This is a genomic window from Leptospira interrogans, assembly GCF_900156205.1.
Taxonomy (GTDB): Bacteria; Spirochaetota; Leptospiria; order Leptospirales; family Leptospiraceae; genus Leptospira; species Leptospira interrogans.
In genome coordinates this window covers 1-225689 of sequence record NZ_FTNA01000004.1, presented here as the reverse complement: position 1 = coordinate 225689, position 225689 = coordinate 1, and the positions used below count along the sequence as shown (strand labels likewise).

The window sequence follows — 225689 nt, the reverse complement described above, 5'->3', positions numbered from 1 at the left end:
AGTAGATTCAGATTTTGTAATAGTTCCCACAATTTCTAAATCAAAGAAGAACTTTTTCGTTTCTGATTTCCGTATCTATTCTAGAAGGATTTCTATTTTCAGGATAATCTGTGGAAAAATGAAGACCTCTACTTTCTTTTCTGGCAAGTGCAGAACGAATGATCAGTTCTCCTACAATTACCAAGTTACGCAATTCGATGAGTGGATTTGTGATCACGGTTCGATTGTAGTAGTCCTTTACTTCGTCGTAGATCAGATCCATTCTACGTTTTGCCCTTTCTAATCTGAGATTAGAGCGGACGATTCCAACGTAATTGCTCATCGTATTTTTAATTTCGTTTAGATCGTGAGAAATCAAAACCCACTCTTCTGTGTTGACCATACCCTCTTTGTTCCAAGAAGGAATTTCATCGTGTGCTTTGGTAAATTTCGGACTTTCTTTTGAAATTCTTCCAGCGATCCGATTAGAGAATACGAGACATTCTAAAAGACTGTTAGAAGCAAGACGGTTGCCACCGTGAACACCAGTACAAGCGGTTTCTCCAGCTGCTGAAAGATTAGAAATCGTAGTTCTACCTTCTAAATCCGAAGCTACACCTCCACATAAAAAATGTGCAACCGGAACGACCGGAATCCGATCCGTGGTGATATCAATACCCAGTTCCTTACATTTTTCATAAATGGAAGGAAAGGATTCTCTAATTTGAGAAGAAGGAAGGTGTGTAACGTCCAACCAAACATGAGCTTCTCCTCTTTTTTTCATCTCTGAATCTATGGCTCTTGCTACCACGTCCCTAGGAGCCAGATCGCCCATAGGATGATAACGTTTCATAAACGTTTCGCCGTCTCGATTGAGTAAAATTGCTCCTTTACCACGTACCGCTTCTGAGATCAAAAAAGAATTTCCGTCTTTGTGATAAAGTGCAGTAGGATGAAATTGATAGAATTCCATGTTTTTAATCAGGGCACCCGCTCTGTATGCAGAAGCTACACCGTCTCCGGTAGCGATTTTAGGATTAGTGGTATGAGAATAAACCTGGCCTGCTCCGCCGGTGGCAAGAATTGTTTCTCTTGCTAAAATAGGAAATACTTCTCCCGTATGGTTGGAAAGGACGTAGGCCCCGTAACAGATTAAACCTTTTTGTTTTAAATGATGTGGAGTAATTAAATCTACTAAAGTATGATATTCTAATATCTGAATGTTTATATTTTGTTTTACTACATTTAAAAGAGTTTTTTCGATTTCTCTTCCGGTTCTGTCGTGTGCGTGTACAATTCGGTTTTTACCGTGCCCCCCTTCTCTGGAAAGATCAAATTTACCGGAAGGTTCTAAATTGAACGGAACTCCATAATTTAAAAGTTCTTTTACTAGAGGAGGCCCTTCTTCTACTAAAACTTGAACCGCCGCAGGATCACAAAGCCAGGCTCCTGCTTCTAGAGTATCTCTTACGTGATCTTCTAGCTTATCTCCTTCTGCAAATACGGAAGCGATCCCACCTTGTGCATAGTTTGTGTTGGATTCATAGTCCGATTTTTTTGTGATTATGATTACGGAGCCGTAGGGAGCGAGTTTTAAGGCCGCAAAAAGACCTGTAATTCCGCTCCCTAGGACTAAAAAGTCCGTTTTGATACGGGGCATTTTATTTCTTTTTTTGTGTAGAGAGTAAGGCTTCTATATAATCCAAGGAACGGATCAATTGGTAGTCCGGCTTGATAGGATCGTTTTTATGAGACGCAATGAAATCGGACGCCTTACCGTTCTTTTGAACCCAGGCTTCTAATTTCTTCACGTCGAAAGAACTTTTTTCTTCAGCCTCTGGAGGAAGTTCGGAAAGATGATTCCACATGTTTTCTTCTCTAAATCGAAATGGAAACGAACCGTCTTCTTCGGAAGAAATGTCAATGTCTGGTTTTACTCCCACAACTTGAATCGTGTTTCCAGAAGGAGAATAGTAACGAGCTTGTGTAAGTTTGATCAAATAGTCATTTCCTAAAGGCATTAACTTTTGCACAGTAGCCTTTCCGAAAGTTCTTTCTCCTAATAAAATTCCTCTTCCATGGTGTTTGATCGCGCTGGCTACGATTTCAGAAGCGGAAGCGGATTTAGCGTTGATCAGAACGGCTAACGGTAAATTGGTGATGTCCTTGTTTTTTGCGTAAGCGTCTTCGGGGCTACGATTCGGACTTTTGGTGGAAACGATCAGACCCTTTTCGATAAACATATCTGCAATGTCGATTGCAAGGTCTAAGTAACCACCAGCGTTATTTCTTAGATCTAAGATCAACGCTTTGAGTCTGGTGCCTTTCGCTTGGGCTTCTTTATCTAGTTCTTTGTATTTTTCTATGATTTCTCTGTCTACGGAAGGGCCTTCTTTCGACTTCACAAAACCGGTGAGTTTGATATAACCAATATGTTCATGACCCTCGATGAGTTTACTACTTAGGTTTTTGATTTCAATTGTATCTCTAACTACTTCAATGTGTAAGGTTCCTGGAACTCCTTTTCTCTGGATGGTAAGTGCTACTTTAGAACCTTTTTTACCTTTGATCTTTTCTACTACCTTGTCTAAAAGAATTCCTTTGATTGATTTTCCATCAACTGCAAGGATCACGTCTCCGGAACGGATTCCGGCGTTGACCGCAGGTCTTCCTTCCAATGGGTTTTCCACTACAACTTCTTTGTTACCTCCACCGGAAAGAATGGCACCGATTCCTTCAAAACTTCCGTCTTGAATTTTGGCCATAGATTCTTCCCAAGCGGATCTTAAGAAAACGTTACTATGTGGATCTAAAGAAGATAAATAACCGTTCGCTGCTGCAAGGATCACGTCGTTCATTGTAAATGGTTCTTTGGATTTTTCTTCAGATTCTCCAAAAGGATCTTTTAAAGGAGAGTCCTTATACTTATCTAAATTGGTTTCTATAAATGCGAGTACTCTATCAAAATCTTTTTTATTAAAACCGGTTCGTTCCCATTTAGAAGCGAGGACGTTCTTACGGATCTTTTCTCTTTCTACGATCTTTTTAACTTCTTCGTCGCTTACCTTGGATTTATTTGCGTCTTCTTTGAGTTTACGATCTCGTATCTTTTCTACTTCCGCATAATCCGGATCAAAAAGGATAAAGGAATCGTCTGTGGAAATTTTGAATGTTTTACCTGGAAAAATTTCGTCTTTTTCTTCATATTTATCTCTTTCCTTGAAATAACTTTCCGGATAGAGATAAATAGAATGAGGAAGGGATAAAAGAGCATAGATTGCCGCTTCTCGGTAAGCTCGGTTTTTATCGATATTTTTGTCGATATAGTAACGAGAAACATGACTTACGACGTTATCAAAATCTTTGAGCGTAAAGTCTGCCTTGACCGGAGACTTACCAGATGTAGGCTCGCAGAATAGGATAAAAATGGCCAAAAGAGTGGAAAGTAACAACGAAAATGCGGTAGATCCTTTTTTCAAACTCATGTCCTTTCAGAAAATTTTCAGTTCATTCTCTATTGAAATCTCAAAGTGTCAATCTCTTTGGAATGTAAGTTTTGTCTTATTGATTTTTGGATTTTACTGTTCTACTATTTCCATGCCCGGTTCAGGAAGGTTTGCCTTAGAGATGGTCCAAGAACAGGCGATTCTGGAATTTTACGGAACCCCGGAAGAAAGGGAATCTTCCGTTAAGCTACTTAAGTCCAGTTGTAGATCCTTACATCCGGATCGAGCTTTGTCTTGCTATAATCTTTCTATACTTTTAGCCTCTTCAAAAAATTATTCCGAAGCATTGGAATATGCGCTTCGAGCCAGAAAGGCAGATCCGTCTGATAGTCTTTACAGAGATCAGGTATTTCAGATCGCGTATCATTTGGAGTTAGAGCAGGGAGAAGCGCTTTCCGTAGACGAAGTAGAGAAGAGATATTTCAGAGCGATTAAAAACTGTAAAGAAGGAAAAAAGAACGAAACGCTTTCGGATTTGATTGTACTGGCCGCTTTGAAAGAAATCGGAAAGGAATCCTTACAAAAAGGAATTTTTGCGGAATGTGTGGGAGAATCGGAATCTCTGGTTCACTTAAAGCCGAATGAAGTAAATTATATAAAAGAATATTATAAATTTCTAGAAAATTCACATCCGTATAAAGAGGTTTGGGATGTAAGTGGTACTGTACGTAGACAAACCTTAGAAAAGATGCAGATTCCAAATCAGGAAGTCACAAAAACTTGGAAGGAATTTAGGCAATCCGTACGATCCAAAAATAAAATACAAGCCGTAGAACACTTGAAAAAGTTCAAAGAAAGTCTAGAAAAGGTTTCTCAAAAGAGTCAACAATCTAAAAATTTGGCTCTAAATCTCAAAAAAGCAGCCTTTTATTTGATTCAAGGAGATCCTAGTTTTGAAGGATTTAGACATCTTACGAAAGAGCTTGAAGATAATCCTTAACACTTTGATCGATTCCGGTTTCCAAGGCTCTAGAAATCAATCTATGTCCGATGGACACTTCTTGGAGACCTGGAAGTTGGGAAAAAATTTTCAGATTATTATGATCCAGATCGTGACCGGCGTTGATTCCCATTTTTTGATTTAGAATTTCAGTAGCGGCCGGAACATACTCGGTTTCAAAACGTTTTTTTCCAATTTGAGGAGAATGATCGAATGCTTCTGCAAAAGGACCCGTATAAAATTCTACTCGATCCGCGCCGGACAAAGAGGCGAGTTTTAGGTTTTTCAGACCGGTTTCTACAAAAAGGGAAACTCGTATCTTATCTTTCTTTAGAATTTTAGAATATTCGGAAAGGATTTCCATGTCTTTTTCAAAATCGAATCCGTGATCCGAAGTAATTTCTCCTGGGGTTACTGGAACGAGAGTCGCCTGGTCTGGTTTTGTTTTTAGAACCAAATCTAAAAAGCGGGGAGAGGGTTCTCCTTCTAAATTATATTCGATATTTGTATTATTCTTTCGATTGTAAGAATCAATAAATTCCTTTAAAATAAAAACGTCTTCTTTTCGAATATGTCTTTCGTCTTCTCTGGGATGAACCGTAATCCCGTGCGCCCCGGCTTTCAAAACCAAATTTGCAAAATATAAAAGATCTGGAATATTTCCCCCTCTTGAATTACGTAGAGTTGCGATTTTATTGATATTTACGCTGAGTTTGACTTTCAAAATTGGATTCTCCTTTTAATACAATTTAGAAATGGAAATTCGTTTTTACAGAATAGAGTAACATAAATTTTGAGACGAATACTAAAAACTCGATTTTATAGTTCTCGAGTAGAGTTAACTGTATTTTTAGATCGTATTTTAAAACCTCAAAAAAAGAAACGAGTATAAATACGTCAGTTTAGCTTTAAAAGCTATCTCTTAAGAAAAGTTCTATTTTTAAAAATCAAAAAAAGGAAAATCAACGGATTCTTTTCCTTGCGTTTTTTTCAAAAATCGGTTAAGGTTTTTGCCCGTCCTTCAAGTAAGAGGCTATAATTGATTTCTGCTTGAATGTCGCTACCTCTCACATAACATGGTCAATTCCGATGGCAAATAACAAAAAGACTAAGCCCAAAAAAACTGCCACGGCCGCGGCTAAAAAAAAGGCAACGGCAAAAAAAGTTGCGCCCAAAAAAGGGAACGCATTGGCAAAAAAGAAAGTTGAGATCATCAAAAAGGCTCTATCGAGTCCTTCTACAAAATCTAAACCTGCAAGTACGAAAAAAGTCTCCGGATCTAAGGTTGCTACTTCCCTCAATCCTCTCGGAAAAAAATGGACCTGTCATACTTGTTCTACCAAATTTTACGATCTCAACAAAGAAGAAAAGATCTGTCCTAAATGTGGAGCGGATCAAAATAAACGTCCAGTTGCACGTACTCGTACTGTTCGTCCTAAAGTTGTCGAAGAAGAAGTCATAGAAGATGATGTTTTAATTGAAGACGATGAAATGGAGTTCACCGAAGAACCACTGGAAGAAGCCTTGGAGGAAGAAGATGACGATGCGGAAGAACAGGAAGAGTAATCTTCTTCTTTGACTTTTCCGATTTTGATCCTTGCCGCTCCGACCGGAGCGGGTAAAACTTCTCTCATTACCGAACTGGATCCTACACGGTTCGAAATTCTTTCTTTTGATTCCAGACAAATTTATAGGGAAATGCCGATTGGAACCGCTGCCCCCACAAAAGAGCAGCAGTCAAAAATTCGTCATCACCTCGTAGAAGTTTTATCTCCTAAGGAAAGTATAGACGCCGGGCTTTACAATCGAATGGCGGAAGAAGCTTTGCAAAAAGTATTAAATACCGATAAAATTCCAGTTTTTACTGCGGGCACTGGTTTTTATCTAAAGGCGTTTTTGTTTGGAATGTTTCCAGTGCCGGAGATCAGTGTTTCCGTTCGAGAACGGGTTCTTTCTATGAGTATAGAAGAAAAAAAGGTTCTTTTGAATGACTTAGATCCGGAGGCTTTGGATAAAATATTTTCAGGAGACGATTATAGATTGGGTAGGGCTTTAGAAGTCAATTTGATGGGAGAGAAATGGTCCCGTTTGAAAATTGATCCAAATACTTCTGCGATTTATAAATACAATTTGGAAATTCGTCTGGGCATTTTTTTGGATCTAGATCGGAAAGAACTTTATGAAAGAATTAACCTAAGAGCTAAACGGATGATCGATTTGGGAATGGCAGATGAGGCTTGGGAGATTAGAGAAAGATACGGAGAATCTTGTCCTGGCCTCAAATCTTTAGGCTATAATTTTGCACTTGAAAATAAAAAAGGAAACTCCAATGTAGAGACATTCCTTGTGGATTTAAGTCAATCTCACAGGAATTATGCCAAAAGACAGATCACTTGGTTTCGAAAAGAAAACTACATCCAAGCTATGGATCGGTCCGAGGCGCTGGAACGGATCAAACATATAAAATAAACGGAAATAAAAAAAGATGTCTGCTAAAAACAATATACAGGACCAACTCTTAAACACTGCCCGGAAGGATAAATTGGATCTTACGATTTATCTACTGAACGGGGTTCCCTTGAAAGGCAAAGTGGTGAGCTTCGATAATTTTACGATTGTGCTCGAACAAGAAAATAAACAGAGCCTCGTTTATAAACACGCTATTTCTACGATCATTCCCGCCAAGATTATCAAGCTATATACCGAGGAAGCAAAAGACAATAAAGACGCAGCTCAAGGATAATGCGATTTTGGATTAAGTTATTTTGGGTTCTCGTTTTTGGGACCCTCGCGGCTTTTTTTTATTTTTGTATTCATACTCTCAAAGAAAGAGAGTCGCTTCTTGTACTGGATGGTTCCGAAGAATTATTAGATTATACTTCTGGACCTGGTTACGTGTTCGAATGGAAAACGATTTTTCCCTGGAAATACACAGTGGTTCGTTTTCCCATCTTTTCTAAAATTTCCAATGTAGTTTTAAACATAGATCTTTCTTCTGGAATGTTTCCCGAAAATTCCCCAGAAGGAAAAATCAAAATTTCCCTAGAAGTTAGATATTCTTTATATCCAAACAAGGCTTTTGAGTTTTTGGAAGCTGCTGGAATTGGACAAGAAAAGATAGATGCATATATTAGAAAAGTAGTATATTCTGTAATTCGCAAAAAAGTAGAAGAGTTTTTGGCTAATCCAAATGCTCTTAAAACCAATTTAGATAATTATCTGAGGACAAGTTTTTCTTCGGAACTACTTTCTGAGGAAAAAACATTTCAAAATTTGAATCTAAGAATTTTAGATTTACAGGTTCCGGAACCCGCTCTGATTACTGGTGTTTATAGAAATCAAAATCTGATTCTTCAAAAAAAATTAGATCTTGCGACCGCCCTAGGAAAAGCGGAAGCTCATAAGATTGAGGAAGACGCAAAAATTTCTTCGCTTCTTAGACGTTTGGAAAAGACTAAAGATTTTATAACTAAAAATCCGGATATGAAAGAGTTTCTTCTTTATGAAAGTTTATCCGACAACGTAGAAGTGATTTTACTTCCTTCGGAGATGATCTTAGGAGAAGTTCCGTCCTCTAAAAAGAAAAAGAATTCTAAAAGACCCAAAGAGGTAGAATGAACCAAGACAAACCGGTAGTTTTGATTATGGCGGGTGGAAAGGGAGAGCGTTTTTGGCCTCGTTCTAGAATTTCCACACCGAAACAACTTCAGAAAGTATATTCTAATAAAACACTTTTACGAGAAACTTTAGAACGAGCTCTTACAATTACTACGATAGATCGTATTTATATCGGAACTAACGCGAGCCTGAAAAAATCAATTTTAATTCAGGAAAAAAATTTCCCCGAAAAAAATTTTATCATAGAGCCCGAAGGAAAAAATACGGCTCCTATCATCGCACTTGCTTCTTTATATTTTCAGGAAAGATATGGCGACCCACTACAGGTAGTGTTGTCTGCGGACGCTTGGATTCATCCAGTAAAAGAATTTACAAAGACGATTTCTAAGGCTTTAGAATATACAAAGGAGCATCTGGTTTTACTAGGAATCAAACCCAATCGTCCTGAAATAGGATATGGTTATATAGAAGCAGGAAAATCAACTGACGCCTGTTTTGCGGTAAAATCTTTTTATGAAAAACCAGATGTAAAAACTGCACTCAAATATATTAAAAAGAAAAACTTCTATTGGAATCCGGGGATTTTTTTATGGAGAACTTCTATAATATTAGAGGAATTTAAAACATATTCTCCTAAAATTTTAGATCCTCTTAAAGAGCGATTTCCTTTTAAAAAAGCGGGAGAACTTGCTGCGGCTTTTAAAATAATCCCTTCTGAACCTGTGGACATAACGATTATGGAAAAAAGTTCTCGTATCAAAATGGTTGAGGCTAGTTTTGGCTGGGATGACGTAGGATCTTGGACTTCATTAGAAAGGGTGATGCCCGGAGACGAGTTGGGAAACAGACATATGGGAAAAACGATTTTGTTCCACAAGTCTTCCGGAAATATCACTCAGACTCGTAAAGAGTTCACAGCCGTTTTAGGTGTAAACGATTTGATTGTTGTAGAAGAGGAAGACGTTTTATTTATCAGTACAAAATCAGGAATAGGTGATATTAAAAACCTAGTCTCAGAACTTCGTAAAAATAAAACTTTACAAAAGTACACGGAATAGTTTTTTGACAGGAAGGAAAATCTAAGGAGTTCTTTAATGCCTTCAGGTAAAAAAAGAAAGCGCAGAAAGATCGCTACTCATAAAAGAAAGAAAAAGAGAAGAGCGAACAGACATAAAAAGAAAAAGTAATCCGTAGATTTTTCTCCGGGACCAAAATCCCGGAATCAAGCTAGAGAATATTTTAAGATAGTTAAGCCCATTTTTATTTCTACCGATAAATTGGTATGGGCTCATTTCAGGATTATTCAATTTTTCGCAAATGGTGGAAAAAAGAAACTCCACCTGCGAAAGGTTATACGAAATCGTATTCTGCCACAACTTCATCCGGAGATATACTCCAAGCAGACCTCAACTTTCACGATAAAAAAGTCCGTTTAACTCTCGAAATTGCAAGTGAAAACGGAAAGATCTATATTGCTACCATTAAAGACGGAGAGATAATTCAGGAAAAAGATCTTTCCAGCGGAAGAATGGTTCCTATCTATTCTAAACTCGCGCCGTTTCAAGAAGTGTTTTCTTGCTTACCGGATCCGGATCTCCTAAACACCCTAGGTGGTTTATATGGAATCTCTAAACAACCTTTAGGTCATGTAGAAGAACAAACTCACAGACCTTGGGAAACCTCAACTCGATACGATCATATTTTTGGAATCAATCGGGAAAAAACTTTATGGCAGAGAATTTTTTCTAGAAACCGAAAATACAAAGAACCTTGGATCGTTCGTGTTAAGAAAAGATTTTGGAGCGAACTTCAAGATTTAATTCTGGGTGCTTGTTCTGCGCTCGGAATTTATTACGCATATACAGATTTCTATATGCTTGGATTTTCTCTTGCCGTTTTCGGTTTGCTTTTTGGCGGTTTAGACTGGATACTGAGAAAAAGAAATCCGCTCTTTGTAAAAGTAATTCTATTTATGAGTCTTGGATCTTACTTTTACTACGTCGGATATACCCGGTATTGAGGTAAATCATGTCATCCGAAATAGACCACCAATACATTTTGTTCAGCTTGGGAGATGAAGAATATGCGATTCCTATTTCCTTAGTAGACGAGATCATTAAGATTCACAATTTAATTAGAATTCCAAAAGCAAAAACTTATTTTGCAGGGATTATGGATATACGTGGTAAAGTGGTCAAAATGGTAGATCTGGCGATTAAACTTACTGTTCCTAGAGAAGGAGAAATGGCTTATGATAGAGCGATCGTGGTCAAAGTAAGTGGCCAATCTGTTGGAATTATTGTGGATAAGGTGGCTAACGTGGTTTTATTTCCACCAGAGTCCATCAATCCTCCTCCACCTTCTGTAAAAGGGATTTCCGGAAGATATATTACAGGTATCGGAAAGAAAGACGATCGATTTATCATTATCATAGACGTGGAAAAGATTTTGGGAACGGAAGAATTAACCGAATTGGGAAACAATGTCGGATGAAAAAAACAATTTCCAAAATCGGAGTTGGTCCGATAGAGACGGTTTTGGTCAAAGTCGTTTTAGCTTTTTAAATTTTACTCAATCAATAATTTTTATTTTATTGTGCCTCGGAACGTTTTCTATTTTTGCGGACGAACAAGATAGAAGATACGATTCCAAAAATTTATATGACCCCCCTTCGGTAAAGATCACCGAACAAGACTTAAATGGTCTGCGTCAATCACTTCAAGATCCTTCTAAAGATTCGATTTCTGAAATTCAAAAGGTTTTGGGCCAATATTATTCCCAGTTTATAGATTCGAGAAGAATTGAAGAAGAAAAAAGACTCGGAAAAATTTTCGATGAGAATACTAACCGGAATACGATCCGACTTTTGATTCTGAACATGTTTTCTAAACTCACTCCTTCGGGAATGATGAGAGATTCTCCGATTTTATTTGAATTACACATGCTTCTTTCTAAAGAATACGACAAAAAAAAACAAAATGCAAAAGCGATCGAATCTGCTCTTGCTGCGATTCGTTACAGGGATTTTAGCCATACTGAAGAAGAGTATTTAGATGAAAGAAGGTTGGCTGAAATTTTCGATCCTACTGAAAAACAAGGTGCACTTTCTCATAAACAATCCATTGAAAATTTGGAAAAATCGAAAAAAGATCTCAAAAATTCCAAAGACTTTTATCATCTGTTTGAGGCTAATCTTGCACGTGGAAAAGAAACTAAAATCACAGAACGAAGACAAAATGGAGAAAGTTACGAAAAAACGTTAACCGAAATAGATCTTGTTAGTTATCGGGAAAAAATTAAACAATCCGAAATGGATCTTAAAATTAAACAAAAAGAATATAATGATTCTAAGTTGAATTCCTACGAAGTTTTTAGAAGTAAAAAATCCAAAGAGGATGCGGAAGTAATTTATTATTTGGCCGGACTTGTAAAACAATCAGAAAACGAAAATAAAGAAAGACTGAAAGTTGTGAATCGTTTAGGTATTGCTGGAAGTGGGATTTTTGTTTTATTTGATTATAAACGTAACACTGATTTTTATGCGACAGCGGCGCTTTGGGAACTCGCTACTAAGCTGGATCCTATGATGAAGGAACCAGTTTTGGATCTTGCAAAGGAACTTAAATCTTCTGGTAAAAAAGCAAAGGCGATCGACTTTTATAAAAAGTATTTAGAACTTGCTCGTGGCGAAAAGATAGAAGAATCCAAACTTGCGGAAATCTATTTTTCAATCGCTTCCCTTTATACGGAACTGAAACAAAATGTTTTAGCTTCTTCCTTTTATGAACTTTATTATAAAGCCGAAACGGATTTTAAAAAGAGAATTCAATTTTCATACGAACTTGGTTCTTTTTTTGAAAATAGAACCGGGGATTTAGAACGTGCTGCTTTTTATTATGGAATCTGGTTAAAGGAACGTACAAATCCGGAAACTTCCGGTCTTACGTTTTTGGAGATGTGTGAACTTTATCGCCAAGAATTTCTTGCAGAATTAGGTATTTCTAAACTATATTCGTATCGTAAAAAGCCAAAGGAAGAAAAACTTTCTTTGAATTCAGCCATTCGTTCTTACGAACGTTTAAAAGATATTTATAAAGTAGAAGAGAATAAAAATTCGGATCTTAAAAAAGAAATTCTTTTTATCAAGAGAAATCTTTTGGAGAAAACGGATGATTCTACTATGGCGCAGTATCGTTTGAAGGACTTAGATTTTCAGGAATCTACAAGTCGTCTTGGAATGATTCGAACTAAATTGAATTCCACTCCGGTTACTTTGGCAATGAAAAGATTATCGGTTCTTTTAGAGGAAGAAAAAGATTTTCTGGCTGCAAGAAAGATTTACGAAAGTATCGTGAAAATAGGCAATCCAATCGAAATCAATCTTTCCTTAAAGAATATAGATAGGATCAATAAAATTTTAGAAGACGGTATCAAAAGAGAACCCCTTTAAAACTAGTAGTTTCTACTACTTCATCGCTTTTTCTATATCATCGGCTGATGAGGATGTGTCTTCAATATAAGGAGTTCGTGTAGATCGAACTAAAAATTCTACTTCATCGATCACATCCCCTTCATAAGCAACTTTGAGAAGGTATTTTCCGGGACTTAACCCTTGAAAAGAGCCTTCAATCGTTTGAGAAACTGGATTTGGTCTTTTCCGTAGAACATCCATTTCGTTATATCCAAGTTGAAATTTACTTAAACTTACGTAGGTTTCCGCAGACTCGGAGACGGATCTAGAAAATCGATAAATATAACAGATCGTTTTGTCGTCCGGAAAAATCAGATTTTTTCTTGTGATCGTATATTCCCCGACGGTCATAATTTTTTTTTCGATAATATTGAATTTTTCCTCATCGAGTAAAACCCAACCAAATTCTCCGGTAGGTTTAAAACAAGCCGAGGTAGTACTAAAAATTAAAGAGAAAAAAAAGATCTTAAAAAGAACGGTTAACTTTTGAAAAACGAGAACCGTTTTTATTTTTCTTTTAGAGAAGTGGAATCGATTACACGAGCTTGGTTGGAAATGTCTTTTTCTTTTGGAGCTTGTTGATACATATTTGTGTAAAACGTTTTCCAATGAGAATTGGTTTGTTGTGTAGGAGATATAAAAAAACGGGAAAGAAAACGATACACCAGATAGGTCATCAATAGAAAAAGAATGAGTTTCATAACGTTATAATTTTTACAGATCGAATTTTCTTTTTACAAAATAAAAAATTCAAGATTTTTTAATCTATTTCTAGTTTGACTCGGGTCTTGTTTATTGCAATCGGAAAAAAAGTAAAAATTTACAAGAGTTTTTGTATTTTCGAAAGATCCTAATTCTATAATCTTTTTGCACAAGTAGTTTTAGATAAATCCGTTTTCACTGTACATATATTGTTTGAGATTTTTATTTTCTTCTTCTGTTTTTTCGATCTTTGCTTTGACCGCATCTCCGATAGAGATGATTCCTATTAAAGTGTCGTTTTCTAAGATGGGCATGTGACGAATCCTTTTTTTGAGCATAATGGAAAGAAGTTCATCTACATCGTCTTCCGGAGTCATCGTGGTAATGGAAGTTGTCATTACTTCTGAAACCGATTTTTTAAAAAGATCAAGACCCAATTCTGCCGAAAGATGAAGTACATCTCTTTCTGTAAAAATTCCTTTGAGTTTTCCTTCTCCTAAAATTATAACTGATCCAATGTCATATTTGGTCATAAATTTGACCACATCCATTACCAAGGTTTCTGGTTCTACCGATAATACCCTTCTATCTTTTTTTGCTAGGATTTGTTTTATATACATACCTTCTCCCTTTTGGTTATTATCATTTTATTTAGATTATTTCTCAAGGAATGAAAACGAAATGCCTTGTAAAAAATTCATGTTCCTATTTTCTCATTTTATAAATTAAATTTATAAAATGTCTATAAACTACCCATTTACTTGCTTTGTCCAAAACTAAAATTCGATTGGATTGTATTATTTCTTTGTTTTACAAAGAACTTTTGATCGAAACTTTTAGATCGCTAAATATATCCTAATGGCTTTAGGAATAGGGTTCAAGAATTTTTCTAAATAAGAACTTAATATCTTTTGAATTCAAGGCCCGTTCGAGTAGAATTCTATAATCTAGATGAAAAAAGGTTTTCAATTCAAATAGAATCTAATCTTTCTTGCCACTAAGAATGAATTTTACCAATCCCTCTATCCTAATTGTAGACGACGAATGGCTGATTGCTTTTAACCTTCAACTTTCTCTTCAAAAGTTAGGATATAAAATAGCCGGGACGGCAAGAACCGCGGACGAAGCTTTAGAAATGGCCGAACGAACAAATCCGGATTTGATTCTAATGGATATTCGTATTGAAGGTGAATTAGATGGAATTCAGGCCGCAGAAAAAATCCAAAAAAAAATGGATATTCCAGTTATATTTATGACTGCGTTTGCAGACGAAGAAACCTTTAATCGAGCTGTAGACAAGGCTTCCTTATTTGGATACATTTCAAAACCTTTTCAGCCTACATCTCTTAAGAATTCTATTGAGATTGCACTCAAACAACAAAAGAGGTTTGGAAGGGTTAAAGAAGAAGGAAAGGAATTCAAGGATGTAATTCAAAACATTGGTGAGGGTGCGATTTCTCTGGACCGAGAAGGAAAAATTTTATTTATGAATCGAACTGCGGAGTATCTTACCGGTTGGTCTCTTTCTGAAGTTCAGGGAGAATATGGAGAAAAGGTTTTAAGATTTTCCACAAACAAAGGAGAAAATATTCGTGCGATGGAGTCCGATCGGTTGAGATACATTCCGTCTTTATTGACTCGCAATGATGGAAGTAAGATTCAGGTGGCCTTTCGTGTTTCTGCAGTTAGAGACGAGAAAGGATTTATTGTAGGTTCTATCATTATGCTTTCTGAAATTACGGCTCTTTCTATTTCCGAAAAAGAAAAATCCGAAATGGAAAAAGTCATTCAATCCGAAAGAAGATTAGAATCCATTCAGAAACTTGCGGCAGGTCTAGCTCATGAAATCAATAATCCTTTGATGGGAATTATCAATTACGGACATGTCATTCAAAATCATAAAGGTGGAGATGCTGAGACTAAAAATTATGCCCGGCTTATCATTGAACAAGGCGAAAGAATTGCTGCGATCATTCGCAATTTGGTTTTATTTTCCAAAAAAGATCCGGAACAACCTGTAAGGTGTAATGTAAAACAACTCGTCAATTCTGTGGAAGACATGATTGCTGAAATGTTAAAATTACAAGAAATTCAATTGGAAAAACAAATTCCGGAAGATTTGGAAATTTCAATTCGTCCGAATCAAATTCGTGAAGTTCTTTATAATATTCTGTATTACTATTCTGAAAATCAAAAAAAGGCTTTGATTCATTTGAAAGCCGCTTTGGATTCTGCGGATCCTTCTTATCTTAAAATTTTAATTTCTGGAAAGCTAAATCTAGATTTGAATCTGAGTGAAGAAAGTAGATTTGAACCATTTGAAAATTTTCGTTCGAATGATTCTCGAATTGGCATGGGACTTTCGGTTTGTTATGGAATTCTTCAAGCAAACCGAGGACAGCTGCTTCTTAAAAAATCGGAATCTGGTTGGGATTTTATCGTTCAACTTCCAGTTTAAATTTAGACAAAATGGCGCCCTTCTAGGTCTTGAAAAAGATGGGTTAGATATCAAACATTTACCACAAAAGTTGTTTTTACTTAGTGAAGTAAATGATTTCAAACGATTCAATGCAGCCGGTGTTTTCATGAGTTTTCTTGGACTTGTTCCGAGAAAATTTCCAAAAGAAAACAAACTAGTATTACAAAAACGAGAAGCCAGAGGTTTCGGAGAACTTTGACAAATTGGGATATAAAACGCAAAAGAGCATTTAAAAGTAGATTATGAAATTTATCCAATGGATTTTTCGGAGACTATAAGACTCAAATCCAACTTTTTCTTTCCGTTAGAGACTATAGGTAATTCCTATCAGTATTTTATTAATTTATAAAATACTTAACTATAAAATTTTAGATAAATTGAATTTTTGTTCCTGCAAATCTTGTCGAACAACCTGATGCTGAGACAAGGATAGGTTTGTAATTCAAAATACTAAGTTTTAATGGCAGGAAAGAAATGTTTGAAGCAGATTTTGATATTTATATAAATCAAGTATTTGGATATTTAAATGATCCGATTTATTTTTTAAGGGGAAATTTCGATCGTTATTTCTTGATTACGAAATAATTTTCGGATATTTCTCTCGGGGGTCGTTAAAGTCGGATTGTCCCATAAGTTTAATATTCTAAGCTTTTTTAACTGTCCTAATTCATCGGGAATAGATGTTAGTTTGTTGCTGGACAAACTTAAGCTTACTAAATTTTCTAATTGTCCTATTTCTTTAGGTAAGGTTGTAAGTTGATTATTATTTAAGTATAATATACCTAATTTTTCTAATTCCCCGATTTCTTCGGGTAAGTTTGACAGACTATTTCCATTTAAAAACAATACTTCTAAATTTTTTAACTTCTGAATTTCTTTTGGAAAATTTGAGATTTGATTTCTGGAAATGTCCAAATACTTTAGATTTTTTAATATACCAATTTCTTCAGGTAAGGTGGTGAGTTCGTTATCTCGTAAATGCAAACTTTCTAAATTTACCAGCTGTTCAATTTCTTTCGGGAGTATAGTTAATTGATTTCTGCTCAAATCAAGAATCTGTACTTCGTTAGGTGTTTTTAATGCATCGGATAGATTTTTATGAATTATTACTTCTTTGGGTTGGGATTGTAGTTCTAAAAGAAAACAAAAAAGATTAAGATTAATTTTTTTAAAGAATGATGAGTTAAGATTTTATATTGATTTTTGAAACAAAGTCTTTTAATACGACTTTGTCAATTTAAAATATAAAAATTACTACTTCTAGACCGATTAAAACAAAAGAACAAATTTTAAAACGAAATTGATTCCGTTTTTCGATTTTAAAAGAAAAAATAGGAAAACCGATCAAACCTAAAGAAAAGTAGTTTTTAAAAATTAAACTGAACTTCTTTTTTTAATAAAAAAGGGCGGAGGAACTCTTGAGGAAAAATAAATTTAAAAAACTCGTATAGAATCATTTGAGGTTTAAAAACTCTTCTGAAAATTTTTTAGACACATTTATCTGTTTCTGTTATATAAATGGTCGATTAAAGTAATTTTTCTAATCTCCACTTTCAACAATTCTGTTATTAAAATATAAATGATTCGGTTGGATATTTTATTTTATAGTTATGAATAGATACAAACGTATAGCTGAGATAGACGTTCAATTGAAAAATTAGAACTACTGATAACTAGATAATAAAGTGTCTGAAATTCTGTTTCTGGAATAAAGGTACTTTTCGAAAGTTATCGTACTCTAATATATTAGAATTGTTGAAAAATTAATTCTCTATGGGTTTTCGTTGTATGGAAACGGTCGATTGAAGCGTTTTGTTAATTGTTGCTATGGAATTTTTCAACAACTCTATTAAGATGAGTAATACAATTTGGAGTGATTCAGCTTTTCAAGACTTGATTTCGTTTTTTACTGTTATTGATTTTCATAGGAAGAAAAAGTCAAAGTATTTCAAATAGATACAAGTCGAAGATTCTGAAAACTGGATTGAATTACATAAATCTACAACCCCAAAAATGATGGAAAAACCAGGTGGAGTAAAAAAACCTGTATCCAACATTCAAATCGAGCAAAGGAACTAGGAATGATTGATAAAATCAAAACCGCTCTGGGTGCAGAAGTGGATTCTCTTTTAAACCATACTTGTAAAACGATTCCAAAGGAATCTTTAAGTCTTCCCGGAGCCAATTATGTAGACGAGGTTCTTTCTAAAAGTGATCGAAACAATAACGTTCTTAGAAATTACCAAGCGATTCTTAATACCGGAAGACTTGCCGGAACTGGTTATACTTCTATTCTACCCGTAGATCAGGGAATTGAACACAGTGCCGGAGCTTCTTTTGCAAAAAATCCGGCTTATTTCGATCCGGAAAATATTGTAAAACTTGCAATCGAAGGCGGTTGCAACGCGGTAGCTTCTACGCTTGGTGTTTTAGGTCTCGTTTCTAGAAAATACGCTCATAAGATTCCTTTTATTGTAAAGATCAATCACAACGAACTTCTTTCTTACCCAAATAAGTTTGATCAAATTTTGTTCGCCAATGTAGAACAGGCATTCGATATGGGTGCGGTTGCGGTCGGAGCTACGATTTATTTTGGTTCCGAAGAATCTTCTCGCCAAATTCAAGAAATTTCAGATGCATTTCACAGAGCGCACGAGCTGGGACTTGTTACGATTCTTTGGGCTTACTTGAGAAATGATTCTTTTAAGCCGGATAAGATTGATTATCATTTGGCTACAGATCTTACAGGGCAGGCGAATCATTTAGGTGCAACGATTCAAGCGGATATTGTAAAACAAAAACTCCCTGAAGTTTTTGCGGGCGGTTTTAAAGATTTAAAATTCGGTAAAAAAGACGATAGAATGTACACCCAATTAACAGCAGACAACCCGATTGATATGGCAAGGTATCAAGTGGCAAACTGTTATATGGGAAAAATTGGTTTGATCAATTCCGGAGGAGCATCCGGAGAAAATGATCTTTCCGATGCGGTAAAAGCGGCGGTTGTCAATAAAAGAGCCGGTGGAATGGGTCTTATTTCTGGAAGAAAGGCGTTTCAGAAATCGATGAAAGATGGAGTGGCTCTTTTGAACGCGATTCAAGACGTTTATCTTTCCAAGGACGTAACGGTCGCTTAAAAATCGAAATTAAAATAAAGGCCCTTTGTAGAAAGAGGCCTTTATTTTGTTTAAGTTTTCTTTTTTATCATTCTTTCCTATAAAAGTAGACATTTAAATGTCTACTTGTCTTTAGAACTTGTCTCAGAACCGTCCAATGTAGGAGCTACTACGAAAATTTAACGACATTAGAACTACTCACAAATTGTCAAATGCAACCTTACTGCATTTTATTAAAGAATTATCGTGTAAAATTTTTTGAGGTTTTGAGACAAACTTTTAGTAACTTTCAGTTATTCGTATTTGGTTTTCATTTTAGGTATCATAAAGGTGCATGAAAATAATACCAAAATGAACAATGAATTTTTATAAAAATACAGTTGTTCCCACATCTTATTTTTACAGAAAAATCAGGTTTTATAAAGTGAATCTCTTACGATGAACTTACTTTAATTTACACGTCAATAATGTGGAACTCTATATAAAGAAAAACAGGCGAATTTGGTCTGAATGCTTTAAACCCTAGGGAACTGCGTTTTTAAGTGCCGGACCGCGTTTTCAGTTCCAAGCAATAAATTGAATAAAATAAACATTATATTAAAGTTGTTGAAAAATTTCATAGCAGCGATTAGTAGAATTACTTCAATCGACTATTTCATAAAACAGAAACAAGATGGAAAATTCATTTTTCAACAATTCTATTGTATATCGTCTTTAATTTCAATCGATTATAGAAGCGAGACGGCTTTCGTTTGAAAGAGCGTTCTGCGCTTTCGCCAAACTCGTGTTAACCGACGTTTTGTCACAACATACAGGTATCAATAGGATGATTCTCTTTAAATTTGAACAAAAAATCAAACGCGAAAACTTTTAGAAAATAGAAACGAAAATTTAAAATCGGAACGTTGGATTATTAATTCTAAATCACTCTGGAATATTCGGACAACTCTCTTTTCCAAACCTGAGTTCCACAGTAGTGATCTCCTTCTGGACAATAAGGTTTGACTTCTCCTTGTAAACGTATCCAACAAGGTGCTTTGATCCATTTTGCTATCTGAGGGTGGACTTTCATTACGTCCGTCAATTCATCTACTGAGGCTTGAAAAATTTCTTCCTGAGCGTTATAACAAGTTCTAGATCTCCATTTATGATGAAGGTTGAGTAGGTCTCCACTTTCGTAAAAACGAATTGGAAAACTATTCGGCAAAAGATACGTTCCGTGTTCGGGGGAACCTCCCGCTTCTAAAAAACGATTTAGTTTTTCAAAAATTTCTCTATGAACTACGTCGTATTTTTCTTTGAGTTCAGGATATTTTTGAACTACAAAAGGGGTTATATAATCAGGAATACCTGCATATTGAGACATTAAAACAGGTCTTCCTCCAGGAACCATTCTATGTCTTTGATCTTGACTGTCTGCAGTATGGGAGATTCTTTTTTGAAAAGAATACTGAACGTTAAAAAGCGCCCTTGTAATCGGACTCATGGAACTTTCATTCAAAGTAGAAGTAAGATGTCTGTTCTTTGCGGGATTTAAAACCAAATCAATTGCGTCTTGGTCGTTAAGAATTGATTTAGGAATTCCTAATATAGAGCGAACCGATTGAGCTAAAATTTCAGGGCCGTTGGAAGAATGAGAGACTAGTTTAGAATATCTTTCTCCTAACTCCAAATCAAATTCTTTTACAAAAGTAGAAGCGGTTTCCGGATGAAATTCTCTCTTACCATTTCCAAACATGGAGTCGAAATAACGATATTCTGTGGTTTCTTCGAGAGGAACCGGATCGTCCATTTCGTCGGCGTATAAAGGATCGATTGCTCGAACTTGATTGATCATTTCCGTAATAACGGCTCTTTGTTCGTTTGGAACGTCGTAGGAATTCATCAATCTATAGTAACGATGTAGAGTAAGTCCGTTAACGGAGTGATATAGATATGTAAATGTTCCTAGAGGTAGCAGATAACGTGCTACTTCCAAACATTTCTTTTTGATTGGAGTTTGCCACTTGTCTGGATAGTTGGCACGGGCCTTATAAATCTGAAAGTATTCTTCTTGGATAAAAGGATGTAACGCTTCCGTGTAAGAAAAGTAAGACTGACTTGCAAAGTCTACGGCATCTAAATAAAGTTCTAAAAGTTTTCCGTCGAGTTCGGGTGGGATGTAGTAATTCTCTTTTTTTACTTCCACGTATCTTTGAGAAACTTGTTCGGAATTATAAAATGGATGTGAATGTAGAAAAGACCAAACGAATTGTCTGGATACTTTGTCCAACGTAAATATAAACTGTGGATGTTGACGAGTGGTAAGATGTCCCGCTTTTTTAGTGGATTTGGCGACTTTATCTCGGATCTCTATCGACTTTTCCGAAGTGATCATATCGGAAGGAAGAAGGATACCTTTAGAAGAATAACAGGTTCTTGCAGTGGCTATAGATAGATTGAATGGATCTTTACTATGATCTAGAAGTGAAACGATTGGTTTTTGGGCTGGCATGGAAATTTCCGGCTGGGACGATTATGTCCTCTTTCGTCTATCTTGTGGGTGGAAAGTTCGTCGAAAACTCTTTTTTATATGAAGTAGGATTTCAAAAAATACATATCTCGTAAAAACTCAAATTGAGTTTGGAAAATTTACACTAAAACGTTACTAATTACCGGTGTTATTTTTTTGTAAGTGTGAATAGCTGTTATTACCTGAACGTATGAAAATAATTACCAAGTTATTAACGACCGAATTTGCGAAAAAAATAGTGGTATTTAAAAAATACCGCAAATTCGGGATTTACGACATTTTAGAGTAGAACAAAACATTCAAATTTTTGAAACAATCTAACCCAAGCATTCTATTTATGTGTCTGAGTAGTAAAAGAAAATTCTTTGGTTTTTAAATTGGAGTCAGTTTCGATTGTTAAGTTTGTTTTCATTTGAGATTCTAAAATAAATATGTGATCGATTTCAAAAGTTCTTTAGAAAAAGCTTTGATAAGAGATTATACAAATACTTGTTGACGAGTCGACGATTCTTAAAAAAATTTTAGCATGAAATTTAGATTGATTGCAGTAATTTTGTTTTTTGCTTTTTTACAATGTGTGACCTATCGAGATTTTCCGAAGGATTATATCGGCAAAGCACCTCAGTCAAAATCCTCCAATAAGATATTGTATTATAAAATTTATAACGGAACCATAGCTGGGGGATCCAATCGTCTGAACGATGTGATACAATTCGATTCCCCCTTTTCTCAAACTGTCAAATCCGATACTTTACCTGAAAAAGGATTATATCTAAAGATCACAATCGAACAAAGGTTACCAAATATTGCTTCATTTATATTTGGATATATATCATTTGTAACTCTTACGATTTTTCCATTTTGGAGTAATGAAGACGGCTCGAATGTTTTATTCCAAATTTATCAAGACGGACAATTTTTAAAATCATACGAATATAGAGTAAGAAGGTCTGGGTTTGTTTGGATTCTTATGGCGCCGTTTGCGTGGGTAAACGCATTTACTTACAGTGAATCAGAAGCTTTTGAAGCAATCGCATTTAAATTTTTTGAGGATTCTGCCCCTGATTTGTTGAATAAGAAGTAAAATACTATATTCAAATACATTTTTAAAATACCTAACAACAAACCAATTCTCTGAATAATCGGGGAATAGATTTGACGTTTGCTAAATATTATATTGGGTTGATTTGAGGTCTGATGAAAATTGCGATTTTTTCTATCCTTTTTTTACTTTTTTATAATATTCTTTTTTCTAATTCTATATTGAATAAAATATTTCCCGTAGCTTTAAACTCTCAGGAGCGAGTACAAATAAACGAACTTTTTGAATCTATTTCTAAATTAAAACCATTGAAGGTGACAATCGATCCTAAATTTTATGAGGAAAAGTCACAATTTAGCCAATTTTTCGGATTTCCATTTTCAGGAATCTCTCTTGAGATTTGGTTGAAACGTCGAGTCACTAATTTTAAAATTGGGGCGTCTTCTGAGGATTATATAGCTAATTATAGAAATGGCATCATTTATTTGAATCGAAGATTCTTTCAACTTTCTAAATTAGAGCAAATGGTAATTTTAATTCACGAAGCACGGCATGCTGATGGCGCTGAATTTCAGCATATTCGATGTCCATTCGATTTTCCGTATTTAAGTATTCGTGCTCCGGAAACGAGATTAGAAGGAATGCCTGCCTGTGATGATCGTAAAGACGGTGCGTATGGTTTTGGGGCGGCTTTTCTTTTTGAAATTTATTCTTTTGGATTATTTGATGAAAACAAATTGGAAGAAGTATTAGGGATGTATAATTCGGAAGTTGCTAGAATTATTTTAGAACGAAAATATTGAATGTTGAACTTTAGGAAAATAGCATATTGGGTTTTATTTATTTTATCTTTATTTCTTTTCTGTATAGAAAAGAAATCTTTTCGTAGATTAGAAAAACCCGGAAAGGATAAGGGAATTGTTTACGTTATACGCCAGATTCAGCCTACATTAGCGGTTTGGTCTTATGATTTCCGTTTGGAAAAATATAAAAGTCATTTTAAAAAGAAGGGTGAAACTCAGTTAATATCCAGATTTGATCTTTCCAATGGGGAATATTTTACCGAAGAGTTGGAGGAGGGGTTTTATTTATTGAGTATTCCTTCGAAAATAGGGGTAGAAAAAATTTTTAGAATCGAAAAAGGAAAAAGAATCTTTTTTAGGTTTGTCATTTTTAATGAAAAAGAAATATCAATTCCTGATTTTTTTATTAAAGAAATTACAGAGGTAGAAGCGTTAGAAGATTTACTTGAAAATGAACATTTAAATGAATCTTTTAGAAAATAAAATTTTTGATTCAAAATCATGAAAAAAGAAAAATAGAATTTGTTGATTTTTTTGGAACGAAAAATTCAAAAAACTTGAGGGAAGATTCCCTCAAGTTTTAAAAATCTTTTTAGAAAATAATAAAATAGATTTTTTTAATTAGATTTTACAGCTGTTCTTTAATTCTGTATCTTTTCCAACTTCCAATTCTAAATTAGAAAGCATTACAGTCGGATTTTTAATTGCTGCCGTCGTGAAAATTTTAGAGAAATTTTCTTTAGCAACTTCTTTAAATCTTTTAGAATCGTTAGAACATCCAAAAAGTGCAGCTAAACTGGAAAGTTTCTCTCCTTTTCCCATTGCAATTTCTTGTTCAAGACTTTCGTAGTTCATATGAACAAAAATTTCCTTTGCTTTGTCATTGTTCACGATTCCATCTGAACTGCAATTGGAAGTGCCAGAAGTAATTCCAAAAGTTTGATTGTAAGAAGTTAGATTTGAGGTAGTTGCAAAAATTTGCACAAAACCATTATCTTTAATGATTATAGATCCTAAACCGCATCCCGCCATTCCATATCCAGGTTTTGCAGAAAGGTTAGAAACCATAAAGAGAGCCAGAGCAATAACGAATAATTTCTTCATATTTTTTAGTTCTCCCGATTTTATAAAGTACAGTTTTTTGAAAGAGATGTATCGCCTTTCACTTCGGATTTAACCGCAGAAAGTAAAAGTGATGGAGTCGTTTCTTGTTTGATTAAAGAAGAATATTTTTCTTTTGTCAGTTTACCAAAACGAGAAACGGAACCAGCATCACATCCAAGTAATTTTGCAAAAGATTCAAGTTTTTCACCTTTTCCTATTGCCATTTCTTGTTCTAAACTTTCATAGTTTACGGTTACGAACATTTCTTGCGCTTTTTCTAATTTTACGATACCATCGGCGGTACAATTTGAAGTACCGGAAGTAATTCCAAAAGTTTGATTACCAGAAGTTCCGTTGGAAGTAGCTGCGAAAATTTGTACGAAACCTTTGCTGCTAATTAAAATGGAGCCTAAGCCACAACCTGCTTCACCATAACCTTTCGCTTCGGCGCGGTTAGATATCAGACTGGTTCCGGCAAAAATTGCAAGGCCCAAAACAGTCGAAACTATTCTTTTCTTCATAATTTATCCCCCTATGGAAAAATTAGAGTAGAGTTCATTTAAAAAAATACTTTGAGTCAATACATTTTTATTAGAATTATTTATTTTTCCTATTTTCAGTAGGTTATTTTTTGAATTCATTTTTCATATTCTATTTCTGAAAACCCTTCGCTTAATAAATAATTTGGTTGTAAAAATAGAATGTGGTCTTGATGGATTTTTTAAGATGGATTAGATTACTGGCTCTACACAATAAAATACTATGAATTTTGAGACAAATATATATGTTTTAGGAGTAAAATTCTGAACACTTTATTCTATGATTATTTTGAGTAGATTTCATTTTGATTTTAGAATATTAATATTTTTTAAAATTTCTAAATTAGAAAGAATGCGTAAAAAGAAGTTTAATTTTTAATAGAGAAAAATTTGTTCGTGTTCAAATATATTTCAATGTAAAAAGAGTGGTTGTCAAATCAAATTTTTACGTAAAATCGGTGTTCTATGAACAGCATGACTTTGAAATTTATCTTATAGAGGTTTCTTATATTTAAAAACAAAATAAAAGATTTTTGAGTTACTGATTTCTTCATAATAGTATACCATGAATTTTATGGCCAATCCACGTCTTAGGGTGGAGCTCTGAACATTCTGTTTTATAGTTCTTAAGTAGAATGAATTTATTATAATATTTTGAATTACTGGTTAAAGAATTTGAAAATTTGTATAGAGTTTTTCATAGGAACTTTCTTTACTCTTTTATATAAAATGTTTTTGAAGTTCATTTTAAAAAATTTGCCGAAAAAAATCAGGATTGAGTTTTGATTTTTCAATAAGATTGTCTAAAAAAGAAAGAAAGTTTTTAGAGTCTTTGGAGGCACCTAGATTCATCCAATTTACGTGACCTCCTCCTCTCACTTCCCAGAACCATTTTGGTTCTCCGGCTAATCCGAAAAGTTCGATTCCGTTCTGATAGGGTACAATTTCGTCTTCGGTTCCGTGGATCACAAGAAGTGGAATTGCAGAAAGAGCAGAAATTGTTTCATGTGGACTAAGAGAATCGCTCATAAAAATTCCGGCAATCCAATCGATCGGAAAAAATAAAATTTTTCGTACAATTTGTCTAAAAACTTTTCTATAACTGGCAAATGTTCCGTCTGCAACTACGAGTAAAATTCCAGATTTATTTTTTAATTCGGAGGTTGCTCTTAATGCGATCGCTCCTCCTAGGCTTTGACCGTATATAATCATAGGTATATTTCGCTTATTAGAATATTCTAATTCTCTTGAGATGAAATCTACAGAATCTTTATGAATAGTTTCCCTTTCTGGCACTCCGGTTGAATCTAAATAACCTCTGTAATCTAACGTTACCAATTCGTATCCATAATTTACCATCCAAACAAGACTCATAAAATGGCTGGTTCTGTTTTCTCCATTCCCGTGGAATTGAAGGACTACACCTTTAGGTTTTGAATCTTTTGGAAAAATCCTCCAATATCGAATCGATTCTCCGTCAAATGTTTTGAATATCTCTTCTTTATATTGAAAGCCGAATGTATCCGGTTTCCAGTATTTTTGGTTAGTAGGTTGATAAAATAAAGAGGCACAAGATTCTAAATGAATCAATAGAAAGAAAAATAAGATCGTTTTAGAAAAATAATGAAATGGAAAGTTGAGCTTCTTCATAATACTTTTGTAATTTTCCTTCTAGTCTTATTTCTGAATTTTGAGACGGGCTAAAACGAATCCCTGGACTCACCTTATAATCGTCTTTGTAGTAACCATAAATCGAGAATACAAAATATTGTGCTGAGATTCCGAATTTCCAGTTTCCATACGAACATCCAGTGAAAATTGCAGCTTGAGGAGCAACGAGCATTCCTTCTTGATAGTAACCGTTTCCTCTGGCTTTTCCACCCAATTGAAAAGACAAGGTCCATAAGAGTGAGTTTCCGGAGTTTACGTTTGAAAAGGTGAATCCTCCCGTTGCATCGGAGTTGAAATTAGTAATTCGATATGTTTTTTCGTAATCATTTTTCGCTTTTTGATATGCAGGTTGTATTAACCAGGGCTGTATTTCCGATTCGAAAGCTAATAGATACGGTAAGGTTTTTTGGAAGGAGAAGTCCCGTTTGATAGCTGAAGAATCCGCTCCGAGATCCACAAAAAATGAAATTGGAGTTGAAATTGAAGTAACTGGCGAAAGTGATAGAATTTTAAAGAAACTGAATTCTTCTACCATAGGATTATTTTGAAAATCGTATTTTCGGATTACGATTGGAAAGTATTCGATTGCGGAGAAAGGCACGTATCCTTTATCGTTATTTAGAAAATCATGATATGCGGCTCGAATTGCAAATTCCGAATAGCCTCCTAACGTGGATTCTCCGCGACTGATTTTTACCCTTCCGCTTCCGTGTCCATTCTCAGGAGGGGATACCATTGGTTTTTGTTCTACTAACGGAGGGAAATCGATTTTACTACGTTCTACTAAAACGTTTCTATATTTTTGTTCCTCTTGGGGAGTATAATTTTTGAGAGACTTTTGGTAACGATTTGCGTCTAAAATCGCATCTAACATATAAGCTTGTCTCTGAGGATCCTGAAATTCAAGTAGGTCTTTGAGTTCCAACTTTCCTTTCAAATATTGCGATACCCTATGTCTTTCTTCTTTTTCTAGATAAAATAATTTTTGATTCATCTTAGAACTAAGAGATGGGCGATAGGATTTTTTACGAACTAGACCTTCTTGTTCTAATATTAATTTAACTGTATCGGATGGAATCGTATATAAATTAAATCGATCTCTTAATTTTAATTCAGGGTTGCCTATTTCTAATAAAGACAAAAGTTGATACGAGCAGTTTTCGTCGAAGAAAAAATAATCGAAATGAGTAGATCCTAATTCCCAAATATGCGCTGTAATACGTTTTGATTGTTCCTCGTCAAAGTTGAGTTCGTATTCCCAGAGGTCCCTGCTTTCCATGTCATTGTATTCATTAATTTTATAATAATATGGAAATATACTAAATACGCCCGGATATCCTCCCATCACACCTTTGATCGTATATACGAGAGCGGAATCATCCGGTGAATTATTGGCGGCGAAATTTACAGCATAATCAAGTATTTCGGATTTAGAAGATTCTCCTGATCCGATTTTCAATAGATTATGACCAAATAAGGACGCCGGATTATTTAGATAAAAAGACGCGAAAATAAGTTTGATTGAAGTTGGATTGAGCGCTTCGATCCAATTTTTATATCTCTCACAATTTAATTTCGGCAAAAGACCCCGATCGAAATTTAACTGAGAATCCAGCCATCGAAAACGTTCCGGGTATTTACAAAATGGATGTAGTTTTGTTTCTTCTATTTCTTCTGGAAGAGGCTCTCTGAAAAAAGATGAAATGGTTTCGAGTAGTTCTGCTTTTGGATCGGTTTTACCATTTGGCGAAAGAAAAAATTCGTTTCCATCAGCTTCACTTTTTGATTTTCCAAAGAAAATCGGATCTCTATAGTGAAGAAGTAGTCTCCAATAACGATTTAAATCTAATTTTTTGCTCAATGCAATTTCTTGATACAATTGAATCGGATTTTTCTCTTCGGAGAAAACGAAACTCGAACTCAAAATAAAAACGATTATAAATAATGAAATTGGCTTCAAAAGTGAACTTAAAATATTCTATAGTTTTTATTTTTCAGTATCCAGACTTAATTTTTAAATCGAAACAATTTCTATGTTGAATCTTATCTAAAAAATCGTATCTAGGTTTATCTTTCCGTGATAGAAATCTTTGTTTGGATTTTAAAAATTTTCTTATTATCAATGAAATTATAATAAACGACGAACATGTTGTTTTATTTTCCGGTTAGTTTAGAAATGAAAGACTCTATGTCAATTTTTTTTCAATAGAAGTAGATTCTGCTCTTAAAATGGAAAGTTGCATAATTCATAGTAGAATATGCTTCTTAAGCTTATTGTTTTTTTGTTGAGCCATAAATGATTTAGCAGAATTATTAGCGTTTATGATTGCTCTTGAAAATTTTAGAGGGTAGAAATCTTACCCATGTAAAATAAAAGTATTGGTCTTGGGCATATAAATAATGATATTCTTATTCGGCTTTGGATAACTTTTTATTTTTTTGTTCTTTTACTAGACTTTTTAGGTTGGGATCTTTTTTTAACATCTACTTCCGATGTGTCTTCTTCCGTAACAATTTCTTGAGTTTCAGAATGAGTTTGTAACCATTCGCTGTTATCATGAACAAATTGATGATGTCCAAAGGCACGTTTTTCTAAAAGTCTACGTTTAGCGGACTTTCTTCTTTCTTGGTGTTCGTAAATGTTTAAAAGATATTCCATCACAATCGGAAGAAGTACCCTAGAAAAAACGGTCGCTACAATTACCCCAAAAATCACTACGGTTGCAAGAGGTCTTTGTACTTCTGCTCCAGCCATTGTGGAAATAGCCATCGGAATAAAACCGACTGCGGCTATCACTTCTGTAGTCATTACTGGGCGAAGGGAATGAACCCCCGCAAGATAAACAGCGTCTGAAATCGAAGCGCCTTTTTCTAATTCTTCTCGAAGAGTAGAGGCGTAAACGACTCCATTTAAAACCGCAATTCCACTTACTGCGATAAAACCAACTCCTGCGGGAATACTAAACGGAAGACCTCGGATTACAAGGCCGATGATACCACCTGAAACGGCGAGAGGAACCACGATAAAAACACCTAACGCGTAATAGATGCTTCCGAACGCCGCCATAAGCATAAAGAAAATGATTGCGAGTGCGATCGGAACTACTAAGGCCAGTCTTTCTTTGGCTCGAGTGAAATTTTCGAACTGACCACCCCAATCGGTTCTATAACCGGCAGGAAGATTTTTTTCAATTTCTTCTGTGACCTTCTGAGCTTCGTTTACAAAACCAACTAGGTCTCTACCTCGTATATTGGTCTCCACCATAATTCTTCTTTTGAGAGATTCTCTATAAATGGCTGCCGGACCTTCCACAAGTTTAATCTCTGCGATCTGACCTAGAGGAACGGTGGAACCAGAAGAAGTAAAAACCGGAATATTTTCCACTTGTTCCAGATCGGTAGCGTCTATTTTTAAACGGACTACAAGATCGAATCTTTTAAAACCTTCGAAAACTTTTCCAGTTTGTCTACCGAGTCTGAGGGCCTCTACGGTCGCTAGAATTTCTTCTGCTTGTACTCCGTAACGTGCCATGTTTTCCCGATCTACTTTGATTTCTACAAGGGGAAGACCTAAAACCCTTTGAACTCTTAAGTCGGCTACTCCTGGAACCGTTTTGAGTTTATTTGCAAATTCTGCGGCGATGTCTTTGAGTTTGACCAGATCGTCTCCGTAGATTTTAATAACCACGTCTGCTTTGGATCCAGAAAGAAGAGAGTTGACTCTGTTTTCGATTGGTTGAGATAAACTGATTGTACTTGAAGGAATGAACTTAAGAATTTCATCTTTCATTTTAGTCATCAGTTCTTCTCTATCTTTCGCGCTCGTCCATTCTTTACGAGGTTTCAATTTAACCATGGCTTCTCCTTCGTCGGTACCAACCGGTTCCGCCGCGGATTCTCCCCGGCCCATTCTAGAAACAACTCCGACTACCTCCGGGAATTTTTTTAATACTGCCTCCATATCCGAGTTTGTGTCTCTGGAATAATTGATGGATGTAGAAGGAAGTCGTTTTATGTCGATTGCGATTTCACCTTCATCAATTCTAGGTAAAAATTCAGAACCCAAAGCGGAGCCGAGTAACATTGCTAAGACGACCACTCCGATTCCTGCGTAACAAAATTCTTTTTTACGGGACATTCCAAAATCCAGTAGAAGTTTGTATTTTTCCGTAATTATATCCCAATACTTACTATGATGAAATACAGGATTTTTAAAAAGGATACTTGCTGCGGCCGGGAATGTAATTAGAGAAAATAAAAGAGAGGCGCCTAACGCGAGCGCTACGGTGATCGCCATTGGTTTAAACATTCTTCCTTCTACACCTTCTAAACTCATCAGAGGTAGGTATACGAGTAGAATGATCGCAACCGAAAACGCCGCTGCACGCCCAACTCGTACACAGGCGTCTGTGATAATTTCTTCTGCGGCTAGTTCTCTGTCTTCTAATTTGGTCTGCATTTCGTAGAAAGAACGTTTTAAAATAAATCCGTGTAAAATTGATTCCAACATTACGATTGTTCCATCGACTAACAAACCGAAGTCGAGTGCTCCTAGTGACATCAGATTTCCAACGATTCCAAACGCGTTCATAAAGATCGTGGCCGTGAGCATAGGAATCGGAATCGCCAACGCGACTAGTAACGCTCCTTTGACGGTTCCCAAAGCGATTATAAGTACGATTACCACTAAAATTGCCGCTTCTGCTAAATTGGTGAAGATTGTACTTAATGTTCTTCCGATAAATTCGGAACGATCATAAAAGGTTTCGATTCTCATTCCGGGAGGGAGTTTTGTTTTGATTTCTTCGATTCTTATTTTAACCCTTTTCACTACTTCAAGAGAGTTTTGACCCATCAACATCATGGCGGTGGCTCCAACAACTTCTCCTTGAGAGTCTTTGGTGACTAGACCAAAACGAAGAGCCGGACCAATCTCTACTTCTGCGATTTGCCCAAGTAAAAGAGGAATTCCGTCTCCTGCGGTAGTGACCGCCGTGTTTTTTAAGTCTTCGATAGATTTGTACTGACTTTCTCCTCGAATTACGATTTGTTCTGAGTTTTTAGAAATATAACCTCCCCCCGTATTTTGATTCGCGGATTCTAACTTATCATAAATTTGAGAAAGAGTGAGATTGTGGACCGCGAGTCTTCTAGGATCGATCTTAACTTGATACTGACGGACTTGACCACCGATGATGTTTACGTCTATGATTCCTTCTACGGACTTGACTTCACGAGACAATTCCCAATCCATATAAGTTCTCAATTCTTCGGGAGAATGTCTATCCGAGGTAAGCACAAATTCATAAATATCTCCTAAGCCGGTTGCAATAGGAGAAAGTTCTGGTCTTCCGTAATCGGGGGGAATGATTGCTTCTGCTTGTTTGATTCTTTCGTTTACGAGTTGTCTTGCAAAGTAGATGTCCGTCCCGTCTTTGAAAACTACCGTGACCGAACTGACTCCGGCTCTGGAGATAGAACGAATTTCGGTGACATTAGGAAGGCCTGTAAATTCCATCTCAATTGGATATGTAATGAATTGTTCTACTTCAAGAGGGGAGAGACCAGGAGAAGAGGTGACCGCTGAAACTTGAACGTTGGTCACGTCAGGAATCGCATCAATGGAAAGATAGAATGCGTTATAGATTCCTACGAGGGTTACCATAAAGGTCAGAACCAAAACCAAGGCTCTATTTTTAATCGAAGCACGGATCAGTTTATCAATCATAACTTTGGCTTATCTCTAAAAAGACGATATGGACCAGGAAAGCCTTGGAAGCTTAGAGTTGAAAGATTTTTTTATTGAGTATTACTTGTATAGTTTCTGTCTTGATCGGATTGATTGTTACATTGTAAAATATGAAATGACCGTTTTTTTGGAGTTAAATTTTCACAGAAGTGTATAGATAGTATTTTTTGAAACCGTATAACACAATTATAGGTCGTAAATTTTTATTGAATATAAAAATAATTGAATATACTTGCAGAAAATTTAAGTAATTACTAAAATTGAAACTATAATCATCTGGTCTAAATATTGGGTTATATTTGTCTAATAGGAAAGAGGGAACTTTTATGATTCAAATTGGGAATTTTCCGGATACGGTCAACGAATACGCCGCCAGATCAGTGGCTGGGCTTGTAGTGATTCTATCAGTTATAACCCTTTTTACACAATCAATTTGGTTGAATCTTGTTTTGTTGTATGGATTTACGGCGCGTGTTTTATACGGACCTAGATTTTCTATTTTTGCAAAACTTGCAATCCATTGGATCGTTCCCAGGTTTCAATTGGGAAACAAAATTGTAGCAGGGCCTCCGAAACGATTTGCCCAGGGAATTGGTTTTTTATTTAGTCTTACTTCTTTGATATTTCTTACCCAAGGACAGATTTTTGCGTTTCAGATTGTACTTGGAATTTTAGTTTTTTTTGCGGTTTTGGAATCTTGTATAGGTTTTTGTGCGGGTTGTTTTGTGTTTAGTTATTTGATGAAATGGGGAATTGTCCCTGAAGAAGTCTGCGAAAAATGTAATCGGTTAACGTTTATTTCCAAAGAAACTGATACTCGTTAAATACATGTTAGGTGTCAGTAAAATAGAGACATTTGAATGACGGTGTGAAATTATAAAAATTTTCTAATTTTCGATTAATGATTTTGAATTCAATTTTTACGCTACAGTTTATATGTGGCATAAAAGTTTTAGTGGGTTTTATGAAAATTTGTTAATTTTTAAAGATCCAATATTATTGGATAATTCTATTGATCAGCTAAATAATTTTTGTAAGAAAAAATAGATGTGGGAACTCTCACAAATCGTGAATTTACAGTTAAACCTTGTGGGAACTACTATAAAATACAAAAGAATCATCGTCCAATCCGGTTTTTGCACAAAATTGTTGTTTTACGCTTATCATCAAAATTTAAATCCCATTTTAACTTGAATTCGGCTGAGTAAAAGTTTCCTAAAAGTAGTAGTTCCTACAACTTTAGAAGTTGTTCGCAAAATCGTGATTTGTAGTAGTTACTACATCATTTTACAGACAAACCTAAATTTTGTGGTAGTTCCCACACTTGAATACAGTAAATTCAATTGTTATAAACTTCTATTTTATAAATAGTGGTAGTTCCCACATTTAAAGAATCGATCTGTAAAGTTCAGATTTCAACTTTTTTCAGAATTATAGGTTCTTACGCCTAACTCACGTTAGTTATGGATGAACCGTGGGAATCGATTCAAATTGTGGAAGTAGTTCTGTTTGGAGTAAGGGAAAATATTCCGCTTCAATTTCATTTCCTGAATTACGAAAAAGTTTGGTGATTCTTTCTAAATTTAAAAATTTTTCTTGTTTGGTCACTACGGGCGTTTGAAGATTTTGATTAAAATGAAGAAACGATTTCCCTTCATTTTGTCTATTCTGTACAAAAACGTCGTGATCGTTTTTTCTTTTTTCTATAATTCGATTTAATTTATCTTTAATAGAGTGTAGGTTTTCAAGCTGAACCTTTAATAAACCTGGTTCTAAATCGAACCCGATCGAATTTCTACAGTTGCCAATTGCAGCCAGAGTGGTGGTCCCTGTTCCTAAAAAAGGATCTAAAACGATGTCTCCTTTGAGAGAATACATGAGTATGATTCTATTTGCAAGTTCTAAAGGATATGCAGCACTTCTTTCTCTACCAGCCAGAAGAGAACTTAAACCTTGTTTTTTTCCCTTAAAATCCCATACGTCCGTAAACCAAAAGTTACGTTCTTCCCAGAAAAAAGCACTTTCCATACGGGATAGTCGTTCCGATTTTGTGGAAAATTTTCGTCTATTATTTTTTCTGAATATTAAAATATGCTCGTGTTCTAAGGTTACATACGCACCTGCCGGAAGTGTGCCTGAACCCATAAATTTAGTAGGAGAGTTGGTTTGTTTTTTCCAAAGAATACCGGGAAGACTTTGAAATCCGATTGAATTGCAACCTTGTAAAATCCTTGCATGATTCATATAAATTCGAAAACCGAAAGCGGTGTTTCGTGTGGCGTCTCCTATATTGATTACAAGAAAACCACCGTTTTTTAAAACGCGAAACGATTCCCTCCATACCTTATCCAGTTCGAAATGCATTTGTTCGTAGGAAAGATTGGGATCGATAAGAAAATTTTTTTGAATTTCTCTGGAAAAACCGAAAAAAAGTTCATCCCACATTTCTATCATAGGATAAGGAGGAGAAGTTAGGACCAAATCCACTGATTCCGAATCGAGAGGAAACGTTTCTCTAGAATCTCGAAAATGAATCCTATGAATCGTTCGTTTCATACCTATAAAAAATTAGAATTTAATCTTTATTTTTTATGTCTACTCAAAACGTTTTTAAGAGTTCGACTCAGATTAAAAAACTAAATCTTAGGCAAATTATAAATTTGTAATAAATACCCCGATAAAATTAAAATCAAGCTTCGATTATAAAACCGTCTGTAGAACGGATTAAAAGAAGTCCTCCACCTTGAGGAAGTTCGTCTACTCTGAATTCGGAATGATTCTCCCATATATCCAAATCACAGAGAATCAAATCGAATTGTTTCCAATCTACTGGAGTTAGGATTTTTACTTTTTCTTTTTTGAGACTTTGCTTAATTTGAGGTTGGTTTGTAGATCCGTTCAAATCTACGATCGACAATCTAGAATTGTAGTTTGCCGCCAGTCTTTTTGCGATTTGAAGAAGTTCCAAATCTTTTTCTCTACCAAATAAGATATGTATATTTTTGATGTCTTGCAATTGGGATGAGAATAAAATTCCAGTATTACAATTTGTTTCATTTAGTATAGTTCTAATTTTTCCGCCTAAAATATCATCCGAAAAAAAAGAACGCGCTGCACCAATCAAAAGTAATTTATAATTTCCTTCGTTTACGATTCGAACAATGTCCTTAGTAATATTCGTAGAAGTTTTATAAATTGTACTCAGATTTACATTTAAATCTTTTGAAAGTTCTTTCAGAGGAGTAAAACTCAAGGATTCGTATTTTTCCGCGTGAGATTCAGAAATATTAGAATCAGGAGATAAATGAACTGCTGTAACGTTTCTTTCTTTCTTTTTTTCTGGAAAAAGTCCATAAGCAATCTTTAATAGTTCTAAACCTCTCGTATGTTGGGCAAAGGAGATTAGAATTCCTGAATTCAAAGTTGGTTTTACAATAGTATCTCGTTTTGTAAAAAAAAGCTCTATCAGTTTAAGTCCGGGACCAGTCATAACCGTTGTAGTAAGGGCCATAAGTACCATCATCGAAAAAATTTCTTCCGATAGTACTCCTAAATCGTAACCTATATTGAGTACAATCAACTCCATAAGGCCTCTGGTATTCATAAGGATTCCAATCGAAAAAGAATCCATCCAACTTTTACCGGATAAACGAGAAGCGATGGCGCTTCCACCTAACTTTCCTAAGACGGCTACGAAAAGAATTAGGAAAAAAACGGGCCATAATCCAGAACTTGACAAAAGGCCGAATTTAGTTCTCAGTCCGGTAAATGCGAAAAAAAGAGGAAGTAAAACGGTAAGGCTAAAGTCTTCAATTTTTTCCACCAGATTGTTTCTGAGTTCCTTTTTATCCGGCATTACGACTCCGGCTAAAAATGCACCAAAAAGAGCGTGGATTCCAATCGCTTCCGTAATCCAAGCAGAAATAAAAATGAATAAAAAGAAAAACGCAGTGATCGATTTTGTCATGGATTCTTTGGTGGTGTATAAGTTTCCGGCTCTTTTCATCAAAGGAAGAATTCCTTTCCACATAACGAACATATAAGTCAGAGACATTACGATCATCAAAATCCCGGAGGAAAAAGAACCTGCGTTGACGATCGTAACTACAATTGCTAATACACACCAAGCAGTCACGTCGTCTGCAGCAGCAGTGAGGGCAAGGCTGCCTAACGTGGTTTTAGTTAAACCTTTTTCTAAAATGATTCTGGCGAGAACTGGAAAGGCAGTGATACTCATACCGATTCCCATAAAAAGACAAAATGCAATAAAATCCACACCTTCGGGAGCTAATGGTACATAGATCAAATAAGCGAGTCCCGCGCCCAAAAGAAACGGAAACATAATGCTTGAGTGAGAAATTACAATTGCAGACTCTGCTTGGTTTCGTAGAATTTTTAGATCTAACTCCATTCCTACTACGAACATAAAAAGTAAAAGACCAAGCTGGCTTAGGATTTGAAGAGTGGAAAGAGATTCTTTAGGAAATAAAAGTTGAAACCCCTCCGGAAAAATCAAACCAAGTAGAGACGGTCCAAGAAGGATTCCAGCGAGTATTTCTCCGATTACAGAAGGTTGTCCTAAAATAGTAGCGAGTTTACCGCAAAATCTGGCGGCAAGTATGATCACTATCAACTGAAGTAGAAGTCTAGAAATTGGTTGTTTTAAATGTCCGGAAAAAATTTTTACTATTGCCTCTAAATCTAAAAAACCTGGTCTGGGAAAGTTTATCTTTGAAGATTCATTGGGTGTGTTATCTAGATACTTCTTGGATAATAAAACCTGGGAAGAATGAAAATTTTCTTTTTCCAGTTCCAGATTTTTTCCTGACTGTAGGATAAAACCTAGGGACAGAATGAATAAGAAAATTAGAAAAATATAAAATAGCGATATTTTTTTCATGTTCGGAGGCATTGTAGGAACGAATTCCTGTTTCGTCATTCAGATTTTTTAGGATCGTTTAAGGAATGATGGATTCGTCTTTGAGAATTTTAGAAGTGAGTTCCGCCGCTTTCAAAGGATTTGTAACTTCTCCCGAAATTCGGACACGAGTAAGTAAGAGCCATCGAACATTAGACTTTTGAAAAGAAACCCAGAACCAGGAACTAGTTTCTTCTTGTGTATAATAAAATGCGGAATCGGATCTATAGTCTTCCACTCCGTTCCAGTCTCCCGAAAGATCGTGAATTCCGGTTGCATTGGAGTATGAGCCAGGAGTTCTTTTTAACAAATCCCAAACGGTTTGAATCGTCTTTTTACGAATAGGTGGAGAAATTTCTTGAAGTCGCATTAAAAAATCTGCAAACTCGGAAGGTGAAATTGTATAAGAGCCGTCCGACCAAAAAGAATTTCTTGTATTCGGGATCTGAAAGATTCCTATTTTTTCTAAAAGTGATTTTCCTTTTTCCGGTCCTATATCATTCCATAAATTTGTAAAATACCAGTGTACAGAATATTCCAAAGCAGATTTTAGATTTTGATCTTTTTGCCAACGAATATAAGGGTATCTAGTTTTATCCCAGAAAAAAAGGGTTTGATTTTCTTTAAGATAACCTCCTTCTACAGAAATGAAAGCTAAAACAGGATGAAACAAAGAAGAAGGGGGAGTTTTATAAAAACATTCATCTTTTTGAAAGTAAATTTTATTGTTTGTGGTTTGATTGATTAAAATCGCACAGAGGTTTCCGTTGAGATTTTTTTCGGAAAAAGATTTTGTACTTAGGATATAATTAGAAGAATTAATTTTACAAGAAAGAAACGAAAGAATAACTAAAAAGATTAAGAATCCGTTTTTCACTAAATCTAAAACCAATCACATTAAAATAGAAATACAAATTAGAACAAACGCGATTGGAATATAAATAAAGAAAAAATAGATTTTTCCCGCTTTCTTCCAAGGTTTTTGCATTTTAGGACGTAGCATTTCTAAAAGTTCTTCTTCGTTGGCTTTGTAGAGTGTAGAAGAATCGTTCATTCCAAATAGGTTGGCCGCAAGACGTCTAAAAGTTTTTTCTCTGTAAATTCGTATATAATCTATACTTAGAGCGACTAACGTTTTGTTTTCTGAGAATAGGTTACGAAATACTATAGGGATTTCGTAAAACTTTCCGATCAATAGACTGGAAACTCTGGTAAAAAGTCCAAGATAAAATAGGGAAGCATATTTTACAGATTCTAATTTTAAGCCAAATACGATTACAAAACAAACCAGATAAGCGCCATATCCTACGATCAAACCAGCCCTTTCTAAAAATCGGTTCCAATAGACTTCTCTTTCAAATTCAATATCTAGGATTTCTAAGGATGATCGTGTCGTGTTCTTGATTAGGGGCATTGATAAATTCAAAAAAAAGAATGTTTATCCATACAAAAATTCCCCAAAGAAATGACAAACTAAATCGTGTATGAATTCTTTTTAGAAAACGACTTTAAAACCAATCGTTCCTGCATTTTTTTGCTTTCGTAGATGATATAAAGTCTGTGTTTTTTATATAGAAATAGGTTATACGTTTAAGGGAAAAAACGAACTCGAACTAAAAATCCATTTTCCTTTTCTATCTCTATTTCTCCTCTTAATTGAAGGCAAAATGCTTGGATTAGACTCATCCCTGCCATAGATTTACTTTTTTCGGATTTTTGTCCAATGCCATTATCCGCGATTTCTAAAATGAAATATCCTGAGTCCGATTTTTGAAACGATACCGTAATTTTACCTTTACGATTTTCTGGAAAAGCGTGTTTAAAAGAATTGATCATGAGTTCGTTTAAAATCAATCCGCAAGGAATTGCCTTGTCGACCGAAAGTAAGGCTTCCGTTATATTATAATTTACTTGAATACTTCCGTCCTGTCTACCGTAAGAAAGAAAAATATGATTTACTAATGTATCTAGATATTCTTTGGTTTGAATTACTTTGTATGAATCGTTTAAAAATAAATATTCTTGAACGATTCCCATCGATTGAATCCGATCAATCGCGGATTCGATCGTTTTTTTAGCGAGTTCTGATTCTGCTTTTTCTCTATCTAAATTCAACATTCCTAAAATTAAATGAATATTATTTTTTACTCTGTGTTGGATTTCTTTAAATAAAGTTTCTTTATAATTTAAAGATTCTATTAGTTTTGATTCTTTTTCTGTGTAAGCGAAAATTTTATTTTGAAGTTTTTTATTTGTATTTTTGTGAGTTAACAATAGGTGTCTTTGTTTTCGAGCTTCATTTAAAATTTCTAAGATTAAAAATGTAAGAATCCCGCATAAAAAAGTAAAGTTAGCTCCTACTACAAAAACTTGAAAGGAAGTAATCGATCCGGTCCAGATTTTATAATGAATAAAAAAAATTCCTGAAAAAACGAAAAGAGATGTAATTACATAACTCCAAAACGTAATAATGCGGCCTAAAAAAATTCCACAAAAAACGGGAACCAAAAATAACCAAAGAATTCCTGCTCCGCCTAAACCAATTTTAGTATAAAGTAAACAACCTAAGATAAAAATTAAGGATACTAAAAAGTAAGATTTAGGTTTGTAGAATCGATTTGGAAGTAGTAATAGAAACCATACTAAAAGAAGTGCAAGAGTGTCTAAGATGACTACTTCTCCTAGTCCTTGTTGCCAAGCTAAATATACACTCGGGATATAAATTAAAAAACCAAAACAAGAAACTAAAATCAAAATGATTTGTATGACGTTTTTTTTCCAAACGCTCAAGTATATAGAACGATGAGAGTGTAGTTTAAATAATTTTTCGAAATGAGAAAGATGGTTCATGTCGATTCAAACATTTACAACTTTCCGATTGCGAAATAACAAACGTTCTAATTCGGTTCCGGAAAAATCTTTCTCATCTTATTTTTGTCTTGAGTTTTTTGAAATATGTGAGCTTGTGCTCATTATTCTGAAAACAATAGATTTTGAAGCCGTTGATAGTTTGAGAAGGTTTATTTTTACCGTATAACTTATAACTTCTTTGGATCGAATGTAAATGTGCAGTCCTATTCAGAACAATCCTCAGATTCAGTATACAATAAAATTCCTTAAAGCCCAGGGGGGTTCATGAAAATACTAAATTTTGAAATTACAAAAGTTGTTTATTGGTTCGTTCTACTCTGGATTGGAATTTCTTTCGGGATTTTCATTTCGGCTTGTTCCGGAGAAAATAAAAATGAGATCAGTGGTTTTGCACACGTATTAATGATTGATAATTCTTTTTCTCCTCCGATGCAGAAAATTCCAGTCGGTGGAATTGTAGAATTTATCAATTCAGGAAATAACCCACATAACGCGATTGCAGTGGATAAAAATTGGTCTACAGAAAAGTCTTTTGGAAATATTGTCATGTCTCGAGGAACTAAAACAAAAGTTTCTTTTCCAAAAGAAGGTGTTTTTCCTTACTTCTGTTCCTTTCATGCAACTCCAGATGGTAAAAATGGAATGGTGGGAGATATTGTAGTAGGAAATGTTCCTTATAACCCTGCCGCAAAATCAGGTAAATCTTGGAAAAACGTTTCTCAATTTTCGGGAACAACTCGCAAGGTTCCTTCTCAGTATCCTACGATTCAAAATGCGGTGGATGCCTCAAATCCCGGTGATCTCGTTTTGATCAGCGAAGGTATTTATTTGGAAGAAGTGACTGTGACAACTCCTTCGATTACAATTCGAGGAGTGGACCGTAATAAAGTAATCATAGACGGTCAGTTTCAAAGAGGAAACGGGATCATGGTAGTCGCAGCCGATGGAGTTGTAATTGAAAATCTAACCGCTAGAAACGCTACGTTAAACGGCTTTTATTGGACGGGTGTAAAAGGATATAGAGGTTCTTATCTCACCGCACATAATAACGGTGACTACGGAATTTATGCGTTCGATTCTATAAACGGAGTGATTGAACATTCTTACGCTTCCGGTTCTCCCGATTCCGGAATTTATATAGGACAATGTTATCCCTGTAAGGCGATTATCTATGACGTTGTTTCTGAACACAACGCTTTGGGTTATTCCGGTACCAATGCGGGAGGAGAACTTTATCTGATCGGTTCCGTTTGGAAAAATAATATCGTAGGTCTTGCGCCGAATACCTTGGATAGAGAATTACTTCCTCCCGAAAGAGAAACTACGATCTTAGGAAACTTAGTCTATAATAACAATAATCCTAAGGCTCCGATCGCGGCTTTAGAATATCCATCTTTCGGAAACGGGATTTTGATCGCGGGTGGTCTTTCCAATGTGATCCGAAAGAACGTAGTCATAGAACATCAAAACAATGGAATTGTAATTCTTCCTAACTTAGATGAAAATTTTTGGCTTTCTCATAACAATATAGTTCAAGACAATATAGTCTATAACTCAGGAAGAGCGGATATTACTTTGGTTGGTCCTATGAGTACTGGAAATTGTTTTTCCGGCAACGAATATAGAACCGAACTTCCTGCTTTTTTAGAAAAATGGAATGGTTGTGGTTCTTGGATTCGACTTCCTGTGGGAGGGGATCTTTCCATGATGTTAGGTGCTCTTGGTCTGATGGTTCAGGCTTCTGGCGGAAGATTTCCTTCTGGGAATTACAAAGAACAGCCAATTCCAGGTCCTCAATTGAATATGCCTTTAGGAAATGCGGCTCCCGTAAAACCTGCGTTAACCGCCTTTGAAGATTTTAATCTGAATTTGAATCAAGTGAAACTTCCCAAAGAAGCGGAAGAGATTTTAAAAACGGTTCCTAGAAAACCTGCGTCTACTACGGGCGCGATCACGCTTGTAAAACCGATCGGTCTTTTTCCATTTTTTTATCATTGGTTGGGATTTTTACTTCCGTTTGCAATTTATATCTGCTGGACTTCTATGTCCTTGTTGGATCTAAAAGATAGAACGGATTTGGAATGGATCCGAAAGATTTACTGGATCGTAACGATCATTTTAGTGCCAATTTTAAGTCCTGCGATTTATCTTATCATAGGCGGAAGTAAATATCCCAACTGGTTTAGAAGAACCTTGGTTTGGGGCGGACTGATTGCATTCTTTTTACTTTTGGCTTATACCGGAATTTCTTTGATGAACGGTGTTGGAACCAAAACGATCAGTTAAGTATTTTAAAATATTCAGAAATTATTATAGGAGAAAAATTATGGAACAAACTGTTGTAGGCGGCCCCGGATTCTTCGCTTTATTATTCAATTTTTACGGATATTACTTTCCGTTTATACTCTATACACTTCTTGCACCTTTGGCTCTTTCGGATCTGGTAAAAAGAGAAGACGTAGATTCTAAAATCGGTTCTATCTGGACGGGTGCGATCCTTTTAATTCCCATTTTGGGAGCGGGCGCCTATCTGGTTGCGGGTGGATCTAAGATCCCTTCCTGGTTAAAAAACATACTCGTTTATGGAGGAGTCGGGATTTTAGCGTTGATCATTTTAGTCACTTCGGTTGCTAAATTTTAAAAAGAAGTTGAATCGTAAACAGTTTCTCAAGTGGATCGGAATCGGAAGCGCCGGTTTAGCCACCGGGGCAGGGATTAGTTCGATCGGAGACGAAAAGAGTGGTCTGCTTTGTAAGATACGACCTGGGATCGTAGGAGTTAACAAAGAAACTTCCATTCCTGGAAATCCGGGGAATAATTCTTACGGGAGTATGGTTCATCCTCCCTTTCATATAGATCCCACTTTTTTAAATCGGATGGAATTGAAGAATCTAGAAATTTCTTCGGGGCCGATCTTAAAACAACATATTAGCATTGTAGAAATGCCTTTGACGGTTGCGCACAATACAGTAGTCAAGGCTTGGACTTTTAACGGTTTAGTTCCTGGTCCTGTGGTTCGAGCCAAACTGGGACAAAGGATGGAAATCACTCTTAGAAACGATTCTGAACATCCACATTCGATTCACTTTCACGGAAGTCATGATCCGAACGAAGACGGTTGGGAGCCGATAGTGGTTGGTAGCGAAAAAACGTATCAACTGACTGCGGGTCCGATTGGATTTCATCCGTATCATTGTCACGTTCCTCCATTGGCTAGTCATATGGCAAAAGGTCTTTACGGAGGTCTGATCGTGGATCCACCTGGAGGTCGTCCGCCTGCACATGAATTTATGCTGATTCTTTCTGGATGGGATCTAGAAGACAAAGGAAAGAATGATCTTTTTTGTTGGAACGGAATGGCTGGTTTTTACGATCGTTATCCGATTAAAGTTCCAGTAGGTCAAAAGGTACGTCTTTATATCGCAAACATGTGTGAATATGAACCGGTTGCTTCCTTTCATCTACACGCTCAGACATTCGACGTGTTTAGAACTGGGACTAAATTGATTCCCGACGATCATACGGACGTAGTTACTCTGGGGCAAACAGAAAGGGTGATTTTAGAATTCACTCTTCCAAAAAGAGGAAGGTATATGTTTCATCCTCACCAAACAAAAATGGCGGAGAAGGGGGCTATGGGTTGGATCGTTGCGGTGTAGATTAACGTGAGTGATTAATATAAAATGAATTGTAGATGAGAACTCAACAAAAAGTTTTTTGAATAGAGCTATTGAAAAAATCCATATCTACAAAAAATTTCTTCATTCGTTTTAATAAAAAAACGGAAGAAAATTAATTTTTCAGTAATTTTAACTTGGATCTATATAGATTGTATTGATGTATAAAGTTTTAGATCGAAAGTGGTCGATGCTTATTTTTTACACGGACTCAGCTGAATGAAATCACGTATCGATGTGAAAGTGTTGAAGGAAGTAAATTCTGGATCTAAAAGTTGGATTTGCCTCTAAGTTTAAAATGTTCTAATACACATTCAGGAAAATATTTTGAAAGAAAGAATTTTATTGATCTCCATTTTAATTTTAGGGATTATACTTGGGTTTTTTGGTTGGAAAGCGTGGAAAGGAAGATCTTCGATTCAAGAACCTGTTTTTGTAGAAGAATGGTCTCAGATTACTTTGAAAAACACTCAAAATCTTGGAATTCCTTTAAACAAAATTCCAGGTAAATTGAAACTAGTCTATTTCGGATTTTCGCATTGTCCGGATATGTGCCCAAGAGCATTGATAGATATGTCTTTGGCTGTTAAGGAACTAGGAGACCAAGGAAAAAATCTAACTCCAGTATTTATTAGTGTAGATCCGAAAAGAGATACACCGTCATTACTTGCAAAATATGTAAGACAGTTTCCTGAAGAAAGGCTTGTCGCTTTAACGGGCGAAAAATCTAAACTAGATTCTTTGCAAAATGCGTTTGGGGCCGTGTCTAAAAAGGTCGACGCGCCTCAGCTGGAAGGAGGATATACGGTGGATCATACTGTTTTTATTTATGTTTTAGATGATAAAAGTAGGATTTTAATGACTTTTCCGGGAGGGATGGACGGAAAGACTCTCGCTAAAGAAATTAGACGTTTTCTTTAAGATTCAATTTAATTTTACTATTGTAAGGTTTTACTTGTGACTGCTTCTTACTTAAGACAATCGAGAAGTATTTTATCAGTTTGAGAAAATACTTGAACGCTTTTCTATATAGGTACATTCTCGATTTTTCCATTACTCTTGATTAAGTTTAAAGAATGATTTTACCGGAGATTAAAAAGAAAATTCAAGATAGACTTGTCGAGATTGAGTCTGAGTTCAACGTCGAAATTCTTTTGGCCATTGAATCAGGTTCAAGAGCTTGGGGGTTTGAGTCGATTGATAGCGATTACGACATTCGTTTTATTTATAAACATAAAACCGAATGGTATCTAAGTGTACTTCCGGGAAGGGAAGTGATCGAAATTCCTATTGTCGATTTGATGGACTGTAGCGGATGGGATTTGCGAAAATCTTTTTTTCTAATGAATAAGTCCAACCCGGTTTTATTCGAATGGCTCCGATCTCCGATCGTTTACAAAAAGAACGACACTTTTTACGAAATCTTTTTCGATATTTCAAAGGAATATTTTTCTCCGATTGGAACTGTTTATCATTATTTACATATGGCTACTGGGAATTTTAAAGAGTATCTGAAACAGGAACATGTGCGTGTAAAAAAATATTTTTACGTGCTCAGACCTTTGTTAGCCTGTGCGTGGGTGGAACAAAAGAAAAGTTCTCCACCGATGGAGTTTCAAGTGCTTTTAGATTCGGTTCTAAGTGATTCTATCGTTCGCAGGGAAATCGATTTACTTTTGAGTAAAAAAAGAAGTGGAACCGAATTGGGTGAAGGAAATCGAATAGACATCTTAAACGAATTTATTGAAACTCAGATTCGACATTTTGAAATGGTTGTTTCCGGTTTTGATCCCGCTCATAAACCCGATCCCAAAAAAATGGATTTAGGATTTCAGAAAATTCTAAACTTATAATCGTAATAACCATTTTGGTTTGGCTAACAAGTAACTAGGAATGTGTTTTATCATAAAAAGCAAATCCTACCGCGGCCAGGATTAAAAGAAAACTTACCGCGTGGTTCCATTTGATTTTTTCTTTTAAAACCAAGGAAGCGAATAGTATAAATACACTAATCGTGATGATCTCTTGTAGAATCTTGAGTTGGAATGTGCTGTAGCCTTCTTCGTTGTATCCGATTCTATTTGCGGGAACCATCAGTATATATTCGAAAAGTGCAATTCCCCAACTTAGAAAAATTGTAAGAGGTAAACTCCAACCGTGAAAAAATTTTAAATGACCGTACCAAGCAAAAGTCATAAAAAGATTGGAACATATAAGTAGAAAGAATGTTTTCATAAAAGAATATGAATTTGTGGTTTCTCACAAAGGCAATTCCGATTTAATTTTTATCGTAGTAAATTTGTTTACTTGTCTGTAGTTCGTTTTTGTGGAAGTATTAAGATATAAGATTTTATGTTCTGTCGTTTTTTTAATTTGAATTTGTATGTTATCTGTTTTTCGGACAAAGATGTTATTGGTTTCTATAAAATTTGAATACTGTGAATTTTTATAATAACGTGAGCTCGATGTAAGGAATCCATGGTCCCTTTTTCTAAAAAAGTTGTGATCGTAATTCCTAATATGCTACAATGTGGGAACTCATACAGAAATTGAATAGAAAGAATCTTTTCAAAATATTGCTAAATTAACGTGAGTTCGACATAAGAAAATTTGGGCGAATCCGGCTTGCCTACGGCAAGGCGGACCGGGCTTTCAGCTCTGGTCAATAAATTGTATATAAGAAACATTATATAACAATTGTCTTTAGTTTCAATTTATTGACCTCGCATCAATCCCTTTCGCGTTATACCGAATTTACGTTAAATTATTGAAATGAGACAAAATTTGCGGGAACTCACACTTTTTATTAAGATTTTTCGGTTAGATTTAGATTCGTTAATACCAAAAGGTTTTTCCTTTTTCAAAAAAGGAACTTAGGCATGAGAGTTTACATTTTATTTTTTAGGGAGGAATGAACTTAGAAGAGCAAACTAAAATTTACATTAAAAAGTATCAGAGTTTATCCTAAAACTTCAAAAAATTTTTACACGATAATTCTTTAGAAATTTTTAATAAAATGCGGTAGTTCCTACAAATTACTACTCGGACGCATGAATAGAATACTTGTGTTAGATTGTTTCAAAAATTTGAATATTTTGGTCTTGCTTTAAAATGCCGTAAATTCCAAATTTGCGGTATTTTTTAAGTGCCACTATTTTTTCGTAAATTAGGCCGTTAATAACTTGGTACTATTTTCATGCGTCCGAGTAGTAAGTCGCATTTGGTAATTTGTGAACTTTTGAGTAGTTCTATTCATAACTATATAATAAAGTATTTAATATTTTGCATGGAACCAGCGTTTTGTGATAAAATTAACGGTACTCAATTTTATAGAGATCAGTAATATCGTTAAATCTTAGTAGTAGTTCCCACATTGGATGGTTTTGAGACAAGCTATAAATAAAAAAAGAACCCCAAAACGATTTGGGGTTTAAATGTTGGGTTTTAGACTTCAGGTAGTATAACGCGTATTTGTTAAACGTGTTCAAGAAATTGATTTTAATCTCTTGAACAAATTTAAAAAGTAAGTTCCGTCGGCGGAATTTGTAAAAATGAACTCGCCGACGGATAAAGTTTATTCGGAACGAACCTCTATTTTTTTAGTGAGAGGTTTTCTCTTTGGAAGAGTCAAATTTAAAACTCCATTTTTATAAACCGCAGAGATACGATCCTCTTCTACAGATTCTGTGAGAGTGAATGTTCTTTTATATTCTCCTGTACGAAATTCAGAATATCTAAGTTCTCCCTGAATATCTTTATTTGAAGTTTTTCCAGAGATGATTAGTTGGTCTTTTTCCAATTGAACTTGAACGTCTTTTTCTTCTACACCTGGAAGGTCGGCCAGTAGATAGATATTTTCCTCGTCGGAATAGATGTCTACTCTGGGAGCGAGAATTCTCACTCTTTCTTTTTTGGTTTCTTCAGAAGTGACGGAATGATTTTTTTCATTCAAAACTGCATTGGTCATTTTATTTCTCCTAATCGTTGTTAGTTGGTTTGAATTTGGATCTTACGTGGTTTTACACTTTCCCGAATCGGTAGAGTGAGGGTCAAAACTCCATTTCTAAATTCTGCATTGGCTTTTTCGGAATCTACTTCTGTTGGAAGTTCCAAAATCCTTCTAAATTTTCCATGGAATCTTTCTACTCGATTGTTGCCTTGAGTCGTTTTTGGTTCGTTTGTAACAGCTTCTCCGCTCAGATGAAGTTGATTTCCGCTTACAGTGATTTCCAGTTTTTCTGGATCGATTCCAGGAATCAGGGCCGTAATTGTCACTGAGTCGTTTCCTTTGTATATATTCAAGGCTGGATAAGCGCTTCCACCATTGAGTAAAAACGGGTCCCAAAGACTGGAAAACTGGTTTTGTAACTTATGAAGGTCTTCAAAAATTCTAAATTCATTCATGATTGTTTATTCCTATTTTGGCAATCTAAAGCTTAGAGTGCTAAAATGTAAAAAAAGTTCCAGCATTTTTTTAAAAAATTAGCAATCTTTTTTGTTAAGTGCTAATTTTTTAAAAAAAGAAAAAATGGGATTTGGAACCTTAACAAACGTGAGTTTGGTCATGATTTGTTTTTCTGAAAAAAGCCGGGGTTGGAACTTTAGGGATCGATTCCTAAAATGTGGGAGCTACCACATTTTACAATAACCAACCCCACAAGTTGAAGAAGATTTTAGAATCAGAAGGATAAAAAATGCACATTATTCAAGTGTTCCGACAAGAATGAGTCTTTTTACTTGCAAAAAGTATGTTTTTCTGATAGATAAAAATTTTCCAAAGCCTTTCCACCTCGCCACCCAAAATCTAGGGAAAACTCAACACAACACTCTCTATGAATCGCGTTGTGGGATGTAAGTTTTACAGAGGATTTGTCGTAATTTCGGCAGATCTATATTGAGATCAAATACTTGTGGGGTTGGTTATGCATTTCACGACTTTACGGATAAATTTTAAGATTGTGGGAACTCATACTTTTAGAAAATTTTTCTCACGTTAATAATATGAATTTGGTGTAATGAACCGTTTTTTATAATCTGTGCGAGTTCCTAAAGATTATGCCGCATTTATGATAATTTTACTCTAAGCATACATTTACTAGTTCTATCTAAAACAATTTTTGTTATAGGATTGCTTATGGTTTCTAAAGTAGTAGTTCCTACATTTACAAAAAGATTTTTATTTCTAGATACAACATTAGAAGAGTTTAATACAACAAGGTTCGTTACTTTTTAAAGCAATATGAGTTTGACGTAAGAAAATCAGGCGAATTCCGGCTGCTAGGCAAGTTGGACCGGGACTCTCAGCTCTGATCAATAAATTGCATACAGGAAACATTATACAATAATCGTCTTTAGTTTCAATTTATTATAGAACACGATCCATAGAAATCATTCGCTTACTTTCTATCATCGTTCTTATAGGCCCGCGTTGGACTTAGCAAAACGCTTCCTGAATGTCGATCCTTAGAGAAGCTTCGCTGAGTTTTCCGGGTCCTCTGAATACAATATAATAATCGCTTTCGTATTGTTATATCTAACTCACCTTATGATAATATTGAAGATGTTTTAAACAAGTCTACTTTAGATCGAAAAACTGAATTTGAAAGAAACTCCTAAAAAATGGTTATCTATATTTTACAAGGAACATATCATTTGTTCCATTGATTGGAGTTCCGTTGATTCCACTGTTTGTATCTCCGATAACGTAGAGATTTCCTTCTCGATCTTTTGCAATTTCATTTCCAAATATTTTTGCTCCTGGATTACCAATCTGCTTTATCCATTTGTTTTGTCCGGATGAATTGTGCTTTGTAAGAAAGGCGTCGTAATCTCCTAACGAGTTACTTTTTCTGTTCAAGATATTTCCATTGGTAAAACCAGTTGTAAAAATGTTTCCGTTTTTGTCGGTAATAATCGAATTGACATTGGTTTCTTTCAAAAGGTTGTTGATAGGGCCGAATTGATGGACCCATTGTAACGTGCCACGTGAATCGTATTTGACAATGGTTCCAAGTATATTTACTCCTCCTAACGTTGTCTCGAACCGGCCATCGCTGGATCCGCCTATCAATATGTTTCCAAATGGATCTACGGTTATACAAGCATCGTAAAATGATGTATTAGCAGAACCGAGTTGAGCGAAAAATCGGCCGTTTCCATTGCTGTCGTATTTAAAAATAAAAATATCCCGTGTTCCGATACTAGAGGGCTTATTTGTCTCATAGTTTATATTTCCGGTACCGATTATAAAAATATTACCTGTAATTTTATCGAAAGTGATTCCTTTAGGAGAACTTAGCGCTTTTTCGACTCCGATTTGACGGACCCAATCCTCGTCTCCGTCACTTTTGAACTTAATGATAAACCCGTTCAATCCGGTTAGAGGACCTCCAAAGGGTCCGTCAGAATCTCCGACTATATAAACATTTCCAAGCGCGTCTAACGTCATTTTTTGAGGTGTAAGTTTATGGTTTGCAATACCTTTTTGTTTAGACCAAATTTGGTTTCCGTTGGAATCGAATTTGATTAGAAACAGATCCCGCTCGCCCGTGAGTGCTCTCGGATAATTCCTGTTCGTATTGCCGGTTACATACACGTTATCGTTTGTGTCGACTGCAATATCGGTTACAGACAAAGTTGTGCCTACATTCCCAATTTGTTTCGTCCAAATCGGATTCATTTGAGAATCATACTTTCCAAGAATGAGATCCCGATTTCCAGAGGCCGCCGCCGCATTATTGTAAATACCTCTGTCCGTATCTCCCGTGATATAGATAAAATCTTTTTCGTCCACAGTTAGGCTTTTACCGTAAGTCTTTGCGTTAGGAGCCCCAATAGACAGCGTCCGTTCTAATTCGAATTTTTTTGAATCTGAATCGATTGTTAGATCGAATAGATCGTCATTGTTCATGATTTCTTCGATTTTATCACGAATGAATAATTGAATCCAAAGATCGTTTGGTCCAGGATCTGATATGCCTATTGCCTTAGCGGTGCACATTTGAAAAAATGTAAACAAAAGAATGTAAAATTTTCTCATAGTCTTCTTTCAACACTAGTGTTACAGCTTAAATTATTTATTATTTTTAGGAAAGAAATTTAATTCAAAGTAGGGTAATTTGTCCTATTTTTATAGTAAAAGAATGTTTCAATATTTATTAGTTAATTTAAATATTCAAAAAAAATAATTTATATATAGAAATGAACTTAAGTCAAATATTTCTAAATTAGTGAAAAAAATAGAATTTGCTGCTGTACTTTGTTAAAAATGAACAAAATAATTTTACTCAGAATTGTAAAATAGGTATTCAAAAATCTACTTCTTAACTGGGGATTTATCTCAAAATCTGCGATGTTCTACTATATAACCCAAGAGTAATTTATGTTATGTAATATTGAAAATGTTTCAAAACAAATCTACTTTAGATCGAAAAGCTGGATTTAAAAGTAACTCCTTGTGAGAAACTTCTAAAAATAGTTATCTATATTTTAAAAGGAACATATCGTTCGTTCCACTGATTGGAGCTTCGTTGATTCCACTGTTTGTATTTCCGATAACGTAGAGATTTCCCTGTGGATCAAGTCCGAGTCCATTTCCCGAAATGGTTGCACCAGGGGTACCAACTTGTTGTATCCGTTGAATTTGCCCAGATGAATTGTGTTTTGTAATAAATGCGTCTTGAACTCCTAAAGAATCATCTCCTCCATCTAATATATTTCCATTTGTATGGCCTGTAGTAAAAACATTTCCATGCATATCGGTTATGATAGAACGGATCACTGCTTGTTTTGGAGGAGCGCTATCGGGACCGAATTGTCGAACCCATTGTAAGACGCCGGATGAATCATATTTTGCTATGGTTCCAAGCCAGCTCGTTCCGGTTAATTTATCTTCAAAACGACCGTTACTCGTTCCACCTACAAAAACATTTCCGGATAAATCTACAGTTATGGATGCGCTATCTAAGGATTTAGAGATAGCACCGAGTTGCGCAAAAAATTGACGATTCCCTTGAGAATCATATTTGAAAATAAAAATGTCTTGGTTTCCGATTGCTGGTCTTTTGTTATTTTTATAGTCCGCATTAGTGACTCCGGCTACATAAATTGTATTTGTCGTTTTGTCGAAAGTGAGTCCAGTTGGAAAACTTTGTGCTTGTGGAAATGCGATTTGTTGGACCCATTCTTCATTTCCGTTAATACTATTAAATTTGGCGATAAATCCGTTGGCCCCATTTAGAAAACCTCCGAAAGGTCCGGTTGATCTTCCAGTTATGTAAACGTTTTCAAGCGAGTCTAACGTGATCTTTGCAGGAGAAATTGAAGTATTGGCAATCCCTATTTGTATCCCCCAAAGTTCATTTCCATTCGGATCTAATTTAATTAGAAACATATCAGTCGTTCCAAAAAGTTGAGCGCCTCTGAAGTGATGGTTCGTATTGCCGGTGATATACGTGTTTCCGTTCGAGTCGACTGCAATGTCTTGTACGTTTAAGCTTATTCCTGCACCTCCAATTTGGCGAGTACCATTTACAATTGGGTTCATTTGAGAATCATATCTTCCGAAAATTAAATCTCGAGTTCCAACGGATGTAGCATTGTAAATCCCACCGGTTGTTTCTCCTGCAATATATATGAAACTTTTTTCGTCTATAGTTAAATTTTTACCAATAGTTTCTGCGTTAGGCGTTCCAAGTAGTAAAGTTTTTTTTAATATTAAATTATTAGAATCTTCATAGGTTATTGTATCGAATAAGTTTTCGTTATTCATGATTTCTTTGATTTTCTCTCGGATGAGTAGTTGTATCCAAAGATCGTTTGGTCCGGGGGCGGACACGTTGAGTATTTTAGCAGGTACACACGCCTGAATGAATATAAACAAAAGGATGTAAAGGTATTTCATAGTATTTTTTCGAATTTATATGCGACATAAACTATATAGCTATTTTTAGAATAGAAATTTAAATCAAAGTAGGATGGTTTACCCTACTTCTATAAAAAAGGAATGTCTCAATATTCATTAAGGGATGGGAATATGTAAAAAAGAATTTAACTATAGAGATGACTTCGAGTCAAATATTTCTAAATTACTAAAAAAACAGGATTTGCGGTTATATTTGCCAAAAATGGGTCCAATAATTTTACTCAGAAGTATAAAGTAGATTAGGATTGTTGAAAAATTTCATATGGAGATTAACAAAATTTCTTTAATTGCTCATTTCAATACACTAGAAAATAGATGAGAATTCATTTTTCAACAACTCTAATGCTTATAAAGTTGAATACCGTAAATGTCTATTGTAAAGCACTGTTGCAGAATAGAATAATATTGAATTCTATTATATAATTATAAGCAAAAAAAATAAACGGATCTATAAAGAAAAAAGAATATTCTAAAAGTATTTAATTTCTAGGACTCTATTTTTTGTTAAGAATTTATAGAGGGTATGGTATGCCGTAGATCCTACTGTTAGTTTTAAAATAAATTAACAGCACGTCCCAAAATCTAATTCACTTTATCAGAAAGATCAAGTTGTAAGGTTCTATTCCAATTTTGGGACAGGTTCTAAATATAAATTTTGATATTCAAAAAAAACTACGGTTTATACAAAATGTGGACGTAATGGATTTTTTTCGGTTTTAATAGATAAAACAAAGAAACTTAAGAAAAAGCAGGTTACTTTTAAAATCGAATTTTTGTATTTTTAACTCTAAGATAAAAAGAATCCTATTTTCTTGGAGCACTCAGCTCCAAGATTTTTAAAATAAGAAAATTAAATTTCGGTGAAAGGTTTATTTTCTTTTCGTTTTTTTCTTCAGAATCTTTTTCTTAACCGTTTTTTTCTTTTGTATTTTTTTCGAAGCTTTTTTCTTAGAAATCTTTTTCTTTATTAGTTTTTTCTTTTTAATAGCTTTCTTTTTAGGAATAGTTTTTTTCCCAGCAGCTTTTTGGGTGGGAATTGATTTTGGAGCAGCCATTTTTTCTTTGTCGTTTGAACGAAAGAAAGATTTTTCAAAATTGCGATTCTTAAAGAAAACAATTGTAGATTCTATCTTATCGTCGATTTCTATTTCTTGGTCATTCGATTTGATATATTCATAAGAAAGATGAGCAAGACCACAACGTAGATAATTGGTTAGTTTATCTTGAGAGATCCCTTGATGAGAGAGTCCAGTCAACCAGTTCTTGAGAAATTTTTCTCCCAATTCGAAATTGATTTCCGGTAGAGAGGGATTTTCGATTTTAAAAATCTCTTCATTGAGTTTTTGGTAAACAATTGAATAATTTTCTTCGAAAGTTCTATCGAGAATACCTTCATCGATAAGTCTTGCGTTCAATTTTTGGATAAGAACAGAGTCTGTCATATTGTTAGAATCTCCTGAAATTATAAAATAGAAATGGATATAGTTTGTTGGGAGAATTCTTTCTGCAAGAAAAAACTAAAAAATAGAAAGGGTTTAGAGGTAATCTTGTCTTTATGATGAATTTAGAAAGGTTCGATTTTTTATTAGAAACTTTTATAAAAAAGGAAGGTGAAGCAAAACTTCGTAAAACACGAATTTGGTGTTAAATTGGTCTATAAAAAGATGAGAATTATCAGAATGTTTCATTCTAAATTTCTAAAAGAATCGAGTTGAATTGTGAGAATTTTTACTAGGGTCATCTATAAAATATTTTACCATTGTTTGAAATGCAGATTTCAATTGTTCTAAGATATTTTTGAGATAACTTCTAATTTCTAGACGATAGAATAAAATCCCCATCCGTTTTTAGATCGATTCTCCGTTTAGAGACAGGTTTCTATTCTATAATTCTGGTTGTTATGATAACTTCACATAATGATTCTACTGAAAATTGTATAGTAGGTTGTCTGGATTTTGTTTTTATGTGCAAGTTATTAGACGGATCACAATCGTATCTATAAAGTTGAGTGTCTTGAGTTTTGTCGCAAAATTTTATTTTAGAACAATATATTAGTAATTTATTATATAGTTCTGAATAAGGTTTAAACATCAAGCCGAAATATGATTTATAAACAAGTATTGAATTTAAAATAGACCTTTCCTGAGTTTTTGCAGTTTTATATAAGATTTTTGCTAAAATCCTAATTAGAAAGTATTTTGTGATGTTTTTTATTAATAGACATTTACTAAGTTATTTGGATTGTATTGTGAGATTTTAGTTCTATCAACTATAAATATTTTAGTAAAAAATAAATTTAGTAAATTATAATATTTTTAATATACAGTTTTGTTTATATTGAAATAGTGTTGTTTAAAAATTAATTCTTCATCTGTTTCCGTAGTCCTAAAATGGACAATTGAAACAATTTTGCTTATTTGCGATATGTAATCTTTAAACAATTCTAATGATATTTTTTTAAATACGTTCTACATTTTGACTTTTGAATGGATTCATAGTGCTATCATCATATGATTTCGTATGAAAAGGATTCTTCTTTGAAAAGTAGTTAACCGCATACTTATAAAATTGAATACTTAAAGTTTATCACAAAGTGCCGTTTAACGTAAGTTAAGTATGGTCCAATGAGAAAGTAATGATTATGTTATGCTCCATTGGACGATTCCTATAAGAGCGGGACGCTTTAATTTCATAAAAATGAGGAACTATCACGTTTTGTTGAGGATTCAAAAATGGTTGATTCTTAGGTTTTAGAATGAGCTCTTAGTTTAATGTAACTTCAATATAACGCAAAAAGGATCTATGAACTCAGCAGAATGCTCTTTCAAACTCAGCGTCTCATTCCCTGAATGCTGCCCCTTCGAGAAACATTTGAGGGTCTTGACGGATCATTTTCTATAATGAATTGAAACTAAAGGCGATATATTGTATAACGTTTCCTGCATACAATGATTGGCCGGAGCTGAGAGCCCATCGGCTGTCTATGGTGGATTTTCCTGCGCTGAATGTACATCATTGAATTGGGTGTTGTATTTGACGTGAGTTCGGTGTGAGAAAAAATTTCTAAAAGTAGTAGTTCCTACAATTTTAGAATTTGTTCGTAAAATTGTAATTTGTAGTAGTTCCCACATCATTTTACAGACAAATCTAAGTTTGTAAGAGTTCCCACACTTGGATACGACAGATTGATTCAATCGTTATAAACTTCTATTTTATAAATTGTGGTAGTTCTTACATTTCAAAGTTTTACAGTAAAATATAGTTTTGTGAGAGTTCCCACAGATTAAGTCATATAATAAATTTCTAAACATTCATTTTTATGGAAAAATCAGGTTTTTATAAAACATCCTTACGCCGAACTCACGTTATTTATAGTTCTTACTAAGAGTTTGTCCCAAAACCTCAAAAAATTTTACACGATAATTCTTTAAAATTTTTAATAAAATGCAGTAGTTTCTACAAATTCATCACCAACCCCACCAAGTATTTGATCTCAATATAAATCTGTCGGAATTACGACAAAATCTTCTGTAAAACTTAGTTCCCACTCCACAACACGATTCATAAAGAGCGTTGTGCTGAGTTTTCCAACGCGATTCATAAAGAGCGTTGTGCTGAGTTTTCCAACGCGATTCATAAAGAGCGTTGTGTTGAGTTTTCCAACGCGATTCATAGAGATCATTGTGTTGAGTTTTCTCTATTTTTGGGAGGCGGTAAGGTTCGGAAAATTTTTCTCTATCAGAAAAACATACTTTTTGCAAGTAAAAAGACTCATTTATCAGAACACTTGAAAAATGTGCCTTTTTGAGCCCAGAACGGCGATCCATAGAAAGCCCGTTCTGTTGAGTTCATTTTGATTCTAAAATCCTATTCAACTTGTGGGTTGGTTATCCTACAAATTAGGTTGCATTTGGCAATTTATGAATTTTCGAGCAGTTCTAATCTTGTTAAATTTTCGTAAATAGTTCCCACATTGTGAGGCTTTGGGACAAGTCCTAAAGGAAAATTTGAGGCTACTTTAACTTAGAAGGTGTTAAAATGATCTGTTCAATTGTTGAACGAATTTTCTTGACAGAATGTCCCATAAGTTTTTTGATGAACCCAGATTTCCCGATGGCTGGGACTGACCCGGCGAAGCTATACTAAGAGCCTTTCTTTTAGCTTTTTTCAAATTCAATTCATTCTTTTTGATGGTTCTATGGACGATGCACTGAGGCATAAACTTTTGAGAATTCTGGAAGAAAATCCGGAAGTGAATCAAAGAGAAATTTCCGAAATTTTAGGAATTAGTTTAGGAAAGGTAAACTATTGTCTAAAAGCATTGATGGACAAGGGATGGATCAAGGCTAGAAATTTCAAAAATAGTAAACATAAACTTGCGTACGCGTATTTTTTAACTCCGAGCGGAATTGAAGAAAAGGCTCGTATTACCGTACGTTATCTAAAATTGAAGATGCAAGAATATGAAGAGATTCAAAAAGAAATCGAGGAGTTGAAAAAGGAAATCGGAGAACAATAAGGCGATGGAAAAGGAATCAAAGATTTATATCGCCGGTCATAAAGGACTTGTAGGTTCTGCGATTGAACGCGTTTTAAAAAAAGAAGGTTACGAAAACATTTTAGGTAAGACTCATGCTGAATTGGATCTTACGGAACAATCTAAAGTGAATGAGTTCTTTGAGGTGAATCGTCCCGAATATGTTTTTTTGGCTGCTGCAAAGGTGGGCGGAATTCACGCTAATAATACTTACCCAGCCGAATTCATTTTTTCTAATATTCAGATTCAAAATAATGTTATAGACGCGTGTTATCGATTTAAAACAAAAAAACTTCTTTTTCTAGGTTCTTCCTGTATTTATCCTAAGTTTGCTAAACAACCAATGGATGAAAGTCAATTGTTGGACGGTAAATTGGAACCGACTAACGAACCTTATGCGGTCGCTAAAATTGCGGGGATCGTAATGTGCCAAAGTTATAATCGTCAATACGGCACAAATTTTATTTCCGTCATGCCAACTAATCTCTACGGTCCTGGGGATAATTATCATCCTGAAAATTCTCATGTTCTTCCCGCCTTGATCCGTCGTTTTTATGAAGCTAAAATAAAAAACCTTCCAGAAGTTGTAGTATGGGGGACTGGAAAACCGTTGAGAGAATTTTTATATTCCGATGACATGGGACACGCCTGCGTTTTTTTAATGAAAAATTACGATGTGACCGGAGATCCGAAAGGGGGAGAGCACGTCAATGTTGGAAGTGGCATTGAAGTAAGTATTCGTGAACTTGCCGAAACCATTAAGGAAGTAGTAGGGTATCAAGGACTTTTGACTTTCGACCTTACTAAACCGGACGGAACTCCTCGCAAACTTTTGGACGTTTCTAAGCTTCATAAAATGGGGTGGAAACATCAGGTGGAATTGAAAGAAGGGATTCGGTTGGCGTTTGAGGATTATAAAACGGTAATATGAAGGACGTATTAACCATTTGATTTTAGTAATAGGTTCCGGCATAGTTGGAAGTTGGATCGCTTATCAAATTTCTAAGAATACCCAAGCAGATGTTTATTTATGTGATTCATCAGAAAATAGGGGCGATGGTATCAGCGGAAGGAATTCAGGTGTTTTACATTCTGGGATTTACTATGCAGAAAATTCTCAAAAATTAAAACACTGTCTAAGAGGTTATGAGTTATCATTAGAGTTTTTTAATCGATTTAACGTCCCTTATAGTATTTGTGGTAAGATAATCACAACCGGAGTTAAAGAAGATTCTTCTATTGAGTTGCAAAAAAAAGAAAAGTTAGATGAACTTTATTATAAATCTGTAAAATACGATATTCGAAATACATTTTATATAAAAAATCTTACTTCTGAATATCCTTTTCTTTTGGGAGAAAATGCAATTTACCTTTCGAAAACCGGAGTAGTAGACGTTTCTCTTTATTTGAAAGCTTTGTGGAGAGAGTGTGAAAATGCTGGAGTCACTTTCATTAAAGGTAAACGTTTTCTTTTTCGTGAAGAAACTCCCTTTTTTTATGATACGCAGTCAGGGCAAATGGAAGAAATTGAGGCCGATTGTATTGTGAATGCTGGGGGGCTTCATTCAGATGAGCTTATAAGGCAGTTGAAAGAATTAAAATATGAAATTCGTCCGAATAAAGGTGAGTATTACCGTTTAAGAAGAGAACTTCCATTTAAAAAATTGGTTTATCCTCTTCCATCTTATTCAAGCACTGCATTAGGTGTTCATTATACGTTTCATCTCAATGGTGAGTCTTATGCAGGTCCAAATTCTAATTGGGCTGAATCTAAAACGGATTATAAATTTCAAACGTCTAGAAATGTTTTCTTTAATTCTTTAAAAAATATTACCAATTATTACACTGAGGAAGATTTAACTCAAGGTTACGTAGGATTAAGACCTAGATTATTTTTTGATAATAAACCAATTACTGATTTTGTAATCAAAAAATATCCAGAAAATCGTCCCTGGATTCATCTACTGGGGATTGAAAGTCCCGGACTTACTTCTTCTCCTTCGATTGGCGAAGAAGTGTTTCTATTAGTCAAATCGCTGATTTAGTAATTTTTTCTTTATGTAAGAGGAAAAGCAGATGTTAGATCATTACAATGCCTATATAGGCCGTCTTCAATCCGTTCTTGTTCCCGAAAGAGCATCAGAAATAGAACGCCTTGCACTTTCATTGAAAGATGCTTGGGAGACTAAAAAACAAGTTTTCCTTTGTGGAAACGGTGGAAGTGCCGGAAATGCAATTCATCTCGCAAATGATTTTAATTACGGTATCGATAAAAAAAATGGAATGGGACTTCGTGTGGAAGCTTTACCTGCGAACGCTGCCGTCATTACTTGCCTTGCCAATGACGAAGGATACGATACAATTTTTTCTCAACAATTAGAGGTAAAGGCGAATAAAGGTGATGTTCTAATCGTCCTTTCTGGAAGTGGTAATTCACCTAACGTAGTAAAGGCGCTCGAAGTAGGAAATAAGTTAGAAATGATTACATATGCGATTTTGGGATTTTCGGGAGGTAAATGTAAGGAATTGGCGAAATATCCAATTCACTTTCCGATCAATGATATGCAAATCTCTGAAGATTTACAAGTAATTGTAGGCCATATGTGTATGCAATGGTTGTGTGGAGCAAAGTAAAATAAAATGAAAGCGTTAGTTACAGGCGGAGCAGGGTTTATTGGAAGTCATCTTGTAGATCTTCTATTGGAAAATCAATTTGAGGTTACCGTTCTGGATAATTTCAGTACGGGAAGGGCGTTTAATTTAAATCACGTAAAAGAGAAAATTGATTTAGTTGAATGTGATCTATCGATTCAAGAAGATTGGATCAAAAAGTTTCAATCAGTTGATTATGTATTTCATCTTGCGGCGCTCGCGGACATTGTTCCTAGTATTCAAAACCCTGAAGGTTATTTTCAATCAAATGTAACTGGTACTCTGAATGTTCTTCAAGCTAGTAGACATTACGGAGTGAAGCGGTTTGTTTATGCTGCTTCTTCTTCTTGTTATGGAATTCCGGAGCTTTATCCAACTCCTGAGACTTCGCCAATTCTACCTCAATACCCATATGCACTTACAAAAAGAATGGGGGAAGAGTTAGTCATGCACTGGGCACAAGTTTATAAATTTCCCGCTCTATCATTAAGGTTTTTTAATGTTTACGGACCTAGATCTAGAACTTCTGGAACTTATGGTGCCGTATTTGGAGTTTTTTTAGCTCAAAAGTTGGCAGGGAAACCTTTCACTGTAGTTGGGGATGGAAAACAAACTAGAGATTTTACTTATGTGCAAGACGTTGCGGAAGCGGTTTTTGCTGCTGCCCAAAGTGATAAAGTAGGTGAAATTTATAATGTTGGAAGTGGTGCAACGATTTCAGTCAATCGAATTGTAGAACTTTTGAAAGGAGAAGTTACTTATATTCCAAAACGACCGGGTGAACCAGATAGCACTTTTGCCGATATTGCAAAAATTAAAAAAGATTTAAAATGGTCCCCTAAGATTTCTATAGAAACAGGGATTGGCGAATTATTAAAAAATATAGATTATTGGAGAGAAGCTCCAGTATGGACGCCTGATAAGATAGAAAAAGCGACATCCGATTGGTTTAAGTATCTTGGCGGATCTAATTCATAAAAACGAAATTAACGTTTTAATTCTGGCGGCTGGGCTTGGAACTAGGCTAAAACCTCTTACGGATTTTTGGCCGAAATGTTTGATGCCGATTTCCGGGAAACCTTTGCTTGAAATTTGGTTGGATCAAATTTCTCAATTAAAAGTTTCTAAAGTATTAGTAAACCTTCATTATTTGAATGAGATCGTATCTTCTTTTTTAAAAAGACCTAGATATAAAGATTGGGTCAAATCCGTCTATGAACCAGAGTTATTAGGTACGGCAGGGACTCTTCAGAAGAACTATGATTTCTTTAAAGGGAAAACAATTCTTTTAGTTCATGGCGATAATCTTTGTTTATGCGATTTTAATTCTTTTGTTGAATTTCATTTTTTAAAAAGACCTAAAGGTTCTCTTATAACGATGATGACGTTTCGAACTGATTCTCCCAAAAGTTGTGGGATTGTGGAGCTGGATGAAGACGGAGTCGTTCAAAGGTTCTACGAAAAAGTGGAAAACCCTCCAGGAAATCTGGCAAATGCAGCCATCTACTTGATTGAACCAGAAGTTTTAGATTGGATTCAAGAAAGAGAATACGTAAACGATTTTAGTAATCAAGTGTTGCCAGAGTTTTTGGGAAAAATCGCCACTTGGGAAAACAAAGATATAATGCGTGATATTGGAAATTCAGAGGCTTTGGCGAAGGCTCAAAAGGAAGTTACTTTCCCAGAAAACAATAATTTAGATGAATGGGAAACAGAATTTTTGTCGAACTCGATTCATCAGTCAATTCAGTCAATATTATGATTCCCAATTCTCATAAGATCATATCTGTCGGGGATGTTTCACAACTTAGTGAAAGTCCATTAGAAGAATCTTTAGTTCTTTGTTATGGACATTTTAACGTTATACATCCAGGACATATTCGATTTTTACAATATGCTAAAAGTCTTGGAAAAAAACTAAAAGTAGCGGTTCTAGGAGATCAAAGTATTGCGGAATCCCAAAGAAGTAAGTACTTTCATCAAATGGAAAGAGCGGAAGGCGTAGCCTCTTTACATTTTGTAGATTTAGTTTATGTTTTGGATAAAATTTCCCTTGAGGACTTATCGGTCCATATCAAACCTTCTGTTTTAGTTTTAGGAAAAGAGTTAGAAAATACACATCGTGAAGACATTAAGGCTGCGGTTTATAGTATTGAGAAACAAAACGGGAAAGTGATTTTTCATGCAGGTGAAGTTCATTATGCAAGCGCTGATTTACTTCATGGTAGCCAACAAGATCTTGAATCGGAAAGAAAACATTTATTTCTTCAGGCAAACAAACGACAAGGGATCGATCTTGCAAAGCTTGTAGCTTACATTGGAAAGTTTACCAATTCTAAGATCCTTGTTATAGGAGATACCATCGTAGATCAATATGTAGCTTGCGATGCTATTGGAATTAGTGCTGAAGCTCCGGTTCTTGTAGTTAAGGAATTAGAAACTAGAGAATTTGTGGGCGGGGCAGGTGTAGTTGCCGCACACGTAAAAGCTTTAGGTGCAGATTGTACTTTTTTATCCGTTGTAGGCGAAGATGAAAACGCAAATTTAGTAGGTAAGAACTTACAAGAACAAGGTATCGACGTACAATTGGTTGGTGATAGCAGTCGTCCTACTACATTCAAAATTCGTTATATGGTTGAAAATCAAAAACTATTTCGGGTCAGTCGTCTTAAGGAACACTCTCTCTCAAAAAAAATTGAAGATCAACTCATTGAAAAATTAAGAAAAATTGCGAAAAATTACGACGGAATTCTCGTTTGTGATTTTGTATATGGAGTAATAACGAACAGAGTTCTTGCTGAAATTAGATCGATAGCAAAGGAAAACAACATTTTACTCTTTGGAGATTTACAGTGTAGTAGCCAAGTTGGCAATGTTGCTAAATTTGAGGACTTTGATTTGTTATGTCCGACAGAAAGGGAGGCAAGAATTGCTCTCAGCAATCATGAAGACGGAGTAGAATGGATTGCAAATACTCTTTTGGAAAAAACACGTTCCAAAAATTTATTAGTTAAATTAGGCGCCGAAGGATTTATCGCGTATTCGAACGATATTCCCGGTAATTTTAAGAAAAGAGAACATTTTCCTGCTTTGGTTTCCAACCCAGTAGACGTAGCCGGAGCAGGTGATTCCTTATTGGCAGCTATTTCTGTTAGTATGTGTTCCGGTGCAAATTTAATGGAAGCCTCTGCGATTGGTGCTTGTATGGCGGCGCTTGCCGTTCAAACAATTGGAAATATACCCGTTTCTCATCAGAAACTTGAAAGCTATATTAAGAATTTGAGGTAAATATGAATCCAGATATTAAAAGTATCTATATAACAGGCGGGGCCGGTTACGTTGGGGCCATGCTTGTGCCCCGCCTTCTTTCGGAGGGTTATAAAGTAACGGTGCTTGATCTTATGATCTATGGAGAAGATGTACTGAAAGAACATCCTAACCTAACGAAGATTCAAGGAGATATTCGAGATCAAAATGTCTTGAATCAAACAATTCCAGGCCATGATTCGGTGATTCATCTTGCATGTATTTCCAACGATCCTAGCTTTGAATTGAATCCGAATTTAGGAAAATCAATCAATTTAGACGCATTCCGACCTCTTGTTGAAATTAGCAAAAAACACTCTGTCAAAAGATTTATTTATGCTTCTTCTTCTTCCGTTTATGGAATTAAAGATGAACCGAATGTTACGGAAGATTTTTCTTTAGAGCCGCTCACGGATTATTCCAAATTTAAAGCAGATTGCGAAAAAATATTAAACGAATATCAAACCGATGATTTTACGACGATTACAATAAGACCCGCGACAGTTTGCGGTTATTCGCCTAGACAAAGGTTGGATGTTGTAGTAAATATCTTGACTAATCTAGCATATCACAAACGTGAAATCTCCGTATTTGGAGGAGCACAACTTCGTCCGAACATTCATATCGACGATATGGTGGATGCGTATTTGGTTTTATTACGCGCTCCAAAAGAAAAGGTAGCTGGAGAAATATTTAACGCAGGTTACTTGAACTTTACAGTTTCTGAAATTGCTAATATGGTGAAAGAAGTTGTCGGAGAAGATGTAAAGTTAGTTACAACGCCTACAAACGATAATCGATCCTACCATATTTCTTCTGATAAAATATTCAATAAGTTAGGGTTTCGTGCAAATCGTTCTATTAAGTTGGCGGCAGAAGATTTAAAGAAAGCTTTTGATTCTGGTCTTCTTCCAAATTCTCTGACCGATGAAAAATATTTTAATATAAAACGTATGCAATCTATAAGTTTAAGGTAAGTAAAATGCAAGTAAGATATTCATATTTAAAACAACAATTTGAAAATTGCGATGATCTTTGGGATGAATTAAAAAGGTTTGTTCCGACAGGAGATTTTACTTTAGGGAAACCTTTAATTGAATTTGAAAATCAATTCTCTAAGTTAATCGGTGCAAAGTATGCGATAGGGGTGAATTCGGGTACGGATGCTATTAAACTTTCCTTAAAAGCTCTTGGCGTAGGATTTGGTGACGAAGTAATTACGACGGCAAATACATTTGTAGCAACAGTGGGGGCGATTGCTGAACTCGGAGCCATTCCGGTGTTCGTAGATTGCGATGATACTTTTTGTATGAATGTAGATTTATTGGAAAAAGTCATTAGTAAAAAAACTAAAGCTATAGTTCCTGTTCATTTCACAGGTTATATGACTGATATGAGAAAATTGATGCCCATAGCAAAAAAGTATAACCTGCCTGTAGTAGAAGATGCTTGTCAGTCTATCCTAGGGGCAATCGAGAACAAAAAAGCTGGGACTTGGGGAAATACGGGAGCCTTCTCTCTTCATCCTTTAAAAAATTTGAATGTTTGGTCGGATGGAGGTGTTATTGTTACGGATGACGAGGAACTTGCAAAAAATCTACGATTACTTAGAAATCACGGTTTGATCGATCGTGATAACGTTGAAATTTTAGGATGTAATTCTAGGTTAGATACCATACAAGCTGTCGTTGGCAATTGGCTTATTCCTAATGCAGTAGCTATTTCAAATAAACGTATTGAAAATGCGAATTATTATGATCAACATTTAAGGAGTATTTCTCAAATTACTCTTCCCCCAAGACCCAAAGATTTTAGGATCGTTTATCATTTATATATCGTTTTTGCAGAGAATCGGGATCATCTCTTAGATTATTGTATAAAAAAAGGAATAGAGGCTAAGGTACATTATCCGATTCCAATTTATAGACAAAAGGCACTAACAGCCTATGGATATAAAGAAGGTGATTTTCCTGTAACGGACGCACATACAAAAAAGATTATTACATTCCCTTGTGATCAACATCTTTCAAAGGAAGAAATGGATTATGTTGTTTCTATTATAAAAGAATTCTATTCTAAGTAAATGATCCGATGATAAATATTCCTTATATAAATTTAGTTGAGCAGTGGAAAAACGAACGGGAAGAATTACTTCCGGTTCTTGATTCCGTTTTAGGTTCCGGTCAGTACATTGGTGGACAAGAAGTCGCAAAGTTTGAAGAGGATGTCGCAAAGTTCTGCGGAGTGAAATACGCGGTTGCTTTAAATAGTGGAACCGATGCGCTCGTATGTGGACTTTTAGAACTTGGTATTCAACCGGGCGATGAAGTGATTACTCCTCCAAACTCTTTTATTGCTTCTACGGCTTCGATTGTTCATATAAAAGCGAAACCAGTATTTGTCGATGTAGGAGAGGACCAGAATCTAGATCCGGAAAAATTGGAAAAGGCTATCACGTCTAAAACAAAAGCGATTATGCCTGTTCATCTAACTGGCCGGGTTGCCGCGATGAATGAAATTATGAGGATTGCAGACAAATATTCTATACCCGTAATTGAAGATGCAGCACAATCTATTGGTTCTAAATATGATGGTAAGTTTAGTGGTTCTATTGGTAAAATTGGATGTTTCTCTACCCATCCATTAAAGAATTTAAATGCTTGCGGTGATGGTGGATTTTTGACAACAAATGATGAGAAGATTTATAACTCTGTAAGTAGGGTTAGAAATCATGGTCTAATTGATAGGAATACTGTCGGTGAATTTGGTTTTGTAACGAGAATGGATGCAATTCAGGCGGCGATTTTAAATTTCCGTTTAACGCGTTTGCCGCAAGTTATTGAAAAAAGACGTCAGAATGCACAACTTTATAAAACCTTATTAGATAAAAGGAATGTTTTTATCCCGGAAGATAAACCTTTAGAATTTAATACTTATCATACTTTCGTAATACAAGTCGAAAGAAGAGATGAATTAAAAGATTATTTATTTTCACAGGGGATTGAGACATCCATTCATTATCCGATTCCCATCCATCTTCAACCCGCTAGTAGGAATCTTGGATATAAACAGGGAGACTTCCCTATTACGGAAAAACAAGCGGGCCGAATTTTAACTTTGCCCATTCATCAATATTTGAAAGATGTTGACTTACATAAAATTGCCCAAGCGGTTAATCGTTTCTACGAATCGTAAATGAAGATAGGAATTGATTTAGATAACACGATTATATCATACGATAAATCATTTGCTTTTGTGGGTAAAAAGATAGGTTTAATTCCGGAAAATTGGTTTGGAACTAAACTAGAAGTTCGAGAGTTTTTACGAGAATCCAAGGATGGAGAAAATAAATGGCAACGATTACAAGGGAAAGTCTACGGACGTTATATTCGTTGTGCTGAGCTCTATCCTGGTGTTTATAGATTCTTATGGAGATGCAAAAGGAAGGGCATTCCTGTAGATGTAGTAAGTCATAAAACAGAGTATGGGCATTATGACGAAGAGAACATATCTTTAAGAGAAGCAGCTTTAAAATTCCTTATTGAAAATGGACTCTATCAAACTGATAAAACCGGTTTTATACAAAATGTTTATTTTCATGATACAAAAGAAGAGAAAGTAAAAAGAATAGAAAGAGAAAGTTATTCTTACTTTATCGATGATTTAAAGGAAATATTAATTCATCCTTTATTGGCAAAAATTCAAAAGAAGTTTTTTTTTGATCCTCATCAAGCTTTTTATGATTTTGAAGAAAATAATGTTAATCAAGTAAATTATTGGAATGAAATAGAACATTCTATCCTGGGGAAATACAATCAGGAAGATTTGGTTTATTTTCAAAGTGAATTTAGCTTACCTGAATTAAAAAACGCATATTGGTGCGAAGGACAGGGTAATTCTAGGATAGCATATTTAGAAACATTAGACTCAGACAAATTTGCTCTAAAACTTTATCCGTCTGATTCTGATCATAATAGACTGAATTCAGAATTTTTTGGGTTTAGACTTTTACATAAAAATTTGATTAAGAATGTTCCTGAGCCAATTGATTATAATGAAAAACTCAATTGTGGTATATATAGTTGGGTTGAAGGCGAGAAAATTATATCTTCATCTAAAATAGGATTGGACGCAATGCTGGATATGATGAGGAATTTAAGTAAGATTGCGAAATCTGAATTGCCTAATGAAATAAGTAGGGCTTCTGCTTCTTGTTTTTCAGGTATAGACATAGAGAATCAGATTCAACGTAGATTGAAATTGCTCTACCCTGCAAGTGAAGTCCATGCAGATTTGAAATCTTTTTTAGAAATGGACTTAATACCCTTTAAAGATTTTTTAATTAAATGGGTAAAAAAGAAATGGGGTGGGGAAGAAAATTATAGTTCACCGATACCTAAAGAGTTTTTAATTTTAAGTCCTTCCGATTTTGGGTTTCATAATATGCTAAAAAATAAAAATGGAGAATTTATTTTTTTAGATTTCGAATACTTCGGTTGGGATGATCCTGTTAAATTGATAGTAGATGTCTCTTTTCATCCTGCTATGAATTTACAAGAGGATGAAAGAAGCTATTGGAAAAAAGGTATGTTTGCTATTTTCGGAGATTTTCTAGAGAAAAAATATGAAATTACCTGGGCTATGTATTCATTGTGTTGGTGTTTAATTTTATTAAATGAATTTAGAAAAGATATATGGATAAGAAGAATTTTGGCAAATAGTAATAAACAAAATCATAAAGCCGAAATTTTAGAAAAACAATTAAACAAATCAATTCATTTATTCAGATATATTCAGAAAAAATTTTATACGCAGATTGAAAAAGGTTAAAAACACATGGATGATCGTTCCAAACAATTAAGAAAACTTATAGTTGAAATGATGGAATCGGAAAAAAGAGGACATATTGGTCCAGCTTTATCATTAATTGAAATATTACGAGTTCTTTATGATGATATATTAAAATATGATTCTAAAAAACTGAATTGGGAAAATCGAGATCGATTAATTCTTAGTAAGGGTCATGGCTGTTTAGCTTTATATTCTATTCTTGCGGATAAGGGATTTTTTCCACTCGATGTTTTGAAAACATTTGGCAAACCCGATTCTATACTTGGAGGACACCCCGAAAGAGGGAAAATTCCAGGGGTAGAGGCCTCGACAGGAGCTTTAGGACATGGATTGTCGATTGGAGTTGGAATAGCGATTGCGGCAAAAATTAAAAAGAAAGATCATAGAGTTTTTGTAATTACAGGGGATGGAGAGATCAATGAAGGTTCTGTATGGGAAGCTGCTTTATGTGCTTCTAAACATTCCTTATCAAATTTAGCCGTAATTATTGATTACAATAAATTACAATCTTATGGGCTAACCAAAGACGTTTTGGATCTTGAACCTTTAACGGATAAATGGAAAAGTTTTGGTTTCGCTATTGAAGAAGTAGATGGTCACAATATTAAAGAATTGAAAAGTTTATTTAGTAAATTGCCATTAAATAAAACAAAGCCGACTGCTATTATAGCACATACTATAAAAGGAAAGGGATTTGCTATGGCTGAAGGAAATCCACAGTGGCATCATAAAAATAAAATAACTCCAGAAGAATTCTCTGTAATGTATCAAAGTTTAAACTAAAAGGTTATATATATTATTATGCGTAATACTAGCTTAAAAAGTGTTTATCAATTAGCATTACAAGATCCAAGAGTTGTATATATAGGCTCTGATTTGGGTGCAGGTGTATTAGATGAAATGAAACAAAATATTCCTGACCGTTTTTATATGGAAGGGGTGAGCGAGCAGCATATCATTGGTATGTCTGCGGGAATGGCAATGGAAGGTTATATTCCTTATGTGAATACTATTGCTACTTTTCTTACTAGAAGATGTTTCGAGCAAGTCGCGATTGATTTATGTTTACATGATTTACCCGTTCGTTTAATTGCAAATGGAGGGGGAATTGTTTACGCTCCTCTTGGGCCTACACATCTTGCTGTTGAGGATATCGCAATTCTGCGTGCTTTACCAAATATGACGATCATCGCTCCTTGCGATGCTGAAGAAATGAAAAGGTTAATGCCTTTAACGTTAGATTGGCCTCACCCGATTTATATACGATTGGCAAAAGGTGGAGATAAGGTAATTAGCAAACCGGAATTCGGATTTGAAATCGGAAAAGCGATTGTAATGCAAGAAGGTAAGGATGGTTTATTCGTAACCACTGGAGTTATGACTCAACTTGCTTTAGAAGCCATTCAGCAATTGGAATCGGAAGGTGTAAGCTGTGGAGTAATCCATATGCATACGATAAAACCTTTAGATGGAGAAATCCTTAAAAAATGGATTCCGAAAGTTTCCGCAATAGTTACCGTAGAAGAACATACTCGAATTGGTGGATTAGGAAGTGCGATATTAGAATATTGTAATGATTTAATGCCAAGTGAATCCGGAAAAATCAGGAGAATTGGTCTGCCGGATCGATTTTCAGAAAAGTATGGGAGCCAGGAATCTTTACTAAATTATTTTGGAATCAACAAGGATAGTTTAGTTCAAACGATGAGAGATGCGATAAGTATTAAGAAGTGATAATGTTCATTTTTGATTTCGAATTTATATTTTTCTAAATTTAAAGTAAGCTTTTGTGTTTAAAATTGTATAAAAGCGTTTCGTTTATATTTTCGTTTAGAAATATTTAAAACTATTTCGAAATGATTTCGGTTTAATCTAAAAAGCTTAAATTCGGTATATTAAAATTTTACTGTCAAAAAATGTTAAGTTGCTACTTTTATTGAGGCAAATTCAAGTTTACATTCAATTCTTCTTTAGTAGATTAAGTTATAAGATTATAATTTATTTAGAATTTTGATCATAATCGTTTTTGCATTTATTAAGTCGTTTTAGAATAGATAGGAATTATTTAGAAAATTTTAAATATAGCGGTAAGATGAATTAAAAAATATGTTTTTGTCTGAGTCTGAACAACAAATAACAGATGAATATATTCGGAATGGTTATACCATTCAAAAAGCAGCTGATATCAATTCGTTGGATTGGATCAGAGAAAATATTGCGAATATAGTTAGAGATATTTTAGGTTTATCTAAGGAAGAAACATCAGATATTCTTCTAAATCAAATTCATAAAAAAGTTTCCGTGAGTGATTTGAATTCTTTTCGTTTAAAAGTAATTCAATCTATGAATTCCTTAGCAGATTTTCGTTATCATTACTATAGGGTTGCTAAACCATATTTAGAAACCTTAGTCGGTAATGAATTGTCTATGCAGTTAAGAGTAAACTTAAGTATTCAATTTCCAAATGACGATAGTTCTCTTCTACCAGTTCATTCGGATACATGGTCCGGAGATTCTCCTTATGAGATTGTAGTCTGGTTGCCGATTGTGGATTGTTATAAAACGAAATCCATGTATTTGCTTCCACCCGATCCTTCTAAAAAGTTAATTTCTGATTTTAAAAATCAGTCAGGAGTAAGTAGCGAAGATCTGTTTCAATCAATCTCGAAAGACGTTCAATGGTTGGAAGTTAAGTATGGAGAAGTGCTTTTATTTGATCAAGGTTATCCTCATGGAAATAGAGTAAATGAAGAGTTGGATACAAGATGGTCTATGAATTGTAGGTTTAAATCAGTCTTCACTCCTTACGGTGATAAAAAACTGGGAGAGTTTTTTGAGCCGATTACATTACGTGCTGCTTCTAAAATTGGAATGGAATATCGATTTCCAAAAGTGAAATGAAAAAAGGGGTAAGAGGTTATATATTTAGTCGGCCTTTTTTAGGAGAAAGAGTTCCACAGCATGTACAGAATATTGTTATCAGAGATTACTGCCAGAGAAACGGCTTACACTATTTACTGAGTGCGACCGAATATGCGATGGAAAACTGTCATTTAATTTTGGAACAAGTTTTAGACGAATTAGTAAACTTAGAAGGAATTATTTTATATAGTCTATTTCAACTTCCTATCGACTTGGAAAATAGAAAACGTTTTTACGATCGCCTTCTTTCATCTAGTAAAATTTGCTATTTTGCAGTAGAAGGTTTAAAACTAAGTAATCAAGAAGAAATGGAGCGTATTGAAAATCTTTGGAAAATTAAACTTATATTACCTGATTGTTTGAATTATTGATTTATGAACTCTTCAATTGGTCATGCAGTAAAAGCTTTAATTTACAGAAATGATCAACGTATTTTATTACAGCAACGTGATTATACTCCAGGAATCATATTTCAGGGTTATTGGACTTTTTTTGGTGGGCAAGTGGAGTCCGGTGAAAATCTTAAAGATGCATTGTGTCGTGAGTTGAAAGAAGAACTTGGATGTCTTCCTGGAAGTATTGGGGAAGAATTATTTTATTGGGAATGGAGAGGTGAACAAATTACATGTAATCACTGTTTGCCGGTTTATTTTGAAGTAAAAGAAGACGTTCTTACTTTAAATGAAGGTCTCGCCATGAAATGGTTCTTATGGGAAGAATTGGACGAGAGACTTCCGTTAGTTCCGGGTGTTAGTGAAAATCTTTATAAAATTAAAAGTTTCTTAGATAAAATTTTTCTCAATAGATGATTAAGAATGGGAAAGCTTAAAAATATAGTTACACCGCTTCACAAGGCGACTCAGAGAGATTATCTGGCTCGTATGCAGGATCATAAAATAGAATGTATGATCAAGGCTAAAGAATATGGCTTTGATTATTGGGATGGAGATCGTCGTTTTGGCTACGGAGGATACAAATATATTCCGGGTAGATGGAAACCAGTTGCGAAAACTTTAATTGAAGATTACAACCTTCGACCTGGATCCAAGGTGTTAGATGTGGGATGTGGAAAAGGTTTTTTACTTTATGAAATGCTATTAATTGAACCTAAACTTGAGGTGGTAGGTTTTGATTCTTCAGTTTATGGTCTTGAAAATGCAAAAGAAGAAGTAAAACCCCATTTATTTCAATATAAAGCACAAGATCCTTATCCATTTGGAAATAATGAATTTGATTTAGTCATTTCACTGGGCACTTTCCATAACTTGAAATTATTTGAACTTAAATCCGCATTGAACGAAATGGAAAGAGTTGGAAAAAACGGTTATTTGATGTTAGAAAGTTATAGAAATGAAAAAGAACTGTTTAATTTAGAATGCTGGGCTTTAACTGCGGAATCTTTATTAGAAGTTTCCGAATGGATCTGGTTGTATCATGAATTTGGTTATACTGGAGACTACGAGTTTATATTTTTTGAATAGTCGAAATTTTTTATGAACCTGTTTTTTCAAAATCTTTTTAGAATCTCAACTCACAAAGGCTATAGATCAGATATCAATAGATTAAGAGTAATGCCATTTAAAATTTCGAGTTGACTAGGTTGTTCTTTTTACAAGTTAATAAATCGATTTATAGGTAAAAATTTAATTTCAAAATTAAAGCCTTCCGTAATCACTTTTTCGCAGGAAACTAATTTTGAAAAAGATATGATTGAATTTATAAAGGAAAACGGGATTTCAATATGTTTTCTGCCCGTTTCCTGAATGGGGAAACGATAGATTTGTGTTTGATTTCTTAATAGAAGGGATCGTCTTCAAAAGAGAAAATGGATATTCCTTTGAGGATGATTAATAATCTAAATTTTATCTACGAAAGTATTAAGGTAATCCTTATCAAGACATAGCAGTTTTATATATAAGGCTGAATCTTGTAAATTTTCTTAGAATCAAGAATTATATTAAATTCTTTATGAATGACCAAAACGAAAAACAGAAATATTTTATTTTGAAAGCAAATTATTTATGATTAATTACAATCTGCAAACTAAAGTTTCCGAGGAAGTATATCATTCTACCCAAAATTTTTTGGGCATTCAAAAAGGAGACATTCAAGAATTAATAGAAATCGCAAAAGGAACAAAGCGTCAAAGAGCGAGAATTTGTTCACATTTAAATGGCAACGAGCTCCTACAGGAAATGTTTATCGTTCATCCCAAGGGAGTGTATGTTCGGCCTCATAAACATATAGAAAAACCAGAATCCATGATGATTTTAGAAGGCGAAGTGGATTTTGTAACGTTTAATGACAACGGTGAAATAGAAAATACAATGAGCATGGGCGCTTATCATACTGGCAAAATTTTTTATGATAGTATGCGTTCCTCAACATACCATACTTTGATGATTCGATCCGAATGGCTGGTTTTTTTAGAAATTACTAAAGGGCCTTTTCGAAAAGAAGATACGATCTTCGCGCCTTGGAGCCCGGAAGAGAATGATGCGGAAAAAGTTCGTGAATTTATGAATAAGATAGAGCAGAGATTAAAATGAATCATTTTTATTTGAGAAAAGATTGTAGGCTTTGTAAATCTAAGGATTTGATCAAAGTATTACCGCTTACCCCGACTGCGTTATGCGACGCATATGTAAAAGAAAGAAAAGAACAAGATGTCTATCCTTTGGATCTTTTTCAATGTAAGAATTGTGGATTTGTGCAGATAGAATGCGTGGTTGACCCGGAAATTATATACAGAGATTATATTTATGTAACTACGAGTTCTTCCGGATTGAGCAATCATTTTGAGAATTACGCGAAAGACGTTTTAGAAAAGCTGAATTTAGGTGCGAGCAGTTTTGTTGTGGATATTGGAAGTAATGATGGTACCTTACTTAGCTATTTTAAGGCAAGAAATGCAAAAGTGCTCGGAGTAGAGCCTTCTACAAAAACCGCGGAAGACGCGACAAATCGCGGAATCGAGACCTTACCCGAATTTTTCGATCCAAATCTTGCTAGAAAAATAAAAGAAAAAGTGGGACAGGCTGATTTAATCACAGTCAATAACTTATATGCTAATATTGATGATTTACATTCATTCACCGAAGGTTTGGAATATCTTTTATCACCGAACGGAGTAGTCGCAATTGAATCTTCCTATCTGGGTGATATGGTGGACAATATGGTGTTTGATTTTATCTATCATGAACATTTGTCTTATTTTTCAATATTACCTCTAATAAAATTTTTTGATTCCTTTGGTCTTAGGCTGATTCATTTGCAACATGTCGGGACCAAGGGTGGATCATTTCGATATTATTGGGCGCGCAAAAATTCGATTCATTCTGTTTCCGAGGAAGTTTCTAAATTTATAGAGATTGAAAAAGAAAAGAATATGAACGAATCGTATTTTAAAAAATATGCAGATCGGATCAATAAGGTTAAAGCTGAATTGATACAAGAACTCGAAAAATCTAAAGGAAAAAATAAGATCATCGGATACGGTGCATCAGCAACTTCCACTACACTGATTTATCATTTTGGATTGGAAAAATATATAGATTATCTCGTCGATGATAATCCGGGAAAAATCGATACTTACAGCCCAGGCTTGCATATTCCTGTAAAACATCCGGATGTTCTCAATTCCGAAGGAGATGCGGTTTTAATTGTCTTGGCTTGGCGGTACTTTGATTTGATTCGATCTAAATTAAAAAATCAGAAACTCACTTTGATATGCCCGCTTCCTTACATACAGGTTATAAAATAAGATGATCCATTGGTGGCAAACTACTTTTGGAGAAGAAGAAATCAATCGAGTTGTTGAATCTTTCAGAAATCAAAATATCAGTCAAGGTAAGGTTACGTCTGAGTTTGAAGATAATATTGCTCAATATTTAGGAGTTAAATATGTAGTGGCAACTTCTAGTGGGAGCACCGCTTTACTTCTTTCGTTAATGGCAATTGGTGTTAAACCAGGTGATGAAGTAATTATACCGAATCGCACTTGGATAGCAACGGCTCATGCGGCTTATTTATTAGGCGCAAAGATTGTCCTTGTAGATGTTGAATTAAATAGGCCTATATTAGATGTATCTAAAGTAGAGGAGCAAATAAATTCTAAGACTAAAGCGATTATTCCAGTCCATATGAACGGTCGATCTGTTCATATGGAACAGCTGAATAAAATTGCTAAGAAAAATAACTTATTTGTTATAGAAGACGCGGCGCAAGCAATAGGCTCTAAGAATTCTTTAGGCTATCTCGGAACTCAATCAGATGTAGGATGTTTTTCTCTTTCTGTAGCAAAAACAATTGCAACAGGACAAGGTGGTTTTGCAGTTACAAATAATTCAGATCTTGCTTTTAAACTTCGGGCTATTAGAACGCATGGAGTGGAAAATGTTAAGGATCCCAAAACATGGGCTATGCCAGGGTTTAATTTTAGATTTACTGATATACTTGCTTCTATAGGTATTGAGCAGCTTAAAAAATTACCAGAACGTCTTGAATATCTTAAGGAAATATATCGAACTTATTTAGAAGGCTTAAAAGATCTTCCAATTAATTGTATACCTGTCAATATTGAAGCTGGAGAAGTTCCAGTATATACCGAGTATCTAGTAAATAGTAGGGAAGATTTTATCGACTGTCTTGCTAAAGCTGAAATAGATTCGAGACCATTCTATCCTGATTTGGATAAAGCGTCTTATTTTCCACAAGGAAATAGAGATTTTCCAAATTCTAGAAAATACGGTCTTAAGGGAATTTACTTACCTAGTGGCCCATCCCAAAAAATTGATAGTATAAAATTTGTTATTGAACAAATTAAAAATATTTATGGATGAAAGATATATTGTTATCGGAACTTCACAAGCTACTCTTGAATGTATCAAGGCGCTTTTGGATTCTAAAAAAAGTATAGTAGGAGTATTTTCACTTCCTAAGGGAAAATTACCTGACAACTCTATAGGCTTAAGCTATTGTCAAAAAGAATATGGTATTCCCTATTTTGAAGTTGAAGACTTAAACTCTGCCTCATCGGAAGAAACTATTGCTAAATTAAATCCAGATTATATAATTTCTACCTGGCCGAAAATTATTTCTAAAAAAATTATTTCAATTCCAAAAAAATTGATTGGGACACATCCTACTCCTTTACCTTTCAATAAAGGACGTCATCCTTTGCACTGGATGATTGTTTTAGGTATTCCTAATTCGGTTGTTACTTTTTTTGAAATGGATGAAGGGGTTGATTCTGGAAAAGTTTTACTGCAGATTCCATTTCAAATTGGATTAAAGCAGATTCATGATCTTGTAATTAGAATGAATAAAGCTATTTATGATGGTGTAGTAAAATTAGTCAGAATATTAGAAACAAATCCTGACTTTCCTGGCTCTTTACAAAATCATAATGAAGGGAATTACTGGAGGACAAGGACGGAAGACGATGTTACCTTAGATCCAAGAATGACTGCTTCTATGATAAAAAGAATTGTTCGTTCATTTTCTTCGCCATACCCTAATGCAAATTTATACTATAAACAAAATCTATATATAAAAATTGAACACGCAGAAGAGATCGATGAGACCGAACTTCCTCCAAATTGGCAAAGTTTAGAACATGGGCAAGTTCTTTGTGTAACCAATACTTTTTTAGATTTAAAAGTAGATGGTTCTGTAGTTCGATTATTTTATATAAATCAAATTGAAGAAATATTAAAAGATGTTAAAAGAATACATCCTCCGACTTATTATTTACGTTAAATGCTTCTATGTTTTAGTATAATTATTCACCAAAGGTGATATATTTGCTTGTTGGACTTCCTATGGAATAGGAGTTAGCAATGGAATAGATGTTGTTCATTTAACTTTTCGTGGCCTTGAAATTGGGCCATAACCGGCCTAATCAATCTTACAATTGCCTACACATAAGAATTTCTTCTACCGATAAAAGATTGAATTGAAATGTCCTTCGATCAAACGAAGAAGTTTAGGATGAAAAAGAAAGAAAAAGCGTCTTGAATAGAAGAAGAATTGTCAAGTTGTGAATTTGGAGATGTCTGGCTTCATAAAATATTTTATAAATTTCTTGAAAACTCGGTTGAAAATATCGGCGGCGGTATCTCGTTTACAAGTCAAGATTGGTCGAGCACCAAGGCGAGGGAACACGTCAAAATAGGAAGCAGAATCGAAACGGGCATCTGTGAACTCGCCGAAACCGTTAAGGAAGTAGAGGGTTTTAGGTATTTTGACTTTCGATCTGACGAAATTCCTTGTAAACTTTTGGACGTTTCTAAACTTCATAGGATGAGCTGGAAGTACCAAGTGAAGTGAAATGAAGGGTCTGCTGGGCAAATTCATTCTTGGTTTGAAGAGGCTGGTTTAGGTAAAGTTGTTTATTTTATTCATCCGGGAGAGACTCTTCCTGAAATTAAAAAAGGATATAGGCATGTTTCACAATTCGCTTATCCAGAAAATGGTATGTTCAAGAACGTTTCACTGGTTTGTAAAACTGATTGGCCAGAATTTCTGATTCAAAATGGAATTAAAAAAATACTCGTTACGATTTCGGATCCTCATAGTAGGTGGGTCGAAATTGAAAAGGCAAATGCGTTTGGTCTTGAACTAGTAAACGCAATTTACCCAACATCATTACTCCTCAGCGATTCTATCATTGGCAAGAACGTGATTATTCATCCGAAGTCAATTATCGGCTATAGAGCTGAATTAGAAGACGGAGTAATTGTAAATATTGGAACTCAAATAGATCATCATTGCAAAATTGAAAAGGCGGTGACAATAGATCCTGGAGTCGTTCTTGCGGGGAATGTTCTAATAGAAAACTTCTGTGTGCTTCATACTGGATCTATTATTAATAGAATTAAGGTTGGATTCAATTCTATTATAGGGGCGGGTGCCGTTGTAATACGGGATGTCGAACCGAATTCAAAGATAGTGGGCGTTCCTGGAAAGGAAATTAATAAGCGAAGGCCGTGAATTACATTTTATCTCAATTTAAGGAAATTCGTAGGAATGGTTGGAGGGCCCTTTTAAGAAAAATCGGTAGAGCGATAGATTATCTACTCACTTTCTTATTTTTTCCTTTAATACTTCTGCTTCTATTCTTTATACGCGGTATTAGAAAGTGGAAGCATATTCGATTTGGATATTTTGTATCTTCCCGAATTGGACATTTTGTTGCGGATGTTGGTATTTCATTTGCGGAAGCTAAAAAAAGTAGGGAGTATTTGGATTTCTATTTTATACCAAAACCTATATCCAATATGCAATGGTATAAAATGACATGCAGAAATTTTAATGTAACTAAAATCGCGGAAGCATTTTATAGAATTGATAAAATAATCTTTAAGAATTCGTTGCATAGAATTATTCCTCCTGCGGAAAGATTGAATTCGAGAGACAAAAACGGAGTTTTAAGTTCTAATACTGATTTGATACCTTTTACAAAGGATGAAAATATTTTTTGTAAAAATTGGCTTAAAAAAAAGGGATGGAAAGAAGATGAAGCGTTTATTTGTCTAATAGTACGAGATTCAGCTTATCTTCAAAAATATATGAGTGGTAGGAATTTTTCTTATCATAATTTTAGAGATACACAAATAAATACTTACCTTAATTCAGTAAAGCTCTTGGTTGAGATGGGATATTGGGTCTTTCGAATGGGTAAGGTAGCAAATGAAAGATTAGATTATAATCATGAAAGATTTATAGATTACCCATTTTCAATGGACCAAAATGATTTACTTGATATTTGGTTAATGGCTCATTCTTATTTTACTATTTCTACCGGAACTGGTTTGGATTCAGTTGCAGATATATATCGAAGACCAGCGCTTTATTTAAATTTAATACCTTTAAGCAATATAAATTCTTGGGCATATTCAATTACGGTGCCAAAATATCTGAAATGGAAAAAAACAGGCGAATATTTAACTTTTAAAGAATATCTGAACAATAACTATCAACACTCTGAAAAATATCAAGAAGTAGGGATCATGATAGAGGATCTTTCCTCTGAGGATATTTCCAAAGCAGTCCTTGAATTGGAATCTCGTTTGCGCGGAGAATGGAATGAAACTCATAGGCAAAAAGAATTGCAGGAGCAATTTTGGAAAGAACTCAAGAAGTGGAAGAATTTTTCCAAATATCATGGCTGGCTTCATCCTGAAGTTCGAGTTGGATCTCATTTTTTAATGAAGATGGGAAAAGATTTTTTTAAAGTTTAGGATCCCGTCCCAAAATCTTGATAGAACTTACGATAAGTTAGAATTTGAAGCAATCAATCTATTAGTTTTAGAACAAACTCTAAAATACGATAGTTTAGATAGATAGACCGCTCTGATAGTAGGAATTATGAAATCTTTCAACAACTCTAATAAACAAATAAAAACGAAAACAAGCATAGGCTCCATTTTTTTAGAATTTTTAAATCAATATCCCAAACAATTCGGTTTTTTATTTTTCCTATTAATACTAGAAGGTCTTATCGCCGCAATTTCCGTATTTTCGATCGTGCCCTTGGCGGATTTTCTTTTAGATGCAACCTTAACGAAGCCAAGTCAAATTACAAAAATTGTTTTGAAAGCCTTTGAACTCTTTTCAGTTTTACCTAATTTTTGGCATTTCGGATTTTTATTTTTTATTATGAATTTATGGAAAGGATTTTTAGATGTTACGATTCGTTTTGCTATTCTAAAAATCAAATATGCGGTTGTTCGAGGTTTACTGGGTGAAACCCTTCGTTCTTTTTTTAGCGCTCGATGGGAATTTTTTAGCAGCGCTGAAAATGGGAGATTATTGAACACTTTTAATAAGGAGTTGAATACGATCGGGGATACTTTGGGCGGTCTTGCTACGTTGCTCGCACAGACGATTCAACTGTTAATTTACTTAACTGTGCCATTATGGCTAAATACTACGATGACGATTACCGCACTCGGATTGTCTTTGGTTTTCGGCTTACCATTTTTGCTTTTGCATAAACTAAGCTATCGTTTAGGAAAACAAAATACGGAAACCGGAAATATTGCGATGGGTGTGTTAAGCGAAATTGTCAGTTCTGCAAGAATCATTTTAGGTTTTGGAAGACAAAAGGAAGCCCGCGATCGTTATTTGAAAGCACTGGATCAACACGTTAATGTTACCCTAAAATCGCAAACTTTATCAACGGCAATTCCTAAGTTTTTTCAGCCTCTAGCAATGTTGGCTGCCGTCATTGCTATGGGATTGGCGATTTCCGAATTGATTTTAATATCTGAATTGGCTGCCGTTATGTGGAGTCTATTGGCTTGTCTACCGCTTATCGCTTCTTTGATTCAAAGTAACGTAAGTATCAGTAATTTTTTGCCAAGTTACGAGCAACTTTTATCCTTACGAGAAAAGGCTGTTCGGTTTCAAGAGATAGAAGGGACTCGCATTTTTTCTAAATTAGAAAATTCAATTCAACTAAAAGACTTAAGTTTTACCTATCCTGGTAGGTCAAAAACTTTGGACTGCATTAATCTTAATATATTGAAAGGAAAAATGACAGCCTTTGCGGGAGAGTCTGGCGCGGGTAAATCGACGATTACTGATTTGATTCTTGGTTTGCAAATTCCGGATGAAGGTTATGTTTTGATCGATGGCATTTCTTTGAAAGAATGGAAGCAAAATTCTTTCAGAGAAAGAATCGGGTATGTTCCACAGGATCCGGTTTTATTTCATAGTTCAATTCGAGAAAATTTACTTTGGTCCATGAACTCTGTCGCTGAAAAGGAACTTTGGGAAGCATTATCACTGGCGAATGCGGAAAATTTTGTTAGAGAATTACCAAACGGTATTGATACGGTGGTTGGAGATAAAGGAACTCGACTTTCCGGTGGACAACGACAACGAATTGCCTTGGCAAGAGCTATCTTGAGAAAACCGGAATTGCTGATCCTGGACGAAGCTACAAGTTCATTGGACTCGGAATCCGAAACATTAATCCAGCGATCTATTGAACAAGTTGCGAAAGGAACTACTGTAATCGTCGTCGCACATCGTTTATCTACGATTGCTAAGGCGGATATGGTATATGTTTTGAGTCAGGGAAAGATCCTTGAACAAGGATCTTTTGCCCAATTAAGTGTTAAGCCGGAAGGTATTTTGGAAAAGATGATTAAAACACAGCTATCGTTGAAGAATTTGTGAGTATAAAAAATTTAGTTCATCTTCTTTTTACAGCAGATCTTATATAGACTATTAATGAGAAGCTGATCAATCTAATCTGTTTTAGAACAAGAACGAGTTATAATGGTAATTGAGGTATGTTTTAAAAAGTAAATATGAAAAATACTACAGTAAGCGATTTACGTAAAATAAAGTTCTGGCAACATTCAAAAAATGGAGTATTAAGTGTATTTGAAGGCTCTAATGAAAATAGTGTTCCCTTTTCAATTGCTAGGGTATTTACAATTTCTGGAGTTTTGATCGGTGGTGTGAGGGGGAATCACGCTCATCGCAAATGCATTCAACTAGTTGTTTGTTTGATAGGAAGTGTGACTATAGAAATTACTGACGGTAGAAATAAAAAAGAAATCGTTCTTAACAATTCTAGTATAGGACTCTTAATTCCGGCAGGTTTATGGAACACCATTATTTTTAATCAACTAGAATCAGTAATTGCGGTATTCTGCGACCGAATTTATGAGGAAGATGATTATCTACGTGATCCGGCGGAATTTCTAATTTATAAAGGTATTTTACATGCGTGAGGAAGAATATATTCTCATGGATCAGCTTGAAGAGCGAATGTGGTGGTTTCAGGCATTGAGGAGAATTGTAAGAATTGTTTTAACTCCATACTTGGCTGACTCTGACAAAATATTCGATGCTGGATGTGGGACTGGTGGCATGCTACAAGTTTTGGAAAAATATTTTCCCCGAATTCAACTTTATGGACTCGATTATTCCTTTGAAGCTTGTAAGCTAAGTAGACGGAAAACGAATGCTACTATCGACCAAGGTTCGATTATGTCGATCCCATTCAAAAATGAATTTTTTGATGTGCTACTTAGTTTAGATGTTTTGGAACACAAATCCGTGGATCCTTCGATCGCTTTAAATGAGTTTAATCGGTGTCTTAAGAAAGGAGGATATCTACTATTAAATTTACCTGCTTATGATTGGATGTTGTCATATCATGACGAAGCTGTAGAGCAAATAAGGCGATTCTCAGTTAATCAAATTAGAAAAGAATTAAATAGCAAAGGCTTTCAAATAATTTATATAACTTATTGGAATAGCTTTCTTTTCCCGCTTATGGTACTGCGTAGAAAAATTTTTACCCGAAAAGATCGAGAAAGTGATGTGAAGTCATTCCATCCTTTGATTGAATTTATTTTTAAAAGTTTTATAAAATTAGAAGAATGTATGATATCCTGGCGTATTTTTTTACCATTCGGCGGATCAGTCTTAGTTCTAGCTAAAAAGGAAAGTTAATATGATTGGATTATCTACAGTAATTCCCGTATACAAAGGAGCTAATTCAATTGGTCCGCTCGTAAAAGAATTGTCTAAATTAGAAATTGAGAACGGATTTGAAATCATTTTAGTAAATGATGGCAGCCCAGATAATAGCTATCAAATAATAAAAAGTCTTGTAGAGGAAACTACTTTGCCGATTATTTCTATTGATCTAGCTCGGAATTTTGGAGAGCATAACGCTGTTATGGCTGGGTTATCTGTTGCTGATGGTGATTATATTATTAATATAGATGATGATTTTCAAAATCCTCCGTCTGAAGTTAAGAAATTATATGACTATGCAAGAGTAAATTCAGACTTAGATGTTATTTATACTTTTTATGCGAAGAAGAAACATTCGTTCTTTAGAAATCTTGGAAGTAAATTTACAAATTGGGCGGCTAATTTTTTATTAGATAAACCTAAAAATCTTTATCTCTCTAGTTTTCGTTGTATAAATCGTTTTACAAAAGATAATATTGTTTCATATGTCGGTCCTTATCCATATATGGATGGATTGATTTTGCAAACTACACAAAAAATCGGTAGCTTGCTTGTCGAACACAAATCCCGGTTAGGCGGAGAGAGTAATTATACTTTTCGTCGCCTTATTCGTCTCTGGACTGCAATGTTTGTAAATTTTTCCGTGATGCCTCTTCGAATTAGTAGTTTGTTTGGAATCACGACTTGTTTTCTTGGATTCATTATGGCACTTGTAACTGTCATTGAAAGATTTACTGGCGATACACCCGTTGGTTGGACGTCTCTAATGGCTGGGCTACTTATATTTTCTGGTGTTCAACTTTTAATTTTGGGAATGATTGGAGAATATTTAGGTCGTCTTTTTTTAACAGTAAATGGGCGTCCTCAGTTTGTAATCCGCGAGATAAAACAAAGTAAAAAGAAAACTAAATATAAGAAATGATTTTAGGGAACCTTTAAAAAAAACCATATTTTTTAAAAATCTATATTATAGAATTCTTTAGAAGAGTGTTTTGCTTTTATCCAAATATTAAAACGGAAGTTTTTAGGGTTCCCTTTACAAAATGTTTTCAAAATTTTATTTCAAGAGACCGTAACTATGAATCTTAACGAAAAAAAAATGAAATTAATTTCATGGGTTGTTCTTTCTTCGGCTCTTTTTTTAAGTTTCTTTTTTCCATGGGAAATGGGAGGCGAATCATGGGGATATTGGAGTTTTACTAAAATTCTAAACGAAACAGGTCATTTTGTAAACTTAGACCGTTCGCCTCTTTATACGCTGTATCTATTACCTTTTAGCTTAATTCCATATCCATATTCTACTTATTTGGAATATTTGCTTTCGATGCTAATAGTTCTGTTAGCCATGAACATTTTTTTAGTTACGGAAATTAAAAATGTGTTTGCGGCTTTGGTTGGGACAATTATTTGGATTCCAATTTTTCAAAGTTTTGAACCGCCAGTTCAGAAGTTAGGACTTGCTTCTGTTTTATTCGCTTTTACTTTAAGGAATAGTAATGTTTTTTTTAAAAAATACTGTATTGCATACAGTTTATTAATCTTAGCGTATTTATTGAGGCCCGTTTATTTATTTCCTCTTGTGTTTTTAATCCTCTATGATTTTGTAATTCAGATTCAGGCAATCTATCGCAAGGAGTTTGTTTTTAACTTAAAGAAAACATTCTCTATGTTATTCGTTTTCTCCTTGTTATTTTTAATCCAACTCACTTTCTCTTTAAATCAAATAAAAGATCCTTGGAATAATGCTATGTTTGGAACATCTCAATGGTTTCCAGGGGGGGATGATCTTTTTTCTATTGGTCTAATTCAGGCTATCAGTTGGCATTATATTCCGATCAAATATGGAACCTTTGATAATTACGACTTTTGGCAAACTCAAAAGGAATTGTTTGGAAACGCTGTAACTTTTACCGGAATGATTCAAGCCAATCCTTCCTTTCTTGTTGAGTTTTTTGTTTGGAATACTATACGTTTAATAAGAGCGGTTACCTGGAATTTTCCTAATATGGGTTTAGTTGGATATAAAGATCTTTTTTTGAGAATGGTATTGATTGGATTAACTGTTTGGGGAATATTCAGATTTTCTAAAAAACGACTTTTTTTTCAAGTAAAAATGTTGAGTTTGTGTGTCTCTGCCTTCATTTGTATTATCAATTGGCCGGCTACGCGATATATGATGCCGCTAACTCCGTTAATTTCTCTTTCGGCATATTACTATTTTACTTCAGTTAAGATAAATCGTATAGCTATAAAGCTAATTGCAGGTTGTTTCATTTTAGTATTTTTTTTCTTTCAACCACTTTTCGAATGGGGTAGAAAGCTTCGACAAGTAGGGATTGATTACTTTGTAGATGGACAACCTAAAATTCTTACCTCTAGAGTAAGATCGATGAGTTCGGTTCATAATGAATTGGATAAGTATGTTCATGGTTGTTCAGGAATCATGTCCTTAGAATATTCATATCTTTTTGCTTTCTTTTCAATACCAAGGGAAATAATATTTGATTTATGGGAAATACCTCCATTTGGTTCTTTAGGTAAATCTGAATATAAAGGTCTGAGAAGGGATAGGGTAGATTGTTTGTTCATTTCAAACGGGTTGGAAACTGGAATTGGGATGGGGACAAATCAAAAACTGAGATATTTAAATTATATTAAACCATATGCAGATTATTTATTAAGTCAAGGAGCAATGGTTTCTAATATAAATGGTTACGGAAAAGTTATATTTTTTGAACAAGAAAATAGATAGAATTAACTTATAGTTAGTTTAAGAACTTGATAAGTTATATAAAAGAAAGTTTCTTTTATGTTAGGTGAAAGAGATATGCAAGAAGAGGTCTAAAATTTTTCCGAACTCATACAAAAGCCGAACGGTTATTTCGCATCTATGTTTGAAATGCAGACAGGAACCAGCGTTAGAAAGTGACTGATCAAAAAATACTCGGTTTGATTCCAGCACGGGGGGGATCCAAAGGAATTCCGAGAAAAAATATAAAACTCATCGCGGGGAAACCTTTGATTGTTTGGACGATCGAAGCCGCCTTGAAGTCGAAGCATTTGACTTCAATTGTCGTTTCCACAGACGATCCTGAAATTGCAGAAATAGCAGAGCAATCGGGTGCATCTGTTCCGTTTCTCAGGCCTGCTGAATTGGCGACTGATTATTCTTCCGGAATTGATCCCGTTTTACACGCGCTTGACAATTTACCGGGATTCGATTATGTGATGCTCTTACAACCTACCTCCCCGCTTCGAACAAGTGCTGATATAGACGATTGTATCGAATTTACTATGCGTAAAAAGACGAATAGCGTTGTTTCGGTTTGCGAAGCGCAGGAAAATCCGTTTTGGATGTTTCGTTTGGACGACGACTCATTCAAGATGACTAAATTGTTGAATGGGGAAGATGTGGCGCGTAGACAAGATAGTCCTAAAGTATTTACACTGAACGGATCAATTTATTTATCAGAAGTAAATTATTTTCGTGAAAAGAAAAAATTCATCACCGATGATACTCTCGCTTATTTGATGAGCAAGGAGAATTCAATCGATATTGACGATATGATAGATTGGAAATTGGCAGAGATTTTACTTTTGGATAAAGTATAAATATGATTCTAATTACCGGTGCAGACGGGTTTATAGGTTCTCATTTGACGGAAACTCTTGTTCGGCAAGGTCACGAAGTAAGAGCATTCGTACTTTATAATTCTTTTAATTCTTGGGGATGGTTGGATCAGTGTCCGGACGATATCAAGGGTAAATTTGAAGTTTTTTCAGGGGATATTCGTGATCCGAACGGGGTGCGGGCGGCAATGAAAGGTTGCGATGCGGTTCTGCATTTAGCTGCTTTGATCGCGATACCTTACTCTTACCACTCACCGGATACATATATCGATACGAATGTTAAAGGGACTTTAAACGTAGTTCAAGCGGCTCGAGATCTGAATGTATCCAAAGTGATTCATACATCCACGAGTGAGGTCTATGGAACTGCTAGATTTGTTCCGATTACGGAAGAACATCCTTTACAAGGCCAATCCCCTTATTCCGCCAGTAAGATTGGTGCAGATCAGATCGCTATGTCCTTTTATAATTCCTTTGGGACGCCGGTTAGTATCATTCGTCCTTTCAATACGTATGGTCCGAGGCAATCCGCTAGGGCGGTGATTCCTACTATTATTACACAAATTGCTAAAGGGAATAGGAAGATAAAGTTAGGCGCCGTTCATCCTACTAGAGACTTTAATTTTGTAAAAGACACAGTTGCGGGTTTTATTGCGGCTTTGAATTCGGATGTTTGTGTGGGAGAAGTGATTAATCTTGGAAGTAACTATGAAATTTCCGTGGGAGATACGGTTCGATTGATCGCCGAAGTTATGAAAGTGAACGTTGAAATTGAATCCGATGATCAAAGACTTAGACCGGAAAAAAGCGAAGTCGAAAGGTTATGGGCTTCCAATCAAAAAGCAAAAGATTTAATCAATTGGTCTCCTGAATACGGAGGGAGAGATGGTTTTAAAAGAGGCCTCTCTGAAACGATTGATTGGTTTTCTGATATAGATAATCTTTCCTTTTATAAAACAGATATTTATAATATATAATGTTAAGTGAACAAATTGTATCCGTTTTAAGATCGGTGATCACTGATAAAAATGATGTCGTTCCATTGCATGAGCCGATTTTCCAAGGGAACGAGTGGGCCTATGTAAAAGAGTGTTTGGATACAACTTTTGTATCTTCGGTAGGTAAGTTCGTAGATCGATTTGAGAAAGATCTGGTGGAGTTTACGGGAGCCGGATATGCAGTTGCGGTTACAAATGGAACCGCCGCATTACAGATCGCTCTTAAACTTGCAGGAGTTCAAGCCCAAGACGAAGTATTAGTTCCTTCCCTAACTTTTATTGCAACCGCAAATGCGGTTAGTTATTTAGGAGCATTTCCCCACCTTATTGACAGTGAGGAAAATACTTTGGGGGTATCAGCGACTTCTCTCAAGGAGCATTTGAATTTTATTGGAGAAATTCGATCAGGGCAGTGTTTTAATAAAAAAACGGGTAATCGAATTAGTGCAATCGTTCCTATGCATACCTTTGGCCATCCCGTCGATATCGACGGATTGTTCGCAGTGGCTAAAGATTACCATCTTGTAGTTGTTGAGGACGCTGCAGAATCTCTTGGAAGTTATTACCATGGAAAACATACCGGAACGTTCGGCTTATTAGGAACTCTGAGTTTTAATGGTAATAAAACGATTACTACGGGAGGCGGAGGGGCTATTCTTACAAATGATAGAAATTTAGCTACTCTGGCTAAACATATTACGACCACTGCCAAACTTCCTCATGCTTGGGAATACACTCATGATATGATCGGTTATAATTTCAGATTACCGAATATCAATGCGGCTCTTGGTTGTGCTCAATTAGAAATGCTACCTCAGTTTTTAACCGCTAAAAGAGCACTTTATGAAAGTTATAAGAATGCTTTTTCAGTTGTGAAAAATGCGAAACTACAATCGGAACCGAAAGGCTGCAAGAGTAATTATTGGCTTCAAACTCTAATACTAGACTCTTCTGTAATGAACGAAAGAGATTCGATTCTTAAGACAACCAATGATTGCGGTCTTATGACAAGACCAGCTTGGACTTTACTTCACAAACTGAAGCCATACCAAAGTTGCTTTCGAGCGGAACTTCCCGTAGCTGAATCGTTGGAAAAAAGGCTTATTAATATTCCAAGTAGTGCGAATATTATTGATGGGTAAGAAAGATATTGTTTTAATTGGGGCTGGAGGCCACTCTAAGGCATGCATTGATACGATTGAATACGAAAATAAGTTTCGTATTATAGGTTTAATTGGAGTAAGGGAAGACATAGGGAAAAGTTTACTAGGATATGAAATTATTGGAGAAGATTCTGACTTAGTTAAAATTCGGAGGCACGTAGAGAACGCATTTATCGTAATAGGACAAATTAAAAATTCTGAGATTCGTAAAGAAATTTATAATAAACTCAAGTCTCTCGGATTTAATCTTCCTACCATTTTATCGCCTTTAGCCTATTTATCGAAATACGCAAAAGTTGGGGAAGGTACCATTTTAATGCATTATTCGATTGTTAATTCAGGTGCAAGTATAGGTGTTAATTCTATTATTAACACTAAAGTGCTTATCGAACATGATTGTTCGATAGGAAATCATTGTCATGTCGCCACTGCCTCAATTCTAAATGGAGGCGTTCGATTAGGAGACGAATCTTTCATAGGGAGTGGGACTATTATTCGTGAGGGAGTTCATATCGGAAAAAAATGTCTCGTTGGTATGGGCTCCAAAATATTGAAGAACATTTCTGATCATGAGAAAATTATATCAAAATGAAAATTACAATATGAATACTTTAATTATTGCCGAAGCAGGGGTAAATCATAATGGAGATATGAATATCGCAGAGAAATTGATTAACGTTGCGTTTGATGCAGGCGTGGATATAGTAAAATTTCAGACGTTTCATGCAACCGAACTAGCCTCGAATTTTGCGAAAAAAGCTGATTATCAAATATCTAATATGCAAGAAGGTGGAACACAGGTTTCAATGTTGAAAAAATTGGAACTTTCGGTTCAAGACCATTTTCGATTGATTGAAATTTGTAAAAAAAAGAATATTCAGTTTCTTTCAACTGCTTTTGATTTAAAAAGTATCGACCTTTTAATCGAACTTGGTTTATCGTTATGGAAAATTCCAAGCGGTGAAATAACAAATTATCCTTATCTGAAAAAGATCGGTGAATTGAATCAGAAAATTATTCTTTCCACGGGAATGGCAAATTTAGGTGAGATTGAATCAGCATTGAATGTATTAATTAATTCCGGCTCATCCCTCGAAAATATTACGATTTTACATTGTACAACCGAGTATCCGGCTCCATTTCATGAAGTTAATCTTTATGCAATGGAAACTTTAAAATCTGCGTTCCGGGCAAAAGTAGGTTATTCTGATCACACTGTAGGAATCGAAGTTGCGATTGCAGCGGTTGCTCTTGGTGCTACAGTGATTGAAAAGCATTTTACACTAGATAAAAATTTACCAGGTCCCGATCATAAGGCTTCTCTTGAACCGAACGAGCTTAAAACGATGGTCTCCTCAATTCGTAATATAGAGAAATCTATGGGAGACGGAATTAAAAAACCAAGTAGCAGTGAAAGAAAGAACATCCCCATAGCAAGGAAATCAATTGTAGCTACTCGTAATATTTCAAAAGGAGAAATTTTTTCCGAATCGAATATTACAACAAAAAGACCAGGAGATGGACTGTCTCCTATGAATTGGGATATGGTAATCGGAAAGCAAGCTAGAAGAGATTTCCAGATCGATGAATTGATCGAGTTATGAAAAGGAAAATTTGTGTTATTACTGGCACTCGTGCTGACTACGGTCTGCTTCGTTGGTTGATTTTGGAAATTTCAAAATCTTCTAAACTTGACTTACAAATCATCGCTACGGGAATGCATCTGTCTCCTGAATTTGGTTTAACTTATAAGGAGATAGAAAATGATGGTTTTCTCATTCATAAAAAGATAGAAATTCTTTTGAGTTCGGACAGTACAGTCGGGGTTTCTAAATCGATTGGGTTAGGTTTAATTGGTTTTTCAGAGGCTTTTGCAGATTTAAATCCCGATATTATATTAGTCCTGGGGGATCGTTTCGAAATTCTTGCAGCGACCGTGGCGGCTTTGATTTCGAGAATTCCAGTTGCGCATTTGCATGGAGGTGAAACTACCGAGGGGGCTTTTGATGAAGGGATCAGACATTCCATTACAAAGATGTCGCACTTACATTTTGTGGCAGCTAATGAGTATCGTAATAGAATAATTCAGTTAGGCGAGGATCCTTCTAATGTTTTTTTGGTTGGGGGAATGGGGATAGACGGGATTAAAAAGTCGAATCTTTTAAAAAAGGAAGAATTAGAATCGTCTCTCAATATTAAATTTAAAAAAAATAATTTATTAATTACGTTTCATCCGGTAACTTTAGAGGAATCTACTGCGAAGGTTCAAATGATCGAGTTGCTTTTAAGTTTGGAAACTCTAAGTCCGGAAATTGGTTTGATATTTACGATGCCAAATGCCGATACGGATGGTCGTATTATTTTCGAGCTTGTCAAAGAATTTACTAGTTCACACTCAAATGCATGGTATTTTACGTCTCTCGGTCAGACTCGCTATTTGTCTTGTTTACAATTTGTGGATGCGGTTGTCGGGAACTCTTCTAGTGGAATTATCGAAGCGCCGAGCTTTAAAATTGGTACAATCAATATAGGCGATCGCCAAAAGGGTAGGTTGAGAGCGAAAAGCATCATCGATTGTGAGCCGAAGAAGATAGAAATCATAGATGCTTTTAAAAGACTTTATTCTTCTGATTTTCAAAAAAATCTTTCTACGACTGTCAATCCTTATGGTGAAGGCGGAGCGAGTGAGAAAATTGTAAGGATATTAGAAAAGATTGATATACAAGGAATTCTTAAAAAGAAATTTTTTAATCTTCAATTCTAAGAGTTTATCTTAAAACATATAAGGACCTTCCCAAAACAACGGGACGGGTCCTTGCAGTTTAATCTTTCTGATAACGTAAACTGGAATTTTGGGACACGCTGTAAGTAAAGTTGAAAATCTTAAAGTTTTCTATTTTGGAACAAAACTTCTATTGAAGACAATCAAATCTAAAGCCTTTCGGAAAAGACTGTTTTTAGATCGATGGCTATTGTTGTGTGACTTTTAAATCATTTTTTAATTAAATTGATATGAAAAATTGGAAAAATGTCCTTATTAACTCTGATTTAAGCCTACAGGATGCTATTAAAATCTTAGACAAAGAAGCGCTTTGTATTGTCTTAATCGTTGATGAAAATAAAAAACTTTTAGGTACATTAACCGACGGTGATGTTCGTCGTGCATTGATGCAAAATAAAGGACTTGCAATTTCAGTGAATGAGGTGATGTCATCCAAGCCTAAAGTGGCTCATGCTAATTGGACTAAGGAGCGTATGCTTCTCGAAATGGAAAAGTATGAACTTTTACATTTACCGATTGTAGACGAACAAGGAATTTTGGTAGGATTGGAAACGGTTCACGGTCTTTTAGAAAAACCTAAATTTGATAATCCTGTTTTTCTAATGGCTGGAGGGTTTGGAACTCGATTGTATCCTTTGACGAATCATTGCCCCAAGCCTATGTTGAAAGTGGGGAATAAGCCAATATTAGAATTAATTTTAGAAGGGTTTGTAACCGCCGGTTTTCATCGTTTTTTTATTTCTACTCATTTTATGTCGGATGTAATCAAGAATTACTTTGAAAATGGAAAACGATGGAATGTAAGTATTGAATACGTTCATGAAGAGAATCCTTTGGGAACAGGTGGTGCTCTTGGATTACTACCACACGATCAAATTGATCAACCTATGTTCATGATGAATGGGGATTTATTGACTAATCTCAATTATCTTTCTTTATTAGAATTTCATGAAAAAGAAGGTGGGGTTGCTACGGTTTGTGTTAGAGAGTTCGACTATCAAGTTCCCTACGGCGTTATACAATCTAACGGTCATCGTGTGGTCGAAATTGTTGAAAAGCCTGTACAACGTTTTAACGTGAATGCAGGTATCTATCTATTAAATCCTGATTTCGTAAAATCGGTCAAAAAAGGACAAACGATCGATATGCCTAGTCTCATAGAAAAAGAATTGAAGTCTTCTAAACAAATAAACATTTTTCCAATTCACGAATATTGGTTGGATATCGGAAGAATGGAGGAATTCGAACGCGCTCAAGGAGACTGGGTACAATTATTCAACGAATGATTTGAAGGATAGCGATACCGCAAGAGATTATCAAAACTTCCTCTAATAAGAAAATGTTTTATCATCGAATTAATAGAATTATTTATAGTTTGTCCTAAAACTCCAATTTACTTTGCCAAAAGGTCAAACACTCAACACTCTCTATGGGTCGTGTTGTGGGTTTACGGACAGGTTCTTATAATTACGTATATAATAGAATTCTTATAGTATAGTTTTGGAACTTATTGATAAAATTTGATTTTTTTGGAAAAAGATCAAATGTCTGTCAAATTTTTTCAATTTAGAAATGGATTCTATTATATAACAAGATGATATCGAATATTCTTTGCGATTTTTAAATTCTTGAAATTATTCCAAGCTATAAAGAGTTAAAATGAAAACGTTTCTTAGAAGGTTCCTTTTCGTTTGGAACGCACAGAAGATTTGGGCGAGACCGAAACAAGCGCCGGTTTTGATATTTGATAGATGCGGATCGGACAATTTCTTTTTTTATCTTGATGAACGACACGTTTCGATTCTTGATGTAAGGGGCGAAAGTTTTAATTTTTACATTCTTTTAAAATGCCTCTTAACGTTTCAAATTTCTAGAAAATATTATTATGCTTTTTATATAAATTCGGTGCAACCTAAGGTCGTGATGACTTTTATCGATAATAATTGGCCGTTTTATAGTTTAAAAAAAATGTGTCTGCCTATTACTACAGTTCTTGTACAAAATGGATTGAGAGCAAATTTGGATGAACAGTTTAGTTTGGAAGTTTCTAAGGGTTCTCTAGTCGATTTTATGTTTCTGTTTAACAAAAATATCGGCGCAATCTATTCTAAGAATTTAAAGGGAACGATATTCGGAAGCGGTAGTTTTTTGAATAACTATCATTCGGTTTCAAATCAAAATAAAGATAAGTCCATTCTTTTTATTTCTCAATATAGACCTAAAAATGATTCAGGCATTTTTCTTTTTGTAAACGGTAAATCGATTTCTTACGATGAATTTTATTTAACGGAAGAATTTTTATTAGATAAGTTAAGCGTTTATTGCGATCAAAACGGTTTTCGATTTATAGTTAAGGCTTCTAATTCTGAAGACGTCGAAGAGCAATATAAGTTTTTCAAAGAAAAAATCGGGAATGAAAACTTTGATTTTCTGACTCAGAACAAAAATTTAAACGGATATAACGCAGTAGATCAAGCACAGATCATCGTGGGCGTTGACTCCACTCTAACTTACGAATCCATAGCGAGAGGAAATAGGACGGCTTTTTTCACTTTAAGAAGCGCTTTTGACCCCTCTCGAAAATTTGCGTGGCCGGCAGATTATCCTGAAAGCGGTCCTTTTTGGACCAATAAGATGGACGTGTCCGAATTGGAACGAGTTATGGATTATATAACGCAAGCGAGCGATGAAGATTGGGAAACGACTCGCTTAAAATACGTAAAAGATGTAATGGAATACGATCCGGAAAATTCTCAGTTTGTATCTTTGATGAAAGAGTTAGACGTTCCTTTGAAAAATAATTTATAACCATAATATTTGGTCCGGTTTCTTTTATGATCATTGATAAAAATATTTCTCAGTATGTCGTTTTTTGGGAGGATAGCATTAAAAACGCTCTCAAAAAAATTGAAGCCAATAAATCTAAAACCATTTTTGCAGTTTCGGAAGGGAACAAGTTGATGGGAGTGATCACGGATGGAGATTTTCGTCGATGGATATTAAACGACGAAACATTGGATCGAAGTTTAGATCAAGAAGTGAAAAATATTATCAATACAAATTTCAAGTATTTATACGTCACCGAAAGTTCTAAAAGAATTCGAAGTACATTTAATAATAGAATTTCTATCATTCCGCTCATTAATGAGAATGGGATTTTGGAGGCGATTGCAAAGGAAACTTCTGAAGAAATCTTGGTTGAAGGAATTTCTTTGAGTCAGAATTCGCCAGCTTTTGTGATTGCAGAGATAGGAAACAATCATAATGGAAGTTTTGAATTGGCGAAAAAATTGGTTCGAGAGGCTAAACTTGCGGGAGCTGATTGTGCTAAGTTTCAAATGCGGAATTTAGACGCTTTATACAGAAATTCCGGAAATGCGAATGATGCTGAAGAAGATTTAGGTTCCCAGTACACTCTAGATTTATTAAATAAATTTCAACTTTCGGATGACGAACTATTTCGGATTTTTGATTACTGCCGTGAAGAATCTTTGATACCTTTATGTACTCCTTGGGATGAAGAAAGTTTTTTTAAATTAGAGAGTTATGGGATCCCAGCATATAAGATTGCATCGGCGGATTTTACGAATCATGAACTGATTCGGTTGGTTGCGAAGTCGGGTAAGCCTGTGATTTGTTCTACCGGAATGTCGACCGAAGATGAAATTATGGATTCTATCCATGTCTTACAGGATTTAGGGGCTCAATACGTTTTATTACATTGTAATTCCACTTATCCCGCGCCTTTTAAAGATATCAATCTCAGATATATCGAACATTTGAAGAAAAGCGGAGGTTGTTTGGTCGGATATTCGGGACATGAACGGGGATATTTGGTTGCTTTAGCGGCAGTATCTTTAGGCGCTAAAGTGATTGAGAAACATTTCACGTTAGATAGAGAAATGGAAGGGAACGACCACAAGGTTAGTCTTTTGCCCGGTGAATTCCGAGAAATGGTGGATGGGATTCGACAAATAGAAGAATCTTTGGGTAATAAAAATTTCCGTCAGATAACTCAAGGAGAATTGATGAACCGTGAAACCTTGGGTAAGAGTCTATTAATCAATAGAGACTTAAAATTGGGAGAGATCATAACTTCTGATATGGTGGACATTAGAAGTCCGGGAAAAGGATTACCGCCTTATTTTAAGGAAAAATTAATCGGAAAATCCGCGAAGAGAGATTTTAAAAAGGGGGATTTCTTTTATAAATCGGATATAGCGGACGATGTAATTGAGTTTAAAAAGAAATTTATTTTTTCGCGTCCTTGGGGATTACCGGTTCGATATCATGATTTGGAACAAATTCTATCTAAAGTTGAAATGGATTTAGTGGAATTTCATTTCAGTTATAAGGATTTGAAAGTTGAGATATCGGAGTACATTAAAAAACCATTAAATACTGATTTTGTAGTTCATTGTCCAGAGCTTTTTGAAAACGATCATTTATTGGATCTTTGCACGGAAGATGAGGATTATAGAAAAAGGTCTTTGATAGAAATTCAGAAAGTGATCGATATTACCAGAAGATTAAAGGATTTTTTTCCGAATTCGAATAAGAAGCCTTTCATCGTTACAAATGTAGGTGGGTTTTCTTTAAATAAACCTTTAGATACGACTATTCGTGAAAAATTATATAAAAATCTATCACGATCTTTGAATGATTTGGATTCCGAAGGGGTAGAAATTATTCCGCAGACAATGCCTCCTTTTCCTTGGCTTTTTGGCGGACAAAGATATCATAATCTTTTTCTATCCGCCGAAGAAATTGTCGAATTTTGTAAGCGACACTCTATTCGAATTTGCCTCGATGTTTCTCATTCTAAATTGGCTTGCAATCACTATCACTGGTCTTTTAGTAAATTTGTAGAACAAGTCTCCCCCTATGTCGCACATTTACATATCGTGGATGCGAAAGGGGTGGATGGTGAAGGGCTCCAAATAGGAGAAGGAGAAATCGATTTTCATATGCTTTCTAACATACTTAGAGAAAAAGCTCCCAAGGCGTCGTTTATACCTGAAATTTGGCAGGGACATAAAAATAACGGAGAAGGTTTTCTCATTTCTCTTACTCGTTTGGAAAAGTTTCATTTATAGAAATAATTTTAGGGGTTTAAAGTGGATTTTAAAATTAAATGGTCAGGTAGATCGATTGATTATACCCAAGAAGAGATCGATACTGTTGTAGAAGTTATGAAGACCGCAGATCCTCAGACCCAGGGTAAGTATTTGCAACAATTTGAAAGTGATTTTTCAAACTATTTAGATGGTCAGCCTTGCTTCGGAGTCACCAATGCTACACATGCTCTGGAGTTAATTGCGGATTTAACCGGTTTAAAATCCGGTGATGAAGTAATTATTCCCGGCCATACTTACTGTGCATCTGCCATTCCTTTTGGAAGAACAGGAGCTACTTTGGTATGGGCTGATATTGATCCTGAAACTTTTTTAATCTCGTTGGAATCAATCCAAAAGTTAGTCACAAATAAAACAAAAGCTATCGTGGTAGTACATTTATATGGGATGATCATTCCGGATATATTGGAAATCGCTAAATTTGCAAAATCTAAAAATATTCTATTAATTGAAGATTGTGCACAATCGTTAGGGGCGGTATTAAACGGCAAGTCTTGCGGTACATTTGGAGATTTTGCCGCATTTAGTTTTCATGGTCAAAAAAATATTACAACCATGGGTGAAGGAGGAATTCTTACTTTAAAGAATGTTTCTCTTGCTGATAAAGTTCCCGGCTTAAGACATAACGGGCACGCACCCTTTCTAAATAAAACCGATTATTGGAAACCGGCTATGTCTAATGTGGATTTAGATTTGGATGGAATTTGGCCTCATAATTTTAGTCTAACGGAAGTTCAGGCTGCTTTAGGATCCGTTTTATTAAAACGAATTGCTTTATTAACGGAAGAAAGGAGGAAAAGAGCACAGAAATTTATAAATTCATTTAATGAATTTGAGGAATTATCTTTTCAAAAACAAAACGATTCCAAAGCTCATAGCTATCATCTTTTAGTAGCCAAATACAAAGCTGTAAAGAATGGGAAAAACAGAGACGATTTAATTTCTATTTTGAGTAAGAAATATAAGATTCAAGTCATCGTTCAATACTATCCTTTGTACAGATATGATTTATTTAAAAAAATGGGTTATGCTAAAGCTGTTTGCCCGGCAAGCGATGATTTTTTTGATAATATGATTTCCTTTCCGTTTCATATTTGGATGAATGAAAATGATTTTGATTATATGATTGCGTCGATAAAACAAGCTCTAATAGAATTGCGAAGTTAATTGTATGAATTTAGCGGTAATTCCGGCCAGGGGCGGTAGTAAGGGACTGCCGGGAAAAAATATAAAAAATCTATGTGGTAAGCCCCTAATCGCTTGGTCTATTGAAGCGGCAAAAAGAGCCAAAAAAATTGATAGATTTATTGTTTCAACTGATAGCGAAGAAATTGCGGCTGTGGCAAGGGAATGGGGTTGTCCGGTTTTAAAAAGACCGGATGAGTTGGCAACTGATGAAACGAAGACGATTTCCGTGCTTAGCCAAATATCGAAAGAGATTCCAGAAGCCCTAAATTTTATTCTTTTACAACCTACTTCGCCGATTAGGGACGTAGGTTTAATTGATGAATGTTTGGATCTATATGAACAAGGGAATTATTCGAATCTTGCTACCGGATATTGGTGCAAATATCAAGAGTTTGGAAAACATAATAACATGCGTCGTCAAGACTATAAAGGTTTTTTTTACGACGATGGGAATGTATATATTTTATCAAAAAAATTGGTTTCAGAAGGATTATGGTTTGGTGATCATATTTGTCGGCATGTTATTTCAAAACGTCAAAACTTTGAAATAGATGACGAGATTGATTTTGTAATACTGGAAGCTTTATTAAATAAATACGGAACAATTAACTAATGCTTTGTTCCGGAACTTTAAAATAATCAATAAATCTTAAAATTATATTAGTTGCATAGATAAGGATAATTAAATGACCTCTCTTAGAATTTTTAAACAAGTACCACGTTTACTTTTCGGCTTCAATACAATCGATCGAATAAATGAATTATTGCCTAAAAAAAATAACGGAGATTATTATATTTTTATAATAGACGATGTTCATCAAAAAGGAACTATACATAGTCGATTGAAACACGCGAGCGAAGATATGGTTGAATGGTTTCCTGCAAGTGTAAAGGAGCCTTCGACGTTGCAGATCGATAATTTAAGGGATAAGTTTATGCAAACCCGAGATCATAAACTACCGAAAGCGATCGTGGGGATCGGCGGTGGTAGCACTATGGATGTGGCTAAGGCATTGTCCGTAATGATGTGTAATGAAGGCTCCGCCTCTCAGTACCAAGGATGGGATCTTGTGCCAAATCCTGGAATCTATAAGATTGGAATTCCAACCGTAGCGGGTTCTGGGGCAGAGGCTAGTCGTACTGCTGTGCTAATGGGTAAAGAACGTAAATTCGGGATTAATAGTGATCATAGTATGTTTGATGCAATTATATTAGATAGTTCCTTAATAAAGAATGTCCCAATAGCTCAAAGATTTTATTCGGGTATGGATTGTTATATTCATTGTGTGGAGAGTTTACAAGGAACAATGATCAATGAATTAGCGAAAGGTAATGCAAGCAAAGCGTTGGAACTTTGTGAGAAAGTTTTTTTATCGGATGGCGATGACGATATGTTGCTTACGGCTTCCTATATGGGCGGGGTATCCATTGTGAATTCCGAAGTTGGCGTTTGTCATGCCTTATCCTACGGGCTTAGTCTTGAATTGGGATACAGGCATGGTTTTGCGAATTGTGTCGCATTCAATGTTTTAGATGAATATTACGGACCTTGGGTGGATCGCTTTCGGGAAATGTTAAAAATTCATAAAATCGAATTACCAAAAAATGTCTGTAGATCTTTGGATGAAGCTGCGATGCAACGTATGGTGAATATGACTCTTAAAATGGAAAGACCTCTTACGAATGCACTTGGCGAGAATTGGAAAGATAAGATGACACCGAATAAAATAGTTAGCTTATACGAGAGAATGTAAATGGAAAATTATAAGAAAGAGTCGGATGCGATTAAGATTTTAGCTCGAATTAAAGGCCCCGTATTTGAAGAATATAGGAAAAGATGGGATTTGGTAAATAATTTTGAATTAGAAACTGAGTTTCCGATGTTTCTCCATATCGAAACGAGTTTTAAATGCAATTTTAGATGTCCTATGTGTGTCCAAGGTGTACCCGAGTTAAAAGAAAAATTCGGTTATAAAGAAAAAATGACCACGGAGAGTATTACTAAAATTCTATTAGAAGGTAAAAAATATAATACTCCTTCGGTATCCTTTCAAGGGGATAATGAACCGTTTTTAAATAAAGAAATTACTGATTGGTTCAAACTTGCAATCGAATTTGGCTATCTCGACGTAATGGTAAATACCAATGGATCTCTTGTGACAGAGGAGCTTGCCGAAAAAATTATCAAATCTGGTTTAACTAGAATTAGGTTTAGTTTAGATGCGATCAATGAAGATACGTATAAGAAAATTAGAATTGGAGGGAAGTTTGAACAAGTGATGAAGAATATAGATAATTTTCTTCGTATTCGTAAAGAATTGAATTCGGAGCTTCCCATTGTAGGTGTAAATTTTGTTCGAATGAAAGAAAATGAAAATGAAATGAATGACTTTATTAAATACTGGAACGAAAAAGTTGATTTCGTAGTAATCCAGGACTTTATGACGCCGGATGTAGAAGGGGATTTTGAAAGTCTTGCCGGGAAAGGAAAAACCAATCATTATAATTTTAGATGTAATCAACCTTGGCAGAGACTTTATATACGTGGAAATGGAGATGTTACTCCTTGTTGTGCCATGTTTAGTAGCTATTTAAAATTGGGAGATACGACAAAATTAAGTCTAGTGGATTTGTGGAATAGCAAAGAGGCAAAGGATTTACGAAAAATCCATAAAGAGGGTCGATATCATGAAAATCCTATTTGTTTAAAATGCTCTAAAATGTCGGGTTAAAGCAAAGAAGTATTTCTTAAGTGAATTTTTATAAAAAATTATGATGTCTTGAAAATTGTATGACGGAAGACTAAGAAAAGTTTTCTATTTAGGCACCATGATCAAAATAGACAGGTTCTCACAGCTTATCCTTTTTGATAAAGTAAACAAAAAACTCAACGTCTCGCTCGACAAGTTTTAGGACTGGCTGTAAGTTCTAAAGGCCGTATTGTAAAATAAATCATACTACTGAACGTGTTACTTGTAAAGGTTGTATTATATTAATGGAATGTTATTTGTGCAAATCCTTGTCGAATACAAAGAGAAAAGGTTGTGTTCGAGATAATCCAGAACTAGATATTCTAGAATGTAACGATTGTGGGCTTGTGTATTTATCAAGTTTGAATCATATCACCGAACATCATTATGAGAATTCAGGTATGCATGGTTCTGAAGTTATATCCGTATCCAATTGGCTGCGAGAATCCGACACGGATGATGAAAGAAGATATAATTTTCTTAGATCAAAGTTAATCAACAAGAGACTTTTAGATTTTGGTTGTGGTGCAGGAGGGTTTCTTTTAAAGACTTTAAAAGAAACTTCGCTTTCCGAAGGCGTTGAGTTAGAGTTAAGACTTCAAGATTATTATAGGGAAAAAGGACTAAAGGTATGGACAAATTTAGAAAAAGTAATAAATACAAATAGAAAATTTGATATAATTACTGCATTTCATGTGATCGAGCATCTAGCGGATCCAGGAAAAACCATATTACAGTTAGCTTCTATACTTTCCGATCATGGAGAATTAATTATTGAAGTGCCGAATTCGAACGATGCGTTGCTTGTTCTTTATGAATCCGACGAATTTTCTAAGTTTACGTATTGGAGTCAGCATTTATTTTTGTTTAATAATGATACCTTAGCAAAACTTATTAAGCAATTGGATTTAAAGTTGAATTGGATTAAACAAATTCAAAGATATCCCTTGTCTAACCATCTTTATTGGCTTTCTAAAGGAAAACCTGGTGGACATATAAGTTGGTCTTTTCTAGAAAATAAAGAAATCCATCAGATGTATGAATCGCAGCTTGCTGCAATTGGCCTTTGCGATACCATAATTGCAAGTGTTTCTTTAAACAAATCTTAAAAGATATATGATCCGCAATTTTGATCAAATTTGTTCATAGTGCGTCTAAAATTTAATTTTACTTCATTTGAAAAATCAAACTGTGGTAATTAAAGCAGAACGGCTTTCTACGGATCGCCGTTCGAGAAACTAATTCGAGCGTCTCGTTTCTATTGGCGCTCGGATAACTCAACAGAATGCTTCCTATGGGTCGCGTTCTGGGTTCCGAGAGATTTTAGAGTAATTTTAAGGTTATAAAAAATTCAAAGGGGAATTCGTTGTTTGTAGGATTTTTTTCAAATTAATTCCTACTAAAATAATACAACAGAGTCAATGAAAATATTATCAATTTATTGGGGAATTTGCTCTAGTGCGTCTTTGTTAATAGATGGAAAAGTAGTCACTTCGGTTCATGAAGAAAGATTTACTCGATTTAAAAATGACGATTCATTTCCGGCATATTCTATTAAATATTGTTTGGAGGCCGCGAAGATCGGTTCATCGGAATTAGATGGCGCGGCGATAGCCAGTTTTAGTAGTCCTATCGATGACATAATGTTATTTAAAAGTCAATGGACGATTGATGACTATTTGAAAGAGCAACATCTGAGATGGAAGCCGTTTTTAGTGAATGGAGAAAACGCTCTCAAATCTGTTTTGGAGATATTTCCTGAAAAGAAAAAAGCCCGAATAAGTTCTTCTAGCGATGATTATTTTAAGAATCTTGAAAATTTATCTTTTGAAGAAAGGCAAAACAAATATGATACCGACAGAGAACAAATTCTTGCCGAGTTTTTATCAATAGACAGAACGAAAGTAAGAAGAATAGAACATCATAGATGTCATGCCGCTTATTCCTATTATGCTTCAAAATATCGTAATAAACCGATTTTAGCCTTAACCGTTGACGGTTGGGGAGACGGAAAAGACGCAACGATAGGAATTTTTGACGAAAAAGGTAAATATTCTAGAGTTTACGAAAGTGATCAGTGCGCTATTGGCAGAATTTATCGTTACATGACTTTGATGTTAGGAATGAAGCCGAACGAACATGAATTTAAAGTAATGGGGTTGGCGCCTTATGGAAAGGAAACTCACGCCAAAAAAGCGTTAGATATTTTAAGAAATACATTATACGTAGACGGAGAAGAATTCAAGTGGAAAGAAAAACCTAAAGATAGCTACTTCTGGTTCAAGGAGCGATTTGAAGGCGTTCGATTTGATAACATTGCATTTGCTTTACAAAAATGGACAGAAGAGTTATTAGTTGAATGGGTAAAGAATGCAATTAATAAATATAAAATACATGATATCGTGATAAGCGGCGGAGTCGCCATGAACATTAAGGCGATGGGTAAGATTGCGGATTTACCTGAGGTTAAGAGTCTTTTTATTGGGGGTTCTGCAAGTGACGAGTCCATGGCTATAAGTTCTGGTATTTGTTTAGCGGAAGATTTGACTAAAGAATCATCTAGAGAATGGAATTCCAATACCATTGAGTCATTGACACGTTTATATTTAGGACCTTCGGCCTCCTTAAAAGAGGAGGAGAGGGTAGTGGATGGTCTCGATAAAAAGAAGTTCGAGATTATTGAAAATCCAGAGAATAAACGTATTGCAGAAGTGCTTTTTGAAGGAAAAATTTTAGCAAGAGCGGCTGGAAGAATGGAATTTGGTCAACGGGCTTTAGGGAATCGTTCTATTTTAGCTGATCCAATTCATTTAAAAATAAAGGAAAAGATTAATTCTGCAATTAAAAGTAGGGATTTTTGGATGCCCTTTGCCCCAGTGGTTATGGACACTTTTGTTGAACGATATCTTTTAAATCCGAAAAGTTTAGAATCACCTCATATGACTCTTAGTTTTGATACTACTGAGGAAGGCTATGATGCAATGAGTGCAGCATGTCATCCAGCTGATAGAACCGCTAGAGCGCAAATACTTAAAGAGCACGATAATCCGGAATTATACTCTCTTCTAAAAGCATTTCAGCATTTAACAGGAAGAGGCGCTCTTTTGAATACCTCTTTTAATCTCCACGGATTTCCGATAGTTAATTCTCCATCGGAAGCAGTAGATGTGTTAGTGAATTCCGGTTTAGACGGATTAATTTTAAATTATTTTTTAATTCTTAAAAAATGATTTAAAATCATAAATAAGCGATTTTAAAAGATTTAGTGTTTCAATATATTCTTGTGATTAATTGAAAACTGCTTAAAAAGTCATTTTTTATAGTAATTACTTAGTCGTTCCTTGATGAAAAGAAGTCTTGTTGCTACTGCTTTGGAGGAAACCTGGCCAGGTTTTGATGTTCCTGTCCTGTTTTTAGGAGAGTGGTGTAAGATCTACAATAGACGTAAAGTTTGGGAAAAATTTGATTCTGAAACTCTTCCTTATCATTGGGATGATCGGGAAAAACTTCAGAAAGATTATTTCAAGCTGCAAAGTTTATATGAGGATATTCTTTTACCAAGTGTTAGCCAAAATTTAAATCGAATTCATAATACTGATCGGAGTTTGGAATTTTGGAGGATTTTGGTTGGTCCTTGGTTAGGACTATTCATTCACATAGTGTATGACCGTTTCGAATCAATACGTATTTTAAAAGAATCCGGCGACTTCATTTTACCGCCAAGATTTGTATACAAAGAAGCAGATATGGTTCCGAACGGAATGATGGATTTTTATTCTCATTTTTCACCAAATGACCACTGGAATCAATGGCTCTTTGATTCTATTTTAGATTTCTTTTTTCAAAGAGATAATGTACAATGTTTATTCATTCAGGGGTCTCCAGTTTATCATTCTAGAATATTTCAAAAGTCTAAATCTTTTAAGGAAAGATGCAAGGATTATCTTTCTGAATTTTGTGTGAAAAAAAATGAAGCTTTTATTATTGCGGATTATTTTCCTTTAAGATATTCCATTCTTTGGCAATTGAAACTTAAGCAATTTCCAAGAAAAAGAAGAGATAAGACGCTTGAAGCTTTTGAATTTGATAGGAACATTCGAAGTGATTGGAGTGCCCCAGAATTCCCAGATGATAGTTTTTTTTCTTTTATAAAATCAATATTGCCTTTTCAAATCCCCAAAGCGTATATAGAAGGATTTGAAAATTTAAAAAATACTACAAATACAAAGGAATGGCCTACAAGCCCTAAATTTATTTTTACAAGCAATAATCATGTAGGAGATGATATTTTTAAATTTTGGACAGCAACAAAAAAGGAAAAAGAAGTTCCTCTAATACTATCTCAACATGGAGGATATTATGGAATAGGAAACGTTTCTTTTTTGGAAGATCACGAGAAAAAGATCTCAGATCGTTATTTTACTTGGGGTTGGAATGATCAAGAGTATGCAAATGTGGTTCCTAATTTTTCTGTTAAGCTTGCTAATAAAAAAGATATTTGCTATAACCCTAAGGGTTGCGGGTTGCTTGTGGAACATTGTATGCCTCGTTATAGCTATTGGGTGCAGAGTGTACCTATAGCTGGTCAAATACTGAAATATTTTGATGATCAGTATTTGTTCATTCAGTATCTATCTCCTGAAATAAGATCAAAGTTTGTAATTAAATTGTATCCTACTGATTATGATTGGAATCAAAAAGAGCGATGGGAAAGCCTATATCCAACTCTTATGTATGATAATGGTCAAAAATCCTTTGAACGTTTAATGAAAAAAAGTAGGATCTGCGTTACGACCTATAATGCAACCACATATTTAGAATCTTTGGGTCTGAACGTACCTACTATAATTTTTTGGGATCCAACTTATTGGGAATTGAGAGCAAGTGCATCACCTTATTTTCAAATGTTAAAGGATGCAGGTATTTTCTTTGAGGATCCGATTTCAGCTGCTTCGGTTTTAAATAAAATATGGGATAATATTGATGATTGGTGGCAAGAAAAGGAAAGACAAAGAATAAGGTCTATCTTTATCGAGAAATATTGTAGAAGAGTTAAAAATCCGCTCCATATATTGAGTGTAAACTTAGATATGCGGAAAAAAAATTAGCTTTGAAGTTGGTCGACTTAATAACAAAAAGTCAAATCCCTTTTTCGCTCGAAATGGGTGTAAAATGATAATTAGAAAAGAAGAATATTCTTCTAAATTTAAAGGGTAAGCTGTGCATATTATCGAATTTTCTAACGAGCGAGATTTTCTAGATCATTGTTTGGATAGAATTAAAGAAATTTCTGCAAATAAAATTCAAACGAAGAGTTCTTTTCATATAGTTCTTACGGGTGGAGATACTGCAAAGTTATTATACTCCGAATTAAAACATTTGAAAACAGATTGGTCAAAGTGGTTTTTTTATTTCGGAGATGAGAGATGTGTTCCGAAAGATCATATTGATTCTAATTGGTTGATGGCTGAAAGAGTTTTATTTAAATTTATACCTGTGAATGAAAGACAAATTTTTAAGATACCAGGCCATCTTGGACCTCAGCGAGGGGCTTTAGAATATTCAGAATCTATTAAATCTATTTCCTCATTTGATTTAGTTCTTCTGGGTTTAGGAGAGGATGGTCATATCGCAAGTCTTTTTCCGGGGATGGATTTGACAAATGAAGAAGACGTAATTGCTATTTACGATTCTCCGAAATTACCAAAAGAAAGAGTTAGTTTATCTTTGAGGAAAATCAATTTATCGGATTTTATTTTAATCATAGCAAAAGGAAGAAAGAAAGAAGAAATCATCGAAAGAATTAAGATGGATGAGGCTTTACCAGTTACGTCTCTTTCTTCCAGAAAATCGGTGGAACTCTGTTATTTTTACAATTAAATTCCTAACTTGCACAAATAAACAAACTAAATCGCAGAAAAGGATTTTTAAATGAGAGTGATCATTAAAAGTTGTATCACCAAAACTATTTCTTTTATTGTTTTTCTCTTAAGAGAGACACTGATCGGTAGATTTGTTTTAGAAGTTGTTATTCATAAGTTAATGAATCATGTGGTAGAAGTAAATCATAAGGGTAAAATGTTTTTTACAACTCCAAATGATCTCAATAGATTTAGAGCAAATACCTTTTCGACAAAGGAACCCGATACTTCAGAATGGATTGATCAAATATCTGAAAATTCTATATTTTTGGGACATTGGCGCTAACGTAGGCTTATATTCGATATATGCTGCAAAGTAGAAGAATGCTATCGTAGAGCCTTCTGTTTTTAATTTGGAACTGCTTGCAAGAAATATATTTCTGAATCGGCTATCGGATCGTGTTACAATTGTTCCCTTACCTTTATCGGATCGTCTTTCTATTAGTAAACTTCGAATGACAAGCATGGACTGGGTGGAGCGCTTTCTTCTTTTGGAGCCGAGTTTGGTCATGATGGTAAGCCTCTGGATCAGGTTTTTGAATACAGTCTTTTAGGATTATCTATGGAAGATGTCGTGAATCAATTCAATTTACCAAAACCAGATTATATCAAAATGGATGTGGATGGAATCGAACATATCATTTTAAAAGGTGGTAAAAATGTTCTGAAAAACGTGAAGGAAATACTCGTGGAGATCAATGAAGATTTTACGGAACAGCTTGATAATAGTAGATCCATCTTAGAACGCGCAGGTTTTGTTCTTAAAAATAAAGTGACCGTATCCAATAGCGGAACGTTTCAAAATACATACAACCAAATTTGGATACGAAAATAATGGTGTTTTAAATCCTAAAAAAGGCAAATAAAGTTATGAATCTATTAGATAAGGTAAAAAGTTTTTCAAAATCACTTCAACAAGAATCGATCGAAGTCATCCACCATTTGCTCTATGAGTTTGCGGTTTTATTAGAAAAATAATATATATGAACTTCGTAAAAGAGAAACTAAAGTCCGGAAAGTTTACGGTTGGATCCTGGATGCAAATTCCAAATACTTCGATCGCGGAAATTTTAGGAAGCGCCGGTTTTGATTGGATTGCTTTGGATTTAGAACACGGTGCTTTTAGTCTAAATCTTCTCCCGGATCTTTTTAGAGCCATCAGTAAGAACGGAGCTTTACCTTTTGCAAGGGTAGCTCAAAACCACCCGAAAGATATTAAACAAGCTTTAGACGCAGGGGCTAGAGGGATTATCGTTCCTATGATCGAAACTGCTGAACAGGTGCAGGGTTTTCTAAAATGGAGTAGTTATCCGCCGGATGGAACAAGAGGAGTGGGTTATTCGAATGCGAATTTGTTCGGAAAATACTTTGACTCTTATTCAAAAGAGATCAATTCGAACTTAATACGCGTCATTCAAATCGAAAATATCAAAGCGATTCAACAAATTGATTCGATACTTTCCGTAAAAGGAATCGATGTCATGATGATCGGTCCCTACGATTTGTCCGGTTCAATGGGATTGACCGGCCAATTTGAACATCCTGATTTTTTACACGCAATTGGAGAACTTCATAAGGCAGCGGAACGGAATGGAATTCCTCTTGGCACGCATGTGATCCAGGCGGACTTTCAAAAAGTAAAAGATGAAATTCGTACCGGTAAGAAGTTTGTCGCCTATTCTACGGATGCGATTATGTTAAATACGCAAGCTAGTTTGAATTTTGAAGAATTAAAATAGTTTAAAATTATTAATTACTAATTTTGGAATAAATATGAAAACGATTGCTGTTTTGCCGGCGAGAATGGCCTCTTCCAGGTTTCCCGATAAACCGTTGGTCAAGATCTCTGGGTTAGAAATGATAGAACACGTCAGACGTAGGGTAGAAATGTCTTCTTCCGTTGATGAGGTAGTTGTAGCTACTTGCGACGAAATTATCAAACAAAGAGTAGAATCTTTTGGCGGAAAAGCTGTGATGACTTCGGATGTTCATAGGGGTTGTATTGACCGGGTTGCAGAGGCAGCTCTCTACGTAGAAGGAGATATCGTTATCGTCGTCCAAGGAGACGAGCCCTTGATTTTACCGGCGATGCTGGATGATTTAGTCAAACCGATGTTAAACGACTCTTCAATTTATTGTACAAATTTAGTTACAAAAATTGTAGATGAAGAAGAGTTTCAAAGTCCGAACGCTCCTAAGGTCGTTGTTGATAAAAATTGGGATCTACTTTATGCTTCGAGAGAACCGATTCCGTCTAGAAAAAAATATCCGAATGAGGATTATTTAAAGCTTAAGCAACTAGGAGTGATTGCGTTTCGAAATGATTTTTTGCAAACGTTTGCCGCCCTTGCGCCAACACCTCTGGAAATTATTGAATCTGTAGATATGAATCGTGCGGTAGAACATGGTTATAAGGTGAGAATGGTTCTTACGGAAGGAATTATGATCGGAGTTGACGTCCCAGGAGACGTTTCCAGAGTCGAGTCCGTTTTTAAAACGGACTTGTTGCTATCGAAGTATTTATCATAAGTATGAAGAAGCTTAAAGTTGGTATTACAGGATATGGGGTCGTAGGAAAACGCAGGCACCAATATATCAAACAAAATCCTAATTTAATGGTTACTGCAATTTGTGATAAGAGTTTACAGGACGGAAGAAACGCATTAGAGAATTTAAATGTTTATCAAAAATTTCAAGATTTAATTCAAAAAGAAGAATTGGATATACTGTTTGTCTGTTTGACCAATGATGTGGCGGCCGAGGCTACGATTCTTGGCTTAAAAAAAGGACTGCATGTTTTTTGTGAAAAACCACCCGGTAGAAATGTTCAAGAAATAAGTGAAGTTCGTGAAGTTGAAAGACAATTCCCGTCTCTAAAATTAAAATATGGATTCAATCACAGGTATCATGATTCCATTCGAGAGGCTTTAAAAATTGTAGCTTCCGGTAAGATGGGAAAAGTCATTAACATTCGAGGAATTTACGGAAAGTCTGCTATTGTAAATGTTGCAGATGGATGGAGGGCCAACCGTGAAATTGCGGGTGGTGGAATTCTTTTGGACCAAGGAATTCATATGGTGGATTTGATTCGTCTTTTTGCAGGGGAAATGAGCGAGATCAAAAGTTATGTTTCCAATAGCTATTGGAATTTAGATGTAGAAGACAATGCGTTTGCTCTGATGAAGTCTGAATCTGGAGTGATTGTTCAGTTTCAATCTACGGCAACCGAATGGCGACATAGATTTAATCTACAGATTAATATGGGAGAAGGTAGTCTAGTGCTTTCGGGAATTCTTTCCGGTTCGAAATCGTATGGGCAAGAGACGTTAACCATTTATCCTAAGGATTTAGAGTCGGGTGGAAATCCAAGAATGGAAACGATTAATTATTTGGAAGATAATTCCTGGCGAGATGAGATCAACGAATTCACGGATCATATCCTAAAAGACGAGTCGATACGAACTGGTTCCAGTTTGGATGCGTATCAAACTATGAAACTAGTATATCAAATCTATCATGCAGATCCTGTTTGGAGAGAAAGGTATCAAATTGAATTTTAATTTTTTTCATTCATGAATATAAAATCGAAGATACAGTTTTTACGGTTCGCACAAAAAATTGCTTCCGAAGTGGGGCAAACATTGCAAAAAAGAAATCCCTCTTCGTTGCGTATTCATGCTTCTGAAATTCATGACGTAAAGATTGAAGCGGATTTAAAAGCGGAACGTAAAATCATTCAATATCTTTCTAAAAATTCTCAGTTTCCAATTCTAAGCGAAGAGTCAGGAGAAATTAAAAATGCATCTTCCTCTCAAACGGATTCCGGGCTACGATGGATTGTAGATCCCCTAGATGGAAGTTTGAATTATACAAAAGGAATTCCAATGTGTGGAGTTTCGATTGGGCTTTGGGATGCAGAAGTTCCTATTTTAGGTGTTGTTTACGATATTTTTAGAGGTGACTTGTATTCTGGAATTGTCGGTGACGCTTCTTGGAAGAATCGGAGAAAAATTAGAGTCAGCCAAGTGCGTGCAGAATTCGATTCGGTTTTGTGTACTGGTATACCCGTTAAAAATAACTTTTCAACAAAAACTTTAAACTCTTTCGTTTCCGAGTTTCAGAAATACAAAAAAGTACGATTGCTCGGTTCTGCTTCTTTATCTCTCTGTATGGTTGCATCCGGAGCTGCGGAAATTTATAAGGAAACCAATATTCAGATTTGGGATGTGGGTGGAGGGATTCCAGTTGTCTTAGGAGCTGGTGGAAAGGTGAAAAAATCAAAAACAAATGCTGGAAAGTATACCTATAACGTTCTTGCTTCCAATAGTTCTATTTTGGAGACCTAAACGAAAATGTAAAAGAACTTTAATGGTTAGTATATATTAGAGTTGTTTTATTCAATAATATCCTAAATGTCTCTTTGAAAAATGGCCGAATAGTGAATAACGTAAATAAAATGTTTTTCAAGCTAGATACTTAAAAGCAAAAAATATAAATAAATGTTAATTTGCTTTGTATCAGATTGAAAAGTAAATTCTGAAAACCTAGCTTAAATGAAAGAAAACGAAATACGTCCTAAGGAACTACTTACTCGGTATTTGAATCTTGTCGAGTCGGATTCGAAAAAACTGAATAAAACCAAATTCTTAACCATTTCTTGTCCGGCTTGCGGGTCTGATCAATATCGAAAACATATTCAAAAAAACGACTATACTTACGTTTTATGCGAGGGATGCAGAAGTTTGTTCTGTAATCCCAGACCCTCCGAGGAGATTTTGGAGGACTTTTACAAAACGGCCGAGTCTTCCCGATTTTGGTCGGATGTATTTTTTCCTACCGTGGCCGAGTCCAGGAGAGAAAAGTTATTTAAACCAAAAGCTGAAAGAATATTCGAATATTTTAAAAAAGAAAATTTCGAGCCTGCAAAAATTTGCGATGTCGGTTCGGGATACGGTATATTTTTGGAGGAACTTCGTCGTTTTTTTGTGAAATCCGAGATTTTCGGAATCGAACCCTCTCCTGAAATGGCGGAAATTTCTACGAAGAAAGGTATTGAAACGTTAAATGCGACTGCGGAAGATTCCTCGAAATGGTCCGCTAGATTTGACCTAGTTATTTCCTCGGAAGTAATTGAGCACGTTTTTTCCGTTCCGAAATTTATAACTTCAATTTTTAATTTAGTAAAACCCAATGGCTACTGTCTTTTGACCGGACTTGGTTACGAAGGTTTTGACGTTCTTACTCTCCAGGAACGGTCAAATGGTATTTTTCCTCCGCATCATCTAAATTTTATGAGTATTCATGGGTTTGAAATTGCATTTAAGAATGCAGGATTTTCTAAAGTAGAAATTTTTACTCCGGGCGAGTTGGACGTGGACATCGTGTTGAATAGTGGTTATGAAACTGAGTTTATCCGAGTATTGAGGAATCGCGGGGCCGATGCAATTTCTGAATTTCAATCTTTCCTAAAAAAGCACAAACTAAGCTCGCATATTTGGGTTTTCGCAAAAAAATGAGCTTATCGATCGAATTATCAAAATATTAGAATAATAAAATATTATGAAATTTTACAAAATATTTATATCCACGTATCCTTTTGGATATTATAACTCCGAACCAATGGAAATCTTGAATCAATCAGGTTGGGAGATTGTTACCAATCCTTTAAAACGCAAGCTTACCCCCTTAGAGGTTTCAGAATTTGCAAAAGAGGTCGATGGAATTATTGCAGGTACCGAAGATTTGACTCCTCTCATTCATAAAAATCGGAATTTAAAAATCATTTCGAGAGTCGGGATCGGTTTAGATTCGGTTCCTTTAAATCTTTGCAAAGAAAGAGGTATCGCAGTGGCGTACACGCCAGATGCGGTGACCATGGCCGTGGCGGAATTGACGATTGGTCTTATGATTTCTTCCACGCGAAAAGTATTTCTCGCTCATCAAGAATTGAAAACAGGGGGTTGGTCCAGATTTACTGGAAAACGACTGGGTGAATCCACGATCGGTATTGTCGGTGTCGGAAGAGTCGGTTTGAACGTGATTCGAATTTTGTCGGAGTTTAGACCTAAGATGATTTTAATCAACGATCTTAAGGATAAAAAAAAGGAAGTTTCCGAAATCCTGGATTTTAAAAATGTTCCCTATCGATTCACGGAAAAGGAGGAGATTTATTCCTCTTCGGATATTGTTTCTTTACATATCCCTCTGTCCCACAAAACCAAAAACTTAATCGGAAAAAAAGAATTCGATCTTTTTCCTAAGGACTCCTTTCTGATCAACACCGCGAGAGGTGGTATCGTAAATGAGAACGATTTATATGACGTTTTAAGATCCAATCGGATCGGGGGCGCGGCGATTGACGTTTTCGAACAGGAGCCATATAAAGGAAATCTAACAGAATTAGATAATATTATTCTTACTGAACATATGGGATCTTGTTCTTACGACTGTAGACTTCTGATGGAAAAAGGTGCCGCCGAAGAAGTCACCCGTTTTTTTCGGGGGGAGTCTTTGCTTAATCCAGTTCCTGAAGAGGAATATCAAAATCAGATTGTCTAAATCCAACTTAAATCAAAAATCCATTTTAATTTGGGATCAAATTGGGCATCGTATCCCCGAATTTTCGGGCAGTGTTTATCTTTGGAAAGAATACTCTGAAAATGTTTCGATCAATCAATTTTCAATTCCAAAATATATTGATCAGAATCGATTTCGTTTAAGAGATAAGTATAATTCTCTACTATATGAATTTGCAAAGATCCAGATTAAGAATAAAAGAATTGTAGATTGGTTGGAGATTCGACCGAATTTTAGCTTTTGGTGGATGACATTGATTGTGGAAAGCAATTATGGCAAATCCGCTTTTATGGTCAGTGTGATCAAATTATTAGCTTTAGAGGAAATTATAGATCACAAAAAGATTTCTGAAATTTTTCTGAATTCTTCTGATTCGAATATACAGAAAGTGGTTCGTAAATTCTGCAAGGAGAATGGAATTCAATTCTTTTGCTTTTCCGAGAAAGACTCGAAGGCCAATAATGGAGAAGGAATTCTATGGCGAGGATACAATAGTTTGCCTTATTTTTTGAAAGCAAGTATTACTTTTTTACGTTATATTAATTTGGTATGGGGTTTACGAAAACAGAAAGTTCCTAAAGAAAAAATGCAAGATTCGGATTTCGTTATTTTTGATTATTTCTTTCATTTACGGTTGGATTCGAAAAATCCCAAGTTATTTAGATCGAATTATTGGACGAATTTAGTCGACGTTTTGCGGAACGCGAAGGTTAAAACGTTTTGGTCGCACATATTTGTTCGCCATAGTCTAATTCCAAATTCACAAGAAGGCGTTTCTTTATTAAAGGGTTTTAATCAAAATGAAACTGAAATTCACAGTTTTTTGGAAGGATATATTGATTTTGTTGTGTTACTAAAGACCTTTTGGGATTATTTAAGGATCAACTGTATTCGATTCCTGATTCGAAATTTTAGATTTTTTTGTAGAACTAAGATTTTATCCTTTGACCTTTGGCCGGTTCTTAGAAGTGATTTTTTAGATTCTTTGAGCGGATCAATATCAGTTCAAAATTTATTTTTATTCAACCTTATTGAAAAAAATTTAGAAAATATTTCCGGCCCTAAAAAAGGAATCTATCTCCAAGAAAATCAGGCTTGGGAAAGTGCGCTGATTTATATCTGGAAGTCCAAGAATATTGGGCCTTTGATTGGTGTACCTCACGCGACTGTGCGATTTTGGGATCTAAGATATTTTTCCGATTATAGAAACTACGATTCAAATTGTAAGAACTCGATGCCTTTACCTGATAAAGTTGCATTAAATGGGAATGTATCTTTAAATGCATACAAAGAAGGAAGATACCCTCAAGATAAAATTGCGGAAGTGGAAGCTTTACGTTATTTAGAAATTGAAAAAGATGCTACGAATATAAAGAAAGATAAGAACGAAAATATATCAAACGTAAAAGTTCTGATTCTTACGGATTACTTACCCAAAGTGACACAACTACAATTGCGGATGTTGATGGATGCGTTACCGCTTTTGAATCTTAAATTCGAGTTTATTTTAAAACCGCATCCTGCCTGTCCAGTTTATGAAAAAGAGTTTCCCTTTCTCCAATTTAAGGTCTTTCAAGAGCCGATCGTAAATTTACTACAAGATGCGGATATAGTCTATACGAGTAACATTACTTCAGCGGCGGTTGATGCTTATTGTTTTGGAATTCCCGTAATTTCAGTGTTAGACGGTAGTTCGTTAAATATGAGTCCACTGTTGGGAATGGACCATGTAACTTTTGTTTCAACCCCTCAGGAACTGTCGGGAGCTTTACAAAAAGACTTTAGTATTTCGGTAAAAGAAAGAAAGGCTTTTTTTTGTTTAGATCCAAATTTAACCAAATGGAAAAAACTTTTAAGAATCGAGTAAGGTCGGAAAAATGAAAACTGTAATACTCTGTGGAGGACTAGGAACTCGTTTGAGCGAGGAGACTACGGTGAAACCGAAGCCGATGGTGGAAATTGCCGGGAAGCCAATACTATGGCATATTATGAAAATTTATGAATATCATGGATTCGGAAAGTTTCTTTTAGCTTTGGGTTATAAAGGAGAAGTGATCAAAGATTACTTTTTAAACTACCACGCGAGAATGAGCGACCTCACTGTAAGTCTAAAATCCGGTATTATAGAATATTCTAATCCGACAGCGGAAGATTGGGAAGTTGATTTAGTGGATACTGGCGCTTTAACTATGACGGGGGGAAGGTTGTTACGACTCAAAGACCAGCTTTCAAAAGAAACTTTCATGGTCACCTATGGAGATGGTGTTGCGAATGTTGATATAAAGAAACTCGTAAGTTTTCACAAATCTCACGGAAAACTGGCGACTGTAACTGCGGTTCGTCCTCCGGTTCGATTTGGAGAGTTATCTATTTCTGGAGATCAAGTTATTCAGTTCCAAGAAAAACCGCAAGCTGAAGAAGGTTGGATTAATGGAGGCTTTTTTGTTTTTGAACCGGAAGTTCTAAATTACATCCAAGACGAATCTACGATGTTAGAACGGTCTCCTTTAGAAACTCTTGCAAAGGCTGGTCAATTGATGGCGTTTCATCACGCCGGGTATTGGCAGTGTATGGATACTCTTCGAGATAAACATACTTTGGAAGAACTCTGGAACCAAAATAAAGCGCCTTGGAAATTTAATTAAGTATGTTTCAAAATATCTATAAAAATAAAAAGGTTCTGGTCACTGGACATACCGGTTTCAAAGGGTCTTGGTTAGTTATTTGGTTACAGTCTTTAGGTGCGGAAGTAGCAGGATTTTCACTTGGACTTCCAACGTCGCCGAACCATTTTGAATTGCTCAATTTAGATAAGAAGATTAAAGATTATCGAGGAGACATTCGGGATCGAGCTTCGCTTTCTCAAGCAATAGATGAATTTAAACCTCAAGTTATTTTTCATATGGCTGCACAAGCATTAGTAAGAAAATCTTACCAAGATCCGGTTGCTACTTTTGAAATCAACATTATGGGGATGATCAATTTACTGGATGTTATCCGTACTAAATCGTTTGTAGAAGCCACGATTTTGATTACTAGTGATAAAGCATACAGAAATGACGAGTGGTGTTGGGGTTATCGTGAGACAGATGTTTTAGGTGGTCACGATCCTTACAGCAGTTCTAAAAGTTGTGCGGATTTAATTGCACAATCCTATTATTATTCTTTTCTAAAAGATACAAAAACAAAAATTGCAATTACAAGAGCTGGTAACGTGATCGGTGGCGGAGATTGGGCTGCAGATAGAATTGTTCCGGATTGTATTCGGGCTTGGGGTGGTAACGAATCTGTTACGATTCGCAGTCCTTTAGCGACTCGTCCTTGGCAGCATGTATTAGAACCTTTGAGCGGCTATTTATTATTAGGTGAAAAATTATACATTGGTCAAGAAGGATTGGTCGGAGAGGCATTTAACTTCGGTCCAGATGCAAGTGTTAATCAAACTGTTTTGGAATTATTAAATGCAATAGCTGAAAGATGGCCTGGGGTTCAATGGGAAATTCCAAAAGGATATGAAGGTGGAGGTAGGGAAGCCAATCTTCTCAAACTTTCTTGTGACAAAGCTTTATATCATTTAAAATGGAAGCCCGTTTTAGGTTTTTCCGAGACGGTTGACTTTACGGTTAATTGGTATAGAAATTGGATTGAAAAAAAAGAAAACGTTTATGATTTCACTCTTTCTCAAATTCGTATTTATTGTGAACTAGCTTCAAAAAAGAATTACATTTGGACTCAATAACAATGAACAAAGTTCTTTTAGAAGGCGTAGTAATTACTTCGTTGAAAGAAATATTCGATCCAAGAGGATCCGTACTACATATGATTCGTATCGATGATCCCGAATACAATGGATTCGGAGAATGTTATTTTTCGGAGATTAATCCTCGTGCTGTAAAGGCCTGGAAGTTTCATAAAAAACAAACGCAAAATTTTACGGTTCCCTCTGGTAGGATCAAATTGATACTTTTTGATCCTAGAGAAAATTCAAAAACAAAGGGAAAAATTCAGGAAATCATTTTAGGAAGGCCAGAAAATTATCAAAGAGTTAAAATCCCTCCTCAAATTTGGTACGGTTTTACCTGTATTTCTAAGGAAAAAGCGCTCATTGCAAATTTTACCGACATACCTCATGATCCATCCGAAGCTGAGCGTTTGCCAGAACATGGTTCATTCATTCCATTTACTTGGGGCTAGTGATTCTTAAGAGGATATTAATCACTGGCTCTTTCGGGTTTTTAGGTGGAAGAATTGCGCAATATTTCGGGCAATTAAACGAATACGAATTAATTTTAGGGACTACTAAAAACTTTGAGCTGCCGGATTATATTCGATTTGGAAAAGTAATTTTAATTGATTGGAATTCTCAGGCTTCTATGGAGGCAGCCTGTGAAAATGTGGAATACGTCATTCATTGTGCTGGAATGAACGCGCAAGATGCGACAAAAGATCCACAAAAAGCTTTTGAATTTAACGGGCATGTTACCGGACGTCTGATGGATGCGGCCATTAAGAATCATTCCTTTAAGTTCATCTATTTTTCAACAGCTCATGTATATGGAAATCCTTTGGTAGGAAATGTTTCCGAGGCTTCTCCTCTTACAAACGAACATCCTTACGCTCAGAGTAATTTAGCAGGAGAGAGGGAAGTTAGTGATCGCGCAGTTTTAGGAAAGATTTTCGGCGTTAATCTTCGATTATCAAATGCTTTTGGTGCTCCGGTAAATTCGAAGGTCAATTGCTGGATGCTCCTTGTAAACGATCTTTGTAAACAGGCAGTTACAACACGAAAAATGATCCTCAAGACATCTGGAATGCAACGAAGAGATTTTATTACTATTCGGGATGTATGTAAAGCGGTTGAACATCTTTTGAGAATAAAATCGAATTATAAAAATGATACATACAATGTTGGTGGTTGTATGTCTTTGAGCGTTTGGGAGATGGCAAATTTAGTAAGAGAACGTTGCAAGCAAACTCTTGGATTTTTACCTGAACTGGAAAGGGTTGAGCCGGATAGAAATGAAATATCGATGGATTTTAATTACAACGTAACAAAACTTCTTTCGACTGGATTTCATTATTCGAATTCATTTTTGTCTGAAATTGATGATCTATTAACTTTTTGTAATTTGCACTTTAAAGGTTAGATATTTTATGAATCCGCTTGTTTCCGTCGTTATCCCTACTTACAACCACTCAGATTTTTTGAAGCTATCTTTAGCATCGGTTATAAATCAAACGTATTTGAATTGGGAAGCTATCGTAATCGATAATCATTCGAATGATAATACGGATGAAGTAGTTTCATCTTTTGGGAATTCTAAAGTTCGTTTAACAAAAATAAAAAACAATGGTGTGATCTCTGTTTCTAGAAACCTAGGAATTAAAGAAGCCAAGGGTGATTGGATTTCTTTTTTAGATTCAGACGACTTATGGTTTCCGAATAAGTTGGAACGAGTTGTTTTCGAAATTCAAAAGTTGGAAAATCAAATCGATGTACTTTGTAACGACGAATATATGGTTCATCTTAATCAAAAGAAAAAAATAACTTTAAATTATGGACCTTTTGAAGATGATTTTTATCGTAAAATGCTGTTTTATGGAAACAGATTATCTACGTCAGCAACTACTGTCAGAAAGAAATTCTTAAAAGAAAAAGAATTATTATTTAATGAAAATCAAGAATTTGTTACAGTCGAGGATTATGATTTTTGGCTTCGATTAGCTAAAGAAAATGCTAGGTTTTTGTTTATTCCCGAGGTTTTAGGCGAATATACGATTCATAATTCTAATCAATCTGCTGCATTGGAAAGACATTTAAATCATCTAGAAAATTTAGTTAGATATCATGTATTTCATATTCAAGAGTTTGAAAAAAATAAAAATAAGCTTTGGAAGAAGTTTCAGGTAAAACTGGCATTTGACAAAGCAATCGTTTATCTACGAGAAAAAAGAGTAGTATCTTCTATTTTTTTAATTGTTAAATTTTTGTTTAAAGCCCCTTTTACTTTTTTGTCTTTATTTATCTTTAAATTAAATCACAAATTTTAAATTGTATGTTTCTTTATCATGGAAAAAATAAAAAGTATATTAGATTTTTTGAGTTTATCTAAAGGCGGGAATTTACTCGGCTGAAATTCCTTTTTTTGAACAAGAAGTTGAATTAAAAATGAGAAGCGAGGTCGCTTCCAGGGAATATTCGAATTATCTTGAAGTAATATCTAAAAATCATTCAATTCTAGTGATGGATCGAGAAGTAAAAAGATTTTTTTTAAAATAAAGCCTAACGGCATTATTTTGGATATTGGGGTTGGCATTGGAGAAATATTCCAATGGAAAGACCGGATGTGAAGGTAATCGTGGTAGTTTCCTGAGAGAAAATTTAAATCATGCGCAAAAGTTTTTAGGGATTTTATTGGGACACATGTTTATCTTGTACACGCTGATGTAACTTCATTACCGTTTCAGGACCAGATTTTTGACTGTTCAGACGTTTCAACATATTCCGGACTTTAAAAAGGTGTGTAGTGAAGCTTTTAGAGTGTTAAAACCAGAAGGAACGTTCATTAATTATTCTTTAAATAAAACTCCTATGAATCATATTATTTATTTCCTACTCGGGAAGAAGTTTCACGGTGAAGGAAAAGTGGAAGAGAGCTTTTTTTTGAATAGAGCTAACATTGCTCAAAAAGAAATCCTAGTAGATTTCTATGGTAGGAAAAACGTAGTAGAAAGTTATTCGGAATGTTTTTTTCATCCTGATCTTAGGTTAACCTTTAGCGGTAGAAAAAATAATTTTTTGGGAATCTTAGATTATTATTATTCTAAAATATATGGTTTAAATACACTTTTAGCTCGCCAGAAAAATTTTGCGGCGATTTGTAGATAGTTTTAATTGAATGTCTTTTTTTCATAAAATTTTAGCAGGTTCTCATATTCCTTTAAGAATATTTAATATTTTTGGACGTACTTTAAAAATTAAGGATGGGTCTGAGTTAAGGGTTTTATTATATCATGATATTCCTCAAGAACACCATTCTCGTTTTCGCACGCAGTTAGAAAAAATTTCTAAAGATTGGAGATTTGTTTCTACTGAGATTTTTGAGGAAATGATTCGTGGAAAAAAAGAAATTGTGGGTCGAAATCTTTTGCTGACTTTTGACGATGGTTACCTTTCCAATAAAATCGTCGCGGAAGAAATTTTAGAACCTTTAGGAATAAAAGCTTTATTTTTTATCATTTCAGATTTTGTAGATATTCAGGATACCCAAATAAAAAAATTTATATCAGATAATATTTATCCAAGTTTGAGTATAAAACAGGTTCCAGATTTTTGGATGCCTATGCGTTGGAAAGATTTGGAGGTATTATTGCAAAAGGGACATTCTATAGGAGGTCATACAAAAACACATGCCAAACTTTCACAAATTGATTCGATTGATAGACTTCAAGACGAAATACTAATTTCCAAAAAGAAATTGGAAGATAAACTAGAAATAAATATTAAACATTTTGCATATACTTTTGGCGACTTGGACAGTTTTAGCAAGGATGCCTTGACGGTAGCAAGGAAGCATTATGAGTTTATTCACACAGGCTTGCGTGGAAATAATAAAATTTCTCCTAATTCTAATTGGGCAATTCGTAGAGAATCGATTTCGCCTACTGATTCAGATCATTTGGTAGGGTCAATTTTGGAGGGTGGGGCGGATATCCTTTATAAGAATAAGTTAAGAACTTATGAGTCTTGGGGATTGTTTTAATGCACTTATTTGCGCCTCTACCAAGTTGGAAGAATTTATTTTCTATTTTATCTTTTAAGAATATAGATCAGAAGTCTATTTCAAAAATATGGCTAACTTCTACTTCAGATATTTCTTTATGGTTTTCTAAGTCTGCTTGGTCTTTATTGGTTATAGCCGTTTGGAAAAAGATACATTCTGATCAGAAGGAAATTACTTTCTGGATACCTGATTATTTTTGTAATTCTTCTTTATTTCCATTGCGTTCCTGGGGAGTGAAGTTCGTATTTTATCCGATTTTAAGAAACAGAGAACCTGATTATAAAGCTTGTAAAGAATTATTAAAAAGTAATTCGATCGATGTTTTCATATTAGTTCATTATTTCGGAAAACCAAGTGATTCAAATCGCGCATTTGAATTTTGCAAAGAGAAAAATGTAATTTTAGTCGAAGACGCTGCACATGTATTAAAACCTACAAAAGGGATTGGTGAAAAAGGAGATTTCGTATTATATAGTCCTCATAAACATTTACCCATTTCCGATGGGGCAATTTTAATTGTTAGAAATTCTGGTCCTTCAAATATCTTTTGGGATGTAAGAAATGAAGATCAAATCAATAAAGTTTTGAAAAACCATTATCAAGAAGTCGGTAATATAAAATTACTCGGAGCAAAATGGCTTTTAAAACGTCTGCTTCAAAAGTTGGGGTTTAAAAATCGCAGAAATCTTAATGTATCTTTTTCAAAAGACGTATCCTCAAATACTGCATCGTATCCATTCGTTTCCTTAATTGCAAAAAAAATGCTAAATGGATTGCTTCTGCAATTGAATGATATAGCAAAACGAAAGATTCGAAATCAAAAAGTCTGGGATGAAGTTTTATCAAATAGTTATGAGTTTTATACGGATAGAAGAGAGTCAGAAAATTGGACACCTTATTTAGCAGAATATTCTTTTGATGGGATGATTGATAAAACGGAACTAATGTTTAAAACTCTATTAAAAGATGGATTTCCAGTGTCAACATGGCCTGATCTTCCTCCCGAGATATATGATAAAGTGCAGTATCATTTGAATGCGATCGAGTTAAGAAATTCAAGATTGTTCTTATCTATACATTCAAACTTATCAATTGGTACAATGATCAAAAATCAAAAAGTTACTCAAGACATTAAAAAAGACTTTTTGAAATTAAATGTAGAATGGAATTCCGTTACACGTGGTGAATGGGGCGAATTATTCAGAAAAATAGAAAATTCTAATCTTTTGCAATCGTGGGTGTATGGAGAAAGTAAAGAAAATTGTGAAGATTGGAAGGTTCGTCGTGGTATTTTTACATTCGAAAACCAAAAAATTGCAATCGTTCAAGTATTAGAGAAGTCTATTTTAGGAATTTTTAAAGTTTATCGTATAAATAGAGGGCCTCTTTTTTTAAATAAGGTAGACTCAAATATCAAAGAGTTAGTATTTCATGAATTATCAAAATTTGGAAATTTGTTAAAAGGTTCTATATTGCTTTTAAATCCGGAATTAGTATTAGATGGTAAGTCTTTAGTTTTAATGAAAAAAATGCGTTTTTATGAGAGTAAATCTTCTGCATGGACTTCCGCATTTATTGATCTTACAAAAGATTTAAATTTTCTAAGACAAAATTTGGATTCGAAGTGGCGAAATATGCTTACCAATTCCGAAAAAAATGAGTTAACCTTAGAAATTGGTTCAAACGATTTTTTATTTTATTGGATGCTGGATAAATATGACGAATTGACTTCAAATAAAAATTTTTCTGGAATTTCGAAAAGCATGTTATTGCAGATAAAAAATAATCAAAATGAAAAGGATACTTTTTTAATTTTGAGAGCAGTTTATCGAAATGAGGCGGTTGCTGGGATATGTATTGCTATTCATGGATCCTCTGCCACCTATCTTATAGGATGGAATGGAGAATTAGGTCGTAAGCTAAGAGCAAACCATTTTTTATTATGGAATTCAATTATTCAGTTAAAACAAATGGGTTATCTTAGTTTTGATTTAGGAGGAATTGATCAGGAGAAAACTCCTGGTATAGCTGAATTTAAATTGGGTATGAACGGAGATAAATACGATCTTTCCGGAGAATTTTGGAAATTATGAAATTCGGATTAGATGCTAATGTAGCTTATCCTCCACTATCTGTATTATATTCTATTTTTTTAATATTTGGCTGTGATTTTTTAGGATTTTATATTTTAAAATTATTTGAAAGTAGTTTAGGAAAAGTTAAAAATACTTGGATAAGATGGCAGGCCCCATTAATTGGAGCGTTACTATTAAGTGTTATCCTTTATCCTTTAGCTTTGTCTGCTCTTACACCTCGATTTTTGATGAAAAGTGCGGCTATTTTTTTATCTGTACTAGGTTGTGCTAATATTTGTTTCTTTGTTAAAAATGGGACCAAAAATTTAGTTTCGATCAGTTATTATTCCAATATCTTCAAGAGTATTCAGTACCATTCTTTTTTTGAAAAAATTGGAAATGATAAAAAGATTAAAAAAAGTTTTTCCCTATTCAAATTAATCGGTTTTATTAAAAATAAATTTAATTTAATCAATAAAAATGATGTGCTTAACGTATTTATAATATTATTAATGATTGGTTATGGGTTTCTTGCTCTTTGTCCTATTACGAATGCAGATTCGCTAGATTATCATATTGGTGTTGCCATTGAAATTTTAAATCAGGGAAAAATGCCAGTATTCTCCGGTTGGTTTCATGGAAGATTGGCTGGAAGCGGAGAAGTTTTAAATGCCCTTGGGCTTGCTATAGGAGCGGAGCAATTTGGTTCTTTGCTTCAGTTTTGTGGTCTTTTAAGTATTTATGGAATATTATCGTTTTATTCTTTTGCCGAAAAATTCTCTGAAAGTGACGGAGTATGGAGAAAAATTATTATAATCGCATTTCTTTCATCTCCTGTTTTGGTTTTTTTGGTCAGTTCACCGAAACCTCAGTTACTTCAGATTGGAATGACTTCTTTTGCAATAACCTTACTTTTAGAAATTTTCTCTAAAATAAAAACTGATAAAAATAAACTATTTGCATTTAGTCTTATTTGTATATTGATCATGTCTGCTACGCAGGCTAAGTTTTCCTTTTTTTTGTCAGCTTTTCTGATAGGTTTATTCTCAATTTTCTCTTTAGGTTCTATTAGATTATTTTTCTACGGATTATTAATTTCCCTTTTTTTCTTTGTTTTAATAAACTTTCCTGCGATATTTTGGAAGATAAAAAATTATAATAGCACTTTCATTGATGTACTCATTCATCCTTTACCAGGAAATACGTTTCCGGGTGTAAATGAGTTTGAGGTGTCGTTGCGTAATTATCAGGATAGTGCACTAATTTTTCCATTATCGTTAATTTTTCCTAATCAATTCGGAGTAATTACTACAGTGATTGGCTTGGGTTTATTTTTAATAATATTTGTGAAACCAATAGTAACTCAAAAAGCATTTTTATTAAGTGTAATGATAATTCTTTTTGTTATATTAGGAAGTTTAATGGGTCAAAAAGCTTCCAGATTTTTTTTGGAACCGTTTGTATGGATGTTAATTTCTTTAATTGGTTTGAATTCGTTTGGAAAGTGGAATATTAGATTTGTGAAAGAGGCAGTGAGTACAGGAATTCTATTACAAGCTTGTGCTACTTTCGTCATTATTTCTGTTGGAATTTATCAGTTGTTTCCTGGGGTTTTTTCTATTTCTCTAAGAGAAAAAGTAATGAGCCAGTATGCAAATGGTTATAGTTTAATGAAATGGGTAGGTTTAACCTTACCTAAGGAAGCCGTTTTATTATCACAGCATAGATCGATTGCACTATCCGAAAGAAAGACTTTGTCCTTAGATTGGATTCCTTTTGTGGATTTTAATTCTGCTGTTGCTAGTCCCTATTTAAAGCAAATCAAAGATGAAAATGTGACTCATATCCTAATGTTCGGAGATACGTCTAAGAATACTCCTTTTTCAGGGTGTATAGGAAATACAATAGGCAAAACTAAAAGTAACCAGGTGGCTAGAAATCCGTTTAACAGAAACGATTTTTTTACAGTAATACTCGTTGAGTTTCAGTCCGATAAATTACCGCAATGTGCGAATTTTATACTTTGACTCGGTAAACGATAGATCATTTTTCTTTTTACAATGGAAATGGATTTATTTTTTAACAGTTTGAAACATTAGAACAATGTTTGCACATTTAAAAACTTAAGAAATCTTGCCTAACACGATAAATCTTAAACTTTAATTTTTTAAAAAAAAGTATAAGAAAACTAAACTATAGTTGTTTGTTAGTTGGAAATTGGAGAATATTAAATGATTATCGGATTTGTTTTTTTTGCAATAACACTTCTTTTGTTATACATTCTAAAGACAAATATTAAAGAATGGAAATTAATCATAGATCATAATTTTCTACTTATGTTCGGATTTATTTATTATTGGTATTTGCCTTTTATTTCCTATGAAATGCAAGATAGAGGAAATGTATTTTTAAGTATTGATGTGGTTGAATCCTACGAGCGAGTAAGTTACGAAGCAAAAGTTTGGTATTTAATTACTTCCGTGCTTTTAATCCTTTCATTTATATTAGGAGAAATCATTTTTAAAAAAAATCTCATAAATGGAATTTTTTAAAAAGTAAATACGATTTTTCTAAGACGCCAATCCACCTATTTTTTTACGGATTAGTATTATTTGGTATTATATCTCTAAAATATATGCTTCCGGTTTTGTTTAGAGGATATTCTGCGGTCTCTGAATGGCCATTACAGAGGGGCTGGTTTATATCCGTAAATGTTTCTTTGATAGTTTTATTTTGTATTTATGCTTCGAATCGGGTTGATTTTTATAATATTTCCGGAAATCGGAAAGATAAGTTTAAGATTTTTTTTAATCAATACTTAATCGTTTCCTTTCTATTTGGATTTTTAATGTATTCAACCGGAAATCGTGGGTATCTAACGTTATCAGTAATTTCTATTCTTTTAGTTTTACATAAAGTATCAAAAGGTTTTCCAATTATACCATCTATTTTCGTTATAAGCTTTTTAGGAATTCTCAATGCGATTTGGGGACATATACGCGCTCAAAATTCTGTTACTTTTTTTAAAATATTACAAGCAATTCTTATGGAACCTGGATATGTAGGAATGACTTTAATTTCTCACCTAATTAGAAATGAATTCAGTTTTATTGAATTTCCGATTTCTTTATTAGGCAATATCATTGGAATGATTCCTTCTATAATATTTCCGGATAAATTTAAATATATCCAGGCTATAACTGAGATGGGAAAACCTATTAATGTATTTCAAGGAACAACTCATAACTATGTAGAATTGATGGCAAACTTTGGGTTGATTGGTTCTATGATTTTTATGTTTTTATTATCTTTAAGTTTAAATTTTCTAAAAAGAAATGAGAGTTTGTCTGGTATTTACATAGCGATTTGTTCTTTTTTGCCTTTTTTCTTTTTTAGAGATCTTCCGAATACTTTAATTAAATATATATTTGAGTTCACTATAATTTTAAGCATTTTATTGTATTATTCTAATTCTATAATTATCAAAATTAGAAATAAAATTATTTCTAGAAATGATTAGATTGGATAATTGTAATTTGAGTAATTTATAATTATCTTTTATATTAAATAATATTAGTTTATTTTTATAACGTTATTTACCTTTTCGCAATGATTTTAGGAATTGATGCTTCAAATATAAAAAGTGGTGGTGGAGTTACACATCTAAAAGAGCTCTTGGGAAACGCAAAACCAGAAAAATACGGATTTGACAGAGTTATATTGTGGTCTGTAGAAGAAACTCTATGTCAAATAGAAGATAAATCTTGGCTTGAAAAAGTAAATTACTCAAAATTTTTTAAAAGCAGGATTTATCGGTGGTACTGGCAAAAATTTAAATTGCCTAAGTTAGCTCAAAATAGCGGCTGTAAATTACTTTTTATTCCGGGAGGGTCTTTTTCAGGTAAATTTAGACCTTTTATAACAATGAGTCAAAATTTACTTCCATTTGAATGGGGGGAGTTGAAAAGATATGGATTATCGTTTCATACGTTGCGCTTACTCTTACTTTATTTTTTTCAAGGAACTTCTTTTCGTAAATCCGATGGTATTATTTTTCTAACAAAATATGCAAAAGATTTAATTTCTAAAAAATTAAATCTAAAAAATAGTAATATCATAATTCCACACGGTATTAATAAAAAATTCTTTCATAATCCAAGAAAACAAAATATTCTATTGGGCAAAAAAAAACGACCGATAGAATTGCTTTATGTTTCATTTATTGGTGCATATAAACATCAATGGAATGTACTCGAGGCAGTGAGTGATTTAAATTGTGCAGGGATTCCAATTCATCTAAGCTTGGTTGGTTCTCATAATGAAAAAGCTTCCGTAAATAAACTTTTCCAGAAAATAAACCATTTAAATTCCTCTGAAAAAATTATTTCACTTTATCCTAATGTATCTTATAAAAAAATCTCAGAATTTTATCTAAATGCAGATTTATTCATATTTGCATCGACCTGTGAAAATTTACCTAATATCTTAATTGAGGCAATGGCATCAGGCCTTCCAATACTTTCTTCTAAATATGGTCCTATGCCGGAAGTGTTGGATGATGCTGGACTTTATTGCGATCCTTTGTCGGTGGAGGATATTAAGACCCAGTTGAAAAAATTAATATTCTCTAAAGAGTTAAGAGAAAATTTATCTTTAAAAGCTTATAAAAAAGCTAAACAATATTCTTGGAAGAGAAATGCAGATATTACGTTTGACTTTTTTTATAAAATTGTAAAAGCATATAAAAAATATTAGAAAATGTTTAAAGTGAATTATTCAATGAGAGTTTTGGTTTGGGGCATATCTAGAATGATGAGGAATTCCATTTTTAGAATTTTTTCGAAAGACAAAAAATTTCTCATACAAGGTACAAATAGCAGTGTTGAGCTAAGATATTTTTCTGACTAAAAATGGAAAAAAATTCATTTAAATCTTAATGTAGTAAGTAGTGACAATCTGGTTTATTTACCAAAACAAAACTTGATATTGTTATCAATTGTGTCCGGATTATTAAACAGCAAAGAGTTGTAAAAGATTCTTTTTATCATATAGCATCGGAATCTATGTCTAAATTCGATTTGTTGACTCTGATTGCGAAGATTTACGGAAAACAAATTCATATTTTAGAAGATAGCGATGCTGTTGCCAACGGTCATTAAAGTCTCAACAATTTAGTAGAGAAATGGGTTTTATTCTTAAATCTTGGGATAGGTTGATGGTTGATTCAAGAAATAAAAAATTACAGAGATAAAAGATCGCGGAGTTGTATTGAATGTTTAAGAACAAATCTCTTTTAATAACTGGCGGAACAGGCTCTTTTGGAAAAGCAGTCTTAGATCGATTTTTAAATAGTGATATTAGAGAAATTAGAATTTTTAGTAGAGACGAAAAGAAACAAGATGATTTAAGAAAGAAACACAATAATTCTAAACTGAAATTTTTTGTGGGAGATGTTAGGGATTTAGATTCAGTTCGAAATGCTTTTCGAGGAGTTGAGTATGTATTTCATGCTGCCGCTCTTAAGCAAGTTCCATCTTGTGAATTTTTTCCTTTAGAAGCGGTTAAAACAAATGTATTAGGAACTGAAAATGTAATTGAAGCGGCTATTCAATGTAACGTCAAAAAAGTAGTTTGTTTGAGCACAGACAAAGCGGTTTATCCTATTAATGCAATGGGTATATCAAAAGCTATGATGGAAAAAGTTATGGTAGCTAAGTCTAGAAGTATCGAAAAATCAGATATGATGGTTTGTGGAACTCGTTACGGGAATGTGATGGCTTCTAGGGGTTCTGTAATTCCTCTTTTTATAGAACAAGTTAAAAGTGGGAAACCGATTACGATAACCGATCCGAATATGACTCGGTTTATGATGTCTTTAGAAGATGCGGTAGAACTTGTATTGTTTGCGTTCCAAAATGGAAATAATGGTGACATTTTTGTACAAAAAGCTTCAGCGGCAACGATTGAAGTTTTGTCGAAAGCTTTATTAGAATTATTAGATAAGTCCCATCACCCTGTTGAGATTATAGGCACTCGTCATGGTGAAAAGCTCTATGAGACTCTTCTGAGTCGTGAAGAAATGGCCAACGCTGAGGATTTGAAAGATTACTATAGAGTTCCACCCGATCTAAGAGATTTAAATTATGAGAAGTTTATTGATCAAGGAGAAAAAAAGATTTCTACATTAGAAGATTATAATTCTCACAATACCAAAAGATTAAATTTAAAAGAAATGAAGGAGATGTTGTTAAAGCTACAATTTATTAGGAATGTGATCGAAGGAAAACCAGCAGAAATAATTGATTAGATTATCATGAATATTTTAGTAACGGGTGCAAATGGTTTTATTGGAAAAAATCTAACTTTTCAACTAAAAGAGAGAAAAGAATTTAAAATATTTTTTTATACCAAAGAATCTACCAAAGGCGAATTATCACAATTTATCTCTGAAGCAGATTTTATTTTTCACTTGGCTGGAGTAAATCGCCCTAAAGAAAACCTGGAATTTAAAAAAGTAAATAGGGATTTAACCGAATCTATTTGCAGTTTATTAAGGGAAAAAAATAAAAAAACACCTATTCTTTTTTCGTCTTCGATTCAAGCGGCATTGGATAATGAATATGGAAAGAGTAAATTAGAAGCTGAAAGTATTCTCAACCGTTTACAATCCGAAAATGGAAATCCTGTTTTTATTTTTCGTTTACCAAACGTATTTGGAAAATGGTGTCTACCTAATTACAATTCTGTAATTGCTACGTTTTGTTATAATATCGTCAGAGATTTACCTGTAAAAATTAACGATCCGGATGCAACTATAGTTTTAGCTTATATTGATGACGTGGTCGATAAGTTTATTAACATTTTAAATAATTTTTCTCAAAACTTTGATCAGAACCTTACTACTTATAAAATAACTTTAGGCGAGCTCTATAGAATATTACAATCTTTTAAACAAAGTCGTAAAGATTTAGTAATTCCTAATGTAGGAACTGGTTTAATACGAGCTTTATACGCTACATTTACTAGTTATTTAGATACCAATTCCTTTTCATATCCCATTCCTCAGTATAAGGATCCAAGAGGTGTATTTGTAGAGATGCTTAAGACTCAAGACGCGGGTCAGTTCTCTTTTTTTACGGCTCACCCTGGTGTAACACGAGGGGAACATTATCATCATAGTAAAATTGAGAAATTTCTTGTTATTAGCGGAAAAGCAAAATTTCGTTTTAGACATATTATAACAAACGAATATTTTGAAATTTTTACGGAAGGGGATATTCCGCAGGTTGTAGAATCTATACCCGGATGGACCCATGATATTACTAATGTCGGTCAGGAGAAAATGGTCGTAATGCTTTGGGCCAGTGAAATTTTCGATAAATCTAAACCTGACACATATTCCTGTAAAATTTGATTTATGAAAAAATTAAAAGTTTCCACAATTATAGGCACAAGGCCGGAAATCATCCGTCTATCTAGGGTTCTTGCAAAACTAGATCAATATTGTGATCATATCATGATTCATACCGGTCAAAATTATGACTATGAACTTAATGAGATCTTTTTTAATGATTTGGAAATTAGAAAGCCAGATTATTTTTTAAATGCTGCGGGGACTTCGGGAGCGGCAACTATCGGAAACGTAATTATTAAAGTGGATGAATTGCTTGCCCAAGTTCAACCAGACGCCGTTTTAGTTTTAGGAGATACGAACAGTTGTATGGCGGTAATCCCCGCCAAAAGAAGAAAGATACCTATTTTTCACATGGAAGCTGGTAATCGCTGTTTCGACCAACGTGTCCCTGAGGAAATCAACAGACGAATTGTTGATCATACCGCTGATATTAATTTAACTTATAGTAATATTGCTAGGGAATATCTTTTGAGAGAAGGGCTGCCCTCTGATATGGTAATCAAGACTGGAAGTCCTATGTTTGAAGTTCTAAATTACTATTTGGAAGGAATTAAAAAATCAGATATTTTAGAGAAATTGAAAATTTCAGAAGGAAAGTATTTTGTCGTAAGTGCACATAGAGAAGAAAACATAGATTCGGATAAAAATTTTGCCAAGTTGATAGATATTATTAATACAATAGCTGAAGTATTTAAATTTCCGGTCATTATTTCGACCCATCCTAGAACTCAAAAAAAAATCAATGTATCTAATGCCTCTTTTAATCCGTTGGTTCAACTTTTAAAACCTTTAGGTTTTAAAGATTATAATAAACTTCAACTATCGGCAAAGGCAGTTCTTTCTGACAGCGGAACTATTACAGAAGAATCTTCTATACTCAATTTTCCGGCTTTAAATATTCGAGAAGCGCATGAAAGACCAGAAGGAATGGAAGAGGCAAGTGTAATGATGGTTGGCTTGGAAAAAGAAAGAGTATTACAAGTTCTTCAAATTTTAGAAAAACAACCTAAAGGTGAAGGGAGGCTTTTACGTAACGTTAGCGACTATAGTATGCCGAATGTTTCTGAAAAAGTCGTTCGAATCATTCATAGTTATACAGATTACGTGAATCGGGTTATCTGGAAAAAGTATTAGGATATTATTTTGAAAATTTGTATCATCGTCGACGATTATCTTCCTAAAAGCACAAAAGTCGCTGCTAAGATGATGCATGAATTGGCGGTGAAATTAAAAGAGAAAGGACACGAAATAACAGTTATTACACCTGGAGTCGATTTGAAACAAAATTATAAAAAAGATACTTTAGATGGAGTTTCTATTTTACAATTTTCATCGGGCAAAATTAAAAATGTTTCAAAAATTAAACGTCTTATCAACGAGTTCGCACTTTCCAGAAGGGCTTGGAAATGTCTAAAAAAATATTTTATTCAAAATCATCATGATCTAATCATTTACTATTCTCCTTCTATTTTTTGGGGAAATCTAGTGTTTCGTTTAAAAAATCTATGGAAGTCCCCTTCTTATCTAATTTTAAGAGATTTTTTTCCTCAATGGATTATTGATAATGGAATGATCCGTGAAAAGTCTCTGATAGCATATTTTTTTAAATATTATGAAAAACTAAATTACAAAACAGCAGATCAGATAGGGATACAATCTCCTGCAAATATAGAATGGTTTTCTAAAAAATTTCCTGAATTTAAGAATATTGAACTTCTTTACAATTGGGCTACCGATTCTCCCGTTTTAAATAAGAATGACTTTTATCGCAAAAGGTTAAATTTAGAAGGAAAGATTGTTTTTTTCTATGGTGGAAATATAGGTAAAGCTCAGGATATGATGAATATCGTTCGTTTGGCTGAAAAAATGAAAACCTATACAGATGTTATATTCTTGTTAGTTGGAGCAGGGGATGAAGTTGAATTAGTTAAAGCGTCAATACAAGATTTACAATTGAATAATATGATTCTCTTGGATCCTGTGTCTCAAGAGGAATTTAAACTCATGTTAGCAGAGTTTGATATTGGGCTTTTTACTTTACACTTTGGTCATAAAACGCATAATTTTCCAGGTAAAATTTTAGGGTATATGGTTCAGGAAAAGCCTATTCTAGGTGTTGTAAATCCCGGAAATGATCTTAAGAATATATTGGAAGATTCTCGATCAGGTTTAGTCACAATTGCAGGTGATGTTGAAGAACTTTATAAAAATGCACTTGTATTGTTAGACGATAAGACTAGAAAACAAATGGGTAGGAATGCAAATTTACTTCTTAAAAGTAAATTCTCTGTTGATAATGCTGCGGAGACAGTTTTAAACATTCTTTCTTAATTTATGTACGTTCGAAGACATTCTAGAATTCATGAACAAATACTTTTAAGTACTCTCTTTCAATTAACCGTTGGTAGTTTATTAGTGTCTTGTGTTACTATAATTCCATTATGGGGATTCGATTTTTGGAATCGTATAGATAAAAATAGCTTCAATTCTGCGATGGGGGTTTTAATTGCTTTTAATATTACCTTTATTTCCTTAAGAAGATTATTAAAGTATCCTGGGTCTCAATCCTCTGCTTATATCTTACCAACTACCGCAATTGTATTTGGGATTCTAGTTGCATTTAATTTAATAAATCGTGCTGAATATAGTATTCAGGTAATTCTATTAGGTTTTATTACTACATTATCTTGGTGTTATATCGGATATTTTATAGGGCATCGATACCGTTTACAAAGGTTTGCATTAGTTCCATTGGGTGAAGCTTTGGAGTTTAGGGAAACTCATGGGACACAGTTCGTCTTTTTGAAAAAACCTGATTTGGGAAAAGAAAGATTTGATGCGGTAGTAGCGGATCTACGTGCAAAGAATTTGACTCCTGAATGGGAAAAGTTTTTAGCAAGATGTACTTTATCGAGAATACCTGTTTATCATACTAAACAAATTATAGAATCATTGACTGGGAGGGTGAAAATTACTTACCTTTCTGAAAACGAATTCGGCTCTTTGCTGCCTTCTAAGTTTTATGAAACAATAAAACGTTTTATAGATTTTATAGCTGCCTTATTCTTTTTTCCAATTTTTTCTCCTTTTATGTTTTTGATTGCAATTCTCATTCGTTTAGAAAGTAAAGGGAAGGTTGTATTTTCTCAGAAAAGAATGGGGTACCGTGGAAGAATATTTACTCTTTATAAATTTAGAACGATGTATGTTGAAAAAAAAGGAAAAGGATTTACTCAAGGAGAAAATGATTTAAGAATTACTAAAATTGGAAAAGTATTACGAAAATATCGACTTGATGAAACATTGCAAATTTTTAATGTTTTAAAAGGAGATATGAGTTTTATCGGACCTAGACCTGAATCCATGGAACTTTCAGAATGGTATGAAAAGGATGTTCCTTTTTTTGCTTATCGACATGTTGTTAGACCTGGTATATCCGGCTGGGCGCAAGTAGAACAGGGGTACGCCGCCGAGGTAGATGGAATGAAAGTAAAGTTAGAATATGATTTTTATTATATAAAAAATTTTTCATTTTGGTTAGATATGTTAATTACTTTTAAAACCGTTAAAACGATTTTGACAGGTTTTGGAGCACGATAAAAAAGTTTTAACGCATGCTAAATTCATTCAATCTTAGAAAAGTATTCTATTGTATGAAATTGAGAAAAAATTTATGAGCACTCACTTCTCATTAAAAAGTGCATCAGTTATAACAGATTATTTATTTAAATTTCGAATTTTTTCTCTTCCAGCCATTTGTTGGATTTGTTCAACTTTAATAGGTTTTGGTACTGTAAATGGACGCCTTTCTTTATTTGTTATCGGATTGTCTTTTATAATCAGTATTTTTTTATTAAAAAATATAAAGTGGAATATCTCTTCAACTTTTTCTTTTTTATTAGTTATTTCTTTTTTATTAGCTTATTTCTTTTTCTATAAAACTCCAAATATGCCTCAACATTTGGATGGTAAGTTAAATCCTATACTTTACGTGTTTAAGGCGTTTCCTACTTTATTTTCATTTTTTATTATTTTTGCACTTCCAAGTTTAAAACAAAAAAAGCTCTTTTTTATAGGAATTGCTTTGGGAATGTTTGTATTTGCAATTATCAATTCCATTGCAACCTTAGTTTATTTAGAACCCCCTTATTATGGAAAAGCGTATCACTTCTTTTATAAAATGGAATATAATTCGCCTGGAATTACCATTTTGGCTAGTATGCTACCTATCGTTCTTTTTTGTTTTAACGGTTATCTTTTGAAAATAGATAAAAAACTAAAATGGCAAAATGTATTTTTTCTATTCGTTTTTTTGATTAGTCTTTTCATTTCATTTTTATTTAGTGCACGAACCTTTTTTTTTCTGATCATTGCAAATATAATTATATTAGTTTTGATTCGATTGTGGAAAATCTATTCGATTCCTAATAAAGGGATATATTATAAATTTATTATTGGATTTTTGATCTTGTTTGTTTCGTGTTCTTCTATTTATTTTTTCTTAAAAGAAACATACATTGGTCAGAGAATTATGAACGGAATTTATTCCGAAAAATTAAATCATCATGTTGATTATTGGAACACGATTAAAAAAGATTTTTTTATATACCCTAAAATTACAATTGGATCTGAATATACTTTTTGGTATCATAATATTTTTTTTGATTCGCATAAAACTTCCGGTCCTATCACCGCTTTGATATTGTATATTTATTCGGTTTTTATTTTTTTAATTGCATTAAAAAAATCTTTAAAAAGAGATTATAGATCGTTCCGATATTTTCATTTCTATATTTGTTTTATTCCCTATTTAATGACAACAATACCTTGGGAATCCTCAGAGTCTCAAATGGTAGCATTGTTTGCGGGTTTAGGGGCTTTGATCACAACTGTAGATGATCAAACTCCTGAAATGTAGAAGTTTATTTCAAAAATCGCAAAATAAACTAAATTCTAAGAATATAATAAAAATAGAATGTGATTTTTGCTTTTGCAGAAATTTTATAACAAACTTTTCTGTTAAATAAAACTTAAGAACTTTTCTCAAAACTTCAAAATGTAGGAACTGCTACTAAGATTTAACAACATTAGAACTACTCGAAGTTCACAAATTGCCAAATGCAACTTAATTTGTTAGGAGCTACTGCGTTTTATTAAAAATTTCTAAAGAATGATCGCGTAAAATTCTTTAAGGTTTTAAGAAAAGTTCTTAAGTTAAAAAAAATAAAATCAAAACTTGTAATGTTACAAAAACTTTATATTCTATATCCAAATTTGAAAGATATACTGCATAACAGCGGTTGGCTTTTTTTTGATAAAATTTTTAGAATGGGAATGGGAATGTTTTTAGGAGTTTGGATAGCCCGCTATCTAGGTCCTGACAGCTATGGAAAGTTAAATTACGTGATCGCCTATATTGCGTTAATTGGTAGTTTTACAAATTTAGGCTTAGACGGGGTTGTTGTCAGAGAACTCATTAAAGAGAAAGCTCAAAAACAAGAAATTATCTCTACTTCTTTTTTGTTACAATTGATCGCGGGAGTATTCGCATACGGAGGAGCAATTTTACTCATTCCAATTCTTAGACCAGATGAATCGGATCTATTTTGGATGGTATTTCTCGTCGGGTTGACTCTTATTTTTCGCTCAGTTGGAGTAATAAAATATTGGTATGAGGCCCAAGTTTTATCCAAATACTTTGTATGGCTTGAAAACGGATTATTTTTTGTGTTTTCGGGAGTGCGTATACTATTGATTTTAAATGGTTTCGGTGTGTTTGCTTTTATATGGGTCGGATTGATAGAATCATTTATTAGTTTATTTGGTTATTCTTTATTATATAAATATCATAATGGCTCTTTGTCTGTACTTCACGCAAATTGGAAAAGGGCTCAAACATTATTGAGAGATAGTTGGATGTTGTTACTTTCAGGATTGGCCGTAATTGTGTATATGCGGATCGATCAGATTATGATAGGTCAGATGATGGGAGACGAAGCGGTTGGAGTATATACGGCGGCTGTCAAAATCAGCGAAGTATGGTATTTTATTCCAATGACGATTGCGTCATCGATATTTCCCGCAATATTAAAAGCGAAAGAGTTTAGTCAAAAGTTATATCTAGAAAGATTGAGTCTTTTACATTCTTTTATGTTTTTGTTAGCTCTAATGATAGCTATACCGATGACATTTTTGTCTGATCCGATTATTCAGATGTTTTTCGGAGAAAAATTTTCAGAAGCGGGAGTTATATTAGCTATTCATATTTGGGCTGGAATTTTTGTTTTTTTAGGAGTGGCTAGTAGTCGCTATTATCTAACTGAAAATTTACCTAAGGGAGAGTTATATAAAAGTATATCTGGTTGTTTGGCAAACATAGTTTTAAATTATTTTTTGATCCCTCTCTATGGTATTAAGGGAGCTGCCATTGCTACAGTAATTTCTCAATTTATAGCGAGCACTTTATTCAATCTATTTTTCAAACGAACTCGTGAAATATTTTTTATACAATTGGAATCGGTTTTTTTTTGGAGAATGTTCAGTCGTTTAAATCAACTTAGAAATCGATTGCTTAAGGATGGTTAAAAGATGTCATTAGCTCCGATTGCACTTTTTGTTTATAATAGACCGGAACATACAAAAAGAACGATCGATTCTTTATCAAACAACGATTATGCGGAACAGTCTGAATTATTTGTATTTTGTGATGGACCTAAGCCCAATACAAATATGGATAAGATTAGAGAAGTTAGATCGATTGTCAAACAAGCGACTGGTTTTAAAAAAGTTATCGTTTATGAAAAAGAAAACAATGTAGGTTTAGCAAAATCTATTATATCTGGAGTGACTGAACTAGTAACAAAACATGGAAAAATTATCGTTTTAGAAGACGATATGATAACTTCGAAATATTTTTTAACTTATTTAAATCATGGATTAGAATATTATGAAAATTTAAATCAGGTAGTTTCTATACACGCTTATCGATTGCCGTTTACCGCAAAAACTCCCGAGACGTATTTTTTAAGAGGTGCTGATTGTTGGGGCTGGGCGACTTGGAAAAGGGGCTGGGATCTATTCGAGGTCGATGGACAAAAACTTTTGGATAAATTAATTTCAGAAAAACTAATTTATCAATTTGATATGCAAGGGTCTTATCCTTATACCCAAATGTTAAAAGATCAGATTGCAGGTAAGAATGATTCCTGGGCGATAAGATGGTATGCTTCCACTTTTTTACAAAATAAATTAACTTTATATCCTGCAAGATCTTTAGTGTTTAATATTGGATTGGATGCTTCCGGAACACATTGTGAAGTTACAAACGAATACGATGTGGATTTGAGTTCGATTCCGATCCGGATTGAAACGATTCAAATTGAAGAGAACGTTTACATTAGAAATTTATATAGAGATTATTTTCGCAAACTCAGTCAATCAGATTTAAGAACTCGAATTTTTGGTCGATTGAAACAACTTTTAGAACGTATAAAAACGAGAATTTGGCCAGACAAATCTAATTTGCTCTAGGATTTAAATTCTTAAATTGTGAAATTTTATCTTCTGGAATTGTTTTGAGTTTTATAGTTTATTTATAAAAACAATATATATAAAAATTAGAATGGTTTTGCTTTGGTAAGGATAGAGAAATTTTATATAAAATTCAAAAAAATAAGAGTCTCTCCCAAAAATCTGTCGGAGCGTCCTAAAACGCGACCCGGAAAATCCAGCGAATGCTTTTCTAAGTATATCGGTATTTAGGAAGAAGTTCAAGAAGAGAGACTCTGAGTTTCCACCGGTCCATCGAAAAGTGTTTGTTGAGTTTTTCGAACGATTTTTCGGAAGGAAATTGAGTTTCACAAAAATGTGGGACCCGTATAGAAATTATAATAATAACAAAAGAGTATTAAAAAACTATAAATCCTTTATAGCGATTTTTGTGAGAACTATCATATTTTGTTTAAGATTCAAAGGCGATTGATTTTAAGGTTTTGGGACAAACTCTAAATATAAAATCTTTGCAAAAACACTGCTTCTAAACACCGTAAAAATTATAGAAATTTTCAAATTTTGGCTTTATTTAGAATTTGCCGATTCATTGTTTGTAAATTTTAGAAAGACTTTGAAAATTTATAATGTTTAAAATTTGGATATAAAATAGTTATAATTTTTTAAAAAATACGCCCTTATTCTAAAGAATACGAAAGTAAAATTTTTAGATTTTTTCTTATGAATTCAATTTTAAAAACATATATAAAGAAAATCGCATATAAGTTTTCACCTCCCATTTTTTGGGATTTATTAAAGTTTGTCAGAAGGCAATTCCATAAACGAGTTAAATTCAAAATACACGGCAAGCTTTTTTATGACGATTTTAATGGAATTTATAAAACTTGGGAGGAGGCTTCTCAGTTCTGTGGTTCTTATGATTCTGATCTAATTTTAGAAAAGTGTAAACAATCTTTATTAAAAGTAAAACGAGGAGAAGCCGTTTATGAAAGAGATTCAATCGTTTTTGAAAAAATTCAATATTCTTGGCCTTTGACATCAGGGTTACTTTATGCAGCGACTATGTCCAATTCAAAGCTGAACGTATTAGATTTTGGAGGTTCTCTAGGAAGTAGCTATTATCAAAATCGAAATTTCTTAAAAGGAATTAAAAATTTATCTTGGAATATAGTAGAACAACCGAATTTTGTTCAAGCAGGTAAAAAATATTTTAAAGATGATATTTTAAATTTTTATGATTCTATTGAATCCTGTATTAATGATAAAAATCAGAAAATCAATGTATTCTTAGCTTCTAGTTCTTTTCCTTATATAAAGGATCCGTTTGTGTTAATCAAAAAAATTATTCAATACAAATTTGCTTATATTATAATAGATAGAACTTACTTTATAGATTTACCTAAATCCATTGTATCGATTCAGAGTGTACCTTCGGAAATTTACGAAGCGTCTTATCCGGCTTGGTTTTTTAATTTTGAGGAATTTATCTCTTTATTTCAAACAATGTATCACTTAGTTACGGATTTTGAAAGTTATTTACAGGCAACCGGTAGATTAGAAGGTCTATCAACTCAAGAAAAAGGAATGATTTTTGAACTTAAGAAAACTTTGTAAAGTTATATTAAATTTTTAAAATGTTTTGAATTTATGTTCAATCTTTTATTATAGAAACCTATACACTGGATGATCTTAGAAAAAACAGTTTAAAGATTCATAATGCCTTGTTGTGTAGGGTTGTTATAATGTTTTGTAAAAGCTTGTCCTAAAGCCTTAAAATCTGGAGACTACTACGAAAATTAGAGCTACTCGAAGGTTTGCAAATTGCTAATATAATCTAATTTGTAGAAACTACTGTATTTTATTAAAAATTTCTAAAAAATTATCGCCTAAAATTCTTTAAGGTTTTGGGACAAGTTCTAAGTAAAAATTTATGTAAGTTCATGAAAGTTTAATTTCAATTCATTTCATAAACTTTTAAAACGTTTTAAATAATTTTTAAATGAATAATAGAGTTATTCAAAAATTATTTTTCTTTTATTTATTTTTCATTAAGTTGAGTGGGTGATTTCGTTTTGCTAAGAATTATCTTAAAAGTACTTTGTCTTTGTTTAACATATTGACTCTGATTATTCTAGGATATTTTTGAGATAGTTTCTAATATCGAATCTCAATAGTTTGAATGTAGCTTTTGTAATATATATTTTAATATTTAATAATGTATTTATGTTATACATTTAAAAATAAATAACTGCCAATGAAATACCTCTGCACTTTATTCGATTTTAATTATTTACCCTTGGGAATATCTTTATACGAGTCTATTCGGCTGCATTTTGGAGATTTTCATCTTTGGGTTCTTGCGATGGACGATAAGACTTGTACTTTTTTTAAAGAAAATTCCTTCGATCATGTTACAGTGCTCTCGTTAAGTGACATCGAGTCCGAAGATGTTTTAGTGGCAAAAGGAAATAGAACCTGGCAAGAATATTGCTGGACTCTTTCGCCAGTTTTACCTTCTTACGTATTGGCTAAAAATCGAGGTATAGATCACATAACGTATTTAGATTCAGATATATATTTTTTTTCCGATGTAGAACCAGTTTATAATGAAATCGGAAAATATTCCGTAATGATTATACCACACCGTTTTCCAGATCGTCTTAAATATCTCGAAGCCAACGGAATTTATAACGTTCAAATGGTATATTTTAAACGAGACGAAATCGGAATGAAATGTCTTAATCGTTGGAGAGAACAATGTTTGGAATGGTGTTATAACCGATTAGAAGAAGGGCGTTTGGGAGATCAAAAGTATTTAGACATATGGCCTCAAGCTTACAAAAACGTATGTGTATTAAAAAACGAACAAGCAGGAGTCGCTCTCTGGAATGTGGAAAAATATAAGATTGAATTGAAAAATGGAAGGATTTTTATCGATGATGTTCTTTTAGTATTTTATCATTTTCATATGTTTAAGTTTTATGCGGGAAATATCTATGGAACTGGGATTTCCGATTACGGATTGAATTACAAAACTTTAAAAATTATTTATGAAGTTTATGTGGAGCAATTGATCAAAGTGGTTTCTCGTTTTGATCTAAAATTAAGAAATTTAAATATTCTAGAAATGTGTAATATGATCGAAAAAAAGAATTTTTATTCATATTCTTTTTTTAATAAATTTTTTTGGAATGTTTTTCTCTACGGTTTTGTAGTTTTGAAAAAGATTCTAAAAATTGGCCGAAATTCTCTTTTAAAAGTTTATCCGGAAGCTTGAAATATCGATTTTGAATCTTTAGATAAAATATGTAGGTTCTGTAAATTACATCGAGTAAAATAAAATCTTGTTCTGATACAGATTAAAATATTCAATTCTGATTTTGTGTAGTTTTTTAGCAAAAGTATTGTGGAAATTAGGTTATTCTTATGGATGAAATTATAGTCAAAAATTCAGGTTATATAAACCTAAAAAAAATCAGAGACGATAGAGACGGAAATTTAATTATATTAGAAAGTTTGAAAGATATACCTTTTGAAATAAAACGAGTTTATTATATTAATAATTTAGAAAACTCTGTAAGTGTAAGAGGCCAGCACGCTCATAAACAGATTGAACAAGCGATTTTTTGTGTTAGCGGGAGTTTTACCTTGAGATTAGATGATGGAAAAACAAAACAGGAAATTTTAATGAACAAAGATAATGTGGGAGTCCTTTTGGGAAAAATGCTTTGGCATGCTATGGAAAATTTTTCTTCCGGTTGTATCCTTCTTGTTGCCGCTTCGGATTATTATAGAGAAGACGATTACATAAGAAATTATTCTGATTTTATCAGGCTGGCTGGTTGAAAAAAAATTAAATATGATTGAATATGAAAATTTACGTTTAGCGAATGAACGCTTTTTTGACGAGTATAAAACTAAACTTTTAGAAACCATAGAAAGCGGATGGTATATATTAGGAAAAGAAGTTTCTAACTTTGAAAGTCAATTTGCAGAATACAATGGAAATAGATATTGTATTGGGGTAGGAAATGGTCTAGATGCGTTGATACTCGCCTTAAAGGCGTTAGGTCTAGAAAAGAATTCTGAAATTATAGTTCCTTCAAATACGTATATAGCTTCTATATTAGCAATTTTGCATGCAGGTTTGAAACCCGTTTTAGTTGAACCAGATATTCGGACCTATAACATTGATCCCCAAAAGATAGAGGAAAAAATAAATTTTAAAACAAAAGGGATTTTGATCGTACATCTGTATGGTAAACCTTGTGAAATGGATTCTATTTTAAAGATAAAAGAAAAAAATAATCTGTTTCTAGTGGAAGATTGTGCGCAGTCTCATGGGGCCTTGTATAAGAATAAAAAAACGGGAACGTTTGGAGAAATGAGTGGATTCAGTTTTTACCCCACTAAAAATTTAGGAGCTCTTGGGGATGCGGGTGCGGTTGTAACTGATAATGATTTATATCACGACGAGATTCGGAAATTAAGAAATTATGGTTCTTCAATCAAGTATAAAAATGATTTGGTCGGATATAACTCTCGTTTAGATGAATTACAAGCAACAATTTTAAGTATCAAGCTGAAACATTTGGATGTAATGAACGAGCATAAAAGAAGTTTGGCGAAAATTTATCTAGAAAATCTAAAAGAAGATTTTATAAAACCAATAGTCGACGAAGAAGTTTACGACGTATATCATATCTTTAATATTCGTCATACAAAACGTGACGATTTGCGAGACTATCTGTTAAAAAATGGCGTAAAAACAGAAGTTCATTACCCAATTCCTCCTCATAAACAAATAGCGATGAAGGACGTAATCTTATACGCAGAGGGCGAGTTTGCGATCTCAGAAGAGATTCATCGTACAACTCTTAGTCTTCCTATTTCAACTTTTCATACAGAAGAAGATATTTATAAAATTGTAGAAATTATGAATAGATTTTAAAGAAAGATTTTCATTTATCAAAAATAAAAATTTCTTCATATAAGAATTTCATAAAAACTAAATGCTTTTATAAAAATTTTACTGATATTATTAGACACATTTCAAATCTGATTTTTGAAAAACTTTGAATTAATTTTTATACATGATCGCTAAAGAGCCAAAAATTTCAATAATTACTATCAATTTAAATAATCTGGAAGGGTTACGTAAAACTTTAGAAAGTGTTAAGTCGCAGACTTATACAAATTTTGAATTGATAGTCGTAGATGGAGGTTCAACGGATGGAAGTTTTGAATATTTAAAATCAAACTTAGATTTAATCAAAAAGTTTATCTCTGAAAAAGATAAAGGGATTTATAATGCACAAAACAAAGGAATTTCGCTTTCTAAAGGAGAGTATCTCGTTTTTTTAAATGCGGGAGATACTTTGCTACAAAAAAATATTCTATTAGAGATTTCTAAATTTTTAGACCAAGATGTTGATTTAGTATATGGAAATATACTGATAGATTCTAAAGATAATGGAATTATTGAGAGAAAATATCCGGATCGATTGAATTATTTTTATTGGTCGATAAAATCTTTATGTCATCAAGCGGTTTTTATTCGTAAAAGCCTTTTTGATTTATACGGATATTATAATGAAGAATATTTATTTGCTGCCGATTTTGAATTCTTTCACAGATTTTGGTTTAATAAAAATATAAAAATAAAACACGCATCTGTATTTGTAACTTTATATGATTTTAATGGAGTAAGTGCTCAACCAAAAAATAGAAAACGAATAGCAGAAGAATATCAGAAAATTAAAAAAAAGTATTTTCCAATCTGGGCTTACGTAGTTTATAAGGTGAATAGTTATTTACTTGAAAGATTCTCTAACACTTTCGTTTGGAATTTACTTTTTAAATTCTATAGATTTATAAACCCAAAAAGATAAAATTTGTTTCGAAGCCTAAAAGATATTAAAGGCAATTACTCATACTTACTACGAAGATTTATAGACTAACACCAAAAAACAGTCTAAAAATATAGTAGTTCTTACAAATTGCTTCTATCCCGAAATTTATAGTTCTTTTTGAGGAAAATCCTACAGTTCAAATTTTGAATAACTTAGTAAAATTATTTTTATATAACGGAATGACAATAAGATATTACTAATTTTGAAGCTGACTCTTGTTTAAAAAGCAAAATATTGAATAATTAAATATTCTAATATATTTTTTGGATGATAAAAGAACCATTTAAAAATAGTAGAAAGTATATTAGAATTATTGAAAAATTAATTCTCCATTTGTTTCTATTTTATGGGAATGGGCAATTGAAGCAGTTTTGTTAATTGGAACTAGGGAATTTTTCAACAACTCTATTTAATTTTGGAAATTACTACTTTTAAAAATTTTTTAAACCTAATATTTATAAATATTTTTATTTCTGAATATTCTAAAAATGTATAATACTCCTATTGTTTCTGTGATCATACCGTGCTATAACTACGGGAAATACATTGAACAAGCGATTCAAAGTATACTCGAACAGAGTTATAAGAATTGGGAAATTATAGTCGTAGACGACGGATCTGATGATGAGTATACGATCGAAAAACTAGAGGAACTCAAAAAAGAATATGCGGTAATTAAAATTGACCGATCTGGTCCAGCCGTGGCCAGAAATGTAGGAATCGAAGCAGCCAAAGGAAAGTTCATCTTACCATTAGATTCAGACGATACAATTCATTCGGATTATCTTTTAGAAGCAATTTCTGCTTATGAAAAAAAACCATCCTTAGGAATTGTATATTGTGAAGCTGAATTTTTTGGCTCTATGAAAGGAAGATGGAATCTTCCGAAATATAGTTTTCCGGAAATACTTTTAGACAATTGTATATTCGTATCAGCAGTGTTTAGAAAATCGGATTGGAAAGAGGTTGGCGGATTTAATGGAAACATGAAAAACGAATGGGAAGATTATGACTTTTGGCTTTCGTTGATTGAAAAAGGAAGGGACGTTTATAAAATACCTCGAGTAATGTTTTATTATAGAAGAGGTCACGTATCTCGCTCTAGCAGATCTATTGAAACGTATTTACCTCTTTATTTACAGTTATTTAAGAATCATAAACGTTTATATACTGAAAACATTGAAGTTCTGTTTAAGCGTCATTTAAAGGCAAGAGAATTAGAAGAACAGTTCTCAATACTAACTAAAAACCCAATCATTTACGGAATCGTAAGATTTTTAGTCAGTTGTCTTAAGTTTTTTGCAAAGTGAAATTCATAAATAAAAAAGTTTAGGCATTTCTGCATCATAAATTAGTATAAAATAAAATTCTTATATATAAAGTACAGGTTGGAGCCTCTCCACTCTAGTCAACAAATTAAAAATCAAAAGTTAAAAAATTAACTATTCCCGCAATTTGTTAACTCAGCTCGATTTCTAACGCCGCGTCCCATAAAAAGTGGTGTTGCTGAGTTTGCCCAGATTCTTTAGCTTTAATTTTCTTGGAGTGTTTTGATTTTAAAATTGCATCTTAAGTTTTAAAAGCTAAAATTTAGAGAAAAATACAATTCTGATGAATATTTATTCAGAGTTATATAATAGAACGTTGTAACGCTCTATGCAAAGAACTGTCTTACCTATTTCTATAAAATTGAGCACATAAATATTTATTATAAAGTGTCGTTTTACGTAAGTTTGATTTAATCCAATTTGAAAGCGCTTGAAGTGTAGGAGAACTGAGCAAAACATTCCTATGAATCACGTTCTAAATTAAAGCTAAAGGAGATATATTGTATAATGTTTCGTTCATGCAATTTACTAACTGAAGCTGAAACCGTGCTCTGGCAACAATGAATTCACCAGATTTTTTTTACGCAGAATTCGCTTTATTGAAGTGCAAACTGGGTGTTTTATTATGTAGTTTTGAATAGTTCGGAATATTAAGTATATTTTATATGGTATCAGTAAAAATTAAAACGTAATGATATAATTAAAAATGAAAACCTTAATTTTAAAAATCGATGAATTTTATCGAAAGCTAAAATACCTTTTTAGGCAGTATCAATATTATTTTAGAATATACAAAGATTCTAAGATTCCATCTGAGTTTGTATACTCTCCTTTGGTGAGTATTTTAGTCCCAGTGTATAATACTCGACTCGATCATTTAAAAGAAATGGTAGACTCAGTAACTTCACAAAGTTATACAAATTGGGAATTAATACTTATAGACGATGCTTCTCCAGACGAAAATCCAGGAAATTATCTGAAAGAAAGAAGCAAAACAGATTCTAGAATTTTATATTTTCGTTTGAATAAAAACGGAGGAATCAGTTTAACAACTCAAAAAGCTTTTGAATATTCTAAAGGAGAATACATAGCGTTTTTAGATCATGATGATCGTTTGTCAAAGAATGCTTTATCAATTGTCGTGAAAACGTTACAGGAAGAAAAAAATAGACCTGAATTTCTTTATTCAGACGAAGTCTTTCAATCTAAAATTCCAGGAATTTTTTCACTTTCTGTAAAGCCTGAATTCTCACCTGAAAAATTAATCTCTCATAATTATATCTGCCACTTTGTAGTAGTTTCAAAAAACTTAATTTATCGAATGGGTGGAATTCGAGAAGGATATGACGGAAGTCAGGATCATGAATTCGCTCTTAGAGCATCTAGATTTACTAATCAAATTAAAAGGCTGCCGTATTTTTTATATATATGGCGTCTTCATGGAGGAAGTTTTTCTAGAAAAAAAGCAGAGATTTGCGAAGCCAGCTCCAAAAAAGCTATTTTAGAACATTATAATGATAAAAAGGAAGAAGTTGAAAAAATTGTTTCTGGAAATTACCCTTTTACCTATCACGTTTTCCGTAAATTAAAGAAAAAATATATAGTATCAGTGATAGCGCGAAACTGTAGCGACTTAAATTGGGTGTTTTTTCGAGAAAGTATACAAAATTTTCTTTCTTTTCCCTTAGATGTTAAAATCGAACTTTGGCTTCCAGAACAAAGTGTACTGAAACAAATTCAGGAAGAGAAAAATATAAAATTAGAATATTATAAATTATTTAATAATTCTTTAGTTTCTCGAGAGTTAAATCAAATTGTTGCAGCCACAAAAGGAGATTTTGTTTTTTTTTGGAATCCTGGGTTTCAGCCTAATAATCAAAGCTGGCTCTACGAACTATTACAACATGCGCAGTTCTCTGAGATTGGAGCAGTTTCACCTATCGTTCTCAATAAAAAAAAGGAACTCGTTTATTCTTCGTTAATTCTTGGTAAATATGGGTTTATTGGAAGGTCTAGAAATAATCTTACTGTGTCCAAAACTAAGATATGGTCCGGAGAATGGGTTGAAAAAAATGTTTCCGCTATATCTGGAAACTGTTTGTTGATTTCGAAAAAAAGTTGGAATGTGATAAACGGATTGGACGAGTCTTTTCAGAAATACTATTGGGATATAGATTTATGTCTGAGACTTCGAAGGGCGGGTTTTAGGCTGGTGAGTAATCCGTTTTCAGAATTCATTCAGACGATCTCTGATTATAAAATTTTTAAAGAATTAAATCCAAAATTTTTGGAAAGTGTAAATGATCGTAAAAAACTCATAACAAAATGGGGAGTTTTTTTGGATGTAGATGATTTTTACTCTTCACATTCTGATTTAGTTGGAAAAGATATGATTCCGAAAGGTTTAAATCATGGTTTCCTAGAATGGTATTGGAAAAAAAAATGGTCCATCTAATAAAAAATATTCCAATATTAGAAATTAATAAAGTAGTCTTAGTTTTAAGGAAAAATTTTTTAGAATTTTAGTTTATATAAAGTTTAAAAAATAAATTTAGAAATAATAAAACAGAGAACTCTTATTCTTTATGATTACGAATTTTAGTTTATTAGAAAAATTTAATTTATATTAATTGAACGTCAGTTGAAGTATTATGCAATTTAAAAAATTTCAGATAGAAGGTCCAGTTTTAATTGAACCTAAAGTTTTTGGAGATGAAAGAGGTTTTTTTTTGGAAACCTTTAAGGCATCTATTTTCGAAAAAGAAAACATACCATTTCAATTTTCCCAAGACAATCATTCTAGATCTTCTCGAGGGGTATTGAGGGGGATGCATCTGCAAATTCCTCCTTACGATCAAGGAAAGTTAGTCCGAGTAGTGAGAGGTAAGGTGATAGATGTGGTGGTAGACGTTAGGGTAGGTTCCCCCAATTATGGAAAATGGCTTTCCGTGGAATTATCTGAAGAAAATAAAAATATATTTTGGGTTCCTCCTGGATTTGCTCATGGATTTTTAACCTTAGAAGATAAAACAGATTTTTTATATAAAGTGACCGGAGAATACAGTCCTCAGAATGAGGTAGGAATTCGTTGGGATGATCCTGCGTTAGGTATTCCTTGGAAGACATGGTTGTCTGATTCTGAATTTATAGTATCTCAGAGGGACCAAGTGACTCCTTTTTTTGCAGACTTTAAAAGTCCATTCGTATATTAGAATATGATTTATTATACTGGAAAAAACGGTCAGTTAGGTTGGGAATTGGCCGAAAGATTTAAATCTAATGGATTGGAAGCAGTAGGATTTGGTAGGGAAGAATGGGATCTTGCAGATCTTGATTCTGCCGCACGAATTTTGAAGGATTCTCCTCGGATTTTAGTTCATTGTGGAGCTTATACTGCGGTAGATAAGGCAGAGTCCGACTCAGAGAACGCTTACAAAATCAATTCGTTATCTGTAAAAAAAATTTCGGAAGAATGTCTAAAAAGAAAAATCCATTTAATTTATATATCCACTGATTTTGTGTTTGATGCAAATTCGGAAACGATCGGTGATACGATTCGTTTTTGGAAACCGGATTCTACACTTTCTCCGAAAGGAATCTACGGATTGTCAAAGGCGGAAGGGGAAAAGTGGATTCGAAATACGTTTGCGAATTCTAAACAAGCAAATATAGTTCGTACCAGTTGGGTATATTCCTCTCATGGAAATAATTTTCCAAAAACAATTGTGAAACTTTTACAAGATTCCAATCGTCATGAATTAAGAGTGATCGAAGATCAATTGGGAAGACCTACTTGGGCTGGTAGGCTTGCGGATTTTATAATATTCTTAATTTATGGAATTCTAAAAGGAGAATCTTATCCTGAGATTCTACATTTTTCTAACTCAGGAGTTGCGAGCTGGTACGATTTTGCACTTGCGGTTCGGGATTTTTCACATTCTTTTTCATTGATAGAAAATTTGAAGCCGATTTATCCAATTCCTACGGAAGGTTATCCAACACCTGCACCTAGGCCTAGATATTCAATTTTAGATTTAGAAGAAACTCGAAAAATTTTTGGCGTTGTTCCGCATTGGAGAGAGGATTTAACCCTTTGTCTGAAAGAACTTGCCGAAGTTTCCGGAAAAAAAGTATGAAAAAAATTTTAGTTACGGGTGGAGCCGGTTTTATAGGTTCCAATTTTGTAAATCTCATCTTAAACGATACCAAAGAATATCAGGTAGTCGTATTCGATAAGCTGACTTATGCTGGAAATCTGAGAAGCTTGGAATCTTGGAAAAAAGATTCTCGATTTATTTTTGTAAAGGCAGATATCGCCAATAAAGAAGAGGTATCTTCGATCTTTCAAGAGCATAAATTTAATTACATTGCACACTTTGCGGCAGAAAGCCACGTAGATCGTTCTATTTCAGGACCGGAAGAATTCATCAAGACGAATGTGCTTGGTACTTTTTATCTTTTGGATGCTGCTAGACTACAATGGAATGGATCTTATGAAGGAAAAAAATTTCTTCATGTATCTACGGACGAAGTATTTGGAACGTTAGGAGATAGCGGATATTTCACAGAGGAAACTCCTTATGCACCTAATTCTCCTTATTCGGCCTCTAAAGCCAGTTCGGATCATATCGTAAGATCTTACTACCATACTTATCATATGCCGGTAGTGACTACAAATTGTTCCAATAATTATGGACCTTATCATTTTCCCGAAAAGTTGATTCCTTTGATGATTTTAAATTGTTTACAAGGAAAACCTCTACCCGTTTACGGAGACGGAAAGAATATTAGAGATTGGTTATATGTTAAGGATCATTGTGAGGCTCTACGTGTTGCTTTGTTCCAGGGATTGCCCGGGGAAACTTACAACATAGGAACTAGAAACGAAAAAAAGAATATAGACATAGTAGATTCCATTTGTTCCATTATGGACGAGTTGCATCCTTCGGGGGCTCCACATTCTAAATTGATTCAGTATGTAAAGGACAGACCAGGTCACGATTTTCGTTATGCAATTGATCCTTCCAAGATCGAAAAAGAATTGGGATGGAAGCCTAAATTTGCATTTGAATCGGCTTTAAAAGAAACTGTTCGGTGGTATTTAGAGAATGAATCTTGGTGGAAGGAAATTCTTTCCGGTCAATATAAAGAATATTATGAAAATCAGTACGAGAAACGTTAGATGAAATCTAGAAAAGGAATTATACTCGCAGGCGGTTCTGGAACAAGACTTTATCCGGTCACATACGTAGTTTCCAAACAACTTTTACCGGTTTATGATAAACCGATGATCTATTACCCACTAACAACGCTTATGCTAGCGGGTATCAAAGAAATACTTTTGATTTCCACACCTCAAGCTACTCCTATGTATAAAGAACTGTTAGGAGATGGAAAACAATGGGGAATTTCCATAGAATATGCGGTACAACCCAATCCGGGAGGATTGGCGCAAGCGTATTGGATCGGAGAAAATTTCGTCAACGGACATCCGTCTGTTTTGATTCTTGGAGATAATATCTATTTCGGTCATAATCTTGCTTCTCTTTTAGAAAACGCTTCTAAAAAAGAGAACGGTTCTACTGTGTTCGCGTATCCGGTTCATGATCCAGAAAGGTATGGAGTGGTAGAGTTTGATTCTGAAAGACGTGCGGTTTCGATCGAAGAAAAACCTTCTAAACCGAAATCTAATTATGCAGTCACTGGATTATATTTTTATGATGAAGAGGTTGTTAATATAGCTAAATCTATTAAACCTTCTGCAAGGGGAGAATTGGAGATTACAGACGTAAATAGGATTTATTTAGAAAGAGGAATTTTAAACGTTCAAGTGATGGGACGAGGGTATGCTTGGTTGGACACTGGGACTCACGAATCACTTTTAGAGGCATCTGTATTTATAGAAACGATTGAAAAAAGACAAGGACTTAAAGTTGCCTGCCCGGAAGAAATTGCGTTTAGAAAAGGTTTTATAGATGGATCTCAATTAGAAAAATTGATAAGTCCTCTTAAAAAAACAGGTTATGGAGAATATCTTGTAAAAGTACTTAATGAAAAGATTTACTAAATTTCATAGAGGCTTTACATTTTTAAATTGTTCGTTTCTTAATTTTACTATAAGCATATTATTTTCAGATTGTTATTGGATCGTGTAATTAGTGTTACCTTTTGAATCTAGGATATTTGATATAATCTTAATATTTCTCTTTGCAATAATGCATTACTTTAGTAGTATTTAAGAATCATCTTGCTCTAAATGACTTGCATTTAATATATTCAAAAGATTGAATTTTTATGGAATTGTTGAATCCTACTAACACAGTTTGAATTTTGCCAAAAATTCATCTTGAGATAAAAAGTCTGTCTTAAAATTTGAAAAGAAACCAATCATAGTCATTTTGATAATTTCATTATTAGAGTTGTTGAAAAATTCCATAGCAACAATTAACAAAACGCCTCAATCGACCGTTTCCATGAAATAGAAATCAATGGAAAATTAATTTTTCAACAATTCTATTAGAATAGTAGTTTTCACTAATTGTGTCGTATTAAAGTCTCAAGTTGTCTAAGAATTCATATTACTCATTCTTATAGAATTGAGTACCCACAACGTGCCATTTAACGTAAGTTCGGTATAATCTAATTCGAAAGCGATTGAGGCGAAGGAACTCAAGCAGAACGCTCTTTCAAACTTATCGTCTTACTCCCTGAATGTCGATCTTAGAGAAGTATTCGCTGAGTTTTCCGGGTTGAGTTTGAACTCAGCAAAACGCTTTCCTAAACTCAAATCTCGCTCCCAATGGTCGTTAGATAGGTCGTTTGACGGATCGAGTTCTATAACAAATTGAAATCATGAAAAGATTTTGTTTTTAAATGCCTCGATCAATTTGTTGATTGGAATTGAAATCGCGCGGTCTAGTAATGCCCGACTTTATTACACAGAATCCATATTATTGAAGTGTAAGCTTATTGAATCGGGTATTTTATTATATAGTTCTGAATAGATATTTTAAACCACGGTTTCAAAAAACAGACTTATTCTAATAAATGAAATATTATAATATTATAACAATTACATATAATTCCAAGAAATATATTTCTGCATTGGATCAATCCATGCAATTGCCTTCTAATTGGACTTGGATAATTTGGGACAATGATTCCAAGGATGGCACACAGGAGCAGCTTAAACTACTTTCCAAAAAAAATAAAAGATCGATCCATTTTAGTTCTAAAAATTTAGGTTTTGCGGGTGGAAACAACGAGGCGATCAAAGTGGCACCTAAGTCGGATTGGACTTTACTAATCAATCCGGATTCTCGCTTGAGCGATAATTTCTTTTCCGAATGCGAGAGGACACTCGAATCTAAGGGAAAAGAGTATTCTATCATTTCCTTTTTAATGCTTAAAGATAATCAAGAGGAAAAAAAGTTAATAGACGGGGCCGGGGATATTTATCACGTTTCTGGGGCTGCATGGAGAAGGGGGTATAAAAGAATTCTCTCTGAAGAATATCTAAGAGAATCTGAAATATTTTCTGCATGTGGTGGTGCGATGGCAATTCGAACAGAAGTATATGAAAGAATAGGCGGATTTGATTCTGATTTTTTCTGTTATATGGAAGATGTGGATCTAAGCTTTCGTGCTAGACTTATGGGAGAGAGAGTACTTTTTAGTCCGAACATTAAGGTTTATCATCACGGATTTGGATCTACCGAAGAAAAAAGTACTTTTTCCCTTTATTATGGTCTAAGAAACGCGTTAGTCGTTTATTGGAAAAATATGCCTCTGCCTTATGCTTTACGTTATATACTCCATCATATACTTTTTTTTGGAGTAAGTATTTGTTTTCATACAGTCTTTACGAGCCCTAAAATATTAGGAGTACCTTTTGGCTTTTTAAGAATGTTGCCTGGAATTATCCGTAAAAGATTAGATATTCAGAATATTCAGGGTAATAAATTTAGTAAAACTTTAATGTGGATGAACCGAGGATGGTTTACCCCGTTTCGTAAAAAATAGTAATATGCCAGAGAAATTTTCTCCATTAGCCGTCATTGTTACTTTTAATCCTGATATAAATTTAACTTATAAAAACGTACAAAATCTAAATTTAAATTCAGTTCCAGTTTTGATCGTAGATAATCGGTCAAAGAATGTGTCTGCGATTCGTTCTAAAATTAAAAAACAAAATTTTCTTATAGAGAATGAATCGAATCTGGGTTTGGGGTTTGCCCTAAATAGAGGAATTGAATATGCCCAGTCGAATTTATATACACACGTTTGGTTGTTTGATCAAGATAGCTTTTTAGAAATTTCGGCGATACGATTATTTCTTCAAAAAATTAGAGAATATGAAATTCAAAAATTTCCAAATGAGAAAGTTGCTTCTTATGGTCCTAATATATTTGATACAATCAAAAACCGTAATATTTATGGAATTCTAAAAGACGAAACCGGAATTTTAAATGCAAAGTTTCTAATAACTTCTGGAAGTTTTTATTCATTAGAAGTTTTAAAAGAAGTGGGTTTAATGTATCAAGATTTCTTTATAGACTATTTGGATTACGAGTGGTGCTTTCGGGCCAATGATAAAGGTTATGTTCATAAAATTATTTCCGATGTAAAAATGAAACATTCTATTGGGAGTGATTCTAGGAGTATATTCGGGATTTTTAAAGTTGCAATTCATTCGCCCTTTAGATGGTATTTTCTTTTTAGAAATGGAATTTATATTTGTAAAATGCCGCATATTCCGTTTCGATTTAAATTAGAAGTTGTTTTAAAAACAATCTTTCGATTTTTGATTTTGCCTATTTTTTCTGATTCTAAATATCAAACGTATCTTCATATTCTTTGCGGAATTTGTGATGGGATTACCGGAAGAAAATCTTCTTTTTATAAACATCTTGTAGGTGAAACTTTTTCTACAACTTAAAACAAATCTAAGTTCAAATACTTTTTTGTGAATTTTTAGAAAACTGAAAATGAAATAGAAAAACTGGGTCAGTCATTTTTGTTACTATTCGGACGCTTGGCATTTGTATCCAAAATTAACAATCAATTTTATAAAGATTAAAAAGTTCTCAAAAATTATGCCTAATCCGGATTTTGGTGTGAGTTCCCACATTTCTAAATTTAACTGTAAAACCCGCAAATTGTGTGAGTTCCCACATTTCTAAATTTAACTGTAAAACCCGCAAATTGTGTGAGTTCCCACATTTCTAAATTTAACTGTAAAACCCGCAAATTGTGTGAGTTCCCACATTTTCAATTTAACTGTAAAACCTGCAAATTGTGTGAGTTCCCACATTTCTAAGTTTTAACTGTAAAACCTGCAAATTGTATGAGTTCCCACATTTCTAAGTTTAACTGTAAAACCTGTAAATTGTGTGAGTTCCCACATTTTTAAAATATTAAACTGATAAAATTTACTTGAGGGCTGAATTTTGGAATTTGGAATTACCGTTTCGATTGTATTATATAAACCGAATGTATTAATTTTAAAAGAATCGCTTTTGTCTCTTCTGAACTCAATCACATATCAAATTTCTAATGCTTCAAAATCGATTTTATATAAAATCGAGATATTGGATAATACCCCACAATACGGAGAAGAAGTAAAAAATATAGTGAACGATTTAGAAAAAAAGTTTTCGTCCAAAAATCGTGTCAAATTTGAATACTTCCATTTTCCCGAAAATCTTGGATACGGAGTTGCCAATAACCGTTCTATTTTAAAATCAAATATGGAATTTCATTTAGTTCTCAATCCAGATATTAAAATGATTCCGGAAACATTGGATTTATGCGTTCGTTATTTGGAAGAACATCCAGGCTGCAACGCGGTAGTTCCTTCAGTTTGGGATTGGGAGAGTGATTCTAATAAAAAACGTAATATGCAATTTTTAGTAAAATCTTATCCCACTGTTTTTGTATTATTTTTGAGATCTTTTGCACCGGATATTTTAAAAAAGGTATTTCGAAAGTATTTAGATCAATACGATCTAAGGGATAAGGATTGGAATCAAATTCAGGAAGACGTATCTTTAATCAGCGGTTGTTTTATTTTTGCAAGAACAAAGTCTTTAAAACAAATCAGAGGATTTGACGAAAGATTTTTTTTGTATTTCGAGGATTTTGATCTTTCTATGCGTTTGAAGAGAAAGGATTACTTTCCAAAGATTCAAATTTATCACAAAGGTGGAAATTCGTCTAAAAAAGGCTTTTTACACGTAAGACTTTTTGTCATTTCTGCAATCCGTTTTTTTATGAAATTCGGTTGGAAACTAATTTAAAACATTATAAAATTCTACTTTTTATATATAAAATACTTGAATGAAACGTAATCTGATTTCGATGGTTTTGACTTTACTTACGGTCGGGATTCTATTTTTGATTCAGGTTCGATTTGGACTTCCTATAAATATTGCCATTATGAATTGTATTTTCGTTTTGGCCGCAGTATTTTGGGTTCTTGAACCTATTCCTGGATACGCCACTTCGATTCTTGTAATTTTTTTAGAAATTATTTTTTTTGCAAATCCTATCGGTGTTTCTTATTTTGAGTTTCCTCGAAATAAAAATCCATCAACTGCGGTCTTTCTTTCTTCTTTGGCGGATTCTTCTATCGTATTATTTTTAGGAGGATTTGTATTAGCAAAAGCTTGTGTAAAAACAGGCCTGGATCGTTTTTTTGCCAATAGAATCATTCGTAGATTTGGGGTTAAAAGTCATCAAGTACTTTTAGGTTTTATGTTTACCACCGGATTTATATCAATGTGGATGAGTAATACTGCGACTACTTCAATGATGATCGCTCTTTCTTTTCCTATGTTGCAGATGTTGCCGGAAAAAGAACCCTTTCGAAAAGCTTTGATATTGGGGATTCCGTTTGCGGCGAATATAGGAGGGGTAGGAACTCCAATAGGATCTCCTCCAAATATCATAGCGATGGGAATTTTAAGACAAGAAGGTATTGTTGTTTCTTTTGGGACTTGGATGTTTTTTGCGGTTCCACTTGTAATCGTTTTAATTTTATTTGCTTGGTTACTTCTTATGAAATTGTTTCCACAAAAAGACTTACTTGAATTAGTAGTTGAGTTTCAAGAGCCAGAAGAAGGAACTAAATCTTTTTCATTTAGAATAACTACAGTGATTTTTTTGGGAACGGTTCTTCTTTGGTTTACAGAAAATTTACACGGAATTCCTGCGGGGGTGGTTGCGCTTCTTCCTTTAATTTTATTTCCTGTATTTGGAATTTTAAATGAAAAAGATATTAACTCATTAGATTGGTCCGTTTTACTTTTGATTGCTGGTGGAATCGGAATTGGGGTGGGTTTTCAACAAAGTGGGATGAAGTTTTGGTTTTCTGAATTTTTAAAACCTATTATAAAACCAGAATATTCAGTAAGTGTATTGTTTTTACTTTGTGTTTTGGCTCTTTTGTTAAGTACATTTATGTCCAATACGGCGGCGACGAATCTTCTGGTCCCGTTTGCATTTCCTCTTTCCACTATTGTTCTTCCCGAGTCAAATGTGTATCTTTTGGAAGTGTGTTTAGGAATTGCACTTTCTGCCTCTTTGGCAATGTCTCTTCCTGTAAGTACTCCTCCCAATGCAATTGCATACTCGGTTGGAGGATTTGAAATTAAAGATATGATTCAAGCAGGTTTGCCGATTGGAATTTTGGGATTAATTTTGGTCTTAGCGGGATATTTTATATTTTTATAATTTTTTTTTAAGAATCTATTTCAAAATCTTAGGATGGATTTTGTTTTTTTTGAATATTCAATAAAATATGTCAGTTTCTATAGAAAATGTCACATTGAATAATTTATAGTTTTTTAATATTTCCTTATTGTTATTAGTTTGAATGGAGTTCACTCATTTTCAAAATTTATCTGCGAAATCGTAATAGTTTCTATAAATTAAGCATCTCGGAGCGATTTATACACTTTTGAATAATAGAGTGGTTAAAAGTTAGTTTTTTTCTATTAAAAAGAATAGAGTTTTTGAAAAATTCCATAGTGACATTAACAAAACTGCTTCAATTGCCGGTTTCCTTAAAATAGAAACAGATGGAGAATTAATTTTTCAACAATTCTAATAAAGAAAATCGTTTGTAGATATAGATTTCTAAACAACTCTAATATTAAAAATTATATGAGTTTTTACATCTTTATGAAATTAAAACATTTCGTTTTTATAGTTGTTCGATAGCTCTTGGGACAACTCATAATATTTTGTATTCAAATAGACATTTGCAATAAAAATTCGCGATATTCTATTCTCTAGTTTTGAATAGAATCATAAATTCTTATATATTTGCCTTTTAAAATCGGAAACAGATTTTTATTTTATTTCGCTTTTGTTGTATCGTTTTCAAATCAAACTGATTCCTACTGATTTTTTACTTCTCATATCCACAACTATAAAATAAAATATTTAAAATTCGGCCTCTAAAATAGAGATTGTTTTTAAATTTATAATAATTTTATTATATAGAAATTGTTGAGGTCTTCAATTTACGCCTGAGTTTGTTTAGATACGAAAATTTATTATATATTTTTTAATAGAAGTTATCTCAAAAATATCTTAAAGTGATTGAAATCGACATTTTAAATAAAAATAAAGTGATTCTAATATAAATCTACTTAAAAGATTTTGAATTTAGAAAATCTTTATAAAACTATCCCCATCAAATTTCTGCCCGAAATCGATCTCTGTTTTGTGATCACCATTCATAAAATTAAAAAAAATCCCTTTAAATTTTGGGAACGAATTTTAAAAAATCTCAAGAACAAGAAGTTCTAAAATTTCTTGTTTTTTTCTTGCAATTTCCCATATTTATGGGACTGTAAATATGTGAAAACTACACTGGAAATACCGGATTTACTATATAAAAAAGCAAAAATAAAAGCCGCAGAAAGGGGAATTTCCATGCGGGCTTTGGTAATTGAGGCTTTAGAATATAATCTAAAGACAGAAGAGGTCTTCAAAAAAGAAAAGACGGCCTCTAAGTTTGTCACGAACTCTTATGGATGGCCCGTTCTTTCTAAAAAGAAAGGTGTCAAGGTAACTAACAAAGTTATCAATACAATTAAGGAGGAAGAAGGTTAAGTGAAATATCTTTTAGATGTGAATGTTTTGATTTCCTTATGTGACTCTAATCATGTTTTTCATGAAAAAGCTTGGAAATGGTTTGATCGAAAGGCTAGAAATGGTTGGGCTACTTGTCCGATCACTCAGAACGCTTTGGTTAGAATTATGAGTCATTCCTCTTATCCAGGGAATCCTGGCGGAGTTGAGGTCGTTTCTGCCATTTTACATTCTCTTTTAAAAGTAAAAGGACATCAGTTTATTCCGGATAATATTTCCATCAATTCTTCTTTATTTTATTTGAATATAGTTTCTGTCAGTTCTAAACAAATTACGGACGTTTATTTATTGGCGTTAAGTGTTCATCATAAAGTCAAGTTTGCCACTTTCGATTCTAAAATTCCTTATGACTCGGTTGATCGCGGAAAAGAACATTTAGAGTTGATCGCCGCTTAGATTTTCCTTACAAAAGAATTTTTTTTCGAATCTTTCCATTCCATTTTTAAAGACGCTTGCTAATAAGGATCGATCGGATTCTTCGATTTAAGTTAAAGATAGCAAAAAAGAATTCTGAGAAATACTTGGAAGTTCCGGACGTAGCGTTTTATTACGGTTGGATCCGCCGTTAAAAACCAAGATAGGATTCTTTTTCGGATTTACTATGTTAAAAAAACTAAAATAAAAGTTATGAAAGAGTTTTTAGAAAGATTCATCAAACGCAGAAAAAGGATTCAAAACAAATGCAAGATCTTCTCTTAAAAGCGATTAGCGCCGAAGACGAATTACAAATTCAGGAACTCATTGCAAAGGGCGCCGATCCCAATCAAATGATCTATGTCCGAAGCCTTAAAGTCCCTCTTTGGTTTAGCGCTTTGCCGATTAGTTTCTCCGGAGGGGTAAAATTCAAATCGAACGCGTTACGCGCTCTTTTATCCTCGGGCGCGGATTTAAATGCTCTTTCCAATTCGGGTGAGAGCGCCATGGAAACCTTGCTTTATTATTGTAAGGACGATACTCGATTTGAAGAGTCCGCAAAAGCTCTACTGGATGCGGGTATAGATTTAAACGCACACAAGGAGGAGAGTAGTAGCATACTGAGAAGTGCGGTTTACGCAAAGACAGCGAGTGTACGAAAAGTTTCCTTTCTTCTCCAAGCGGGAGCAGACGTAAATCTCGCCGATAAAAAAAACGGGGAAACTCCTTTGATTCGTGCCTGTATCGATTCCGATACGAACGGGGAAGTGATGCTTGAAATCGTTCGACTTTTGATCCGAGCTGGTGCCGACGTGAACGCTCAAGAAACTTGGAAGGGTTGGTCCTCCTTGATGTGGGTCGCAAAACACGGAAATATGGAAGTGGCAAAGCTTCTAGCGGGCGCGAATTTAAAAGCGGAAAGTCTAAAGGGAGATACAAACTCTTATCTGATCGCCTATGAAAACAAACATCAGGATTTTGTTTCGTGGTTGGAAGAACAAGGAGCCAAAGATACGAGCGATCGGATGTTTCGGATTTTGCAACGGGATTATATTCAAAAAAGTGCATGGTCAGAATCGGTCGACGCCGGTTTGAAAGCCATTAAAGCTTTTCCGGAAGACGGGATCGTATGCAATCATCTTTCGTTTGCGTATCGAAACTTAGGTAGATATGAAGATTCCGTTTCTTGGGCTCGCAGATCTCTCTCGTTTTCCTTCGATCTGGAGGCTCTGAATCTACTGATCGCAAATTACATCCATTTACAAAAATCGGATCTTGCAATTTTAGAATGTAAAAAATATCGAACTCAGATTTTGGAAAGTGGAAAAGACATCGGACAAGTGTTCACGAATCTATTGGTGGCGTATTTCATAGAAAACCGGTCTCAGGAAGCGATCGATTTTTTAGGCGATCCGTGGAAGATTCAAACGCAAGAATCGGTCTTCTTTCTAAATTTGGCCTGTATTTATGTAAAATTGGAAAATCACTCTTCGGCAATCCGAAGCCTATTTGAGGCTGTTCGTCTCAAGTATCCGATCGAAAAATTAAAAAAGGACGAGGATCTGAAACCTTTGACGGAGAATACGGCGTTTCAAATTTTGCTAAAAGGAAATTTTGAGAGGTTGGAGAGTGAAACGTTCTTTCTAGAAAACGATTGTGTCGAATTGGTTCGGGACCGTTTACAAGTGGAAGAACGTAAAATGTTCGAAGGAAAAGAGATCCAAAGAACTCGTTTCGAATTTTCGCTTCCTTACGAGGTCTTGCTTAAATATGCCGAATTCAAAGACCATTATATTCAATCCGGTTGGGAGTTGAAGTCGGATCGACTTTCACCCGTTGAGGAAGATCTGGTGGTGGAGCTTGACGACGTTCTAAAGAAGTTTCAAACCGATCAAAAGATCGGGGCAATTTTATTGGAATGGGATTACGAAGAGGAGGACTATTCGTATTATCTTTGTATTGAAACCTATCAAAGCCTAGAAAAGGCTCGAAATAGATATTCCTCGTATCAAGGAACCAATAAAAACACGATTTTTGAATGTAATCTAGAAACTATGTATAGAATTTATTCTAAAGGATCGTTTGAGAGAGTGGTGGAGCGTGTGATGAACGGAGAAGGTTTTCGTAAGAAAGAAAAATTATCCCCGTTTTTTTTCGTTCATGCAGAACACGATTCCGGAAACGAGTTTGGGATCGAACGGAGCATTTCATCTTCTTGAATGAGAGAGATTTTGTAATCGAAGAATGACTATTTAGAATTGAAGAGGAGAACGGAATTTCACTAGGACCTATCTTCTGTTTTTTCGAATCGATGGATCAATCTGAACTTTATTTTTGAGTTGAAGACGTTTTCGTAAAAACGAAGTCTACAAATTTTGATGTAATTCCGTTTGTAAATTGGCGTCCTTTCGAATCCCGTTCCGTTTAATTTTTTATGTTTGATTGGAGAGTTCAACCAAGATTCGATCTGTTTATTTTGGTTTCTGGATGACTTCTATTTAGATTTTGATTTGAATTTTTCAAACGCAGAGAAAGTAAAAGGCGATTCTCTCGAAAAAAAATCTTTCCAATCCTAAGCGAATGGAATAGTTTAGCACCAGTGCTTTTTTTGTTCCCGATTCTTCGAAGGTTTCGAATTTTAATACTGAAGCTTTTTGGATTCTGCTTCTTCTGCGGATTGGGACTTCTTTCCTGTCTTCCTGGATTTTTAAAGGAGTCTAGTACCGAAAATTCTCAGGTCAATTCATCATCTACTTTTGAGACTCTTCAAGACAAGATCGATTCCGTTTTACACCCAGATCATAATCAAGATCCAGGGCTTCTCAAGTTACTTGCTGGAGGAGACGTTATGTTCAATTGGGGTATTCGGGATACAATTCGTAAACACGGAGAGATTGCGCCGGTAGAAGGTCTTAGACCACTTTTTAATGAAGCAGACTTTAGAATGATCAATTTGGAAACTCCGATAGTTGCTTCTAAGACGGAAGAATCTAAAAAAGCTTATATATTTACGGCCCACGAAAAAGATTTAAATTCTCTCAAATATTTGGGAGTGGATATGGTATTTTTAGGAAATAATCATTCCTTTGATCATGGGCAACAAGGAATGAACGAGACTTTAGATATATTAAATAAAAATAATATTTTATTTGTAGGCGCGGGAAAAAAACTTCCTGAAGTCTTAGAACCTTTAAATCTAAATCTAAAAGGTTCGGATCTGCGAATCCATTCCGTGACCGCAATCGCCGAACAGACTCACTATGCTACTGCGACAAGATCTGGAGTGGCTCCTTTTTTATTTCCTTCTTTGAGAGCTACGTTTTTTGAAAAAAATATTCTTCCTAAAAATCATTCTACTCCGGTTCGTATTGTTTCTTTACACTGGGGTGTGGAATATTCTCCGTTTCCGACCTCAGATCAAAGAAAAATAGCGAGATCCTTGATCGATTCCGGCGTAAAGATAGTGATCGGTCATCATCCTCATATTCCTCAGGGTGTGGAAGTTTATAAAGGAGGGGTGATTTTGTATTCTTTAGGAAATTTGATTTTTGGAAGTAGAAATTCTTACCTCAATCACAATTTGATCGCTATTTTGCATATTCGTAATAATCATTTAGAACGTGTTGAGCTGGTACCTATTTTCGGAAAATTCCAAAAAGAAGATCATAAGATCCGACCTGTAAAGGGAGTAGAAGCACAGGAGTTCTTACATGAAATTGCAGTTCTTTCTGCTGAACTGGGAACAAAACTCAGGGTAGAAGGAGATAGAGCCTTTCTAGATCTTCCGACAAATTCTACCTTGACCCCTGTCTCTAAACGCAAAAAATAGGCTAAATTATCGGTTCTTCTGCTCGTCGCAAACCGCAGACGGGCTATAACCATAGGAGAAACTTTTGAGAAACTACGAACTCACCACAATTACACGTGTGAGCTCTCGGGAAGTTGCAAAGTCCGAAATTCAGGAAACTTTGAAAAAACATTCCGTGAGCGTCACAGCCGAAGAAGATTGGGGCCAAAGAAAACTCTGGCATCCGATTAAACATGAAGAACAGGGAATCTTTCACCACTATAAATGTAGCGCAGATCCAAACGCCATTGAAAAAGTGGAAAAGGAATTCTTAATCAATCAAAATATTCTTCGTTCTATGGTCGTTCGCCTCCATGGCTAATGATATTAATAGAGTAACTTTAGTCGGGCGTTTCACGCGCGACCCTGAATTCAAATCGATCAATGGAACCTCTTTGGTAAACTTTTCCTTAGCAAATGGTAGAACCTATGTGTCTAACGGAGAAAAAAGAGAAGAGTCCCACTTTTTCGATTGTGAAGTCTGGGGAAAACCGGCTGATATTATTCAACAATACTGCAAAAAAGGAAAGCAGATTGCTATTGAAGGAAGATTGAAACAAGATACATGGGAAACTCCAGAAGGAAAAAAAGCGTCTCGAATCCGGATTGTTGTAGAGAATTTTCAACTTCTAGGTTCTAAAGACGATTCTTCAAGTGGATCTTCTGTTTCCTCTTCTCCAGCATCTGCTGGAGGAAATTCATATCCATCTTCTCCGGAATACTATAACGCCGCAGCGGATGGTGGTGACGACGACATACCGTTTTAATGAGGTAATTTATGAGCGAGAATGAAATTAAAGAAGAACGTTCCGAAAGACCGGAGCAAGGTGACCTTTCCGCAGAAATGGAAGGGAAACCACAGAGAAAACAGAATAAATACAAGAAAAAAGTCTGCCGTTTTACTGCAGATCCAGAGCTTGCCAAACAAATCAATTATAAGAATATCGAACTTTTGGAAAGATTTATTACCAATCGTGGTAAAATCATTCCTAGAAGAATTACCGGAACCAGCGCTCGTTATCAAAGGGTTCTTGCACGAGAAATTCGCAAGGCGAGAAGTATCGGTCTTCTACCTTACAAGGTAAATTGAGGTACGAACATGAGAGTGATCTTACAAAAAGACGTTATTAATTTAGGAGATGCAGGAGATCTAAAGGAAGTTGCAGACGGTTATGCTAGAAACTTTCTTTTTCCTAAAAGACTTGCGGTTCGTGCTAACGAAGGAAATACAAAAGCCGCTCTTCACCAAAAGAAGTTAGGTGAACTCAAAAGAGAAAAACGTAAAAAAGCGATGGAAGACGTGGGCGGGAATCTGAACGGTAAAGAATACGAGATTCTAGTAAAAACCGGTGGAGGAGAGAAGTTATTCGGAGCCGTAACTCCGATCGACGTGGCCTCTATTCTGAAAAAGAACGGCTTCGAATTGGATAAAAGAAAAATCGAAATCGCTGAGCCAATCCGTAATTTAGGTTCCTATAAAATCAAGATTCGTCTTGCAGAGGGAATTCAACCTACAATTACTCTACACGTTAAAAAAGAAGAAGAGTAATTTTTATTTAAGGGACCATGCAGTCCGACTCCTTATATGAACCGGAATCCGAAAAAGCCTTTTTAGGATTCTTGCTTCTTAAAGGAGCAGATAATCTAATCGACATTCCGGTTGCTCCGGAAGACTTTTATGTAGATCTGCATAGAAGAGTTTATCGAGCAATCGGAGATCTTGTAGACAAACGGATTACTATTGATCCGGTTTCTGTTTTAAACTTTCTCAAAGAAAACTCTCTTCTCAAAGACGAAGAAAAAGAATTTAATTATATCTATTCTCTTTACCGAGACACGGTAGTTACTCAACCACTTGCTTACTACGCGGTTAGGATCAAACGTTTTTCCGAAAGAAGAATGTATTCCAAGATTCTTCAAGAATCTTTGGAACTGATCCGCAAAGAACCTGGAGACAACGAATCCGTTTTTAATACGGTTGAAAAAAATCTTACCGAAATTTCCAGAAACATAGACGCTAAGGGTCTTCTTCCGGTCTCCTCTGATAAGGCCGCTCTTTCCGATTACATCATGGAAATCATGAAAAATCGGGGACAGATCACCGGTCTTCGCACCAATTTTACTAAGTTAGACGAAGCCACTTCTGGTCTGAAAGAACACGAACTGATGATTTTGGCGGCTCGTCCCGGTAACGGTAAAACTACATTTGCTCTGAACATAGCGTCTAACGTGGCTTTGGTGTACAATCAACCGGTTGTTATATTTTCTTTAGAGATGAGTCGGATTGAACTTCTCCTCAAGATGGTTTGTGCCGATTCCCAAGTAGAATCGATGAAACTGAAAAAATCGGAACTTACCAGAGCAGACGCTCCTAAACTTTTAGAATCTATCGTTCGTGTTACTGCTGCTCCGATCTACATAGACGATTCTGGTGGTTTGACGATAGACGATTTTAAAGGTAGGGTTCGTAAACTTTTGACCACCGAAAAGATTGGTCTTATCGTTGTGGACTATCTACAACTTATGAGCGATCCTAAAAATAAAGACGGTGGTCGTCAGCAAGAGGTAGCTTCCATTTCTCGTTCTCTTAAACAAATGGCAAAAGAAGCCAGATGTCCTATCATCGCTCTTTCTCAGATGTCTCGTGCGGTGGAGCAGAGATCTAAGGATCAAAAACCTCAACTCTCCGACTTACGGGAGTCAGGTGCAATCGAACAAGACGCGGATATCGTTTCTTTTATCTATCGAGAAGAAAAAGTAAAAGGAGAAGACGAAATCAGTCCGGAGATGAGAGGTAAGGCGGAAATTATCATCGCTAAAAATCGTTCTGGTCCTATTGGTTCTTTTCATCTTGCTTTTAGGCCCGAGCTTAGCAGATTTGATAATATAGATTAATTTTATAAGTTTTTGATAGGAAACAGAAATCATTGAAACATTGGATTCAGGAAAATTATAAAAATCGTTCTTGGGCTGGAGAATTAAACGAATCTCAAGAAGGTAAACAGATCGTTCTTTTTGGCTGGTCTTTTCGTTTTAGAGATCAAGGTGGTGTGATCTTTATCGATCTTAGAGATAGAACCGGTATCATTCAAGTTGTGGCTCGTAAAGAACTTCTGGGAGATTCTTTCACTCTTGCAGAAAAGGTTCGTTCTGAATACGTTTTGGCGGTCAGAGGTACTCTTAAAAAAAGAGATTTAGAATCTATCAATCCTAGAATGCAAACCGGGACGATCGAAGTGGTTCTGGATCAATTAGAGATTTTGAATGTTGCCAAAACTCCTCCGTTTTCTTTAGATGAGTTTGATGAAGTTTCCGAAGAATTAAAATTAAAATATCGTTATTTGGATTTTAGAAGAGAAGAACTTAAAAACCGGATGATCAAAAGACACGAGTTTATATTCGCAATTCGTAATTATCTTAACAAACGTAAGTTTGTAGAAATAGAAACTCCTATCTTAAACAAGTCTACTCCAGAAGGTGCGAGGGATTTTTTAGTTCCTTCTAGACTCAATCCAAATCAATTTTATGCCCTTCCTCAGTCCCCTCAAATCTTTAAACAAATTTTAATGGTCGGAGGTATGGAACGTTATTTTCAGATCGTAAAGTGTTTTAGAGACGAGGATTTACGCGCGGATAGACAACCTGAGTTTACTCAGTTAGATATGGAGTTTTCTTTTGTTAGCCAGGAAGAAATTCTTTCCGAAATTGAAGGACTTGTTGAGACGATTTATAAAGAAGTTTTTAATATTCAACTTTCCATTCCTTTTCCAAGAATGACTTATAATACCGCTATGGAAGAATACGGTTCTGACAAGCCAGATCTTCGTTTTGGTATGAAACTCGTGGATGTTTCTGAAATTGTAAAAGATTGTGACTTCAATGTTTTTGCTGGTGCCGTAAAAAACGGTGGAACCGTTAAGGTGGTTTGTGTCCCGGGTGGATCTATCATTTCTAGAAAAGAAATCGAAGATTATACCGCGTGGTTAAACAGGGACTATAAAGCCAAGGGTCTTGCGTATATGAAACACGGAACCGAAGGTTTGGAATCCACCATTACAAAACGTTTTAAAAAAGAAGAATTAGAGGCCATCTCTAAGGCGTGTGGTTCTAAAGAAGGAGATATGCTTTTTTTCGGGGCGGACGAAAGGGAGATCGTCAATCATTCATTAGGTGCTCTTCGTTTGAAACTTTCAGAACGTTTTGAAACTCCTAAAGAAAATGAAATCAACATCACTTGGATTGTGGATTTTCCTATGTTCGAATGGAATAAAGACCATAAACGTTGGGATGCACTTCATCATCCGTTTACTTCTCCTTCGGATGAGAGTATTCCATTTTTTGAATCTATGGAAACCTTACAAAAAAACGCAGGAAATGCCACGGCAAAAGCGTATGATCTTGTGATGAACGGAGTTGAAATCGGAGGTGGTTCGATTAGGATTCATTCTAAAGAGATTCAAAACAAAGTGTTTCAGGTTTTGGGGATTAACGAAGAAGAAGCCAAAGAGAAATTTGGGTTTCTGCTGGAAGCCCTCGAATTTGGTGCCCCACCTCACGGTGGTTTGGCGTTTGGTATCGATCGTATGTTGATGCTTCTCACCGGAGGAAAATCAATTCGGGACGTGATCGCTTTTCCTAAAACTCAAAAAGGTCTTTGTCTGATGAGTGAATGTCCTTCTCCCGTTGAAGAGAAACAACTTCAGGAATTGAAGATCAAACTCGCAAAGGTATAAACTTATTTCCACGCGCAAAGAACAGTTTAACTTCGAGAATCAGGATCTGTATCGTAAGGTCTGTGGTATCAACGACGAAGGTGTCAAAATTCTCGAAAAACAACTCGAGATGGATATTATTCCGAGAGGAAACGGTTTTCAGATTGAGGGTGAATCCGCAAAAGTAGAATTTGCATTAGATTTCTTTAAAAAGTTAGAAGCTAATTACTTAGAACGTCCCGATCGGGATTTTATCGATTCATTCGATTTTGCTTATATTCTAAAAGATGCAGGTAAGGAGCTTCGCAAAAAGAAGGCGAGGGAAACCGAACCGGAAAGAATTACCCCTTGGAAGCCGAGTGATAAAATTCTCACCACGTATCGAGGAAAACATATTTTTCCTCGAACTAGAAATCAGGAAATTTATTTCAGATCTTTTCAGGAAAATTTGATCACGTTTGCATTAGGTCCTGCCGGAACCGGAAAAACGTTTCTTTCGGTCGCGACCGCTTGTCGTTTTTTGCAAAGTGGTACTATCGATAAGATCATTCTAACTAGACCCGCAGTTGAAGCGGGTGAAAATTTAGGTTTTTTACCAGGAGATCTCAATCAAAAAGTGGACCCTTATTTACGTCCGGTTTATGACGCTTTGGGAGAATGTATCGGGGCAGAAAAGACTCAAGAGTATATCTCTTTAACTAAAATCGAAATTGCTCCTGTTGCTTTTATGCGAGGTAGGACTCTTTCTAATGCGTTTATCATTTTGGATGAGGCACAGAATTGTACTCTGGCACAACTTAAGATGATTATGACTCGTTTAGGAAGAAATTCTAGAATGTGCATTTCTGGTGATTCTACTCAAATTGATTTGGATCATGGACGTTCTGGGTTGGAAAAAGTGGTGACTTTATTTAAAAACACAGATCAAATTGGAATGGTCTTTTTTGGTAAAGAAGACATTACCAGACATCCTCTTGTGGAAGTGATCGTTCGTAAATTCGAGGAGTTGTAATCGTATGTCCAGTCCGGGAGAACAGGTCGAGTCTGCTATGGCTTGGATTACGGATACCCTTACTAGGGTCCGTTCGATTTGGTTTGTACGAAGATTTCAAATCGTTTTAGTTCTTATTACTCTTTTGACTGTTACTTGGATGCTTGCCATTCCGTTTTTTGGTCAGGATAAGATGGATCTTTCTCCGGATGGATTGTATTCGGAAGGTAAAACTGCGCCTGAAAAAATCATCTCCGCCAAAGAAATTGTCTATGAGGACGAGGATAAAACCAAGGCAAAAAAACTAACCGCTTATCAATCTGCTCCTTTTGTTTTTGATCGAGACTTTGGGGTTTTACAAGAACAGATCAATAATTTCATTCAAGAGGATATGGAGAATTTTCGTTCCTTCAAACCAAGCGCGGAAGGTAGGATTTATCCGGAACTTTTAAGCGTGGTTCCTCGTTGGAAAAACCGTTCTAAAGAAGAGATTGAACTTTTATATAAAATTCCAGGTAAAGGAAAACTTAAGGATCTTATTCAACAATATTCTAATTTAGTATTTTCTTCTTTTTGTATATTACGCGATTTACCTCCGGACTACGCCGCTTTAAAAACTTCGGGCGCGAGAGTACGTAATCAAGGAATCAAGGAGCAAATTTCTAATTTAGAAGGTGCTTATGTAATTCCTAGATCATTTTTATATAGAGATCCAGATACAGTCAATACGCTCAATCGTATGGCTCAGGAAAAACTTTCCCGTATGGACTCCGAAATACTTCCGATTATTCAGAAAATTTCCTTAAGTTATATCTATTCTAATCCTTCCTGTTCTTATAATTCGGAAGAAACTCTTTCCGCCAAACAATTTGCCGCGGATAGGGCGGAGCCGATCAATTCTAGAATTTTGGCCGGAGAGGTAATCGTTAAATCAGGAGAAATTATTACTCCCGAAATATTCAAAAAGTTGCAGATTGTAAACACTTATGCTACACGGGCAAACTTTGCTTCTATCGTTTCTATTTTACTCATTCAGACTGTATTTGTAGTTATCATCTATATTTTTCTTAAAAAGTACAATCCAAAACGTTTGAACGACGTTTCGAGTAACGTGATCGTTTTTTCTCTAATCTGGGTTTTGGTATTGAGTTGTACGGTTGCTTCTAAGATCTTTTTTAATTTTGAAACTAAATACGATTCTATTTTTTATTTTGCTCTGTTTGTTCCTGTTGGAATGGTTTGTTTGATTATCAGTTTTATCTACGACGAACAACTTTCGATTGCTATTGGGTTTTATCTTTCCTTTTTCATTTTTATGGCCTCTCATTATAATCCTACTTCGTTTATGTTAGGGTTTGTTTCTTGTATTGTATCTGCTAGCTACGGTAGAAATCTTAAAAAACGGATCGATTTTATCAAAGCAGGTTTATATATTTCGGGGGTTCAGATCATCATCGCGTCTAGTGGTTATCTTTTTGATTCTCGTAACTATTGGGTGGCGATTCCAAGCGGTTCTTGGATCAAGGATTTGATCGAATCGAATATATTCAAATTATATGTTCTTTGTCTGATAAACGGTTTTGCCTGTTCTACAGCCGCACAGTTTTTACTTCCTATCTATGAGTATTTATTCAATGTTCCTACTCGTTTTAAATTGATGGAACTAGCAGATACGGGACATCCGTTGTTACAGGATTTACTTACTAAGGCGCCTTCTACATATACACATACTTTTATGGTCGCTGCTCTTTCGGAACGGGCCTGTCAGAATTTAGGTTTGGATTGGTTATTGACTAGGGTAGGAGTGTATTTTCACGATATAGGTAAAATTCCAAACGCAGGGTTTTTTGTGGAGAATCAGCATTTGATTCCCAAAAAAGAAAATATAGATAAAAATAATCCGGCGCTTGCAGCAAAAATTGTCATCGATCACGTGTTAGACGGAATTGAGATGGCAAAGAAGGCAAGGCTTCCGAGAGAGGTAATCGATTTTATTCCGGAACATCACGGAACTTCCACGATGGCGTTTTTTTATCACAAGGCTTTGTCTGAACTTTCGCCTACTCAAAAAAAGAAATTAAAAAAACAGGATTTTCAATATCCAGGACCCAAACCGCAGAGAAAAGAAACCGCTATCGTAATGATTGCGGATTCTCTTGAAGCCGCTTCTCGTTCTTTGGACGAAATTACTCCGGAATCTTTGGATAATCTGATTACTAAAATTATAGGAATTAAACTCTCTGAAAATCAGTTAGACGAATGTGGGCTGACCTTAGGCGATCTAGAAGTAATCAAGGCTTCGTTTAAGGAAGTGTTGTTGTCTAGTCTTCATTCTAGACCTAAATATCCTAGTATGGAAGCCACCAAAGCATTAGAAAAAAAGAATGCGGTGGAGAACGGACACAAACAGATTAAAAACATTTCGGGGAAAACAAACTGATTTCTGATTTAGTTTCTATCTCCAATGACTATGGGGAAATTTTTTGGTGGAATGAATCAGAAGTACTTATGAATTGTAAGATTCTTTTTCGTAAAGAATTGAATGATTCTGAGTGTGAACTGAGTCTTTTGCTTGTTGGAGATTCGGATATGAAGGAAATCAATCGTCTACGTCGTGGAAAAGATAAAACCACGGACGTACTTTCTTTTCCTTTGGAGTTTGATTTTTCTCCCTTACAAAAGATACTTCCAAAAAATACTAGTTCTGATCAGAAAATGTTTCCACCAGTTGCGTTAGGCGAAATTGTAATTTCAATAGATACACTTCAAAAACAAGCAAAAGAAATTGGTCATTCCGAAAAAGACGAGTTTTATCGATTATTGGTTCACGGATTTTTACATCTCTTAGGTTATGATCACGAACGGGGAGATAAAGAGGAACACATTATGAAATTGAAGGAAGACGAATGTCTGGAAATTCTCCAGGGGCTCTGAAAAAAATCCGAGGAATTGTATTAGAATCTAAAACGATTCAGGAAGGAGACGCGCTCATTCGTTTGCTTCCTGAAGCTGGTTCTGTGGAAAATTTTCGCATTCGTGGAATTCGGAAAAGTAAAACTAGACCAATCGCTTCTGTAGAGCCAGGTTCGCTTTCGGATGTGGATTATTATCATTCCAAAAATAAAGAGACGCATAACGTAAAAGAGATTTCTCTAATCAATCGATTTGACCGCGCTAAGTCTGGTTATTTAGGAACTGTACTCGTATCTTATCTCGTGGAACTTGCATCTTCATTTACGCCAGATGGAGCTGAACATCCAGGAGAGTTTCGTTTATTGTTTGGGGCTTTGGAAGAATTAGAAGAAAATGGTATTTCTATTTTAATTTTACCTTTTTTTAAATTACGTCTTCTTGTATCTGGAGGATTTCTTTCTAAGGAACTGATATGTCATTCTTGCGGGGCTGAGTTGAAAGAGATGACATTCGTTACATTACAAACTACTCCGCTGGAATTGATCTGTGGAAATTGTCTTTACGGAGACAGAAATGATTTAGGTTGTGTGCAATGGATTCAAACGTTTTTGATGCTTAGGTTTCGAGACTTAAAAGAAAGAGAAATATCCGTTGAAAACATTCTGGACTTAGACAGAATTTGTAATCAAATGCTCGAACCAATTTTAAGAAAGAAATTAAAATCTGCGCCGACCTTATACGAAGCGCTTGGAGAAAATCTTGGAAAGTTTTCTTAAGACGATGCTTTTTATCTTTTATTTCTGCGTGCTTTTGTTCTTTACGATACTGGATATTCGTTGGGATCAAAAAGTTCCAGTTCAAATTTCGGTTGTAGAAAAAAGTGAGGATCGTGGAAAAAGATCAATACTTGTTTCTACGATGGATTTGAAAAAAATGGTATTCAGAGAATTAGAAGTAAGTTGGGAAAATTTACGGAAGAAAAACATTTTCTATGAAGGTAAATAAAATCAATTCAAGTCTTAAAAGACGGGTTTGTATAAAACTCGAAAAGATCGTTTTTATCGATAAAGTAATTTTTATGAAAGAAATCAAAACAAAAAGATTCGATGGGGGAAGAGTCCCCCTCGCTTCAGACGCGTTATACGAATTTATTCGCAATCGACCTAAAACCTATTTATTAACCCCTAATTACTTGAAACGCGTCTTACGCTACCCCCTCGCCGGGAAATACTTTTGTGTGCTTCCCGGACCTGGTTTTACTGAGATAAGTGGTAGTTCTCACATTTTACAGTGGAATTTAAATAAAGTGGTAGTTCCCACATTTTATGAAAGATCGCTCATCTCAGCTACGCAGAGAAACAACGCTAACGCTTATGTTTGTCTCGCTCTCTATGGATCGCTCGACATATGAAAGAAAATGAAACACTGAAACAAATCGTATTAAAAACACTAGAAGAAAGTGTTAATTCTTTAATCAGCTCATTTCCAGAGGTTGAAAAAGAAGCTTTCAAAATTAAAATTGAATACTCTAGAGATGAAAAGTTTGGGGATTATTCTACTTCATTTGCATTAGAAAATTCTAAATTACTAAAAAGAAACCCAATTCAAGTATCTAAGGAATTGGTAGAAATTCTACAAAAACGAACTGACCTTTTTGAAAAAGTGGATTTTACTCCACCTGGTTTTGTAAATTTCAGGATTTCCACTTCATTTCTTCTAAATTATATAGAAACCTCTGTTCTTTCTGGAAATTATTTTCCGAAAGTGGATCTTCCACTCAAGATCAACTTAGAGTTTGTTTCAGCAAATCCGACTGGCCCGCTCAATATAGTGTCTGCAAGGGCAGCTGCCAATGGGGATACGATGGCCTCTCTTTTAAAAGCAATCGGTCACAATGTAGATAAAGAATTTTATATCAATGATTATGGAAATCAGGTTTTTTTGTTAGGAGTTTCGACGTTAGTTCGAATTCGAGAATTAAAAGGGGAGGAGGGAACTCAACAAGAAACGACTGATGATACTCCGATTGAAATTATTTTAGAAAAAAATATATTACCCGCCGAAGGATATCGAGGTGAATATATTAAAGATATTGCAAGTAGTTTATTAAAAGATCCTAAAAAAAATGTAACGATTGAAAATTTATTAAAACAAAAAAAATACAAAGAACTCGCAGAGTTATGTGCTGTTTGGACCATAGAAAATAATCTAATTTGGCAAAGAAAGGATTTGGATGCGTTTGGAGTGGAGTTTGATTGCTATTTCAGTGAACGCACGTTACACGAAGCGGACAAGGTTCTTTCTGTAATGAAAGATTTGGAAAAATCCGGAAAGATATTTCAAGAAGATGGGAAAAAAGTGTTCCGTTCCACTGAATACGGCGATGACAAGGATAGGGTCGTTGTTCGGGACGACGGAAGACCTACGTATTTACTTGCGGATATTGCTTATCATAAGGATAAAATCGAACGCGGATACGATAAAATTTATGATATATGGGGACCAGATCATCATGGATATATCTCCAGACTTTCCGGAGCAGTACAATCTCTTGGATATAAAAAAGAAAATTTTAAAGTAATTATTTCTCAACAAGTCAACCTACTCGAGTCCGGACAAAAAGTAAAAATGAGTAAGCGTGCGGGCTCTTTTCAAACGATGAGTGATCTTATCGGATTTTTAGGAAAACACGGCAAAGACGTAGGACGTTATTTTTTTGTGATGCGTTCTTTAGACGCTCCGCTTGATTTCGATTTAGATCTTGCTAAAGATGAGTCGGATAAAAATCCGGTTTTTTATCTTCAATACGCTCATGCTAGAATCTGTTCGATCTTTAAAGAAGTGGGTGACCAAACTTCTAAAGAAGCGGCAGCTATATTAGAAATGTCTGAAGAACGAAAGAGACTTCTATTTTGGATAGCAAGATTTCCGGAAGAAATATTTGATTCTGCAAATGCGATGGAACCACATCGAGTTACGAACTATCTACAAAGTTTTGCAAAGGCGTTTACAAGTTTTTATTTAGCAAAAGATAATAGACTTAAAGACGCATCAAAAGAAGTACGTTTAGGATTGGCTAGGATATGTCTCGCCGCTAAAAATGTACTCGCCGAAGGGCTAAAGTTGATTGGAGTTTCCGCGCCGGAAAGGATGGAAAAAGAAAACTGATGTTTTCTCCTAAGATCATCATATTATCCACTGGTTCCGAACTTACTTCTGGAAGAAGTCAAGATACAAATTCCTCATGGATCGCAAACGAACTTTTTGGGATTGGATTTACAGTTTCCAAATTAGTCGTTTTACCCGATGATCCAGAAGCAATTTTAGAGGAGCTAAGAACGTTAGTCTCTCTTGCTACAAAGAAGAATCCTGTTCTACTAATTATGACCGGAGGATTGGGGCCGACGGAAGACGATTATACTCTAGAAGTGGTTTGTAAGTTAAAGGGAGTGTCTTCCGTGGAAAGTGTTGTCGCAAGACAAAGGATAGAGGCGTTTTATAAATTACGTGGAAAAAATTTTCAAGAATCGCTACAGACTGCGATTCGCCAAATATCCGTACCAAAAGACTCTACGATTTTAAACAATGAAGTTGGAATTGCGCCAGGTTTTATCGTATCTCTTGGAGAAAACGTACATTTAGGATGTATGCCCGGGGTACCTGGAGAAATGACTGAAATGTTTCGAGAGGAGTTTTCTACTTGGATTCTAAAGAAATATTCCACACGGGAATTACACTCAGGTTTTCGATTTATTTGGTGGATGAGTGAATCTCAGTTTCAGAAAGAATTTATATCTAAAGAAGAGTCCGTGACGAGTGGAAAAGTTATATGGGGAGTAGCGGCTAAAAGGGGATATATCCGTGTTAGCTTTCAATCCAACGAACGAGCGTTAGTTGATTTTTTGCTCAAAAAGTTAGATGAGATATATGGACCCAAATCTACACTGGATGTGTTTGAAGAACTTCCAAAACTATTGATCGAAAAAAAAATCACAGTAGGAACGGCAGAAAGTTGTACTGGAGGATTAATTTCCAAAATATTTACGGATAAACCTGGATCTTCAACTTATTTTTATGGAGGAGTAATTTCCTACGATAACGGAGTGAAAGAAGGGATTTTAGGAGTTAAAAAAAATACTCTAAAAGAGTTTGGGGCCGTCAGTATGGAAACCGCAAAAGAAATGGCAGAAGGAGCGTTAGTCGCTCTTGGTGTTGATTATTCTATTAGTGTTACTGGAATTGCCGGACCAGGTGGAGGAACTCCACAAAAAAAAGTGGGACTTGTATATTTTGGGATCGGACAAAAAAATGAGAAAACGGAAACTCACGAACATTACTTTCCTTTTCCTAGAAGCTCTTTCCGAGAATTTGCGGCTCATACCGGAATTTATCTTTTATACAATCGTTTAAAGAGGTTGGCATGAGACTGTTATCTGTAGTTGGATTCGGTTTATTTTTTTTAATATTGTTTTTTTATTTTCTGGGGAATCCGTATCCTACAGCCATAGGAATACAGAAAGTATGGGCGTTTTCTAAATCGGCTCATGCGGGAATGGCTCCCGATCCAAGATTTTTATGGAATCCGGAAGAAGAGATCAACGGATATAAATATGAAAATTCTTACTATACACTATCTTCTTCAAATGGAGTTGTATTTGATGATATAATAAAAATTGAATATCCTCTAAATACAAAAGGATATATAGAATACAAAAAAATAGGATCCGAGGTGAATTTTTATTCTCCTTCGAGAGAGATACTCTGGACTAAAGAATATAGAAGTTATCCAAGGGTCTCCCCTTCTGGAAATCTTGTGTTACTCATTGCAGGAGATCATAACCAAGTTCTACTTTCTGACATCAATGGAAATACCACTGGAGCGGGGAAAATAGACGGACGATTTTTGACGGACTATACATTTGCATCCGTATCTTTGATAACTGGAGTTTTATTTTCAGGAGGGGAATTGTTCGTTTTAGATTCGAAAGGTGCAATTCAAATCAAGAAAAATCTAGGTTCCGAAAAAAATCCAGTATTTGCCAAAAGTGTATCCTTATCGCCGGATGGAAGTAAAATTGCGATTCATCTTTTGAATACAAACCGAGATAGTGTGATCGTTTTTGGGGAAAAGGGAGAAGAGATTTTTTCCTTTGATTTAGATACGATTTATCCGCATAAACTTAATTTAGCAATTTCTAATACGGGAGAAATACTTGTTTCGACTCCCAATAGTATAGAATTTTACGACGTTTCCGGGAAAAAAATTCTGAATTTAAAACGAACTTCTAACAACGGTGTATATCAAGCGGTATATCACAATGGAAATTGGTTTACTGCCGAGTTAAATCAAGAAATCCTTTTTATTGATGAAGTAGGGAAAATTCTAAAAAAAGAAAAGATCCGTGGTTCTGATTTGCCCGTGCGATTTTTTCCTTCCGGCAAAAACGCTTCGGTAGTCTTAGAGACAAAAAAAGAACTATTTCTCTATCGAAATCTTTGATTTAGAGAATCGTCTTGAGCCTGTAACGTAGATTTATAATTAACAAATGTAAGGGTTTTTATAAATTACATTCTCGTTAAGTTATAAATTTTTGAATAAGCTTTTCATTGTTTAAAATCTATAGGGACACTTACATTTCAAAACGATCATTTGATGATGAATTATACTACTCATAACTATATAATAAGATACCTAATATTTTACATAGAATCAGCGTTTTGTGATAAAATTAACGGTACTCAATTTTCTAGAGATCAGTAATATACATAAATCTAAAAGTAATCATTTATATTTGACGATGAATATATATAAGTCATGCACAGCGGCTTCTTCATGTAGATATTCGTTTGTATTCCCCATGTAATATAAATTTCCATTTAAGTCATGTGCTATTCCATTACCAATTTTAAGTCTATTAGGAGCGCCTATTTGTCGTGACCAGATTAATTCTCCGGAAGGATTGTGTTTTGTAAAAAATAGATCTCGAATACCGGTAGAGTTTTCATGTACTTTTAATATATTTCCATTTGTAGAACCTATTGAATAGACATTTCCCTCAGTATCTGTATCTAGAGAAGAAATAGTAGTATGATAATTATTTTGAGGATCTTGGCTTTGTGCCGGGCCTAATTGTTGGATCCATTGAAGAACACCTAAAGAATTGTATTTTACCAAGGTTGCAAGATGAGACGTTCTGTCAGCACCGGATCCAAAATCAGCGTTGCTATTTCCACCTACAAAAACGTTTCCTAAAGTATCAACTGTTATAGTATTACTTTCAATTGATCTTGAAGGGAAACTAAGTTGAGCGAAAAATTGTTTGTTTCCATTATCGTTATCATATTTGAAAATAAAAAGATTTTTCACGCCGAAGTCATTTATCTCTGTATTCGTTTCAAAATTTGCGTTTCCCGAACCGGTTACATAAGTATTTTGAACTCTGTCGAAAGCGGCACATAGTGTGGAGATTTGAGTATGTCTACTAATGAAAAGTTGTCTGACCCAAGTTTGATTTCCTTGAGGATCAAATTTAGCTATAAATCCGTTCGCCCCTAATTCCGGACCTCCGAAAGGTCCGCTTGAAAACCCAACTACAAAAATATTTCCAGATGTATCTATATAAATACTTGTTGGAGTTGTTCTGGATTCTTTTTCCTGTGGGCCGGCTTGTGTAGTCCAATCTCTGGTTCCGTCCGAGTTGAATTTAATTACGAACATATCTTCTGAACTACGAAGTGGGTTGGGAAAAAATCCATCATTGCCCGTACTACCGGTAACGTAAACATTTCCGTTATGATCGACAGTCATAGCGCTAACATTCAATGCTACGTCAATAGCTCCAATTTGTTGAGTCCAGATTGTATTTTTATGAGAATCATACTTTCCTAAAATGAGATCTTTCATTCCGATTGGTCTCGGATTATAAACACCTCCATTGGTTTCACCAACTACGTAGATAAAACCATTTTGATCTACGTAGATACCTTTACTTGCCGTTTGAGCATTTTCAGCTCCGATTAATAAGGTCCAATCTAATCTTGAGTCAGATTGAGAATCTGAGTGAAGTGGATCGTTATTCTGTAAAAGAAAATCCGGAATTTTCAGTAGAAAATGAATCCAATAATCAATGTTTTCGGGGGCCGCTATACCAAACACATTGGTAGGTAAACAATTCGAAAATAAAATAAAAAGAAAAATTAAATAACGAACCAAGATAATTTCTCCTAAGATTTTATAATAACTAAATAAGATATAAGTGAATTTTTTAGATAGAAGTTTAATTAGAAATAGGGTAGTTTATCCTATTTCTAATATACTTAAGTAAAGAATAAATTTACGTTTCTTAGGGAGTATAACGTTTGTATAATAGATAAACAAGTAACGTGTGTCTATTAGTCATCGTTTATAATTGAATTGGTTAGAGATAATTACTAATCCCTATAAAATAAGATACTGTGAATTTTCATCGTAAAACACTATTTTAGTAGAAGATTTTGGTAATTTTTTATAAGTTATAGATAGTTGATGTAGATTCGGCCTATAAATCGGTTCCATAAAAGCTTGTTTTATCGTAAAAAAATAAAATCGAACTTAAGAAACAATTATGTTTTGGTATTCAGTATTTAAGAGTTTGTCCTAAAATCTTAAAAGAATTGTTTTTGAAGCTTTAATAAAATGTGATAGTTCCTACACTTTTAGCTTTTAAAACAACTTCTTTATAAAAGCTTAATTTTTAACGTTAAACTCATGTTATACGAATTTGAAAATGTTCAAACTTCGTAGATAGAAAGAGATTTATAACTTTTGTTTCCTTGTTTATCGAGTAAAGCGATGATTTCTGTTCTGGTATCTTTTTCTATGTTAAAAATCAATTGATCAGAAATTTCCCTACAAATGTATAAACCTCTACCATGGGAATCGGCGAGACCTGGAGGGAATCCTGTATTTTCGTCGACGGTAATATGACGATCTAAACGTTTTAGAATTTCCTTTTTATCTAAAGAACCAAAATGATCTCGGATTACAATGATAAAAGTGTTTTCGGCAATTCCGTAACCGATTTCAAAAAAATCAGACTCTGCGAGTTGAATGTTTTCCAGAGGGATCACAAGACCGCGGGAAGGTAGTTCGTATTGGTATTTATAATTTCCTTTAGAATCCCTTGGGGCTCGAATCATAGCGTTGGAAGTTAGTTCTTCTAAAATTTGATTGATCGCGTTAGGCGCTCCTTTCTCGATCAAAAACTTGGCAATTCGATTACAGATAAAATTTCTCTGTTCGTCCGAATAAATTCTTTTAAATACGATTCCGTTTGGGTGAGGAACCGAAAAATCCTTATCTTCTGGTTCCGATTCTTGAATTACAAAATCGGTTCCGAAATATTTTTCTACTCCAAATATATCCTTAGTAAGAAGTTTGTGAACCATGACGGAGATCAATTTAATATCTAAAAAGGAATATTTCGGAATGATATTCCAAATACCGTGTTTATATGCAAAATTAATGTAGTCGTTGATATTGTAAGCGGTCATTAGAGTATAAAGAATGTGAGGAAATTCATGTTGTATGGTTTTGATCAGATCCAGTCCGGTTTTACCCGGCATACGAATATCTGTGATGACCAGATGAATTTTTTCGCTCTTTAAAATGTCTACCGCTCCGTCATAATTTTCAGCGTCAAAAATATTGTATTTAACGGAGAGTAAATCTTTGATCGCTTCCCGGATCGAATGGATATCTTCAACGATCAATATATTATACATCAGGAAATGTACTCTTGATATTGTGTGAAAGGTAAAGAAACTCTAAACCTTGTTTTCTTTTCAAAGGATTTAACGGATAGTTCTCCTTTGTGTTCTCGAACGATAGAATGACAGATGGAAAGTCCAAGTCCGGTTCCAATTCCGGTTTTATTTTTGGTAAAAAAAGGAGAAAATATCTTATCGATCAGATTATCCGGAATCCCTCCCGCATTATCTTCTACGATGATATGTACCATGTTTCTGGTTTTACGAACTTCTACCCGAATTTTTCCTTCTCCATAATCGAATGCTTGCAAAGAGTTCTTAAATAAATTGATAAATAGTCTTTCTAGTTTTACTGGATTAAATTGAAAGGTGGTTCTGGGCTCACATAAAATTTCCCAAGAAATATTTTTAGAAAGTACTGGATATACCCAGATCACATTTTCTCTTGCTTTTTGGATAGTTTCATAAATGTCCGCGCTTGTAGTTACCAATCGGTCCGGTTTTGCAAAACTGATAATATCGGTGACGATCATAGCGGCTCTTGTTAGATCCTCTTTCATCATATCCAAACGTTTACGAAAAAAATCAGGATCGATTGAAGTGAGATTGTTCAAAAGACTTTGAAGGGTTAAACTCATACCTGTAAGAGGGTTGTTCAGCTCGTGTGCGACACCGGAAATAAAAATTCCCAAAGAAGCTAAATTTCGAATTCTTAGATTTTCTTCTTCTTTTTCTTTGATTCTGGTAATGTTACTTACCTTTTCAAGAACGGAACCTATGTTACCTTCTTTTTCTATAGGATAGAAGTCTAGATAGAGAGTTTCTTTTTGGCCTTTGACGGAATGAAAAATTTCTCTGTTCACGTCCGATCTGGGGTATTCAAAATATCTGTTGAAATTTTCTTCGCTCGATTGCATTCCTTTCATCGGGCAGTAAGGACAGACGTCATTACGATTGTATAAAACTTCGAAACATTTTTTACCTATGATGGATAAAAACGAGGATTGACTGGAAAATTCCAATGTGGATCGATTGACTCTGCGTATACGAAATCCTGGATCGATCAATACCAACGGTTCCGTAATCCCATCTAAGATGGCTTGAAGTTCGCCGGTTTTTTCTAGGAGATTTTCCTGCAATGAGGACATGAAGATTCAATATTGTAGAGAATCTTTAAAAGTTTGCAGTAACTTTTTTTTATTTTTTGCTGATTCTTGGCTTTGCATTTCTTGAAGCCTTAAGAGCTGAATTAGAAAGTCTTCCAGAAGTTTGATATAAAATTCTTGTTTGAACTCTGACCTTTCTCGATTGTCCGCAAGAAGTTGGATTGGATAACGAACTTCTTTACCGTTTTTATCTGCATGTAAAAGAATGTCATCTACGTCCTGATCTAGAGGAGTTTCATCCGTTAGGCGAATCAGTGTTATATCGGAACCGTCCATATTTTCCGATTTAACTTCAGTAATCACTTTAGAAAGAGTGGTTCCGGTAAATTCTAATAGAATCGATTTACTTTCCGCTTTTTCGATTCCGTTTTTACCTTCTTGAATGGAATGTTTAGCAACCTTAATTCCTTTGCGATTTGGATAGGTTCCAAGAAACGTAACAAAGGTTCCGCTGGGAATCGATTCCATTCTTTCTAATTTCAACAATTCTCTGGCGATACCTAGCTCTTCGTAGATCTTTAAAATTTTTCGATTTAAAATAGAAGCAGTGTCAGAAGAAGATTTGTTTTTATGAAAGTTTTCTTCTTTGTTTTGAGGATAGATAGAAGTGTTTAGTAATAAGAAACCTATAAAAAATAAAACCAATACTTGATTCCAAATAGGACTTCTCAGGTCAAAAAAAAGCCCATCTAAAATTAGTTTGGATTTTAAATTAAGGACTGGCCTTTGGAAGAGTCGAATCAGGATTCTGAGTGTTCGTTTCACTTTTGGTTTCCTCTGGTGGCGCGGTTAATGTGGGAGTCGTTTCCGGCATCAGTTTGTCTTCTTTTTTAGCGAAGAGGAAGGAAAGAAGAAGAGAAAGTACGATGAATAAAATCGCTGTTACTCGAGTGGCCTTAGTAAGAACATCCGCGGTGGAAGAGCCAAATACAGATTGACTGGAGCCTCCTCCAAGAAGTCCTCCTCCCTTGCCGGTTTGAATCATAACGAGCAAAACCAAAAAGAGAGAAACAAAAACAAAAAGGGTTAGAATGACGCCGTTTAACATATAAATACCTGAAAAAAAATGAATCCTTTGCCAGATTATGAATCCTTCAGAGAGTGACAATTAAAATACTCATCTGAAGTGTTTTCCAATTCGAGTTTAGAAAAGTCCAGCGAAGGAACTGATTTTTTGGCTGGCTCCTCCAACTAAACCCCCATCTATATCTTTTTCTTTTAATAGATCTTGAATATTGTCTGGTTTTACAGAACCACCGTAGAGAATAGAAATGGATTCTGAAATAGAAGAGGCGCCTACAAAAAGACCAGAAATTTCTTTACGAATAAAAGAATGTACTTCTTGGGCTTGAGAGGGGGTGGCAACTTTTCCGGTTCCAATGGCCCAAACTGGTTCATAAGCCAGAATTAAATTGGAAAAAAATACGCTATCAATTCCTTTTAAACCTTCTCTAATTTGAGAAGACAGTACTTCCAATGTTTTACCGGATTCTCTTTCGGAGAGAGTTTCTCCAACACAATAAAGGACTGTAAATTCGTTCTTTAAAAGAAAACGGATTTTATCGTTACAAAAAAAGTTAGACTCTCCTAAAAATTGACGACGTTCCGAATGACCGACCATTACAACTTTAACACCAATTTCTTTCAGTTGATCGGGAGAGGTTTCGCCGGTAAAAGCTGCAAGTCCGGAGTGATAACAGTTTTGGGCTCCAACAATTACACTGCTACCTTCTAATATTTTGGAAACGTTTTCAAGATGAAGAGTAGAAGGAAATACCATCGAGACTTTATCTTTAGAAATGGATGGAATTTTTTCTCGGATCGAATGTGCTAGGAAAACGGCTTCTTTAAGAGATAAATTCATTTTCCAGTTTCCTGCAATAATTGTCTTACGCATAATTTCCTCGTTTGAAAGATGAGTACAATTGAACTGGGAAAAGTTTTTAGGAAAGGGAAATCCCTACAAGAATTTTTGAAACTTTTGATCGAATTTAAAACCTTGAGAAAATAAAAAAAATCCGCTTTCTAAAAATATATAGGGCTCATGATCGGGTAAAACTTAGAATTCAAAAAACTCGACTACCATACTTTTAGCTCAAATCAAACAATTTTAAATCATTTAAGATTTCTAAAAAAGTCGAATCCAATTTATCAACTTTTTCGAGCGCTCATAGAAATGGACGTTTTCGTTGTTCCTTCAAATTTCTTACGCAAACAGTATGAAAGATCGAAAAATTACCGTTAATTGGTTGTTTTTAATAATAAGAACTTGTCCCAAAACCTTAAAGAATTTACATGATAGTTCTTTAGAAATTTTTAATAAAACACAATAGTTTCTACAAAAACCGTCACATTTGGTAATTTGCGAACTTTCAAGTAATTCTAATATTGTTAAATTTTTGTGTGAGTCCCACATCTTGAGGTTTTGGGACAAGTTCTAAGTGTCTTTCACATTAAAATGGGTATATAAAAGTAATATTATAAATTTTGAAATTTAAATGGAATGGATTGAGTATTAGATGAATAGAATGATATATTTAGGGAAGCAGATTTTTCAAAAGATCTGTATTCAATTGATGATAACTATGGCTGTTACAGTTACATTACCGATAAAATCCAATAGTAGGGCGCCCAAAGCGGTAAAAGCCCCGCCTGGAAGTATTTTATACGCATATTCAAAAAACGTAAAGTTGTTAGGAGAAAAATTAGAAATTACTTGCGAAAATCGATGTTCGATCCGGGCCAATTATAAAATCAATTCGATTCAAAAAGGAGGTTATCTTTTTGCGTTTGTATTACCTGAGTCAGCTGACTTGGAAATTTTTCAGGATCAAAAAGTAATTTCAGTCAAATCTAAGCCGGATCTTTCTAGAAAGGAGCTTTTTGATTTTAGGATAGTACAATATAACTGGAATAAAAGTTACGGTTTACCTCATGTTGCAGAGTTTCTGCTAAATTTAGAAGAAGGAATTCAAGAAATTGAAATTAGATATCAGATGCGTCCGGGTCAAAATGAGACCGGTTTTGGATATCTTTCTTTTGGAGATTCTGATTTTTGGGGAATAGTAGAATATGATCTTTGGCCTGCAAAGGAGTGGGTTTCCGAAAATTTTCAACTTACGTTTGAAATGAGTATTCCGGAGGAACGAAAATTTTTTATTTGGGGAATACATCGTAAACTCACTTGTTTTGGATTACAAAAAAACGGTTACAAAATAAAGAATTTAGGACTTCAGAAATCGTTTTATCATTCAGGAAAAAAAGTTTTACGTTATCAATTTGGATCTAAATTTCCAGATATTCTAAGATGTACTTACAAGTTAAAAGAACCTTTATATAGATAGAAAAGAAGTAATCAGAAGATGATCTTAGAAAATAATATTTATAGAATCGAAATAATTCTGAAAAAAGTTGAAATCTAAACTTTATAGATCGATTCCTTAAATGTGGGAACTACCACAAAACTTAGGTTTGTCTCTAAAATGATATGAGAATTCTTACAAATCATGATTTTACGAACAAATTCTAAAATTGTAGGAACTCATACTTTTAGAAAGGTCTTTTCAGTTGAACTCACGTTAAAATGGGATTATGACCGTAAACGCAAAACAGCAGTTTTGTACAAAATATGATTAGAAAAAGATTTTTTTTATAGTTCATAGTAGTTCCCACGATTTTCCAGTTTAACTGGTAAACCCACGATTTGTGAGAGTTCCCACAGATTAAGTCGTATTACAAATTTTTAAACATTTATTTTTTATGGAAAAATCAGGTTTTTATAAAACGAATCTCTTACTGCCTGCTCACGTTATAATCAATTGAAACTAAATACGAAATATTGTATTACATTTCTTTTATGCAATTGATTGACTGCAACTGAAGGCGCGGTCTGGCAAAGTCGGATTCACCCAAATTTTCTTACGTGGAATTGATGTTAAATAAACCGTCGTAATTTGGTTAGTTTTAAATATTTGTTTTCAATACAAAGTATGGAATCGAAAAGAAAAAGCTAAATGAAATTCTAATGTTGAGCCAAATAAAGATTCCAGTCCACAGGAGGAATCCAATCTTCGAGATAGAGAATTTTATCGTTAGTTCCCAAATTTTCCCAAAAAGGCAACCAGACGTTGTAAAACCAAAACTCGCTTTCACCTTGTCTCCACCCACTCCAGTATGGAGAGCTATTAGAATATACGATCCAAGGTGGTTGTATCTCAAATCGAGATCGTTTTTCAATCATACAAAACTTTATATAATTTTAAAGCAACGCAAGTTCGGTGGTTTCCATCTAAGACTTTGTGTTTCGCCTTTGCTCCACACGAGAGTCCTAATCTCGCTTCGGAGCAACACTGTTGCTCCTAGGTGGCTGAGATTGGCGGATGCCCGGCTGTAAGGTTTGATTGTAAAAACACTTTGAATTCGAACTTACTCGGAAGTTTTTTTCTTAAGGGCTTCTACTCCTGGAAGTTTTCTACCTTCCATAAATTCGAGGGAAGCTCCACCGCCAGTTGAGATATGAGTAATTTTATCTGCAACTCTAGCTTTGTTGATTGCAGCGATGGAATCTCCTCCACCTACAACTGTTTTTGCCTTGGATTTAGCGACTGCTTTGGCGATTGCCATAGTCCCACTCGCAAATTTATCCATTTCAAAAACACCCATTGGCCCGTTCCAAAAAATCGTACCAGCGTTTTTAATAATCTTTTCGTAGTTAGAAACCGTTTTAGAGCCTATATCCATTCCCATCCAACCGTCTAAAATTCCCATCTTATCTACGGACTTGGTCTTTGCCTTTTCGTTAAACTGATCTCCAATGATGTGATCTACCGGAAGTTGTAAATCGATACCAGCGACGCCTGCTTTTTCGATTAACTGAAAGGCTTGAACTTCGAATTCTTTTTCCACGAGTGAATTTCCAATAGGGATCGCTCTGGACTTTAAAAACGTATAAGCCATTCCACCACCAATGAGAAGATGATTTACCTTGTCGAATAGATTGGTTAGGACCTTGATCTTAGTGGAAACTTTGGAACCTCCTATGATCGCCACAAATGGACGAGCCGGTTTATGCAGAAGCGCAGAAAGTTCTAAGATCTCTTTGTGCATTAGAAGACCTGCATATGCAGGAAGTAGACGTGCAATTCCTTCGGTGGAAGAGTGCGCTCTGTGGGCTGCCCCAAAAGCGTCGTTCACATAGATGTCGGCTAACGCAGCAAGTTTTTTGGAAAAACCAGGATCATTTTCCTCTTCTTCTTTATGAAAACGAACGTTTTCAATTACTAAAATTTCGCCGTTTTTAAGTTCTTTAGAAAGTTTAATCGCGTCTTCTCCGATTACTGTCTTAGAAAAATAAACCTTAGATTTTACAAGACTTTGGAAAGTTTCAACTACTGGCGCCAAAGAAAATTCAGGATTTACTTGTCCTTTGGGTCTTCCTAAGTGACTCGCAATAATTATCCTTGCGCCTTTTTTAATCAGAAGTTCGATTGTAGGAAGAGTCTTTTCAATTCTAGTTTTGTCTGTAACTTTTCCATTTTCTACTGGAACGTTAAAATCTACTCTCAGGAAAACTCTCTTTCCTGAGAGATCTACATTTTCAAGTCTAGGTAATTCCATGAATTAACCTTTTTTCGCCATATAGCGGATCAGATCTAAAACCCGGTTGGAGTAACCCATTTCGTTATCATACCAGGAGACTAATTTAAAAAATCTAGAATTGAGTTCGATACAGGCGTCCATATCAAAGATAGAAGAAAGTGTAGAACTTACGAAATCGTTAGAAACTACCATATCTTCGGTATAACCAAGAATTCCTTTCATAGCACCTTCGGAAGCAGCTTTCATCTTAGCGGAAATTTCTTTCAGAGAAGTTTCTTTTGTAGTTCTAACGGTTAAGTCTACTACGGAAACGTCAGGAGTAGGAACTCGAAACGACATTCCAGTCAGTTTACCGTTGACTTCTGGGATACAAAGCCCAACCGCTTTTGCGGCACCGGTAGACGCAGGAATGATATTTTGCATGGCTCCTCTTCCTCCACGGAAATCTTTTTTAGAAGGTCCGTCTACGGTAGGTTGAGTAGCAGTGGTTGCATGAATTGTAGTCATTAGACCTTCTTCGATTCCCCAGTTGTCCAAAACCACTTTTACGATTGGTGCGAGACAGTTGGTAGTGCAGGAAGCGTTAGATACAATGTGATCATTAGAAGGATTGTATTTTTCGTTGTTTACACCCATGACGAAAGTAGGAATATCTTTGTCCTTTGCAGGAGCAGATATCACTACTTTTTTAGCGCCAGCTTTGATATGTTTTTCGGCGCCGACTCTATCTGTAAAAAGACCGGTAGATTCTATTACGTAATCTACTTTGAGATCTTTCCAAGGAAGTTTTTCAGGATCTCTTTCGGAAACACATAGTATTTTTTTTCCGTCTACGATTAGTTCTTTTTCAGTATGTTCAACGGTTCCTTGAAATCTTCCGTGAGTGGAATCGTATTTGAGTAAGTAGGCCAGGTTATCAGGAGTCACTAAATCATTGATGGCGACAAATTCTAAATTGGGGTCTTTGATTCCTGCACGGAAAACGAGTCTTCCAATTCTTCCAAATCCGTTGATGGCTATTCTGGTCATTTTTTTCCCTTCGTTGTTTTAGATTTACGGCTTGTCCTAAAATTCAAATTTTCTTTTATAAAAGGTCCAAAGTCGCAAGATTTATCGTCCTTTGAGGACAAAGTTCTTATTTTAAGGTCTCCCGTAGGAGAATTTTTCTAAGATTTGGATACAGTATTTTCCGGACAATTCTCTTGAAAATCTGTTTTTTCTGGAGAATTCAGGAATGAGCTCCCGGTTTTTTACGAGAAATTTGTTTGTATCCATTTGCCTTTGATAGGCGTTTTTTGTGATTTAACATAAGTTCAGTATAGGGAAAAAGTAGTAGTTTACAGTGGAGGTTCAAAGTTTGTATGTTTGAAATTTTATAAGAGTTCCCATATTTAGAAACTGTAAAATCAAATAGATGGATCAGCTCTTAGTACCTTGCATTGATCTTTTGGTATCTAAAGACTAAAAAAATATGGGAGTTCCCACATTTTTTTTACAACCGTTCATCCCAAAATCCAATCATTGTACTTTATCGGAAAAATCAAACTGGAAGAAGCTGTCCTAACTTTAGGACCGCTTTTGATAAAAGCTTCTCGATTGAATTCACGCTGCCTAGAAAAAATGAAAGTTTGTAAAAGATATTTGTTTTTCTGAAATCGATTTTATCCAAATTTGTTCTCATTACGATCTCTATAAAAATAAGTACCGTTAATTCTATCACAAAACGCTGATTCCATGTAAAATATTAGGTACTTTATTATATAGTTATGAGTAGCATCTGGTGGAAATGATTTCAAAAATAAAAGAGGAATCTATTAGAAGATTTGCAAGTTTTGCAATTCAAGATTGTTCGATGATTAAAATAGATAGGGTACAATTATGAATCGACCGATCATTAGACTTTGGGGAATGGAAAACATCGGGTTGATTATTGAATACCAAACCGGGATCATCTATTCAAATCAAACTGGAGGATATGCTTGTTTACAACCTGAAGTGGAAGGGGTTCTGGTTCCGCTTGAAGATTTAGAAAATAAAATTCAGCAAAGTTTACAGAAATACTTTACGGGACCAAAGTGGAGAAGTTGGTGTAATGATGGTATTGATGAGGAAACAGCGGATTTTATAGATTCACTTTTGAAACCGTTTTATTATTTAAAAGTCAATCGAAGTAAGTTACTTCAATCACACGAAGCTTGGATTTATATGGAACTTTTATTGCAAAAGGGAGATTTGGAATATCAAATCTATTCTGGTTTTTTGGAAAAGTCCGGAATTCTTACTTGGGGAAATAGCGATTAAAAATAAAAAAACTCTTATCTACTATTAGTAAAATAGAATTATCCGTTCATTCCTATGAAAAAGAAACGGAAGAAAAATTAACTCCAATAAAAATTTTTTAAAACCATAAACTTAAAAGTAGTGGAACTGCTACATTTGGATTTGTTTTGAACCTAACAACGAAAAGACGGATAAAAACTGGTAATAGACGTGATTAGTGGGAACTCACACAAATTTGATTTTACGAGGAAACCTTTAAAAATTCGGCTTTGTCCTAATTTGTCTTTTATTTTAGAATAAAATCTTGGTTTGTGAATTAAAGATACTTTTGCAAATCGATACTCAGAAATGGTTTAAGAATATGTGATCTTTTGATTTTACAATGTCGCCCCAATTTTTATTTTTGATTGAATTGAGAAACACGAAAGTTTTTTTCTACAAAACCAGTTTTGAAATTTTAGAATTTTAATAAAACTTAAAGATTCTTTCAAATCAAAACGTTTAAGAAACCGACTCAGAAAAATATCTTTCTAAAATTTCATCTAACATCGCATTGGTAAGAGGTTTGGTTTTAAAATCCGAAGTGGAACCAAAGTGGCTGAATTTATTTTTATCATCCGGATTGTCCGAAGTAGTTAACATGATGATGATCGTGCTAGTTTGAAATTCTTGATCTAATTTTTTATATTCTTCTAAAAATTCCCAACCGTTCATACCAGGCATATTAATATCCAGAAAGATGAGGTCTGGAAATGGTTCTATATTATTGAATTTATTTTTTAAAAAAAACAGAGCTTCCTGACCGGACTGTTTTGTGACTACTTTTTCCGCATAACTTCCTTTATAGATAACTCTTTCATGGAAAAAATTATCATCTTGGTTATCGTCAATGAGAAGAATACATTTTAACTTTTTGTTTTTCATAAGTTTAATTTAAATTAGGAATGATAAAGTGAAAATTACTTCCTACTTCCGAGTCGGATTCGACCCAAATACGACCATTGTGTAATTCTATAATTTTTTTACAATGTGCTAACCCGATCCCATGGCCTTCGTATTCTTCTTTAAGATGCAGTATTTGGAATATAAAGAAAATCCTATCTACATATTTGGAATCGATTCCGATTCCGTTGTCTTGAACTGAAAAGTGACAGTAGTCTTCTTCTTTTTCACAACGAATTCTAATTTCAGGATCGATTCCTTTTTTAGAAAACTTGATCGCATTAGAAATTAGATTTTGAATGAGTTGTCTGAATTCTACTTCGTATACATTCATACTTGGAAGTGGATCTGAGATAATTTTTGCATTGGAATTGAGAATCAGATTTTCTAAATCCGAAAGAACTTCGGAAAGAATACGATTTAAATCTGTAAACACTAATTTTTGATCTCTACCAATTCTTGCATACATAAGAAGAGCTTTTACTAAAACGCTCATCCGTTTGGTTGCTTGATCGATCGTTTTTAGATAACGGGTTGCGTTGGAATCAAATGTGTTGCCGTAATCTTCTTCCAAAACTTGAATATAGTTAGATACCGTTCTTAAAGGTTCTTGTAAATCGTGAGACGCTAAAAATGCAAATTGTTCCAGTTCCTTGTTTTTGACTTCCAATTCGTTTTTTCGAATCAAAGTGGTTTCTTGATTTTTTCTTTCCGTAATGTCAATGATCGAAGCAAGAACCATAATACCTTCGTCTGTGTCTATCGGGTTGAGACCGATTTCTACCTGAACTTCGGAGCCGTTTTTTTTTCGGGCGAATAAATCTCTTCCTGCACCCATAGAGCGAACGGTAGGAGAAAGAAAAAATTGATTTCTACGATCTGGATGTGCTTCTCGAAAACGTTCTGGTAGTAATATTTCTAATTTTGCACCAATCAATTCTTCTCTTTCGTAACCGAATAGTTTTTCTGTTTGTGTATTTACGAGAGCAATTGTTCCTTCCGAGTTGACTAAAACCATCGCATTGGGCGCGGATTCTACTACGAGACGAAATCTCTGTTCCGCTTTTTTTCTTTCTGTAATGTCTATAATAGAAGCCAAAACGAGAGTACCATCTGCGGTTACCACTGGATTTAAACCAATTTCTATTGGGAATTCTGTTCCGTCTTTTTTAAGACCGAAAAGATCTCTGCCCGCACCCATAGGTCGAACCTTAGGAGAAAGAAAAAAAGAATTTCTGAAAGTCGGGTGATTCTTGCGATAACGATGAGGAAGAAGCTCTTCTACAACTTGTCCTATCAACTCAGTGCGTTCGTATTTGAATAATTTCTCGGCTTGATTGTTGATATAAACAATCTTACCGTCCCGATTTAATAATAGAATTGCATTTGGAACAGATTCTACCATCAATTGAAATGTAAGTTCTGAATGTTTTATCGTCACGGGATTTCACTCTTAAAGTAGGAAAAGGGAAATTGAACCCGCTAAAAGTATCACAATGGTAAAATTGTGTCAAATAGTAAATTAGAATATTTGAATTTATAATATCGGCACGAAAAAGATGAAAATAAAAATCGAAAAGTAAAAAAAGAAAGTCTGAAATAAAAGTTTAGAACGCTTTTCCTAATATGTTTTCTATAGGAATTGGACCAAAATCTCTGGAGTCGGAGCAAGAATCTCGGTTGTCGCAGAGAAGAAAATAATCTCGGTCTTTAAGAATCAAAGGTTCTCCGTTGTCTCTGCCAGAAAAACTGGAGGGAAATGCTCCTCGTTTATCTTCGAACTGAAGTGTAAAGCCACTCCCAACACCAGAAATATCTTCTGGATGATTATTACGATACAAGATCTTATTTTTCATTTGAACTGTGTCTCCTGGTTTTCCGGAGATCCTGGAAAAAACTACCTTACCTTCTTGAGTTGGATGTTTGACTAAAACTAAATCTCCAAGATAGAGATTGGAACGATTTACAAACCTATGGAAATAAATTCTTTTTCCAGGGGAATAAGTAGGAAGCATGTCTTTGGTTTCCAACGTAAATGGAAAAAAAAGAAAGGATCGAATCAAAATCGCAATACTTAAACCGATCAAAAGTCCGATTCCGGCTTGTTTGAGAATGGATTTTATTTTTTCCCTTTTTTCTTTTTCTTGGTTGGAAGAACTTCTACTCATGCGTGCATTTTTTTTCCAATTGAAATTGGGTCAAAAGAAAATCTTTTTTTTAGACTTGTTTTGAAGTCTCTAAAAGAAAGATCTGTAGGAAGAAAGAGAGGAAGGATTGATGAAATCAAATAATCAAATTCTGGAGTATATGGGAAAAAAACCTCAAATTCATGAGTCCGTTTTTTTGGCTCCAGGTTCTCAAGTTGTAGGAGATGTGGTGATTGGAAAAAATTCATCCATTTGGTTTCAGACTTTAGTGAGAGGGGATGTCAATTACATTCGAATCGGGGAAAATGTAAACATTCAAGATCTTACTGTCATTCATGTCGCAAGGGATGTGTATCCGGTAGAAATTGGAAATAACGTATCGATTGGACATAGGGCGACTATACACGGATGTAAGTTGAAAGATAATTCTTTTGTAGGAATGTGTGCAACTTTGATGGATGACGTAGAAGTGGGAGAGTTCGCTTTTATAGGAGCTGGGGCTTTAGTAACACCTGGAAAAAAAATTCCTCCCGGAGTTCTTGTTATGGGATCTCCTGGAAAAATCATTCGAGATATTACTGATAAGGAAAAAGAAATTATCGTACGTACAACAAATAATTATATCAAATATAAGGAAAATTATATGCAAGATCCGTTTTATAATAGAGGTTAAAAGCAATCATTTAGAAAGGTATGAATGTTTGTCCCGTTTTATGAAAAATGGTTTCAAAACAATCTATGTTTGATAAATAAAAAATGGAAGATATTTTGTACACACTTACATAAATGAAAATATTTTTTGAATATTTTTTTATAAAACCAAATCTTCCAATTTGCTTTTATGAATTATTTCCAATTCATTTTTGACACTATCTACGATTTTTTTGGATGTTCTTCATTTTACAAAATATACATATTGATGACGATCGATTCTGGATAAAAACGAGGAATGATCTATGAAACTACAAGATAAACCTGGTGTATATATTCGGGGAATTGGAGTGATCGGCTGGCCTCTTGCTTCTTTGTTGTTGTTGCTTCAGGGAAAGTTGGAAAAATTTCAAGTTTATATAGAACCTCATCAGCTTAAAAAATCAGAAATTCCTGCCATTCTTTCTCTTATCGAAAAAGGAGGTATTGTAGTTGATACTGGAGAAAATAGAGTAAAGGACTTTTTTCCGGAATTTTTATCTAAAAAAGAAGCCATAGGATACTCTGTGGTTTTATGTGATTGTTCTCCTCCTGGAATTGCTGATTCTAGAATTGAAGAGTATAGTACATTAGAATATTCTAAAATAAAAATGTTTATAGCTCAGGGAAGTGAACATAAATTCGGGCCTCAGTTTTTATATCCGGATGTAAGATCTTTTTTGGAAAAAGAAAAACTTCCTAAGTTTTTACACGTTTCTACGTGTAATACACATACACTGGCGGGTTCTCTTCGTTTATTGATGGAGGAGTCTCTTCAAGAATTAGAATCTATTTTAAAAGAAGCAGATTTTATAGTGATTAGAAGAGATGCAGATATGGCAAAGGATGATCCGCACGTCACCGGACCCTTGCTTGTAAAACCAGAGGCAGAATGGGGAACACATCACAGTCGATTGTTAAACGAACTCTATTCCCAAGTTGGGATTAAATTGCCTCTGACTTCTTCTTCGGTTACAATCAATTCTCCTTATATGCATTTGGTTCGATTTCGATTTCGACTCAAAAGAACGATTTCAAAGGAAATCGTTCTCAGAAGATTACAAAATGATCCGTATCTTTCTACGACAGAGTTAATTTCTACCAATTCCATTTTTTCTTCTGGAAGGGATCGTGGGATTTATGGAAGAATTTTTTCTCATGCTGTGATTCCACTTGGTTCTTTGGAAGTTTTGAAAAATGAAATTCGAGGTTATGCGGCGACTCCTGGTGATTCGAACGTTCATATTTCTACGATTTATGCGGTTTTTCGTGGGCTTGGGATTGAGTTTGGCCCGGTAGCGGAGTCTTTTTTACAGAGTATCGTTTTACAAGAAATTTAAAATGAATTTAGTATGAGTTCTTACATTTTCAGAGATGAATTGAGTAAACATGAATATTTTAATTTAGGGAACTCTTACGAAGTTGGACTTTAGAGTTGGATTTAGAACTTGTGGGAACTCTTACAAAATTAGATTTTAGAGTTGAACTTAAAAGTTGTGGGAACTCTTACGAAGTTAGACTTTAGAGTTGGATTTAAAATTTGTGGGAACTCTTACGAAGTTAGACTTTAGAGTTGAATTTAAAAGTTGTGGGAACTCTTACAAAGTTGGATTTTAGAGTTGAATTTAGAACTTGTGGGAACTCTTACAAAGTTGGACTTTAGAGTTGAATTTAGAACTTGTGGGAACTCTTACGAAGTTAGACTTTAGAGTTGGATTTAAATTTGTGGGAACTCTTACGAAGTTGGACTTTAGAGTTGAATTTAGAACTTGTGGGAACTCTTACAAAGTTAGATTTTAGAGTTGAATTTAGAACTTGTGGGAACTCTTACAAAGTTAGATTTTAGAGTTGAATTTAGAATTTGTGGGAACTCTTACAACGTTGGATTTTAGAGTTGAATTTAGAACTTGTGGGAACTCTTACGAAGTTAGCCTTTATAGTTTTTGTTAAAAAGAGTGTGAAAAAGGTTTTTTTCTTGAATTCATTTGTTATATTGAAATAAATGTCTAATATAACAACATAGAAACCAAAAGAACGCTTGTAAAAGGCAGGAAAACAGAAATGAAAGCTAAGAACATTTTAGAAACGATCGGAAATACACCTCATGTAAAAATTAACCGTTTGTTTAATACGAAAAGCGAGGTTTATGCAAAATTAGAAAGATCCAATCCAGGCGGGTCCATTAAGGATCGCATTGCACTTTCCATGATCGAAGACGCGGAAAAAACAGGTAAACTTACTAAAGACAGCATCATTGTAGAACCTACTTCTGGAAATACTGGAATTGGTTTAGCACTCGTTGCAGCGGTTAAAGGTTATAAGTTACTTTTAGTTATGCCTGAATCTATGAGTATCGAGAGAAGAAGAATTATGGCGGCGTACGGAGCGGAGTTTGAACTGACTCCAAGAGAAAAAGGAATGCCGGGGGCGATCGAAAAGGCAAAACAAATTGTCGCAGAAAATCCAAAAGCGTGGATGCCTCAACAATTTGAAAACGAAGCAAATATTAAGATTCACGTAGAAACAACCGCTCAAGAGATTGCAAAAGATTTTCCAGATGGGCTGGACTACGTAATTACAGGTGTCGGCACTGGGGGACATATCACGGGTGTGGCGCAGGTCCTAAAACAAAAATTTCCTAAATTGAAAGTGTTTGCCGTGGAACCAGAAGCATCTCCAGTAATCTCCGGAGGAAAACCGGGACCACATCCGATTCAAGGAATTGGTGCGGGATTTATTCCTAAAAATTTACATACAAATCTTTTAGACGGAACTATACAAATTAGTAAAGACGAAGCGTTTGAGTATGCACAAAGAGCGGCAAAAGAAGAAGGACTTTTTATAGGAGTTTCATCCGGAGCGGCACTTGCAGCGGTTGCAAAAAAATTGCCTGAAATTCCGGAAGGTTCAAGAATATTAACTTTTTCTTATGACACTGGAGAAAGGTATCTTTCTATCGAAGGGCTTTTCCCTGTTCCATCTAACGCATAACAGATTTTTTAGATCTAAATTTTCTTTATTGGAAACCTCGGAGTATATAATTCCGGGGTTTCTTTTTTTCATTTGAATTTATAGATATAACTTAGTCTTTGTTTATTGTTTATAAAACTGTAAATTAGATTATTTACATATATAATTTATTCTACATGATTCATTTAAAAATTGATCTCGATTCTGATAACTATATAACAAAGTATTTAATTTTAAGCTCGAATAAAAACAAACTTTTGTAATAAAAATTTGCGATATTCTATTATATACATGGGTGATGTGCAAAAGCTCCTTTCATCTCTATAAATTGGGTATCTAAATATTGATCTAAACTGGCCCCGTTTTACGTAAGTTCGATAGAATCCAATGCGAAATAGATTGAAACGTAGAGGAGCTCAGCAAAGCGCTCTTTGAAATTCAGATCTCACCTCCTATGAAGCGTTCAACAGATCGCGTTTTATAATAAATTGAACGTAATACAAAATATCGTATAATGTTTATTTTATACAGTTTATTGACTGGAGCTAAAAATGTAGTCCGGCAAAATCGGATTTGTCTTTATTTTCTTTGTCGAATTCACAGGATCGATGTGTAAATTATTGATTGAGTGTTCTGTAACTTCTTAAGTGACTCTAAAGAAAAAACGCAAAAGTTCTTATAGCTTCTAGTTTTTGAGACGGATTTTTAATGGATCTTAAATAATCTATTCAATTTTTTTAAAATTCTTTATCATAGTTTAATTTGTTGATTGTATGTTTATATTTTGCTCGATTTGAAATAAAAAGTTTCTTTTTTATCATCTTTAAAAATACATTTTAAAATTTCATAAATTCAGTGATTTTTTAGTATAAGAACCTATTGTCATAAATTTGTTCAGATGTAAAATTCCCTCAAAAACAGTTATAAATCGGAAAGGAATTTGCGTAAAAATTCACCGCTGGTTTTCGGTGCGATTTTTATATATCTTTAAATACATGGGCTGTTCTTTAAAAAAAGTAAAACAATTTCTAAAAAATCCAAAAGTAGGTTTTCCAAAGTTTATTAGAGAAAACTGAAGTTAGGTGTTTTCAAAAAAAGATTTTACTCAGAACTATAAAATGATGTGAGTTCGGTGGCTGAAAAAATTTCTAAAAGTATGAGTTTCTCTAATTTTAGAATTTGTTCGTAAAATCGTGATTTGTAGTAGCTCCCACATCATTTTACAGACAAACCTAAGTTTTGTGAGAGTTCCCACAGATTAAGTCACATAATAAATTTTTAAACATTCATTTTTTATGGAAAAATCAGGTTTTTATAAAACATCCTTACGCCGAACTCACGTTAACCCAGATTGTTGGCTTTTTTGAAGTAGGTCCTACATTCTAAGTTTTTAAATAAGTTCAGAATAGTGTTATTTTTATGTGTCCATAATATTGCGAACTACTTCCAAAAGAAAAACCGTTTTAAAAACAATTTATTATTCGGTTCTAAAATCAAAAAACAGAATTTTAAAAAAAAGATATTTAGTTGAAAACCTGATAACAAACCAAAATTTAAGAATTCGGTGTCTTTACTTATCATTGTAGAATCCCCATCCAAGGCAAAAACTATTGCTGGGTATTTAGGGAAAGAATTTAGAATTTTAGCAACCTTAGGTCACGTAGCCGATCTACCTAAAACTACTCTTGGATTAGATTTAAAAAATCGTTTTGAACCGGAATACGTAATTCTTCCCGGAAAAAAAAAGATACTTTCTGAAATCATAAAAACGGCAAAACAATCTCAAAAAGTTTTTCTGGCAACGGACCCAGATCGGGAAGGGGAATTTATAAGCGCCTACATAAGAGATCGTTTACAAAAAAAATCAAACGTCTTTCGGATTCGTTTTACAGAGGTTACCAAACAAGCGATTCTAAATTCGTTACAAAATCCAGATACGATTAATGAATTTTTGGTAGATGCACAAAAAACTAGAAGAATCGGAGATAGATTGATCGGTTATTTTATCAGTCCAGTGCTTTGGAAACAGATCGGTCCTGGATTATCCGCCGGAAGGGTACAATCTGTCGCGTTAAAATGGATCTGTGAAAGAGAAGAAGAAATTAGAAATTTTAAAATAGAAATATATTATAATATACTATTGCATGGAACTGATCAAAAAGGAATAGTGGGAATTTTTAGTAGAACCGGCGATCGGATTTTTTCCAAAGAAAAAGCTGATCAAATCCTACAAAATGTTCAAAAAGAAAAGGAACTTCGTATCTCCGAAAAAAAAGAAACTCTAGGAAAACTTTTTCCTCCGCCTCCGTTTCAAACTGCTAGTTTACAACAAGAAGCTTTTAAGAAATTACGATTTTCTTCTAAAAAAACAATGAGCCTCTCTCAGAGGCTTTATGAAGGAATGGATATAGGAAATGGCCAAAGAAATGGATTGATCACTTATATGAGAACGGATTCAGTACGTTTAAGTTCTGAGTTTGTTGAACGTGCAAGGTCTTGGATTTTATCCGAATTGGGTGAAACTTTTGCCAGTCCACTTGAACGTAAAATTAGAAAATCAGCTAAAAAAATACAAGATGCTCATGAAGCAATTCGTGTTACGGATCCTTTTTTAACTCCAAAAGAAATAAAAAAGTTTTTAGGAAAAGAAGAGGCGGCTCTTTACGATTTGATTTGGAAACGAACTATTTCGTCCTTACTTCCTGCAGAAGAATTTATAAAAATAGAATATTCCATTTTTGCTGCCGGGGAATGTTTTCAATTAGAAACCAAAAAAACTATTTTTCCAGGTTACAAAATATTAAACGAAGCGGATGTAAAAACTAATCCGAGTTGGGAAAAGGGAGAATTATTTATCCTTCAGAAAGTGGAGTGTGAAAAAAAACAAACGGAACCGCCGTCTAGATATTCAGAAGGTACTTTAGTCGCAAAATTAGAAAAACAAGGAATTGGTCGACCTTCCACTTATGCTACGGTTTCAGAAACACTTTTGAAACGAAAATATGTTTATGAAGAAAAGAAATTTTTTTATCCCTTCTCATTGGGAGAGAAGGTCAATTTCTTTTTACAATCTAGTTTTGGAGAACTCTTTCGAGAAAAGTTTACCGCCGAATTAGAATCAGATTTGGATCGAATTGAAAAAAAAGAGATAGATTCTAATTCTATATTAAACCGACTTTGGTTGGACCTACAAACTCAAATTCAAAATAGTAAATTCATTTTGTTTCAAAAAGAATGGGCTACGGTTTTGCAAAAGAAAAAAGAGACTGGTTGGGGAATTTGTCCTGTTTGTAGAAATGGCATCCTTCAAAAGAAAAAAAGCTCTCGAAAGAAAGAATTTTATCAATGCAATCGTTTCCCAGACTGTGAATTTGTAAGTTACGAACTGCCTGAATCTTTGGAATAAAACCACTCATAGTTATATAATAAAGCACCCGGTATCTTGCGTTAAAACGGAACGGGAACGGGTTCTTACAATAAAAACTTATGCTATTTAATTTTGTAGGAATTAGTAATATGATTATGTGACTTTAATTTTAGTAAAAATCAACTTGGAATCTTAAAAAGAGTATTATCTTTATATTATATAAGTATTATATGGAGTTCTAAATTATGATAGTCAAAACTCTGTGTTAGGCAGCAGTTTCTTCTTTTAGATTTCGTTAAGAATAAATAATGAAAACTTGTTTTAGAATCTAGACGTAATTTACCTTGAAACTTTTAATAAAACGTGGATTTTATGTAAGAAAAACTAGGGAAAGTTTTTTAAAAAATAGGAGTTCCTACATTTATTTTTACGACCCAAGATTTTTCGTTCTAAGAATCTTGGGGTTTTTGTAACTTTTACTGTAAAATTTAAATTTGTGGTAGTTCCTACAAATTAAGTCTTTTGAACAGATTTTTAATCACTAAAATTTCTAGTGGTAGTTCCCACATTTTGTTTTTTATAGAAAAAATAAATTTTATAAAGTGAATCTTGGACATTAAACGTAAGATTTTTGCTCAAAAACTATAAAGGACATAAACAATAATTCTTTAGAAATTTCTAATAGAGAATTGGGTTCTCACAAATGCCGTCATATCTGGACGTTTGTAAACTTTTCAGTAGTTTATCCATCATTACTACTCGGACGCATGAAAATAGTACCAAGTTATTAACGGCCTAATTTACGAAAAACTAGTGATACTTAAAAAATACCGCAAATTCGGGATTTACGACATTTTAAAGCAAGACCAAAATATTCAAATTTTTGAAACAATCTAACACAAGTATTCTATTCATGCGTCCGAGTAGTAAATCTTAATCATCTTTAGATTTTGGAACAAGTTCTTATATTACTGATTTCTATAAAATTGAGTGCCATTAATTTTATCACAAAACGCTGGTTCCATGCAAAATATTAGATACTTTATTATATAGTTATGAATAATAAAATCAAATCACTTGTTTATGTATTTTGAATGTGATTTTTTTAGTATGATAGATTAATAGGTTCGTTTTTGTTTTGGGATCACTGACCAAGTGTTTTCGATTCTTTGAACTTGAAGTGGAATATCGTAAAGATCTTCTAGATTTTTCTCCGTGAAACATTCCTCAATCGGGCCGAAGTGGATTACTTTTCCTTCTTTTAGTAAAACCGCTTTGGAATAAAAATCCGGAATTTCTTCTGGCCTATGGGTGATATAAAGAGAGGTAAATTTTTTTTTAGAATGATATTCTTTTAAAAATCCTAAAAAGTCTTCTCTTGCGGTTAGATCCAAAGAAGAACAGGGCTCGTCCATGATGAGAAAGTCCGGTTCATTAACTATACTTCGTAAAAATAAAATTTTTTTCTTTTCACCTGAAGAAAGAGTATTGTATAACTGATCCTTCTTAGAAAGTAGATCCGAGTCTTTTAAGATTTGTAACGTTTTGGTTTCTTCTTCCGGAGACGGGTCTCTGTAATAACCAATTGTATGAAATAACCCGGTCAGTATTGTATCTTTTACAGTAAGTTTTCTTTGAATTGAATTTTCTTGTTGGGAAGAATCTAAAATACCGATTCTTTTTCTCAAATCTTGTATCGCTATTTCTCCATAGGTTTCTTGGAACAAACGGATTGTTCCGGAAGTCGCCCAGATCATACCGTAGATCAGATTTACGAGAGTACTTTTGCCAGCTCCGTTTCTTCCTAAAAGAACGCAGTGTTCGTTTGTTTTGATTTCAAAACTTACCGAATCTAAGATCGTTTTTCCAGTAGGTTTATAGCTGATTTTTTCTAGGGATAATAACGAATTGATTTTCAAACCGCCTTTCAATTCTCCATACGTGCGATTTCGTATAACTTTCTAAGTTTTTCACAGGTTTCTTCGAAGATTTTTTTATCTGCGAGATCGTATTTATGTAATATCGTTTCATCTATCGTAAAGAAAGAAGCTTTTTTATCGATACAATCCATCATCATATTGGCTAGATAGACCAATTCTACTAAATCATGATAAACGCCACCGACGTTCATAAAAGGTCTGTGATGAAATTCTATCATTTGAACTAAATCGGGAGGAAAATCCCATTTTTTGGCTAAAAGAGCACCTAACGTTGGATGAGAAATTCCGATGGAAATCTCTTCTAAGATTGTAGAACTTCCGAAGTCTCTGTCTTTTTGATAGTTTGTCAGCTTGATGAATAATTTTTGATTGAGAGAAAGTAAAATGAATTTTCCCAAATCATGTAAAAGTGCACCTGCTGCGGCAATATCTGCAACCCTAGTCATACCACCTCTACCTGCAATTTGTCTAATAAAGAAACTGCACATGTTGGAATGATTCCAAACTTCTTGTAATTTCGCATAACGTCCATCCATGATTTTCCTTACTCCAGAAACATAGAGAAGGTTTCTTACGTTCTTAAGACCTACTACTTTAACCGCTTGAACGATCGTATTTACTTTGTTTCTACTCGCAAATCCTGCCGAGTTGGAAAGTTTTAGCAAGTCTACACTGAGGGCCGGATTTTTTTCGATTTCACTCGCTATAATTCCTAAATCTGAATCTGGATTGTTACATAAAGAAATGATTCTAGTCAAAGTATTTGGAAGAGGTGGGAGTCCTTCAATTTCCATTAGAATTTTTTCTTTGAGTTTGGTAGTAATTTCTATGGGAACGATTTGTTGAGGTACAATCAAAGTCGCTCTAGTCAGTTTTCCATCTGTATCGATTTTAAATTTATCAGAGCCTATTCCGGAATTTTTCAAAAGGAGTTGAATTAAAACTAAACCAAGTCCGGCACTTTCTTGAGAATCGGAAATATCCATAAACGCATCGGAAAGGTCGTTGTATTTTTTAGCGGACTCGATTCTTTTTTTAATACGATCTAGTTCCTGAGGTAGAAGTGCGGAATCATTTTCCACTAAAATCGCCAAACTACTGTTAATCATTTTGGCTCGGAAATGAATTTTAAAACCGCTGTTTTGTAGAATTTCTTTTTGATCGTCCCAATGATGTGTAATTTCCTCTTGAAAGGTTCTCATTCCTTTCGAGTAGTGATCTGCGTTATGAATGTCTAAATTTTTTTTGAGAAAGAAAATTCTTTTCGCGTTCGCTTTGTTTGCGTTCATCAAGATTTCTTTTAGGACTGTGGAAATTACTTCCGTTAAAAAGAGTCTGTCTATTTTTCCTAAAATATTGAGTAATAAATTGTAGAGCTGTTGATGGTCTTCTTCGGAAACGAATTTGTATTCTACATCTATGTCTTTTCCGCTTAAAAGGGTCTCTGTGAGTTCCGGTATGTTTAACATGAGTTTTTCCGTTTCGGAACAATTTTTTTCAAGTTTCCTAAATAAATCCAGTCTTTCCGAAAATCTTTGTCCGGGGTATTTTGTATTCTTTTTCAAGTAATGTTGGAGGAATGTATGGTTTTAATAAAAGAAACGGAGAATGAAATAGATCGTCAAATTCGTTATTTTTTAGAGGAGAAATTAGAGGGAATACTGGAAGAGGCGCGTAAGGTGAAAAAAAGACGTCAAGAGGTGTTTCATGGTAAAAAAAACGAAAAAGAAAAAAAGAATTCCGAATTCGAAAATATACAAGAAGAAACGCAACTGACGCTTTGGGAAGAAGATCAATGTGAACATAATAAAAAGATGGACAGTCTTGGAACCGGTTCTTAGAATAGAACCAATGGACAATAGCTTCTTTTCAGAAAGCGAAAACATCCAGAGTTTTCCGGTAAAACGGGATATTCTAGATATTATGGATTCATATCGTTATATGAATTCCTCTTATTTTTTTGATTTTCTTTCCGATGGTCGTTGGGATCACGCGATTGGTTGGATCGAGAAGAATATGAACGAATCGGATTGGTCGATGCGTTATGTTCCTGAAAGTATCGATCGTTATCGGAAACCATTAAAGTAATCCTTTGAATAGTTACAGTAAGAGATTTATTGGATTTTTTTAGTTTTAAAAAAATCTGGTTATTTGCTGCGCTTTAGCTTTCGGTTTTTTTATTTCAAGAAGAATCAATCTTCGTATTTCTACATTTCACATAAAAGACCGTTTTGAAATTGGTTTTATAATTTAAAATGGGTTTAAGTGTTTTATAAAACTTTTTTCAGAATATATCTTTAAATCTGACATCAGATCTATCTACAATATTTACTCTTTGTTTAAGTTGAACTTACGTTGATTTTAAGATGAGTTCGATGTAAGAGAATTAGAAAAAATGTTAATTTTTATATTTATAATGAATTGTTAAAATTTGTAATGTCTAAGTTTTGCGGGATTATATACTTTTTATGAAAGTTTTGTTTTCTATACTGAACATGAGTTAGATGATTAAGAATAGTTTTAAGGGCGAAAAAATTTTTTCGCCCTATTAAAAATTCTTAATTGAGAAGTTTAATTCCGCCAATGTCTATAAATCTTCTATAAACCAATTTATTCTTCTCTTTGAGAGGATTGAAGATCAGAACGACTACCTTATTATAAGTTACATAACCAGGTCTATATTCTGTATAATGATGAGACATGAGAGTGGTTTTATATTTTGCGCTGTAGATCGTATAAGTATGTTTACTCAAGGATTCGTGAGCTTGTTTTTTTCTTTCTTCCTCGGTTTGATCTACAAAGTTACTGATGAGCACTTGATCTTTTTTAGGGCCTTGTTCTCCGAAAATCGTGAATTCAAGTGCGTTTTCAGAATGATTAGTGAGATAGGTTACAGTTTCTGTCAAAGAAGGATTTGACATTCTTACGATTTCACCTCGAGCGATACGATCATCATAATCCTTTTTGGCCTTGTTATATTTTTCTTCGCCCCAAACTGCTTTGGGTTCCAATTTCTGAGGCATTAGATTTTGAAAATTGATTACGAAAGTGTTGTTTTCTAAATCAAATCCTCTCCATTTTGGGAAAGGCACTAAATCTCTTTTTTCCGGATTGATCGAAGTAGTTTCGTTGATCGCTAAGATGTAAATGGAAAATTTTGCGGGATCAAAAGATCTATTTTCCATTTCCACCATTACATCCAGAAATTCCCCCTTACCGTTGTCGGAATGTCTACGAAAGAAAGAAATATTCTTAACGGAAAGACGTTCGTCATAGTAGGCAAGTGGGTAGTATTCTGTTCCTCCGTCCTTTTTGTTTGGATCGGTTTTTTCTGCGTTCTGGCCAAAGGTAGTATGACCTACGAAAAGAAGTAGCAGGCAAACAGAGATTCTTAAAAAAGATTTCATAGTTATTCTGGTCCGATGGAATTCTTACTAATTTATATCGGCCTTTGAAAGCCGGAACTTAGGTAGGGGAAGTTGTTTTTTGGTAAAAATTAACGTTTTCGATTTTTTTCGTCAACGTGAACTACTTTAGGAGTGTAGTCTGAAGCAAGTTCTTTTTCTTCTACTTGAGCATAAGTGATGATGATGATCTTATCACCCTTCATTCCTAGTCTTGCGGCTGCCCCATTCAAACAGATTTCTCCGGAACCTCTTTTTCCCTCTATGATATAGGTTTCAAAACGGGCTCCATTGTTTACATTCACTACGGAAACCTTCTCGTATACTCGCATTCCCGCAGCATCTACAAGATCCATATCCACGGTCAGACTTCCTTCATAGTTTAAATCCGCGTCTGTTACCGTGGCCCGGTGGATTTTACCTTTCATTACGGTTATCTGCATTTTAGGCCCCGCTATTCGCTAAATAGTACCTTAAAAATTTTACCAGAGATATTTAAAAGCGTTTTCCTCTTAAAAAAGTGAATTTTGGTATTCAAAGTATCCATACTGAACGGAATTTCTGCAAACAATGGCGAAATGATATAATTTTCGTATAAATTTGGATACACTCTATTTTCGTCATAGACCGCATTTTTAAAATTTTCCAATACCTTACGAATAATTCTTTTTTCTTGTCGGTTGAGATCTACTGCTTCTTCTCCCGGTTCTCCTGTCCATACGATTTGAAATCCGGAAATACCTTTTTCCGTCAATCTAGGGTGGATATCAATTAGACCATTTTTTCTCAAGTGAAGCAGTGCAGATTGTAAATCTAAGGCACAGGGAGAATCTTCTAAATGGATATAGGTTTGGTTTGTGATTAGTTTTGCGTTTTTTTGAAAATAAACTCCGTCCGAATAGTAAATCAGTTTAGAGAGTGATAAACGATCTCTTCCGTTCGGAGATTTTTGTAGGATAAAAGAGATGACTTCTAAGAGTTTTTCCATATAAAGAATCTTGTGAAAATAATTGAATTTCGAAAGAAAATTCCTTACCTCCGTTACTTGGAAATGCAGGAAAAACTGCGAAAGTTTCGGAAGGAATGTATTCTATTTTTGGAACACGCTCCTACAATCACCGGGGGAATCAATTATAATCCAGAGAATCTTTTAGTTAAGCCAGAATTTCTGGAATCGATGGGAATTCAAATCCATTGGACCCAAAGAGGGGGAGATTTTACCGCTCATGAGCCGGGACAACTCGTTTTGTATTCTCATGTGGATTTAAAAAAGAGAAATCTTTCTATTCGTTTTTATTTAGAAAATTTACTTCGGTCTGTTATCGATTCGGTCAGATCCACTTGGGATTTGCAGTTGATTTCCGATTCTGATTCTCCTGGTTTATATTTGGAATCTAATCCCTCTCAAAAGATCTGTTCGATCGGAGTGAATTTTAAATCCTTTTTTACCAGTCACGGAATTGCATTCAATTTAAGTAATGATTTGAAAACGTTTCGTTGTATCAATCCCTGCGGCCGAAATTGGACGAATATGACGAGTGTAAAAGATTTAGGTCTTGATTTTGGTCTTCATAAAAGAGACGAATTGATTTCTTGTTTGAAAAAGAATTTATGTTCTTTCTTAGAACCGATAAATGTGAGTTCGTCTTAAACTTTGAAACTTGTGGGAACTCTTACAAATTGGGATTTTGCGGATAAACTTTGAAACTTGTGGGAACTCTTACAAATTGGGATTTTGCGGATAAACTTTGAAACTTGTGGGAACTCTTACAAATTGAGATTTTGCGGATAAACTTTGAAACTTGTGGGAACTCTTACAAATTGGGATTTTGCGGATAAACTTTGAAACTTGTGGGAACTCTTACAAATTGAGATTTTACGGATAAACTTTGAAACTGTGGGAACTCTTACAAATTGAGATTTTACGGATAAACTTTGAAACTTGTGGGAACTCTTACAAATTGAGATTTTACGGATAAACTTTGAAACTGTGGGAACTCTTACAAATTGAGATTTTACGGATAAACTTTGAAACTGTGGGAACTCTTACAAATTGAGATTTTACGGATAAACTTTGAAACTGTGGGAACTCTTACAAAATCATTCGTTTTCTATGAAAAGTGATTGAGAATTCTTTTTTATTCTCAAGAGAAAGCCTATTTCCTTCCGATTGGATGGATAGTGAAGATTTTCAAAAGTATATTCTATTTTCTTTTGCTATTGATCGTCTGCGAATCGATTGCTCTTGGAATTGTCGCTTGGTCTTTTTTAGAATCTTCTTTGGCCTCATTTGAACTTTTGAAAATTGGCTCGGACAATCGAGCTAGAGACACATTGAGTGCTCTTACTAAGGCCGCAGAAAATTCTGGAGTAAATGGTTCTTATGAAGATATGAATTTCGTTTTTTCTAGATTCGTCAAGGTTTCTGAAAAAGACGCAGACGGTTATACGATCAAGGAAATCTTTTTGACCAATGAGGAAGGTATCGTTTTAGCCCATTCCAATCCGGAATATCTTGTAGAAAACTTAAAAAAAAGAAAACCAATTTCTTTATATCAGGATTCACTTTACACCAGGGCTTTTCATCTTCGCAAATGGCAGATCAGTATTCCGGTTCTTTTAAATCAAAAGAAAGATTTTCTTTCTAAAAGTTTTTTCTTTTCTAAATTTGAAAAATTTTTTCCTGAAATTAATGAACCAGAAATTCTTCTTTCAGCGGCAGTTTATCATCCAGTAAAATTAGAAAGAGTTGCCGCGATTCATATGATCTATGACAGGGGAAATTTTCGTAAGTTTGTTTTTCAGCAAACAGAACTTTTAGAATGGCTTCTTAGAAACGATTCTTTGATTGCTTTAGGTGCGGCTTTGTTTTTAGAATTTGTATATTTACTCCTCACTTTAGTAAGTTCTAAAAACGATCGTTCTAAACCTTTTGTAGAAAGAATTTCTCATTCACAAGAAGTTCATGTTCCGGTTCTTGCAAAACATTCTAGTCCTTTAAGTTCGGTTATTTTTCCTGGAAGTTTGGGAAATGCCGAGCAGAATCAATCGATACAAACGGAACCGGTTTTATCTTCGTCTGATTCTCAAGTTGATTTGCAAACCGAGTCACAAACTCAACCTTCCGAACCAACTCCAGTTGCAATTGAAGCAGTTCAGAAAACGGAGACGACAGAGAGCAAAACAGAAACGAATCTTTCTCAGATCACAATAAAAACTGAACCAGTCGTTTCTCAAATCGATCTTACTTCCAAAGAAGAAGTTTTAGACGCGATTTATTTAGGATAAACGAAAGTGGAAATCAGATCCAGACTTTCCGAAAATATTTTGAAACTTAAACTGAGAGGACGTTTAGACTCTGCAAGTGCTGAGGATTTTTATTCGTATCTGAAATCGAAATGGGAAGAGGGAATCCGTAAATTTTTATTTTCCTGCGAAGAATTGGAATATATTGAATCCGAAGGAATTGAGGTTCTCGCTAGGTTCGAGAATTTTTTGAAAAACAGAGGGGCTTCTTCCGCCTATTGCGCGTTTAACGAAGAATGTAAAACTCTTTTGAGCTTTTTAGGTTTTGGAAGGTCAATTTCTTTTTTTGACGATTCTAATCGCGCCGAAGAATTTCTTGCTTCGATCAAAATTCTAGACCAAAGAAGTTCTGTTTCTTCTACTTCTAAGATCCAAAGAAATTCTCCAGTTCAATTTTATTCTTCCAGTTCTTCTCGTAAGAGTGAAACTTCACGTGGTATTTTTATTCCTGAAATTAAAACCGTTCCCGAAGCTGGAAACGAATCTTTGAAATCAGAGTCTATAGGTTCTTTTGGACTTGCTAGTCAATCTCAGAGATTACAGGCTTTTTTAAACGAAGAAGAAACTTCACAAAAAGAACTCTATAAAATAGATACTTCTTCTTTGAAATCATCTTCTAAAACAGAGACGGAAACTTCCTCTTCAAGCTCGGAATCTTCTACTCAGTTAGAGGAATCATCGGACATAAAAATTAATCCTATCTCAAACCCGACTTCTCCAGAGTATTCTGCAAAGTCGGTTTTAGAAAAAGCAATTCAGACGGAAAAAAGTTTTCCAAAAAAAATCATCTATTGTGGAGCCTGTTCTTCTAGAATCAGAGTTTCTAAACCGGGAAGATACCAGTGTCCCGCTTGTCAGATTCAGTTTGACCTAAATAGCATGGACGGAGTTCGATACCTAGAAAAACTTCTAGGAACCTAATCCTTGTCCAACGCAGCCTCACGTAGTATAGCACTTTCTTTTTATACATTTTTATCTAGAATTTTAGGTCTTCTTCGAGATCATTTTATGGCCGTTTCCTTTGGAACCGGTATGGTGGCCTCTGCATTTTCGGTGGCTTATCGTCTTCCCAATATGTTTCGCAATCTTCTGGCGGAAGGTACACTTTCTCAGTCCTTTCTTCCTCTTTACGCAGAGTCCGGTAAAATAAGCGAAGAAGAAGCTAAAATAATGAGCGGAGCGGTTTTGTCTTTTTTGTTTTTTATTTTATCTATTTTAGTGGGTATCGTATTTCTTTTTTCTCCTTTTTTTCTTCCTATTCTTGTAGGAGGAACAAAAGAATATTCTAATTTAGTAATAGAACTAACTTATATTCTGTTTTTCTTAATTGTCACTGCTAGTCTTTCTGCTATTTTTATGGCGATTTCTAATTCTAAAAATCGTTTTTTTGTTCCTTCTCTTTCTCCGATCATTTTAAATTTATGTTATCTATTTGTTTTTATCTGTTTGTTTCCGTTTGTGGACGACTTACACGATAGAGTGATTGTACTTTGTTTTGCGATTATTACCGGAGGTTTTTTACAACTAGCGGTTCAGATTTGGTATGTTTGGAAAAATAAAGACATGCCTAAAATCAATTGGAACTGGAAACATCCGTCCATTCGAAAAATTTTTAAACTGATGCTTCCAGCAGCGTTAGGCGGAGGTTTTTATCAGTTGAGTTTACTCGTAGATATTTTTTTAGCTAACTGGGTGCAAAATCAAAATCCAGGACTTGGTGCAGTTGTAAGTTTAGATTATTCTCAAAGATTGGTTCAATTGCCCACAGGGATCATCGGAGTTGCACTTGCTACCACCATTTTACCGGCTCTTTTGCAATCTCTTAAAAAGGAAGAATGGTCTTCTATACATCAGGAACTTGCAGGTGCGCTTGAGTTCGCATTATTTTTGACCGTGCCGGCCGCGCTGGGAATGGCGTTTCTTGCGGGTCCGATTTTAGATTCTATTTATTTCGGAGGAAAATGGGATCACATTGCTACTCACACTGCGACTCAACCTTTGGTTTTTTATTCAATTGCGATTCCTTTTTTTAGTATCAATAAAATATTAATTTCTTCTTATTATGCATTTCAAGATACGAAAACTCCTCTTCGAATTCAGTCAATATCGTTTACGATCAACATAATTTTGAATTTATCTTTGATTTGGTTTTTAAAACATTCTGCGATCGCCTTATCTTCTGCGATTTCTGCTATATTCACTTTTTTACTTTTAGGAATTTTTTTGAAAAAACACAAGATAGGATTTCCTTGGATCGAACTCTTTAAAAAAATTTCTAAAATGTCAATTCCATTTTTGTTATTGGGAAGTTATCTTTTCTTTCATCAATTTTTTTTATATTCCACAATTCTAAATTATTTGGGATCGATTGGGGTCAATTACGTACAATCTTCTAGAATTCATTTAAGTTTAGTGATCTTTCCGGCAGTTCTAATTTTTTTTGCTTCCAGTCTCATTTTTAAAGTGGATGGGATATATCTATTGATCCGAAAGTTTCGTCGAAAACAAGAAATAGTCTAAAATGCTGCAAGGATGAAATTTACGGTTTACGTAAAGCCGAACTCTAAAAAGGTTTTTTTTCGAAAAGAAGAAGACGGGGTTCTAACGATTGCGGTTCGAGAACCGGCTTTAGAAGGAAAAGCGAACGAGGCCGTGATCGAATCTATCTCTAAAGAAATGAAAGTTCCAAAAAGTAAGATTCGAATTTTATCTGGCCAAAAAAACAAAAAGAAAATAATCGAAATCGATCTTTAAAATCTTTTTATATGATAAAAAACAGAATCTTAATTACGATCTTACTTCTACTTCCTGGGATTCTTGCAGCACAAAATAGAAGTTATACGGAAGATCCTTTTGACGAATTAATTAGAGAAAAAAAAGAAATTTTCGGAAGTGAAAAGGAAGAAAAGTATCCGGTTCGGATGCTTTTTGTGGACGTTGAAAAATGGCCAGGACATTTATCCTGGCACGCGTTTTGGTTTATTAGAAGAACCGATTATCCAAAATTTAAGCAATTTAGAATATTCCCATTTTATAATTCTATTGAGGCGAAGTCTGGAAAGGCAAGCCTGGATTCTGTTTTTCCATTTTTTAGTTATCGTAGGGTAGAAAAAGAAGGGTTAAAGGAAAAAACTTTTTTATCTCCTCTTTTTTACAGCAATAACATAGAGCCAGTAGACGGTGGAATTGGTTATAGGGAATCTTCTAAATTTTATTGGTTAGGTTACAATTCTAACTCTTCTGGTCCTGGATTTGAAAAGAATTTTTCTATGTTTCCAGGTTTTTTGCCTTTGTTGATTTTAAAATCTGATTTAAACAACGGAATCAGATCCAATTCTATGATGGTTCTTCCTTTATTTTATTTTCACAAAAGATCTTTGGAAGAGTCAGATACTTGGTTTACTTTACTAAGATGGGGACACAATACAGAGAAAAAATTTTTTAATTTTTTACCATTGATATATTATACCAATTATAAAATCAAAGAAGATTATTCGTTTACTTTTTTTCCATTGTATCATCAATCCAGAACAACTGGCTTAAACTCTCAAATGTTTTCTCATTATTCTCCTTTTTTATTTTGGGAAAAAGAGAAGTTTTCGGATTCGGAATGGGAATCTTCCTTTTTACCTTTACTTTTGTTTTATAAATCAAAATTGCTCGTTTCTGGAAAGGAAACCACTCGTTTATTTTTTGCTCCATTAGCTTTGTATTTAAAGGAAGATGGAGAAAATTATAAAATTCGAAACTTTCTAGTATTTCAATGGGGAAAAGAAAACGACTGGAGTTATTTTAGAATTTTTCCTTTTTTCTATTGGTCTAAAACAAAAGATCAGTCGGATAACACTTTAACTTTTTTTCCTTTTTGGTTTTATAAAGCAAATTCTTATTTTCATATTCCTTTATTAGGTTTCTTTCATGTATTTTCAGATGCTCAGAGTGAAACGTTTGCTCCATTTTTTTATAAGTATGACACGCCAAATCACAAAGAATTTTTTCTTTTAGGTTACCATTCCCAATACTTTAGTCCTGGTTCTTCTAATTTGGGTAATTTCGTTCGTTTTTATCCGTTTTATTATTCCTCTTATGAGCAAGACGGTTCGTCTTTTTTAGGTTTAGCTGGTTTATTTTATCGTTGGAAAAATTATAAAGATGAGACCGTTGCTAGGGTTATTTTACCTTTTTATTATTATCAAAAAAATGAATATAATCTTTTATTTCCTTTCTATTTTAGATTTGGAGGAGACGATTTAGATTATGTTTCCTTCAGCCCCTTCCATTACAAACTTAGATCAACTAATGTAGATAGAGATTGGATTTGGTTGTATTATTCTTCCGAAGACAGAAAAGAAAAAACAAGTTCACTTATTCTAGCTCCTTTTTATTTCGAGTGGAAAAGCGCCGAGTCTAGAGGAGATATTTTACTTCCTGCGTATCTCAAATATTATGAAAAGAACAAAAACTTAGAATTGTATTTCGGAGGTTTTTCCATTTCTCAAACGGGAGGAAGGTTCGATGCTTCTTTGAAATCAAGTGGTTCCGGAAAAGAATACTATATAGATTTAGATTATTCTTTTATGTATAATTTATTTAGCATTTCCTTGAGAAAAGAAATTACCAGTCCATTTACTTTTTTTACGGATACAAAAAAAGAAGAAGAGTCCACTTTAATACAAGTTCAAAACCCAAAAAGTAATGAAGTTAAAAAGGATTTTCGCATCGAAAAGTCGAACGAAGAATTTCAGAAACCTGCGTTGGATGAAAATTCTAATTTTGCTTCTTATAAAAAATTGGCTAGAGAAACTTCTAAAAACTATTTCGGTTGGGAGGCTTTGTTTGGAATTGTAAGTTATCAATCTGGGGACGATAAAAAACATTTTCGGATTCTTCCCTTGACTTGGTTTACTTGGGGGACAAACAGCAATGATTATATATTTGTTTGGCCTTTGCCACCTATTTTTTTTGGAAAGGTGGGAAACGAATCGTATCGGGTTGTGTTTCCTTTTTATGCAGAACAAAAAAAGGGAACGAATTTTGTTCTTTCTTTGGGAATTTTTCTATTTTTAATGGAGAAAGAAAATGATCGCAGAGAATATTCTGTTCTTTGGCCTTTAATACGTTATGCGAGATCTAAAGAAGAAACTGCGTATCGTTTTTTTCCTATTTTTACCCATCGTGAAACCGCTGAACGTTTAGAAACAAAAAGTATATTCTATTATCGTTATAAAGAAAAAAACGGAACTTACGAAACTTCTTCTTTTCATGGAATTTTATTTCCATTTTACCAGGCTTCCGAGGAAATTTTTACAAAAAAAGATTTTAGATCCGTTTCTGGTTATAATACTTTAATTCCTTTTTATTTCAGAAATTATTTAGATCGTTTTGAAGGTGAAAAACAAGTTTTTCAAGAAAGAAATCTATATACTCTTTTATTCTTATATTCTTATAAAGAAAATTTGCCTTTAAAACATAAAGAATCTTTTTTCTTAAGTCCGTTTTATTATTCTTCAAATGAAGAAAAAGAAAAGTTCGATACTTCTTATGTTTCCGATCTAAATTTGATTTTACCGATTCCTCTTGTGGTTTGGGGAAGAGACAAAAAAGGAGAGGGTGGGGACAAACGATTTCGTTTTATTTTAGGTTATTATACTTCTTCTTTCTTTCAAAGATCGGTGAACGTTACTTTTCAAAAATCTTCTTGGAATTTTCTTTTATTTATGGGTGGAGAAAGATATATAGACGATTCTTATTCTACTTTAGGTGCACAGGAAACGACTCGTTTTTATTTATTTCCGTTTTATTTTAGAGAAGAAATTATGAAAGGTGGAAATTGGACATATCGATCTCATAAAATTCCGATTTTATATTCCAGTCAGACAACTCCTAATTCTTATGATATTACAATTTTATTGTTTGCTGGATTTAGATCCGATCCGGAGTCGGGAATTAAACGTACAATGATTCTTCCGTTTTGGTATCAGAGTGAAAATAGAGATAAGATTTCTGGAAATGATCATAAGAATTTTAGAACTTTCACTCCAGTTTTTTTTCAAATGGAAACTTTTGAAAACTGGACAAACGGAAGAAATAGTTCCGAAATTTCTAGATTCTATACAATCCTTCCGCTTCCAATGTTTTATACGTTTGAATCTAAAACCAAATATGGCTCTAATTCTTCAAGTGGTTTAGTTGTGGAAGATTCTTGGGGTTTTGATTGGTTACTTTTTATCAATTATGAAAAACAAAATAAAATTTATTTTGAAGTTGAAACACAAATGGTTTCGGAAAATAAAACTCAAACTGAAACGAAATCAGTTTCACTAAAAACGTTATTTGCTCTTTACGGTTATGAGAAGTTTGAAAAATTTTCAAATGGTACTACAGTCTTAAGCCGGATGAATGCTTATTTATTTCCTTTATTTTTTTATAAAAATGCTGATTCTGCAGATTCTTCGTCTACTTATAGATGGATGATTCCGATTTTAGCTTACAGAAGTTTTCAAGGAAATCAGGATGGAGCCGTGATTTCTCATACTAATTTACTCGGGATTCTATTTGACTATCAAAGAGACGACATACTGAAAACGAATAGTATCTTTTTCTTTCCTTCGATTTACTATTCTAGCGATCAAAAAAATAAAGATAAAACTTTTTTCTTCCTTCCTTTCTTCTATACTCGGTCGTATGGGGATTCAGAATCTAATTTTTTTATCCTAGGTTATTATCAACGTAATAGTGAACGGTCCAATCGTTATAATTTTTTATACTTATTCGATTTGGAATTGTACGTGTCCGATCAAAGAAAAGAGCTTAGTCTTTTTTTAGGAGTTTTTAACGCGGAGTTTGAAAGGGACAGAACACGATGGGGAGTTTTCGGAGGGATTCTGTTAGGTTACGAATCTACTCCTCAGATGACTGATTGGAATTTTTTATGGATTCGGTATTTAAATTCTCCTCAGGAAAAAATCCAAAACTTTCTACCTATTTATAGATATGGCGAAACTCAAGAAGGTTATTCGTTTTTAGCACCTCCGATTTTGACGTATCATTCAAAAGATTCGGAAGGTTCGATCACGTTAGGTGGTCTTGGTCTTATTTATTATCAGAATCGTTCTGAAATCGAGAAAAAAGAATCCACCAAAATTTTAGGGGGACTTTTGTACTTTTCCGAAAAAAAAGCGCTTAGAGGTTTTCAAAATTACGGAATCTTAGGAGCACCTTTTATCGGAGGATTACTTTGGAATTACGAATTCGAAGAAGAAACTGGTTTCCAAAAAATGTCTTTTTTAAAATTTATTTTTAGTAGGACTACTTATAAGGGTAAAACTTGGAATAGTTACTTTGGAATTTCTCCTTCTTTATGGTTTGATGAAAACGATTAAAGTTTCCGTAAAATAAAGTTGGAAAGATTTTTTCTAAAGGTATGAGTTTTTATATTATATTTTTTTAATATTTATTCAATTTTCTAAAAATCCTTAAAAGTTCGCTGGTTTCTTTAAAAGTCAGTTTGGATGCGAAAATTTCTCGAATTCCTTCTTCGTAAATCGGCCATGAATTTCTAAGTGCTTGAATTCCGGAAAATGTGATTTCTACGATAAATTCTCTAGCATCTTCTTCGCTTTTTTCCCTTTTTAAAAAACCTTCAGTGACTAGTTTATCTACAGAACGAGTCAAAGCGCTTTTACTTAGTATGATTTCCCGGGCTATATCCGACATTCTAGAACGTTTTTTAGATTTTGTGTAAACCGTATAAAGTATGTCGTACCAAGTAAGAGAAATTGCGTTTGTTTTGGCAAGAGCGGATTCTATTTGGGAGGAAGCTGAGCTGTAAAATTTTAGGCCTGCCGCCCAAGCCTGAATCGATTGTTCTGATAATTTTTCATTCATTAAGAATAGAATGTAATTTTTTAGTTGCAATTGCAATCATTTTTTTAGAATATGAAATAGTTGTAATTGCAACTAAAATTCTTTCCGAATTTTACCCGGCAAGAATTCAAAAGGAGTAACAAATGAACGCACAAAGTATCAGAAAAAAGGTGAATAGATTAAACGAAATGATTTTGGCTGGAAACGTAATAGAAGCTTTTCAGGAGTTTTATCATCCTGCGGTCGTAATGCAGGAAAATACTCAAAATCCTACGGTAGGTTTTGAAGAGAATCTTGCCAGAGAAAAGGATTTTGTTGCCAAAGTAAAATGGAATCTTGCAAAAGTATTAGGTACTATCGTAGATGAGGAAAATAATAGAAGTATTGTTGAATGGGAATTGGATTACGTTCATAAAGAATGGGGTCACATTAAGGCTACACAGGCGAGCGTCCAAACCTGGAAGGATGGGAAAATCTTTCACGAAAGATTTTACTACACTGTAAAATAACAACACTCGGATGCGAGATAAATAATAAATTCATATTATCTCGTATCCTTAGTGCTTTCTAATATGAGTAATATTAAAAAGTTCTATTTTTATGTTTTATTTCATTAGAATTGTTGAAAAATTAATTCTCCATCTGTTTCTATTTTATGGAAACCGGCAATTGAAGCAGTTTTGTTAATCGTCACTATGGAATTTTTCAACAACTCTATTTAAAATAAAATCGTTTATTATAATAAACTAAATCACTTATAAAGACATTTATAAGATCTTGGAAAATTTTTATTTTATAAAACCTTAAAAACAAAGATACAAAACTTTATTTCGATTTTTTTCTTTTAGTGGCAGGTTTCTTTTTTAGATTAGAATTTCGAGTTTGTTTTAGAGTTGTTCCAGTAAAAGAATCCTTTTTTGAGTTTTGATTTTTTGTAAAAAGTTTTAATAGTAGTTTTCCGATTTCTTCTCCTTTGGAAACTCCTAGATTTACTGCCTCTTTTAGTTTATTTGCATTAGTAGTGACTAAACTTACTGGAAGAGGGTTTTCAGGGGAGATAGTATGGATTCGCACTCCTTTGGGAGGTTTTTGCGCTACCGCTCTTGCTAGATTAAAATGATGATGATGCCATCTATTCATTAGCTTTGCCATTTTCCAGTCTTTTGGAAAAGACAGAAGACTAGTCAACATACTAAACGGAGGAGAAATTCTTTCCACAGGAGAATTTAAAACTACCGTAATATCTTTGTATCCTGCCTCTATTAAATCTTCAAGAGGAAATGGATTGAGAACGGCAGCATCTGTATATAATTTTCCATCTACTTTGTGTTTTCCTCTGGTTGCTATTGGAAGAGAGGTTGCCGCTTTTAAAAGATCGAATATGTTGGAGGAAGTAGCTCGCACATATTCGATTGTTCTGGTTTGTAAATTACTGACTGCGATTCTCAATTCTGGTAAACCGAATTTTTCAAAATTTTCTGCGGGCAAAGGATACTTTTGCCCAAACAAGTCATCTACAAGATATTCTTGGTCTAAAAAAGTTTTTCCTAAAAAAGGATGAAAGGGAGATATGAGTTTTCTTCCTGCCAGTTCTATATACCAAATTGCTAAAGTTTTGAGACTTTTTTCTGGTTCCGGTTCTGGCATCGTAACGTAATACGCGGCGGAACAAGCACCGGAGGATACCGCAACTACTAAATCGAAATGTTTTGGAGATACTATTGTATGCAGAGAATGTAACGCACCTCCTGCAAAAGCTCCTTTCATACCACCTCCTTCAACAAGAAGAGCACGTTTGCTACCTTTGGCTATTGGAATTTTCATATTACGGATTCTACCTCGGATTCTTCAAAATTTTCTAATTTAGATTTTTTGAATTCAAATGGATATATAAGATTTGTAAGACTTGCAATTTCGTGCATACATTCGTGTAAAAATTCTTCTGGGTCTCTGTCTGGAGTTAAATATTTTAATTCTCCGATCCGAATTGTAAGAGATGTTCTGCGTAAAAAACCTCTCGGACGGTAGTCTAATCCTAAACATAAAACCGGAAGAGGGGATTGCGGTTTTCCTACGATAAAACGAAACGCCCCTGGTCTTCCTTTTCCCATTTTGTAGGGAACCGTGGTTTGTTCCGGAAAGATGACGAGCATATTACCATTATATAATACTTTTCTTGCAAATAGTAGATCCCTTTTACTTTTACGCGGTTCTAATCGATTCAGTGGGATTCCTCCACATTTTAAAAAGAAATTGAAAAACATAGGCGCTGCCATAGAATCTTTCATGATCGCCCATATATCCCAGCGTATTTTATACAATCCTTTAGCAAGTCCCAAAGGAATATCGTCGTTTCTCTGGTGTTTTACTAAAACTAAAACGTTTCCTTTTTGGGGAACGTTTTCTAGTCCGATAACTTCGGTTTTATAAAATAGACTTCCGTAAATTTTTCCGAACCAACGTAAAATTTTCCTTACTCTAAGAGAACTACCAGGATGTACTCCCGGTTCCGAGTCGTCATACTTTTGGTCAGATTGATCTTGTTCTTCGATCCTAGTTTTTGGATTCATACTGATTTATCTGAGTCAAAATAAATGGAAGGGGTTGCAAAAAAAAGAACTTCTTTTAGCCGAAGAACGAAAAGTTACAAGAGTGTCAATCGTGTAGTTGAGTCTCTATTTTCAACAAATAACTTGGGACGATTCAAAATTGAAAGAAAGTAAACTTATGATCGTTTCCAAAAACATATACAATGATTTAGATGAAATTAAAACTATTCGCGTAAGTATTTCAATTTTGCGTTTAAAGGTGTTTTTGTCTTCATTGTAGCAGTTTTTGATCGTGTAATTTTTAAGATTAAATTTTTATTTTTTAGACTATCCGTTTTTTATAAAAAATGTCTAATTTGCAATTTGAATTTAGAAAAAGGTTTTAAGATTTAGATCTAAAATTGAGTCTTTATTACTTTAAAGATCAATCTCTAGGATTCAAATTTGTGAATATTATCTTACTGATCTCTATATAATAGAATGCGACGAAATGTTAAATGAAATCCATCATTGAACATAGGATTTTAGACGCTCTACTTTGTAGTATGAAGGATTATAGATGATAAAATTATCATATAACCAATTGAGAATTTAATTTTATATTCTCAAAAAGAAAGCTTCTTAAAAATTAAATTGAACTGAAATAAATTGTTGATTAAAATTCGTTTTGGCGATTCAATTAGGCGGCTTCTTTTTTGAGAAAGTTTATCCCATTTTCTTTGAAGGCAAAATTGTTATGTCAGAAGATACTCTTTTTACTAAAAAGAGAAATAAGTTCTATTCTGATTTTGAAGGTGAGCAACCTTTCAAATTGAAAGAATCCTTTATGAAATCTAGAGATATTCAAGATACTGAAATTAATCTTCTTTTGGAGGTGATCTTTGAAAAATACGGCTATGATTTCAGACAATATTCTGAGGCTCACATACGAAGAAGACTTATCAGTAGGCTTGCTCTTTCCGGTTTAAGCAGTATTTCTGAAATGCAGACGCAGGTTTTACAAGATAAAACTTTTGCTTCTAAGTTGTTGCAAGACTTATCAATCACAGTTACGGAAATGTTTCGTGATCCAGATTTTTATGTATGTTTAAGAAAGAAGGTCATTCCAATTTTAAAAACGTATCCGTTTGTAAAAATCTGGCACGCTGGTTGTTCGACTGGAGAAGAAGCGTATTCAATGGCGATTCTTTTAAAAGAAGAGGGGTTGTATGAAAGATCTATTCTTTACGCCACAGATTTTAATGAACAAGCTTTGAACGTGGCAAGGGAAGGAATTTTTAGAAATCGAAGTATGAAAGAATATACGATCAACTATCAGCTTTCCGGTGGGAGTGGTTTTTTTTCGGACTATTATACTTCTGATGGTGAAATGGTGATTATGAATCAAACGTTAAAAAAAAATATAGTATGGGCTCATCATAATTTAGTAACGGATAGAGTTTTTGCAGAAGTGAATCTGGTATTTTGTAGAAACGTTTTGATTTATTTTAAGAGAGAATTACAAAACCAAGTACATCATCTTTTTTTAGAAAGTCTCGTCAAAGGAGGTATTCTTTGTTTAGGTTCTAAAGAAGGAATTTCCTACGGCGGGTTAGCTGAAAAATATGAGTCTTTAGATTCTAAACAAAAAATATACAAGAAAAAATATTAGAATTATATATTATAAAATTCGTATGAACTACGAAGCAATCGTAATAGGAGTTTCAGCAGGAGGGATAAATGCAATGAAAACCATATTGCCAACTTTACCCACTCAATTTGGAATTCCTATTGTGATTGTTCAACATATAGGAGCGCGTTCTGATGGAGAATGGTTTCGAATTTTGGAAAAATTATGCAATATCAAAATCAAAGAGGCAGAGGAAAAAGAGGAAATAAAATCGGGTATGGTATATGTAGCACCGCCTAACTATCATTTATTGATCGAAAAGGATAAAACATTTTCTTTTTCCATAGGGGAACGAGTGAACTTCTCAAGACCGTCTATTGATGTTTTATTTGAAACTGCTTCTGAAGTATATGAAGATAAACTAATCGGAGTTATACTGACGGGCGCAAATTCTGACGGCGCCCAGGGTTTAAAAAAAATTAAAGAAAACGGCGGTCTGGCGGTTGTTCAAGATCCTTTAACCGCTGAGATTGCTTTGATGCCTAGATCCGCTATTGAAGCTACGTCAGTGGATTATGTACTTTCTTTAGAAAAGATCGCTGAATTATTCATAAGACTGGATCAAAATAACCTGGAGCAAAGATAAATATGACCATTCGAGGAAAGCTGATTGTAGGATTTTCCATTATTCTAGGGATGTTGTTGATTAGTGTTTTATTTGTTTTAGACATGGTTTCCGATTCCAACGACAGATTAAAACGAATCGTAGACGTATCTGCAAAAAAAGTGAATTTATCTCATGAAATTTTGATCGGTGTTTTAGAAGCTTCACGTCACGAAAAAAATATCATTATAGAAAAGGACCCTATAAAGATGGTCTATTACAGAGATCGAATTTATAAGGCGGTGGATTCAGTAGATCAAAATACGATTGAATTACAAAGTTATACGGAAGTTCAAGGATCGGAAACACTTCAAAATTTTATATCTTTATGGACCGCGTATAAATCGGATTTGGCTCAAATTGTTTCCCTTTCTTTGGAAAATAATAAAGGCCGGGCATTCGAAATTTCTATCAGTAAAGGTCTTACTATACGAGACTCTATTATTAAAACGTTAAGTTATTTGATTAAAAAAAGCGAAGAAAACATGCAATCTGATAAAGAGGAAAATGAAAGAAAATATTATCTGACATTTCTTTTTTTTATTTTGCTTGTTTTAGTAAGTTTATTTATAGAGATTGCGATTTCTTATTGGATCATTAGAACGATAGGCAATAGAATTCAATTTATTTCTCAAGAAGCCGAAAAAATTGCGAATAGGGAATTTTCAAACGTTCCGCTTGCGGGAGCCTATAAAGATGAACTCCAACCGATTTATCAATTCCTAAACAAAATTCGGGAAAGTTTTAAGGAAATAACAGATAATGCGAATAACGTGGCTTCCGGAAATTATTTCGTAGACTTTGTTCCTAAATCGGAGAAGGACGTTTTAGGAAATTCTCTACGTATGATGACTTCCTCTCTTAGAAAAAAAACTCAGGAAAATGAAAAACACAATTGGATGACAAATGGTCAAAATTTTCTTAACGAAAAATTAAGAGGGGATAAGACCGAGTCAGTACTTGCAAAAGACGTAATTACCTTTTTATCTAATTATCTCAATGCGAATGTAGGAGCGATTTATCTTTGTGACGATTCTGAATGTAGCTTATCTGTTTTTGGAAAATATGGTTTTATTTCTGAGAGTCGTTCTTCCGAAAGATTCGCACTGAATGAAGGTTTGATCGGACAGGTTGCAGCTGAACAAAAACGGATTTTTTTAACGGATGTAGAAGAAGGATCTCTTCGTATCTTATCTGGAATACTGGATACAAAACCAAAACAGATATTAATCGTTCCTTTTGTATTCGAGGGAAAAACACAAGGTGTAATTGAGTTAGGAAAATTAGATTCTTTTTCCCCTTCTGAAATTGAATTTATAGAATCTTCCGTTCAAAGTATAGGAATCAGTTTTAATTCTGCTAGAGCTAGAAGAAAAATTCAAGAGCTTTTGGAACAAACGCGTATACAGAGTGAAGAGCTTCAGACACAACAAGAAGAATTGAGACAGATGAACGAAGAATTGGAGGAACAAACCCAGGTTTTAAGACAACAACAGGAAGAATTAAAAGTTTCTAATGAAGAATTGGAAGAGCAAACACATATCTTAGAAATGAAAAATAAGGAAGTAGAATTAGCAAAAAGTGATATAGAACAAAAAACAAAACAGTTGGAACTTTCTGGTAAGTATAAATCTGAGTTTTTGGCAAACATGTCTCATGAACTTAGAACCCCTTTAAATAGTCTTTTGATTCTTTCCAAAGACCTAGCAGATAATAAAAGAAAAAATCTTTCCGAGGATCAGGTAGAAAGCGCAAACATCATCTATAAAAGCGGACATGATCTGTTGGTCTTAATCAATGATGTATTAGACTTATCTAAAATAGAATCCGGGAAAATGTCAGTTAACTTGGAAAGGGTAGTTTTGAGAAAATTCGCAAAAGAATTAATGAGCACATTTAAGCTCCAGGCCACGGAGAAAAAGTTAGATTTGGATTTAATTTTTGACGATGATCTACCGGAGGTAATTCGAACTGATTCGCATCGATTGAATCAAATTCTAAAAAATTTAATTTCTAACGCGTTAAAATTTACGGAACGAGGAAAGGTTCAAGTCGAAATTAAAAAACAAAACAAAGATAAAATTCTTTTTTCGGTGATTGATTCTGGAATTGGAATTCCAGAAGAAAAACATTCTGCAATTTTTGAAGCGTTTCAACAAGCTGATGGAAGTACTAGTAGAAAATATGGTGGAACTGGACTCGGTTTATCTATTTCTAGAGAACTTGCCAAACTACTAGGAGGAGAAATTTTTCTTAAAAGTAAAGTAAATCAAGGCTCTACGTTTTCCTTATCACTTCCAATCGAAACCAACGAAATTTCGATTTCGGAAAAAGAAAATGAAGTATTTCATAACTCGGTTGATTCTATCCAAAACGAATTTATCAATTATCCAACTTTACAGGACGATAGGAATCAAATCGGAGAGAATGATAAGGTTCTTTTAGTTATCGAAGATGATTTAAAATTTGCTTCTGTATTGATTAAACAGGCAAACGAAAAGGGATTCAAATGTATTTCCGCCGCAACCGGAGAAGATGGATTGATTCTTACTCGAAAATACAAACCTCATGCAATTATTCTTGATTTGGATCTGCCTGGAATTAAAGGGCAAACCGTATTAAACGAATTAAAGGCGGATCAATCTATTAGACATATTCCAGTTCATATAGTTTCCGCAAATGAATATTCTCTCGAACTCATTCGAGGTGGTGCGGTGGAACATATAAGAAAACCAATCCATAAAAAGGAGTTAGACGAAGCTTTTAATCGGATCGAAAATTTCATCAACAGAAAGATGAAAAATCTTTTAATCATAGAAGACGATTTCAATTCGAGAAAGATGATGCTCAAGTTGATTGGAAACGGAGACGTTAAATGTTTTGAAGCGGATTCTGGTAAGGAAGCTCTTAGAGTCTACGCCGAAAATCATTTTGATTGTATTGTTTTAGATATAGGACTTCCCGATATGAGTGGTTTTGAGCTGATTCAAGAAATGGAAAAGATCAAGAATGGACGGATTCCTCCTATAGTCATTTATACGGGTAAAGAACTTACAAAAGAAGAGGATAAAGAGCTTCAGAAATATTCTGAAAGTATCATTATTAAAGGTATTAAGTCCGAAGAAAGGTTGTTGGACGAGACCGCGTTATTCCTTCATAGGATGATTAATGATCTTCCAGAAGCAAAACAGAATATTATAAATAATTTATACGATAAAGACTCGGTTTTATTTCAAAAGAAAATACTTTTGGTTGATGACGACATGAGAAACGTTTTTGCGTTATCTAAAATACTTAGTGAAAAAGGAATGAACGTTTTAAAGGCGGAGGATGGAAACAGCGCTTTGGAATTACTTTCTAAAAACGAGGACGTAGACTTGGTTCTTATGGATATAATGATGCCAGAGATGGACGGTTACGAAACAATGAAAAAGATCCGGGAAATTTCGAAGTATAAAAATCTCACTATTATCGCTTTGACCGCAAAAGCGATGCAAAACGATCGACAGAAATGTATAGAGGCCGGTGCAAATGATTATATACCCAAGCCGGTTGATGTAGAACGTTTGTTTTCTTTGATGAGGGTTTGGTTAAGTAAATAGAAGGTTAAAGATCATGAAATCAAAACCGAAAATACTAATCGTAGACGATAAGCCTGAAAACCTGATCGCCCTAGAAGTTGTGTTAAAGGATTTGGACGTAGAGTTAGTCAAAGCTTTAAGTGGAAACGAAGCCTTAAAGGCGATTTTACGTCATGAATTTGCTTTGGCGTTATTGGACATACAAATGCCAGAGATGGATGGGTATGAATTGGCAGGAATTATACGCGAAGAAAATAAAACGGCGGACTTACCCTTTATTTTTATATCCGCAGTTTATACGGATAACCTGAATGTGTTTAAGGGGTATGAAAAAGGAGCGTTTAGCTTTATCACAAAACCGTTTCAACCAGAAATATTGATCAATAAGGTTCAGTTCTTTATAGACAAACATCTTCAAGATGCCGCATTACACGAATTAAATGAAAGCCTGAGACAGAAAAATTTGGAATTAGAATATTCGAACAAAGAGTTGGATGCATTTACTTATTCCGTCTCTCATGATTTAAAAGCTCCTTTGAGAGCTATAAGAGGTTATACAAAGATATTAAAGGAAGATTATGAAGAAAAATTTGATGAGGAGGGGAAAAGGGTTTTAGGTTTAATCATAGATAATTCTTTGAAGATGAGTAGTTTAATCGATAGTCTTTTGCTTTTGTCTAAGTTAGGAAAAAAGGATATGAAGAAAAAGCCGATCGATATGAACCAATTGGTAAATACGATTCTACAAGAATTTCAAGAAGATTTGAAAAACGGAAAAACAAGTTTAGAAATAAAAAAACTTCCTTCGATTATGGGAGACGCCGAATTGCTCAAACAAGTGCTGATTAATCTTATATCCAATGCGATTAAATATTCTTCTAAAAAGGAAAATCCAAAGGTAGAGATAGGTTCCTCTACAAATGAAAAAGAAATTACGTATTACGTAAAAGATAACGGTGCCGGTTTTAATATGCAGTATGTGAATAAATTATTTGGAGTATTTCAAAGGCTGCATGAAAACAGTGAATTTGAAGGAATAGGAATCGGCTTGGCGATCGTTCAACGAATCGTTCTGCGTCACGGAGGAAGGGTTTGGGCCGAAGGAGAATTAGACCGTGGTGCAACATTTTTTTTCTCTTTACCGATATAAAACTTAAAAAGTAAAATGGCACCTTTTAGGGGACTGACAAAACAGGGTCTTTACAGGCGAAGTCGTTGTCGTTTTTTGCAGAATGAGGTAGCGTGTTATTTATTTATAGAATTTCAATATTCTTAATTTTTTAAAATATTGTATGCGATTCTGTTTTTTGTCTTAACGATTTAGATTATATCAATTCTTCGAAGAAAGAGTTGTAGCCTTTCTAAGATCCATTGTAACCTGAAGTAGTCACATAAAAGTGGACAGCCATTTAAGCAATATTTGTCTCAAATTCTTCAGGGCTGATATAACCTAATGTAGAATGAAACCTGAATCTATTGTAATACACTTCGATAAAATCGAATAGAAGATGCTCCGCTTCCTTCAGCGACCAACCCACTGTCTTGCGTGAATACAAATCCAGGATCACACAGAGATAACTCCAACCAAACGAAGTCCGAATGAATGTAACATCAGACACCCAAATTCGGTTCTGCTCGTTCGGATGAAATTTCCTTTGAACTAAATCAGGAGCAATTCTACCTCCGTGTTTTGAATTCGTTGTCAAAGGTCTAAACTGCTTCCTCTGTTTCCCGCTAATTTTACAGTGTTTCATCGCTTTTCGAACTTTCCTCGCTCCATAGGGAAGATTCGACTTTTTCACTTCCTGAAAGAGTCGTTTAAAACCGTAATTCTTACGACTTTTAAGCCACTTCTCTTGGAGAAAGTTTGTAAGTTCAGGAGCAACTGATCGATCTTTATGACGGTTTAGATATTTATAATATCCTGATCGAGATACTCCTAAAACTCTTGCCATGCTCTAAGCAATTCGATTTCATGAACTTCAATCGGGATTCTGTTCGCGGGAAAGTAACCTAGTTACGTAAAAACGGACACCTTTTACTCAGCGAATGAGGTAAAGGTGAATATGAATAAGAAAGGAAAATACTCTCCGGAGTTTAAAGAACAAGCAGTCAAGCGAACACTTTCTGGTTCGTTTACGATAAAAGAAGTAGCAGGGTCACTTGGAATCAGCTATTTTGTGTTACGACAATGGAGGGGAGAATACTTGAAAAAATCAGAAGATCAGCTCCCACTTACGGATAAACAGTTAAAAGAAAGTGAAGA

191 protein-coding genes and 4 pseudogenes are annotated in these 225689 nt (G+C 34.4%); 150 read left to right on the top strand and 45 right to left on the bottom strand.

Going from position 1 to position 225689, the window contains the following annotated elements; genetic code table 11:
• Positions 1-40: 40 nt before the first annotated feature.
• Positions 41-1639, bottom strand: a complete 1599-nt coding sequence (gene nadB, locus BW942_RS05345; protein ID WP_001137375.1) for an L-aspartate oxidase — start codon at positions 1637-1639, stop codon at positions 41-43.
• Position 1640: 1 nt separating this feature from the next.
• Positions 1641-3464 (bottom strand): S41 family peptidase, encoded by a 1824-nt coding sequence (locus BW942_RS05340; protein WP_017861836.1) that lies wholly within the window; start codon positions 3462-3464, stop codon positions 1641-1643.
• On the opposite strand from BW942_RS05340, the gene BW942_RS05335 reads away from it, so the two are divergent.
• The gene (locus tag BW942_RS05335; RefSeq protein WP_001129541.1) at positions 3406-4425 is read left to right on the top strand and encodes a tetratricopeptide repeat protein; all 1020 of its coding nucleotides are present in this window, start codon (positions 3406-3408) and stop codon (positions 4423-4425) included. The two genes, BW942_RS05340 and BW942_RS05335, sit on opposite strands and share 59 nt — an antisense overlap.
• Here the strand turns inward: BW942_RS05335 and BW942_RS05330 are convergent.
• The gene (locus tag BW942_RS05330) at positions 4397-5149 is read right to left on the bottom strand and encodes a pyridoxine 5'-phosphate synthase (protein ID WP_000865278.1); all 753 of its coding nucleotides are present in this window, start codon (positions 5147-5149) and stop codon (positions 4397-4399) included. The two genes, BW942_RS05335 and BW942_RS05330, sit on opposite strands and share 29 nt — an antisense overlap.
• A gap of 365 nt (positions 5150-5514) precedes the next feature.
• On the opposite strand from BW942_RS05330, the gene BW942_RS05325 reads away from it, so the two are divergent.
• From BW942_RS05325 to BW942_RS05290, 8 genes are all read left to right on the top strand, one after another.
• Positions 5515-5991, top strand: coding sequence for a TIGR02300 family protein (locus BW942_RS05325; RefSeq protein WP_000002712.1), 477 nt, complete (start codon positions 5515-5517; stop codon positions 5989-5991).
• 9 nt (positions 5992-6000) lie between these two features.
• Complete coding sequence (gene miaA / locus BW942_RS05320) at positions 6001-6894, top strand: tRNA (adenosine(37)-N6)-dimethylallyltransferase MiaA (protein WP_000143821.1); 894 nt, start codon at positions 6001-6003, stop codon at positions 6892-6894.
• Positions 6895-6910: 16 nt separating this feature from the next.
• Complete coding sequence (hfq, locus tag BW942_RS05315) at positions 6911-7168, top strand: RNA chaperone Hfq (protein ID WP_001274793.1); 258 nt, start codon at positions 6911-6913, stop codon at positions 7166-7168.
• The gene (locus BW942_RS05310) at positions 7168-8043 is read left to right on the top strand and encodes an SPFH domain-containing protein (RefSeq protein WP_001213235.1); all 876 of its coding nucleotides are present in this window, start codon (positions 7168-7170) and stop codon (positions 8041-8043) included. Before hfq ends, BW942_RS05310 begins: the two co-directional genes overlap by 1 nt.
• Positions 8040-9101, top strand: coding sequence for a mannose-1-phosphate guanylyltransferase (locus tag BW942_RS05305; protein WP_001070780.1), 1062 nt, complete (start codon positions 8040-8042; stop codon positions 9099-9101). Before BW942_RS05310 ends, BW942_RS05305 begins: the two co-directional genes overlap by 4 nt.
• Before the next feature lie 224 nt (positions 9102-9325).
• Positions 9326-10063, top strand: coding sequence for a tripartite tricarboxylate transporter TctB family protein (locus BW942_RS05300; protein ID WP_000534538.1), 738 nt, complete (start codon positions 9326-9328; stop codon positions 10061-10063).
• A gap of 8 nt (positions 10064-10071) precedes the next feature.
• A complete protein-coding gene (locus BW942_RS05295; RefSeq protein WP_000093551.1) occupies positions 10072-10536 on the top strand; it encodes a chemotaxis protein CheW in 465 nt (154 codons plus the stop codon).
• Positions 10526-12493 carry a hypothetical protein gene (locus BW942_RS05290; protein ID WP_001278782.1) on the top strand — a complete coding sequence of 656 codons (1968 nt, stop codon included), beginning with the start codon at positions 10526-10528 and terminating at the stop codon, positions 12491-12493. Before BW942_RS05295 ends, BW942_RS05290 begins: the two co-directional genes overlap by 11 nt.
• Positions 12494-12508: 15 nt before the next feature.
• Here BW942_RS05290 and BW942_RS05285 read toward each other — a convergent pair whose 3' ends face one another.
• From BW942_RS05285 to BW942_RS05275, 3 genes are all read right to left on the bottom strand, one after another.
• Entirely contained in the window at positions 12509-13024 is a 516-nt protein-coding gene (locus BW942_RS05285) for an LIC_12238 family plasminogen-binding lipoprotein (RefSeq protein WP_000859768.1), read from the bottom strand.
• The gene (locus BW942_RS05280; RefSeq protein WP_000767058.1) at positions 13021-13215 is read right to left on the bottom strand and encodes a hypothetical protein; all 195 of its coding nucleotides are present in this window, start codon (positions 13213-13215) and stop codon (positions 13021-13023) included. The genes BW942_RS05285 and BW942_RS05280 overlap by 4 nt, the downstream gene beginning before the upstream one ends.
• Positions 13216-13395: 180 nt before the next feature.
• Positions 13396-13836: a CBS domain-containing protein gene (locus tag BW942_RS05275; protein WP_000275600.1), complete on the bottom strand. Its 441-nt coding sequence runs from the start codon at positions 13834-13836 to the stop codon at positions 13396-13398.
• 383 nt (positions 13837-14219) lie between these two features.
• Between BW942_RS05275 and BW942_RS05270 the strand changes: the two genes are divergently transcribed.
• A complete protein-coding gene (locus BW942_RS05270) occupies positions 14220-15674 on the top strand; it encodes an ATP-binding response regulator (protein ID WP_001011905.1) in 1455 nt (484 codons plus the stop codon).
• A gap of 70 nt (positions 15675-15744) precedes the next feature.
• A pseudogene (locus tag BW942_RS20810) lies at positions 15745-15896 on the top strand (transposase); the annotation flags it as partial.
• Positions 15897-16238: 342 nt separating this feature from the next.
• Here the strand turns inward: BW942_RS20810 and BW942_RS05265 are convergent.
• Positions 16239-16742, bottom strand: coding sequence for a leucine-rich repeat domain-containing protein (locus tag BW942_RS05265; protein WP_000089344.1), 504 nt, complete (start codon positions 16740-16742; stop codon positions 16239-16241).
• Positions 16743-17776: 1034 nt separating this feature from the next.
• Between BW942_RS05265 and BW942_RS05260 the strand changes: the two genes are divergently transcribed.
• Positions 17777-18832: a class I fructose-bisphosphate aldolase gene (locus tag BW942_RS05260; RefSeq protein ID WP_082279633.1), complete on the top strand. Its 1056-nt coding sequence runs from the start codon at positions 17777-17779 to the stop codon at positions 18830-18832.
• Between the two features lie 898 nt (positions 18833-19730).
• On the opposite strand, the gene BW942_RS05255 is transcribed toward BW942_RS05260, so the two are convergent.
• Positions 19731-21305, bottom strand: coding sequence for an FAD-dependent thymidylate synthase (locus tag BW942_RS05255; RefSeq protein ID WP_001111376.1), 1575 nt, complete (start codon positions 21303-21305; stop codon positions 19731-19733).
• Between the two features lie 544 nt (positions 21306-21849).
• Here BW942_RS05255 and BW942_RS05250 point away from each other — a divergent pair.
• The 3 genes from BW942_RS05250 (at position 21850) to BW942_RS05240 (ending at position 23651) form a co-directional block, all read left to right on the top strand.
• Complete coding sequence (locus BW942_RS05250; RefSeq protein WP_000672155.1) at positions 21850-22407, top strand: LIC12231 family lipoprotein; 558 nt, start codon at positions 21850-21852, stop codon at positions 22405-22407.
• A 113-nt stretch (positions 22408-22520) separates the two neighbouring features.
• Positions 22521-23168 (top strand): hypothetical protein, encoded by a 648-nt coding sequence (locus BW942_RS05245; protein WP_000684121.1) that lies wholly within the window; start codon positions 22521-22523, stop codon positions 23166-23168.
• Positions 23169-23651: a hypothetical protein gene (locus tag BW942_RS05240; RefSeq protein WP_000931673.1), complete on the top strand. Its 483-nt coding sequence runs from the start codon at positions 23169-23171 to the stop codon at positions 23649-23651.
• A 138-nt stretch (positions 23652-23789) separates the two neighbouring features.
• Here the strand turns inward: BW942_RS05240 and BW942_RS05235 are convergent, their stop codons facing one another.
• The 5 genes from BW942_RS05235 to BW942_RS05215 all read right to left on the bottom strand — a co-directional run bounded on the left by BW942_RS05235 (position 23790) and on the right by BW942_RS05215 (position 32210).
• Positions 23790-24272, bottom strand: coding sequence for a DUF3015 domain-containing protein (locus BW942_RS05235; RefSeq protein ID WP_000732920.1), 483 nt, complete (start codon positions 24270-24272; stop codon positions 23790-23792).
• A gap of 20 nt (positions 24273-24292) precedes the next feature.
• The gene (locus BW942_RS05230) at positions 24293-24793 is read right to left on the bottom strand and encodes a DUF3015 domain-containing protein (protein ID WP_000746232.1); all 501 of its coding nucleotides are present in this window, start codon (positions 24791-24793) and stop codon (positions 24293-24295) included.
• 765 nt (positions 24794-25558) lie between these two features.
• Complete coding sequence (locus tag BW942_RS05225) at positions 25559-26461, bottom strand: alpha/beta hydrolase (RefSeq protein ID WP_000735849.1); 903 nt, start codon at positions 26459-26461, stop codon at positions 25559-25561.
• Entirely contained in the window at positions 26424-28442 is a 2019-nt protein-coding gene (locus BW942_RS05220) for an Lnb N-terminal periplasmic domain-containing protein (RefSeq protein ID WP_000802739.1), read from the bottom strand. Before BW942_RS05220 ends, BW942_RS05225 begins: the two co-directional genes overlap by 38 nt.
• A 471-nt stretch (positions 28443-28913) precedes the next feature.
• The gene (locus BW942_RS05215; RefSeq protein ID WP_000565850.1) at positions 28914-32210 is read right to left on the bottom strand and encodes an efflux RND transporter permease subunit; all 3297 of its coding nucleotides are present in this window, start codon (positions 32208-32210) and stop codon (positions 28914-28916) included.
• A 347-nt stretch (positions 32211-32557) separates the two neighbouring features.
• On the opposite strand from BW942_RS05215, the gene BW942_RS05210 reads away from it, so the two are divergent.
• Entirely contained in the window at positions 32558-33055 is a 498-nt protein-coding gene (locus tag BW942_RS05210; RefSeq protein WP_000614579.1) for a DUF4395 domain-containing protein, read from the top strand.
• Between the two features lie 637 nt (positions 33056-33692).
• On the opposite strand, the gene BW942_RS05205 is transcribed toward BW942_RS05210, so the two are convergent.
• From BW942_RS05205 to BW942_RS05185, 5 genes are all read right to left on the bottom strand, one after another.
• A complete protein-coding gene (locus BW942_RS05205; protein WP_000831406.1) occupies positions 33693-34787 on the bottom strand; it encodes a DNA-methyltransferase in 1095 nt (364 codons plus the stop codon).
• A 133-nt stretch (positions 34788-34920) separates the two neighbouring features.
• On the bottom strand, positions 34921-37170 hold the full coding sequence (locus BW942_RS05200) for a cation:proton antiporter (protein ID WP_017855587.1): 2250 nt from the start codon (positions 37168-37170) through the stop codon (positions 34921-34923).
• Positions 37171-37189: 19 nt separating this feature from the next.
• Positions 37190-38026 (bottom strand): penicillin-binding transpeptidase domain-containing protein, encoded by an 837-nt coding sequence (locus tag BW942_RS05195; protein ID WP_001985936.1) that lies wholly within the window; start codon positions 38024-38026, stop codon positions 37190-37192.
• 15 nt (positions 38027-38041) lie between these two features.
• Positions 38042-38563 (bottom strand): hypothetical protein, encoded by a 522-nt coding sequence (locus BW942_RS05190; RefSeq protein ID WP_001128366.1) that lies wholly within the window; start codon positions 38561-38563, stop codon positions 38042-38044.
• A gap of 176 nt (positions 38564-38739) precedes the next feature.
• Complete coding sequence (locus tag BW942_RS05185) at positions 38740-39999, bottom strand: sensor histidine kinase (protein WP_001016223.1); 1260 nt, start codon at positions 39997-39999, stop codon at positions 38740-38742.
• Between BW942_RS05185 and BW942_RS05180 the strand changes: the two genes are divergently transcribed.
• The 6 genes from BW942_RS05180 to BW942_RS05155 all read left to right on the top strand — a co-directional run bounded on the left by BW942_RS05180 (position 39998) and on the right by BW942_RS05155 (position 45550).
• Positions 39998-40186, top strand: a complete 189-nt coding sequence (locus BW942_RS05180; RefSeq protein ID WP_000027434.1) for a hypothetical protein — start codon at positions 39998-40000, stop codon at positions 40184-40186. The genes BW942_RS05185 and BW942_RS05180 overlap by 2 nt on opposite strands.
• Before the next feature lie 98 nt (positions 40187-40284).
• The gene (locus BW942_RS05175; protein WP_000698486.1) at positions 40285-42306 is read left to right on the top strand and encodes a right-handed parallel beta-helix repeat-containing protein; all 2022 of its coding nucleotides are present in this window, start codon (positions 40285-40287) and stop codon (positions 42304-42306) included.
• Positions 42307-42346: 40 nt separating this feature from the next.
• Positions 42347-42661 (top strand): PLDc N-terminal domain-containing protein, encoded by a 315-nt coding sequence (locus BW942_RS05170; RefSeq protein ID WP_000438555.1) that lies wholly within the window; start codon positions 42347-42349, stop codon positions 42659-42661.
• Positions 42648-43679 (top strand): multicopper oxidase domain-containing protein, encoded by a 1032-nt coding sequence (locus BW942_RS05165; RefSeq protein WP_000931517.1) that lies wholly within the window; start codon positions 42648-42650, stop codon positions 43677-43679. Before BW942_RS05170 ends, BW942_RS05165 begins: the two co-directional genes overlap by 14 nt.
• Positions 43680-44024: 345 nt before the next feature.
• Positions 44025-44618 (top strand): SCO family protein, encoded by a 594-nt coding sequence (locus BW942_RS05160; RefSeq protein ID WP_000664419.1) that lies wholly within the window; start codon positions 44025-44027, stop codon positions 44616-44618.
• 155 nt (positions 44619-44773) lie between these two features.
• A complete protein-coding gene (locus tag BW942_RS05155; protein ID WP_000602773.1) occupies positions 44774-45550 on the top strand; it encodes a nucleotidyltransferase domain-containing protein in 777 nt (258 codons plus the stop codon).
• Positions 45551-45584: 34 nt separating this feature from the next.
• Here the strand turns inward: BW942_RS05155 and BW942_RS05150 are convergent, their stop codons facing one another.
• The 6 genes from BW942_RS05150 to BW942_RS05120 form a co-directional block, all read right to left on the bottom strand.
• Positions 45585-45932 (bottom strand): DMT family protein, encoded by a 348-nt coding sequence (locus BW942_RS05150; protein ID WP_001967857.1) that lies wholly within the window; start codon positions 45930-45932, stop codon positions 45585-45587.
• A 1339-nt stretch (positions 45933-47271) separates the two neighbouring features.
• Positions 47272-47664: an Hsp20/alpha crystallin family protein gene (locus BW942_RS05140; protein ID WP_000180222.1), complete on the bottom strand. Its 393-nt coding sequence runs from the start codon at positions 47662-47664 to the stop codon at positions 47272-47274.
• 20 nt (positions 47665-47684) lie between these two features.
• The gene (locus BW942_RS05135; RefSeq protein ID WP_001001876.1) at positions 47685-48101 is read right to left on the bottom strand and encodes an Hsp20/alpha crystallin family protein; all 417 of its coding nucleotides are present in this window, start codon (positions 48099-48101) and stop codon (positions 47685-47687) included.
• A gap of 1219 nt (positions 48102-49320) precedes the next feature.
• The gene (locus BW942_RS05130; protein WP_001225259.1) at positions 49321-50736 is read right to left on the bottom strand and encodes an SBBP repeat beta-propeller lipoprotein, LipL53 family; all 1416 of its coding nucleotides are present in this window, start codon (positions 50734-50736) and stop codon (positions 49321-49323) included.
• Between the two features lie 438 nt (positions 50737-51174).
• A complete protein-coding gene (locus BW942_RS05125) occupies positions 51175-52599 on the bottom strand; it encodes an SBBP repeat beta-propeller lipoprotein, LipL53 family (RefSeq protein WP_000876506.1) in 1425 nt (474 codons plus the stop codon).
• Positions 52600-53489: 890 nt separating this feature from the next.
• Entirely contained in the window at positions 53490-54062 is a 573-nt protein-coding gene (locus tag BW942_RS05120; protein WP_000132506.1) for a hypothetical protein, read from the bottom strand.
• 2756 nt (positions 54063-56818) lie between these two features.
• Here BW942_RS05120 and BW942_RS05110 point away from each other — a divergent pair.
• The 108 genes and pseudogenes from BW942_RS05110 to BW942_RS04565 all read left to right on the top strand — a co-directional run bounded on the left by BW942_RS05110 (position 56819) and on the right by BW942_RS04565 (position 176096).
• Positions 56819-57139, top strand: a complete 321-nt coding sequence (locus tag BW942_RS05110) for a MarR family EPS-associated transcriptional regulator (RefSeq protein ID WP_000340715.1) — start codon at positions 56819-56821, stop codon at positions 57137-57139.
• Between the two features lie 4 nt (positions 57140-57143).
• Positions 57144-58088, top strand: a complete 945-nt coding sequence (locus tag BW942_RS05105; RefSeq protein WP_000410273.1) for a GDP-L-fucose synthase family protein — start codon at positions 57144-57146, stop codon at positions 58086-58088.
• A gap of 16 nt (positions 58089-58104) precedes the next feature.
• Positions 58105-59202: an NAD(P)/FAD-dependent oxidoreductase gene (locus tag BW942_RS05100; protein WP_000604524.1), complete on the top strand. Its 1098-nt coding sequence runs from the start codon at positions 58105-58107 to the stop codon at positions 59200-59202.
• A gap of 31 nt (positions 59203-59233) precedes the next feature.
• Positions 59234-59791 (top strand): SIS domain-containing protein, encoded by a 558-nt coding sequence (locus tag BW942_RS05095; protein WP_000884059.1) that lies wholly within the window; start codon positions 59234-59236, stop codon positions 59789-59791.
• A 6-nt stretch (positions 59792-59797) separates the two neighbouring features.
• Positions 59798-60787 (top strand): SDR family oxidoreductase, encoded by a 990-nt coding sequence (locus BW942_RS05090; RefSeq protein WP_000646250.1) that lies wholly within the window; start codon positions 59798-59800, stop codon positions 60785-60787.
• Positions 60768-61571 (top strand): nucleotidyltransferase family protein, encoded by an 804-nt coding sequence (locus BW942_RS05085; RefSeq protein ID WP_000774262.1) that lies wholly within the window; start codon positions 60768-60770, stop codon positions 61569-61571. Before BW942_RS05090 ends, BW942_RS05085 begins: the two co-directional genes overlap by 20 nt.
• The gene (locus tag BW942_RS05080) at positions 61568-63097 is read left to right on the top strand and encodes a PfkB family carbohydrate kinase (protein WP_000612797.1); all 1530 of its coding nucleotides are present in this window, start codon (positions 61568-61570) and stop codon (positions 63095-63097) included. The genes BW942_RS05085 and BW942_RS05080 overlap by 4 nt, the downstream gene beginning before the upstream one ends.
• 2 nt (positions 63098-63099) lie before the next feature.
• Positions 63100-64092: an NAD-dependent epimerase/dehydratase family protein gene (locus tag BW942_RS05075; RefSeq protein WP_001067557.1), complete on the top strand. Its 993-nt coding sequence runs from the start codon at positions 63100-63102 to the stop codon at positions 64090-64092.
• Between the two features lie 5 nt (positions 64093-64097).
• Positions 64098-65198, top strand: coding sequence for a DegT/DnrJ/EryC1/StrS family aminotransferase (locus tag BW942_RS05070; RefSeq protein ID WP_001198107.1), 1101 nt, complete (start codon positions 64098-64100; stop codon positions 65196-65198).
• An 8-nt stretch (positions 65199-65206) separates the two neighbouring features.
• Positions 65207-66310 carry a DegT/DnrJ/EryC1/StrS family aminotransferase gene (locus BW942_RS05065; protein WP_000608295.1) on the top strand — a complete coding sequence of 368 codons (1104 nt, stop codon included), beginning with the start codon at positions 65207-65209 and terminating at the stop codon, positions 66308-66310.
• Positions 66311-67945: an aminoglycoside phosphotransferase family protein gene (locus BW942_RS05060; RefSeq protein ID WP_000689743.1), complete on the top strand. Its 1635-nt coding sequence runs from the start codon at positions 66311-66313 to the stop codon at positions 67943-67945.
• A 6-nt stretch (positions 67946-67951) separates the two neighbouring features.
• Positions 67952-68749, top strand: coding sequence for a transketolase (locus BW942_RS05055; RefSeq protein WP_017861862.1), 798 nt, complete (start codon positions 67952-67954; stop codon positions 68747-68749).
• Positions 68750-68767: 18 nt separating this feature from the next.
• Positions 68768-69700: a transketolase family protein gene (locus BW942_RS05050; protein WP_001246618.1), complete on the top strand. Its 933-nt coding sequence runs from the start codon at positions 68768-68770 to the stop codon at positions 69698-69700.
• Positions 69701-70072: 372 nt separating this feature from the next.
• Positions 70073-70867, top strand: coding sequence for a sporadic carbohydrate cluster 2OG-Fe(II) oxygenase (locus BW942_RS05045; protein ID WP_000479982.1), 795 nt, complete (start codon positions 70073-70075; stop codon positions 70865-70867).
• Positions 70864-71259, top strand: coding sequence for an LIC12192 family sporadic carbohydrate cluster protein (locus tag BW942_RS05040; RefSeq protein WP_000715958.1), 396 nt, complete (start codon positions 70864-70866; stop codon positions 71257-71259). Before BW942_RS05045 ends, BW942_RS05040 begins: the two co-directional genes overlap by 4 nt.
• Before the next feature lie 3 nt (positions 71260-71262).
• On the top strand, positions 71263-71697 hold the full coding sequence (locus BW942_RS05035) for an NUDIX hydrolase (RefSeq protein WP_001088866.1): 435 nt from the start codon (positions 71263-71265) through the stop codon (positions 71695-71697).
• 6 nt (positions 71698-71703) lie between these two features.
• A complete protein-coding gene (locus BW942_RS05030) occupies positions 71704-72369 on the top strand; it encodes a class I SAM-dependent methyltransferase (RefSeq protein ID WP_000517242.1) in 666 nt (221 codons plus the stop codon).
• A 540-nt stretch (positions 72370-72909) separates the two neighbouring features.
• Positions 72910-73437: a WbuC family cupin fold metalloprotein gene (locus BW942_RS05025; protein ID WP_000611594.1), complete on the top strand. Its 528-nt coding sequence runs from the start codon at positions 72910-72912 to the stop codon at positions 73435-73437.
• On the top strand, positions 73434-74651 hold the full coding sequence (locus tag BW942_RS05020) for a class I SAM-dependent methyltransferase (RefSeq protein WP_001015422.1): 1218 nt from the start codon (positions 73434-73436) through the stop codon (positions 74649-74651). Before BW942_RS05025 ends, BW942_RS05020 begins: the two co-directional genes overlap by 4 nt.
• A 1-nt stretch (position 74652) precedes the next feature.
• On the top strand, positions 74653-75729 hold the full coding sequence (locus tag BW942_RS05015) for a DegT/DnrJ/EryC1/StrS aminotransferase family protein (protein ID WP_000582222.1): 1077 nt from the start codon (positions 74653-74655) through the stop codon (positions 75727-75729).
• Positions 75722-76648 carry a formyltransferase family protein gene (locus BW942_RS05010; RefSeq protein WP_000344487.1) on the top strand — a complete coding sequence of 309 codons (927 nt, stop codon included), beginning with the start codon at positions 75722-75724 and terminating at the stop codon, positions 76646-76648. Before BW942_RS05015 ends, BW942_RS05010 begins: the two co-directional genes overlap by 8 nt.
• A 270-nt stretch (positions 76649-76918) precedes the next feature.
• Entirely contained in the window at positions 76919-77218 is a 300-nt protein-coding gene (locus tag BW942_RS05005; protein WP_000093099.1) for a fucose synthetase, read from the top strand.
• A gap of 147 nt (positions 77219-77365) precedes the next feature.
• A complete protein-coding gene (locus BW942_RS05000) occupies positions 77366-77881 on the top strand; it encodes an acetyltransferase (protein WP_000475975.1) in 516 nt (171 codons plus the stop codon).
• Complete coding sequence (locus BW942_RS04995) at positions 77878-79131, top strand: TIGR04372 family glycosyltransferase (RefSeq protein ID WP_001106774.1); 1254 nt, start codon at positions 77878-77880, stop codon at positions 79129-79131. Before BW942_RS05000 ends, BW942_RS04995 begins: the two co-directional genes overlap by 4 nt.
• A gap of 127 nt (positions 79132-79258) precedes the next feature.
• Positions 79259-81076 carry an ABC transporter ATP-binding protein gene (locus BW942_RS04990; RefSeq protein WP_000834715.1) on the top strand — a complete coding sequence of 606 codons (1818 nt, stop codon included), beginning with the start codon at positions 79259-79261 and terminating at the stop codon, positions 81074-81076.
• Between the two features lie 134 nt (positions 81077-81210).
• Positions 81211-81639: a sugar 3,4-ketoisomerase gene (locus tag BW942_RS04985; RefSeq protein ID WP_000799638.1), complete on the top strand. Its 429-nt coding sequence runs from the start codon at positions 81211-81213 to the stop codon at positions 81637-81639.
• A complete protein-coding gene (locus tag BW942_RS04980; protein WP_001206409.1) occupies positions 81632-82366 on the top strand; it encodes a class I SAM-dependent methyltransferase in 735 nt (244 codons plus the stop codon). The genes BW942_RS04985 and BW942_RS04980 overlap by 8 nt, the downstream gene beginning before the upstream one ends.
• A 1-nt stretch (position 82367) precedes the next feature.
• Complete coding sequence (locus BW942_RS04975; protein WP_000579821.1) at positions 82368-83315, top strand: glycosyltransferase family 2 protein; 948 nt, start codon at positions 82368-82370, stop codon at positions 83313-83315.
• Between the two features lie 156 nt (positions 83316-83471).
• Positions 83472-85145, top strand: coding sequence for a hypothetical protein (locus BW942_RS04970; RefSeq protein ID WP_001052315.1), 1674 nt, complete (start codon positions 83472-83474; stop codon positions 85143-85145).
• A 173-nt stretch (positions 85146-85318) separates the two neighbouring features.
• Positions 85319-86005 carry an acylneuraminate cytidylyltransferase family protein gene (locus BW942_RS04965; RefSeq protein WP_000132016.1) on the top strand — a complete coding sequence of 229 codons (687 nt, stop codon included), beginning with the start codon at positions 85319-85321 and terminating at the stop codon, positions 86003-86005.
• 2 nt (positions 86006-86007) lie between these two features.
• The gene (locus BW942_RS04960; protein ID WP_000600889.1) at positions 86008-87000 is read left to right on the top strand and encodes an NAD-dependent 4,6-dehydratase LegB; all 993 of its coding nucleotides are present in this window, start codon (positions 86008-86010) and stop codon (positions 86998-87000) included.
• Entirely contained in the window at positions 87000-88163 is a 1164-nt protein-coding gene (locus BW942_RS04955; protein ID WP_000947844.1) for a LegC family aminotransferase, read from the top strand. The genes BW942_RS04960 and BW942_RS04955 overlap by 1 nt, the downstream gene beginning before the upstream one ends.
• Positions 88156-88776, top strand: a complete 621-nt coding sequence (locus BW942_RS04950) for an acetyltransferase (protein WP_000516588.1) — start codon at positions 88156-88158, stop codon at positions 88774-88776. The genes BW942_RS04955 and BW942_RS04950 overlap by 8 nt, the downstream gene beginning before the upstream one ends.
• Complete coding sequence (gene neuB / locus BW942_RS04945; protein WP_001230564.1) at positions 88754-89788, top strand: N-acetylneuraminate synthase; 1035 nt, start codon at positions 88754-88756, stop codon at positions 89786-89788. Before BW942_RS04950 ends, neuB begins: the two co-directional genes overlap by 23 nt.
• Entirely contained in the window at positions 89785-90948 is a 1164-nt protein-coding gene (gene neuC / locus BW942_RS04940; protein ID WP_000823150.1) for a UDP-N-acetylglucosamine 2-epimerase, read from the top strand. The genes neuB and neuC overlap by 4 nt, the downstream gene beginning before the upstream one ends.
• Positions 90949-91196: 248 nt before the next feature.
• The gene (locus tag BW942_RS04935) at positions 91197-92252 is read left to right on the top strand and encodes a nucleotidyltransferase family protein (protein WP_002969399.1); all 1056 of its coding nucleotides are present in this window, start codon (positions 91197-91199) and stop codon (positions 92250-92252) included.
• Between the two features lie 373 nt (positions 92253-92625).
• Positions 92626-93774 (top strand): LA_1612 family putative O-antigen biosynthesis protein, encoded by a 1149-nt coding sequence (locus BW942_RS04930; RefSeq protein WP_000847001.1) that lies wholly within the window; start codon positions 92626-92628, stop codon positions 93772-93774.
• A 26-nt stretch (positions 93775-93800) separates the two neighbouring features.
• A complete protein-coding gene (locus tag BW942_RS04925; protein ID WP_000582618.1) occupies positions 93801-96062 on the top strand; it encodes an N-acetylneuraminate synthase family protein in 2262 nt (753 codons plus the stop codon).
• 21 nt (positions 96063-96083) lie between these two features.
• Positions 96084-97268 carry a DegT/DnrJ/EryC1/StrS aminotransferase family protein gene (locus BW942_RS04920; protein ID WP_000346036.1) on the top strand — a complete coding sequence of 395 codons (1185 nt, stop codon included), beginning with the start codon at positions 96084-96086 and terminating at the stop codon, positions 97266-97268.
• 4 nt (positions 97269-97272) lie between these two features.
• The gene (locus tag BW942_RS04915) at positions 97273-97902 is read left to right on the top strand and encodes an acylneuraminate cytidylyltransferase family protein (protein ID WP_001046757.1); all 630 of its coding nucleotides are present in this window, start codon (positions 97273-97275) and stop codon (positions 97900-97902) included.
• Positions 97903-97975: 73 nt separating this feature from the next.
• Complete coding sequence (locus BW942_RS04910) at positions 97976-99043, top strand: iron-containing alcohol dehydrogenase family protein (RefSeq protein ID WP_000202830.1); 1068 nt, start codon at positions 97976-97978, stop codon at positions 99041-99043.
• Positions 99044-100021, top strand: coding sequence for a radical SAM/SPASM domain-containing protein (locus BW942_RS04905; RefSeq protein WP_000432947.1), 978 nt, complete (start codon positions 99044-99046; stop codon positions 100019-100021).
• 263 nt (positions 100022-100284) lie between these two features.
• Complete coding sequence (locus BW942_RS04900) at positions 100285-101148, top strand: class I SAM-dependent methyltransferase (RefSeq protein ID WP_002082140.1); 864 nt, start codon at positions 100285-100287, stop codon at positions 101146-101148.
• A gap of 312 nt (positions 101149-101460) precedes the next feature.
• Positions 101461-103269, top strand: coding sequence for a carbamoyltransferase C-terminal domain-containing protein (locus tag BW942_RS04895; protein ID WP_000698820.1), 1809 nt, complete (start codon positions 101461-101463; stop codon positions 103267-103269).
• A gap of 114 nt (positions 103270-103383) precedes the next feature.
• The gene (locus BW942_RS04890) at positions 103384-105147 is read left to right on the top strand and encodes an LIC12162 family transferase (RefSeq protein WP_000830818.1); all 1764 of its coding nucleotides are present in this window, start codon (positions 103384-103386) and stop codon (positions 105145-105147) included.
• Between the two features lie 112 nt (positions 105148-105259).
• Positions 105260-105919, top strand: a complete 660-nt coding sequence (gene pgl / locus BW942_RS04885) for a 6-phosphogluconolactonase (protein ID WP_000547427.1) — start codon at positions 105260-105262, stop codon at positions 105917-105919.
• 51 nt (positions 105920-105970) lie between these two features.
• Positions 105971-106795, top strand: a pseudogene (locus tag BW942_RS04880) (FkbM family methyltransferase).
• A 148-nt stretch (positions 106796-106943) separates the two neighbouring features.
• Positions 106944-107699 carry an HpcH/HpaI aldolase family protein gene (locus BW942_RS04875; protein ID WP_001012068.1) on the top strand — a complete coding sequence of 252 codons (756 nt, stop codon included), beginning with the start codon at positions 106944-106946 and terminating at the stop codon, positions 107697-107699.
• A gap of 34 nt (positions 107700-107733) precedes the next feature.
• Positions 107734-108489, top strand: coding sequence for a 3-deoxy-manno-octulosonate cytidylyltransferase (gene kdsB / locus BW942_RS04870; RefSeq protein ID WP_000848239.1), 756 nt, complete (start codon positions 107734-107736; stop codon positions 108487-108489).
• A 2-nt stretch (positions 108490-108491) separates the two neighbouring features.
• Positions 108492-109520: a Gfo/Idh/MocA family protein gene (locus BW942_RS04865; RefSeq protein WP_000734409.1), complete on the top strand. Its 1029-nt coding sequence runs from the start codon at positions 108492-108494 to the stop codon at positions 109518-109520.
• 12 nt (positions 109521-109532) lie between these two features.
• The gene (locus BW942_RS04860; protein WP_001022640.1) at positions 109533-110306 is read left to right on the top strand and encodes an inositol monophosphatase family protein; all 774 of its coding nucleotides are present in this window, start codon (positions 109533-109535) and stop codon (positions 110304-110306) included.
• Between the two features lie 207 nt (positions 110307-110513).
• The gene (locus BW942_RS04855; RefSeq protein ID WP_000661932.1) at positions 110514-111476 is read left to right on the top strand and encodes a class I SAM-dependent methyltransferase; all 963 of its coding nucleotides are present in this window, start codon (positions 110514-110516) and stop codon (positions 111474-111476) included.
• Between the two features lie 43 nt (positions 111477-111519).
• Entirely contained in the window at positions 111520-112518 is a 999-nt protein-coding gene (locus BW942_RS04850; RefSeq protein WP_000675255.1) for a phosphoglycerate dehydrogenase, read from the top strand.
• The gene (locus BW942_RS04845) at positions 112511-114403 is read left to right on the top strand and encodes a TIGR04326 family surface carbohydrate biosynthesis protein (protein ID WP_000045934.1); all 1893 of its coding nucleotides are present in this window, start codon (positions 112511-112513) and stop codon (positions 114401-114403) included. Before BW942_RS04850 ends, BW942_RS04845 begins: the two co-directional genes overlap by 8 nt.
• A 10-nt stretch (positions 114404-114413) precedes the next feature.
• A complete protein-coding gene (rfbF, locus tag BW942_RS04840) occupies positions 114414-115181 on the top strand; it encodes a glucose-1-phosphate cytidylyltransferase (protein WP_000859505.1) in 768 nt (255 codons plus the stop codon).
• A 2-nt stretch (positions 115182-115183) separates the two neighbouring features.
• Positions 115184-116275: a CDP-glucose 4,6-dehydratase gene (gene rfbG, locus BW942_RS04835; RefSeq protein WP_000487322.1), complete on the top strand. Its 1092-nt coding sequence runs from the start codon at positions 115184-115186 to the stop codon at positions 116273-116275.
• A 2-nt stretch (positions 116276-116277) separates the two neighbouring features.
• On the top strand, positions 116278-116730 hold the full coding sequence (locus BW942_RS04830; RefSeq protein ID WP_001045300.1) for a dTDP-4-dehydrorhamnose 3,5-epimerase family protein: 453 nt from the start codon (positions 116278-116280) through the stop codon (positions 116728-116730).
• Positions 116730-117683: an NAD-dependent epimerase/dehydratase family protein gene (locus tag BW942_RS04825; protein WP_000601375.1), complete on the top strand. Its 954-nt coding sequence runs from the start codon at positions 116730-116732 to the stop codon at positions 117681-117683. The genes BW942_RS04830 and BW942_RS04825 overlap by 1 nt, the downstream gene beginning before the upstream one ends.
• A 7-nt stretch (positions 117684-117690) precedes the next feature.
• Positions 117691-118587: a glycosyltransferase family 2 protein gene (locus tag BW942_RS04820; protein ID WP_001068986.1), complete on the top strand. Its 897-nt coding sequence runs from the start codon at positions 117691-117693 to the stop codon at positions 118585-118587.
• Between the two features lie 427 nt (positions 118588-119014).
• Positions 119015-119425 (top strand): methyltransferase domain-containing protein, encoded by a 411-nt coding sequence (locus BW942_RS04805; protein WP_000218148.1) that lies wholly within the window; start codon positions 119015-119017, stop codon positions 119423-119425.
• A 10-nt stretch (positions 119426-119435) separates the two neighbouring features.
• Complete coding sequence (locus BW942_RS04800; protein ID WP_000007538.1) at positions 119436-120299, top strand: polysaccharide deacetylase family protein; 864 nt, start codon at positions 119436-119438, stop codon at positions 120297-120299.
• On the top strand, positions 120299-122413 hold the full coding sequence (locus BW942_RS04795; RefSeq protein ID WP_000549978.1) for a lipid II:glycine glycyltransferase FemX: 2115 nt from the start codon (positions 120299-120301) through the stop codon (positions 122411-122413). The genes BW942_RS04800 and BW942_RS04795 overlap by 1 nt, the downstream gene beginning before the upstream one ends.
• Positions 122410-124422 (top strand): DUF1420 domain-containing protein, encoded by a 2013-nt coding sequence (locus tag BW942_RS04790; protein WP_000668361.1) that lies wholly within the window; start codon positions 122410-122412, stop codon positions 124420-124422. The genes BW942_RS04795 and BW942_RS04790 overlap by 4 nt, the downstream gene beginning before the upstream one ends.
• Before the next feature lie 204 nt (positions 124423-124626).
• Positions 124627-125915 (top strand): annotated as a pseudogene (locus BW942_RS04785) (hypothetical protein).
• Positions 125916-126070: 155 nt separating this feature from the next.
• Entirely contained in the window at positions 126071-127150 is a 1080-nt protein-coding gene (locus BW942_RS04780) for a glycosyltransferase family 4 protein (protein ID WP_000525967.1), read from the top strand.
• 308 nt (positions 127151-127458) lie between these two features.
• Positions 127459-127554 carry a hypothetical protein gene (locus tag BW942_RS04775; protein ID WP_016689799.1) on the top strand — a complete coding sequence of 32 codons (96 nt, stop codon included), beginning with the start codon at positions 127459-127461 and terminating at the stop codon, positions 127552-127554.
• A 113-nt stretch (positions 127555-127667) separates the two neighbouring features.
• Entirely contained in the window at positions 127668-128702 is a 1035-nt protein-coding gene (locus tag BW942_RS04770) for a polysaccharide biosynthesis protein (RefSeq protein ID WP_000475904.1), read from the top strand.
• A 6-nt stretch (positions 128703-128708) separates the two neighbouring features.
• A complete protein-coding gene (gene wbjC, locus BW942_RS04765; RefSeq protein ID WP_001024125.1) occupies positions 128709-129809 on the top strand; it encodes a UDP-2-acetamido-2,6-beta-L-arabino-hexul-4-ose reductase in 1101 nt (366 codons plus the stop codon).
• A gap of 3 nt (positions 129810-129812) precedes the next feature.
• Positions 129813-130943, top strand: coding sequence for a non-hydrolyzing UDP-N-acetylglucosamine 2-epimerase (gene wecB, locus BW942_RS04760; protein WP_000734456.1), 1131 nt, complete (start codon positions 129813-129815; stop codon positions 130941-130943).
• Between the two features lie 9 nt (positions 130944-130952).
• Positions 130953-132140, top strand: a complete 1188-nt coding sequence (locus tag BW942_RS04755; RefSeq protein WP_000686571.1) for a glycosyltransferase family 4 protein — start codon at positions 130953-130955, stop codon at positions 132138-132140.
• A gap of 3 nt (positions 132141-132143) precedes the next feature.
• Positions 132144-133409, top strand: coding sequence for a sugar transferase (locus BW942_RS04750; protein ID WP_000289498.1), 1266 nt, complete (start codon positions 132144-132146; stop codon positions 133407-133409).
• 73 nt (positions 133410-133482) lie between these two features.
• On the top strand, positions 133483-134727 hold the full coding sequence (locus BW942_RS04745) for a DUF1229 domain-containing protein (protein WP_000103600.1): 1245 nt from the start codon (positions 133483-133485) through the stop codon (positions 134725-134727).
• Positions 134728-135050: 323 nt separating this feature from the next.
• Positions 135051-136394, top strand: coding sequence for a flippase (locus BW942_RS04740; protein ID WP_000939582.1), 1344 nt, complete (start codon positions 135051-135053; stop codon positions 136392-136394).
• Positions 136395-136397: 3 nt separating this feature from the next.
• Positions 136398-137339: a glycosyltransferase gene (locus BW942_RS04735; RefSeq protein WP_000050431.1), complete on the top strand. Its 942-nt coding sequence runs from the start codon at positions 136398-136400 to the stop codon at positions 137337-137339.
• Positions 137340-138038: 699 nt separating this feature from the next.
• Entirely contained in the window at positions 138039-138932 is an 894-nt protein-coding gene (locus tag BW942_RS04730; protein ID WP_001084675.1) for a TIGR04325 family methyltransferase, read from the top strand.
• 640 nt (positions 138933-139572) lie between these two features.
• On the top strand, positions 139573-140595 hold the full coding sequence (locus tag BW942_RS04725) for a hypothetical protein (protein WP_000876106.1): 1023 nt from the start codon (positions 139573-139575) through the stop codon (positions 140593-140595).
• Positions 140596-140744: 149 nt separating this feature from the next.
• Positions 140745-141164: a sugar 3,4-ketoisomerase gene (locus BW942_RS04720; protein ID WP_000343398.1), complete on the top strand. Its 420-nt coding sequence runs from the start codon at positions 140745-140747 to the stop codon at positions 141162-141164.
• A 13-nt stretch (positions 141165-141177) separates the two neighbouring features.
• Entirely contained in the window at positions 141178-142269 is a 1092-nt protein-coding gene (locus BW942_RS04715; protein ID WP_000575178.1) for a DegT/DnrJ/EryC1/StrS family aminotransferase, read from the top strand.
• Positions 142270-142411: 142 nt separating this feature from the next.
• Entirely contained in the window at positions 142412-143209 is a 798-nt protein-coding gene (locus BW942_RS04710; RefSeq protein WP_000560752.1) for a glycosyltransferase family 2 protein, read from the top strand.
• 509 nt (positions 143210-143718) lie between these two features.
• On the top strand, positions 143719-144540 hold the full coding sequence (locus tag BW942_RS04705) for a glycosyltransferase (protein ID WP_000282880.1): 822 nt from the start codon (positions 143719-143721) through the stop codon (positions 144538-144540).
• A gap of 724 nt (positions 144541-145264) precedes the next feature.
• Positions 145265-147013, top strand: a complete 1749-nt coding sequence (locus BW942_RS04700) for a glycosyltransferase family 2 protein (RefSeq protein ID WP_000854002.1) — start codon at positions 145265-145267, stop codon at positions 147011-147013.
• Between the two features lie 196 nt (positions 147014-147209).
• Positions 147210-147770, top strand: a complete 561-nt coding sequence (gene rfbC / locus BW942_RS04695; RefSeq protein WP_001159758.1) for a dTDP-4-dehydrorhamnose 3,5-epimerase — start codon at positions 147210-147212, stop codon at positions 147768-147770.
• A gap of 3 nt (positions 147771-147773) precedes the next feature.
• Entirely contained in the window at positions 147774-148694 is a 921-nt protein-coding gene (gene rfbD / locus BW942_RS04690) for a dTDP-4-dehydrorhamnose reductase (protein ID WP_000642158.1), read from the top strand.
• Positions 148691-149740 carry a dTDP-glucose 4,6-dehydratase gene (gene rfbB, locus BW942_RS04685; protein ID WP_000723090.1) on the top strand — a complete coding sequence of 350 codons (1050 nt, stop codon included), beginning with the start codon at positions 148691-148693 and terminating at the stop codon, positions 149738-149740. The genes rfbD and rfbB overlap by 4 nt, the downstream gene beginning before the upstream one ends.
• Positions 149741-150625 (top strand): glucose-1-phosphate thymidylyltransferase RfbA, encoded by an 885-nt coding sequence (gene rfbA / locus BW942_RS04680; protein WP_000842260.1) that lies wholly within the window; start codon positions 149741-149743, stop codon positions 150623-150625.
• Between the two features lie 980 nt (positions 150626-151605).
• Complete coding sequence (locus BW942_RS04675) at positions 151606-152580, top strand: glycosyltransferase family 2 protein (RefSeq protein WP_000878673.1); 975 nt, start codon at positions 151606-151608, stop codon at positions 152578-152580.
• A gap of 4 nt (positions 152581-152584) precedes the next feature.
• Positions 152585-153496, top strand: coding sequence for a glycosyltransferase family 2 protein (locus tag BW942_RS04670; protein ID WP_001114267.1), 912 nt, complete (start codon positions 152585-152587; stop codon positions 153494-153496).
• 511 nt (positions 153497-154007) lie between these two features.
• Complete coding sequence (locus BW942_RS04665) at positions 154008-154856, top strand: glycosyltransferase (RefSeq protein WP_000394235.1); 849 nt, start codon at positions 154008-154010, stop codon at positions 154854-154856.
• 40 nt (positions 154857-154896) lie between these two features.
• Positions 154897-156291, top strand: a complete 1395-nt coding sequence (locus tag BW942_RS04660) for a DASS family sodium-coupled anion symporter (RefSeq protein WP_000827971.1) — start codon at positions 154897-154899, stop codon at positions 156289-156291.
• 1152 nt (positions 156292-157443) lie between these two features.
• Positions 157444-157680 (top strand): antitoxin, encoded by a 237-nt coding sequence (locus tag BW942_RS04655; RefSeq protein ID WP_223809838.1) that lies wholly within the window; start codon positions 157444-157446, stop codon positions 157678-157680.
• The gene (locus BW942_RS04650; RefSeq protein WP_000876271.1) at positions 157681-158115 is read left to right on the top strand and encodes a TA system VapC family ribonuclease toxin; all 435 of its coding nucleotides are present in this window, start codon (positions 157681-157683) and stop codon (positions 158113-158115) included.
• A 284-nt stretch (positions 158116-158399) separates the two neighbouring features.
• Positions 158400-160352 (top strand): ankyrin repeat domain-containing protein, encoded by a 1953-nt coding sequence (locus tag BW942_RS04645; RefSeq protein WP_001153324.1) that lies wholly within the window; start codon positions 158400-158402, stop codon positions 160350-160352.
• 458 nt (positions 160353-160810) lie between these two features.
• A complete protein-coding gene (locus BW942_RS04640; RefSeq protein ID WP_001983041.1) occupies positions 160811-161962 on the top strand; it encodes a CapA family protein in 1152 nt (383 codons plus the stop codon).
• A 64-nt stretch (positions 161963-162026) separates the two neighbouring features.
• Positions 162027-162302, top strand: coding sequence for a 30S ribosomal protein S6 (gene rpsF, locus BW942_RS04635; protein WP_001246923.1), 276 nt, complete (start codon positions 162027-162029; stop codon positions 162300-162302).
• Positions 162295-162747, top strand: a complete 453-nt coding sequence (locus BW942_RS04630; RefSeq protein ID WP_001262509.1) for a single-stranded DNA-binding protein — start codon at positions 162295-162297, stop codon at positions 162745-162747. The genes rpsF and BW942_RS04630 overlap by 8 nt, the downstream gene beginning before the upstream one ends.
• Positions 162748-162758: 11 nt before the next feature.
• On the top strand, positions 162759-163070 hold the full coding sequence (gene rpsR / locus BW942_RS04625) for a 30S ribosomal protein S18 (protein WP_001293444.1): 312 nt from the start codon (positions 162759-162761) through the stop codon (positions 163068-163070).
• Positions 163071-163079: 9 nt separating this feature from the next.
• Entirely contained in the window at positions 163080-163529 is a 450-nt protein-coding gene (rplI, locus tag BW942_RS04620; RefSeq protein ID WP_001263864.1) for a 50S ribosomal protein L9, read from the top strand.
• Positions 163530-163546: 17 nt separating this feature from the next.
• The gene (gene dnaB / locus BW942_RS04615; protein WP_001190299.1) at positions 163547-164875 is read left to right on the top strand and encodes a replicative DNA helicase; all 1329 of its coding nucleotides are present in this window, start codon (positions 163547-163549) and stop codon (positions 164873-164875) included.
• A gap of 32 nt (positions 164876-164907) precedes the next feature.
• A complete protein-coding gene (aspS, locus tag BW942_RS04610) occupies positions 164908-166713 on the top strand; it encodes an aspartate--tRNA ligase (protein WP_000683520.1) in 1806 nt (601 codons plus the stop codon).
• 109 nt (positions 166714-166822) lie between these two features.
• Positions 166823-167704 (top strand): PhoH family protein, encoded by an 882-nt coding sequence (locus tag BW942_RS04605; RefSeq protein WP_000351423.1) that lies wholly within the window; start codon positions 166823-166825, stop codon positions 167702-167704.
• Positions 167705-167708: 4 nt separating this feature from the next.
• Positions 167709-170123, top strand: coding sequence for an HD family phosphohydrolase (locus BW942_RS04600; protein WP_000097929.1), 2415 nt, complete (start codon positions 167709-167711; stop codon positions 170121-170123).
• Positions 170124-170191: 68 nt separating this feature from the next.
• Positions 170192-170617: an rRNA maturation RNase YbeY gene (gene ybeY, locus BW942_RS04595; RefSeq protein WP_000995662.1), complete on the top strand. Its 426-nt coding sequence runs from the start codon at positions 170192-170194 to the stop codon at positions 170615-170617.
• A complete protein-coding gene (gene recO, locus BW942_RS04590; RefSeq protein WP_000016451.1) occupies positions 170590-171372 on the top strand; it encodes a DNA repair protein RecO in 783 nt (260 codons plus the stop codon). The genes ybeY and recO overlap by 28 nt, the downstream gene beginning before the upstream one ends.
• Entirely contained in the window at positions 171356-171601 is a 246-nt protein-coding gene (locus tag BW942_RS04585; RefSeq protein WP_000443324.1) for a hypothetical protein, read from the top strand. Before recO ends, BW942_RS04585 begins: the two co-directional genes overlap by 17 nt.
• Positions 171588-172007 carry a hypothetical protein gene (locus BW942_RS04580; protein WP_000867456.1) on the top strand — a complete coding sequence of 140 codons (420 nt, stop codon included), beginning with the start codon at positions 171588-171590 and terminating at the stop codon, positions 172005-172007. Before BW942_RS04585 ends, BW942_RS04580 begins: the two co-directional genes overlap by 14 nt.
• Positions 172004-173764, top strand: coding sequence for an arginine--tRNA ligase (gene argS, locus BW942_RS04575; protein ID WP_000662000.1), 1761 nt, complete (start codon positions 172004-172006; stop codon positions 173762-173764). Before BW942_RS04580 ends, argS begins: the two co-directional genes overlap by 4 nt.
• Positions 173764-175020 (top strand): nicotinamide-nucleotide amidohydrolase family protein, encoded by a 1257-nt coding sequence (locus BW942_RS04570; RefSeq protein ID WP_000492632.1) that lies wholly within the window; start codon positions 173764-173766, stop codon positions 175018-175020. The genes argS and BW942_RS04570 overlap by 1 nt, the downstream gene beginning before the upstream one ends.
• The gene (locus BW942_RS04565) at positions 175017-176096 is read left to right on the top strand and encodes an NHL repeat-containing protein (RefSeq protein ID WP_001238533.1); all 1080 of its coding nucleotides are present in this window, start codon (positions 175017-175019) and stop codon (positions 176094-176096) included. The genes BW942_RS04570 and BW942_RS04565 overlap by 4 nt, the downstream gene beginning before the upstream one ends.
• A gap of 282 nt (positions 176097-176378) precedes the next feature.
• On the opposite strand, the gene BW942_RS04560 is transcribed toward BW942_RS04565, so the two are convergent.
• The 6 genes from BW942_RS04560 to tpiA form a co-directional block, all read right to left on the bottom strand.
• Positions 176379-177809 (bottom strand): SBBP repeat beta-propeller lipoprotein, LipL53 family, encoded by a 1431-nt coding sequence (locus BW942_RS04560; RefSeq protein WP_000252841.1) that lies wholly within the window; start codon positions 177807-177809, stop codon positions 176379-176381.
• A 557-nt stretch (positions 177810-178366) separates the two neighbouring features.
• Positions 178367-179359, bottom strand: coding sequence for a response regulator transcription factor (locus BW942_RS04555; RefSeq protein WP_002969373.1), 993 nt, complete (start codon positions 179357-179359; stop codon positions 178367-178369).
• Positions 179359-180492, bottom strand: a complete 1134-nt coding sequence (locus tag BW942_RS04550; protein WP_000096813.1) for an LIC_12097 family sensor histidine kinase — start codon at positions 180490-180492, stop codon at positions 179359-179361. The genes BW942_RS04555 and BW942_RS04550 overlap by 1 nt, the downstream gene beginning before the upstream one ends.
• A gap of 6 nt (positions 180493-180498) precedes the next feature.
• On the bottom strand, positions 180499-181155 hold the full coding sequence (gene lenA, locus BW942_RS04545) for an endostatin-like outer membrane lipoprotein LenA (protein ID WP_001968241.1): 657 nt from the start codon (positions 181153-181155) through the stop codon (positions 180499-180501).
• A gap of 67 nt (positions 181156-181222) precedes the next feature.
• On the bottom strand, positions 181223-181558 hold the full coding sequence (gene secG / locus BW942_RS04540) for a preprotein translocase subunit SecG (protein ID WP_000931842.1): 336 nt from the start codon (positions 181556-181558) through the stop codon (positions 181223-181225).
• A 96-nt stretch (positions 181559-181654) separates the two neighbouring features.
• Complete coding sequence (gene tpiA, locus BW942_RS04535; protein ID WP_001232578.1) at positions 181655-182407, bottom strand: triose-phosphate isomerase; 753 nt, start codon at positions 182405-182407, stop codon at positions 181655-181657.
• Between the two features lie 622 nt (positions 182408-183029).
• On the opposite strand from tpiA, the gene BW942_RS04525 reads away from it, so the two are divergent.
• Complete coding sequence (locus BW942_RS04525) at positions 183030-183854, top strand: hypothetical protein (protein WP_001081206.1); 825 nt, start codon at positions 183030-183032, stop codon at positions 183852-183854.
• Positions 183855-184531: 677 nt separating this feature from the next.
• Here the strand turns inward: BW942_RS04525 and BW942_RS04520 are convergent.
• From BW942_RS04520 to gap, 3 genes are all read right to left on the bottom strand, one after another.
• Positions 184532-184750 (bottom strand): hypothetical protein, encoded by a 219-nt coding sequence (locus tag BW942_RS04520; protein WP_000570796.1) that lies wholly within the window; start codon positions 184748-184750, stop codon positions 184532-184534.
• A 185-nt stretch (positions 184751-184935) separates the two neighbouring features.
• On the bottom strand, positions 184936-186126 hold the full coding sequence (locus BW942_RS04515) for a phosphoglycerate kinase (RefSeq protein WP_000422649.1): 1191 nt from the start codon (positions 186124-186126) through the stop codon (positions 184936-184938).
• Positions 186127-186129: 3 nt separating this feature from the next.
• The gene (gap, locus tag BW942_RS04510; RefSeq protein ID WP_000196721.1) at positions 186130-187137 is read right to left on the bottom strand and encodes a type I glyceraldehyde-3-phosphate dehydrogenase; all 1008 of its coding nucleotides are present in this window, start codon (positions 187135-187137) and stop codon (positions 186130-186132) included.
• A gap of 849 nt (positions 187138-187986) precedes the next feature.
• Here gap and BW942_RS04500 point away from each other — a divergent pair.
• A complete protein-coding gene (locus BW942_RS04500) occupies positions 187987-188409 on the top strand; it encodes a DUF6210 family protein (RefSeq protein WP_001081499.1) in 423 nt (140 codons plus the stop codon).
• Between the two features lie 480 nt (positions 188410-188889).
• Here the strand turns inward: BW942_RS04500 and BW942_RS04495 are convergent, their stop codons facing one another.
• The 3 genes from BW942_RS04495 to lepB all read right to left on the bottom strand — a co-directional run bounded on the left by BW942_RS04495 (position 188890) and on the right by lepB (position 191498).
• Positions 188890-189312, bottom strand: a complete 423-nt coding sequence (locus tag BW942_RS04495; RefSeq protein ID WP_000791297.1) for a response regulator — start codon at positions 189310-189312, stop codon at positions 188890-188892.
• A 4-nt stretch (positions 189313-189316) separates the two neighbouring features.
• The gene (locus BW942_RS04490) at positions 189317-190735 is read right to left on the bottom strand and encodes a PAS domain-containing sensor histidine kinase (RefSeq protein ID WP_000230394.1); all 1419 of its coding nucleotides are present in this window, start codon (positions 190733-190735) and stop codon (positions 189317-189319) included.
• A gap of 202 nt (positions 190736-190937) precedes the next feature.
• The gene (gene lepB / locus BW942_RS04485; protein WP_000091635.1) at positions 190938-191498 is read right to left on the bottom strand and encodes a signal peptidase I; all 561 of its coding nucleotides are present in this window, start codon (positions 191496-191498) and stop codon (positions 190938-190940) included.
• A 109-nt stretch (positions 191499-191607) separates the two neighbouring features.
• Between lepB and BW942_RS04480 the strand changes: the two genes are divergently transcribed.
• The 4 genes from BW942_RS04480 to topA all read left to right on the top strand — a co-directional run bounded on the left by BW942_RS04480 (position 191608) and on the right by topA (position 198543).
• The gene (locus BW942_RS04480; protein WP_000841462.1) at positions 191608-192150 is read left to right on the top strand and encodes a gamma carbonic anhydrase family protein; all 543 of its coding nucleotides are present in this window, start codon (positions 191608-191610) and stop codon (positions 192148-192150) included.
• A 283-nt stretch (positions 192151-192433) separates the two neighbouring features.
• Entirely contained in the window at positions 192434-193507 is a 1074-nt protein-coding gene (locus tag BW942_RS04475) for a hypothetical protein (protein WP_000775723.1), read from the top strand.
• Positions 193508-194228: 721 nt separating this feature from the next.
• A complete protein-coding gene (cysK, locus tag BW942_RS04470) occupies positions 194229-195158 on the top strand; it encodes a cysteine synthase A (protein ID WP_000644947.1) in 930 nt (309 codons plus the stop codon).
• 1543 nt (positions 195159-196701) lie between these two features.
• On the top strand, positions 196702-198543 hold the full coding sequence (gene topA / locus BW942_RS04460; RefSeq protein WP_000054706.1) for a type I DNA topoisomerase: 1842 nt from the start codon (positions 196702-196704) through the stop codon (positions 198541-198543).
• Between the two features lie 1079 nt (positions 198544-199622).
• Here the strand turns inward: topA and BW942_RS04450 are convergent.
• Together BW942_RS04450 and BW942_RS04445 are read right to left on the bottom strand one after the other, a co-directional pair.
• Positions 199623-200435, bottom strand: a complete 813-nt coding sequence (locus BW942_RS04450) for an ABC transporter ATP-binding protein (RefSeq protein WP_000675807.1) — start codon at positions 200433-200435, stop codon at positions 199623-199625.
• Complete coding sequence (locus tag BW942_RS04445) at positions 200432-202009, bottom strand: HDOD domain-containing protein (RefSeq protein WP_000742439.1); 1578 nt, start codon at positions 202007-202009, stop codon at positions 200432-200434. Before BW942_RS04445 ends, BW942_RS04450 begins: the two co-directional genes overlap by 4 nt.
• An 18-nt stretch (positions 202010-202027) precedes the next feature.
• Here BW942_RS04445 and BW942_RS04440 point away from each other — a divergent pair, with 18 nt between their 5' ends.
• Together BW942_RS04440 and BW942_RS04435 are read left to right on the top strand one after the other, a co-directional pair.
• Positions 202028-202285, top strand: a complete 258-nt coding sequence (locus tag BW942_RS04440; RefSeq protein ID WP_000242966.1) for an LIC12077 family protein — start codon at positions 202028-202030, stop codon at positions 202283-202285.
• The gene (locus tag BW942_RS04435) at positions 202269-202532 is read left to right on the top strand and encodes an acyl-CoA thioesterase family protein (protein WP_000433884.1); all 264 of its coding nucleotides are present in this window, start codon (positions 202269-202271) and stop codon (positions 202530-202532) included. Before BW942_RS04440 ends, BW942_RS04435 begins: the two co-directional genes overlap by 17 nt.
• Positions 202533-203002: 470 nt before the next feature.
• On the opposite strand, the gene BW942_RS04430 is transcribed toward BW942_RS04435, so the two are convergent.
• The 3 genes from BW942_RS04430 to BW942_RS04420 all read right to left on the bottom strand — a co-directional run bounded on the left by BW942_RS04430 (position 203003) and on the right by BW942_RS04420 (position 204836).
• On the bottom strand, positions 203003-203851 hold the full coding sequence (locus BW942_RS04430; RefSeq protein WP_000834696.1) for a hypothetical protein: 849 nt from the start codon (positions 203849-203851) through the stop codon (positions 203003-203005).
• 89 nt (positions 203852-203940) lie between these two features.
• Positions 203941-204276: an aspartate 1-decarboxylase gene (gene panD / locus BW942_RS04425; RefSeq protein ID WP_000676612.1), complete on the bottom strand. Its 336-nt coding sequence runs from the start codon at positions 204274-204276 to the stop codon at positions 203941-203943.
• A gap of 26 nt (positions 204277-204302) precedes the next feature.
• On the bottom strand, positions 204303-204836 hold the full coding sequence (locus tag BW942_RS04420) for a type II toxin-antitoxin system antitoxin SocA domain-containing protein (protein ID WP_000413244.1): 534 nt from the start codon (positions 204834-204836) through the stop codon (positions 204303-204305).
• Between the two features lie 63 nt (positions 204837-204899).
• Here BW942_RS04420 and lipB point away from each other — a divergent pair, with 63 nt between their 5' ends.
• The 6 genes from lipB (at position 204900) to BW942_RS04385 (ending at position 214536) form a co-directional block, all read left to right on the top strand.
• The gene (lipB, locus tag BW942_RS04415) at positions 204900-205499 is read left to right on the top strand and encodes a lipoyl(octanoyl) transferase LipB (RefSeq protein WP_001982476.1); all 600 of its coding nucleotides are present in this window, start codon (positions 204900-204902) and stop codon (positions 205497-205499) included.
• Between the two features lie 473 nt (positions 205500-205972).
• Positions 205973-207136 (top strand): LIC_12071 family protein, encoded by a 1164-nt coding sequence (locus tag BW942_RS04405; protein ID WP_001221130.1) that lies wholly within the window; start codon positions 205973-205975, stop codon positions 207134-207136.
• 6 nt (positions 207137-207142) lie between these two features.
• Positions 207143-208075 (top strand): STAS domain-containing protein, encoded by a 933-nt coding sequence (locus BW942_RS04400; protein WP_000405946.1) that lies wholly within the window; start codon positions 207143-207145, stop codon positions 208073-208075.
• 3 nt (positions 208076-208078) lie between these two features.
• Positions 208079-209674, top strand: coding sequence for a murein biosynthesis integral membrane protein MurJ (gene murJ / locus BW942_RS04395; protein WP_000063338.1), 1596 nt, complete (start codon positions 208079-208081; stop codon positions 209672-209674).
• 12 nt (positions 209675-209686) lie between these two features.
• The gene (locus tag BW942_RS04390; protein WP_000673486.1) at positions 209687-209908 is read left to right on the top strand and encodes a DUF167 domain-containing protein; all 222 of its coding nucleotides are present in this window, start codon (positions 209687-209689) and stop codon (positions 209906-209908) included.
• An 11-nt stretch (positions 209909-209919) separates the two neighbouring features.
• On the top strand, positions 209920-214536 hold the full coding sequence (locus tag BW942_RS04385; RefSeq protein ID WP_000594767.1) for an LA_1737 family protein: 4617 nt from the start codon (positions 209920-209922) through the stop codon (positions 214534-214536).
• Positions 214537-214600: 64 nt separating this feature from the next.
• Here the strand turns inward: BW942_RS04385 and BW942_RS04380 are convergent, their stop codons facing one another.
• Entirely contained in the window at positions 214601-215041 is a 441-nt protein-coding gene (locus tag BW942_RS04380; RefSeq protein ID WP_001003251.1) for a MarR family winged helix-turn-helix transcriptional regulator, read from the bottom strand.
• A 122-nt stretch (positions 215042-215163) separates the two neighbouring features.
• Between BW942_RS04380 and BW942_RS04375 the strand changes: the two genes are divergently transcribed.
• Positions 215164-215529 (top strand): nuclear transport factor 2-like protein, encoded by a 366-nt coding sequence (locus BW942_RS04375; RefSeq protein WP_000993822.1) that lies wholly within the window; start codon positions 215164-215166, stop codon positions 215527-215529.
• A gap of 316 nt (positions 215530-215845) precedes the next feature.
• Here BW942_RS04375 and BW942_RS04370 read toward each other — a convergent pair whose 3' ends face one another.
• Together BW942_RS04370 and BW942_RS04365 are read right to left on the bottom strand one after the other, a co-directional pair.
• Positions 215846-216844 (bottom strand): patatin-like phospholipase family protein, encoded by a 999-nt coding sequence (locus BW942_RS04370; protein ID WP_017861799.1) that lies wholly within the window; start codon positions 216842-216844, stop codon positions 215846-215848.
• Positions 216841-217590 carry a lysophospholipid acyltransferase family protein gene (locus BW942_RS04365; RefSeq protein WP_001068465.1) on the bottom strand — a complete coding sequence of 250 codons (750 nt, stop codon included), beginning with the start codon at positions 217588-217590 and terminating at the stop codon, positions 216841-216843. The genes BW942_RS04370 and BW942_RS04365 overlap by 4 nt, the downstream gene beginning before the upstream one ends.
• A 715-nt stretch (positions 217591-218305) precedes the next feature.
• Between BW942_RS04365 and BW942_RS04360 the strand changes: the two genes are divergently transcribed.
• From BW942_RS04360 to BW942_RS04345, 4 genes are read left to right on the top strand one after another with little or no spacing between them, the layout of a single operon-like run.
• Positions 218306-219220: a CheR family methyltransferase gene (locus BW942_RS04360; RefSeq protein ID WP_002146507.1), complete on the top strand. Its 915-nt coding sequence runs from the start codon at positions 218306-218308 to the stop codon at positions 219218-219220.
• A 22-nt stretch (positions 219221-219242) separates the two neighbouring features.
• On the top strand, positions 219243-219824 hold the full coding sequence (locus BW942_RS04355; protein WP_001105137.1) for a chemotaxis protein CheB: 582 nt from the start codon (positions 219243-219245) through the stop codon (positions 219822-219824).
• Between the two features lie 2 nt (positions 219825-219826).
• The gene (locus BW942_RS04350; RefSeq protein ID WP_000155460.1) at positions 219827-223444 is read left to right on the top strand and encodes a response regulator; all 3618 of its coding nucleotides are present in this window, start codon (positions 219827-219829) and stop codon (positions 223442-223444) included.
• Between the two features lie 13 nt (positions 223445-223457).
• On the top strand, positions 223458-224573 hold the full coding sequence (locus BW942_RS04345) for a sensor histidine kinase (protein WP_000837658.1): 1116 nt from the start codon (positions 223458-223460) through the stop codon (positions 224571-224573).
• A 259-nt stretch (positions 224574-224832) separates the two neighbouring features.
• Here BW942_RS04345 and BW942_RS20790 read toward each other — a convergent pair.
• A pseudogene (locus BW942_RS20790) lies at positions 224833-225430 on the bottom strand (DDE-type integrase/transposase/recombinase); the annotation flags it as partial.
• A 59-nt stretch (positions 225431-225489) separates the two neighbouring features.
• Here BW942_RS20790 and BW942_RS04335 point away from each other — a divergent pair.
• The coding region (locus BW942_RS04335) for a transposase (RefSeq protein WP_053903046.1) at positions 225490-225689 on the top strand (200 nt) is incomplete at its 3' end.

Excerpts from the sequence above, each read along its gene's own strand:
- nadB (WP_001137375.1), bottom strand. The coding sequence starts at position 1,639 with ATGCCCCGTATCAAAACGGACTTTTTAGTCCTAGGGAGCGGAATTACA.
- BW942_RS05335 (WP_001129541.1), top strand. The coding sequence starts at position 3,406 with ATGGCCAAAAGAGTGGAAAGTAACAACGAAAATGCGGTAGATCCTTTT.
- BW942_RS05340 (WP_017861836.1), bottom strand. The coding sequence starts at position 3,464 with ATGAGTTTGAAAAAAGGATCTACCGCATTTTCGTTGTTACTTTCCACT.
- BW942_RS05325 (WP_000002712.1), top strand. The coding sequence starts at position 5,515 with ATGGCAAATAACAAAAAGACTAAGCCCAAAAAAACTGCCACGGCCGCG.
- hfq (WP_001274793.1), top strand. The coding sequence starts at position 6,911 with ATGTCTGCTAAAAACAATATACAGGACCAACTCTTAAACACTGCCCGG.
- BW942_RS05310 (WP_001213235.1), top strand. The coding sequence starts at position 7,168 with ATGCGATTTTGGATTAAGTTATTTTGGGTTCTCGTTTTTGGGACCCTC.
- BW942_RS05305 (WP_001070780.1), top strand. The coding sequence starts at position 8,040 with ATGAACCAAGACAAACCGGTAGTTTTGATTATGGCGGGTGGAAAGGGA.
- BW942_RS05300 (WP_000534538.1), top strand. The coding sequence starts at position 9,326 with ATGGGCTCATTTCAGGATTATTCAATTTTTCGCAAATGGTGGAAAAAA.
- BW942_RS05295 (WP_000093551.1), top strand. The coding sequence starts at position 10,072 with ATGTCATCCGAAATAGACCACCAATACATTTTGTTCAGCTTGGGAGAT.
- BW942_RS05290 (WP_001278782.1), top strand. The coding sequence starts at position 10,526 with ATGTCGGATGAAAAAAACAATTTCCAAAATCGGAGTTGGTCCGATAGA.
- BW942_RS05280 (WP_000767058.1), bottom strand. The coding sequence starts at position 13,215 with ATGAAACTCATTCTTTTTCTATTGATGACCTATCTGGTGTATCGTTTT.
- BW942_RS05275 (WP_000275600.1), bottom strand. The coding sequence starts at position 13,836 with ATGTATATAAAACAAATCCTAGCAAAAAAAGATAGAAGGGTATTATCG.
- BW942_RS05270 (WP_001011905.1), top strand. The coding sequence starts at position 14,220 with ATGAATTTTACCAATCCCTCTATCCTAATTGTAGACGACGAATGGCTG.
- BW942_RS05260 (WP_082279633.1), top strand. The coding sequence starts at position 17,777 with ATGATTGATAAAATCAAAACCGCTCTGGGTGCAGAAGTGGATTCTCTT.
- BW942_RS05255 (WP_001111376.1), bottom strand. The coding sequence starts at position 21,305 with ATGCCAGCCCAAAAACCAATCGTTTCACTTCTAGATCATAGTAAAGAT.
- BW942_RS05250 (WP_000672155.1), top strand. The coding sequence starts at position 21,850 with ATGAAATTTAGATTGATTGCAGTAATTTTGTTTTTTGCTTTTTTACAA.
- BW942_RS05245 (WP_000684121.1), top strand. The coding sequence starts at position 22,521 with ATGAAAATTGCGATTTTTTCTATCCTTTTTTTACTTTTTTATAATATT.
- BW942_RS05240 (WP_000931673.1), top strand. The coding sequence starts at position 23,169 with ATGTTGAACTTTAGGAAAATAGCATATTGGGTTTTATTTATTTTATCT.
- BW942_RS05235 (WP_000732920.1), bottom strand. The coding sequence starts at position 24,272 with ATGAAGAAATTATTCGTTATTGCTCTGGCTCTCTTTATGGTTTCTAAC.
- BW942_RS05230 (WP_000746232.1), bottom strand. The coding sequence starts at position 24,793 with ATGAAGAAAAGAATAGTTTCGACTGTTTTGGGCCTTGCAATTTTTGCC.
- BW942_RS05225 (WP_000735849.1), bottom strand. The coding sequence starts at position 26,461 with ATGAAGAAGCTCAACTTTCCATTTCATTATTTTTCTAAAACGATCTTA.
- BW942_RS05215 (WP_000565850.1), bottom strand. The coding sequence starts at position 32,210 with ATGATTGATAAACTGATCCGTGCTTCGATTAAAAATAGAGCCTTGGTT.
- BW942_RS05210 (WP_000614579.1), top strand. The coding sequence starts at position 32,558 with ATGATTCAAATTGGGAATTTTCCGGATACGGTCAACGAATACGCCGCC.
- BW942_RS05205 (WP_000831406.1), bottom strand. The coding sequence starts at position 34,787 with ATGAAACGAACGATTCATAGGATTCATTTTCGAGATTCTAGAGAAACG.
- BW942_RS05200 (WP_017855587.1), bottom strand. The coding sequence starts at position 37,170 with ATGACGAAACAGGAATTCGTTCCTACAATGCCTCCGAACATGAAAAAA.
- BW942_RS05190 (WP_001128366.1), bottom strand. The coding sequence starts at position 38,563 with ATGCCCCTAATCAAGAACACGACACGATCATCCTTAGAAATCCTAGAT.
- BW942_RS05180 (WP_000027434.1), top strand. The coding sequence starts at position 39,998 with ATGTCGATTCAAACATTTACAACTTTCCGATTGCGAAATAACAAACGT.
- BW942_RS05185 (WP_001016223.1), bottom strand. The coding sequence starts at position 39,999 with ATGAACCATCTTTCTCATTTCGAAAAATTATTTAAACTACACTCTCAT.
- BW942_RS05175 (WP_000698486.1), top strand. The coding sequence starts at position 40,285 with ATGAAAATACTAAATTTTGAAATTACAAAAGTTGTTTATTGGTTCGTT.
- BW942_RS05170 (WP_000438555.1), top strand. The coding sequence starts at position 42,347 with ATGGAACAAACTGTTGTAGGCGGCCCCGGATTCTTCGCTTTATTATTC.
- BW942_RS05155 (WP_000602773.1), top strand. The coding sequence starts at position 44,774 with ATGATTTTACCGGAGATTAAAAAGAAAATTCAAGATAGACTTGTCGAG.
- BW942_RS05150 (WP_001967857.1), bottom strand. The coding sequence starts at position 45,932 with ATGAAAACATTCTTTCTACTTATATGTTCCAATCTTTTTATGACTTTT.
- BW942_RS05140 (WP_000180222.1), bottom strand. The coding sequence starts at position 47,664 with ATGACCAATGCAGTTTTGAATGAAAAAAATCATTCCGTCACTTCTGAA.
- BW942_RS05135 (WP_001001876.1), bottom strand. The coding sequence starts at position 48,101 with ATGAATGAATTTAGAATTTTTGAAGACCTTCATAAGTTACAAAACCAG.
- BW942_RS05130 (WP_001225259.1), bottom strand. The coding sequence starts at position 50,736 with ATGAGAAAATTTTACATTCTTTTGTTTACATTTTTTCAAATGTGCACC.
- BW942_RS05125 (WP_000876506.1), bottom strand. The coding sequence starts at position 52,599 with ATGAAATACCTTTACATCCTTTTGTTTATATTCATTCAGGCGTGTGTA.
- BW942_RS05120 (WP_000132506.1), bottom strand. The coding sequence starts at position 54,062 with ATGACAGACTCTGTTCTTATCCAAAAATTGAACGCAAGACTTATCGAT.
- BW942_RS05110 (WP_000340715.1), top strand. The coding sequence starts at position 56,819 with ATGGACGATGCACTGAGGCATAAACTTTTGAGAATTCTGGAAGAAAAT.
- BW942_RS05105 (WP_000410273.1), top strand. The coding sequence starts at position 57,144 with ATGGAAAAGGAATCAAAGATTTATATCGCCGGTCATAAAGGACTTGTA.
- BW942_RS05095 (WP_000884059.1), top strand. The coding sequence starts at position 59,234 with ATGTTAGATCATTACAATGCCTATATAGGCCGTCTTCAATCCGTTCTT.
- BW942_RS05090 (WP_000646250.1), top strand. The coding sequence starts at position 59,798 with ATGAAAGCGTTAGTTACAGGCGGAGCAGGGTTTATTGGAAGTCATCTT.
- BW942_RS05080 (WP_000612797.1), top strand. The coding sequence starts at position 61,568 with ATGATTCCCAATTCTCATAAGATCATATCTGTCGGGGATGTTTCACAA.
- BW942_RS05075 (WP_001067557.1), top strand. The coding sequence starts at position 63,100 with ATGAATCCAGATATTAAAAGTATCTATATAACAGGCGGGGCCGGTTAC.
- BW942_RS05070 (WP_001198107.1), top strand. The coding sequence starts at position 64,098 with ATGCAAGTAAGATATTCATATTTAAAACAACAATTTGAAAATTGCGAT.
- BW942_RS05065 (WP_000608295.1), top strand. The coding sequence starts at position 65,207 with ATGATAAATATTCCTTATATAAATTTAGTTGAGCAGTGGAAAAACGAA.
- BW942_RS05060 (WP_000689743.1), top strand. The coding sequence starts at position 66,311 with ATGAAGATAGGAATTGATTTAGATAACACGATTATATCATACGATAAA.
- BW942_RS05055 (WP_017861862.1), top strand. The coding sequence starts at position 67,952 with ATGGATGATCGTTCCAAACAATTAAGAAAACTTATAGTTGAAATGATG.
- BW942_RS05050 (WP_001246618.1), top strand. The coding sequence starts at position 68,768 with ATGCGTAATACTAGCTTAAAAAGTGTTTATCAATTAGCATTACAAGAT.
- BW942_RS05045 (WP_000479982.1), top strand. The coding sequence starts at position 70,073 with ATGTTTTTGTCTGAGTCTGAACAACAAATAACAGATGAATATATTCGG.
- BW942_RS05040 (WP_000715958.1), top strand. The coding sequence starts at position 70,864 with ATGAAAAAAGGGGTAAGAGGTTATATATTTAGTCGGCCTTTTTTAGGA.
- BW942_RS05035 (WP_001088866.1), top strand. The coding sequence starts at position 71,263 with ATGAACTCTTCAATTGGTCATGCAGTAAAAGCTTTAATTTACAGAAAT.
- BW942_RS05030 (WP_000517242.1), top strand. The coding sequence starts at position 71,704 with ATGGGAAAGCTTAAAAATATAGTTACACCGCTTCACAAGGCGACTCAG.
- BW942_RS05025 (WP_000611594.1), top strand. The coding sequence starts at position 72,910 with ATGATTAATTACAATCTGCAAACTAAAGTTTCCGAGGAAGTATATCAT.
- BW942_RS05020 (WP_001015422.1), top strand. The coding sequence starts at position 73,434 with ATGAATCATTTTTATTTGAGAAAAGATTGTAGGCTTTGTAAATCTAAG.
- BW942_RS05015 (WP_000582222.1), top strand. The coding sequence starts at position 74,653 with ATGATCCATTGGTGGCAAACTACTTTTGGAGAAGAAGAAATCAATCGA.
- BW942_RS05010 (WP_000344487.1), top strand. The coding sequence starts at position 75,722 with ATGGATGAAAGATATATTGTTATCGGAACTTCACAAGCTACTCTTGAA.
- BW942_RS05000 (WP_000475975.1), top strand. The coding sequence starts at position 77,366 with ATGTTCAAGAACGTTTCACTGGTTTGTAAAACTGATTGGCCAGAATTT.
- BW942_RS04990 (WP_000834715.1), top strand. The coding sequence starts at position 79,259 with ATGAAATCTTTCAACAACTCTAATAAACAAATAAAAACGAAAACAAGC.
- BW942_RS04985 (WP_000799638.1), top strand. The coding sequence starts at position 81,211 with ATGAAAAATACTACAGTAAGCGATTTACGTAAAATAAAGTTCTGGCAA.
- BW942_RS04980 (WP_001206409.1), top strand. The coding sequence starts at position 81,632 with ATGCGTGAGGAAGAATATATTCTCATGGATCAGCTTGAAGAGCGAATG.
- BW942_RS04975 (WP_000579821.1), top strand. The coding sequence starts at position 82,368 with ATGATTGGATTATCTACAGTAATTCCCGTATACAAAGGAGCTAATTCA.
- BW942_RS04970 (WP_001052315.1), top strand. The coding sequence starts at position 83,472 with ATGAATCTTAACGAAAAAAAAATGAAATTAATTTCATGGGTTGTTCTT.
- BW942_RS04960 (WP_000600889.1), top strand. The coding sequence starts at position 86,008 with ATGATTCTAATTACCGGTGCAGACGGGTTTATAGGTTCTCATTTGACG.
- BW942_RS04955 (WP_000947844.1), top strand. The coding sequence starts at position 87,000 with ATGTTAAGTGAACAAATTGTATCCGTTTTAAGATCGGTGATCACTGAT.
- BW942_RS04950 (WP_000516588.1), top strand. The coding sequence starts at position 88,156 with ATGGGTAAGAAAGATATTGTTTTAATTGGGGCTGGAGGCCACTCTAAG.
- neuB (WP_001230564.1), top strand. The coding sequence starts at position 88,754 with ATGAGAAAATTATATCAAAATGAAAATTACAATATGAATACTTTAATT.
- neuC (WP_000823150.1), top strand. The coding sequence starts at position 89,785 with ATGAAAAGGAAAATTTGTGTTATTACTGGCACTCGTGCTGACTACGGT.
- BW942_RS04935 (WP_002969399.1), top strand. The coding sequence starts at position 91,197 with ATGAAAAATTGGAAAAATGTCCTTATTAACTCTGATTTAAGCCTACAG.
- BW942_RS04930 (WP_000847001.1), top strand. The coding sequence starts at position 92,626 with ATGAAAACGTTTCTTAGAAGGTTCCTTTTCGTTTGGAACGCACAGAAG.
- BW942_RS04925 (WP_000582618.1), top strand. The coding sequence starts at position 93,801 with ATGATCATTGATAAAAATATTTCTCAGTATGTCGTTTTTTGGGAGGAT.
- BW942_RS04915 (WP_001046757.1), top strand. The coding sequence starts at position 97,273 with ATGAATTTAGCGGTAATTCCGGCCAGGGGCGGTAGTAAGGGACTGCCG.
- BW942_RS04910 (WP_000202830.1), top strand. The coding sequence starts at position 97,976 with ATGACCTCTCTTAGAATTTTTAAACAAGTACCACGTTTACTTTTCGGC.
- BW942_RS04905 (WP_000432947.1), top strand. The coding sequence starts at position 99,044 with ATGGAAAATTATAAGAAAGAGTCGGATGCGATTAAGATTTTAGCTCGA.
- BW942_RS04900 (WP_002082140.1), top strand. The coding sequence starts at position 100,285 with ATGGAATGTTATTTGTGCAAATCCTTGTCGAATACAAAGAGAAAAGGT.
- BW942_RS04895 (WP_000698820.1), top strand. The coding sequence starts at position 101,461 with ATGAAAATATTATCAATTTATTGGGGAATTTGCTCTAGTGCGTCTTTG.
- BW942_RS04890 (WP_000830818.1), top strand. The coding sequence starts at position 103,384 with ATGAAAAGAAGTCTTGTTGCTACTGCTTTGGAGGAAACCTGGCCAGGT.
- BW942_RS04875 (WP_001012068.1), top strand. The coding sequence starts at position 106,944 with ATGAACTTCGTAAAAGAGAAACTAAAGTCCGGAAAGTTTACGGTTGGA.
- kdsB (WP_000848239.1), top strand. The coding sequence starts at position 107,734 with ATGAAAACGATTGCTGTTTTGCCGGCGAGAATGGCCTCTTCCAGGTTT.
- BW942_RS04865 (WP_000734409.1), top strand. The coding sequence starts at position 108,492 with ATGAAGAAGCTTAAAGTTGGTATTACAGGATATGGGGTCGTAGGAAAA.
- BW942_RS04860 (WP_001022640.1), top strand. The coding sequence starts at position 109,533 with ATGAATATAAAATCGAAGATACAGTTTTTACGGTTCGCACAAAAAATT.
- BW942_RS04855 (WP_000661932.1), top strand. The coding sequence starts at position 110,514 with ATGAAAGAAAACGAAATACGTCCTAAGGAACTACTTACTCGGTATTTG.
- BW942_RS04850 (WP_000675255.1), top strand. The coding sequence starts at position 111,520 with ATGAAATTTTACAAAATATTTATATCCACGTATCCTTTTGGATATTAT.
- rfbF (WP_000859505.1), top strand. The coding sequence starts at position 114,414 with ATGAAAACTGTAATACTCTGTGGAGGACTAGGAACTCGTTTGAGCGAG.
- rfbG (WP_000487322.1), top strand. The coding sequence starts at position 115,184 with ATGTTTCAAAATATCTATAAAAATAAAAAGGTTCTGGTCACTGGACAT.
- BW942_RS04830 (WP_001045300.1), top strand. The coding sequence starts at position 116,278 with ATGAACAAAGTTCTTTTAGAAGGCGTAGTAATTACTTCGTTGAAAGAA.
- BW942_RS04820 (WP_001068986.1), top strand. The coding sequence starts at position 117,691 with ATGAATCCGCTTGTTTCCGTCGTTATCCCTACTTACAACCACTCAGAT.
- BW942_RS04800 (WP_000007538.1), top strand. The coding sequence starts at position 119,436 with ATGTCTTTTTTTCATAAAATTTTAGCAGGTTCTCATATTCCTTTAAGA.
- BW942_RS04795 (WP_000549978.1), top strand. The coding sequence starts at position 120,299 with ATGCACTTATTTGCGCCTCTACCAAGTTGGAAGAATTTATTTTCTATT.
- BW942_RS04790 (WP_000668361.1), top strand. The coding sequence starts at position 122,410 with ATGAAATTCGGATTAGATGCTAATGTAGCTTATCCTCCACTATCTGTA.
- BW942_RS04775 (WP_016689799.1), top strand. The coding sequence starts at position 127,459 with ATGTCTAAATTCGATTTGTTGACTCTGATTGCGAAGATTTACGGAAAA.
- BW942_RS04770 (WP_000475904.1), top strand. The coding sequence starts at position 127,668 with ATGTTTAAGAACAAATCTCTTTTAATAACTGGCGGAACAGGCTCTTTT.
- wbjC (WP_001024125.1), top strand. The coding sequence starts at position 128,709 with ATGAATATTTTAGTAACGGGTGCAAATGGTTTTATTGGAAAAAATCTA.
- wecB (WP_000734456.1), top strand. The coding sequence starts at position 129,813 with ATGAAAAAATTAAAAGTTTCCACAATTATAGGCACAAGGCCGGAAATC.
- BW942_RS04750 (WP_000289498.1), top strand. The coding sequence starts at position 132,144 with ATGTACGTTCGAAGACATTCTAGAATTCATGAACAAATACTTTTAAGT.
- BW942_RS04745 (WP_000103600.1), top strand. The coding sequence starts at position 133,483 with ATGAGCACTCACTTCTCATTAAAAAGTGCATCAGTTATAACAGATTAT.
- BW942_RS04740 (WP_000939582.1), top strand. The coding sequence starts at position 135,051 with ATGTTACAAAAACTTTATATTCTATATCCAAATTTGAAAGATATACTG.
- BW942_RS04735 (WP_000050431.1), top strand. The coding sequence starts at position 136,398 with ATGTCATTAGCTCCGATTGCACTTTTTGTTTATAATAGACCGGAACAT.
- BW942_RS04730 (WP_001084675.1), top strand. The coding sequence starts at position 138,039 with ATGAATTCAATTTTAAAAACATATATAAAGAAAATCGCATATAAGTTT.
- BW942_RS04725 (WP_000876106.1), top strand. The coding sequence starts at position 139,573 with ATGAAATACCTCTGCACTTTATTCGATTTTAATTATTTACCCTTGGGA.
- BW942_RS04720 (WP_000343398.1), top strand. The coding sequence starts at position 140,745 with ATGGATGAAATTATAGTCAAAAATTCAGGTTATATAAACCTAAAAAAA.
- BW942_RS04715 (WP_000575178.1), top strand. The coding sequence starts at position 141,178 with ATGATTGAATATGAAAATTTACGTTTAGCGAATGAACGCTTTTTTGAC.
- BW942_RS04710 (WP_000560752.1), top strand. The coding sequence starts at position 142,412 with ATGATCGCTAAAGAGCCAAAAATTTCAATAATTACTATCAATTTAAAT.
- BW942_RS04705 (WP_000282880.1), top strand. The coding sequence starts at position 143,719 with ATGTATAATACTCCTATTGTTTCTGTGATCATACCGTGCTATAACTAC.
- BW942_RS04700 (WP_000854002.1), top strand. The coding sequence starts at position 145,265 with ATGAAAACCTTAATTTTAAAAATCGATGAATTTTATCGAAAGCTAAAA.
- rfbC (WP_001159758.1), top strand. The coding sequence starts at position 147,210 with ATGCAATTTAAAAAATTTCAGATAGAAGGTCCAGTTTTAATTGAACCT.
- rfbD (WP_000642158.1), top strand. The coding sequence starts at position 147,774 with ATGATTTATTATACTGGAAAAAACGGTCAGTTAGGTTGGGAATTGGCC.
- rfbB (WP_000723090.1), top strand. The coding sequence starts at position 148,691 with ATGAAAAAAATTTTAGTTACGGGTGGAGCCGGTTTTATAGGTTCCAAT.
- rfbA (WP_000842260.1), top strand. The coding sequence starts at position 149,741 with ATGAAATCTAGAAAAGGAATTATACTCGCAGGCGGTTCTGGAACAAGA.
- BW942_RS04675 (WP_000878673.1), top strand. The coding sequence starts at position 151,606 with ATGAAATATTATAATATTATAACAATTACATATAATTCCAAGAAATAT.
- BW942_RS04670 (WP_001114267.1), top strand. The coding sequence starts at position 152,585 with ATGCCAGAGAAATTTTCTCCATTAGCCGTCATTGTTACTTTTAATCCT.
- BW942_RS04660 (WP_000827971.1), top strand. The coding sequence starts at position 154,897 with ATGAAACGTAATCTGATTTCGATGGTTTTGACTTTACTTACGGTCGGG.
- BW942_RS04645 (WP_001153324.1), top strand. The coding sequence starts at position 158,400 with ATGCAAGATCTTCTCTTAAAAGCGATTAGCGCCGAAGACGAATTACAA.
- BW942_RS04630 (WP_001262509.1), top strand. The coding sequence starts at position 162,295 with ATGGCTAATGATATTAATAGAGTAACTTTAGTCGGGCGTTTCACGCGC.
- rpsR (WP_001293444.1), top strand. The coding sequence starts at position 162,759 with ATGAGCGAGAATGAAATTAAAGAAGAACGTTCCGAAAGACCGGAGCAA.
- rplI (WP_001263864.1), top strand. The coding sequence starts at position 163,080 with ATGAGAGTGATCTTACAAAAAGACGTTATTAATTTAGGAGATGCAGGA.
- dnaB (WP_001190299.1), top strand. The coding sequence starts at position 163,547 with ATGCAGTCCGACTCCTTATATGAACCGGAATCCGAAAAAGCCTTTTTA.
- BW942_RS04605 (WP_000351423.1), top strand. The coding sequence starts at position 166,823 with ATGGATATTATTCCGAGAGGAAACGGTTTTCAGATTGAGGGTGAATCC.
- BW942_RS04600 (WP_000097929.1), top strand. The coding sequence starts at position 167,709 with ATGTCCAGTCCGGGAGAACAGGTCGAGTCTGCTATGGCTTGGATTACG.
- ybeY (WP_000995662.1), top strand. The coding sequence starts at position 170,192 with ATGAATTGTAAGATTCTTTTTCGTAAAGAATTGAATGATTCTGAGTGT.
- recO (WP_000016451.1), top strand. The coding sequence starts at position 170,590 with ATGTCTGGAAATTCTCCAGGGGCTCTGAAAAAAATCCGAGGAATTGTA.
- BW942_RS04580 (WP_000867456.1), top strand. The coding sequence starts at position 171,588 with ATGAAGGTAAATAAAATCAATTCAAGTCTTAAAAGACGGGTTTGTATA.
- argS (WP_000662000.1), top strand. The coding sequence starts at position 172,004 with ATGAAAGAAAATGAAACACTGAAACAAATCGTATTAAAAACACTAGAA.
- BW942_RS04570 (WP_000492632.1), top strand. The coding sequence starts at position 173,764 with ATGTTTTCTCCTAAGATCATCATATTATCCACTGGTTCCGAACTTACT.
- BW942_RS04565 (WP_001238533.1), top strand. The coding sequence starts at position 175,017 with ATGAGACTGTTATCTGTAGTTGGATTCGGTTTATTTTTTTTAATATTG.
- BW942_RS04555 (WP_002969373.1), bottom strand. The coding sequence starts at position 179,359 with ATGTATAATATATTGATCGTTGAAGATATCCATTCGATCCGGGAAGCG.
- BW942_RS04550 (WP_000096813.1), bottom strand. The coding sequence starts at position 180,492 with ATGTCCTCATTGCAGGAAAATCTCCTAGAAAAAACCGGCGAACTTCAA.
- secG (WP_000931842.1), bottom strand. The coding sequence starts at position 181,558 with ATGTTAAACGGCGTCATTCTAACCCTTTTTGTTTTTGTTTCTCTCTTT.
- tpiA (WP_001232578.1), bottom strand. The coding sequence starts at position 182,407 with ATGCGTAAGACAATTATTGCAGGAAACTGGAAAATGAATTTATCTCTT.
- BW942_RS04525 (WP_001081206.1), top strand. The coding sequence starts at position 183,030 with ATGAATAGAATGATATATTTAGGGAAGCAGATTTTTCAAAAGATCTGT.
- BW942_RS04520 (WP_000570796.1), bottom strand. The coding sequence starts at position 184,750 with ATGATTGAAAAACGATCTCGATTTGAGATACAACCACCTTGGATCGTA.
- BW942_RS04515 (WP_000422649.1), bottom strand. The coding sequence starts at position 186,126 with ATGGAATTACCTAGACTTGAAAATGTAGATCTCTCAGGAAAGAGAGTT.
- gap (WP_000196721.1), bottom strand. The coding sequence starts at position 187,137 with ATGACCAGAATAGCCATCAACGGATTTGGAAGAATTGGAAGACTCGTT.
- BW942_RS04500 (WP_001081499.1), top strand. The coding sequence starts at position 187,987 with ATGAATCGACCGATCATTAGACTTTGGGGAATGGAAAACATCGGGTTG.
- BW942_RS04495 (WP_000791297.1), bottom strand. The coding sequence starts at position 189,312 with ATGAAAAACAAAAAGTTAAAATGTATTCTTCTCATTGACGATAACCAA.
- BW942_RS04490 (WP_000230394.1), bottom strand. The coding sequence starts at position 190,735 with ATGGTAGAATCTGTTCCAAATGCAATTCTATTATTAAATCGGGACGGT.
- lepB (WP_000091635.1), bottom strand. The coding sequence starts at position 191,498 with ATGAGTAGAAGTTCTTCCAACCAAGAAAAAGAAAAAAGGGAAAAAATA.
- BW942_RS04480 (WP_000841462.1), top strand. The coding sequence starts at position 191,608 with ATGAAATCAAATAATCAAATTCTGGAGTATATGGGAAAAAAACCTCAA.
- BW942_RS04475 (WP_000775723.1), top strand. The coding sequence starts at position 192,434 with ATGAAACTACAAGATAAACCTGGTGTATATATTCGGGGAATTGGAGTG.
- cysK (WP_000644947.1), top strand. The coding sequence starts at position 194,229 with ATGAAAGCTAAGAACATTTTAGAAACGATCGGAAATACACCTCATGTA.
- BW942_RS04440 (WP_000242966.1), top strand. The coding sequence starts at position 202,028 with ATGGTTTTAATAAAAGAAACGGAGAATGAAATAGATCGTCAAATTCGT.
- BW942_RS04430 (WP_000834696.1), bottom strand. The coding sequence starts at position 203,851 with ATGAAATCTTTTTTAAGAATCTCTGTTTGCCTGCTACTTCTTTTCGTA.
- panD (WP_000676612.1), bottom strand. The coding sequence starts at position 204,276 with ATGAAAGGTAAAATCCACCGGGCCACGGTAACAGACGCGGATTTAAAC.
- BW942_RS04420 (WP_000413244.1), bottom strand. The coding sequence starts at position 204,836 with ATGGAAAAACTCTTAGAAGTCATCTCTTTTATCCTACAAAAATCTCCG.
- lipB (WP_001982476.1), top strand. The coding sequence starts at position 204,900 with ATGCAGGAAAAACTGCGAAAGTTTCGGAAGGAATGTATTCTATTTTTG.
- BW942_RS04390 (WP_000673486.1), top strand. The coding sequence starts at position 209,687 with ATGAAATTTACGGTTTACGTAAAGCCGAACTCTAAAAAGGTTTTTTTT.
- BW942_RS04385 (WP_000594767.1), top strand. The coding sequence starts at position 209,920 with ATGATAAAAAACAGAATCTTAATTACGATCTTACTTCTACTTCCTGGG.
- BW942_RS04380 (WP_001003251.1), bottom strand. The coding sequence starts at position 215,041 with ATGAATGAAAAATTATCAGAACAATCGATTCAGGCTTGGGCGGCAGGC.
- BW942_RS04375 (WP_000993822.1), top strand. The coding sequence starts at position 215,164 with ATGAACGCACAAAGTATCAGAAAAAAGGTGAATAGATTAAACGAAATG.
- BW942_RS04370 (WP_017861799.1), bottom strand. The coding sequence starts at position 216,844 with ATGAAAATTCCAATAGCCAAAGGTAGCAAACGTGCTCTTCTTGTTGAA.
- BW942_RS04365 (WP_001068465.1), bottom strand. The coding sequence starts at position 217,590 with ATGAATCCAAAAACTAGGATCGAAGAACAAGATCAATCTGACCAAAAG.
- BW942_RS04360 (WP_002146507.1), top strand. The coding sequence starts at position 218,306 with ATGTCAGAAGATACTCTTTTTACTAAAAAGAGAAATAAGTTCTATTCT.
- BW942_RS04355 (WP_001105137.1), top strand. The coding sequence starts at position 219,243 with ATGAACTACGAAGCAATCGTAATAGGAGTTTCAGCAGGAGGGATAAAT.
- BW942_RS04350 (WP_000155460.1), top strand. The coding sequence starts at position 219,827 with ATGACCATTCGAGGAAAGCTGATTGTAGGATTTTCCATTATTCTAGGG.
- BW942_RS04345 (WP_000837658.1), top strand. The coding sequence starts at position 223,458 with ATGAAATCAAAACCGAAAATACTAATCGTAGACGATAAGCCTGAAAAC.